Annotated in this window: 168 protein-coding genes, 5 tRNA genes and 1 pseudogene (2 of these 174 only partly in view); 74 read left to right on the top strand and 100 right to left on the bottom strand. The window is 39.5% G+C overall.

Going from position 1 to position 230,686, the window contains the following annotated elements; genetic code table 11:
- Window positions 1-12, bottom strand: partial view of a hypothetical protein gene (locus ACE1EF_RS13545; RefSeq protein ID WP_375721214.1) — the beginning only. 579 nt of this gene lie to the left of the window's left edge; 12 of the gene's 591 nt are visible here — the first part of the coding sequence; it begins with the start codon at window positions 10-12; the stop codon falls past the left edge of the window.
- 521 nt (window positions 13-533) lie between these two features.
- Between ACE1EF_RS13545 and ACE1EF_RS13550 the strand changes: the two genes are divergently transcribed.
- The 4 genes from ACE1EF_RS13550 (at window position 534) to ACE1EF_RS13565 (ending at window position 7,837) form a co-directional block, all read left to right on the top strand.
- On the top strand, window positions 534-2,243 hold the full coding sequence (locus tag ACE1EF_RS13550; RefSeq protein WP_375721215.1) for a hypothetical protein: 1,710 nt from the start codon (window positions 534-536) through the stop codon (window positions 2,241-2,243).
- Between the two features lie 29 nt (window positions 2,244-2,272).
- Entirely contained in the window at window positions 2,273-2,941 is a 669-nt protein-coding gene (locus ACE1EF_RS13555) for a hypothetical protein (protein ID WP_375721216.1), read from the top strand.
- A gap of 208 nt (window positions 2,942-3,149) precedes the next feature.
- Window positions 3,150-6,359 (top strand): ligand-binding sensor domain-containing protein, encoded by a 3,210-nt coding sequence (locus ACE1EF_RS13560; protein ID WP_375721217.1) that lies wholly within the window; start codon window positions 3,150-3,152, stop codon window positions 6,357-6,359.
- A 137-nt stretch (window positions 6,360-6,496) separates the two neighbouring features.
- Window positions 6,497-7,837 (top strand): rhamnogalacturonidase, encoded by a 1,341-nt coding sequence (locus ACE1EF_RS13565; protein ID WP_375721218.1) that lies wholly within the window; start codon window positions 6,497-6,499, stop codon window positions 7,835-7,837.
- Between the two features lie 181 nt (window positions 7,838-8,018).
- On the opposite strand, the gene ACE1EF_RS13570 is transcribed toward ACE1EF_RS13565, so the two are convergent.
- The gene (locus ACE1EF_RS13570; RefSeq protein WP_375721219.1) at window positions 8,019-8,603 is read right to left on the bottom strand and encodes a DUF502 domain-containing protein; all 585 of its coding nucleotides are present in this window, start codon (window positions 8,601-8,603) and stop codon (window positions 8,019-8,021) included.
- Between the two features lie 420 nt (window positions 8,604-9,023).
- On the opposite strand from ACE1EF_RS13570, the gene ACE1EF_RS13575 reads away from it, so the two are divergent.
- From ACE1EF_RS13575 to ACE1EF_RS13635, 13 genes are all read left to right on the top strand, one after another.
- Entirely contained in the window at window positions 9,024-9,248 is a 225-nt protein-coding gene (locus ACE1EF_RS13575; protein ID WP_375721220.1) for a putative signal transducing protein, read from the top strand.
- Window positions 9,249-9,289: 41 nt separating this feature from the next.
- Window positions 9,290-10,438 (top strand): hypothetical protein, encoded by a 1,149-nt coding sequence (locus ACE1EF_RS13580; RefSeq protein WP_375721221.1) that lies wholly within the window; start codon window positions 9,290-9,292, stop codon window positions 10,436-10,438.
- 393 nt (window positions 10,439-10,831) lie between these two features.
- Window positions 10,832-11,272: an SRPBCC family protein gene (locus ACE1EF_RS13585; protein ID WP_375721222.1), complete on the top strand. Its 441-nt coding sequence runs from the start codon at window positions 10,832-10,834 to the stop codon at window positions 11,270-11,272.
- 193 nt (window positions 11,273-11,465) lie between these two features.
- Window positions 11,466-12,329 carry an MBL fold metallo-hydrolase gene (locus ACE1EF_RS13590; RefSeq protein WP_375721223.1) on the top strand — a complete coding sequence of 288 codons (864 nt, stop codon included), beginning with the start codon at window positions 11,466-11,468 and terminating at the stop codon, window positions 12,327-12,329.
- A gap of 194 nt (window positions 12,330-12,523) precedes the next feature.
- A complete protein-coding gene (locus ACE1EF_RS13595) occupies window positions 12,524-13,066 on the top strand; it encodes a DUF4943 family protein (protein WP_375721224.1) in 543 nt (180 codons plus the stop codon).
- A gap of 605 nt (window positions 13,067-13,671) precedes the next feature.
- Window positions 13,672-14,712, top strand: coding sequence for a serine hydrolase domain-containing protein (locus ACE1EF_RS13600; protein ID WP_375721225.1), 1,041 nt, complete (start codon window positions 13,672-13,674; stop codon window positions 14,710-14,712).
- Window positions 14,713-14,752: 40 nt separating this feature from the next.
- On the top strand, window positions 14,753-15,259 hold the full coding sequence (locus tag ACE1EF_RS13605) for a thioredoxin family protein (RefSeq protein ID WP_375721226.1): 507 nt from the start codon (window positions 14,753-14,755) through the stop codon (window positions 15,257-15,259).
- Between the two features lie 93 nt (window positions 15,260-15,352).
- Entirely contained in the window at window positions 15,353-15,961 is a 609-nt protein-coding gene (locus ACE1EF_RS13610) for a YdeI/OmpD-associated family protein (RefSeq protein ID WP_375721227.1), read from the top strand.
- A gap of 431 nt (window positions 15,962-16,392) precedes the next feature.
- Window positions 16,393-17,247 carry a DUF6615 family protein gene (locus ACE1EF_RS13615; protein WP_375721228.1) on the top strand — a complete coding sequence of 285 codons (855 nt, stop codon included), beginning with the start codon at window positions 16,393-16,395 and terminating at the stop codon, window positions 17,245-17,247.
- Between the two features lie 157 nt (window positions 17,248-17,404).
- Window positions 17,405-18,154: a hypothetical protein gene (locus ACE1EF_RS13620; RefSeq protein ID WP_375721229.1), complete on the top strand. Its 750-nt coding sequence runs from the start codon at window positions 17,405-17,407 to the stop codon at window positions 18,152-18,154.
- A gap of 21 nt (window positions 18,155-18,175) precedes the next feature.
- Window positions 18,176-18,805, top strand: coding sequence for an abortive infection system antitoxin AbiGi family protein (locus ACE1EF_RS13625; RefSeq protein WP_375721230.1), 630 nt, complete (start codon window positions 18,176-18,178; stop codon window positions 18,803-18,805).
- A gap of 194 nt (window positions 18,806-18,999) precedes the next feature.
- Window positions 19,000-21,741, top strand: coding sequence for a TrlF family AAA-like ATPase (locus ACE1EF_RS13630; RefSeq protein ID WP_375721231.1), 2,742 nt, complete (start codon window positions 19,000-19,002; stop codon window positions 21,739-21,741).
- 197 nt (window positions 21,742-21,938) lie between these two features.
- On the top strand, window positions 21,939-22,793 hold the full coding sequence (locus tag ACE1EF_RS13635) for a DUF4349 domain-containing protein (protein WP_375721232.1): 855 nt from the start codon (window positions 21,939-21,941) through the stop codon (window positions 22,791-22,793).
- Here the strand turns inward: ACE1EF_RS13635 and ACE1EF_RS13640 are convergent.
- Entirely contained in the window at window positions 22,783-22,965 is a 183-nt protein-coding gene (locus ACE1EF_RS13640; protein ID WP_375721233.1) for a hypothetical protein, read from the bottom strand. The genes ACE1EF_RS13635 and ACE1EF_RS13640 overlap by 11 nt on opposite strands.
- 869 nt (window positions 22,966-23,834) lie before the next feature.
- Here ACE1EF_RS13640 and ACE1EF_RS13645 point away from each other — a divergent pair.
- Window positions 23,835-24,728 carry an alpha/beta fold hydrolase gene (locus ACE1EF_RS13645; protein WP_375721234.1) on the top strand — a complete coding sequence of 298 codons (894 nt, stop codon included), beginning with the start codon at window positions 23,835-23,837 and terminating at the stop codon, window positions 24,726-24,728.
- A gap of 614 nt (window positions 24,729-25,342) precedes the next feature.
- Window positions 25,343-25,825 (top strand): helix-turn-helix domain-containing protein, encoded by a 483-nt coding sequence (locus ACE1EF_RS13650; RefSeq protein ID WP_375721235.1) that lies wholly within the window; start codon window positions 25,343-25,345, stop codon window positions 25,823-25,825.
- A gap of 180 nt (window positions 25,826-26,005) precedes the next feature.
- Here ACE1EF_RS13650 and ACE1EF_RS13655 read toward each other — a convergent pair whose 3' ends face one another.
- Window positions 26,006-26,224, bottom strand: a complete 219-nt coding sequence (locus ACE1EF_RS13655) for a hypothetical protein (RefSeq protein WP_375721236.1) — start codon at window positions 26,222-26,224, stop codon at window positions 26,006-26,008.
- A gap of 119 nt (window positions 26,225-26,343) precedes the next feature.
- Here ACE1EF_RS13655 and ACE1EF_RS13660 point away from each other — a divergent pair, with 119 nt between their 5' ends.
- The 16 genes from ACE1EF_RS13660 (at window position 26,344) to ACE1EF_RS13735 (ending at window position 42,478) form a co-directional block, all read left to right on the top strand.
- Complete coding sequence (locus ACE1EF_RS13660) at window positions 26,344-27,147, top strand: hypothetical protein (RefSeq protein ID WP_375721237.1); 804 nt, start codon at window positions 26,344-26,346, stop codon at window positions 27,145-27,147.
- Between the two features lie 134 nt (window positions 27,148-27,281).
- Complete coding sequence (locus ACE1EF_RS13665) at window positions 27,282-27,800, top strand: hypothetical protein (protein WP_375721238.1); 519 nt, start codon at window positions 27,282-27,284, stop codon at window positions 27,798-27,800.
- A 156-nt stretch (window positions 27,801-27,956) separates the two neighbouring features.
- Window positions 27,957-28,637 carry an RNA polymerase sigma factor gene (locus tag ACE1EF_RS13670; RefSeq protein WP_375721239.1) on the top strand — a complete coding sequence of 227 codons (681 nt, stop codon included), beginning with the start codon at window positions 27,957-27,959 and terminating at the stop codon, window positions 28,635-28,637.
- Window positions 28,638-28,697: 60 nt separating this feature from the next.
- Entirely contained in the window at window positions 28,698-29,213 is a 516-nt protein-coding gene (locus ACE1EF_RS13675) for a DinB family protein (protein WP_375721240.1), read from the top strand.
- 295 nt (window positions 29,214-29,508) lie between these two features.
- On the top strand, window positions 29,509-31,851 hold the full coding sequence (locus ACE1EF_RS13680; protein WP_375721241.1) for an ABC transporter permease: 2,343 nt from the start codon (window positions 29,509-29,511) through the stop codon (window positions 31,849-31,851).
- A 367-nt stretch (window positions 31,852-32,218) separates the two neighbouring features.
- The gene (rhuM, locus tag ACE1EF_RS13685; protein ID WP_375721242.1) at window positions 32,219-33,220 is read left to right on the top strand and encodes a virulence RhuM family protein/type II toxin-antitoxin system death-on-curing family toxin; all 1,002 of its coding nucleotides are present in this window, start codon (window positions 32,219-32,221) and stop codon (window positions 33,218-33,220) included.
- 393 nt (window positions 33,221-33,613) lie between these two features.
- A complete protein-coding gene (locus tag ACE1EF_RS13690) occupies window positions 33,614-33,913 on the top strand; it encodes a type II toxin-antitoxin system RelE/ParE family toxin (RefSeq protein ID WP_375721243.1) in 300 nt (99 codons plus the stop codon).
- A gap of 3 nt (window positions 33,914-33,916) precedes the next feature.
- The gene (locus ACE1EF_RS13695; protein WP_375721244.1) at window positions 33,917-34,201 is read left to right on the top strand and encodes an addiction module antidote protein; all 285 of its coding nucleotides are present in this window, start codon (window positions 33,917-33,919) and stop codon (window positions 34,199-34,201) included.
- Window positions 34,202-34,701: 500 nt separating this feature from the next.
- Entirely contained in the window at window positions 34,702-35,634 is a 933-nt protein-coding gene (locus ACE1EF_RS13700; protein ID WP_375721245.1) for a hypothetical protein, read from the top strand.
- A gap of 209 nt (window positions 35,635-35,843) precedes the next feature.
- Complete coding sequence (locus tag ACE1EF_RS13705) at window positions 35,844-37,631, top strand: hypothetical protein (RefSeq protein WP_375721246.1); 1,788 nt, start codon at window positions 35,844-35,846, stop codon at window positions 37,629-37,631.
- 361 nt (window positions 37,632-37,992) lie between these two features.
- Window positions 37,993-38,238 carry a DUF6364 family protein gene (locus tag ACE1EF_RS13710; RefSeq protein ID WP_375721247.1) on the top strand — a complete coding sequence of 82 codons (246 nt, stop codon included), beginning with the start codon at window positions 37,993-37,995 and terminating at the stop codon, window positions 38,236-38,238.
- Window positions 38,235-38,651: a type II toxin-antitoxin system VapC family toxin gene (locus ACE1EF_RS13715; protein WP_375721248.1), complete on the top strand. Its 417-nt coding sequence runs from the start codon at window positions 38,235-38,237 to the stop codon at window positions 38,649-38,651. The genes ACE1EF_RS13710 and ACE1EF_RS13715 overlap by 4 nt, the downstream gene beginning before the upstream one ends.
- Before the next feature lie 484 nt (window positions 38,652-39,135).
- Entirely contained in the window at window positions 39,136-39,957 is an 822-nt protein-coding gene (locus tag ACE1EF_RS13720) for a helix-turn-helix domain-containing protein (protein ID WP_375721249.1), read from the top strand.
- A 53-nt stretch (window positions 39,958-40,010) separates the two neighbouring features.
- Window positions 40,011-40,592, top strand: coding sequence for a hypothetical protein (locus tag ACE1EF_RS13725; protein ID WP_375721250.1), 582 nt, complete (start codon window positions 40,011-40,013; stop codon window positions 40,590-40,592).
- 5 nt (window positions 40,593-40,597) lie between these two features.
- Window positions 40,598-41,659, top strand: coding sequence for an alpha/beta hydrolase (locus ACE1EF_RS13730; RefSeq protein ID WP_375721251.1), 1,062 nt, complete (start codon window positions 40,598-40,600; stop codon window positions 41,657-41,659).
- Between the two features lie 372 nt (window positions 41,660-42,031).
- Window positions 42,032-42,478, top strand: coding sequence for an energy transducer TonB (locus tag ACE1EF_RS13735; protein ID WP_375721252.1), 447 nt, complete (start codon window positions 42,032-42,034; stop codon window positions 42,476-42,478).
- Window positions 42,479-42,655: 177 nt separating this feature from the next.
- On the opposite strand, the gene ACE1EF_RS13740 is transcribed toward ACE1EF_RS13735, so the two are convergent.
- The 5 genes from ACE1EF_RS13740 to ACE1EF_RS13760 all read right to left on the bottom strand — a co-directional run bounded on the left by ACE1EF_RS13740 (window position 42,656) and on the right by ACE1EF_RS13760 (window position 48,502).
- Complete coding sequence (locus tag ACE1EF_RS13740; protein WP_375721253.1) at window positions 42,656-43,876, bottom strand: outer membrane protein assembly factor BamB family protein; 1,221 nt, start codon at window positions 43,874-43,876, stop codon at window positions 42,656-42,658.
- A gap of 95 nt (window positions 43,877-43,971) precedes the next feature.
- Window positions 43,972-45,174 (bottom strand): 4Fe-4S binding protein, encoded by a 1,203-nt coding sequence (locus ACE1EF_RS13745; protein WP_375721254.1) that lies wholly within the window; start codon window positions 45,172-45,174, stop codon window positions 43,972-43,974.
- A gap of 10 nt (window positions 45,175-45,184) precedes the next feature.
- A complete protein-coding gene (locus tag ACE1EF_RS13750; protein WP_375721255.1) occupies window positions 45,185-46,522 on the bottom strand; it encodes a hypothetical protein in 1,338 nt (445 codons plus the stop codon).
- Window positions 46,523-46,553: 31 nt separating this feature from the next.
- The gene (locus ACE1EF_RS13755) at window positions 46,554-48,134 is read right to left on the bottom strand and encodes a 4Fe-4S binding protein (RefSeq protein ID WP_375721256.1); all 1,581 of its coding nucleotides are present in this window, start codon (window positions 48,132-48,134) and stop codon (window positions 46,554-46,556) included.
- A complete protein-coding gene (locus tag ACE1EF_RS13760) occupies window positions 48,134-48,502 on the bottom strand; it encodes a hypothetical protein (protein ID WP_375721257.1) in 369 nt (122 codons plus the stop codon). The genes ACE1EF_RS13755 and ACE1EF_RS13760 overlap by 1 nt, the downstream gene beginning before the upstream one ends.
- Before the next feature lie 491 nt (window positions 48,503-48,993).
- Here ACE1EF_RS13760 and ACE1EF_RS13765 point away from each other — a divergent pair, with 491 nt between their 5' ends.
- Window positions 48,994-49,596 carry a riboflavin synthase gene (locus ACE1EF_RS13765; RefSeq protein ID WP_375721258.1) on the top strand — a complete coding sequence of 201 codons (603 nt, stop codon included), beginning with the start codon at window positions 48,994-48,996 and terminating at the stop codon, window positions 49,594-49,596.
- Here ACE1EF_RS13765 and ACE1EF_RS13770 read toward each other — a convergent pair.
- From ACE1EF_RS13770 to ACE1EF_RS13780, 3 genes are all read right to left on the bottom strand, one after another.
- Window positions 49,556-51,181, bottom strand: a complete 1,626-nt coding sequence (locus ACE1EF_RS13770) for a HAMP domain-containing sensor histidine kinase (protein WP_375721259.1) — start codon at window positions 51,179-51,181, stop codon at window positions 49,556-49,558. The two genes, ACE1EF_RS13765 and ACE1EF_RS13770, sit on opposite strands and share 41 nt — an antisense overlap.
- Before the next feature lie 62 nt (window positions 51,182-51,243).
- Complete coding sequence (gene rlmB / locus ACE1EF_RS13775; protein ID WP_375721260.1) at window positions 51,244-51,996, bottom strand: 23S rRNA (guanosine(2251)-2'-O)-methyltransferase RlmB; 753 nt, start codon at window positions 51,994-51,996, stop codon at window positions 51,244-51,246.
- 109 nt (window positions 51,997-52,105) lie between these two features.
- On the bottom strand, window positions 52,106-54,046 hold the full coding sequence (locus ACE1EF_RS13780) for an ABC-F family ATP-binding cassette domain-containing protein (RefSeq protein WP_375721261.1): 1,941 nt from the start codon (window positions 54,044-54,046) through the stop codon (window positions 52,106-52,108).
- A 351-nt stretch (window positions 54,047-54,397) separates the two neighbouring features.
- Between ACE1EF_RS13780 and tnpA the strand changes: the two are divergent.
- The 9 genes and pseudogenes from tnpA (at window position 54,398) to ACE1EF_RS13825 (ending at window position 64,454) form a co-directional block, all read left to right on the top strand.
- Window positions 54,398-54,853: pseudogene (gene tnpA / locus ACE1EF_RS13785) on the top strand (IS200/IS605 family transposase).
- 251 nt (window positions 54,854-55,104) lie between these two features.
- Window positions 55,105-55,848 (top strand): hypothetical protein, encoded by a 744-nt coding sequence (locus ACE1EF_RS13790; RefSeq protein WP_375721262.1) that lies wholly within the window; start codon window positions 55,105-55,107, stop codon window positions 55,846-55,848.
- A gap of 95 nt (window positions 55,849-55,943) precedes the next feature.
- Window positions 55,944-56,795 carry a hypothetical protein gene (locus ACE1EF_RS13795; RefSeq protein WP_375721263.1) on the top strand — a complete coding sequence of 284 codons (852 nt, stop codon included), beginning with the start codon at window positions 55,944-55,946 and terminating at the stop codon, window positions 56,793-56,795.
- Window positions 56,796-56,827: 32 nt separating this feature from the next.
- Window positions 56,828-57,439: a hypothetical protein gene (locus ACE1EF_RS13800; protein WP_375721264.1), complete on the top strand. Its 612-nt coding sequence runs from the start codon at window positions 56,828-56,830 to the stop codon at window positions 57,437-57,439.
- Between the two features lie 201 nt (window positions 57,440-57,640).
- Window positions 57,641-58,792 (top strand): FAD-dependent oxidoreductase, encoded by a 1,152-nt coding sequence (locus tag ACE1EF_RS13805; protein ID WP_375721265.1) that lies wholly within the window; start codon window positions 57,641-57,643, stop codon window positions 58,790-58,792.
- A gap of 98 nt (window positions 58,793-58,890) precedes the next feature.
- Complete coding sequence (locus ACE1EF_RS13810) at window positions 58,891-60,108, top strand: permease (RefSeq protein WP_375721266.1); 1,218 nt, start codon at window positions 58,891-58,893, stop codon at window positions 60,106-60,108.
- Window positions 60,109-60,181: 73 nt separating this feature from the next.
- Complete coding sequence (locus tag ACE1EF_RS13815; RefSeq protein WP_375721267.1) at window positions 60,182-63,196, top strand: glycoside hydrolase; 3,015 nt, start codon at window positions 60,182-60,184, stop codon at window positions 63,194-63,196.
- A gap of 139 nt (window positions 63,197-63,335) precedes the next feature.
- On the top strand, window positions 63,336-63,737 hold the full coding sequence (locus tag ACE1EF_RS13820; protein WP_375721268.1) for a hypothetical protein: 402 nt from the start codon (window positions 63,336-63,338) through the stop codon (window positions 63,735-63,737).
- A 12-nt stretch (window positions 63,738-63,749) separates the two neighbouring features.
- Complete coding sequence (locus ACE1EF_RS13825) at window positions 63,750-64,454, top strand: RluA family pseudouridine synthase (RefSeq protein WP_375721269.1); 705 nt, start codon at window positions 63,750-63,752, stop codon at window positions 64,452-64,454.
- Window positions 64,455-64,479: 25 nt separating this feature from the next.
- Here the strand turns inward: ACE1EF_RS13825 and trxA are convergent, their stop codons facing one another.
- Genes trxA through ACE1EF_RS13845 form a run of 4 tightly spaced genes read right to left on the bottom strand, consistent with a single transcriptional unit; the run spans window position 64,480 to window position 65,932 of the window.
- Window positions 64,480-64,890, bottom strand: a complete 411-nt coding sequence (trxA, locus tag ACE1EF_RS13830) for a thioredoxin (RefSeq protein ID WP_375721270.1) — start codon at window positions 64,888-64,890, stop codon at window positions 64,480-64,482.
- Window positions 64,891-64,892: 2 nt separating this feature from the next.
- The gene (locus tag ACE1EF_RS13835) at window positions 64,893-65,030 is read right to left on the bottom strand and encodes a hypothetical protein (RefSeq protein ID WP_375721271.1); all 138 of its coding nucleotides are present in this window, start codon (window positions 65,028-65,030) and stop codon (window positions 64,893-64,895) included.
- Window positions 65,020-65,307, bottom strand: coding sequence for a co-chaperone GroES (locus ACE1EF_RS13840; RefSeq protein WP_375721272.1), 288 nt, complete (start codon window positions 65,305-65,307; stop codon window positions 65,020-65,022). The genes ACE1EF_RS13835 and ACE1EF_RS13840 overlap by 11 nt, the downstream gene beginning before the upstream one ends.
- A gap of 19 nt (window positions 65,308-65,326) precedes the next feature.
- Window positions 65,327-65,932 (bottom strand): glutaredoxin family protein, encoded by a 606-nt coding sequence (locus tag ACE1EF_RS13845; protein ID WP_375721273.1) that lies wholly within the window; start codon window positions 65,930-65,932, stop codon window positions 65,327-65,329.
- Between the two features lie 227 nt (window positions 65,933-66,159).
- On the opposite strand from ACE1EF_RS13845, the gene nhaA reads away from it, so the two are divergent.
- Together nhaA and ACE1EF_RS13855 are read left to right on the top strand one after the other, a co-directional pair.
- On the top strand, window positions 66,160-67,497 hold the full coding sequence (gene nhaA / locus ACE1EF_RS13850; RefSeq protein ID WP_375721274.1) for a Na+/H+ antiporter NhaA: 1,338 nt from the start codon (window positions 66,160-66,162) through the stop codon (window positions 67,495-67,497).
- 12 nt (window positions 67,498-67,509) lie between these two features.
- Window positions 67,510-68,508, top strand: coding sequence for an alpha/beta fold hydrolase (locus ACE1EF_RS13855; protein WP_375721275.1), 999 nt, complete (start codon window positions 67,510-67,512; stop codon window positions 68,506-68,508).
- Between the two features lie 12 nt (window positions 68,509-68,520).
- Here the strand turns inward: ACE1EF_RS13855 and kdsA are convergent, their stop codons facing one another.
- Both kdsA and ACE1EF_RS13865 read right to left on the bottom strand, forming a co-directional pair.
- Window positions 68,521-69,336, bottom strand: coding sequence for a 3-deoxy-8-phosphooctulonate synthase (kdsA, locus tag ACE1EF_RS13860; RefSeq protein WP_375721276.1), 816 nt, complete (start codon window positions 69,334-69,336; stop codon window positions 68,521-68,523).
- On the bottom strand, window positions 69,329-70,606 hold the full coding sequence (locus tag ACE1EF_RS13865) for a replication-associated recombination protein A (protein WP_375721277.1): 1,278 nt from the start codon (window positions 70,604-70,606) through the stop codon (window positions 69,329-69,331). Before ACE1EF_RS13865 ends, kdsA begins: the two co-directional genes overlap by 8 nt.
- Before the next feature lie 299 nt (window positions 70,607-70,905).
- On the opposite strand from ACE1EF_RS13865, the gene ACE1EF_RS13870 reads away from it, so the two are divergent.
- Window positions 70,906-73,245, top strand: a complete 2,340-nt coding sequence (locus tag ACE1EF_RS13870; protein WP_375721278.1) for a vWA domain-containing protein — start codon at window positions 70,906-70,908, stop codon at window positions 73,243-73,245.
- Between the two features lie 2 nt (window positions 73,246-73,247).
- Entirely contained in the window at window positions 73,248-75,284 is a 2,037-nt protein-coding gene (locus tag ACE1EF_RS13875) for a VIT domain-containing protein (RefSeq protein WP_375721279.1), read from the top strand.
- Between the two features lie 232 nt (window positions 75,285-75,516).
- On the opposite strand, the gene ACE1EF_RS13880 is transcribed toward ACE1EF_RS13875, so the two are convergent.
- The 3 genes from ACE1EF_RS13880 to ACE1EF_RS13890 all read right to left on the bottom strand — a co-directional run bounded on the left by ACE1EF_RS13880 (window position 75,517) and on the right by ACE1EF_RS13890 (window position 78,883).
- A complete protein-coding gene (locus ACE1EF_RS13880) occupies window positions 75,517-76,281 on the bottom strand; it encodes an exodeoxyribonuclease III (RefSeq protein WP_375721280.1) in 765 nt (254 codons plus the stop codon).
- A gap of 113 nt (window positions 76,282-76,394) precedes the next feature.
- Window positions 76,395-78,203 carry a BCCT family transporter gene (locus ACE1EF_RS13885; RefSeq protein ID WP_375721281.1) on the bottom strand — a complete coding sequence of 603 codons (1,809 nt, stop codon included), beginning with the start codon at window positions 78,201-78,203 and terminating at the stop codon, window positions 76,395-76,397.
- A gap of 461 nt (window positions 78,204-78,664) precedes the next feature.
- Window positions 78,665-78,883, bottom strand: a complete 219-nt coding sequence (locus ACE1EF_RS13890; RefSeq protein ID WP_375721282.1) for a hypothetical protein — start codon at window positions 78,881-78,883, stop codon at window positions 78,665-78,667.
- A 104-nt stretch (window positions 78,884-78,987) separates the two neighbouring features.
- Here ACE1EF_RS13890 and ACE1EF_RS13895 point away from each other — a divergent pair, with 104 nt between their 5' ends.
- Together ACE1EF_RS13895 and ACE1EF_RS13900 are read left to right on the top strand one after the other, a co-directional pair.
- The gene (locus ACE1EF_RS13895) at window positions 78,988-79,533 is read left to right on the top strand and encodes a glutathione peroxidase (protein ID WP_473774496.1); all 546 of its coding nucleotides are present in this window, start codon (window positions 78,988-78,990) and stop codon (window positions 79,531-79,533) included.
- 59 nt (window positions 79,534-79,592) lie between these two features.
- Complete coding sequence (locus tag ACE1EF_RS13900; RefSeq protein WP_375721283.1) at window positions 79,593-80,471, top strand: carbon-nitrogen hydrolase; 879 nt, start codon at window positions 79,593-79,595, stop codon at window positions 80,469-80,471.
- Here ACE1EF_RS13900 and ACE1EF_RS13905 read toward each other — a convergent pair whose 3' ends face one another.
- Entirely contained in the window at window positions 80,472-80,861 is a 390-nt protein-coding gene (locus ACE1EF_RS13905) for a hypothetical protein (protein ID WP_375721284.1), read from the bottom strand.
- A 247-nt stretch (window positions 80,862-81,108) separates the two neighbouring features.
- Here ACE1EF_RS13905 and ACE1EF_RS13910 point away from each other — a divergent pair, with 247 nt between their 5' ends.
- The gene (locus tag ACE1EF_RS13910; RefSeq protein ID WP_375721285.1) at window positions 81,109-81,576 is read left to right on the top strand and encodes an SRPBCC family protein; all 468 of its coding nucleotides are present in this window, start codon (window positions 81,109-81,111) and stop codon (window positions 81,574-81,576) included.
- Between the two features lie 129 nt (window positions 81,577-81,705).
- Here the strand turns inward: ACE1EF_RS13910 and ACE1EF_RS13915 are convergent, their stop codons facing one another.
- Entirely contained in the window at window positions 81,706-83,814 is a 2,109-nt protein-coding gene (locus ACE1EF_RS13915) for a M3 family metallopeptidase (RefSeq protein ID WP_375721286.1), read from the bottom strand.
- A gap of 349 nt (window positions 83,815-84,163) precedes the next feature.
- Between ACE1EF_RS13915 and ACE1EF_RS13920 the strand changes: the two genes are divergently transcribed.
- Together ACE1EF_RS13920 and ACE1EF_RS13925 are read left to right on the top strand one after the other, a co-directional pair.
- A complete protein-coding gene (locus ACE1EF_RS13920) occupies window positions 84,164-87,832 on the top strand; it encodes a PAS domain S-box protein (protein WP_375721287.1) in 3,669 nt (1,222 codons plus the stop codon).
- A 115-nt stretch (window positions 87,833-87,947) separates the two neighbouring features.
- The gene (locus ACE1EF_RS13925; protein ID WP_375721288.1) at window positions 87,948-88,229 is read left to right on the top strand and encodes an encapsulin-associated ferritin-like protein; all 282 of its coding nucleotides are present in this window, start codon (window positions 87,948-87,950) and stop codon (window positions 88,227-88,229) included.
- A gap of 74 nt (window positions 88,230-88,303) precedes the next feature.
- Here ACE1EF_RS13925 and ACE1EF_RS13930 read toward each other — a convergent pair whose 3' ends face one another.
- The 6 genes from ACE1EF_RS13930 to ACE1EF_RS13955 form a co-directional block, all read right to left on the bottom strand.
- Window positions 88,304-89,314 carry a beta-ketoacyl-ACP synthase III gene (locus ACE1EF_RS13930; protein ID WP_375721289.1) on the bottom strand — a complete coding sequence of 337 codons (1,011 nt, stop codon included), beginning with the start codon at window positions 89,312-89,314 and terminating at the stop codon, window positions 88,304-88,306.
- Window positions 89,315-89,390: 76 nt separating this feature from the next.
- On the bottom strand, window positions 89,391-89,576 hold the full coding sequence (gene rpmF / locus ACE1EF_RS13935) for a 50S ribosomal protein L32 (protein WP_375721290.1): 186 nt from the start codon (window positions 89,574-89,576) through the stop codon (window positions 89,391-89,393).
- A 14-nt stretch (window positions 89,577-89,590) separates the two neighbouring features.
- Window positions 89,591-90,103: a YceD family protein gene (locus ACE1EF_RS13940; RefSeq protein WP_375721291.1), complete on the bottom strand. Its 513-nt coding sequence runs from the start codon at window positions 90,101-90,103 to the stop codon at window positions 89,591-89,593.
- 99 nt (window positions 90,104-90,202) lie between these two features.
- Window positions 90,203-91,378: a sensor histidine kinase gene (locus ACE1EF_RS13945; protein WP_375721292.1), complete on the bottom strand. Its 1,176-nt coding sequence runs from the start codon at window positions 91,376-91,378 to the stop codon at window positions 90,203-90,205.
- 29 nt (window positions 91,379-91,407) lie between these two features.
- The gene (rsgA, locus tag ACE1EF_RS13950) at window positions 91,408-92,328 is read right to left on the bottom strand and encodes a ribosome small subunit-dependent GTPase A (protein WP_375721293.1); all 921 of its coding nucleotides are present in this window, start codon (window positions 92,326-92,328) and stop codon (window positions 91,408-91,410) included.
- Window positions 92,329-92,353: 25 nt separating this feature from the next.
- A complete protein-coding gene (locus ACE1EF_RS13955) occupies window positions 92,354-92,956 on the bottom strand; it encodes a tetratricopeptide repeat protein (RefSeq protein ID WP_375721294.1) in 603 nt (200 codons plus the stop codon).
- 149 nt (window positions 92,957-93,105) lie between these two features.
- Here ACE1EF_RS13955 and ACE1EF_RS13960 point away from each other — a divergent pair, with 149 nt between their 5' ends.
- The 6 genes from ACE1EF_RS13960 to ACE1EF_RS13985 all read left to right on the top strand — a co-directional run bounded on the left by ACE1EF_RS13960 (window position 93,106) and on the right by ACE1EF_RS13985 (window position 101,701).
- A complete protein-coding gene (locus tag ACE1EF_RS13960) occupies window positions 93,106-94,266 on the top strand; it encodes a hypothetical protein (protein WP_375721295.1) in 1,161 nt (386 codons plus the stop codon).
- A gap of 271 nt (window positions 94,267-94,537) precedes the next feature.
- A complete protein-coding gene (locus ACE1EF_RS13965) occupies window positions 94,538-95,185 on the top strand; it encodes an NAD(P)H-binding protein (RefSeq protein ID WP_375721296.1) in 648 nt (215 codons plus the stop codon).
- Between the two features lie 104 nt (window positions 95,186-95,289).
- The gene (locus ACE1EF_RS13970; protein ID WP_375721297.1) at window positions 95,290-96,558 is read left to right on the top strand and encodes a serine hydrolase domain-containing protein; all 1,269 of its coding nucleotides are present in this window, start codon (window positions 95,290-95,292) and stop codon (window positions 96,556-96,558) included.
- 100 nt (window positions 96,559-96,658) lie between these two features.
- Window positions 96,659-97,399 carry a 3'-5' exonuclease gene (locus tag ACE1EF_RS13975; RefSeq protein ID WP_375721298.1) on the top strand — a complete coding sequence of 247 codons (741 nt, stop codon included), beginning with the start codon at window positions 96,659-96,661 and terminating at the stop codon, window positions 97,397-97,399.
- Window positions 97,400-97,404: 5 nt separating this feature from the next.
- Complete coding sequence (locus tag ACE1EF_RS13980) at window positions 97,405-98,835, top strand: MltF family protein (protein ID WP_375721299.1); 1,431 nt, start codon at window positions 97,405-97,407, stop codon at window positions 98,833-98,835.
- Window position 98,836: 1 nt separating this feature from the next.
- Window positions 98,837-101,701: a PD-(D/E)XK nuclease family protein gene (locus ACE1EF_RS13985; protein WP_375721300.1), complete on the top strand. Its 2,865-nt coding sequence runs from the start codon at window positions 98,837-98,839 to the stop codon at window positions 101,699-101,701.
- A 3-nt stretch (window positions 101,702-101,704) separates the two neighbouring features.
- Here the strand turns inward: ACE1EF_RS13985 and ACE1EF_RS13990 are convergent, their stop codons facing one another.
- Window positions 101,705-102,850 carry an acyloxyacyl hydrolase gene (locus ACE1EF_RS13990; protein ID WP_375721301.1) on the bottom strand — a complete coding sequence of 382 codons (1,146 nt, stop codon included), beginning with the start codon at window positions 102,848-102,850 and terminating at the stop codon, window positions 101,705-101,707.
- A 70-nt stretch (window positions 102,851-102,920) separates the two neighbouring features.
- Window positions 102,921-104,147, bottom strand: a complete 1,227-nt coding sequence (locus ACE1EF_RS13995) for an isocitrate dehydrogenase (NADP(+)) (protein WP_375721302.1) — start codon at window positions 104,145-104,147, stop codon at window positions 102,921-102,923.
- Window positions 104,148-104,417: 270 nt separating this feature from the next.
- Here ACE1EF_RS13995 and ACE1EF_RS14000 point away from each other — a divergent pair, with 270 nt between their 5' ends.
- Both ACE1EF_RS14000 and ACE1EF_RS14005 read left to right on the top strand, forming a co-directional pair.
- Entirely contained in the window at window positions 104,418-105,818 is a 1,401-nt protein-coding gene (locus ACE1EF_RS14000) for an exonuclease domain-containing protein (RefSeq protein WP_375721303.1), read from the top strand.
- A 1-nt stretch (window position 105,819) separates the two neighbouring features.
- On the top strand, window positions 105,820-107,652 hold the full coding sequence (locus ACE1EF_RS14005) for a YgiQ family radical SAM protein (RefSeq protein WP_375721304.1): 1,833 nt from the start codon (window positions 105,820-105,822) through the stop codon (window positions 107,650-107,652).
- 724 nt (window positions 107,653-108,376) lie between these two features.
- Here the strand turns inward: ACE1EF_RS14005 and ACE1EF_RS14010 are convergent.
- The 23 genes from ACE1EF_RS14010 to ACE1EF_RS14120 all read right to left on the bottom strand — a co-directional run bounded on the left by ACE1EF_RS14010 (window position 108,377) and on the right by ACE1EF_RS14120 (window position 163,418).
- Window positions 108,377-108,730 (bottom strand): DUF1801 domain-containing protein, encoded by a 354-nt coding sequence (locus ACE1EF_RS14010; RefSeq protein WP_375721305.1) that lies wholly within the window; start codon window positions 108,728-108,730, stop codon window positions 108,377-108,379.
- Between the two features lie 228 nt (window positions 108,731-108,958).
- Window positions 108,959-111,976 carry a glycoside hydrolase family 2 protein gene (locus ACE1EF_RS14015; RefSeq protein ID WP_375721306.1) on the bottom strand — a complete coding sequence of 1,006 codons (3,018 nt, stop codon included), beginning with the start codon at window positions 111,974-111,976 and terminating at the stop codon, window positions 108,959-108,961.
- A 47-nt stretch (window positions 111,977-112,023) separates the two neighbouring features.
- The gene (locus tag ACE1EF_RS14020) at window positions 112,024-116,499 is read right to left on the bottom strand and encodes a rhamnogalacturonan lyase family protein (RefSeq protein WP_375721307.1); all 4,476 of its coding nucleotides are present in this window, start codon (window positions 116,497-116,499) and stop codon (window positions 112,024-112,026) included.
- Window positions 116,500-116,696: 197 nt separating this feature from the next.
- Window positions 116,697-120,332 carry a hybrid sensor histidine kinase/response regulator gene (locus ACE1EF_RS14025; protein ID WP_375721308.1) on the bottom strand — a complete coding sequence of 1,212 codons (3,636 nt, stop codon included), beginning with the start codon at window positions 120,330-120,332 and terminating at the stop codon, window positions 116,697-116,699.
- A 399-nt stretch (window positions 120,333-120,731) separates the two neighbouring features.
- Complete coding sequence (locus ACE1EF_RS14030) at window positions 120,732-122,642, bottom strand: rhamnogalacturonan lyase (protein ID WP_375721309.1); 1,911 nt, start codon at window positions 122,640-122,642, stop codon at window positions 120,732-120,734.
- A gap of 18 nt (window positions 122,643-122,660) precedes the next feature.
- Complete coding sequence (locus ACE1EF_RS14035) at window positions 122,661-124,472, bottom strand: rhamnogalacturonan lyase (protein ID WP_375721310.1); 1,812 nt, start codon at window positions 124,470-124,472, stop codon at window positions 122,661-122,663.
- 97 nt (window positions 124,473-124,569) lie between these two features.
- The gene (locus ACE1EF_RS14040; RefSeq protein ID WP_375721311.1) at window positions 124,570-126,945 is read right to left on the bottom strand and encodes a glycoside hydrolase family 2 TIM barrel-domain containing protein; all 2,376 of its coding nucleotides are present in this window, start codon (window positions 126,943-126,945) and stop codon (window positions 124,570-124,572) included.
- A 237-nt stretch (window positions 126,946-127,182) separates the two neighbouring features.
- Entirely contained in the window at window positions 127,183-127,956 is a 774-nt protein-coding gene (locus ACE1EF_RS14045; RefSeq protein ID WP_375721312.1) for a GDSL-type esterase/lipase family protein, read from the bottom strand.
- Between the two features lie 177 nt (window positions 127,957-128,133).
- Entirely contained in the window at window positions 128,134-129,936 is a 1,803-nt protein-coding gene (locus ACE1EF_RS14050; protein WP_375721313.1) for an alpha-L-rhamnosidase-related protein, read from the bottom strand.
- 142 nt (window positions 129,937-130,078) lie between these two features.
- Window positions 130,079-131,446, bottom strand: coding sequence for a glycoside hydrolase family 28 protein (locus ACE1EF_RS14055; RefSeq protein ID WP_375721314.1), 1,368 nt, complete (start codon window positions 131,444-131,446; stop codon window positions 130,079-130,081).
- Between the two features lie 48 nt (window positions 131,447-131,494).
- Window positions 131,495-132,838 carry a rhamnogalacturonan acetylesterase gene (locus ACE1EF_RS14060; RefSeq protein WP_375721315.1) on the bottom strand — a complete coding sequence of 448 codons (1,344 nt, stop codon included), beginning with the start codon at window positions 132,836-132,838 and terminating at the stop codon, window positions 131,495-131,497.
- Between the two features lie 363 nt (window positions 132,839-133,201).
- Entirely contained in the window at window positions 133,202-134,512 is a 1,311-nt protein-coding gene (locus ACE1EF_RS14065) for a citrate (Si)-synthase (RefSeq protein WP_375721316.1), read from the bottom strand.
- A gap of 27 nt (window positions 134,513-134,539) precedes the next feature.
- Entirely contained in the window at window positions 134,540-135,100 is a 561-nt protein-coding gene (locus ACE1EF_RS14070; RefSeq protein WP_375721317.1) for a peroxiredoxin, read from the bottom strand.
- A 395-nt stretch (window positions 135,101-135,495) separates the two neighbouring features.
- Window positions 135,496-140,112 carry a rhamnogalacturonan lyase family protein gene (locus tag ACE1EF_RS14075; RefSeq protein ID WP_375721318.1) on the bottom strand — a complete coding sequence of 1,539 codons (4,617 nt, stop codon included), beginning with the start codon at window positions 140,110-140,112 and terminating at the stop codon, window positions 135,496-135,498.
- Between the two features lie 52 nt (window positions 140,113-140,164).
- Window positions 140,165-144,781, bottom strand: a complete 4,617-nt coding sequence (locus ACE1EF_RS14080; RefSeq protein WP_375721319.1) for a rhamnogalacturonan lyase family protein — start codon at window positions 144,779-144,781, stop codon at window positions 140,165-140,167.
- A 154-nt stretch (window positions 144,782-144,935) separates the two neighbouring features.
- Window positions 144,936-147,788: a T9SS type A sorting domain-containing protein gene (locus ACE1EF_RS14085; protein WP_375721320.1), complete on the bottom strand. Its 2,853-nt coding sequence runs from the start codon at window positions 147,786-147,788 to the stop codon at window positions 144,936-144,938.
- A 69-nt stretch (window positions 147,789-147,857) separates the two neighbouring features.
- Window positions 147,858-149,696, bottom strand: coding sequence for a RagB/SusD family nutrient uptake outer membrane protein (locus ACE1EF_RS14090; RefSeq protein ID WP_375721321.1), 1,839 nt, complete (start codon window positions 149,694-149,696; stop codon window positions 147,858-147,860).
- 116 nt (window positions 149,697-149,812) lie between these two features.
- Window positions 149,813-152,965 carry a SusC/RagA family TonB-linked outer membrane protein gene (locus ACE1EF_RS14095; protein WP_375721322.1) on the bottom strand — a complete coding sequence of 1,051 codons (3,153 nt, stop codon included), beginning with the start codon at window positions 152,963-152,965 and terminating at the stop codon, window positions 149,813-149,815.
- Between the two features lie 16 nt (window positions 152,966-152,981).
- Entirely contained in the window at window positions 152,982-154,523 is a 1,542-nt protein-coding gene (locus ACE1EF_RS14100) for a fasciclin domain-containing protein (RefSeq protein WP_375721323.1), read from the bottom strand.
- Window positions 154,524-154,563: 40 nt separating this feature from the next.
- A complete protein-coding gene (locus ACE1EF_RS14105) occupies window positions 154,564-156,354 on the bottom strand; it encodes a fasciclin domain-containing protein (protein ID WP_375721324.1) in 1,791 nt (596 codons plus the stop codon).
- Window positions 156,355-156,379: 25 nt separating this feature from the next.
- A complete protein-coding gene (locus ACE1EF_RS14110) occupies window positions 156,380-157,882 on the bottom strand; it encodes a RagB/SusD family nutrient uptake outer membrane protein (protein WP_375721325.1) in 1,503 nt (500 codons plus the stop codon).
- 30 nt (window positions 157,883-157,912) lie between these two features.
- Complete coding sequence (locus ACE1EF_RS14115; protein ID WP_375721326.1) at window positions 157,913-161,155, bottom strand: SusC/RagA family TonB-linked outer membrane protein; 3,243 nt, start codon at window positions 161,153-161,155, stop codon at window positions 157,913-157,915.
- Between the two features lie 7 nt (window positions 161,156-161,162).
- Window positions 161,163-163,418: a fasciclin domain-containing protein gene (locus ACE1EF_RS14120; RefSeq protein ID WP_375721327.1), complete on the bottom strand. Its 2,256-nt coding sequence runs from the start codon at window positions 163,416-163,418 to the stop codon at window positions 161,163-161,165.
- A gap of 778 nt (window positions 163,419-164,196) precedes the next feature.
- Here ACE1EF_RS14120 and ffh point away from each other — a divergent pair.
- Together ffh and ACE1EF_RS14130 are read left to right on the top strand one after the other, a co-directional pair.
- On the top strand, window positions 164,197-165,525 hold the full coding sequence (ffh, locus tag ACE1EF_RS14125) for a signal recognition particle protein (protein WP_375721328.1): 1,329 nt from the start codon (window positions 164,197-164,199) through the stop codon (window positions 165,523-165,525).
- 11 nt (window positions 165,526-165,536) lie between these two features.
- A complete protein-coding gene (locus ACE1EF_RS14130) occupies window positions 165,537-166,403 on the top strand; it encodes a bifunctional 5,10-methylenetetrahydrofolate dehydrogenase/5,10-methenyltetrahydrofolate cyclohydrolase (protein ID WP_375721329.1) in 867 nt (288 codons plus the stop codon).
- Window positions 166,404-166,478: 75 nt separating this feature from the next.
- On the opposite strand, the gene ACE1EF_RS14135 is transcribed toward ACE1EF_RS14130, so the two are convergent.
- Window positions 166,479-167,918, bottom strand: a complete 1,440-nt coding sequence (locus ACE1EF_RS14135; protein ID WP_375721330.1) for a Do family serine endopeptidase — start codon at window positions 167,916-167,918, stop codon at window positions 166,479-166,481.
- A gap of 238 nt (window positions 167,919-168,156) precedes the next feature.
- Here ACE1EF_RS14135 and ACE1EF_RS14140 point away from each other — a divergent pair, with 238 nt between their 5' ends.
- Both ACE1EF_RS14140 and ACE1EF_RS14145 read left to right on the top strand, forming a co-directional pair.
- Window positions 168,157-170,034, top strand: coding sequence for a tetratricopeptide repeat-containing sensor histidine kinase (locus ACE1EF_RS14140; RefSeq protein ID WP_375721331.1), 1,878 nt, complete (start codon window positions 168,157-168,159; stop codon window positions 170,032-170,034).
- 2 nt (window positions 170,035-170,036) lie between these two features.
- The gene (locus ACE1EF_RS14145; protein WP_375721332.1) at window positions 170,037-170,681 is read left to right on the top strand and encodes a response regulator; all 645 of its coding nucleotides are present in this window, start codon (window positions 170,037-170,039) and stop codon (window positions 170,679-170,681) included.
- A gap of 30 nt (window positions 170,682-170,711) precedes the next feature.
- Here the strand turns inward: ACE1EF_RS14145 and ACE1EF_RS14150 are convergent, their stop codons facing one another.
- The gene (locus tag ACE1EF_RS14150; RefSeq protein WP_375721333.1) at window positions 170,712-171,896 is read right to left on the bottom strand and encodes a C1 family peptidase; all 1,185 of its coding nucleotides are present in this window, start codon (window positions 171,894-171,896) and stop codon (window positions 170,712-170,714) included.
- An 89-nt stretch (window positions 171,897-171,985) separates the two neighbouring features.
- Window positions 171,986-173,851, bottom strand: a complete 1,866-nt coding sequence (locus ACE1EF_RS14155; protein WP_375721334.1) for a vWA domain-containing protein — start codon at window positions 173,849-173,851, stop codon at window positions 171,986-171,988.
- Between the two features lie 104 nt (window positions 173,852-173,955).
- On the opposite strand from ACE1EF_RS14155, the gene ACE1EF_RS14160 reads away from it, so the two are divergent.
- From ACE1EF_RS14160 to ACE1EF_RS14170, 3 genes are read left to right on the top strand one after another with little or no spacing between them, the layout of a single operon-like run.
- On the top strand, window positions 173,956-174,546 hold the full coding sequence (locus ACE1EF_RS14160) for an RNA polymerase sigma factor (RefSeq protein WP_375721335.1): 591 nt from the start codon (window positions 173,956-173,958) through the stop codon (window positions 174,544-174,546).
- On the top strand, window positions 174,530-175,627 hold the full coding sequence (locus ACE1EF_RS14165) for a hypothetical protein (RefSeq protein WP_375721336.1): 1,098 nt from the start codon (window positions 174,530-174,532) through the stop codon (window positions 175,625-175,627). Before ACE1EF_RS14160 ends, ACE1EF_RS14165 begins: the two co-directional genes overlap by 17 nt.
- Window positions 175,628-175,637: 10 nt before the next feature.
- The gene (locus ACE1EF_RS14170; RefSeq protein ID WP_375721337.1) at window positions 175,638-175,913 is read left to right on the top strand and encodes a hypothetical protein; all 276 of its coding nucleotides are present in this window, start codon (window positions 175,638-175,640) and stop codon (window positions 175,911-175,913) included.
- Between the two features lie 50 nt (window positions 175,914-175,963).
- Here the strand turns inward: ACE1EF_RS14170 and ACE1EF_RS14175 are convergent, their stop codons facing one another.
- Window positions 175,964-177,562 (bottom strand): LamG-like jellyroll fold domain-containing protein, encoded by a 1,599-nt coding sequence (locus tag ACE1EF_RS14175; RefSeq protein ID WP_375721338.1) that lies wholly within the window; start codon window positions 177,560-177,562, stop codon window positions 175,964-175,966.
- 175 nt (window positions 177,563-177,737) lie between these two features.
- Here ACE1EF_RS14175 and ACE1EF_RS14180 point away from each other — a divergent pair, with 175 nt between their 5' ends.
- From ACE1EF_RS14180 to ACE1EF_RS14190, 3 genes are read left to right on the top strand one after another with little or no spacing between them, the layout of a single operon-like run.
- The gene (locus ACE1EF_RS14180) at window positions 177,738-179,561 is read left to right on the top strand and encodes a hypothetical protein (RefSeq protein ID WP_375721339.1); all 1,824 of its coding nucleotides are present in this window, start codon (window positions 177,738-177,740) and stop codon (window positions 179,559-179,561) included.
- 15 nt (window positions 179,562-179,576) lie between these two features.
- A complete protein-coding gene (locus ACE1EF_RS14185; RefSeq protein WP_375721340.1) occupies window positions 179,577-180,284 on the top strand; it encodes a hypothetical protein in 708 nt (235 codons plus the stop codon).
- A 10-nt stretch (window positions 180,285-180,294) separates the two neighbouring features.
- Window positions 180,295-181,596, top strand: a complete 1,302-nt coding sequence (locus ACE1EF_RS14190) for an acetylxylan esterase (protein ID WP_375721341.1) — start codon at window positions 180,295-180,297, stop codon at window positions 181,594-181,596.
- 5 nt (window positions 181,597-181,601) lie between these two features.
- Here ACE1EF_RS14190 and ACE1EF_RS14195 read toward each other — a convergent pair whose 3' ends face one another.
- Together ACE1EF_RS14195 and ACE1EF_RS14200 are read right to left on the bottom strand one after the other, a co-directional pair.
- On the bottom strand, window positions 181,602-182,225 hold the full coding sequence (locus ACE1EF_RS14195; RefSeq protein ID WP_375721342.1) for a hypothetical protein: 624 nt from the start codon (window positions 182,223-182,225) through the stop codon (window positions 181,602-181,604).
- 19 nt (window positions 182,226-182,244) lie between these two features.
- Window positions 182,245-183,354, bottom strand: coding sequence for a DNA polymerase III subunit gamma/tau (locus ACE1EF_RS14200; RefSeq protein ID WP_375721343.1), 1,110 nt, complete (start codon window positions 183,352-183,354; stop codon window positions 182,245-182,247).
- 128 nt (window positions 183,355-183,482) lie between these two features.
- Between ACE1EF_RS14200 and ACE1EF_RS14205 the strand changes: the two genes are divergently transcribed.
- Window positions 183,483-184,133, top strand: a complete 651-nt coding sequence (locus ACE1EF_RS14205; protein WP_375721344.1) for an energy transducer TonB — start codon at window positions 183,483-183,485, stop codon at window positions 184,131-184,133.
- Between the two features lie 46 nt (window positions 184,134-184,179).
- Here the strand turns inward: ACE1EF_RS14205 and ACE1EF_RS14210 are convergent, their stop codons facing one another.
- Window positions 184,180-186,222: a DUF349 domain-containing protein gene (locus tag ACE1EF_RS14210; protein ID WP_375721345.1), complete on the bottom strand. Its 2,043-nt coding sequence runs from the start codon at window positions 186,220-186,222 to the stop codon at window positions 184,180-184,182.
- A gap of 167 nt (window positions 186,223-186,389) precedes the next feature.
- Here ACE1EF_RS14210 and ACE1EF_RS14215 point away from each other — a divergent pair, with 167 nt between their 5' ends.
- Window positions 186,390-189,368: a DUF5752 family protein gene (locus ACE1EF_RS14215; protein WP_375721346.1), complete on the top strand. Its 2,979-nt coding sequence runs from the start codon at window positions 186,390-186,392 to the stop codon at window positions 189,366-189,368.
- Between the two features lie 21 nt (window positions 189,369-189,389).
- Here the strand turns inward: ACE1EF_RS14215 and ACE1EF_RS14220 are convergent, their stop codons facing one another.
- From ACE1EF_RS14220 to ACE1EF_RS14410, 39 genes are all read right to left on the bottom strand, one after another.
- The gene (locus tag ACE1EF_RS14220) at window positions 189,390-189,749 is read right to left on the bottom strand and encodes an SPOR domain-containing protein (protein ID WP_375721347.1); all 360 of its coding nucleotides are present in this window, start codon (window positions 189,747-189,749) and stop codon (window positions 189,390-189,392) included.
- 100 nt (window positions 189,750-189,849) lie between these two features.
- On the bottom strand, window positions 189,850-192,702 hold the full coding sequence (gene infB, locus ACE1EF_RS14225; RefSeq protein ID WP_375721348.1) for a translation initiation factor IF-2: 2,853 nt from the start codon (window positions 192,700-192,702) through the stop codon (window positions 189,850-189,852).
- Window positions 192,703-192,805: 103 nt separating this feature from the next.
- Window positions 192,806-194,044 carry a transcription termination factor NusA gene (gene nusA / locus ACE1EF_RS14230; protein WP_375721349.1) on the bottom strand — a complete coding sequence of 413 codons (1,239 nt, stop codon included), beginning with the start codon at window positions 194,042-194,044 and terminating at the stop codon, window positions 192,806-192,808.
- Window positions 194,045-194,052: 8 nt separating this feature from the next.
- Window positions 194,053-194,520 carry a ribosome assembly cofactor RimP gene (gene rimP, locus ACE1EF_RS14235; protein ID WP_375721350.1) on the bottom strand — a complete coding sequence of 156 codons (468 nt, stop codon included), beginning with the start codon at window positions 194,518-194,520 and terminating at the stop codon, window positions 194,053-194,055.
- 419 nt (window positions 194,521-194,939) lie between these two features.
- On the bottom strand, window positions 194,940-196,277 hold the full coding sequence (locus ACE1EF_RS14240; protein ID WP_375721351.1) for a citrate/2-methylcitrate synthase: 1,338 nt from the start codon (window positions 196,275-196,277) through the stop codon (window positions 194,940-194,942).
- A 15-nt stretch (window positions 196,278-196,292) separates the two neighbouring features.
- Entirely contained in the window at window positions 196,293-197,630 is a 1,338-nt protein-coding gene (argH, locus tag ACE1EF_RS14245) for an argininosuccinate lyase (RefSeq protein ID WP_375721352.1), read from the bottom strand.
- Between the two features lie 136 nt (window positions 197,631-197,766).
- Window positions 197,767-198,087, bottom strand: a complete 321-nt coding sequence (locus tag ACE1EF_RS14250; RefSeq protein ID WP_375721353.1) for a DUF3467 domain-containing protein — start codon at window positions 198,085-198,087, stop codon at window positions 197,767-197,769.
- A 76-nt stretch (window positions 198,088-198,163) separates the two neighbouring features.
- Entirely contained in the window at window positions 198,164-202,453 is a 4,290-nt protein-coding gene (rpoC, locus tag ACE1EF_RS14255) for a DNA-directed RNA polymerase subunit beta' (RefSeq protein ID WP_375721354.1), read from the bottom strand.
- Between the two features lie 53 nt (window positions 202,454-202,506).
- Entirely contained in the window at window positions 202,507-206,319 is a 3,813-nt protein-coding gene (rpoB, locus tag ACE1EF_RS14260; protein WP_375721355.1) for a DNA-directed RNA polymerase subunit beta, read from the bottom strand.
- Between the two features lie 173 nt (window positions 206,320-206,492).
- Window positions 206,493-206,873 carry a 50S ribosomal protein L7/L12 gene (rplL, locus tag ACE1EF_RS14265; protein WP_375721356.1) on the bottom strand — a complete coding sequence of 127 codons (381 nt, stop codon included), beginning with the start codon at window positions 206,871-206,873 and terminating at the stop codon, window positions 206,493-206,495.
- A gap of 44 nt (window positions 206,874-206,917) precedes the next feature.
- A complete protein-coding gene (gene rplJ / locus ACE1EF_RS14270; RefSeq protein WP_375721357.1) occupies window positions 206,918-207,439 on the bottom strand; it encodes a 50S ribosomal protein L10 in 522 nt (173 codons plus the stop codon).
- A 19-nt stretch (window positions 207,440-207,458) separates the two neighbouring features.
- A complete protein-coding gene (gene rplA, locus ACE1EF_RS14275) occupies window positions 207,459-208,148 on the bottom strand; it encodes a 50S ribosomal protein L1 (protein ID WP_375721358.1) in 690 nt (229 codons plus the stop codon).
- A gap of 15 nt (window positions 208,149-208,163) precedes the next feature.
- Entirely contained in the window at window positions 208,164-208,607 is a 444-nt protein-coding gene (gene rplK, locus ACE1EF_RS14280; protein ID WP_375721359.1) for a 50S ribosomal protein L11, read from the bottom strand.
- Window positions 208,608-208,672: 65 nt separating this feature from the next.
- Window positions 208,673-209,221 (bottom strand): transcription termination/antitermination protein NusG, encoded by a 549-nt coding sequence (nusG, locus tag ACE1EF_RS14285; RefSeq protein WP_375721360.1) that lies wholly within the window; start codon window positions 209,219-209,221, stop codon window positions 208,673-208,675.
- 10 nt (window positions 209,222-209,231) lie between these two features.
- The gene (gene secE, locus ACE1EF_RS14290; protein ID WP_375721361.1) at window positions 209,232-209,423 is read right to left on the bottom strand and encodes a preprotein translocase subunit SecE; all 192 of its coding nucleotides are present in this window, start codon (window positions 209,421-209,423) and stop codon (window positions 209,232-209,234) included.
- A gap of 15 nt (window positions 209,424-209,438) precedes the next feature.
- A tRNA-Trp gene (locus ACE1EF_RS14295) sits at window positions 209,439-209,511 on the bottom strand.
- Between the two features lie 59 nt (window positions 209,512-209,570).
- A complete protein-coding gene (gene tuf / locus ACE1EF_RS14300; RefSeq protein ID WP_375721362.1) occupies window positions 209,571-210,758 on the bottom strand; it encodes an elongation factor Tu in 1,188 nt (395 codons plus the stop codon).
- 55 nt (window positions 210,759-210,813) lie between these two features.
- Window positions 210,814-210,885, bottom strand: a tRNA-Thr gene (locus ACE1EF_RS14305).
- 82 nt (window positions 210,886-210,967) lie between these two features.
- Window positions 210,968-211,041 (bottom strand) — tRNA-Thr (locus ACE1EF_RS14310).
- A gap of 9 nt (window positions 211,042-211,050) precedes the next feature.
- Window positions 211,051-211,123 (bottom strand) — tRNA-Gly (locus ACE1EF_RS14315).
- 156 nt (window positions 211,124-211,279) lie between these two features.
- Window positions 211,280-211,361: transfer RNA gene (locus ACE1EF_RS14320), tRNA-Tyr, on the bottom strand.
- 222 nt (window positions 211,362-211,583) lie between these two features.
- Entirely contained in the window at window positions 211,584-211,880 is a 297-nt protein-coding gene (gene hpf, locus ACE1EF_RS14325; protein ID WP_375721363.1) for a ribosome hibernation-promoting factor, HPF/YfiA family, read from the bottom strand.
- Between the two features lie 17 nt (window positions 211,881-211,897).
- On the bottom strand, window positions 211,898-212,773 hold the full coding sequence (locus ACE1EF_RS14330) for a tyrosine-type recombinase/integrase (protein ID WP_375721364.1): 876 nt from the start codon (window positions 212,771-212,773) through the stop codon (window positions 211,898-211,900).
- A 56-nt stretch (window positions 212,774-212,829) separates the two neighbouring features.
- Complete coding sequence (gene rpsU / locus ACE1EF_RS14335; RefSeq protein ID WP_375721365.1) at window positions 212,830-213,021, bottom strand: 30S ribosomal protein S21; 192 nt, start codon at window positions 213,019-213,021, stop codon at window positions 212,830-212,832.
- 97 nt (window positions 213,022-213,118) lie between these two features.
- Window positions 213,119-214,504, bottom strand: a complete 1,386-nt coding sequence (gene glmM / locus ACE1EF_RS14340; RefSeq protein ID WP_375721366.1) for a phosphoglucosamine mutase — start codon at window positions 214,502-214,504, stop codon at window positions 213,119-213,121.
- 59 nt (window positions 214,505-214,563) lie between these two features.
- Complete coding sequence (locus ACE1EF_RS14345; RefSeq protein ID WP_375721367.1) at window positions 214,564-215,355, bottom strand: DUF2797 domain-containing protein; 792 nt, start codon at window positions 215,353-215,355, stop codon at window positions 214,564-214,566.
- A 69-nt stretch (window positions 215,356-215,424) separates the two neighbouring features.
- Window positions 215,425-215,775: a 50S ribosomal protein L19 gene (gene rplS / locus ACE1EF_RS14350; RefSeq protein ID WP_375721368.1), complete on the bottom strand. Its 351-nt coding sequence runs from the start codon at window positions 215,773-215,775 to the stop codon at window positions 215,425-215,427.
- Between the two features lie 128 nt (window positions 215,776-215,903).
- Entirely contained in the window at window positions 215,904-216,803 is a 900-nt protein-coding gene (locus ACE1EF_RS14355; protein ID WP_375721369.1) for a hypothetical protein, read from the bottom strand.
- Window positions 216,804-217,199: 396 nt separating this feature from the next.
- Window positions 217,200-217,652, bottom strand: a complete 453-nt coding sequence (locus tag ACE1EF_RS14360) for a GatB/YqeY domain-containing protein (protein ID WP_375721370.1) — start codon at window positions 217,650-217,652, stop codon at window positions 217,200-217,202.
- A 12-nt stretch (window positions 217,653-217,664) separates the two neighbouring features.
- The gene (gene ftsZ, locus ACE1EF_RS14365; RefSeq protein ID WP_375721371.1) at window positions 217,665-219,107 is read right to left on the bottom strand and encodes a cell division protein FtsZ; all 1,443 of its coding nucleotides are present in this window, start codon (window positions 219,105-219,107) and stop codon (window positions 217,665-217,667) included.
- A 21-nt stretch (window positions 219,108-219,128) separates the two neighbouring features.
- Window positions 219,129-220,397 (bottom strand): cell division protein FtsA, encoded by a 1,269-nt coding sequence (gene ftsA / locus ACE1EF_RS14370; RefSeq protein ID WP_375721372.1) that lies wholly within the window; start codon window positions 220,395-220,397, stop codon window positions 219,129-219,131.
- A gap of 5 nt (window positions 220,398-220,402) precedes the next feature.
- The gene (locus tag ACE1EF_RS14375) at window positions 220,403-221,131 is read right to left on the bottom strand and encodes a cell division protein FtsQ/DivIB (RefSeq protein WP_375721373.1); all 729 of its coding nucleotides are present in this window, start codon (window positions 221,129-221,131) and stop codon (window positions 220,403-220,405) included.
- Window positions 221,124-222,506 carry a UDP-N-acetylmuramate--L-alanine ligase gene (gene murC, locus ACE1EF_RS14380; RefSeq protein WP_375721374.1) on the bottom strand — a complete coding sequence of 461 codons (1,383 nt, stop codon included), beginning with the start codon at window positions 222,504-222,506 and terminating at the stop codon, window positions 221,124-221,126. Before murC ends, ACE1EF_RS14375 begins: the two co-directional genes overlap by 8 nt.
- Entirely contained in the window at window positions 222,506-223,597 is a 1,092-nt protein-coding gene (gene murG, locus ACE1EF_RS14385) for an undecaprenyldiphospho-muramoylpentapeptide beta-N-acetylglucosaminyltransferase (RefSeq protein WP_375721375.1), read from the bottom strand. Before murG ends, murC begins: the two co-directional genes overlap by 1 nt.
- A complete protein-coding gene (locus tag ACE1EF_RS14390) occupies window positions 223,590-224,792 on the bottom strand; it encodes an FtsW/RodA/SpoVE family cell cycle protein (protein ID WP_375721376.1) in 1,203 nt (400 codons plus the stop codon). The genes murG and ACE1EF_RS14390 overlap by 8 nt, the downstream gene beginning before the upstream one ends.
- A 1-nt stretch (window position 224,793) precedes the next feature.
- Window positions 224,794-226,137: a UDP-N-acetylmuramoyl-L-alanine--D-glutamate ligase gene (gene murD, locus ACE1EF_RS14395; protein ID WP_375721377.1), complete on the bottom strand. Its 1,344-nt coding sequence runs from the start codon at window positions 226,135-226,137 to the stop codon at window positions 224,794-224,796.
- Entirely contained in the window at window positions 226,137-227,351 is a 1,215-nt protein-coding gene (gene mraY, locus ACE1EF_RS14400; protein WP_375721378.1) for a phospho-N-acetylmuramoyl-pentapeptide-transferase, read from the bottom strand. Before mraY ends, murD begins: the two co-directional genes overlap by 1 nt.
- Window positions 227,351-228,811: a UDP-N-acetylmuramoyl-L-alanyl-D-glutamate--2,6-diaminopimelate ligase gene (locus ACE1EF_RS14405; RefSeq protein ID WP_375721379.1), complete on the bottom strand. Its 1,461-nt coding sequence runs from the start codon at window positions 228,809-228,811 to the stop codon at window positions 227,351-227,353. The genes mraY and ACE1EF_RS14405 overlap by 1 nt, the downstream gene beginning before the upstream one ends.
- Window positions 228,811-230,686 carry the 3' portion of a penicillin-binding protein gene (locus ACE1EF_RS14410; protein ID WP_375721380.1) on the bottom strand. The gene runs 233 nt beyond the window's last position, so 1,876 of the gene's 2,109 nt are visible here — the last part of the coding sequence; its start codon lies off the right edge, out of view; its stop codon occupies window positions 228,811-228,813. Before ACE1EF_RS14410 ends, ACE1EF_RS14405 begins: the two co-directional genes overlap by 1 nt.

Genomic DNA, 230,686 nt, shown 5'->3' on the forward strand with positions numbered 1-230,686 from the left:
AAATCTGGTCATAACTTTAATTTTCAAACATTCATCAAACGATCAAATAATTTAAATATTGCATTAATTCCTGGGTGCAACTTCTAATAGTTAAAGACAACTAAACATAGCGCTAACCCGTAAACCCAAAACAATTAAAATTAAAATTACTGCATATAAATCACTTATGTTCTTACACAGTTATTTTTTATCCCTTCCAGTTGCTCCCTGATATTGAATTTCAAACAATTTACATAATTTTAAGTTCATAATTATGAAAATCTGAACAGATTATTTAATTCATACGAAATATATTCCTAACCCGGGGTAAATTCATTAAATTATTTACCACTGCTTCAAATCATTCAACAGAGACAAACGAATGAGGCTTTGCTAAACGTGTCCAAATTTCAACATCATTTTCTGTTCATATTCTATTTCCCTTAAGACCGTAGAATAAGATATTCTACTTCATCATTTTCAATTTTGTTTTTTTCAACTTGTGTAATAATTGTATATATTTAGCCTCTAATAATTTAACCTCCGTTACTAAAGTGAAACCATACGAAAAGATCCTCAAAGACAGTTCGGTGTTACTGTTGTGTTTTATCACATTAAACCACCTCCTGGTAATGCTTGCATTTGCCACAGTAAAAGAAATCTTACCCTACACTTTTCCAGTATCCCTTGTTTTAGCAGCAGTTCTTTTGTTTTTATTAAACAAAAACGACAGGTTAAGACAGCACATATCTGTTTTGGTCTTAAGCCTTGGTATAATCATCTTCAGTTTAATTATTGCATCATTTTATTTCGATCTGTCCTGGGACGGGCAATGGTATCATCAGTCCGCCATTTATCATATGGTCAGCGACTGGAATCCGCTTAAGGAACCTATCCGCAATTTTGAGATTAATAACAGTTCTTCCATTAGTCATTTCCCGAAAGGATCGTGGTACTTCGCTGCTTCAGTATATAGTTTTACAGGCAATTTTGAAGCCGGAAAAGCCCTGAATATTCTGATTCCTTTTATTGCGCTCTTTTATATTTTTGCATCGTTCCGCGAAATCAGGCTTTCATATGGAAAGGCTGTGCTGATATCCGCCATTGTTGTGCTTAATCCCGTTGTATGGTGCGAAATCACATCATACCTGGTAGATGGTTTGCTGATTCTGTATATCTGTATCTATGTTACCGCCATCATACTTTGGATCAGGCAACAGGATAAAATCAGTCTCCTGATGTTTGCAATGAGCATATCTGCACTGGTCAATGTTAAATTTACAGGTCTCGTCTTCTTTTGCACACTGGCCTTCTTCTTTTTTATCTATCTTCTGTTTGTGAACCGGAAATTGTGGTTCCGGTTTGCATCTGTTCATGCCATCATACTTATTGCATCACTACTGATTACGGGGTATAATCCATACTTTACAAATTATGCAGAACGCAATCATCCTCTCTATCCAATCATGGGAACGGATGAATATCCCAGTGTTTTTGAGTCAACAGGAAGAGATGATAACGAATATTATGAAACGCCGCATAATATGATGGGAAAAAACCTTTTATACCGTATGTTCTATGCAACTTTCGGCAGACCCGACAATGCACCGTATTATAAGGAAAAGGATGCACGGCTGATGTGGCCCTTCACATCACGAATTTCTGACTGGGACGCCTATTATTTCCATGAAGTCAGGATCAGCGGATTTGGACCATACTTCAGTGTGACTATCATTCTGGCACTTATTCTAAGCACCATACTGCTTATACGGGATAAGGAAAACAGAACAAGGCTACTGCTTGCTGCGGCTGCTATTCTTGCATCACTCATGTACAGCCGGCACCTGTGGTGGCCCAGATTTGGCCCGCAAATGTGGCTATTACCTCTCCTGCCACTCAGTTTCGCATTATTCAGCTCTCATTTCCGGAAGATCCGAATCCTGACATACACAGTAGCTGGTCTGATGTTGGTAAACGGTATTATTGTACTTGGGGTGCATATGGGTTGGGAAACACGTTCAACTCTTACATTAAAGCAACAACTCACAGAAATCAAGACCAACAATTCTGCCATAGAAATTGATTACGGTTGGTTTGGTAAGGCCATAGAAGAGCGGCTTGAATTGTGGCAGATTAATTACACACCTGTCAATGGAAATATGATCAGAAAAGAAGACTTTAAAAAAATGATCAGTGTGGTTGAGGGCTATCCCAATATGATTATTTACCGGGAAACTGACAATAATACTACAGCAGATAACTAAAAAAATTACACGGGTAGAATAACAACGATATGGAATCACTTATACCGGTTATTTTCATCGCAGCAGTACTGATTTTCATCACATTAAGATTTCTTTTCAGCAAAAAAGCCATCGTAAAACGGAAACTGAAAAAGACAAAATCAAGACCGATCCTAAGTTTTAACAGTGGTGAAACAGCTAAAATCTCAGGAAAGATAGAAATTGTTGGAGAAGCCCTTCAGGCTCCATTATCAGGAAGAAAATGTGCTGCATACATGGTGCTTGTGGAACAAAAGGTTTCCAATGGAAAGAGTACTCATTGGCGTACAATTATTAAAGAAGAAAAAGCGTGCAGATACGTCATCAGAGATGGCTATAAGTGTGCATGGGTGAACCATAATAATTGTAAAAGCTACATCGTTCAGGACAAAAATTACAGATCTGGCTTATGGAATGATGCCACGCCGGAATTAGAAAACTTTTTAAATCTGCATGGGTATAAAAGCGAAAATATTCTGGGATTGAATAAAACAGTGCGATACAAAGAGGGTGTATTGGAGAATGGAGAAAGAGTTGCCGTTGCCGGCAAAGGTGAGTGGAAATTTTCAAATCTTGTTGGGATACCCGATGAATATGACAGATTACTTGTATTTGATTCGGCCAACGGGCACCCCGTATATTTGAGTGATGATCCGGATACTTTTGCGAAGAATAATTAAAATAAATCCTATAATTGTTAAATTAATACTAATTTGCATACAACCCTTTGAATAAAACACTTAGGATATACATACACCATATTTCAACTAAATTTTTTTCCGTTTTGAGTTTGATATTAAATTTTTATTATTACTTTTAAGCTTTATTTTGATAATATATTAACATTAAGATAATATAATATCGGACAAAACTATTATTTGCGCACGAATGACACATCTCTCAAACATTAAACGACTGCTCTTTTCAGTCCTGTACACCTGTATGTTTGCAGGTTTAGGTGCGCAAACATATGATGAATTACCTCAATTCAAGTTCAAATCGGTAACCATAAATAACGGCCTTCCGAATAACCGTACAACTGATGCAACAAAAGACAGTAAAGGTTTTATCTGGTTTGCAACAGATGACGGAATATGCAGATTCGACGGCTTATCAACTAAAAACTACAATACCTATTTCGACCAGACGGAAGAGGAGTATGACCAACAGTTTACAACTGTCATGGCTGATCATAAAGGAAATCTGTATGCCGGAGCTTACAGGTTATATAAGTTCAATTACGATATGGACCGTCTGGAAATGGTATTTAACGAGGATGATAAGGATCAGCCAAAAAGAGTCAGGGCCATTTACCATGGGGATAATGATGAGGTTTGGTTTGGCGCCCGGAATGGCATATACCTGAAAAAAACATCCGGCGACCGGTTTATTCATTTTCCACCGGATAAGAACGGAGAGTATTATGAGGTCTGGGATTTTCTGGTTACAGAAAAAGAAATATGGATCGGGTCAAGAAACAGCGGTGTAATTATTTTCAACCGTTCCGATAGCACCTATCACAAGCTAAACCTTCATAATGATAAGCAACAGATAGTTAAGGAAATACTGTGCTTTTACAGAGAAGACGGTGTGATATGGATCGGCACAAAAAACGATGGATTATTCAAGGTAAGAGAAGATAACCGCGAAGTTATTACAAATGATTTTCCGGATAACAGCGTTCGACGAATCAGGGATATTACCAGGGATAAAAATGGCAATATCTGGCTGGGCACACTGGATGGTCTTTACCTGGTGAAGAAGGACAGAAAGAACTATTTACGTTATGCATACCTGTTCCATCCGGTTTCAGAACTTACCAATAACTCCGTTTTTAAGGTATATATCGACAATAATAAGATGATGTGGCTATGTACCTATGCCGGAGGTATTAACTATACCAATCTTGATCAGAAACCATTCAACCTGATTGAAGGAAAAGAAAATAATTCTGCTTTCTTAAATAACCCATTCGTAACCGCATTTACAGAAGACCGGTATAACAACATCTACATTGGTACACTCGGCGGATTAAATTACTGGGACAGAAAAACAAATACGTTTACATACTATCTTCATGGTGCAGGTTTAATCAGTGGAACGAGCATAAAAAGCGTTACGAGAGACAGTTCCGGGAACATACTGATCAGCACCTACGGAGGAGGCATCACCTGCTTTGACCCGGTGCATAAAAAATTCACGTACTATAATGCCAAACCCGGAAAAGCGAATTCCCTGCAGAGTAACAATGTATATTCCATGGCGATTGACGGCAACGGTAATATCTGGGCCGGTTCAGACAAAGGCGTTGATGTAATTGATCCTGAAACCGGAAAGATAAGCCCCCGCTTTTCTGTAAATAAAAAGAACAATGTATTCATTGACAAGGCACATAATATATGGCTTGGAATTGAAGGCGAAGATCTGTTAAGGTACAACAGGGATACTGAAAGTTTTGAAAAAGCATTTGATAACCTCGACATAAAAAGCTCCCTTGCTATTTATTACGATTCAGAACATAATTTATGGATCGGTGAAAAAAACGGGATTACGGTGGTAAATTTAACTTCCCTTAAATCCTGGCATTACGGGAAAAACGACAAGCTTTCCAGTAATATTATTTGCGGTATACTGGAAGATAATGACAAAAATATATGGGTATCAACGTCCAATGGATTAATGAAATTCATCGATGCTGCACTTCATCCTGAAAAATTTACCATCCGTACATTTACCCTGAAGGATGGCTTACAAAGCAATCAGTTTTGGGTGAATTCTGCGTACAAAAGTTCGGCCGGAGAATTATTTTTTGGCGGTATTAACGGCTTTAACTACTTCAATTCAAACCAGATTAATGAGAATGCTTATCTGCCACAAATGGTTTTTTCTGATCTGAAGATTTTCAATAAACCGGTAAAGATTCATCAGACAATCAACGGACAACAGGTCCTGCATAAAGCCATTAATGAAACCGATAAACTCATACTGAACTACAAGCAGAAAGTTTTTTCTCTTGAATTCGTTGCGCTCCACTATTCCAATCCTGAAAACAACAGTTACCGTTACAAACTTTATCCGCTCGAAAAAGAGTGGAATACCACCATGTATCCAAGGAATTTTGCGAGCTACACCTCCTTACCGGCAGGGAAATACGTTTTTAAGCTTCAGGGAGCCAATAGTGACGGAAAATGGAATCCGGATATCAGGGAACTACAGATTATTATTCAACCTCCTTTCTGGTTCCAGTGGTGGTTTATTACACTGCTCATTTTAATACTGCTGTTTACCATTCTGTATCTTTTTAACAGAAGGGTAAACAGAATAAGAATGCAAAAAATAAAACTTGAAAAACTGGTCATTGAGCGAACCAACGACCTGAAAAAGCAGACGAATGAGCTGAGCAAACTGAATAATCTGAAAGACAAACTGTTTTCCATTATTGCGCACGATCTGAAAACGCCGTTTCAGTCCATCCTTGGCTTTACAGAACTTCTTCAAACAGAGTACAACGATCATGACGAAACCAGCAGAAAAGCATATATTGGTTTAATTAACGAATCGGCTCATAACTATTATGAACTGCTTGACAATCTGCTGTCATGGTCCAGAACCCAGAAAGGTGAAATAAAATATGATCCGAAAGACTTTGACATTTCTCAGCTGATGATGAAAATATCGGAGTTGCATCAACATAAGATTCAGAAAAAAAATATTCGGTTCAACAATAACATCAGTCCCGGTCTCAAAGTCTATGCTGACGAACAACTGGTGAGTTCTGTTTTCAATAATCTGATTGGAAATGCCATTAAATTCACACATGAAAACGGAGAGATTACGGTTAGTTATGAGATACAAACAGAATTTGTCGCTTTCTCTGTTTCTGATAATGGAGTTGGTATGACCCGGAATATGCTGGACAATTTATTCACCATAGGAAAAACAAGTTCAGAACCCGGAACACATGGCGAACCCGGAACAGGTCTCGGACTACTGATTTGTAAAGAATTTATCGAAAAAAACAAGGGAATTATCACTGTTGAAAGTGAAAAAGGAAAAGGAACCACCTTCCGCTTCACCTTACCGGCTAAACATGCATAAAACAGATCAACCGTTTTTTAAAACGGCATCGCCTCATATTCATTAATTCCGTTTCCCGGCATTTAATTACGGCCTCCTCTTTTGAGGCTTGGCAATTATTCATATTTTTGCGTTTACTAACCGTAATACGATCACAAATGAGATACTCCTTTTTATTATCAATCTGTATCCTGGCGCTGTCAGCCGTGTCCTGTTCAAATCAAAAAGAAAGTAGCATTTTTCCGGATGGAACAGAAATACCGGCCTGGTTTTCAGATGTCATAAAAATTAACCCAAATGAACTTGGAACATTTTATGACATTACTGAATATGGTGCCGTTAATGACAGCAATAAACTACAGACTGAGGTCATACAAAACACCATTGATATAGCCGCTAACAAAGGAGGTGGCGTGATTGTAATACCCAAAGGCGTATTTTTAAGCGGTGCGCTGTTCTTTAAACCGAATACCCATCTTCATGTATCGGAGGGTGCCGTATTAAAAGGATCAGACAACATAGAAAACTACCCCTTTATACCGTCACGCATGGAAGGCCAGACGCTGAACTATTTTGCCGCGCTGGTTAATGCGTATGGAGTGGACGGATTCACCATTACCGGAAAAGGGACCATAAACGGTAACGGCCTGAAATACTGGGAAGCATTCTGGCAACGCAGAAAAGAAAATCCTAAATGTACGAACCTGGAGGTGTCAAGGCCACGACTGGTATTTATACGGAATTCGGATAATGTTCAGGTTCAGGATGTAAGCCTCGTAAATTCAGGCTTTTGGAGCAGCCATTACTACCAGTGTAACAAGGTTAAAATTCTGGATCTCAGGATTACCTCGCCGCACGAACCGGTTAAAGCACCAAGTACAGATGCGATTGATCTGGATGTTTGCTCCAATGTTCTGATAAAAGGGTGTTACATGGCGGTTAATGACGATGCCATTGCATTGAAAGGAGGTAAAGGACCATGGGCGGATCAGGACACGACAAATGGTGAAAACACGAATATTATTATTGAAGACTGCGAATTCGGTTTCTGTCATTCTGCACTCACCTGTGGAAGTGAATCCATTCACAATAAAAACATCCTGATGCGTAACTGTCACGTGAGTGAAGCCAAACGTCTGCTTTGGCTTAAAATGCGACCTGACACACCTCAGAAATACGAATACATTACGGTGGAAGATATAACAGGACAGGCCCACAGCATGATTTATGTAAAACCCTGGACTCAGTTTTTTGATCTGAAAGGAAGAGAAGATGTACCCCTGTCCTATTCCGATCATATTACCATGCGCAATATCAGTCTGACCTGTGACATATTTTTTGATGTTAAAATTACGGAGCACGACAGACTCTCAAATTTCACATTTGAAGACCTTTCAATACAGGCTAAAAATGCAACGTTCAACCATGAGTTTGTGGATCATTTTACCATAAAAGATGTCGTGGTCAATGGTGAAAAGCTTGCCGAAAGTGAAAATTAAAACGATGGCTTTAACCGGCCTGGGTCTGTCTTCATTCAGATGACATCTTACTCCTTTTAGCTGGTGCTGATGCAGTGAAACACTAATCTGCCGCATCAGATTTTTCCGCGTCCGTGCTGAAGCCAACGAAAGGATATGCCCTGAAACCTTACCGGAGCGTAACACCGGTTAAATGGCTGTCTTATGGCAACTGCTCTTCCTTTTCAAACCCGGAAACACCTGCAGATACAACGAATTTCATGACCTGCGCAGGATTGGCTTTCAATGGCTTTATATTTTTTACCGGTACAATAAACAGCTCACCTGAAAAGTTATACGAATGAGGGAAATATACCGCAACCTTATCCTTCACTTCAAGCAGGGAGAGATCCTTTTCGGTTAAAAAACCGACCTTCTCCAACCGGGCTTCCTCATTTACCAAAACCAAAACAGGATTGCTGAACTTCTTCTGTTTACCGACAAAAGCCGACAACAGGTCATTGAATGCTGAATAAATAATTTTTAGCAAGGGCACTTTATCGAAAAGCTTGCCCATAAGCATTTTTACAGGTCTGGCAATAATGGTCTGCCCCAGGAAACCTATAAGGACAAGAAGAATAAGGATAATGACAATACCAAGACCCGGAATGTAAAATCCGATATCCGTGAGGAGGGTCTCCAGCAGACCATCAAAAAATCTGAAGATAACCCAGAGAATATAAACCGTTATTGCAAGTGGTGCGATAAACAAGGCACCCTGAACCAAATAACCAGCAAGTTTTTTCATGTTCCTTTGTTTTTGTGATCCAAAGATAAGGAATTGATGATGTTCTTCAGCAATTCTTAAAACGGCTTATGCTTTAGAGCTACTTCCATATTTAAATTAAAAAATATCATTGTTGTCCGGTTAAAAAAAACAATATTAATTAAAGATTCTTCGCTTCATTTTATTGCGCTCAGAATGACAGTCTCTTAGGTTCATATGGGGCTGGAGGATGGGTTGGTTTGCGAATCCGTAGCAAACCAACCCATCCTCCAGCCCAACAGCCAGCAACTGCCTGTCATTCCGAGTGAAGCGAGGAATCTCTGAAGCTTTTACCGGACAACAATGAAATAATATAACAAAGTTTAGATTTCCTAACATTTTTTTAACATTATATAAAATCATTTTGTATCTTGTGCTCGTAATTAAAAATCACTCAGTAAAATGGATAAAAGAGATATCAGATTATTACACTCAGCTTCAGTGGTTGAAATTGAAGAACTGAGAAAAATACTTGAAGACAATGGTATAAGCACCTTAGTACGAAATCAGTTTCAGGAAGGTGTACACGCCGGCTTTGCAGAAGCCAGTCCCGGGTTGATTGATATTTACGTGCTGGACGAAGATTTTGAAACCGCCGTAAAGCTGCTTTCAGAGTTTAATAAATAATTGGCATCATCTTTGTTTTGGGTCAATAAAACACTATAATTATGAAAAAGTTTACATTTAATTTATCCCTTCTGTGTATCGTCACACTGATGGTTGTCTCCTGCTCCACCGGTAAAAAAGCCCTGGAGCATGGCGATTATTACGGAGCCAGTCTACAGGCTATTAACCGTTTGCGATCAAATCCTGATTCCAAGAATGCCGGCATGACGCTCGAAAAAAGCTATCCATACGCACTGGATTTCTATAAAAATCAGATTGATGCGGCTATGCGAACCGAGGATCCTCTGAAATACAGCAAAATTGTTGATTATTACGGCAGGATGAATCATCTGGCGGACGAAATTGACCGCTGTCCGGCAGCTAAAAATATTATTCCAACACCTCGCCGGTATTATTCAGAGATTGCAGAAGCCAAAAAGCTGGGTGCGGAAGAACGGTATCAGCTGGGGATGACTGCCCTTAATATTGGTACACGACAAGCAGCAAAAGAAGCGTATTTCCATTTTATGGAATGTGACAAGCTGGTTCCCGGATTTAAAGATGTGAACGATAAGCTGGTAGAATCAAAATATTTAGCCACCCTGAAAGTTCTGTTGGAACAAATACCTGTTCCGGGTTCACTCAACGAAGTAAGTTCTGAATTTTTCTACAACCAGGTGATGGAACATCTTAAAAAATCGTATACCACAGAGTTTGTACGGTTCATGTCTCCACAGGAACTGGATGCAGAAAATGCGGAACCGGATCAATACCTCCGCATGAAATTTGAGGAATTTGTGATGGGACAGGTTTATGATAAGGAAAAAGTTGAAGACGTATCCAAAGACAGCGTGGTAGTAGGTCAGGTTACCCTTGAAGATGGGACCAAACTTAATGCCTATAATACAGTGAAGGCAAAACTGACAACCTTCCACAGGGAACTGATTTCTCATGGTGTTCTGGATGTGATCCTGGTGGATACCTATAACAACCAGGTTATCGCACAGCGCAAGTTTCCCGGGGACTATGTCTGGGCAACGGAATGGGGTAATTTTAGTGGTGACGAGCGCGCACTGTCAGCTGAACAAACAGCCTTAACGAAACGGAAACCGGTTCCGCCACCACCACCGCAACAACTTTTTATCGAGTTTACCAAGCCGATCTACGGACAGGTAACTACCTTCCTGGCAAACTATTTTAAGCAACAATAAAAGATAAAACAAGATCATACAAAGGCGTGGATTGATATCTGCGCCTTTTTTATTCTAATAGATGTGCTGCGTATATTCCGCCATTTTCGGGTATGAATCCTGCACAACAACCGGAAATGCCACCTTGCTTTGTTTCTATCCCAACAGGAAATGATTTTTCCTTCCTGCACCACTGCCATCCTTGTTATCCCGAATATTATTTAAGCAACGATCTTAAAAAAACACTCCTCCATACAAATAGCATGAATTCCCGGAAAAGTTTACATACTGTCTTTTTTTGCTTAAATTTAGGACTACAAACGAATGACTACATCTCCTGTAAGGGAAAAACCCGTTATATCCCCAACTCCATTCAGATTATCGCTTAAGGATTAACATTAAATTTTTAATACTATGGCTGATACTAAACATGCAACAGGCTTTCCCCTGATAAAAGAGTTTATATATAATGCAGCAACCAAGAAAGTATGGCAGGCTTTAACAGATAAGTCTATGTTGCAGAAATGGTATTTCCCGCAGATTCAATCGTTTGAACCAAAGGTGGGATTTACATTTACTTTTGATGATGATCATGACCGGTACAGGAAAATATGGATTGTAACACAAATAACAACAGGAAAAACTTTCGCACATAGCTGGTCCTACAACGGTTATCCCGGAAAATCGGAGGTTATTTTTGATTTGTTTCCGGAAAACAATAAAACAAGGTTAAGGGTAACACACACTGGCCTGGAAAGCTTTCCTGATGATCCACATTTCAACAGGGAACGTTTTGAGTGGGGATGGAACAGCCTTTTGGGACAGAACTTAAAGCATCTCCTGGAAAAAGAATAATGGAGGTATCACCTTACAGTTTTCCCGGAACCGAAAATTCCGCAACACAGGTTTCAAGCTTAACAGCTTTATAATCATGTGAAATAATCATGAGCAAGCTGTTTTTTCATCCGCCCTTAAACTATATCCCTCTCAAGATGATTTTTTATCCCGTTTTATCTATTTTAGTAAAACAAAAAGGGAACATGAAGCTATGAAGCTATTGAACATACTGTTATTTGCCGCTATTACTCTTTCTTTTTACAGTTGCGGAAATAATAAGCACAACTGGTATCATACGGAAAAGATTGATGATCAAACGTTCATCATTTCAGAGCCGTACAGTTCCCAGAAGAATTCCTGTTTTTTGATTATCAGTGATAAAAAAGCAATACTTATTGATGCCGGTTCAGGAGAAAATAAAAAAGAATCGATATACCATACCGTTTCAGGACTCACAAATAAACCCATCACATTAATTCTGTCTCATTTTCATTTCGATCATATTGGATTTATAACTGATTTTGACAGGATTGTCATCTTTGATACGCAGCTTCCAGGTAAAAATCGGTTCGCAGATTCGACTTTATTACTTACAAAAAAAGAAACATTGAACCGGGATTCACTTCTATTGCATTTGGCATATCAAATTGAAACGCGTAAAGATCTGGATTTAGGAAACCGGACCATTCAAATTCTAAACACACCGGGCCATTCCCCTAATTCCATAACGGTGATTGATAAAACGAATAAATACATCTTTGCCGGGGACCTGGTTTATAACGGGTTACTTCTGATTGATGACATGGATAGCTACCTGAAAAGCATTGATCTCTTACGATCTGTCAGCAACAATAAATACAGGATTTACGGTGCGCATGGAAAACCCGGATTAAAACGTGGTATTCTGGATGAACTCAAAGAGGCCCTGAGCAGTTTCAGGTCGGACAGGAGTTCATTTATGCCGGTTGAACAAACTGACTTCTACGGTACAAAAAAAGATGTATACCGGATGGGTACTGTTTCTTTTATTCACGGATATACTGATGTCTTCCTTAAAGATAAAAATTCAGAATAAAAACATCCTTCCACCGGCAGACGGTATCACGGTGCGCTGCGCAGATTTACACCAGGGATGCCCGCATATCGTTCTCTTATATTGCGGAATAACCATGACCATTTGCCTGTTAGTCGGCTTAGCGATTTTATTACGGTTTTAAGGTGATATTAAAGCAACCATTATTTCAGAAACCGGCTCTTTCAGAAAAACGAATGATGAAAAACCTCACTATCCTTGCTCTGTTCATCCTTTTTTGCTTAAGCTGCGAAAAAGATGATTTTAATGTTGATCATCCAAACATTCAGCAATTTGTGCAGCAGCTTAAAAGCGGGACATACGACCAGTATAAAACAGGAGAAAACGGAGAAAAGCTATGGACGATTATGCCAAACTTTTCAAAAGAGCACATTCCATTACTTATTGACTTTTCAAAAGACACATCTTTGGTTTGTCCCTGCAACCATTTTCCAGCCAATCCGGTATCCTCAATACCTCCATTCAGAATTTCTGACAACAAAGAATGCATCATGCTTGGTGAATACCTGCTGTGGTGTGCAGAAGCCATAATTGAAAACAGGGATTTTGCTTCGTTGACTCCGATTCTTGTCAATAGAAGTTACAGTGCAGAAAAAAGACCTGGTGGCGAAGAGATTCTGGAGGTGAGAGAAATATACCAAAACTGGTGGGAGGAATACGGATTATCTGCCGACACACACCCGCTTCCTTTAGCTGAAACGGATTATTACTGGAGATAAAAGCCTGAACCTGAATTTCGAAGAACATCTCCGGCCATATTTTTCTGCCAGTATGTAAAATACAAACATTGTCAGCATAGTGGTTCATGTTAAAAATGCATTGAGAATCGTTTGGAATTCTTAGTCCGGCTGCTGAATGAATAGCCCATGATGACTCATAATTGAAATTCCGGGAAATAAAATGTATTAAAACGTGATATTGCATCAATCCATCAGCTGTTCCAACTACATGTCTGTTCTGTTTAATCCCCTCCCCTTAAGTTTTGTATCCCATTTTTATGTACCTTAGTGTAATATTTAAAACGGACAGATATCTCATTGATAAGCAGCAAAATAAAGCGGAAGGTGTCGTTGTTGTGACATCGTAAGAAAAATAAAAGAGATATTACATTGGTATTACCCCATAAAAAATCGCAGTAAATCGTTTAATTACTGGCATGCTTACCGGTTGTGGCTGATTTAATCATCCTTAATGAACATATAAGGATAAAAGATATGTTGTATGTTTGAGTGAAAGCTGAAACAGCTCTGTTATCCGGCAGTAGAGAAACATAGATACTATTGGAATTTGTCGTTTGGAAAAAGAATAGATTAAAACAGAACCAATGAATAAACCAACGAAACGAATCGTGAGAATAGCCTTGCTGGCTGGAACCATCATATCCCTGTTTTTTGTGCCATGGATTTTGGTTAAGGCATGGATTTTACCACTGCCGGACACCGTTCAGGAACAATTAAATGAAGCTGTTGACCTTGGTTTTACAGGTATTATTGTCTATGTTGACGAAGCCGGTAAGCAACCTGCGTATTATGCTGCCGGATTAAACAACCGCGAAAACAAAACACCAGCCGACCCACACGCACTATTCAAAATTGGCAGTATCAGTAAACTTTACACTGCGGTTGCTGTCGCAAAACTGGTACACAACGGACGTTTGTCCCTGGATAAAACACTGGCTGATTATTTACCGGAACTTAAAGGACGCATTGCAAATGCGGATAAGATTACCCTGAGAATGATGGTCCGGCATCGTAGTGGTATTCCTAATTATACCGATACGCCGGATTATTGGGGAACAGCCCCAAAAAGCAACACGGAAAATCTGGAATTAATTTTTGGTTTACCCGCTGATTTTGAACCCGGTAAAAAATATAAATACTGCAATACAAATTATTTACTGCTTTCCGAAATCATGGATACCGTTCTGGGATATCCGCATTACGTGTTCATTCAGAAAGAGATTTTAAACCGGTTGCATCTTAAAAACACGTACCCCTCGGTTAACGATGTCAATATCGATAGGGTGATGAGCGGCTACCATGTTGGATATCCCCTGGATTTAAAACAGGATGACCGCGGTATGGTAGCATCCGCAGAAGATGTCGGGATATTTATCCGTGCATTAAACGATGGAACGGTGTTTGATGCAGGTGAACAGAAAATTTATGCCTCCATATACGAATATGAACATAAGGGCTGGGTTCCCGGATATCAAAGTATAGCCAGGTACAACAAGGATATGGATGCTGTGGTCGTTCAGTTTACCAATACAACTGACCCTAAATTGTACAACTGGAATTTAGCGGATATTGAATACAACCGATTATTGAAAATAATACGTAAAAACCGGCGTAGCATGCGGTAACCAGCAAGAACAAAGCATACAACCAGTTAAAATTAAATACATGATGAAAAAAACAGATAACCTATCCGCAAAGTCAGTGACCAATTCCCCCGGGGCAGTGAAAAAAAAGTCTCATCCATTCTGGCGATGGTTCTGGCTCTCGTTCCTTGTGGTTTCTCTTGCCTATGCATGGTATTCGTTTTATGTCCCTTCAAATGATGTGGCCTGGGCCGAAAATATGGTCTCCGCCCGGAAACTTGCCGGGGAATCCGGCAAAAACATGCTGCTGTTTTTCACCGGAGATTGGTGCGTGCCCTGCCGGATCATGAAACGCGAGGTTTTTGCAGACAAGCAGGTCATGAAGGCTGTCAATTCACAGCTTGTTCCGGTAATGATTAATGTGGATGACGCCACGGTTAAAGAACTGGTAAAACATTATCAGGTGGGTGTTACACCTGTAACCATATTTACTGATCCACAGGGAAAAGTAATAGATTACGCTGTCGGAAAGATTGGGAAAGAGCAATTCCTTGAAATGCTTAAAAACCTGGATGCACCGGGTTCCTGAGTAAGTATGTACGTTAAGGAAACCACTTATGGATGCTTTGCACACCCAACACTCTCCCCATAAAAACGGGAATAAACTGAAAACAGCAACGACATGAAAAAAGACAATCAGGACGAAAACAAGGCGGAAAAGCCGGAATTGCCCATTCTGACATTCACCACCGATGAAGCGTTTACTGCATGGCTGGCAGAACATCATAAAACATCTTCAGGCATTTGGTTACGGATTTTTAAAGTTAAATCCGGTTTACCAACCGTTAGCTATGCGGAAGCTCTCGATGCCGCCTTATGCTATGGCTGGATTGACGGACAAAAAAATACCTTTGATGCAAGCTCATGGCTTCAGAAATTTACACCAAGAAGACGGAAAAGCATCTGGTCTGAAAGAAACCGGGAGCATGTTGAACGCCTGTCCGGGGCAGGTTTGATGCAAGCAGCAGGCTTGAAGGAAGTAGAAGAAGCAAAAGCCGACGGCAGATGGGAGAAGGCCTATGAACCGCAAAGCAGGATGACTGTACCTGCCGACTTTCTGATTGAACTGGCTAAGGATAAAAAGGCAGAAGCATTTTTTAAAACACTCAGCAAATCCAATGTCTTTTCAATTGTATGGCGACTGCAAACCGCCAAAAAACCTGAAACACGAACAAAAAGAATGAAAGCAATTCTTGAGATGTTACAGAAAGGAGAAAAATTCCATCCCTGAATTTATTCTGGACAACATGTAGATCCGGAAAGTCAACCCATAAACAGCACCACCGCGCAGATGATTTCGGACAGCACCCGGGACCGCTGCGAAAGCACAAATAAAATGCCCCGGAACCACCATTATTTAAACATAATGCTCCACGGATCCTGAAGAATTACGAAAGAGCTTTTTGTGGGGTTTATCCTCTCCCCATATACCATGATATTACTTTTTTATGTACTTTAGTCTCACCAAATTGAAAAGAACCTGTATCCTTTTGATACAAACTGATATAACCTGGCATGCAAAATTGTTTGAAAACACCACAAAAAATAAAGCAGATAACTGTCGGTTTTACACGCCGGATGCAAACGATATGCCGAATAAATGTCGGGATATATACTAGCTAGCGGCAAGCTTAAGATGAAAAACATAATCAATATATAGGAATGAGTAATTTGATTGCAAATGATTTGTGTATTGCTTTTAAAGCAATATCTGCAAGGACATGGAACTCAATGCACAAAAATTTTATAACTCCAATTCAAAAACGTGAAGACGCTTTTACATCAGATAACTTACAAGATTTATATCTAATGAATTCTGATTTTTTTAGAGTCTTTGACTTTTCTCCTCATGTAGAGTCTTCGACAACTGGTGCTGATTGGGAAATGTGGTTTGTCGATTCTGATGGTAAATGTTTTGGATTTGCAGTTCAAGCGAAAAAGTTGTCTAAGGATTTGGATTATGAAATCGGTTATGTTCCCAATAATGGTTATCCTCAGATAGACAGATTATTTGATTATTGTAGACAAACTAACGATTTGACTCCTCTATATTGTTTCTACAATTATTTTGACAAAGTAAATTCTACATGCGTTTGGCCATGTAAATCATATCCAGAAGATGAAACATTATGGGGATGTGCTATCTCGCATGGAGTGAAAATAAAGAATCTAAATAATCTTAGGAGAAATACAATTAATGACATTTTACCTGTCAGCTTTCCATGGCATTGTTTGGTTTGCTGTCCTGGGATAAATAGAAATGGGTTAGGTACCTATAGTGATAGAGCAGCTGGTTTTGCAGATTTATTAAAAACTATGGGGGATGAGAATGAAAAAAGAATTGAAAATAATTCTGATTTTGAAAATCCTAAAATTCAAGATTCTCTTCCCAAAAGAATACAGGTGCTTTTAGATTATGATAATGGTATAATTCCTAAACAAATGGTGGATGAAATATGGGGAAAACTAAAACCCAAGCAAATTATGATTATATATGAAAACAAAGCCAGCCGCTAACACGCGGTCATAGTGCATGGCAGTACTTTTAAATTAAATAATTCAACGTTCGCTGCAAGCGCCTTTCGTCCTGACAGTTACTTTCACGGGTGAAAGAAACTGCCACGACACCATACCGCGGGACCGTTACCTGCAAGCGTAAAAAACAGCTTACTACATGAAAGCGAAGGAAGAAGTAATAGGATTTTGTAAACTATGTGGTGAGAGAAAAAAGCTCACCTTTGAGCATATACCGCCAAGAGTTGCTTTTAATAAAACGACTAAATATTATTCTATACCTTCTGACGAATACTATAGTTCTAAGAATCTTTTAAAATTGAAACCAAAAGGGAATGTTATTCAAGGAGGGGTCGGATTACACTGTTTATGCAAAGACTGCAATAGTTTTTTAGGCCAAAATTACGTTCGACCATACTCCGATTTTGTCAATATAGGAATGAGCTTATTGTTCAAATACGAATTTGATACAATTTTTTTTAAAGCAAAAAATCAGAACCCTTTGCGAGTTTTAAAGCAGGTTGCTTCAATGTTTATTTCAATTAGCGAACCAATCTTCAAAGAGAAATGTCCTGAAATTATTGATTTTGTGAGAAAACCTGACAAAATTGACTTATCCGAAAAATATAGATTCTTTATATATTTAAATAACGAAGGAAATTATAGAAAATTCGGATTCCCAACAATAACAAATCAACATGGTGTAATTTGCGAATTAGCATATCCTCCTTTTGGTTTTGTATTAAGCATCGACAGTAATAATGAATTTCGACAACTAACAGAAATCACAAACTTCAAAAATTATAATGATAATCGAAACAATGAGTTTGATATATTAATAAACAAACTCCCAACTCATATTCAAATTCCATTGGATTTTAGAAAAAAAGACCAAATACCGATTGAATAAAAAACTTAAAATTATTTCATTATGAAAACTCGACCTGACTTTTCTCAATTCTTAGGACATTTTACCTCTAACAGACAGCCTGTTGGTAAAAACGACCCAAATAATCCAGCTTTAAAAAAAGCTAAAGGATTTGGTTTAAATCGTCTGATTAGTATTCTTAAAGACAAAGAAATAATTGCTTCAACAATGCCATGGACAAATTCACATGCAGTGTGTTTTACCGAGTGTCCATGGACAAGTTTAATTGACCATACAAAAGCGTACTCCCCTTATGGAATAGGTTTTTCAAAACAATTTATTTTTTCAAGAAATGGAGCTCCAGTATATTATGTAAGAGCAGACCAATTTGAGAAACAGAATTGGCATGAGCATCTTAAAGCATTTGTAACGCCATTTTGGCCATCATATAGACCTAGGTCTATAAACAAAAAGAAACAATTTACAACTTGTGATTACACGCATGAAAGAGAATGGAGAATTCCTCATAATTTTCAATTCGAGTATAATCAAATTGAGTTCGTTATACTTGACAAATACGATGATATGGCAAAGTTTCCAAAAGAACTGAAAGACAAAATTGGTCGAGATAAATTCTTATTAATGGACAATTACAAGATGGTTGAAAAATTATGGCCCGTTCATAATATTTGAAATGATATAAACGCCAGCAGGATGTGTATAATTCATAAGGGTTTCAGAGGTTCTCGAGCAGTGTCACCTGCAATAATATCAGATGGTAACTTGACAGGTTTGAAGTCCGCAATCCCTTACGAAATCATACTCGAACCGTTATGCCTAATATTAAATTGAGTTTGCTCAATACAAAATTCATACATTAACTAAACATGAACACAAACCAAAAAACATCTGAAAAAGGCTCTATTTGGAGAATGTGGGATTTACATATTCATACTCCTTTTACAAAACTGAGCGATAACTTTAAGCAAGTTGGAGATGAGAATATTTGGGATACATTTTCCACAAAAATCGAAGAATCCTCAGTTGCTGCATTAGGAATTACTGACTATTTCTCTTGCGACAATTTTTTTCACTTCATAAATTTTCATAGAAATAAGTTCCCCGAATCTAAAAAGGTGTTTTTTCTAAATATCGAATTTCGTCTTGACATATCTGTAAATCCCAAAGGTGAAGAGGTCAATATTCATGTGATTTTTTCAAATCAAATTGCAAAAAATCAAATAGAGGATTTTTTGAACGATTTAAAAACAAATCATACAAATGCAGGTGGAGCAAAAATTTCATGTAAAAACCTACAAAAAGAGCAATTCGTTAGTGCTACAATTAATCATAACGAATTGGTAGCAAGTTTAAAGCGAATATTTGGAACAGAGAAACCATATATCATACTTGCCGCAGCTAACAACCAAGGACTTCGCCCACCAAGCAAATCTCCTAGAAAATTAGCTATAACTGATGAAATTGATAAATTATGTGATGCATTTTTCGGTGGACGTCAGAATGTTGAATATTATCTTCGGACGGATAGATATGAAACAGAAGAATTAGCAAAACCAAAACCAGTAGTTAATGGCTGTGATGCCCATTCTTTTGATGACATGGACACTTTTCTTGGTAAATATGTTACCAAGGAGGTAGGTCAAAAGGTAGAGATTCTTAAGGATATTACTTGGATAAAAAGTGACCTTACGTTTGAAGGATTAAAGCAAATTCTGTATGAACCAATTTTTAGGATTAAAATAAACGAGATAGAGCCTAGAACACCTATCAGAAGATTAAACTATATTAAATTCAATTTCCCAATCCAAACATTAATTACGAGAAAAGATTCCAGAGAACAGCAAGATTTTTGTTTGAAGCAACTAAAACAACCTGTTTATTTCAGTGATTATTTCACATGTATTATTGGAGGTCGTGGAACTGGTAAAAGTACAATTATCAATTTGTTAGCTGAAAAACTTAATGAGAAAACGGATTTCTTCAAAAAGTCCGACCTACTCATTAATGGTTCAACCTATGATATTGAGAATGACCCTTCGAACCATATTGAAATATCTGGAACCAATGAAATTGAATTTGTTAGTCAAGGAAAAATTGAAAAATTAGCAGAAGCAAATGAGCTAACTAAGCTGATTTTTAATGAAAGAATAAAGGAAATTGAAAGCGATTTCATAGAGATTGAAAGTGATTTTGAAGAAACTGTAAACAAGGTTGATTCTAATATTGATATTGTTTTTAAGTTAATTAAGAATTTCATTACATCAAGAGAAAAGAAAAAAGAACAGCTTACAATTCAAAAAATAATTGACTCTATAAATGATGATAAATACAAAGAGATTACTTCAAAAATTAAAGCACTCAAAGAAGAATTGACTTCAATTCAAAACAGTGCAAAAAACTATGCTTCAATTATTGAAGAAATACATAAAACAACTACGGATTATAAATTGAATAAAATTTCTAATGATTTTGATTCGAGAATTGATGAAATTGTAAGTCATTTAATGACATTGGAGGAGTTGCAGAAAAAAGATGGAGACATTGAAATTGTTTTAAAAGAATACGAAGCTGTAAATAATAGAATCCATAAAATAAATTCAGATTTAGAAGACGAAGCACAAAAATTAAGAGAATTTTTTATCGAAAAAGGTACAAATGAGGAAACTATAAAGGATTCTCAAAAGGCTTCTGATAACTTGGCTAGAGTTAGTTCAGATATCGATAAACTTAAAGTAGAAGAAGAAAAGCTAAGAGCACAATATCAAGAGAATTTAACAGACATAAATAAGCTATCCAATATTTACGACAAGAATGAAGCATTAATTATTAATAGCCTTACGGCTATTAATAACAAGCTTAAGATTAACGATGAGAATGTTCTAGATATTAATTTCACTTTTGAATTTGATTTTGAATTCTATAAACAACAATTATTCGAAGAGTTTTATCACAAATTTAGAGAATATCATATTTCAGGCACCTCTGATTCTAGAGTAAAAGAAGTGTTATTTCTAATTGTACCAGATAAAGAACTACTAAAGCTAGATTATAAAGCTTTTAAACAGAGATTAGATAACCTTATCGACGAAAATAATTACAGGCGCGAAAATAATTACGTAAAGATTGTTTCGAATATTTTTCAGAATACTGGTAACTATTCGATTTATCTGCACCTGGTTAGAAAGCATTTATTTAATCTTCCCAAGTATCTGAAAATTAAAGGATTTTACGGAAATAAAGAACTTGAATCTTGTTCATTTGGTCAAAGATGTACAGCGGTAATTGTAACTCTACTAATGACAGGAGTAAAACCATTAGTTATTGATGAACCAGAAGCTCACCTAGATAACAAATTAGTAGCTGATTACTTAGTAGGACTTGTTAAAGAAAAGCAATTTGACCGCCAAATCATCTTTGCCAGCCATAATTCAAACTTTGTCATCAATGGAGATGCGGGGTTAATTCACATTTTAGACATTTCAAATGAGAGTGTTTATACCTCTAATACTTCGACAACCATAGAATGTGTTGAGAATAGAACGAAGTTACTTAAGCTGGAGGGAGGAGAAGAAGCATTCAAAAAACGAGAAAACAAATATGGAATATAAAATACTTGCATAACAAATTGTAAAATGCATTGCGGGATTTGGTGGTGTTGTACGCAGGATTCTCGCAACATCGTTCCGTCCTGCCGGACAGGAAGGAGCTCCGAAATCCGCAACTACAACTTACAAGTGACCGTTAAGGTGCTGCAGTGATTTATGGAATAACCGAACAAAAAGCATCCAATAAGAAAATATTGATTATGAAACACACGATTTTTATTTTAATTATTGCATTTCTGTTAAGTTCCTGCCATCAGGGTCAATCGGATAAAGCCGCTTATATTGCGGACGATTTGATGATGGAAGAAGAAATAATTCCAATAACAAGACAAGAACTAAGTAGTCCACCACCTCCTCCTTTAACACCAGTAGAGACAAAAGAAGTGATGAAGAAGAAAATCATCAAAGATGGGCGGATTGGTATTGAAGTTCATGATTTAGAACGGACTAAAAAACAGATCGATTCTTTAGTGGTAAAGCATGGTGGATATTATGCGAATGAGCGATTAAACAATTCGGATTGGCAGATTTCCTATAATTTGAAAATAAGAATTCCGGGTGGTAACTTTGAAAAACTGATTGATGAAATTGAGACTGGTGGCGGCGAAATCAAGTATAAGGAAATTGATGCAAGAGATGTTACAGACCAATTCATTGATTTAGAAACCAGACTTACAAATAAAAAGAATTACTTAAAAAAGTACAATGACCTCTTGAAACAGGCAAAATCTGTTAAAGATATGCTTGAAATAGAAGAACGGATTCGGGGAATCGAAGAGGAGATTGAAAGTACAACGGGCAGACTGAAATATTTAGGTGATTTAGTGGATTTTAGTACTCTCGATTTAGAAATATCAAAACCAAAGGATGATAAATACCAACCAGAAAAACGTGATAAAATTACAAAACGACTAAAGCATGCACTTTCAAAAGGCTGGTTTGGATTTGTGGACTTTTTCGTGTTTGTTGTTAAGATTTGGCCATTCTGGATAATTGTAGTGATTATAGTTTATGGTTGGAAAAAATATAGAAATCGAAGAAAGATTAAGAAATAACAGGGTACAACACGGCAGCTTCGTCCAGCAGGGCTTTGCCCTGGTTTAATACAGCCACGGTGTAGCCGTAATCTGCTACACGCTGCTTAATATCCGCATCACTCAGGCTGTTGTTAATGCGTAATCCCGACTGGTATAAAATATCGGTTTTACTCTTTTTTGATCCATTCATTTATTTCCGTTTTTTATTAGAGTTACTGGTTCATTTATATGCTGCCAGGGGCAGAGAAAAGGCGGACAACAGGAAATCCCGGCGAACTATTATTTACCCCATCCTACCGGGATTTCCCTTGTACGAAGATCTGTAATAATGCTGCGCACTGCGTCAAACCGCGTTCGTTTTGCAAAAAACGGGTGCGGAGCCTGTTATTCCGGTGCGGAATGCTATTCGACCAGGTTGGATCGCATTCCGCAGTGGTAAAATGCGTTCCGCTACGGAATAATGCATTCCGCGGTGGTTGAATGCCATTTCGCTGTGGTTAAACCGCAATCCGCACCGGTAAAATGCACATTGCCTCCGGAATAATCCGTTTCGCACCGGTTGAATACGCTTCGCACTGGTTTGTTTCATGTCCGCATTGGTTTAGGGCTTTCCGCCTTTAAAATGGACCATGTCTCCCCGGGTTTTTTCTGCATACAACACAAATGCAACAGAATGCTTACATCTGCTTTAAATACATGTATGTTACCATGAAAATTCTGACTGCATCTGTTCGGTTTTTAGGGTGACCGGTAATTGTTCCTGCAAGGTAGAGAAACTTTAAGCAAAAAAAACTGTACCGGTTATGTTTATTTTTTGCTCCTCTCCTTTTGTCTGCCGTATCCCTTTTTTATGTATTTTAGTCTCACCAAATGAAAAGAACCTGTATCGCTTTGATACGCTCTGATATAAGCTGACATTCAAAAGAATAATCATAAAAACACAACAAAAAAAATAAAGCAAATAAGCATTCAGCTTTATCCTATTAACAGGAACATAAAACCGAATAATTGTAGGTAAATATTAGATAGCGGCAATAAAAGCAGCCTAAATTGAAAAACATGAAAACATCGGATTATCACCCATTTAAATCTTTAAAAGCCAAGACTCGGTATCTTGCATTTGAAGATGAAATGATTAAAAAATGGCCAATTGCTTTTGAGGAAAAAACAGTAAAAACATCATATGGGCAAACCTTCATGCGTATTAGCGGCCCTAATAATGGAAAACCTCTTGTGCTTTTACCCGGTGGAGGTTCTAATTCAATGATATGGTATCCTAATATAAAGGCGCTATCATCATATTACAAAACCTACGCATTAGACAATATTTATGATTTTGGCCGAAGTATCTATACAAAGAAAATGGAAACATATCATGACTTTACCCATTGGCTTGATGAACTATTTAATAATCTTTCACTTGGACAAAACATTAGAATTGCAGGTTATTCATATGGTGGCTGGGTAGCAAGTAACTATGCAGCAGCCAACCCAGAACGACTGAGCAAAGTTATATTGATAGCACCTGCTTTTTCTATTCAGCCAATTACCAAATCTTTTATTTGGAATATGGTTCTTAGCTTATTACCATTAAAATATACAAGACGACTAGCCTTGTATTCGGTCTGGAAAGACTTGCTTAAAAGTGGAGAAGAAGGTAAAGAAATTGTCGATGAAAGAGTAGATTACTTTAATGTTGCTATAAAGTGTTTCAAATTCAAAATGGGTGTTCAACCAAATATGCTTACAGATGATGATTTAAATAAACTAAAAATGCCTGTACTCTACATGATTGGAGAACATGATAATGTTTGTAAGCCTGAACGGGCTATTGAACGCCTAAATAGTATTGCACCTAAAATAGAGACCGAATTGATTCAGAATACCGGTCATGATTTGATGTATACTCATACAGAAAAGATAAATAAACTAATGCTTGATTTTCTTGAATAAGAATTTCAACCGCTAACAAAGTATATGCAAAATAGGCGAAATAGTAGTAAATTCAATGGTTATAGCCCGCTTCAACTTCTCAACGGTTTGATAGTTTTGAAGCCCGCAATCGCCTACTTTGCATATACTAACCGTTGAATCAATGCCATGCCATTTTTTACATGCATGCTTGTGCAGCAGATGCTTCATCGTAAAACCAAACATAAAATGCGCTTAAAAAGTAAATCCTGATATGCTGTTCCGCCAGGTTTGTTTTTTGCCCCTCTCACTTTGTCTGCCGTATCCCTTTTTTACGTATTTTAGTCTCACCAAATGAAAAGAACCTGTATCGCTTTGATACGCTCTGATATAACCGGCATGCAGAAGAATCATCATACAACACAAAAAATAAAGCAGATAAGCATTCAGTTTAATCCTATTAACCGGAATATAAAACCGAATAATTGTAGGTTTATATTAGTTATGACCAAGTGAAAAAACTGCACAGACAAATAGTATAAGACTGTATAACAATAAGATAAATTAAAAGCCGGGTCAATGTCGGGAAAAATACTTACTGAAAACTTTCTAAATTTTTAAACAAATTTTATTCTTGTCAAAGATTTTAATAAAGAATGAAACAGCCAGAATTAGGACAGAAAATATTAGAGCTTAGAAATAAAAAAGGCTTGACTCAGGAGGAACTCGTTGAGAAATGTAATATTAATGTAAGGACATTGCAACGAATTGAATCTGGAGAAGTCAACCCTAGGAGTTTTACAGTGAAAATCATTTTTAACGCTCTTGATTATGACATAAATAACGAACCATTAAATCAAAGACATCAGAAATTGAGTTATTTCAAAAACTCATTAGACAAATTATATAAACAAATTCAAAATGAAATTCCAATGAAAAAAACAAAAAACTTTTTTTATAATTATTTTCTGGCAATGGGGATTGTCTGGTTTTTTTGTGCGCTATCAATTGTGCTATTCAAACTAAATTTTCAGATTAAAGAGATTTTATTGACTATAATTATCCCACTTGCGTTCTCTATATTTAGACAATTTACTAAAAATGAATCATCTCAATTAGCTGATAAAAAGGAAGATTGAATCTAAAACTTCAGGATTGGATCTATAAATGCCAAGCCACAACACGCGGTATAAAACATTGGGTTTAAGTGGTTATTTGAGCATTCTGCTACGCTTCAAGTTCAGGTATACTGGACAAGTAAGTAACCCGCAATCGCCTACTTTGCATATACTAACCGTTGAATCAATGCCATGCCATTTTTACATGCCTGCTTGAGCAGCAGATGATTCATCGTATAACCAAACATAAAATGCGCTTAAAAAGTAAATCCTGATATGCTGTTCCACCAGGTTTATTTTTTGCCCCTCTCCTTTTGTCTGCCGTATCCCTTTTTTACGTATTTTAGTCTCACCAAATGAAAAGAACCTGTATCGCTTTGATACATTCTGATATAAGCTGACATGCAGAAGAATCATCATAAAAACACAACAAAAAATAAAGCAGATAAACATTCAGCTTTATCCTATTAACCGGAACATAAAACCGAATAATTGTAGGTATATATTAGTTATGCGGCATATTAATAAAAATTATACTTATGAAACGATTGCTACTGATATTAATAGTTTTTGGATTAATTTCTATTCATACATTTTCACAGGATTCTATAAAATATTCTGATTATCTCAATCTTGATACAGCAGATAACATAGATACAGCACAGATTAAAAAATTATTATTTAATGCCTTTGGTAATAGCTTTAACGATACTGTTTTTAAGTACATTATGAACAAACAAATTGATTTGCTCTATGAAATGGCAGATGATGATTTAAAAAAAATTCAAACAAATGAAGATTTAAATGATTATTTCAATTTATTATATAATTATTATGGAATAATTACTGATTATGAACAGACTGGTTTTTACTTTAAATCAACACCAAAAGGAATGATGCATACTTCTATTTATGCAGTGAATTTTAACGATAAAAAAGGAAGTGCGACTATATATTTACACGAGGTTGATTCATTAAACAGTAAGTTATTAGGATTTAATTTAAAACTTGATGATTATACATATCTTAATAAAATGGATAGTATCGCCATCCCAATCATTAATGCAATACTTCAAAAAGATAAAAAATCGATTTACAGTTTTACTTCGCAAAGATTTAAAGAATATAACTCAGTCGCTGAATTTGAATCACTCATCAGCAAAATATTAAGCCTGAAAGTCGATAACCATAAAATGTTCCAAAATCAAATTAGTATATCAAATGGGAATGAAAGTATAGCAATAACGTATGCAATAAATAATGAAGAAGGATACCTTAGATTGACTTTTACGAACATTGATAATAAAATGTATTTAGAAGGAATTAATTATAAAGAAAAATAAAAACGGCACACAACAAAAAAATAACGCAGATAAGCATTCAGCTTTTTTTTATTAACCGGAACATAAAACCGAATAATTGTAGGTATATATATTATTGGGGGGTAATTATAAAAACGAATTCGACACAGTTTGAGATGAAAAATATAGGATTGATTTTTATTGGACTTATTATTTCAATGATTTCATATTCGCAAGACAAGCTCTGGCAGATTGATAAAGAAGTGAGTGAATATTATACAGACACTCTTTATAGTCAAATTGATTTACGTTATTCAAATTCAACTGATAGTGCTTTAGTTCTTTGGATTGAAAAATATAATGTTGATTCAATTTCGGATTCAAAAAAAATCAAAAATCACTTTTTCACTCGAAAAGGAGATTGGTCTTTGATTCAAATAATATTGGATGGTAATGTTTCGAGCTTTGTTCCAGGATTATTTGATTCATTTATGAAAGTAGTTAAACCAGGAGACCAATTCACAGTTTCGATTTTAAGTAAGGGTAAGACTAGTTCTGATTTGATAAGCTCTTTAGAAAAACATATCGTGATAGTTAAAGCTGGAGATATTAAAGGACTTCAAATTGATGATTCCATTGATATGTTTAATTTTAAAGCAAATAATGTAATTATATTGGCTGATTGGATAAAATAAAAAATAACAGGCCATAACACAGTATTTACATCATGCGGGTTTCAGAGCAATTTGCATGTTCATCACTCGCTGGCAAGGGCAGTAACGGTAGACAATGAAGTGGCCACGAACTCCCGCACGCTGCATACAAAACAGCTCCGAGATAAATCATTACTAATGGAAATTGATTTGAAAGAACTTGTGGAAAAATTTGGAACAATGGTTTCCAGTATTTCTCACAGAATGATACAGAATAAAGAACTTGCAAAGGAGGCTTCTCAGGAGGTTTGGTTTGAAGTGATTAAAAGCATAAACTCATTCAATGGCAATTCTGAAATGTCAACATGGATTTATACAATAGCCAAGCGTACTATCCTTAGATATTCTAAGAACGAAAAAATATCAACCATAATAGAATTGGAGGAATTTAGAGCTTTGCCTGAAGTTGAATATTCTGGAGCAGAAGGGAAAAGACAAGATTGGGTAAAAGAAATATGTGATTGGTGTTTGACAGCCCTTAACCATTGCCTGAACAATGATGCACGATTAATATTTATTTTTCGTGAGAATGTTGGATTGTCCTACAAACAAATTAGCGAGATTATGGAAATGAAAGAGGATAATATCAGACAAATCTCCTCGCGTTCATTGTCAAAAATTAAAAATTTCATGAATGATACCTGTCCTTTGTACAATCCAAAAGGAACATGTAAATGTAGGATTTGCAAACAAGTGGGAACTATTGATTTTGAACAGGAATATTCTACTGTAAATAAGATGGTTCGCCTTGCTGATTTATATCAAAAATTTGAAAAGGAATTACCACGAAAAAACTATTGGGTGAAATTTTTAAACTGAGTTGTCACAAATCGGAATTCTTTCCTCACTAATTACTATATAAACTTTAAAAAAGTAATCATGAGAAAAATTGAATTTTTAAAAGACCAATTTATCGAATCAAGAAATTTTGTAAATAGATTAGTTTCAGAATTACCCGAAGACTTGTGGTTTACAATACCAGAGAATACAGATTCAAATTTTGCATGGCAAATTGGACATTTAATGATGGCTCAAAATTTTCATGCATTAACTGTGATAACAGGAAGAAATGAACAAGTTTATAAAGTAATCCCTATTCAATTTAATAAGATTTTCAATGGAATGGGTTCTTTGCACAGGTCTGTAAAGAAAGACATTATAACTGCAAAAAAACTAAAAGAACAGTTTGATATGGTTCATGAGATTTGTTTAAATAGTCTATGTAATCTGAGTGATGATATTTTGTTTGATAAATTAGAGCCTATTCCATTTAAACATCCAGTTGCAGAAAATAAATATGAAGCATTATCTTGGTGTTTTAAACATGAAATGTGGCATAGTGCTGAAATGGAAGCAATAAAAAGAGATTTAGATTATCCGATAAAATGGATTTAGAAATGAAATAAAAAGTACGACGGCACAACACGCAATATACGTAAGCCGTGGGATGTGGGTTATGTGCAAGGCTAAACATCCTGCAAGCTTTAAAACATGCATGAGACTGTGTGAAAAAATTTACTTCAACCGTAAATAAATTAGACAATGAGATTATATGATGATTTTTAATGTACTGATATTAAATATAATATACTTTGGGCATGATTTCTGAACAGCTTTATGATAAGAAAAACAATCTATTATGTCGAAAATAAATCTTAAATGTATATCTCAGAACTTAAAAAGACATTCATTGTATTCTATAACAAGTATAATTTCAATAACTCTTGGACTTACAGTGATATTAACACTTTCTAATTGGATTTTCATCGAAAAAAGCTTTGACAAATTTCATAAAAATCAACAGGACATATACAGGGTTGTAATTAATGGAAAAGCAGGTGATTTGACAATAAAAAGCGCACGTACTGGCGCGCCTTTAGCTAAATCCTTAGAAAATAATTTCCCTGAAGTAAAAGCTGCAACAAGGATTCTCAAGATTGGTAGTGTGGAAGTAACCAATGAGGATAAAAATGCGCTTTATCTTAAAGCATTCGGTGTTGACACTAGCTTTTTTTCGATATTTGATGTAAGCTTTATCAAGGGGTACAACAAAGAAAACTTAAGTAATCCAAATGAAGTTATACTTACTGATAAAGCCGCTAATAGACTTTTTGGAAGCAATAATGTAGCAGGAAATAAATTAGATTTCTTCATTGATGGTAACAAGCATACTTTCACAATAAAAAGTGTCGTAAATAATTTCCCAAAAGAATCACATTTTCACTTCGATATACTGTTTTCCATGAATACACTGAGGTGGACTGATAATGAGCAATGGTTATCTACGGATTTTTATACCTATTTACTATTGCAAAAAAATATTGATATTGAAAATCTTCAGAAAAAAATTAATGAATATACATTAAACTATATCGCCCCAATAGTTAAGGATTTTAATAATGCTTCTTTAACCAATTCGGAAAATTATTTCAGGCATGACTTACAAAAACTGACAGACATACATTTACATTCGAACTTTAATGATGAACTCGAACAAAATGGTGATGTAATCTATATCAAATTATTCGTTTCAGTTTTAGTCCTGATATTAATAATTACAAGTTCTATTTTCATAACGCTTACAAAAATTAGAATAAACAAGTCACATAAAGAAATATATGTAAGAAAGGTCAGTGGCGCCAGAAACGACAGTCTCTTTTACAAGTTCTTGTCTGAAATAATAATAATTACAGTGATTTCTGTTTTTATAAGTTTTATTTTGCTTGAGACATTGGTTCCATTAATACTAAAAATTGAAAATTTTAGATTTACTGACAATTTCAACAATTATATTATTTTATTGGTGGTTTCCCTGATGATCGCCTTTACAGTGGCAATGGTGTCTATACCATCAACAATTAAACAGAGTTTATCATCTTTAATAAATCGCAACCATAATATATCAAAGAAAAATAGCTTTAATGCTTTAATGGTAATTCAATTGGTGATATCTGTAATTGTTATATTCAGCACTTTAATAATAAACCGACAACTACGTTACATGGAGAATGATGAATTAGGAATAACAAAAGAAAATATAATAAATGTTAAAGGTATTGACAAATTGGGTAATTCGTTAGAATCGTTTAAAAATTCGTTGCTTAATAATCCGGAAATTGAACAGGTATCTTATTCTTATACAATTCCAGGCGAACAGTTTCCGGAAATAGCTTGTAAGAAAATCACTAAAGGATCAAAAGAAAGCTTTGTTATGGCATTTTGCCCTTGCGACATTAGTTTTAAAGATGTATTTCAACTGGAAATTTTACAAGGAAGATTTTTCTCTAACGATTATTCAAATGATAATAAGATTGTAATAAATGAATCGGCAGCTAAAATTCTGCGATATAATAATGTTTTAAATAACAGCATTGAATTTGGAGGAAAAACTTTTAAAATAATAGGCGTAGTGAAAAACTTCCATTTCGATTCAAAACAAAAGGAAATAAAACCTATGGCTTTTGTAACGATGCCTACAGTATACACTCATTGGATTCCTAATTATTTATCAATTAAGACTGGAAATAATAATTCTGTTTCAACGGTTGGATTCCTTGAAAAACAATGGAAAAAGTTTACCTCAGACAATTATTTAAAATATACCTTTTTTGAAAATTCTTATAATAGCCTTTATAGCAAAGAAACCTATGCAAGACGAATACTAATCATACTTTCTGTTATTGCAATGGTTATTATTACTCTTGGTTTAGTTAGCATATCGATTGAAAATATTCAACAACGAACTAAAGAAATAGGAATTCGCAAGGTCAATGGAGCAACAGTTTCTAATGTTGTAAAAATGTTGAATCAAAAATATTTCTTAATGTTACTATTATCATTGTTCATTGCTTTCCCTGTTGCATATTATGTTATAGACAATTGGCTACAAAGTTTTGCATATAGAATTAATATTGGTGTTGGGATATTTTTTATCACAAGTGTTTTATTAATATTGGTAACCATACTTAGCATTAATATTCAGGTTTATAGAGCAGCGATTCAAAATCCTGTAATGACACTTAAAGATGAATAAATGAGACATACGAATAACGCCCAGTACATCAGACAAACATAAAATGCGCTTAAAAAGTAAATCCTGATATGCTATTCCGCCAGGTTTATTTTTTGCCCCTCTCGTATTATCTGCGGTATCCCTTTTTTATGTATTTTAGTCTCACCAAATGAAAAGAACCTGTATCGCTTTGATACACTCTGATATAACCTGGCATGCAAAAGAATAATCATACAACATAAAAACATAAAGCAGATAATTGTCGGGCTTTACACGCCGGATACATACGATAAGGAGAATGAATGTCGGGATACATACTGGTTACTATGCATCATGAAAAAGACAAAAAACTCTCTTAAAGATTGACTATATTTGAGATAAAACGAAAATGAGTAATTCCGAATTTCAAATATTTACAACAAAAGACGGAAAGACTGAAATTGAAGTTCAGCTTGATAATGAAACTGTCTGGTTAAATCAATATCAACTTGAATCTTTATTTGAAACCGATAGAACTTCCATTAACCGGCATATTTCTAATATTTATAAAACGGAAGAACTTGAAGAAAAGTCAACTTGTGCAAAAATTGCACAAGTTCAAAAAGAAGGTGACCGGGAAATAAAACGAAAAATCAAGTATTACAATCTTGATGTAATTATTGCGGTCGGATACCGTGTTAATTCGAAAAGAGGAACCGAGTTCAGAATCTGGGCAAACAGGATTTTAAAGGATTTTTTAATAAAAGGATTTTCAATAAATGAAAAACGGTTATCCAGGCAAAATGAGCAATTACGGGAATTAAAGGAATCAGTACAAATTTTAGGAAATATTGTACATCAAAAAGAATTATCAAGCGGGGAAAGTATCGGATTACTAAAGATAATTTCAGACTATGCTTTTGCGCTCGACATTCTGGACCAATACGACTACCAGACTTTAAAAATTGAGGAAACTTCAGGAAAAGAAAAATATCAACTCACTTACGACGAAGCAATTAAACAAATTCGACTGGTAAAGCAAAAATATGGAAACAGTGAATTGTTTGGTCGCGAAAAAGACAATTCATTTAAAAGTTCGGTTTCAACAATTTACCAAACTTTCGACGGGAAAGATTTATATCCAAGTATTGAAGAAAAAGCAGCAACTCTTCTTTATCTGGTGACAAAAAATCATTCATTTTCAGATGGAAATAAAAGAATTGCCGCTTTCTTATTTCTGTACTTTCTGGAAAGAAATGGAATTCTTTATCGCGAAAATGGAGAAAAGAGAATTGCAGATAATGCTTTGGTCGCGTTGACTTTAATGATTGCTGTTAGCAAAACAGAAGAAAAAGATACAATTACAAAAATTGTTGTAAACCTGATAAATAAGAAAAATAATGCATGGTAACACAGTACATATTGCGGGACTATAAATCGGGAGGTGGTACACCAACTGCCCACGAGTGCTCGGGGTCGTTTCGCAGTTCCGCCAGTTTTATATTTTGCACCTCTCCTTCTATCTGCTGTATCCCTTTTTTTATGTATTTTAGTCTCACCAAATGAAAAGAACCTGTATCGCTTTGATACGCTCTGACATAAGCTTTAATGCAATATTATTTTAAAATAATAGTAAAAATAAAGCAGATAATACCGGGCTTTATGCCCCATACGCAGAGTCGAATGAATGTCGGTAAATATACTGGTTGTGGCGCATTTTAACAGAACGCTTAAAAATCAACGAACAATTTTTAAAATTCAAGAAATCTATCTAAATTTGTATCCAGATGGATACAGTAGCTGAATGTACTTTATTGAAAAAACGATAGAATTTGACAAGTGGTTGAGAAAGTTAAAGGATTTAAGGGCAAAAGCGAAAATTTTATTCAGAATCCAAAAACTTGAAAACGATGAGCATTTTGGTGACTGCAAACCCGTTGGAGACGGTATCAGCGAATTGAGAATAAATTTTGCCAAAGGTTACAGAATTTACTTCAAAGAAACAGACGGAAAAATAATAATTCTGTTGATTGGTGGGGACAAATCAACCCAGCAAAAGGATATCGAAAAGGCAAAAGAAATTTGGAACAAATTAACAAAGTAAAAAATGGAAACTTCAAAATTTGACATAGCAGACTATTTGGACAGCAAGGAAATGATTGCCGAATATTTAAATTCTGTTTTGGAAGAAGGCGACAACTCCGATATTATCACCGCACTCGGACATATTGCAAAAGCTATCGGAATGACCAAAATTGCAGAAGAAACTGGAATGAGCAGACCAAGTTTATATAAAGCTTTGTCAGAGGGAGCAAAACCGCAATTCTCGACAATAATGAAAGTTTTGAAAGCAGTTGGAGGACAAATAAGAGTGAGTCCATTATCCACATAAAAAATAAAAAGACGCCACAAGCACAGTCATAGTAATTGCGTTTTTGTTTTAAACAGCAAATCCACATTCCGTATGTTGTCGTTGTCGGCTTGACAGTCTCCACTTTGTGGGACAGAAACCGCACAACACCATACCGCGGGAGTGCTGAATCAATGCCGTGCCATTTTTACATGCAGGCTTGAGCAGAAGATGATTCATCTTAAAACCAAACAAAAAATGTGCTTAAAAAGTAAATCCTGATATGCTGTTCCGCCAGGTTTATTTTTTGCCCCTCTCCTTTTGTCTGCTGTATCACTTTTTTATGTATTTTAGTCTCACCAAATGAAAAGAACCTGTATCGCTTTGATACGCTCTGATATAACCTGTCATGCAAAAGAATCATCATAAAACAGAAAAAATAAAGCAGATAAGCATTCGGTTTTATAAGCCAGATACATACGATATGCCGAATGAATGTCGGGATATATGGTGGTTGAAGCACATTTAAATAGACACGATATATGAAGAAAATTACCCTCATTTTAATGATCATTTTTATCAGTCAAATTATATATTGTCAAAATGATACCTCTCAAGTTTCCTTTGTTTCTTATTGGTCAAATGGAGATTCCTTTGATTTTGAGATTGTCAAGATAAAGACACAGTGGAAAGCTGATGCACTTGCGAAAAGTGATACCTCCCGTTATATCGCAAATTTCAAAGTTGTAGACTCGACAGATACATCTTATACCATAAAATGGAGTTTTAGAACCAACCTTAAGTCTACATATCAACTGCCCGATGAGACAGTCTCACATTTATCTAAATATGAAATTACGGAAGTGCTTTATCAAACCTCTGAGCTTGGAGATTTTATTGGTATAGTAAACTGGAATGAGATAGGTGAGAAGACAAGATCTATGTTGACAGATATCTTCTTAGCATTAGGATATAGTGATGAGGAAACTTTGCAAAGTATTGGGCCTATTATTTCATTATATAGCACAAAAGAGGGCGTCGAAACATATATTTTTCCTGAACTTAGATATTTACATTTTCCATTTGGTGCTGCATATTCGGCAAGAGATACGATAGAGTACGAAGAGAATTATCCCAATCTTTTAGGAGGAGATCCAATAAGAGGAGAAGGTAAGTTGTTTTTCGAAAGTGTCGATTTTGAAAATGATCATTGCGTTTTATGGCAACAGGTCAGATTAAATCCTGATGATACAAAAATGATGATATCTCAACTTTTGAAACAGATGGGGATGTCAGATAAAGAATTTAATAAAGAAATGAAAAAAGCGGAATATGATATTATATCAAATAACAGGTTCGAGTATTTTAATTATCCTGGTATACCATTGGATATTAATGCAAAAAGAGAATCAATTATTGATATAGGAAATGAATCAGGAAAGCGTATAGATGAAGTGAAAATTAAGTTACTATAATAAACGTGCTACAACACACGGTAAGAAACATTGGAGTGTAAGTAGGTTACGAATGTTAGAGCCCGCATCAAATTCACTCACGGAAGATAAGAACGTAGTCTGCAACTCCAACTATTCCTTACAGCAAAACCGTTGGCAACCATATTGATGAACCTTACAATTTAAAAAATAGTGTTATATTCAATTTTGATCATAATTTTCTGATTAACATGAAATTCTTCAGATTATTTTACTTATTCGTCTTTCTGGGATTTTTAAGCTGTACTTCCAAAAAGATTAATGAACCTACTAATGATTATGGAAACTTAAAGATTAGAGGTTGGAACATTTTATCAAGTGAAATTGAAAAAGGAAAGGTAGCGCTCAATTCTGCAGAATACTATAATATTAATCATTTACAACTTTCTCACGAATTGATAATGAATTTAAAAGATGTGAGAAATAAGAAAAAATTATGGACAACGCGTAAACTGATTAAGAAAGCACATCGTACAGGAATTAAAAATGTATTAGTTTGGGATCACGCCTTATATGGCCTTGATTACTATCCCGATAAATTTAAAAACAAAGAAGGCTTAATCAATTTAGATGATCCTGAGTTTTGGAAATGGTTTAAAAATGATTACAGGTCAATGCTGGATTGTATACCTGATTTGAACGGTATAGTTCTTACGTTTATTGAGACAGGTGCCCGCATTGAAAATCAATATTCTACAAAATGGACAACAGATTCAGAAAAGCTGGCAAATTTAGTAGACTCAATTGCAAGTGTTGTAATTGACGAACGGAACATGCAACTCTATATTAGAACATTTATGTATTACAAAGAAGAATTGAATGCTTTGATAGATTGTGTCAATTTGATTAAAAATCCAAAGGTTAAAATCATGACCAAAGAAGTCCCTCATGATTTTTTCCTTACCCATCCTGTTTCTGCATTTATAAAAAAATTTGATAAGGAAGTGATAATTGAATTTGATTTGGGTCATGAATATAACGGACAAGGAGTAATTGCCAGTATCTTACATGAGGTAACAATTAACAGATGGAAATACTATGCAAAACAAAAAAATGTAATCGGATATGTTGCTCGTACTGACAGATACGATAAATCCCAAAACATTGGCAGGCCAACGGAAATAAACATTTATGCGCTTAAACGAATTTCTGAAGATACTTCACTCTCAGCAGAGGTAATAACAGAAGAATTTATAACTCAAAAATATGGAGAAAAACCAGTCCCGTATTTAAAAGATGTCTTCCTTGAGACAGATGATATAATAACCTCTATATATTATACTTTAGGCCTGCATACAAATTCTCATAGCAGACTCGATTTTGATTACCAAAGCAATTATTCCAGGCATTGTAGTGGAAAATGGTTAGACAATCCAACTGTTAAAGTTGAGCATAATGTGAATAAAACATTTCACTACTGGAAAGATATAATTGAGCATTTATCTCCCGCAAGATATAAATCAAAAGAGATAAGCCCTGGAATACAATCTATTCTATTTAGAGAAGCACCCTGGGTAATTGACAGCAATTGGGTTAGTCCTATCGAAAAGATGAATACAGAATATCTTAATTATATTATTCGTGAAAAGGAATTTGGAGTTGAAAAAGCCAAATGGGCTCTAAACAAAATATTAAATGCAAAACCCTATTTTACCTCTGATAATGATTATAAAGAACTGATTTCTTTATATGAAAGGACATTATTAACAGCAAAATTATATTATTATTCGTCAAAAGCTTATTTTGGTTTTAGATGTTATATTAATGAAGGAGATAGTAAAGAATTGAATTTAATAATTAAAGAAGGTTTGGCAGGCATTAAATCGACATGTGAAGAAATGAATAAGTATCCAAATAAAGGGCATCATGGACAATTTCACTGGATTAAAGACATTGATAGAGCGAATAAATTGTATAAAAATATTACAGAGGGTTGGGGTATTTATGATAATAAGAAATTTGATTTGGTAGCATCATGAAAAGTGTGTATATGAGTAAAAGTTAGCCTGATATGCTGTACCGCTTTGTTTAACTTTTGCTCCACTCCTATTGTCTGCGGTATCACTTTTTTAAATATTTTAGTCTCACCAAATGAAAGGAACCTGTATCGCTTTGATACGCTCTGATATAAGCTGTAATGCAAAAGAATCATCATAAAACAGAATAAATAAAACAGATAATACCGGGGCTTTACACCCCAAATACATACAGTAAGCCGAATCAATGTCGGCAAATTTACTGGTTAGCCACAAGCCTTAGAAAACAATTAAATAATCTAAAATCCAATTCCTGCCACTTGACTTTTACGTAAAAAAAATATATTTTTACACGTAAAAAGAAATGAACACAAAATTAACTTTAAACCTGGATAAGGCAGTTATTGAAAGAGCTAAGGGGTATGCAAAATCTCATAAAATTAGCTTATCAAGACTTATTGAATCTTACTTATCATCTTTGACTACCAATAAAAAGCAAGAGATTGAAATTACACCCCTTGTTGAGAGTTTAAGTGGAGTCATTAATCTGGATTCAGATTTCGATTATAAAGAAAGCTATACTGACTATTTAATTGAAAAATATAAATGAGAAATCTTTTAATTGACACAAATGTAGTGCTTGATTTATTGTCCAAAAGAAAACCATTCTACGACTCAGCAGCAAAGATTTTTTCTCTTGCAGATAAAAGAAAACTTAATTTATCAATTAGTTCTTTAACCTTTGCGAATACCAATTACGTTTTGACCAGATTAAAATCTGCAGATGAAGCCAGAGAAATTTTACGCAAATTTCGCGTTTTAGTTAACGTGTTCTCTTTAGATGATAAAATTATTGACCTGGCTCTTAATGATTCAAATTTTAAAGATTTTGAAGATGGACTTCAGTATTATTCTGCAATTGAAAATGGACAAGAAATTATTATCACAAGAGATTTAAAAGATTTTAAAAAATCCCGAATTCCCGTACTGACTCCGGAAGAATATTTAATATCAGTTGAATAATAGGCCAGTGGCTAGCAGTGCGTCATACTGCATATGGCTATGTTTAAACATATAATTCCAATATCTAAGTAAAACTATTTTGGCTTGACAATCCATATCCGTTAGGATTGTCGCCATACGACAGCATACACGCGGACCGTTGAATCAATGCCGTGCCATTTTTTACATGCATGCTTGTGCAGCAGATGATTCATTGTAAAACCAAACATAAAATGCGCATAATAAGTAAATCCTGATATGCTGTTCCGCCAGGTTTATATTTTGCCCCTCTCCTTTAGTCTGCTGTATTACTTTTTTACGTAATTTAGTCTCACCAAAATTGAAAAGAACCTCTTTCCTTTAGATCCGCTCTGATAAAATCTGTCATGCACAAGAATCATCATACACAACAAAAAATAAAGCAGATAATTGTCGGTTTTACACGCCGGATACATACGATGAGGAGGTTGAATGTCTGGATATACTGGTAGTAACACATTAGAAGATGGATTGGGATTACAATGAAATAAAACTACAAGGTAATTTGTCTGAAATTATAGATTGCATCTGGTGGGAAAATTATTCAGATGTACACCCCAAAAACAATCAACATAAGCTAATACCAGACCATACCATTGAATTAATATTCACGAATTACGATATTAAAAGGTTTTTACCACTCACTGAGGAATACAAAATTAGAAAAAGCCAGTTAGCTGGCTTAAGGACTGTTCCTCAAATTTGCACTATAGTTAAAAGTCCGATTATAAGCATTAGATTTATCCCTAAAACATTCTATAGGCTTTGTAAAACCGAAATTGGACGAACTATCAATAATAATTTAGACCCCAGAGAATGTTTTGGGGAGTCAATTCTGGATCTAGAAAAAGACATTTTTAAGACCACTTCGCAAAAGGATAGAATCCATTTAATTGAATCTTACTTTAATAAATACCTAAACTCTCAATGTAACAATAGTGATGAAGATTTTGAAAAATTTGTAATACATATTGAAACCAATAAGGGAAATTGTAAAATCAGTGATTTTCCTAAGTTGTTTAATACTTCTGCAAGTACAATTGAAAGGAAGTTTAAAAAACACTTAGGATTAACTCCCAAAAAATACAGCATGTTAGTAAGATTTTCCAATCAATTCCTATCCAGGGTAAAAGCATTTAGCGCCTTAAGTTTCAATGATGGATTTAATTATTATGACCAGGCTCATTTCATTAAGGAGATGAGTAAATTTTCAGGTTTGACACCAAAACAATTAACTTCAATAGATATTGGAATTCAACAAGCATATTTTAGAAACAATTCAAATTGATGATTTTTTACAATTTTTAATTGTTTTGGGAATGTAGATTTGCAAATAAAAATATGAGAATTTTATCATTATTGGCTTTTACATTAATGGTCTCAAATTGTTTGGCACAATTTAAAAACATAGAGTCTGTCTCAATCTCTTATTATGGTGAAATGATTACCCATCCCGGAATAAAAGTTAGTCCTGATTTTAATTTTAAGGAATGGGTTAAAACCAGGCATACTAAAAATGATTCTTCGAAAACTATAAACAAGAGTTTGCAAGTCAGTCCAACTTTTGGATTTTTTTACCATAAAAGGTATCAAACTGGATTATTTTTTATTCCAGAAGCTAAATTTAAAAGACAAAATCATAAAGGTGGATTTTATGAATTGGGTTTGGGATTAGGCTATTTGCGGACTTTTATACCAAACACTTATGAAGTAAATGGCAGTGGTGATGTAAGTAAAACTATCGTTGGGCATAATTATTTTACTTCAAATTATTTCGTGTCGTTTGGTAAGGATTTAAGTTTAAGAAAAAATATACCGTTTGAATACTTTATCAAGCCCCAGTTTTTATATACAGTTCCAAATTTTCCAAACGGCACTGGATATTTTGCAATTGAATTAGGTATAAGATACAGCTTAAAATAAATAAGATGGAAAAATTTAAATACATACTTTATATAGTTCTTATTGTTTTTATTAATTCTTGCGAAAAATCTGAACTTAAATCTAATGCAGACACTTTCCTTCATGTGAAAGTTGATGATACAGAATTACCAGTTTGGGTTAAAGGAAATACAGCTTCTTCAAAATTCGTTATTTATATCAATGGTGGTCCTGGTTTAACAAGTATTGATGTAGCAAAGGCTGATATGTTTAACTGGTCACAAGGCCTTGAAGAAAACTTTGCCATGGTTTATTATGACCAACGAGGCTGCGGAAATGCACAAGGAAACTTTGACGATAAATTACTTACAGTTTCGCAGTTTGTTAAAGACCTGGATGCAATAATTTCAGTTATCAAAGCAAAATATGAAAACCCTGATATTTATTTAATGGGTCACAGTTTTGGTGGATTTATAGGGATAAACTATTTGCTTACTTCTGATTATCAAACTAAAATAAGTGGTTGGATTTCAATTGACGGAGCTTACAATTTTGATTATGATTTAAGTTGGCAATACCGTAGGACCTTTTTAATAAATATTGCTAACGAGGAAATAGCTAAAGGCAATATGATTGAACATTGGGATGAAGCAATTGACTGGACAAATGATAATCAGACTTTAGTGTCACGAGAACAAAAAAATAAATGGAGAGTTTTTATTGGTTGGCCGGGTGAAATAATTATACCAGAGGAATTAGCAACACTTTCTGCTCGTCAGTATATAGAAATAGGTTTTTTTTCAAGTTATAATCCTTTTCCTGCATACATATCTTCAAATCTGGAAATTGTAAATGATAAATTGAATGAAGATGCTGAAGGAAAAAATCTTATAGCAAAAGTTTCAGATGTGACAATACCTTCATTACTTATTTGGGGCAAATATGATGACTTAATTGTGCCTGAGGAAGGATTAGATGTTTTTAAAAATTTTGGTACTTCAGTCAATGATAAATTTTATAAGATTTTACCTAATTCGAGCCATGAACCGTATATAAGCGACCCTGAAAATTTTAAAAAAGAGATTATTGAATTTGTGATGAAATACTGATAAAAGGTGTAGTAACACAGTATATAAAATAGAAAGAGGACAATGAGTTACGAAACTTTAGGTCATTTAATCAACACCGCCAAATCTGCGATTTGACAAGTTGATACGATATTGTTTCAATGTTCCTTACATTTGCATATACCCATCCATTGAATCAATGCCGTGCCATTTTTTACATGCAGGCTTGTGCAGCAGATGCTTCATCGTAAAACCAAACATAAAATGCGCGTAAAAAGTAAATCCTGATGTGCTGTACCGCCAGGTTTATTTTTTGCCCCTCTCCTTTTGTCTGCTGTATCACTTTTTTATGTATTTTAGTCTCACCAAATGAAAAGAACCTGTATCGCTTTGATACACTATAACCTTATATAAATGATGAGACAGAAAAAAGCTACGGCAATCTTATTACTTATCTTATTCTATTCGGCGACCAATGCTCAGGAAAAAAAAGAGGAATACAGTGCATTTATGAAAAATGGCATTGAGTACAGAACCAATGGGAAAGACACAATAATCATCGTTGACCCCAAGCCTGAGTTTAAAGGAGGGGACGCTGAATTAATGAAGTATTTAAGTGATAACATCAAATACCCTGCAGAGGCACGCAAAAAGAAAATTACAGGAAAAGTTTTCGTTAAGTTTACCGTTGCCAAAAACGGGAAAATTATGGATTGCAAAATTGAGAAAAGTGTTGACCCTATCTTAGACAAAGAAGCATTGAGGCTTATTAAAAGTATGCCAAGATGGAAACCAGGGGAACAAAATGGGAAACCTATTCCGGTTTCATATACGATACCTATTAACTTTATGCTGGAATAAAAAATATTTGCCAACACAGTATAGTGCATACGGTTTATTATAATTCACCAGCCTACATACCGAATACGCCTTTACGGTTTTGACGATCTCCACTTCGTAAGCTTCCGCCGGCTATGGGAAGAATGGCACGACATCAAACTGCTGGAACGGTAAAAGCAACTTTTTTTTCTTAAAAGCCTACTTTTTCAGATTAAAGACCTTCATCTGATCCTGGTACCTCACATATAGTTTGCCATCAGCAATAACAGGGTGTGTAAACTGCTGCTGGCCATCAAATACCTTAAACTTACTGATGATGTTAAACGCCGCTGAAGAAGGTTCAACCAGGGCCAGTTCACCATCATCGCCATAGCAGTACAGCATACCATCGGCGGCAATAATACTGCCCGTTTTAAGTCCACGTTCCTGCCAGTTGGTGGTTCCGCTCTCAAGGTTTACTGACATCCACGTATGTTTTTTATTGGAGATGCCATATACATTGCCATTCAGTTCCACGGTACCGCCGATTTGATTATCAAAAGCCTGATTGTACCATTTAAGTTTAATTTCCGAAGCATCATCATTCAGATTAAACACCCGGGCACCTTCACCGTATGGCGATGAAATAAACAAGGCTCCGTTTTTATAATACGGCGAAATACAATTGTCAGTCCAGTTCTTGTAAGAATATGCCGTCCACAGGGAATCGCCGGTTTCATAGTCCACCCCAATCAGGTAATGGAGGGTCATGGTTGCGACCACTTTGCGTTTGTTATGTTCAAAATACACGGCATTGCAATATGCACTGACATCGGCCCTACCCGGTGCTTCCCAGATTACCGAGCCATCCTTCTGTTTCAGGGCCACCAATGCTGTGGTTTTTCCGCCGGGTGTAAAAATAACGACATCATCCACGAGCAAGGGCGACTCACAAAAACCGAAATTGGGTGGTTCGGCCTTAAACCGTTCACCAATATTCAGGCTCCATAGGATCTCACCATTTTTGGTATCCATACAGAATGCCTTGCCCTGACCGGACAGCATGAATAATTTATCGCCTTTTACAACCGGTGTACTTCTGGCGCCCGGGAAGCTGTTTTTATTCCATTCTTTTCCGTATGTCACATCCCACATCAATTGCCCGTCAAGCGTGTAGCAGTACATATGACCTGTGGAATCCTGCATGCCGGCTATAAATATATTTTTGTCTGTTACAATGGGAGAAGAATATCCCGTTCCCAGACCGCTGTCTATGGACCACAGCAGTTCAGGTCCGTTTTCAGGCCAGGTCCTTAATAAACCGGTTTCATTATAAACCCCGGAGCGGTCCATGCCACGCCAGTCGTAACTATGATCGTTTTTTGCAAAACCAACAGTGCACAGCACCAGTAAAAGTGTTCCGGAAATCAGCTTCTTCATTCTTTTCAGTTTTATTCAGCCGCTTAAAATACGAAAAGATTTTATGCCGGAGATGATGCCGTCTGAATTTAGGATCACTCTAAACAAGGCAGAATTTATAATGGTTTTATGGCATCGTAGGAACAGTATTGTTCGCATTTGGTACAGTTGACACATTTTTCGTCTACGATGGTAGCGGCATGCAGTTGCCGGTCGATGGCATTCCATTTATCACAGGCATCGAAGCATTTTCCACACCGGTTACATTTTGACTCGTCAATAAATGGTTCGGCGTAATTGGCCGGTTTAATCTTCAAAATGGCTTCGTGTGTACACACCGGAACACATTCACCACATTTTTCGCAGGTATCCTGATGGATAACAGCAGGTGCATAATTTTCCGGTTCAACCTTACAGATTACGTCATGCGGACAGGAAGTCACGCATTCATCACAATTATCACATAACGCTTTGTTGATATGTGGTTCACCCTCCTCCAACTGTGTCCTGATGACAGCCTCAAAATCACATACCAGGAAACAGGCGCCACAATTCACACAGCTTGTCTTATCCAATACAACCTTTGCCGGATGAATGGCTTCATGCGGACAGGCAGACACACATTTTCCGCACCGTGTACATTTCGACATATCGATGATTGCTGCATTACCCGCATATTTTGTGATCGCACCGTATTCGCAGGCAGACACACATTCGCTGTTGCATTCGTGGTTCTTGCATTTGTTCTGAACCGAATATTCCTCACGTTCATAAACGATGGCATCATGCCCCTGAGCATTACAGGCTGTAATACATTCCCCGCATCCCACACATATTTCTTCGTCCAGCGTGATATCAACAGCAGGAATAGAAATAGCCTTTTGCGGACAGGAAGCCACACAATCACCACAATAAGCACAACCATCGGTCAGTATTTCATGATAGACAGCAGAGACCGTAATCGCTTCATATTCGCAAATATCACGACAGGCTCCGCAATCCGTACATTTTTTAGTATCAATAATGTAATCTGATTGTACCACGTGAATGGCCTCTTCCTCGCAGGCTTCCATACATTTACCGCACTCCAGACAGGTGCTTTTATTGATGTTATATTCGCTCTTGCCAGCCAGATTGATGGCATTATAGTAGCATACCTCCAGGCAGTCACCACAACCGGTACACATATCCGGATCGATTCGTAAACCTGCATAACTTAATTTGGCACACGACGATAACCAGGTGCCCGTTACAGTTGCTGCACCGGCAAAAATCAGGGACTTCCGGATAAAGTTTCTGCGCTCGTTTTTTGGTTCCATGATGTTGAGATTAAAAGGTGAATCTTAGTTCGGCCCGGCCCAACCAGGTCCGGTTTTGCGGCAATCGTTGTGTAATATATCCTGCCGTGCAGGACAAATGAAAGTGTTTACCCAGGGTTTTAGTGATCTGTATATCTTCTTCGTACAACCTTTCAGCAACCGTATTGGTGGCATACTGCACCTTTATGCTCAAGCCCTTCCCTTTAAACCGGTGTTTGGCATAGACCGATAACAAAGGCATTTCCACGGATTCCAGCCGCAATACCTCACCCAGAAACAAATTGGTATACGACAGCGCCGGAGTGGCATTCTGCGTGCCTTTAAAAAAATGGTAATACACTGCATAAAAGTCCGTAAAACCCAGTTTACTGCTGTAATTTCCTTCCAGCGAATTGATCAGAAAAGTACCCTGGTTTGACCCTAAATACTGAAACAAAGCCTCAGTTTTAAAGGTAAGATTCAACGGTAGGGTAAGGGATCCGAATGCGCCACTCCAGAATCCTGTACCGGCATTATACTGCCCGAATTCACTGTATATAATTACACCTGCCGATTCCAGCTTCAGCGGAAATTTCTTTGTGGGTCTGGCATTAAATGACCCGAATTCGTCTCCTCCTCCACTAAGTTCATCCGTTGAAAATTCGTCCGTATTGCTGAATTCATCTTTCCCGACCTCTTCAAAACTGCCGAATTCATCATTTGATTCCCGGTTTTCTGATTTCCGTTCCGCCTTTTTTTTGTATTGTGCCGGTTTAAATGAAACCGTCACCGCACTAAATTTTTCTTCAAAAGGCTGGCTGGCGAGATACGGTCTTGTCCGGTTCATGATGATATCATACTGGAAACATTTGGTACAGAACGAACCGTTTCTGGCAAACTGTTCAGAGACTGTACCTGCGGCGGCCTCCAGCAAAAAGCCGTTATTCTTATAGCGATAACTGGCTGCCATGGTCCGCTCATTAAAAACGAACATATCCTGTAATTGTAAGGATTGCAACCCCACTTTGACACTATGATTTCCCAGTGAGGGATTCAGGTACAACTCCCGCATACCCAGGCGGGTATTTTCAAAATACACACCATTCTCGTTTGTATTCCAGTATTTTACACCACCTTCAGCATATATGCTGATGTGGTTCAGGTACAGTTCAAGTGCTCCCAAACCCATGCCGTTTAAAAGCTGCCTGTCACCCAGCAGGCCACCTCCGGCTTCTCCTTCCATTGCCCAGCTTACCGGACCGTCTTCCCAAAAAGGTTTAAGATGTGCGTTGATCTTTGACGGGCAGCTCCATTGTGCCATGATCTGAAAGGGTACAACAAGGGCAGTAAGAAAAATCCATTTTCTCATAACAAGCGGTTATTATTGAGGTTACAAACGTTTAAAGCGGTTTAACGCAATCGAAAACTATTTTGCTGTTGCCGAATTTCTGGTTAATTGCGCTTTTAGTACAGTTATCCTGACAATTCCCACATCGGATACATTCGGCATTATCTATAGTGCTGACTTTATCCTCGCGGGTTATGGCACCTACTTCACAGGCATTGTTACATACCCTACAACCGATACAGTCGTCCGATGGCTTTAAAATGGATGCTCCCGGCAACCTGGACACCCATCCCATCACCAGGCCCACGGGACAAAATCCACGGCAGAAAGGACGGTTGATCATCAGAGAACTGACCAGTAAAATAAATAACAGGATGTATCCGCTTAAATGAGCCGAAAAGAGGTTGAATGCCACCTTGAACGGATCATAATGAATAAACACATTTGTATGCGTTACGGCAATCTGCACCACCAGAACAACGATGGTAACATTGCGCATTATTTTTAATACTTTCTGGGCTTTGACACTCCTGAGTGGTTTTACAATGGCAGCTTTATACAGAAATTCCTGGAGTGCTCCCAAATGGCAGAACCAGCCACACCAGACACGTCCAAAAAAGTAGGTAATCACCAGTAATCCTACAAACCATAACATTAGTCCCCAGAATATGGGTGCACCAAACAACCACATCACAAATTCCTGGAAACTGGAGATCATGCAGGGACATCCGCCATTATAAAAACCCATGTAGATTAAACCTCCTAACAGAAACAGTGGCCTCAGTTGCCGGGTCCGTTTAAATAAAGATAGTATACCTGCCAGCAGCGTGATAAGTAAAATGATGGCAACATATCTGATTTTTGATGCCCTGGCATCCTGTTCTTTTTGACTGACCGCAACATCAGTTCCGGCTGTTGAATTGCCATGTTCCAGGCTCTCGCCATGCCCGCCTTCACCTCTTCCAAGACCTTTACCATGACCTCCCTTACCCCTGCCTGTTCCATCTCCCTTTCCTTTATGTTCTTCTTCTTTATGTTCAGCATTTACAGCAGCAGTATTTCCTTCAAAAGCGGCAAATTCATTATCGCCATCACTAAACGATTTGAATTCATCGTTATCCTGACCATTGGTCTGAGTTTCGAAGGGTGCAGACTCATCAGCGTTGCTGCTGCTTACCTCTGCTTCTTCAAAAGGTGCAAATTCCTCTGATCCGGCTTCATCAAAAGGTGCAAATTCCTCTGATGGCGGTTTCTCTCCGGACTTGCTACTATGTGAACCATGACTTCCATGATTCCCATTGGCAAAACCGTTATCTGCATAGATCAGTTGAACCGTAAATATTCCGGCTATAACTCCTGCAAAAAGCAGAAAACTCCAGGTTCTAATTTTTTTAAAAAACCACAGTCCACCAGCAATCAGGATTAAGGGGACAGGCCAAATCAGGCTTTTTAACGGTAACGATTCGTTTTCTGATTCACATAAAGCAGCATTGGGACATCCGGCACATGCACTGTCTTCGGATGATTCAACTTGCGTGGGAGTGCTGATCTTTTCTGATGCATAAGAAATTTCTGAAATAAAGAATAACAGAAAGATTACTATCAGAAATTGGGGTAAATAGCTGTTCTTCATCACTTCACATCCACTGAAAAGGTTCCACTTCCACCTTCCTTCTGACAGGTTCTGATTGCACTGAACGAGGATTTTCCATCCACCGGTTTAATGACTTGCAATTTGAATTTGCGTTCAAACATACCTGGCTTGACTTCTTTCCATTCTGTTGCACCCAGTACTTTAAATCCGGGATAATCATATCTGGTTGCCTCCAAACCTTCGGGACAATTACGATGTGTTAAAAAGATTGTCAGCTTTACAAAAATAATATCACCTGGGGAATAAACTTCCTTTGCCTCTCCCAGGGTTTTAAATTCAATCTCACACGCTGATACCGTGATAATTGAAAATATAGTAAACAGGAGTAAAAAAGTGATCTTTTTCATCTTAATTAATATTACATCAATAAAAGGGATTGTATTTTAAATGGAGAGTCCTCAGAATTTAAATATTCTGAGAAAAGAATTCAACAGGTTTAAGACCGGTGCATTTTTAGCCCTCTGTTCATATCCGGGTAAGTTTGCCTGATTGCTTTTTAGGTGTAAGTTGCTCATGTTCTTTCGTTTTATAAGATTAATGATTGTTGTCTGGTTAAAAAAACAAATATTAATTAAAGATTCTTCGCTTCATTTTATTGCGCTCAGAATGACAGTCTCTTAGGTTCATATGGGGCTGTAGGATGGGTTGGTTTGCTAATCCATAGCAAACCAACCCATCCTCCTGCCCAACAGCCAGCAACTGCCTGTCATTCCGAAGTGAAGCGAGGAATCTTTGAAGCTTTAACCGCACAACAATGAAGTTTAATGATTGGTTTTGATTAAATCGTTTACTTAATCAACCGCATTTTAGTACTTTTACCCTAAAATTTTTTATCATCATGTTTTCAGGAATAGTAGAAGAAGCAGCGGAAGTTGTATCGCTGAAGAAAGACGGTGGCAACCTTCATATTACCATGAAGTGTTCCTATGTTAATGAGTTAAAAATTGATCAGTCCGTTTCGCATAACGGTGTGTGTCTTACCGTGGTTGATCTGACAAATGAGACCTATACGGTTACAGCCATTCAGGAAACACTGAATAAATCGAATCTTGGCCTGCTGAAAGTGGGCGATAAGGTGAACCTTGAACGCAGCATGTTGATGAACGGGCGCCTGGATGGACATATTGTTCAGGGTCATGTGGATCAGACCGCAACCTGCGTGAGCGTGGAAGAGATGGACGGCAGCTGGTTCTTCACCTTTGAATATGAATTTGACAGGGAAAAAGGCAAACAGGGTTACATCACCGTCGAAAAAGGTTCGGTGAGTGTGAATGGCGTAAGCCTAACTGTTGTAAATTCAAAGGATAATCAGTTTTCTGTAGCCATCATACCTTATACATATGAGTATACCAATTTTCATCAGATTAAACCAGGAAGTGTGGTCAATCTTGAATTTGATATTATCGGGAAGTATCTGAGTAAGATGATGCGTTACCAGTAGTATTCAGGGGTAACAATATACTGAACTCGGTCCCCTCACCTTCTCCGGAGGTGAGGCCGACTTCTCCGTCCATCAGATTCACCAGTGCCTTAACAATTGACAAACCCAATCCTGTACCACTGTGTTTTCCGCTGAAAAAACTATCGGTGTGCGCCTGGGTAAACCGTTCAAAAATATCCTTCTGTTTCTCCGGCGGTATGCCTATTCCTGTATCGGTAACCTTAATACTGAGTTTATCTTTTATTTTATCAGCTGTAACCTTCACAAATCCTTTTTCGGTGAACTTCAGGGCATTATCAACAAGATTGATGATAATCTGACTTAAGCGTTTGGCGTCCAGCCAGATGTCTTCCTTGCATTCCCACTTTATCTCAAATAAAAGATCCACATCGTCAGGAATCTTATCCGTTCCGTTATAAATGGTTTGAACCTGCCTGAATAACCTGCAGAGGTCCACATGTTCAGGAATCAGCTTAAGTTGTCCGGCTTCCAGTTTTGAGATATCCAGAATATCGTCAATGATGCGCAACAACTGATTACTGCATACTTTAATCACTGATCTGTATTCCCGGCGTTCCTCCTCAGTCAAGCCCTCTTCGTTCAGCAGTTCTGTAAAACCGACGATGCCATTCATGGGCGTGCGTATTTCATGGCTCATATTAGCCAGAAACGCAGACTTAAGCCGGTCCGCTGATTCTGCATTATGTTTTTCTTCGTTTAGTTTTCTGTTGGCTCTGATCAGTTCTTCATTTTTATCGTTAACCTCAGCCCTTGCCAGCGATAAGCGCGAAGCCATGTTGTTGAATTCTTCAAATATTTTACTGAACTCCGAATTGGGATTCTCGTTGATCCGGTACCACAGGTTGCCTTTTTTAATTTCGACAACACCTTCTTTCAGTTTTTCCAGAGGGTTACTGATAGTTCTGAAGGTGTGCACCGCCAGAAAAATACCAACAGCGAATATCACAAACATCAATCCCAGCCAAAGGGCAAAATTCCTGTTGGTATGTGCAATAACATGCCGTACAAAATCATCAAACTGCCGGTGGTATCTTGAGTTGATATGCCGTAAGAATTCGCTGAAATCAATGGCTTTTGCCCTGAAATCCACACCGGATTTGATTAATTTTTCCGGCGACGATTCAGGATCGTTCAGCCGGTCCCTGAAGTCTTCGTATTCCGTAATAAAGCTGCTCTTGCGCATCTCAATTTCAAGCGCCAGTTTATCATAGAAAACCTGATCGGTATAGTCGAATTCATAGCCCGGCATGTAATTTGAAAACTTGTTAGACAGATTGTCCAATGCCGAAAGGATGGTATCCTTTTTAGTTCGAAGATTTATAAGATCCCTCTCCCAATCGTTATGGTAGCTAATACTTTGAGTCAGCTTATCCACAAGGGGTACGATATCATTTACATCTGACAACAGCACAGAAGTCATTTTCACAATACTGACATCGCGTTCCATCAGTATGTTCAATTCCTTTTTTACATCCCTGCTTCCTTTAAGTACAACCAGTGTCAGGACGGTTACCAGAATGATAACCGGAACCAGCATGAGTATAAGTTTATATTTCAACTTCATAATCTGATCTTAAATTAAAGGGAGCAATGTCGGTGAAAATACGGAGAGCCAAAATGCATCATTCATCGATTCATTTGAGCCGGCATTCTTTGCTTTACAACTTCAAAAATCAGAATTCCTGCGGCCACCGATACATTCAGGGAACTCACGGTACCCTGCATTGGAATGGATACCAGATAATCGCATATCCGTAATGTTTCAGCAGATAATCCTGTATCTTCTGATCCCATAACGATGGCCAGCGGAACATCCATTTGAGTGGCATTGAATACCGTATCTCCCTTTTCGGAAGCCCCGAGCAGCTTTAATCCCGATCCTTTTAAAAACTGTAAGGATTTGAGCAGGTTTGTTGTCCTGCACACCGGAATTTTATGCAACGCGCCTGCTGAGGTTTTTATGGCATCGGCGTTGATTACAGCTGATCCTTTTGAAGGAACAAGAATCGCATCTACACCGGCACACTCAGCTGTCCGTGCTATGGCACCAAAGTTTCTCACATCGGTTACTCCGTCAAGAACCAGGATAAAGGGTGTCTTTCCCGCTTCATATAAGCCCGGAATAATGGTTTCAATATCGTGATAAACCACTTCGGAAATCCAGGCCACCACGCCCTGATGATTTTTCCTGGTGATCCGGTTCAACCGTTCAACCGGAACCTTTTGCAAGGGAACAGATCTGCCTTTGAGGGCATTAAAAAGCTCCGTTGCCAGATCACCTTTCAGGTCACGTTTCACCATAATCCGGTGTATCTCTTTTCCGGCGTCGATCGCTTCAATTACTGCACGAATACCAAATATGTAATCCGGGTTTGCCATTGTCTTTTTATTAACGTATGTAGCGGGTTTTATTGCCTCAAAATTAGACTAAGGTGTCTAATAAATCAATTATTGAGGCCTAACGTTTGTTAACGAAGTATATTTTGTGTTATAGTTTGCTGTTGAGATCATCCAGTTGCAGGGATGCTTCCTCCCACTCCACCATCACTTTTTCAAGCTCTTTTTCCTTTTTCTGAAAAAACGAGTAAAGCGATGTATCATTGATATTATCGGGATTGGCAAGCAACGTTTTCATGTGTTCAATTTCTCCTTCAAGCTGAGAGATCAGATTCTCGTATTCCTTCACTTTTCTTTCTGCATAGCTGATCTGCTTATTCAGGGCTTTGCGCTCCTCATAGTCATTTACCTTTTCTGTTTTCTGCTCAGGATCTGCCGCTTTTGCTGTTGTTTTATTCTTACGTTCCAGTTCCTGCAGGGTTTCCATCTTCTTGCGTTGCAAAAATTCATAAACCGTACCCAGATGTTCTTTGACCTTTCCGCCTCCAAATTCATACAGTTTACTGCTTAAACCATCCAGAAAATCCCTGTCGTGCGATACCACAATTGCCGTGCCGTCAAATTCATTAATGGCCTGTTTCAACACCTCTTTAGAACGGATATCGAGGTGATTGGTCGGTTCATCCAACACCAGCAGGTTAACCGGTTCAAGTAAGAGTTTAATCATGGCGAGCCTGGATCGTTCACCGCCTGAAAGCACCTTCACCTTTTTATCGATATCCTCACCCCTGAACATAAAAGCTGCCAGAATATCCCGGATCTTCGTCCGAACATCGCCGACTGCCACATGATCTATCGTTTCGAATACCGAAAGGTCTCCATCCAGCAAATCAGCCTGATTCTGCGCAAAATAGCCGACTTTAACATTGTGACCGGTTTTCAGTTCACCACCCATGCCTTTCAGATGCCCGATAATGGCTTTGACCAGGGTGGATTTACCTTCGCCATTCTTTCCCACGAAGGCCACCTTGTCACCGCGTTCAATAATCAGATTCACCTTGTTAAGTACGACATGCGAGCCATATCCTACCTTATAATCTTCGGCCTCTACCACAATGGTACCGGAACGCGGAGCCGGCGGAAACCGGAGATTAAGGGCACTGTTATCCTCTTCGTCAATCTCCAGAACATCCATTTTCTCCAGTTGTTTAATCCTGGACTGAACCTGAACCGCCTTTGTGGCTTTATACCTGAACCGTTCTATAAATGCCTCCGTATCCTTTATCTGCTTCTGCTGGTTTTCGTATGCCCGTTTCTGTGTCTCCCGTCGTTCTTCTCTCAGCTCCAGAAATTTACTGTAGGGCACACGGTAATCGTAAATACGACCCAGTGTTATTTCTATGGTCCGGTTGGTGACATTATCGAGGAATGCCTTATCGTGAGATACCAAAACAACTGATCCGGGATACGTTTTCAGAAAATCCTCCAGCCATTGGATGGATTCAATATCCAGGTGGTTGGTCGGCTCATCCAGCAACAGCATATCCGGTTTTTGCAGCAACAGTTTAGCCAGTTCAATACGCATGCGCCAGCCTCCGGAAAACTCTGATGTCGGGCGATCCAGATCTTTACCTGTAAACCCCAAACCGGTCAGAGTCTTCTCAATCAGTCCTTCCGAATTATCACCGCCCAGAATGTTGTAGTGTTCGGACATGTCTGTAACCTTATGGATAATATCAAGATATTCATCCGATTCATAGTCTGTACGCACCGCGAGCTGATGGTTGTAATGCTCAATCTTATCCCTTAATTCCTGCAAATGTCCAAAAGCGGTAGCAGCTTCCTCACGCACGCTTTTACCGTCCTGATGCACCATGTGCTGAGGCAGATAACCAAAGGTAAAATCATTGGGAACAGATAAAATTCCGGTGGTCGGATTCTGCTTGCCACACAAAATTTTGAGTAAGGTGGTCTTCCCTGCACCATTCTTCCCTACCAGTCCTATTCTGTCTTTTGTATTGACCAGAAAAGAGATGTCCTCAAACAGCGCGAATCCTCCGAATAATACACTTATTTTATCAACCGATACCATATCCTCAAAATTTCGACAAAGATAAAATTTTTTGGGTCACCGGCGGAATGAATAAATAGTGTGACCAAAAGCAAATTATATTCGCAATTAAAAAGACTTAAGCTATCCTGACTTAAGCCATTTATTTTAGAAATAGTTAAAACCAAAACCATGGAAGGTTGAAGAGTATCTCGTTTATTTTAGTTTTTGCAACCATTTTAGGCTATAAGCCTAAAATATCAAAGCCTGGGGCCACGCCCCAGGCAAAAATGCTATGTGCCAATTCAGGCTGAAAGTCTGAGATATGATGAAATACAAATTTGTAACTCTCGGTAAAGATCTCTAATTTTAGATGCCTTAAAATCTAAAAATATGGGACAATCTTTATCACAACTTTATGTGCATTTAATATTTGACACAAAAAAAGGCTATCCTTTTATCAATTCCCGAATTGAAAAGCAATTACATGCTTATATCGCAGGAACCTGTAAAGCGCATGAATCTCCTGCTATAATCATCAATTCTGTACCTGATCACGTGCACATATTATTTCGCCTATCAAAAAATTATGCCCTGGCTAAAATTATCGAAGAAATAAAAAAACAATCGTCAAAATGAATAAAGGGTATTGATGGTGGCAATAAAAATTTTAAATGGCAAATTGGCTACGGTGCTTTTTCAGTGAGTTCTTCTAAAGTTGATCTTGTTAAGCGTTACATTCAAAATCAGAAGGAACATCATAAAAAATTATCCTTTGAAGCTGAAATTGAAGATTTTATGAAAGTCTATAAAGTAATTGATTTTAACCAATCTTATTTCTGGGAATAGGTGAAGATTAAATATTTAATATATTGAGATTTATCTCAACCTTTCAGGCTGAAAACGACATTCTTCTGACCTAACCCGGGGCGTCACTCTGTTTGCCCCAGGCTTTGCCATCAAAGGCCTACAGCCTTTTGGTCTCAATATTTATTTTTGTCTATCCTAACCCTTAGCTTTTATTGTGAATTTGAACAAGTCCAGGTTTTTTATACTTAAACATTAAACTTTTTCGTTCCTGTTATTACAAACCTGTTTAAATGATGATTGTTAAGAAAAGATTTTTACGATTCACTGTAATATTGATGATATCATTTACCTTTATTTATGCTGCACTGCCACAGATGATACATAAAAATCATGGCACCAGCCAATCAACAGGAACCGTGAGTAACGGCAGGCTTAATAACGGATATAAACTTCCGTACAAAGGAGATAATTTCAGGTATTACAGTTTTTTTGACTATTACATTTTAGGACGCTGCTATGTTCACTCTGATATCTACCGGATTACCCTTGATTCCTATGCTGATCTGAAGAGTTTTTACCCGGATTATACCTTCAGAATCATGGAGTGTTCCGGCAGAAAAGGTGGAAGATCCTTTCCTCACCGGACCCACCAAAACGGAACAAGCATAGACTTTATGACCCCATTGAAGAAAGATGGTAAAACCAATCTGTTCTGGGATCATACCGGAATGGCTCGTTACGCATTAAAATTTGATAAAGATGGAAAACTGACTTTAAATAAAAAAGTTGAGATTGATTTTGAAAAACTGGCGTTGCACGTTCTGACGCTTCAGAAAAATGCAAAGAAGCGGGGTTATCACATTAAGAAAGTTATTTTGGAGACCAACCTTAAAGATGAGCTGTTCAACACAAAATACGGCAATCAGCTCAAAACATCCGGAATATATTTTGTGAAGTCTCTTACTAAACGCATTAACGAACTGCATGATGACCATTATCACATCGATTTTGAAAAAACAGATAATTATTTATAAATTAACACTTTGCAATTCATATTATTCTTATTTTTAAAGTCCTGAATAAAATTACTTATCTGAATACTGAATTTAATCATCTAAATTAATACATCATGAAAGCCCTGATTACCCTTTTCATCACACTATTAGTACTCACTTCCTGTTCAAGCTGGTTTGAAGATACAAAAATCACAAAAAATGTTATGACAGAATTTATAGCAAATTCTAACGATTCTACTAAAATATTTTATGATGGAGAACAAATTAAACTCATTATTCATAAACTGGATAATTCAGCAGCAGCAGCAGATACCACTGACACAAACAACTGGCTGGCTAAGATCGCAATTGATTCCGTATTTTTCAAATATACAGGCGATGAGGTTTCGGCATATACAATAAAAGAATACGTTACATATAATGACAACAGAACAGTTTACGACACATTAACTTTTTATGTTACCAAAAATGATACTATGATTTGTATATCTTCTTCCAGATATAGCAGGTATTTTATCTATTCAAATGGTTTACTCACTAAAACATATTATTCCCAAATTACGAATCCGCAAAAGCCTGAAAACATTTATACTTATAAATTCAATTCCTCAGGTAATTTAACTGAAATAATGATGCTCACAGATTACAAATACCTGCTTAATGACTATGACGATAAAACAAATCCTTTAAACCAAATCAATAAAATACTGGGATTCCCATATTATGATGGCGTCAACTGGAAATCCGCCAATAATGTACTAAAAATAATAGCTTTTTATTCAAAGAATCAATTGCGAAATATACCTCCTGATACTATTTATAACTCCTATGTTTATTATAACAACAACGTTATTGAGATGAATACATCCATTGTCAGAAACACCTTACATGGAGATTCTCTGGTTAGTATCAGGGATACACAGCTTGGAATTAATTTCATTTATAAGGATATCGTTTTAGAATAAAAAATTATCTTTAACAGTTAATTCTGTTAACTATGAAATTTATAAAACCTGTACAGGTATTGTTTTGCCTCTGCTTATGTATTGCCCTTAATGCGAATGCGCAAAAGTATATGGGCAAATTCTTTATTGGTGGATCATCTGACCTTAATGCCAACATAATCCGGGATGTTAATTCAGACGAAACACTTAAATCAGTAAATATGACTCCCGAGGCCGGCTGGTTTGCCTTTGAGAATCTCGTCGTTGGGCTCGGTGTTCCTTTTGAATATCAAAAGGAAAAAAACCGTTACGACTTAAATAAGTATATTTCATTCCTTGTGGTTCCCTATTTAAAGTATATCGCAACCGGAAACAATACCGTCAGACCATTTTTTAAAGCTCAATTCGGATTCGGGGCTTCGTCATACTCTGAAGACAACTACCGAAAACAAAAATATCAACAGGTGTTTTATGGCTTTAGCGGAGGTCTGGATCTTTTTATAAGCAAGAATTTTGTGCTTGATACAGGTATTGGCTATTCATTTATCAGCAGAACCGTGTATCAACAGGACTATTTTTCGTCTTATTTCAATCTCGGGCCGGATTTGAATGTAAGAAAACTATCCAGTCTGGATCTTACGGTAGGAATAATCTATATTCTGTAACTATACCGTATTCAGTTCACAGTTTTAAGCTATGCGTAATAAAGGGATATACGTATAGAAATTTAGAATAGAAATCAAAACAACAGTTTTGATGTAAGTCTTTTCTTACGGGCCGTCTCTTTTGCCATATTTTGTTAAATATCTTAAGATATTTCAAAATGTTTATTTCCGGGTAGGTGTTTCCTTACCTTTAATAGAAAAATGCAAAATCTCAATATTCTAATCATCGGGTCCGGTGTTGCCGGACTTACGACAGCATTGCTGTTAAAAAAACAGGGGTTGACTCCAACAGTAATAGAAAAAGAGGAAAAGCACGCCTTTAACCGTTCCGGCTATATGCTTGGCTTGTTACCGCTCGGGGGCAGAGTGATGAATCAGCTTGATTTATCATATGCCTACTATGAAAACAGTGTTGAGATGAAAACCTATGAGATTCATAAGGAAAACGGCGATCTGATAAAATCCTTTGAACTTGATTTTATTAACGATGCATATGGCTCATATCGTGGAATTGAACGCCAAAAGCTGATCAGTCTGATGTTAGACCAATTCGGCTCCGGCAACATTCGGTTTGGGACTACCGCAACCGGTTTTGATCAAAATGCAGATGGTGTATCCGTAGAGTTTTCAGATGATACCGTAAAGGTTTTCGATCTTGTTATTTCTACGGATGGCATGCATTCACAGACACGCCAAAAACTCTGGGATCCCGGTGAATATGATTATTATGATACCAACTGGGGTGGCTGGATCTGCTGGCTGGACGGCACTCATCTGGATTCTTACAAGGAATACTGGGGCGCGGCATCGTTTCTTGGTATATATCCTGTGAAGGACAGAATGGGCGTATTTCTGGGCGGACCAGTTCAAAACATACAGGAAAAAGGAATTAAAGCCTTTATTAATGCCATACAGAAGGATGTAAAGCCTGAACATAAACTTCTGCATATTGCACTGGAACAACTTTCAAAAACAGATTCTCCCTTTTTCTGGAAACTCCACGATTATCGCACAAAAAGCTGGGTCAAAGGAAATATAATGCTGCTGGGTGACGCAGCTTGTGGATTCCTGCCAACAGCAGGTGTCGGAGCCTCAATGGCCATGGATTCAGCGGCGTCACTTGTGGACGAACTTTCAAGATGTGATAAAAAACACCTGGGATACGGTCTTAAGCTTTACATGAAAAGACAGAAGCAAAAAGTTGAAACCGCACAGGATGATTCCAGGAAGCTCGGTAAATTTATGTTTGTAAAATCAAAGCTTATCAGCGAAATACGCGATTATGCGATGCGCTATTATTCACTGGAGCAAATGCTTCACAATCTGAGTAAAACCATAGAGGGTGAAAACTGATCTTCCGGGGTATGGTTTGATCCGGTAAATATTTCTACGTAACTTTATGACTTACATGGTTATGTAAAGTCTCTCTAATTATTCAAACAACAAATCTTATGGATTCTTTTTTACAGCAATGGGGCGAAGCCTCGTATACATCATTTTCTTTTTTCTGGATGGCGCTTTGGGCTTTTATGCTTGGGTATGTCATCAGCAGCATGATCCAGATTTTCGTGACCGAGAAACGCATGAAACAAAGCATGGGGAAGCCCGGCATAGGCAGTATATTAAAAGGGACATTTTTCGGTTTTATCAGCAGCTCGTGCAGCTTCTCAGCTTTAGCCAGTACAAAATCACTTTTTCAGAAAGGGGCCAGTTTTATATCCTCTGTAGCTTTTCTGCTTTCATCAACAAACCTTGTTATCGAACTGGGGATTATTATTTCCATATTTTTGGGATGGCAGTTTCTGGCTGGTGAATATATTGGCGGAATAATGCTGATCCTGTTTAGCTGGTTACTGGTCAAACTAATCCGTCCTGACAAACTCATTAAAAAGGCAAGGCAAAACCTTGGAAGCCCTGACGAGGACGAAGATATGGAAAAACCGTTCAGCGAAAAAGTCAAATCCATGGAGGCCTGGTCAAAAACGGGCAAACAATACGCCATGGAATGGAAAATGGTATGGAAGGATGTCACCATTGGATTTACCATTGCCGGCATCGTCTCGGCATTTGTCCCGGATTCCTTCTTTCAGACGCTCTTTATCCATACCGGTGACGGACAACAGAGCTACAGTTTTTTAACACTTCTGCAACATGTTATTGTCGGCCCCCTCGTGGCTTTTATGACCTTTATCGGTTCAATGGGAAATATACCACTGGCCGCATTACTGTATGGGAAAGGGGTTAGTTTTGCCGGTATCATGGCTTTTATTTTCAGTGATCTGGTCGTCTTCCCTGTGCTACGGATCAACGCCAAATATTACGGCTGGAAGATGGCATTTTTCATTCTGCTCCTGCTGTTCCTGTCACTGATTATCACCTCTTTGACCCTGCATTACGGCCTGGATATCATGAACCTGCTTCCGGACGGTTCACAGCAAAAGATCACCGATAATATGGGTTTCAAAATTGACTATACCTTTTTTCTGAATATCGCCTTTCTTATCATTTCAGGCATACTGGCCTGGTTTGGATTTGTAAAAGGTAAACATGTCATGCATCATAAAGAGATGGCTCCCAAAAGTCCTGCACTCGAAAAAACGCTGAAATACATAGCCTTAGCCTGTTATGTATGGTTGATTGCCGGTTTTGTATTACATTTTGTCGTATAAGTGCCATTTTTCCAACTATGTTTATGACGAACCGGAGCCATAAAACCGTATTTTAGCGGAAAGCTAAAAAAGAATGAAACAATACTACGCTATTTTAATTGTTGTTCTGTTATCTGTTTTTGCAAATTTAAGTGCTCAGAACATTAATATAAAACCTGATCCCTCAAAGGAATATCAAACCATTGAAGGCTGGGGTTCTTCGTTGTGCTGGTGGGCTCATATGGTGGGACAATGGGACGATGAAGCCAAAATTGATGAAATCGTGGATCTGATCACCTCACCGGATAAGCTCAACATGAACATCTTCCGCTATAATATAGGAGGAGGCGATGATCCCTCCCACTATTCTACGCCGGGAAATCCGGGACATATGGCAGACGGTAAAGGTGTGCGCGCCGAGATGGAGGGATTTAAACCGGGTGAAAATGAACCTTATGACTGGACTGCCGATGCCGGACAGCGCAAAATAATGCTCAAAATAAAAGCGAAACGGCCGGATGCCATTTTTGAGGCATTTTCTAATTCACCACCTTACTGGATGACTTACAGCGGTTGTTCTGCCGGAAATAATCCTGCCGGTTCAGACAACCTGAAACCGGAATATTACGGACAGTTTTGTGATTATCTTGTTGAGGTCTGTAAACACTATAAAGACAAGTACGGCATTGAATTTAAAACACTGGAACCGTTTAATGAATCGCTCAGCAGTTACTGGGGATACCTCGGCGGACAGGAAGGATGCCATTTTGATGCCTCCACTCAGATTGCCGTGATAAGGGAATTATATCCACGGTTACAGGCATCAGGATTAAACACAGTGATTTCAGCTTCGGATGAAACAAACATCAGTAGTTTTATCTATGCCATGAATGCCTACATCACTGCCGGTGACATTATTCCAAAACTGGGACAGATCAATACACATACCTACAGCGGCAGTGATCCGGAAAGGGTTGAAGCTCATAACCTTTCACGTACAATGGGAAAAACACTCTGGCAGTCTGAAACAGGGCCAAGCGGTTTCAGTGGCAGTGGTATCAGAAATAATCTGCAACTGGCTCAACGCATGTTTAGTGATCTTACCATAATGAAACCTTCTGCTTGGATCGACTGGCAGTTGATGGAAGAATGGAATGATAACTGGTGCCAGATGCGCTGCAGCTTTGCGGATGAAACTTACTACACCGTAAAGAACTTCTATGTCAGAATGCAGGTCACCCGTTTTGTGAAACAAGGCTACCGTATCCTGGAATCCGGAGCACCAAATATTTTGACTGCCATCAGTCCTGATAATAAGGAATTGGTTATGGTGGTTCTGAACCAAACCGATTCGGATCAGAACGTATCAGCTGATCTGTCAGAATTTGGAATGGTAGCTGCTTCTGCGACGGTTTACAGGACAAGCTCATCAGAAGACTGTTCAAAAAAACCGGATCAGGCTATAACAGAAAGTAAACTAAGTTATGTCTCGCCCGCTCAGAGCATCACAACCTTTATCATTCCGGTAACTTTTACGAATTATGCTCAGTTCAGATTAACAGAAGGCATAACCTTCGAGGATCAAAATACGGAGGGCTTTTCGGGTACATCAGTACAATTATCTGAAAATGGGGCGAAAAGCGAACTGAACAGTAGTCGTTTTACACTCTCAGCAGGCGATAATGTGATCAGCTATGAAACCGGGCAGAGTTTTGTGACGACAGCGGAATACCGCTATCTGCATATCATGACCCGGTCGGGCATTCACAATTCTTCGCAAACGGCAACCGGTGATACAATTTTACTGGAATCAACTGATACCTGGCAGGATCAGGTCATCGATTTTGGCATCAATACTTCATTTTCAAAACTGATATTTAAAGCTGTAGATCCGGGAAACCGGCTTACAATGGATAACCTGATCATGAACAATGATCCTGATCCAAGAGGAGTAACTGAGGTGGCTCCTTTTTTTGATTTTGAATCTGCTTCAGGTGTACCTGTAATGAACAGAATCCCATTCGAAAATGGTTCTGCTGTTCAAGTTAGTGCAAATTCAGATATTGTTGGGATGAATGTTTCGGGACATATACTGGAATACCTGTACCCCATGGTGGCAAACTCCACTGTCAGTGAAGACACCTTATTATTTACCCTTTACGCTCCACTGAAAATATCAGAGGCAACCGCTTATTTTCACATGCTGGTTAAGTCTCCTGAAAGGAAAATTAATGTCACCATAGGTCAAATCAGCAGGGAGGTTTCTGTAACGCAAGGTGAATGGACAGATGTCGTCATCGATCTTACGGGATTGTTAAACCAGGTTATCGGATCTGTTCAGATTTCGCCATTGGGATCGGTTAAACTGAACACGATTATGTATCTTGATGATATTACCTTTAATGCTAATTCCGAACCCCGTACCTATGTTTTTGAAGCTCCGGAAAACGGCACCTATATCATTTACAGCCGGAACAGCAACAATGTCATTACGGTTAACGGAGATGGGGATGGTCTCATACAGGATCTTCCAGATGATGCTTATCAGAATCAGGATCAGCTTTGGGATTTCACTGCGACGGAAGGAGGTTACACCATCAGCAACACCGGTTCAGGCAAAGTGATGACTGATGAAGATGCCTATCTGCTGGCTTTAATCGAACCGGCGCCGGATAAAGACGGGCAGATTTTTACCGTTTCTGAAACTGATGGTGGTTATGTAAAAATAGTATCCGTAAAAACAGGGAAAGCCCTTGATGTGGAAAGCGAAAGCACCGCAGCAGGTGCCAACATCGGATTGTGGGATTTTGGTTCAACCAATAATTACCACCGGCAATGGGCACTGGTTAAAATAGCCGGAGCAGATGCGCTTCAACAACCAAAAGATAACAATGCAGTGCCTGTACAACTGATTGCCGGGAAAGGCCAACTTACATTTTTCAATGCAGAGATTAGCCCGGAAATAACCATATACACGGTGAACGGAAGGATGATCAAAAAACTACACCATGCGGGACAGATGGTAACCATACAGCTAAAACCAGGTGTATATATCAGTCAAATCAAGACCATCTCTGGTATTTTCAGTCTGAAGGCTCTGGTTTATTAAAGTCAAAGATATACCCTTTGTAATACGATCCTGTTTGTCATCCGCTTTTCCTGAGAGGATTTCAGGTATTGTTGTTGCATTGAAATTTCATGTACCTTTACACCCTAAGAACTTGATTTTAAAAGTAAACCTCCGAGATATGAAAAGCAGAATACGAATATTTGGAATACCCGTGAATCAGCGAAATGTGGTGCGCTGGAAAATTTATATTGACCGTGCCAGGATGTATATCGGCTATATCAGTTTTATCATGCTGGGATTTGTTTTTCTGAATTCTTTTCAAAATGATTCCATTCGTACATATCTGGACCAGAACAAACTCTGGGTCTATCCGGTCATCATGGTATTGTTTGTTGTGGTTTCACTTTTCCTTGGCCGTCTCGACACCAAGTTGGGAATGCGTCGTGAAGAGATGCGCAACCAGGCAGCAGAAAATCCGGTCACCATGGAAATTCTGAATTCCTTAAGAGAGATAAGGGAGATGCAGAAAAAAATGCTGGACGGGCAGGAAAATTCAGCGCAAACAACAAAACATAAATAAAATAGCATACACGTGGAGCACAAAAACGCAAAGCAAACACCACCCCGCAAATATCAGCCAAGAGGCCTGACCATTTTACATGAGGATCAGGACATTATAGTCGTCAATAAAATTAACGGTTTGCTCACCATGAGTACAGGAAGGGAACACGAAAAAACAGCCTATTCCCTTTTGACCGATTATGTTAAGAAAGGGAACAGCCGCTCCCGTAATCGTATTTTTATTGTGCACCGGCTGGATAAGGACACATCGGGTGTTCTTGTATTTGCAAAACACGAAAAAGCTAAACGCTTTTTACAGGATAACTGGCAGGAATTCAGCAAAACATATATGGCGGTTGTGCATGGTGTACTGCATAAAAAGGAAGATGTCATCACCTCATATCTGACCGAGAATAAACTGCACAGAATGTATTCCACAAATCAGAAGGGCGAAGGGAAATTTTCTAAAACCGGCTATAAAGTCATCCGTGAATCAAAATATTTCAGTTTACTCGAGATCGACCTTTATACCGGCACCAAAAACCAGATCCGTGTACACCTTTATGAAGCCGGTCACCCGGTTGCAGGAGATAAAATGTACGGAGAAAGGGATAAGAGCATTAAAAGGCTGGCTTTACATGCAGCTTCATTAAAAATTAAGCACCCATACTCCAGAGAAGAGATGACCTTCAGTACGGAACTACCGGTTTACTTAAAGTCGCTACTGAAACAATAAAACCGGAGGTACTTCCGGCTTTAATTCATGCAAGTCCTACTTCCTTTAAGATGGAGCGTTTGGGTTTGACGCCCATTATCCGTTTCACCTCTTTTCCGTTATCGAACAGAATCATGGTTGGAATGTTCCGGATGTTATATTTCTGTGCCAGCGCCTGCTGCTTATCCACATTTACTTTGGCAATGGTAATATTACCTTTTTGCTCTTCTGCAATCTCATTTAGTGTGGGAGCAACCATTTTACATGGCGCACACCACGGCGCCCAGAAGTCCACTAAAACTTTTCCACTTTTGATAACAGGTTTAAAATTCTTGTTGTCAAGAATTCTGATATCCTTACTCGGTGCCACATCCTCCACATTTTTCATTTTTCTGTAACTGTAAGCAATGTACGCTATAACCAGGGCCAGAACACCCAATCCGATATACCATCCCATATTTACTTGTTTTCTTCCATGTTAAACGACTCCGGCTCTTCGGAAACGAAATCAGCATTCCCTTTAAAAACCCTTTTTAAAAACGCCCTGAATGAAATCCAGACGTGGATCATCGGGCAACTCTGACTATCAAATCTCATCTGTTTCCACAATTTTAGCGAGTATCTCAGAATACTGGATCAGCAGATATTTTTTCCCTTCAAATTCAGTTTCTGTTCCACCGTAGGTTTTATATAAAACTGAATCTCCAACAGAGATTTCAGCATTCTCAATATTACTCATTGCCACTACTTTAGCAATGGTTTGTTTCTCTTTGGCCGAATCAGGAATAATAATTCCCGATGCTGTGCGCTGCTCTTTTTTATCGTCGGTTACATCGAGCAACACGTTCTGATTTACCGGTTGTAATTCTCTCATGTTATAATAGTTTTTGTTTTTATCCCTGTAAGCCTAATAACTCATTTATCCGGGCTTTGTTGAACCCAACAATTATTTCTCCGTTAATATCGGTCTGTGGAACCCCCTGCTGTCCGGTTCTGCGGACAAGTTCTTCCGCTGCTTTAGGATCACGGGAAACATCCACATCGGTATATCTTACCCTTTGATTTTTAAGATATGTTTTTAACGTGTTGCACCAGGAACATGTTGGAGTGGAATACACTGTTACCCTTTTTTGCAGTTTCCCTTCCTTTTTTACTTCTGCAAAATAAACGGCATCTTCAAATAATGCTTTATAGTGTCCGGCATTGTTACAGCCTTTCACAACATTCTTAAATGAACCATTCTCAAACTCAAGCAAGGAAGGAACCGAGGTGATACCAAACTCTGTATGAATATCCCTTACCACTGTCACATCGGCATAATAAAGGTTCAAACCTTCCACATTCTCGCTACCTTCTGCAATATGCCCAAACGCACATTCACTTTGTTCCGTACCCTTTTTGTACAATAACAGGTAGGCTTTGTCTTTCCCTGATACTGCATCTTTTAATTCCGAAAAAGAATTGATCTGAATCATAATTCTACCTCTTATTTTTTCCAATCACAAATTTATTTGAATCATTGCATTTCATCAATACTATACCGAGCAATTATAACCGGTTCCCATATGAAATTTTACAGGAAAAAAGCTATAAAATTTCAATTTTATAAAATAGGTTAAAAGTAATACGCCTAAGTATTAAATCAGAACCTTTTCAAACGATCTCCTGTTATAGCAGTATAACCAGCTGTGATTAAACACAATCAACACAAAACACGTTTCAGATCATGGAAAAAAAACAACAGGAGAGTTTCATTAAAGACTCTATCATTACGCCCATCCAGAAATTCACCCGGATTGAAAGCTTCAGTGGAATTCTGCTGTTCTCAGCCACTGTAATTGCACTGATCCTGGCTAATTCACCAATAGGAGAATCATTCAATGCCATCTGGGAATATAAAATAGGAATTAGTTCCAAGAATTTTCATCTGGTTAAACCGCTTATCCTGTGGATCAATGATGGGTTGATGGCCATATTCTTTTTTGTGATTGGGCTGGAAATCAAACGTGAGCTGATGATTGGAGAGTTGAACACGTTCAAAAAAGCTTCTTTACCGCTGATTGCAGCCGTTGGAGGTATGATCGTTCCGGTTTCCATATATCTTCTGTTCAATCAAACACCGGAGACACACAGTGGCTGGGGAATTCCCATGGCTACGGATATTGCGTTTTCACTTGCCATTCTAACTCTGCTGGGGAAAAGGGTTCCGGTTGCCCTTAAAGTATTCTTAACGGCATTTGCCATTGTGGACGACCTTGGAGCAGTTTTGGTCATTGCACTGTTTTATAGCGAGGAGATTAAATGGATGCTGTTGCTTTACGCCATGATCCTGTTCGTTGTGTTACTTATTCTGTCACGAAAAAATCTGTATTCCAATTACATTCTGGTTATTGTGGGCGCCGTAATCTGGTATCTGTTTCTTAAAGCCGGAATTCATCCGACTATAGCCGGTGTATTACTGGCATTTACGGTTCCTATAAGTCAGAAAATTGATATTAAAACTTACAATGAAAAGTTAAAGGGCATCGTAGCCAGAATTGCCCGGACAGAAGACAATGATAAACCAATTTTAAAAGACGAACATTTTGATGCGGTAGACCAACTTGAAGAATGGACGTCAAAAGTGCACTCACCTCTGCAGCACCTGGAACATAAGCTGCATAACTGGGTGGCTTACTTTATCATGCCGGTGTTTGCATTTTCCAATTCCGGCGTTATTATCAGCAGTGATTTTCACCTCGACTTTCATCTGATCGGCCAGATATCCGGCGGACTCATATTAGGTAAGAGTATTGGCATAACGTTGTTTTCCTGGATAGCCATAAAATTTGGTCTGGCCGCCAGACCTGCAGGATCAGACTTTAAACAGATTATCGGCATTGCTTTTCTTGCGGGTGTAGGATTTACCATGTCAATATTCATTGCAAACCTGGCTTTTGCAAAACATTTCTTCCTTCTCGATTCGGCCAAACTCGGTATCCTTGTGGGTTCGCTCATATCCGGCATTGTCGGTTATTTAATCCTGAGGAAGTATACTTCGAAAGATGAAACGTCTAAAGTGTAAAAACAGAACAATATGAAGCAACTTATCATATCCATCATTTTGTTATTCCCTGGTTTAACCTTTTATGCGCAACAGGACTCACTTCGATGGCTCGATATTGAGCTTGCCAACTACGACTACCCTTATCCGGTCGGTCACATCCGGTTGAGCATACAGAATCAACAACTACAAATGGCATATATGGATGTTAAGCCAGATCGTTATAACGGTAAGAACATTATGCTTCTTCATGGAAAGAATTTCAATGGTGCCTACTGGGGTACCACAATTAAAGCGCTTACTGATGCAGGTTTTCGCGTTATTGTACCGGATCAGATTGGCTTTGGAAAATCTTCCAAGCCGGAACATTTTCAATATTCATTTCAACAACTGGCTAAAAATACAAAAGCGGTACTTGATTCCATAGGTGTAGAACGGATAGCTGTTCTGGGGCATTCGATGGGTGGTATGCTGGCCACACGCTTTACCCTCATGTATCCCGGCATCGTTGATAAGCTGATTCTGGAGAACCCTATCGGGCTGGAAGACTGGAAACTTGTTGTACCTTACAAACCAGTTGAATGGTGGTACAACAACGAACTTCGCAAAGATTATGATAAAATTAAGGCCTATCAGCTCAACAGCTATTATGATGGCAAATGGAAAAAAGAATACGATGAATGGGTGAATTTGCTGGCTGGTTGGACGCTCAATTCAGACTATAAGCGTATCGCATGGAATGCAGCATTAACCTACGATATGATTTTTACGCAGCCGGTACTGTATGAATTTCAGAACATTGAAGTTCCTACCCTGCTTATTATTGGTACACGCGACAGAACTGCCCTGGGAAAACCACTGGTCTCCGACTCTGTGAGGCAAACTATGGGTTTGTATAATGAACTCGGCAAAAAAACACAGCAGACCATTCCCGATTGTAAACTTGTAGAAATTCCCCATATTGGCCATTTACCCCATATAGAGAGCTTTGAGGAATTTATTGCTCCACTGAAAAAATTTCTGAAAGAATAGTCCGGAGTTGTGCTAAAGTGCTTTTCTGATCCGAACCAGTTTTTCCAGCAGTGGTTCAAGCAAAGCCAGATTCAGCATGTTGGCGCCATCTGATTTGGCATTGGAAGGATCGTGATGCGTTTCTAAAAACAATCCATCCACACCTACGGCGATCCCAGCTTTGGCAATGGTCTCAATCATTTGCGGATTACCACCTGTTACACCGGAACTCTGATTGGGTTGTTGCAGGGAATGGGTTATATCCAGCACCACAGGGCACCCGGTCTTCTGCATCTCCGGTATGGTCCGGTAATCCACAATCAGATCACTGTATCCAAACATGGTACCACGGTCGGTCAGCATTACTTTATCATTGCCGGAATCAATCACCTTCTGCACTGCAAATTTCATGCTTGATCCGGACAGAAACTGACCCTTTTTTATATTGATGGTTTTACCGGTTTCGGCAGCTGCCACCAGTATATCGGTCTGGCGACACAGAAATGCCGGAATCTGAATGATATCGACATACTCAGCTGCCATTGCGGCTTCACCGGCTGCATGAATATCCGTAACAGTTGGAATGTTAAATGTGTCCGAAACTTTGCGTAAAACCTTTAAAGCCTTTTCATCACCAATGCCGGTAAATGAATCTAGTCTGGATCGATTGGCTTTGCGGTATGACCCCTTAAATACAAACGGAATCTCAAGTTTATCACTGATTTTTTTTATGGACTCTGCAATGCGTAGTGCCATATCTTCGCCTTCAATGGCACAGGGACCGGCAAGAATAAAAAAATTACCGGATTGGGTATGGCTGAGTCTTGGTATCTTTAATGCGTTATTCATGTTTGTACTTATTTTTCCAAAGGGCTTTCAAACGTTCACTAATCTTCGCTTCAGCGGCATTCTTCTGTGGCAGATAAAACTGTTTTCCGGATACCTCATCCGGCAAAAATTCCTGTTCTACAAAATTTCCGGGGTATGAATGTGCGTATTTATAACCGGCACCATATCCCATATCTTTCATCAGTTTGGTTGGTGAATTTCGTAAATGCAGGGGAACCGGTAAATTGCCTGTTTTACTGACAAAGCTCTGTGCTTCACCGATCGCCATATATGCAGAATTACTTTTGGGTGAAGTAGCCAGGTATATTGTTGCTTCAGACAGCACAATCCGTCCTTCGGGCCAGCCGATCCGTTCAATGGCCTCAAATGCAGCATTCGCAATTAACAGGGCATTCGGATTAGCAAGTCCGATGTCCTCTGCTGCAAGTATCACCAGTCTCCGTGCAATAAACTTCGGATCTTCACCACCTTCCACCATCCTTGCCAGCCAGTACACGGCACCATTGGGATCACTGCCCCTGACCGACTTTATAAACGCAGAAACGATATCGTAATGAAGCTCGCCATTTTTATCGTACATGGCAATATTGCGCTGCAATTTATCAATGACCAGCTCATCGGTCACCACAATCTTATCACTGGAATTTGCTGATATCAGTTCAAGGATATTCAACAATTTACGGGCATCTCCTCCACTCTGACGAATTATTGCTTCGTGTTCCTTAATCTCCCAATCCTGCTTTTTCAATTCTGAATCCTCTTTCAGGGCGCGATCCAAGAGCTTCAGTATCCCGTCATTATCCAAAGGCTTAAGCACATAAACCTGACAGCGGGACAATAATGGAGAAATGACTTCAAACGATGGATTTTCTGTTGTGGCACCTATCAGAGTAAACACACCTTCTTCAACAGCACCAAGCAATGAATCCTGCTGCGATTTACTGAAACGGTGAATTTCGTCTATGAACAAGATGGGATTGGGCCTGTCAAAAAACTGTGATTTTCGCGCTTTTTCAATGACTTCCCGCACATCTTTCACCCCACTTGAAACAGCACTTAAGGTGTAAAACGGACGCTCCTGCTGATTGGCAATGATCTTTGCCAGCGTTGTTTTACCAACGCCGGGGGGGCCCCACAGGATAAAAGAACTGATTCTCCCTGATTCTATCATTTCGCGTAAAACCGCACCTTTTCCAACCAGGTGTTCCTGCCCGATATAATCGTCCAGAGACTTTGGACGCAAACGTTCCGCGAGTGGTTTTACAGCCATAATTTGAAATGAAAAACAAAAATACAAATTCCTTTTTGAAACGATTTATATTATGTAGCGATTCGTTGTTAAAGACTGAATTTAAATGAATTTTTAATAATTGATATTTTTTATTGCTTAGAATATTAAGAAGTGTTAACTTTAGGCTTATCGTTTTTAGCGATACAGTTTATAGAAAAGAATGCAATGGATGTTGAATAATTTTGCATATTAAAACCTGTGTGACCGCTACATCAGAACCTTTTTTACAATCATCAGTTGCATCTGTTTATTTAACTCACTATTATAAATGAAAAACTATGCTTAGAGTAAAATTACTTGTTTTCATGGCATTGACCGTTCAGATTTTCTCTGCGCAGACTGTCTATGATGCCAACATTAAAAACCGGTATGATCTGAATCAGGAAATCAGTCCGGTACAGTTTAAGTCTGCTTCGTTGAATGATTCCAAACTGGCCATAAAGACAGAGGTATGGCAATACACCTTAATGGATGGTGGTTATTTTACCATCGGTTTGAACAACGGGAAGTACCCTGCTTCCATCGATAATCAGTGTGAACTGACATTTGGACATCCATTTGCCTTTACATCTTTTGCGTATCCTGTTGTGGATGGCATAACCATTGATCCAAGAGCTCTTTTGGCAAATGATAATATCGCCCTGACCAAAAGAAAAGACTCTGTCATATATCAGGTTTGGGTTACGCCTGATATCGTATCAAAATTTGTGATCCATACTGCGCCTCAACAGAACCTGCAACTGGATTATACTTTAGAAAACACGGGTAGTGAATCACATCAGGTCGGAGGTAGAATACTCTTTGATGCAGCATTGGGAAAATGGGGAGACGGATATATTATTCAGGCTGATACTGTTTTAAATAAAACAGGAAAGCTTGCCGCCATTCCTGATACCTTACTGCTTTTTGAAAGAGGAAAATCGCCAAGAGGTATTGGACTAAAAATTTCATTTGGAGAAAACAAACCTTCTCAGCTCATTGCCGGAAACTGGATCAATCTTTTTCAGGATAAACCTGATAACGACAAATTCTATGATCTGGCCATAAAAAACCAGTGGGAACATACAACACTGGAACAGGGAGAAAAAGTCACGTATTCACTTTTACTGACCGAAGCAGAACCGGACTATGATGGTTCTCCATTCGTCCGATGGAACCTTCCCAATGCGTTATCCATTGAAAACAATATGCTCTTTCCCCTTTCCTTGGCTACAATAGCAGAAATCCAAAGTGCATCACCTTCGGGTGACATTAGTTTTAATCTCGTCGGAGAACCGTATATATCAGAGCTGTCTGATGCAAGTAATTCAACGTTGACAGATACAATTACTTATGCAAATATTGAGGTGAATTTCCAGGAAAATTATGATTCAGTCATCACCCCGTTAACACTTAGAATTGTACAAAACGGTCAGTATATCGATGAACTCATCAGGAATGTTTTAATACCCGGAGCCCCATTTTCAAATGAAGGGTTGACAGTAACAATCGATACTGTTTATCAGGATAATGGAAACATTGCATTAATCTTTAAAGTAGTAAAAGATGAAAACGGACAGTTACTGTATAGTCTGTCAAAAAACAATATATTCTTCTATCTGAATGATTTACCTATTAATGATTTTACGGTGGCTAAAGATACGAGTAACGGAATTAATCAGGCTGATATCGTTTTTATTCTTGATGTTACAGGTAGTATGGGTAATGAAATTGCTTCCGTAAGAAGTAATATTATTGAATTTACAGACAGTCTCACCATGAAAGGTGTGGACTATCGTCTTGGCATGGTGACCTTTCTGGATGAAATCGAAAATATTTATGAATTCACAAGTGATGCCGACGTGTTTAAAGGTTATGTAGAACAGCAATATGCCCATGGAGGCGGTGATTATCCTGAAAATTCTCTGGAGGCACTATATCAGGGAGCGACACATTATCAGTTCAGAGGTAGTGCAAAACGTATATTCATCTGGATTACTGATGCCTCTTATCACATTAACAACGATAATACATCGTTAACCAAGGCAGTCGTTACAGATGCTTTACTGGAAAAGGGGATCGTAACACATTGCATCGGAAATGCGTCTGAACAGCTGTATTATTACGATCAGATCGTTTTAAATACCGGCGGCAGCTTCTATGATATTAATGGGAATTTCAGAGATATTTTGCTGGATGTTTCCAGACTTGGTCAATTGCCTGAATTTATTCTGAGTTTTAATCCCGAAACTATGACATCCGGAGCTGACCTTTTTAAAGTTGAGGTTCACTATGCAGGGCTTGGCGGTAGTGATACCGTTTCTCTTGGAAATACGGACAAGAGCAGAACGTTTAATGACAATAAGGCTTTTGCAGTATATCCTATCCCCGTTAATCAAACACCAACCCTTAATGTACTGGAAGATGGAAACTATAATGTGACTTATGAGCTTATAAGTATTACAGGTAAAGTTATATATCAAAATTCTTTACAAAATGTGTCTTCACATGACCGGATTACCTTAACAGGTTTAGCATCATTCTTAGAAAACAGCAATCAGCCAATGTTGTTAAAACTGGACATTTACGACACCGATAAAAACCTTATAGATTCCCAACGTATTAAAATTATCAGATAACCATGAAAAAGTATATCGCAATATTAGCAATAATCATCTGTAGCTCATCTGTTTTTGCCGACGGACTTATTATTCCGGAAGGCAATACTTACCCTGATGAAGTATTAAAAAATAAAAGCACAAGCATTGAAGTAAATATTCGTGGGCTTATTGCAGAAACGGTAGTATACCAGGAGTTTGAAAATGAATCAGATGCAGAAATTAACGGGGTATACAGTTTTCCGCTTCCGATGAATGCCAGAACGACAAGGCTCATGTATTCAAAAGGAGATACACTGATTGATGCCGTTCTAAAAGTGAAGGCTCAAACTCAGAATCCCGGGACCGGTGAAGGAGGAACTGTGGCCTTGATAAATCAGTATATGGGCAAAAATGCCTTGAGGCTAAGACTGAGTAATATTGCACCGCACAGCATTAAAGGCATACGACTGCATTACATATCCACCCTCACGAATTCTGATGGTACAGCAGAATACATTTATCCCCTTGATGTATCGGATTTTGTAAAAACACAGCTGGATTATCTGAAGATAAAAATCAATGTCAGCTCATCGACTAAAATTGAAAACTTCGCACTGCCGGATTTTAATGATTTCTTTGTCAGTTCCGAAACAGACACTACACTAAAAATCACCTGTTTGAATTCAAAAGTTTATCCGGCAAAAGATATCCGGTTCAGCTATTCAACAGATAACAGCAATCTGTCTCTTGATGTATTTTCATGGAAGCCTGACACAACTGATGGTTATTTTACCATCGTGGCACGCTCTGAGGCAAAAGAAATAACAGAACGTATTCCGCAAAAACTTATGTTTTTGATTTGCAATTCTACCACAATGTCAGGCATTAAATTGGATCAGTCCAAATTTGCTGTTAATAAATGTCTGGATCAGCTTGGAGAACAGGATTCATTTAACATTGCTGTTTACAACTCAGTGTTAAGCCAGTGGCAAGGCTCTTATGTGCCGGCAACATCAGATAACATTACCCAGGCCAAAACATATGTTGATGCAATTACATTTAAATATGGTAACAGAACCGGTAGTGCAATTAAACAGATCCTAAGTACAAATCCAGTCACCGGGACATTGATGTCTATCCTTGCATTCACAGATGGAAAAGGCACACTTGATCCATACGAAATTGAGGAGGCCAATATACATAAAACAGGCATTTTCCTGGTCGCCATTGGTAACGATTATGACCGGGCGCGTTTGGAGACTCTGGCTAACCTGAACTTTGGTTTTGTTTGTTACTTAACAAATGAAGATAACCTGAGTGATGAAATCGTCAATGTTTTTAAGCGGATAAGTTATCCTCTTTATAAAGATATCAACATCGATTATCTCGATCCGATGGTCCATGATCTGTATCCCGCCAAAATACCGGCCTTGTATGCAAACAGCGATGTTATCATCTCCGGCAGATATTCGCTCCCGGGTTGGGCACAAATCAAGATCAGTGGCTTCGGTTATCTCGGAATGCAAATGTTTCCGTTTGACACCAAATTTGCAAACAGCTATGATGACAGTGAATTCTGCAGAAATATGTGGGTTAGAAATGCGATGGACAATATAGAGGCAAGCTTACTCATATATGGTGAAGCAGATTCATTAAAAAATAAACTGATAGCACTCAGCCTGGCCAATAATATGCGTTGTCGTTATACCAGTTATCTTGAAGACAGTATCTATAAAGAATTAGGTGATGATATTTATGATGATGAATTCGGTTCAACACCGATTAATACTTCTACAACAAAAGCATATAATAAAATCACAAAACTGGGCCCTGTACCGCTGAATATCACATCCTGTATTTGTATTAATCTGCAGGATGGCGGCAACTCTAATTCCAGGTTTATAAGAATCTATAACATTAAAGGTGAAATTGTAAAAACCATAAAAATATCTGATGTGATGTCAGGTGAGATTGAAATATCATTATCGGAACTGATGGGTTCAAACCTGAAAGGCATTTATATTATTACACTTGAAATTGATCACAATATTGAAGATTTCAGAAAAGTTATTTTGTAAAAGTCTATTTATCCTTTAATAAAAAAGAGGCACCGTGCCTCTTTTTTTATGCCTCATGGTTTTATTATAACACTTTAGAATAACGTTTAGAGCCGGGAATAAATATAGTTCGTTCCTGGATGATCTGAGTTATAATTCATCCAGCCTGGTCAAGAAGCTATAAACAGACAATTAAAATGTGCTCAGAACAGTGGAATCATGCAAGCAACTACATAAGCCGCTTATGTTCGCTTTACTTCAGTTCCACTGCCACCGGACAGTGGTCGCTTCCCATAACATCGGCCAGTATAGATGCATTTTTTACTTCGGGGATAAAAGACTCACTGACCAGGAAATAATCGATTCTCCAGCCGATATTTTTCCCCCTGGCGCCGGCACGGTAGCTCCACCAGGAATAGGCATCTTTTTTATCCGGATAAAAATATCTGAAACTGTCCACGAAACCGCCTTGTGTAAACCGGTCCATTCCATCGATTTCTTCCTGCATGTATCCGGCATATTTGTTGTAATTAGCTTTTGGACGTGCCAAATCTGTTTCGGTATGAGCCACATTAAAATCACCGCAAACGATAACCGGTTTTGTCTTTTCCAGAAACTTAAGATAGTTAAAAAATGCCAAATCCCATTCCTGCCTGTAATCCAGACGCCGCAAATCGCTACCTGAGTTTGGCACATAGACTGATATTACGAAAAACTTATCGTATTCTGCACACAATACACGTCCTTCGGTATCGTGCTCATCCATCCCAATACCCTTTGAAATGCTCATTGGTTCCTGTTTGGTCAGTATTGCTGTACCTGAATAACCTTTTTTCACGGCCGAATTGGAATATATGTGATAACCTTCCATGTTTTCCAGCGTTTCAGAAACCTGATCGTCCTGCGCTTTTGTTTCCTGCAGGCAGATTATATCCGGATCAATTGCTTTTATATCCTTAAAAAAATTCTTTTTGGCAACTGCTCTCAGTCCATTAACATTCCATGAGATGATCTTCATATTTTTTGTCTTTATAAAAACTTACCATTTACAAATATACAATGTCACAACCATTATTCAAGTTTGCAGGTATTCTAAAATCATTCAAAGTCAATTCAACATCAACAAATGCCTCACTCCTTTGCTTCCTTTTCCTGTTGTTCAGACTTGTTTTCCTCTACAGCTTCCTGCAACGGCACTTCAAAATTCTGAACATCCGGATTAATTTTTTTAATGATCGTGGCATGATAATACTCCTGCTCCAGTCCCCTGTAAAGGCTGTACACCATAAAAATAAGGATAAAGGTAAACGGCAAACCTGCTGCTATTGAGGCACTTTGCAAAGCCGTGAGTCCGCCACCCAAAAGAAGCACTGCAGCACACACGCCCTCCATTACAGCCCAGAATATGCGCTGAGGCACGGGAGAATCAAGTTTTCCACCTGATGTCAGATGGTCTACCACCAGTGATCCTGAATCAGAAGATGTAACAAAAAAGATAATCACAAGCAATACACCTGTAAATGAGGTTATCTGCGTTAATGGAAAATTCTTCAGCATCACGAATAAAGCAGTTGATACATTATCCTGAACCGCAGATACGATGTCTGCTGCACCTGTTGTCTGAAGGTTAATGGCAGAACCACCCATCGTACTCATCCATAAAAATGAGAGCAAAGTAGGCAGGATCATCACACCCATAATAAATTCCCGCACTGTTCGGCCTTTTGAAACTCTGGCTATAAACATGCCCACAAAAGGCGACCATGAGATCCACCATCCCCAGTAGAATATCGTCCACAGATTCTGCCAGTTGCTGCCCTCGGCACCATGATAGGTTTCCACCCAGAAACTTAGTTCCGGCAACTTCTGAAGGTAGAACCCCAGGTTTTGAGTAAAAGCCTTAAGGATATAAATTGTAGGACCTACAATAATGATAAACAGCATGAATATTCCGGCTAAGTAGAGGTTAGCACTACTTAACAGACGTACACCTTTATCCAAACCAGCAACCACCGACAATGTTGCAAACAGGGTTATGATACCGATCAGCAATACCGCATATTCTGTTGAAGTGGGAAACCCGAATAAGTAATTCAACCCTGCTGCCACCTGCTGGACCCCAAGCCCCAGCGAAGTTGCCAGTCCGAAAAGGGTAGCCAGTACCGACAAGATATCAATCAGGTTACCCCAGAAACCATAGATTTTATCTTTAAGCACCGGATAAAATACAGAACGAATAGTCAGTGGCAATCCCCTGTTATATGCAAAAAATGCCAGTGATAAACCCACAAGCGTGTAAATACCCCACGGATGCAGGCCCCAGTGAAAATATGTCACGCCAAGAGCACTTTGCGCACTTTGCGGGGAATACCCGGGTACATCGAACATGGGCGACGGTGATGCATAGTGAAATATGGGTTCAGCCACACTCCAGAACATTAGCCCTATTCCCATCCCGGCACTTATCAGCATGGCATACCAGCTGAATGTACTGAATTCCGGCAGTGCATCCGGCCCGCCTAGTTTAATGCTGCCATATTTGCTGGCTGCAAAAATGATCATCACGATCACAAAAAAATTGGCTGCGAGCATATAAAACCATCCAAAAGTATCACCTATGCTGTTCAGCATATTGGTAAAAAATGCGCCGGCCTGTTCCTTAAAGACTAAGGTCATCACGATAAACAGAATTACCAAACCGCCTGCAATTAGTGAAACCTGGGGATGAATATCAAAACCCCATTTTTTCCAGTTGCTTTCTCCCGGGGTGTGACCTTTCGACTCATCGTAGTATGTAGCCTTGGGGATAATCTGAAGTCCTAAAAAAGGGTTGCGCTCCTTAAAAATTTTTCGCTGTTGCTTTTTTAAATACTCCCGGGCCATTTCGGTGGCTTTACTCTGATAAGATTGATCCTGTGGATGATTTGATTGTTCTGACATACGTAATTGTTTAATTTCAAATATGTTGTTAATCAGTACTTTCAAAAAAAGAACTATCGAATTTTATTCGGCACGATGTATCAAAAACTAACGTAGTGCGGATTTCATCAGCCACAAAATCCCAACGCCAGTACTGCCATGTTGCAGCGAACACGGAAGCAGCTTAATGAATACATCTGATTTTCTTACTTAAACGGGGCGTTACAATTGGGTTTGTTGTGTAACATAGTGCTAACAACATGAGCCGTTGTTTTGTTTGATTTTTTTTACACAGCACCTTGCCGGGAGCCGGTTACAGCCTTAAATCAAAGGTTATCTGCGCATTATCGAATCAAGCCTTATCAGGCTATATGAAAAGAATACGTTTAAAAACAATGCTGTTTTATGAGTTACAGAAAATTGAATACGTGTAAGTAGTGGTCGCAGGCTTTATGTAATGAATTATTCATCTGTATTATTTTTCATTCTCCGTTTTTCTTCTCCCAAATACGGGAACTGCTTTCACGGGCCGTATCACCTACATTGGTTCTCAGATAAAGCTGACTTACGTAGTCATAAGCTAAATTGGTTCCCTGAAGCCCTTGTTCTGAGTCTGTACTGATGACCTCTTTCTTCTGAAGATGCGGACAAAACAGAACATCTGAGTGTGAGATATTGAAATAGCCGGTTCTCCAATACATACTGCTTTCATGCTGTTATTTCAAGTCAGCTTAAGAACGTTTAAATTCATCGCAGCAAACGAACATACTATTAAAACACCTTGTTATACACAAAAACAACTATTATGAATAAACTTTTAATGGCAATCATGATAAGTACGTTCAGCATCATTCAACATGTTGCAGCCCAGAAAAGTTTCTATGATTTTAAGGTAGAAACCATAACAGGCGACAGTATCAGCTTATCCGAATTTAAGGGCAAAAAAATACTCGTGGTGAATACCGCTTCCAAATGTGGTTTTACGCCGCAGTACGAAGATCTTGAGAAACTATATGAAACGTATAAGGATGATGATTTTGTAATTATCGGATTTCCTGCCAATAACTTCTTGCATCAGGAGCCGGGCAGTAATGAAGAAATTGCAAAATTCTGCAAGATGAACTACGGTGTAACGTTTCCAATGATGGCTAAAATAAGTGTTAAAGGGAAAGACATGCATCCCTTGTATGAATGGCTGACCACCAAAAAGGAGAATGGCGTACTGAATACAAAGATCAGCTGGAACTTTCAAAAATTTCTGATAGACAAAAATGGGAAACTGATCAAAACCCTGCCTCCAAAGACTAAACCAATGGATGAAGAGATTGTGGAATGGATTAAGCGTTCCTGAATTCGCTTCACAGTTTAGTTTTTCATAAAAAAACACGAAATTCGCACAAAACATCTATTATGAAGGTTGGCATAATCCAGCAGACAAATACGGTATCTGTAGAACATAACAAGTTAAAACTGGCTGAAAATATCACAGCTGCTGCTAAAAACGGTGCACAGCTGGTTGTGCTTCAGGAGTTACATAACAGCCTTTACTTTTGTCAGACTGAAGATACGGAACTGTTTAACCTGGCAGAACCAGTTCCGGGACCATCTACAGCCTTTTACAGTGATCTGGCGAAAGAAAACAATATTGTTCTTGTCACCTCACTTTTTGAAAGACGTACTGCCGGAATCTATCACAATACAGCCGTAGTTTTCGATACCGATGGCTCAATGGCAGGCAAATACCGTAAGATGCATATACCGGATGATCCGGCCTACTATGAGAAGTTTTATTTTACCCCTGGTGATCTGGGTTTTGAACCCATAAATACCTCATTGGGTCGACTTGGAGTTCTGGTTTGCTGGGATCAGTGGTATCCTGAGGCTGCCCGTGCAATGGCACTGAAAGGTGCTGAAATTTTGATTTATCCTACTGCTATTGGTTGGGAAAGCTCTGATCCGGGAGAACAAAAAGAAAGACAGCAAACAGCCTGGATGACAGTTCAACGTGGACATGCTGTGGCAAACGGCCTGCCCGTTGTTGCAGTAAACCGAACCGGCCATGAACCGGATCCGTCAGGTCAGACAAATGGCATACAGTTCTGGGGCACCTCTTTTATTGCCGGACCACAGGGTGAGCTTTTATACAAAGCTCCGGCTGATGAAGAAGTCGTTAAGATTGTGGATGTAGATATGCAGCGAAGTGAAAATGTACGGCGCATCTGGCCTTTTTTCAGGGATCGCCGGATTGATGCATTTCAGGATCTTATGAAACGCTTCGCGGACGAATAATTACTCCATCTTCAGTTTCTCAATTGTATAGCGTTCATAATGATCCCCCGTTCCTCTCCAGAAGGTGAGTTTATCCTTTGAATAGGCATAGGTGTATGAACCCGATAGAATCAGCGACCAGTCAAAATCGGCTGTCCATACGCATTCATCATCAAACTGAATAGTATAATCATCCCACCCTACTGTTCCATGACAGATAGCCGGAAAATGTGCTGCCTCACTCCCTCCTTCAAAGGAAAAATCCTTAATCGTTAATGTAATGGCTGTTGTTGAATCTCCCCGTGTATAAGATCCTGCATATGATCCGTCAAGATCAGGCAAACTGTTTTTGGGATCACAAGAAAAAAATAGTGACGCCAAAATTATTATAAAAGTTACTGTGTATTTCATATTGTATTTTTCTTAAAGTGTAAAGTAAGCCAAAAAGCGTTGCATTTAAAACTGATTCTTACGAAGAATTTTACCGGGCCGTTTCCGGGAAACAAAACGCTTAACTGCTAATCCTGCATAATCCGGTGAAGCGCTCATTCCTTAGGGTTTAACTTTATATTCCACAGCATTATAAAGTACTAAAATTAATAAAATCCAGAACTTTTCATATCGCATACAGGTTTATCTAACAACAAATCTGTTAACTATGCGCTTTCATACCATCAATAAATCGGTAATTGTTAAAACTTCATTGCAAAAGGCATGGGAGTTTATTCATAATCCGGAGAACCTGAACCTGATTACACCGGAAGATATGGATTTCAGAATCGTTTCAGATCTGCCTGAATCTATGTTTAACGGCCTCACCATTGCGTATAGGGTAAAGATTCCGGTCCTGGGAATAACAGACTGGCTGACAGAAATAAAACATATTCGTGCCCCTTATGCATTTGTGGATGAACAGCGGATAGGTCCCTACAAATTATGGTACCATTATCATGAACTTGTGGAGGTTGAGGGTGGCGTAAAAATTATTGACCGCGTGCATTACCAGTTACCATTCGGATTTATTGGTCATATCGCACATTTAATATTTGTGCGCCGTACACTAATGAAAATTTTCGATTTCAGAAATGTCAAATTCAGGGAGTTACTGGAGGATCAAAATGAATGACAGCACGTTTTCTGATGATTTAAATAAGAGGTCATATTCAATTAAACCCGGTTCATAAATAAAAGAGGCCAACCCAAAAAGGGAAGGCCTCATGATATAACAGTTAAATGTATTCGGTATCTTATGCCATTAAATTTTTGTTTTAAGGCCCCTTCTTAGAAGCAATGCATCCGGATCGGGTTCCTGTCCGCGGAATTGAACGTATAGTTTCATCGGATCATCTGTCCCGCCTTTTGACAAAACGAAACGTTTAAATTTAGAGGCGGTTTCCTGATCGAATATCCCGTTTTGCCTGAATGTATTAAATGCATCTGCATCCAATAACTCAGCCCACATATACGCATAGTAACCGGCAGAATAACCGCCACTGAAAATGTGTGCAAAATAAGGGCTTCTGTACCGCACAACAATCTCCGGGATCATACCGTATTTATTGAGTGTTTTGGTTTCAAATTCGTTAACACCGTCTTCCGGAACTTCGGTAAGCGTATGCCAGTCCATATCAAGCAATGCCGCAGATACGTATTCTACAGTTGCAAAACCCTGGTTAAAATGAGATGCTTTATTGATTTTCTCAATCAATTCTTCAGGGATCAGCTCTCCGGTTTTGTAATGATAAGCATATAGCTTCAGCACTTCAGGCTCGCCGGCCCAGTTTTCCATGATCTGAGAAGGCAGTTCCACAAAATCGCGGGGAACAGCAGTTCCTGATAAGGTATAATAGGAACATTGGGATAATAATCCATGCAGGGCATGCCCGAATTCATGAAACATGGTTTGAACATTATCCCATGTCAGCAAAGCCGGCATATTTTCGGACGGAGCAGGAAAGTTACAAACGTTACAAACGACCGGAGTGATCATTTCACCATTGATACGCTCCTGTTTCCGATAGCTGTTCATCCAGGCACCGGCTCTTTTACCTGACCTCACAAAGTAATCGGTATAAATGATCCCAACATGGTTACCATCTGCATCAAGCACTTCAAACGGCACAACGTCAGGATGGTATACCTCAATATCATTCCGCTCTTTAAACTGTAATCCGTACAACTTTTCAGCCACTTTGAATATGCCGTTTCGCACATTATTCACTTCAAAATACGGCATCAGTTCATTCTCATTCAAAGCATATTTCTCAGCTTTAACTTTCTCAGCATAATACCACCAGTCCCATGGTTCCAGCTTGAAGTTTCCACCTTCCTTATCAATAATGGCCTGCATATCTTTAACCTCTTCTCTGGCAACCGGAAGTGCTGCATTCCACACCTTCAATATCAGATCATAAACTTTCTCCGGTGTTTTTGCCATGTTTTTATCGAGAATATATTCGGCATGGTTTCTGAATCCAAACATATTAGCCCGTTCAATACGCAAAGCCACTATTTTTTTAATGATTTCCTTATTATCTTTATCATTATCATGGTTACCCCTACTGATGTAGGCATTGAATAACTGCTTTCTCAGATCACGTTTTTCAGAATAGGTTATAAATGGTATCATGCTTGGCTTATGCGGTGTAAAAACCCATTTATTAGTGTAACCTTTTTCCTTCGCCTTTGCTGCTGCACCGGCAATAACACTTTCCGGAAGTCCGGCCAGATCGGCTTCATTTTCAATCAACAGTTCAAAATTATTTGTTTCAGCCAGAATATTATTTCCAAACTCCAGGGTTAACATACTCATCTGCTCATTGATTTCCCGCAACCTTTGTTTTTTATCATCAGATAAATTCGCACCGCCCCTTACAAAACCATCGTATGTTTTTTCCAAAAGCATCTCCTGTTCCGTATTCAGTTGCAATTCATCCTTTTTATCATATACAGCTTTTATCCTGGCAAAAAGTTCCGGATTCAGACTGATATTTGTATTGTGGCGTGACAGTACCGGAGATAATTCCTTTGCAATTTCCTGAAGCTCATCGGATGTGTTGGCACTGCTCAGATTATAAAATACACCTGTCACTTTTTTAAGTAAATGGCCGGTTTTATCAAGAGCCACTATCGTATTTTCAAACGATGGAGCCTCCGTATTATTTACAATTGCATTAATCTCCTCCTCTTCCTGTTTTATACCGGCCTCAACTGCAGGCATGTAATCTGAATTTTCTATTCTACTGAAAGGTGGTGTTCCATACGGTGTATTCCATGTTTCAAAAAAAGGATTTCCCTTTTCTCCGGAGTTACATGCTGTCATTATTATTACAATTAATGTGGATATCAAAACGAGATTCTTCATATCTGAGATTTATTGTTTGGAACCAAAAATAATAAAAGACCACAATATATAATCTGCAAAATATCATGAAGTGTCTGTTCATGCATTAAAACGTAAGCCATTCACGTAAATACTATCGTATAAGAAATCAAAACTTTTAAAGAATATGTATGAAAATAAACGGATTACACTAATCTGGATTAAAGCTGAATAAGAAACTGTCATTTGAAATATGACGAATATTACCTATGTTTAACGTTAATTTTATTTCAATTTTATCTTTTGTCATAGCTTAAAATCACAAAGGATGTTTCTTTTTCATTGCTGTTTAAATAAGCAGTTTACCTAAGAGGCATCAAAAAATATTCTGATGAACGAAACAAAATACAGCCCGAACATAACCAACGCTCCATTTGGATACGCGCTACATAAAATAATAGTTGATGATAAAAATAAGCCTGTGGATTACAGTTTCATTGAAGTCAACAGAAAATTTGAGGAGCTTACCGGTTTAAAAGCAGGGAAAATCATTGGAAAAAGCATAAAAGATATTCTGCCGGGCATTGTGAACGATAGCTTTGACTGGATATCTTTCTATGGCGATATTGCCATTAACCTTACGTCCAAAGAATTTGAACAGTACTCAGATATATTGAACAGATGGTATAAGGTAAATGCCTTTTCTCCTGAAATAAATTATTTTGTAACCTATTTCACAGACATCACTGATGATAAACGCCGGCTCGATAATAAAAACATCATTCTCGGTTTAAGTAACAGCCTTTTATCTTCAGGCAATAATAATGTTGACTATGAGGAAATAACAAAAAACCTTCTCAAACTATCCGGAGCAAAGTATGGCATATTCAGCCTTTATTCCGAAGATCAGGTTACAATAACGCATAAGGCAGTTTGTGGTTTGTCAGATCAGATAAATAAAGTATATAAACTGTTCGGTTTCTCGCTGCATAACAAGGAATGGACACTGTCGGATGATAAACTCAAGTCCATCAGAGAGGGTGAAAGTCTAAAATTGGTGACACTTGACCAACTGACTGAAGGACAAATACCACCAATAGTATCGCGTACAGCGTATAAAATGCTCGGATTAGGGAAAATTTATACTGTACAGATCAGACATAAAAACCGCGTTATGGGAGACTTCCTTCTGTTTTATAGTCAGCCCAGTGATCTGGAAAATACCGAAGAGGTTAAGACATACGTCAACATTGTAGGCATAGCTCTGAATAAATATAAGGCTGAAATAAAAATTCAGTCCGAACTCACAAAGAATAAGGAACTTCGCTATCTTAATCTGAATGTTATAAATGCCATTCAGGATGGAATCTCTGTACTTACACCGGATTTTACTATTATAAGTGCAAACAATAAAATAAAGGAATGGAACGGATCGAATGCCGTTGAAGGCAAAAAATGTTATGAAGTTTACAGAAGTTTTGAAAAACCATGCAAAGCTTGTGCCTGTAAATCAGCGCTCGAGACAGGAAAAGTCTCAATAACAGAAATACACGGGCTGTATGGTAAAACAGATAATATTTATGAAATATCAGCGCTTCCTATTATCGAACCGGAAACCGGAAAAATTACTTCAATCGTTGAACTGGTCAGGGATATTACAGAAACCAGAAAAGCCGAAACTGAATTACAAAATCAAAAAGACCGGTTATATCACTTAATAACAAGCAGTAACAGTGGCACCTGGGAATGGAACGTGCAAACCGGTGAAACCATATTCAATGAACGCTGGGCCAATATCATCGGATATACACTGGATGAACTGGAACCTGTTTCAATTCGCACATGGGAGCAGTTTATGCATCCGGATGATGCAAGGATATGCGAAACGAATCTGAATCGACATTTTGAAGGGGAAGTGGACTTTTATAATGCAGAACTACGAATAAAACATAAAAGTGGAAGCTGGATTTGGATACTGGACCAGGGACAGGTCATCTCAAGAACTGAAGATGGAAAGCCGGAATGGATGTTCGGCACTCATCAGGACATAACAGAGCGTAAGCTTGCAGAGCTAAAGATAAAAGAAAGTGAAGAAAAGTACAAAGCACTTAATCGCCTCTTCAGAACCATCAGCGATAATATGACTGATATGTTATGGGCTAAAGATCTGGATAACAAATTTATATTCACAAACAAGGCCATGTGCGACGGGCTGCTTAATGCCAAAGATGTACATGAACCCATTGATAAAACGGATATTTACTTTGCCAACCGTGAACGTAAAAGCCGACCGGATAACCCGGAATGGCATACTTTCGGAGAGATTTGCATGGATTCTGATGCAGTAGTCAGAAAGACCATGAAGCCGGGACGTTTTGATGAGTTTGGCAATGTTAAAGGGAAATTTCTACGACTCGACGTCACAAAATCACCCCTGCTTGATGATGACGGAAAGATCATTGGCGTTGTCGGCAGCGGAAGGGATGTTACTGTTGAAAGTGAGATAAGGGGCCAGCTTAAGAAAAGTGAAGAACGGTACAGGAATGTGGTGAACGGGATAAAAGAGGTCGTTTTTGAAACCGATGCAGAGGGATTGTGGACTTTCCTTAATCCTGCATGGACAGAGATGACCAATTTTACCGTTGAAGAATCGGTTGGAACAGATTTTCTGGACTATGTATTTCCTGATGACCGCGAGAGAAATGCAAAACTTTTTAAACCCCTCATCAATAAAGAAAAACCGTATTGCCGGCACGAGATTCGTTATATAACCAAAGATGGTGGATATAAATGGGTGGAAGTTTATGCAGGTCTCATAACGGATGAAAATGGCAATACCACAGGAACTACCGGAACACTGATGGATATCACAGAGCGTAAAATCTGGGAAAAGGAACTATTAAAAGCCAAAGAAAAAGCAGAGGAAAGCGACAGACTCAAGTCGGCTTTTCTGGCCAACATGAGTCATGAAATCCGGACACCCATGAATGCAATTGTTGGTTTTGCCTCCTTTCTTCTTGATAAGGATCTCAGCAGAGATGAAATCAGCAGGTACTCTGAATATATTATTTCCAGTGGCGACCATCTTTTAGAGCTCATAAATGATATTATTGATATATCTAAAATTGATGCCGGACAGATCAGGACCACTGTGGCGGCTGTAAATATTACGGAACTACTAAAAGAGGTTGAAGGTATATTCAGTTCTCACATGAAGTTCAAGCAAAAAGAAGGGCCGGTTGAGCTCATAGCTAAAATTCCATCCAAAGCTTATACTGCGGAAACTGACATTGTGAGATTAAGGCAGATTCTCATTAACCTGATTAATAATGCCTTGAAATTTACGCATAAAGGCCATGTGGAATTTGGTATGGTAATTAAAGGTCCCGATATTGAATTTTATGTCAAAGACACTGGTATCGGAATTGCTGAAAAAGATCAGCAAATCATCTTTGAACGGTTCAGACAGGCTTCTGATTCCACAGAAAAAATATATGGTGGAACAGGTTTGGGTCTGTCCATTGCAAAAGCATACGTTGAACTGTTAGGTGGAAAAATTACCCTGTTTTCTGAACCTGGCAATGGATCCACATTCCGGTTCACTATTCCCAACAACAGTGTGGAGACTGTCATTGCCGGGCAGGCTGCTCAGAGTGATGGTTTTTCGGCATTCAACGGCGAACACATCCTGGTAGCAGAAGATGATTATATCTCATATAAGTACCTGTATGAAGTCCTGTCATCCTATGACCTAAAGGTCAGCCGTGCGGAAAATGGAGAACAGGCCTTAAAATCGGTTTTAAACGATCCTACCATTAACCTGGTACTAATGGATATTCTGATGCCGGTAATGGACGGGCTTGAAGCCACCCGGAAAATACGGGAAAAAAAGATAACCGTTCCTGTCATTGCTCAAACCGCATTCGCATTTGAAAGTGACAGAGAGCGATGTATTAATGCAGGTTGTGATGACTATTTATCAAAACCTGTAAAAGAAAAAGAATTAGTTAACGTCTTACATAAATACCTGAATCTTAAGAACAAGCCTGTGCTAAACTGACATATATACTTTTTTATGGTTTAATTATTTGCTAAATTTAATGGCAATATCATTTGCACCCCATAATAACAAATTAGTTATAAGCAAATATTAATCATTAAAAAGGAGGCCTTAAATGAGTGACTATCACGAACCCGCTAAATCTCTGAGTGAAAAAACCAGATCCTTTACCAGGGCACTGAACAGTTTAAAAGAAGAAATTGAAGCCATAGACTGGTACAACCAAAGGTATGATGTTGAAACGGATAAATCGTTGAAGCATATCCTGAAGCATAACATGGAAGAAGAGATGGAGCATGCCTGTATGACCCTGGAATGGCTTCGCCGTAACATGGACGGCTGGGATGAGGAATTGAGAGAAAATCTATTTAAAGAAGGAGAGATCGGACACCACTAATGTTAACGAATGGCAGAAAAAAAGGCCTCCGTCAGTTAACAGAGGCCTTTAACGTATTTTAATTTCAGCGTTTTCTACTGAACTTTATCACCATCGTATGCCCATACAAGATAACCGGCACCCCAGGTAAACCCGGCACCAAATGTTGCCAGAATGATTTTATCCCCTTTTTTCAGCTGCTTTTCCCACTCCCATAAACAAAGTGGTAAAGTAGCAGATGTGGTGTTCCCGTATTTTTCGATATTTATCATTACCTGCTCCTTGTTGATTCCCATATGATAAGCGGTTGCTTCAATGATCCTCATATTGGCCTGATGCGGTACCAGCCAGGTCAGCTCCTCTGAAGAAATATTATGCTTCTTCATCATATTCACCGAAACTTCAGCCATATTCGACACGGCATGCTTAAATACATGTCGTCCTTCCTGGTACACATAGTGTTCGTCATTGTCAACCGTTTCATGCGAAGCAGGACGAACTGAACCACCAGCCTTCATCTGAAGATGCTTAAGACCGCTACCATCAAGATGAAGATCAGTATCCAGTAATCCTATTCCCTCTTCTGTTGAAGGTTCAAGCAATACAGCACCGGCAGCATCACCAAATAAAGGACATGTTGTACGGTCCTTGTAATTTGTTATTGCCGACATCTTATCAGCGCCTACCAGAATAACTTTTTTGTGCTTACCTGAAACAATATACTGAGCCGCAGTATCCAGTCCGAAAAGAAAACCGGAACAGGCAGCCATCACATCAAATCCATAAGCATTGGTTAATCCGGCAAGATCCTGAATCGTTGAGGCAGTTGATGGAAAGGGATGATCCGGCGTTGTTGTTGCACATACAACCAATTCTATTTCTTCAGGCTTCGTATTTGTCTTCTTTAAAAGCTTTTTAATGGCTTCGGCTCCCATGAATGCAGAACCTTTGTCTTTGTCTTTTAGAATTCTTCTTTCCTTTATTCCTACCCTGGTCATGATCCATTCATCGGTAGTGTCAACCATCTGACTTATTTCTTCATTTGTCAGGCGATAATCGGGCAGATAGGTTTCGATGCCTGTGATAATTGCTTTTAAATTACTCATCTTGAAATAAAAGTGTTTGCCATGAAATAAAAAAAGCCCTAAACGGAGTTAGGGCATATGCTTTATTGCCTTAATACTACATATCAACTGCTTTCTCTACTGCAAGTCTGCCTCTGTAGTAACCACATTCGCCACAAACAGTGTGGTAAACATGAGAAGCGCCGCAATTAGGGCATACTGCTAAAGTTGGCATCTCTGCTTTGTAATGCGTTCTTCTTTTATCCCTTCTTGTCTTCGATGTTTTGCGTTTTGGATGTGCCATTTTTCCAAATTTATTTAATTGTTATTACCTAGTTTCTTTAATGCTTCCCAACGGGGATCAATATCTTGTTTATGTTCTGTTTTTTGTTCCGAGATGCGCTCTAACATTTCAGGATTACAATCCCCTTTTTTATGAAATTTTGCAATTGGAATACTCAGTTTTACAAATTCATACACGTAAGAGGACAGATCAAAAAATCCCTCTTCCTCCGGTATAATTATAACTTCGTCATCTATTTCACTGAATTCCTCTCCGTACTTCAGATAAAGGTTAAATTCTCCCTTAATTTTCAGATCCATCTCATCCAGACAGCGGTCACATGGAACCTGTACCGTTCCTTTTAATTTAAACTGCAACTCAAATGTCCGGGTTGATTTCGTGATAAAAAGTGATAAATCAACATCAGTATCCGAAATTTCGTCATCATCAAAACACTCAATGAACGTCCGGTCAACATGGAACTTCAACTCCTGCTTCCCGCTTTCCAAGCCCTTTAGAGGGATTATATATTCTTCCAGCCTCTTCAAGTCCCCTGTTTAAAAACCCTGCAAAATTATAAAAATAACAGCAACAATTAAAAAAAACGTTTCTTTTTTCCTTAAATAGTTGAAAATTACAATGTGCTACTATGATTTCAGTACAGGTAGTATCACCCGAATGGTAGTTCCTTTCTCCAGTTCTGACCATTTAACAAAGATTCTGCCATGATGATAATTCTCAACGATTCGCTTGGTCAGTGATAATCCCAAACCCCAACCCCGTTTTTTTGTCGTAAATCCGGGATTAAATATGGTTTTGAATCTTTTTTTAGGTATTCCTCTTCCATTATCAGTAAAATCCGTGATAACCATATCTTCTTTGTGCATCATCACCACAGAGATTTCTCCAACACCTGTTGTTGCATCAATGGCATTTTTAATTATATTTTCAATCACCCATTCAAACAAGGGACGATTTACCTCAACCGGAATAAAGGCATTCTGCTCAATATCACTTTTTATAGTAATTTTCTTAGAAGTTCTGCTCCGCATATAGGCCAGAGCATCAACCAGAAGATCAGTGTAGTTGTACTGTTCAAGTGACGGTTTGGAACCGATTTTTGAAAACCGTTCAGTCACCATATTTAACCGGTTCAGATCCTTCTCCATCTCCGGGATCATTTCAGGATTAAAACTTCCGCTTTTCATTAATTCCGTCCAGGCCATGAGTGACGACAGGGGCGTACCTAACTGATGGGCTGTTTCCTTGGATAAACCAACCCAAACCTGGTTTTCTTCTGCCTTTTTAGAAAACGAAAATGCCAGATAAGCGATAACAAAAAAGAAAGCAATCAGGCCTAACTGCACATATGGATAATACTGTAACTGCTTAAGAAGCACCGAGTCGTTATAATACAGCGTTAGCTGAAAAGGGCCTTCATCTGTCTGCGTTTCCATGCGGATCGGTTCTATCTGCTCGGCAAACTTCTTAGCCTTATCCTTCAGAAATTCTTCCTGTGCCACATTTTCAGGGATTCGTATGTTGGCAAAGGTCGAGATGCTGTCCGTTTTATCATAAATGATTACCAACGGTATTGTAGTATTGTTCTGGGATATTTTTAAAATTAAATTAAGCGTGACCGGGTCATCGGTCTGACCCAACATTTTAAAGGCTTCTGCAGTCAGCTCCATTTTTTTGCGCTCTTCCAGCGATAAGCGATTGGCCAGCCGGTTGGTAAAAAACATGGATGCAACCACTATCAGGCCGGCAAATAACATCAAAAATAACTTCAGGCGGGTTTTAGTATCGTAAATGGTCTTCATTACAGAAGTTTTTTAGTTTATTGTAACGTTTAAACTCTGTATTTATTGTCATCAGGATCTTCCAGTATATTCAGATAACTGATATACCTCGAATAGCTGATCTCACCGTTTTCAACAGCTTCTTTCACAGCACAACCCGGCTCTTCAACATGGATACAGTTATGATATTTACAGTTCGTTGCCGTTTTAAAGATTTCAGGAAAGAAATGGTATATCTCGTTACGCTCAAAATCGATGGTTCCGAATCCCCGGATTCCCGGAGTATCAATAATATATCCCCCTATTTTTAATGGATGCATCTCAGAAAAGGTGGTGGTATGTTTCCCGCTATGATGCGCTTCAGAAATCTCCTGTGTTTTCAGCTTCATTCCCGGATCAACAGCATTTATAAGGGACGATTTACCGACACCACTATGTCCTGACAACAGGGATACTTTTCCTTTCAGAAGACGAGATACTTTATCAATGTTTTTGGCTTTTGTAACGGATGTAAACAGACATTCGTAACCAATATCGGTGTATACAGCCATCCACTCCGCCAATTTATCGGTTTCATCTTCATTATACAGATCTGTTTTATTAAAAATAAGCTTAGCCGGAATATCGTAAGCTTCGGCAGTAGACAAAAACCGGTCGATAAAAACAGTGGTTGTGACAGGATAACTGACTGTTGCAACCAGAACAGCCTGATCTATATTGGCTGCAATAACATGCGTCTGTTTTGAAAGATTTGTTGATTTCCTGACCAGGAAATTCTTACGCTCATGAATCGCAACAATGGTATTATGTTCCGCATCCACATCAACAATATCACCCACAGCAACCGGGTTGGTACTCCTTATCCCCTTCAACCTGAATTTACCTTTTATCCTGCACTCCAGACTTTCTGTCTCAGTCTGAACCTGGTACCAGCTTCCTGTATTTTTTGTTACGACCCCGGTTTTAACCATTTATTTTTTTCTCAAAAATAGCGGATTAATGCATATCTTCAAAAAATGGCTGCAGCCGTTTCATTTCAGCTAACCAGGATTTTATATCTTTCTCAGGGAAATTATTCAGAATGGTAACAACTAACTGTAAATACGATTTCACCGGTGGTAAACCGGCATCGAGTAGTTTCTGCTCATCAGCTGTATTTGCCGCCACAAACATCTGCTTAATTTCTGTGATGCGATGAAGCGCTTCATCCCAGGCACCCTGTTTTGCCAGAATTGACGCATAAAGCTGAAGCATCATAGGAACAGAAATCTGATGAAGATAACCCGGAATAGGAGGTGCAGAATAGATTTTCCTAAACGCCAGTTCACTATTTTCTATATCACCTTTCTGAACATAGGCCATTGCAAGATTAAACCAGTCAGATCGAAAGTTAACCATCTCCGCCAATGCACTAAAATCGCGGATAGCCAGATCGTAACGTCTTCTTTTGTAATTACCCAGTCCGCCATACCGCAATGCATCTGCCCGGGTTTCATTATTATACGATCGTTTTAATTTTTCAGCTAACCTGAACAATTTGTCCCATTGCTTAGATGTATAATAGATACGTAGTTTATCAGTCTTTTTTTTTCCAAACATCCCAACCTTTTTCTGTTAAACACAAAAGTATAACCGATGTTTGTTGCTTTCACTTTTTATATTCATTTTTTATACTTTTGAACCGGGAACTCAAACCGGCTTTGAGATTATTGCAGATTAACGAAATTTCAAATCATTAAACATCACATATGAGCTCCGGCATCTATCTCTTTAACCCAACAGCTGAAATGGCAGTTGCCAATGGCGTTTTCAGTTATCAACCGCCGGAATTACTTCGGATCTTTGAAAAAGATATGGCCGCTGTTATGTTGTATTTCGCAGGTAAGGATGACGTTGTACTTGTAAATAAGGTTCCGGATACAAACTTTTTAAAACATGTTGCCTCCATAAAATCTGATCTGCCGTCATTTATGACCATGGATGAATTGCTTCATTGTGACAGGACATTTGAAAGGCTGGTTCCATGGGGCTGGAGTCCGGTGATTGACAAATTAGTGGAAAATTTGTCCCCTGTGCTTTCAGATGACTTTTATAAAGCTCCATCCAACGGATGGGACGATCAGTACAAAACGTATTATAACAGAATGACAGCCGGTGATGTTTTGAGTCAACTCTATTCCCAGAAGGCGGATATACTCGCAGATTATAACAGAATAAGGCCCGAACCATGTTATAATGCTTCGCAGGTTCAGGATTTGCTTTCTCAAAATGGAAGTATTGTGGTTAAAGCTCCTTTCAGTAGTTCAGGCAGAGGACTGCAAATGCTGAGAAGGAAAGAGCTGAATAAATCAAATACAGAATGGATAAACAGCATATTAAATAAACAGCACTTTGTTATGGCAGAGAAGCTTCACCATAAAATTGCTGATTTTTCCTTGCATTTTAAACTCACTCCAACTGAATTTCCCGAGTATCTGGGTATCGTATGTTTTGAAACCAACAGCAACGGCCAGTTTAAAGGCTGTTATTTACAAAAGCATCCCAATCCGCAAATTCAGCACCTGATTGATACATTCCTTAGTGGTGCACGCATTTCGGCTTATTGCGGTGCACTAAAACAATGGTATCCAAATTATACAGGTTTTCTGGGCATCGATGCGATGGTTATCAAAGAAAACGAACAGTTGTCCGTGCATCCATTGGTTGAGATTAATCCCAGGTTTACCATGGGACTGCTTACTATCCGGTTAAGGAATTATGTGAATTACGATGGCTCATGGAGTATGCTGTTCGACAAAAAAGCAAACCTTCAGGATAAACTTCATCATGATATGATTGCACTGACCCCGTTATTCGCAGACACAAAATTTGCCGCAATTCTGTCACCACACGATCAAAACCCTGATTGAACTTTTCTTTTTCTTATCCATTACAATATTAGGACAGAATATTTTAAACAAAAACAGAGGTTAATGAACCGATAAATAATTAAATTTGAATTTGGTAAGTCGATTCACGAAACCGAAGATTATTCTGGTTTTGTGTATTTATCTCAGAATTGATTTGTAATTTATTTGTTTATTTAATAATAACTTAATATTAATTAATACGGGATATCGCCATAATCAGCTGTCTCTTTATCGGATATTTAATATGATATAATTTTTAAGGGTACCTTTAATGAATAAATCAGTAGTTATTGCCGGATCAACTGGTTTAGTAGGTAAGGCATTATTACAAAAAGCAGTAACCGATACTTTTTTTACTCAGATCAGTACACTGGTGCGTTATCAGAGCATTGTCCCTGTACCTGAAGTTAAAGAAATCGTATGTGATTTTAATTCAGTAAATCATATTCCCACTGCTGATATACTGATTATCTGCCTTGGTACCACCCGGAAAAAAGCGGGTTCAAAAGATGCATTCAGAAAGGTAGATTATGGTTATGTTACACGCCTGGCCCGTCTTGCCGAAGCAGAAAACTACAAGCAGGTTATTGTGATCAGTTCCTTTGGTGCAAAAGCGTCCTCCGGCAACTTTTATCTCAAGGTAAAAGGTCAGATGGAGGATGTGATACAAACAGTTAATATACCTTCAAGAGTCATAATAAGACCATCGTTATTACTGGGAAAACGCAATGAATTCAGGCTGGGAGAATCTTTGGCAGCTTTTTTCATGAAAGGTTTGATGCCTTTACTGAAAGGAAAAATGCTAAAATACCGGCCTGTTAAAGATACGCAGGTGGCAGATGCCATAATAAAACTGACAAAGGAACCGTTTGACGGTATAAAAATAATTGAGCCGGAATGGATTCATAAAAACACATAGTTTATTAACTTTCCATTAACATTACTTTTGAGGGCTGCTATATTTTTATAATTTTGAGAGCTTATTACATCATGAGGAGGTTTTTTAAAATATTCGCTTTTATAATGATACTGCAAATGTTATTTGTTGCACCTAATCATAATTCCATAGGTAGCGAAGTATCGAAAAAATTTGAGAATCCTCATTCCGATCATTTTTACAACTATCAGTCAGACTTTGAATCCTTTAATCATTTTGAATCCCGGTTTAACCGCTTTCTTTCCTTCTGGAACATTAAAGGTGCATCTGTTGCCGTAGCAAGGGACGGCAAATTGATTTATGCCAAAGGTTTCGGGTTATCCGATGTTAAAGACAGTAAGGAAGTTGAACCTTACAACCTGTTCCGTATTGCAAGTGTTTCAAAACTGATCACAGCCACTGCGATTATGAAGCTTGTGGAAGATCATAAACTGACTCTTGACGATAAGGTTTTTGGTCCGGACGGGATTTTAAACATGGCACCTTACGATACTTATCGTGATAAAAAAGTGGAGGAAATTACGGTCAGACATCTTCTTGAACATAGTGGAGGCTGGACAACAAGGTACGGCGACCCCTTGTTTGAGCAACATGCATTAGCCAGAAGATACGGCTACGAGGAACCGCTGTCATCTGAGGATATAATTGCCATTATGTTAAAGAAAAGATTGCAGTTCAGACCCGGTGAAGCATCGTATTACTCCAATCTTGGCTTTGTAATACTCGGGAAAGTGATTGAAGCTGTTTCAGGTGTGGATTATGAACTTTTTGTAAAAGCCAAAATTTTATATCCACTGGGAATATTTGATATGAAACTGGCTGAAAACCACAGAAGCAATAAGGACAAACTTGAAGTAAACTATTACGAACAACCCGGTGCCATAAAGATCGAGGATTGTAATGGTTCAGGAGAATTGGTTTCAAAAAGCAATGGCGGAAACAATGTTACTTCACTTGGAGCAGCGGGCGGATGGATCGCTTCATCAACGGATCTGATGAAATTATTACTGGCTGTTGATGGCTTCAATTTTCCTGCTGATATTCTCTCGGAACATAGTCTGACCACTATGGCAACCCCTAAAGCTATTGGCTATTCTCCCCTGGGCTGGAGAACAACCAACCGACACGGATACTGGTTAAGGACCGGCAGCTTTGCTGGTACATCCTGCGTCTTAAAAAGAAGACCTGATGGAATTTCGTATGTTATCCTGTGCAATACCAGCGCCTGGGTTGGGCCTGATTTCCCTTTCAAAATGGCCTCCTTCACTGACAGGGAACTAAACCGGATTAATACATTCCCTGATGAAAACAAATACCAAAAAATGCCCTCAGTATATATCTCATTGAAAAACTGAAATTTATCCCATTCTGTCATTAGGGGTTTATACGCTTTATCGCCCCAAAACATTTTCAGTTTAGTCTTTTTTTAGTATTTTTAATCCAACATTAACCAGTATGGCTTTGAAAATAAAACCTGAAAATATCCTATTTATTGACATTGAAACGGTTCCTCTTGTAAAACAGATGGAGGACTTAACTAAAGGTCATGCAAAATTATGGACCCAGAAATTTGAACAGTTTAAGTCCAGGAATCCTGACAGATACGATGATTCTGTTGATGCAGCCAAGGCATTTAGTCTTGAGGGAGGTATTTTTGCTGAATTTGGAAAAATTATCTGTATTTCAGTGGGTATACTTACTGAAAGCGGTGGATCCAAACGATTCCGGTTAAAATCGTTTGCAGGTGATGATGAGGCAGTACTACTGAAAGATTTTGCACTGATGATCAACAAATGGAGTTCTCCGGAAAAACAGCTTTGTGGTCACAATATCAAGGAATTTGATGTCCCCTACATATGCAGACGTATGATTATAAATGGTATTGAACTGCCGGATGTACTGAATATTGCCGGGAAAAAACCCTGGGAAGTTCAGTTTATTGACACATTGGAATTATGGAAATTCGGGGACTTTAAACATTATACATCGCTAAACCTTCTGACCACAATATTGGGTATACCAACGCCAAAAGATGACATTGACGGCAGCATGGTTAGTGAGGTATATTATGAGCAGAAAGATCTGAAACGAATTGTTGCGTATTGCGAGAAAGATGTATTTGCAACGGCACAGGTCTGGTTCAGATTTAATGGATTACCTTTACCTGATCCCGCGATAATTGAAAACGCTAATTAAATTGTTTGAAAAAGGTTTCATACATATTGCTTTTTGTGATCATTCTGAGTTCTGCAGGATGTCACGATAATTCTCAAAAACATAAACCCAAAACGCACACTAAAGACACCATTGATCTTCCACAAATCCTGGAACGGGATACCCTTGTTGCACTCACTGCGTTCAGCAGTACATCCTATTTTATTTATAAGGGGCAGGCCATGGGATATGAATACGAACTTCTTAAAAAGTTCACGGAACATCTGGGTGTAAACCTTAGAATGGTCGTTATTCGTGACATGGACAGCATCTTCAACTATTTAAATGACTATGAAGTTGATCTGGTTGCTTATGCACTGACCGTGACAAACTATCGTAAAAAAGAAGCTGCATTTACTGTACCATTGCAATACACGGAACAGGTACTGGTACAACGTCTGCCCGAAAACTGGCGTAATATGACGCAGGATAATATTGACAGGCAACTGGTTACCAATGTAGTGGACCTTATAGGAAAAGACGTTTATGTGAAACGGGGTTCCCCCTACTATTCAAGGCTGGTCAACCTGATGAGTGAACTGGGAGACACCATAAACATTCATGTTGTGAACCAGGATTTTACAACAGAAGAGCTGATTGCCAGGGTTGCAGATGGAGAGATTCCCTATACTGTGGCAGATAAAACCATCGCAGATCTGGCCAATTCCGGGTACGACAACCTGGATACCCGCGTTAAAATAAGCTTTCCGCAACGGCTTGCCTGGGCCACCAGAAAATCATCTCCACAACTTCTTGCGGAGTTGGATAAATGGCTGGAATCCATCAAAAACACAACGTACTACAATATTTTGTATAACAAATACTATAAAAACAGGTCACGTTACAAGCAGATGGCCTCAAGTGATTTCTTCTCACATTCCGGCACCTCCATTTCACCATATGATGATCTGTTTAAAAAAGCATCCAAAGAACTGAACTGGGACTGGCGTTTGCTGGCTGCACAGGTTTACCAGGAATCAAGATTTGACCCCTGGGCAGAATCCTGGATGGGTGCAGTCGGATTAATGCAGATTATGCCCGAGACCGCCTCCATGTATGGTGACTTCGATCTATGGGAACCGGATCAGAACATAGAAGCAGGTGTGCAACATCTGAAATGGCTCTATACCATTTTTGACAATGACTTAGACAGTATGGATCACATTAAGTTTACACTGGCATCGTACAATGTTGGACCGGGACATGTTGGTGATGCCCGTAAGCTGGCAGCAAAATACGGGAAGGATCCAAACAAATGGGACGATAATGTCAGTGAGATGATTATTCTGAAAAGCGATAAAAAATATTACACCGATCCGGTTGTGGAACATGGTTACTGCAGAGGCATTGAGACCTTTAACTATGTGAAAAGTATAATGGAGCGCTACGAACATTACAAACAGTTTTTCGACAAATAACATGGAGTTATTTCTTAAGCAGGTTGCCCGGCATTTAATCGAACACCATAAAAAAGAGCTGCACAGTTTCTGGCTTGTTTTCCCGAATAAGCGAACCAGTCTGTTTTTTAAGACCTGGCTCTCGCAGCTTACGGATGATCCTGTTTTTATTCCGCCATCATTTTCCATTGATGAGTTTATAAATGAATTTACACCGCTCGAAGAAATTGACCAGCTTGGTGCATTGTTCAACCTTTACAAGGTTCATCAGCAGGTGACCGGAAGCGATGATACGTTTGATGATTTCTACTATTGGGGAGAAATGCTGCTCAATGATTTTGATGATATTGACAAATACTTGGTTGATGCCAGGCAACTGTATACAAATCTTCTCAATCTGAAAGAAATTGATCAGTATTTTATGGATCAGGCAACAGAAGAGGAAGAGCGGATAAGGCATTTCTGGGAAGAACTTTTCAGATCGAAAAAACCGGGGACAAAAGAATTTCTTCAGACCTGGGAAAAGCTATTTCCGGTCTATCAGAACTTCAGGACAGAACTAAAAAAACAGGGACTCGGAACCAAAGGCATGCAATATCGTGATGCCGTAAAACAATTGGCCTCGGTTAATGCAACAGATCTGCCGTTTAAACATGTGGGATTTGTAGGTTTCAATGCCTTAACACGGGCAGAAGATCAGATTTTTACAGAAATACAGAAATCCGGCAAAGCCTTATTTTTCTGGGACTACACCAGGGAAATGCTAACATCAGATGCCACAAGTGCCGGCTATTTTCTCAAAAGACAACTGTCGCGTTTCCCCGGTGTGTTTGAAGAACCGCCAAAACAAAATCCGGCATTAAACATTGAAGTCATTGCTGTTTCCTCATCATCAGCCCAGGCTACGGTAGCCGGAAAAATCCTGGCCCAGCAAAATACAGTTCCCAATCTGGATACCGCCGTTGTTATGGCAGACGAAAGCCTGCTGCAAACCATGCTGAACAAAATACCACTGGCCGTGAAGGATCTGAATATTACCATGGGTTACCCGGTAAAAAACAGCCAGGTTTCTGCATTACTGAACCAGATTACGGCACTACAGCAACGCATACGATACCAGAAAGGCATTCCTAATTTTCATTACAAACTGGTGCTTCAGCTGCTTTCGAACAACATTCTCTTACGCGTTAATCCGGACATAAAAAAAATCAGGGATACGATGAAGGAACAAAATATGTTTTATGTTCCTGCACATTTTTTTGAAACAGATCCGATCCTACAGATCATTATGAAACCGGTGGAAAACGGTAATGAAGTATTGGCTTATCTCATTCGTATTTTTGAAACACTTTTAGTAAAACTTAACCCGGGACCGGAAGAAGAAGAAACACCCTCTTCAATTGACACAGAAAAAGAAATGATTTATGCCGTGTATACCCGGTTGGTAAGAGCAGGTGATCTTTTTGGATCAACCGAAACAGTACTGCCCGGCAGAGATCTTATCTTCAAGCTGGTCAAAAGAATAGCCGACAATTTAACACTTCCTTTTGAAGGTGAACCCCTGAAAGGTCTGCAGCTGATGGGTATTCTAGAAACACGAAACCTTGAATTTGAAAACCTGATTATACTTTCAGCCAATGAAGGCTTCTTGCCGTCTGTATCACATGGCACATCTTTTATTCCTTTTAATTTAAGAAAAGGATTCGGCCTGCCGACCATTGAAGAACAGGATGCGATGTATGCCTACTATTTTTACAGGCTCATTTTCAGAGCACGAAATGTTCATCTTATTTATGATTCATCATCACAGGGGGTTAATACCGGTGAACCAAGCCGTTATATTTACCAGTTAAAATATCTGCTTGATATCCCGCTAACAGAAAGGACAGTTAACTATGAAGTGTCGCTGAACAAAATGAGAACGATATCTATTGAAAAGAATACAGATGTCGTTCAGGCACTTGAACGGTTCAAATCAGGGAAATCATCTTTATCAGCGAGCAGCCTGAATGCATTTCTGGATTGTGGTCTTAAATTTTACCTTTCGTATGTGGAGCGCATAAGAGAACAGGATGACATTCAGGATGATATCGATGCCCGGATTTTTGGTAATGTTTTTCATGATATAATGGAAACATTATATCTGCCTTTTGCCGGTAAAATAATCAACAGGACTGATATTACTGACATTCTAAAAAACAAACCGGCAATTGAGGACACTGTAAAGCTCTGTTTTGCCAGAAATTTCTTTAAAAACAAAAGCATAAGAGACACATCCGGTGTGAGAGGCAAGTTACTGATATATGTTAAAGTGTTGGTAAAATATACCATAAAACTATTGGAATACGATCAGGACAGCACACCTTTCACCTATATTGCAGGAGAAAAACAGGTAGAGCATCGGTTCCCTGCATCAGATTCAACAACGGTCAACCTGTTTGGCAAGATAGACAGGGTGGATGAGAAAGCGGGAGTTACACGCATTATTGATTATAAATCAGGAACCATCAATACAAACTCCAGGAACCAAATCAGCTTAAAGGATATGGACCATCTGTTTTCAAGAGAAAAGGCGTTGGAGTCGGATCAGAAAGCGGTGTTCCAAACGCTGTTTTATGCCATGCTCTATGAAACACAAAACAGGGTTCATGCAGAAATTCAACCGGGAATTATCCCCATCCGTAAGCTATTTGGCAAAGCCGCACTGACACCTCAAATATATAACGGTTCAGGAGAGGTCCTTAGTTACAGAACCGTAAAAGAGCAATTTGAAACCGGCTTAAAAGAAACTATTGGTCAGATTTTTGATCCTTCCAGGCCATTCAAACAGACAGATGATCTTAAAAACTGCTTGTACTGCGATTTTAAAAATATTTGTGGCAGATAATTTTTAATCCAGCCCACGGTTGATGGCATACCCTATACCCCAGGTTATCTCCTTGGCTTTATTTCCCTGTGCCCGTAAGGACATATCCAGGAAAATTCCTTTTGCAACAATATAACGTACACCAAAGCGTTCATATATCGGTAACGAATCATACGTATAAAAAGCCATATAACCAAACTGTGTCACCAGTGATAAATGCCTTAAAATGAACTCGCTGCTGACCAGTATTCCGCCCTGATACAAAGAAATTTCCTTTCCTTCGAGTTTTTTAGCCAATGGCCCCAGCAGATCGCTGTGCTCACCATCAAGAAGATACTGTTTCCATTTTAATGAATTATCCTTTACCAGGTCGAAAGCTACACCTAAGCGATGTCTCTTCGTAAATCGCTTAGCAATAAGAAATTGCAGATTCTGAGCCAGATATGTTTCCACATGATCATTGATGCTCAGTTTTCCGGCACCATAGCGAATATCAAGTCCCCATTTTTTATTGATTTCGGGATAATCTACCCGTTCGCAGGGCTCTATGAGTTCATCTTCCAGTCTGTAAATGATACCGGTACGCACACCAAGCATGTTCAAGCCCATGTTCGGTTTTTTCCCTGCACCATTGGAAAAATGCGAAATACCGGCTCCTACAAATCCATTAAACCTGTTGGTTATTTTAAACGTTGTATTCAGGTTTAAATCCAGATAAGCATTCAGATGTGTACTGACACCAATGTTATTGGGATTGGTAAGTGGATCATAAATATTTTCCACCCAACCGAGTCCGGTGCACACGTCCCACTCCACCTTAAAGTTTTTAAACTTATACACAGGGAAGGTACCAAAGACATAACCGGCAAAGGTTTTGCCAATTTCAGGCGAAGTAAACTGTCCGGCGTTTAATCCAACACCTATTTTAGGATAATCGTAAGCCCAGTGCCAGTACTTATCACCGTTTGTTTTGTAGAAATACCTGACATCAAGCACATGATGAAAGCCAGCAATCTTTTCCAGTTCGGGATAGTGTGCCCAGAGGTGAGAATTGAAGAGATTAACAGAGATATAGCTGTTTCTTTTCGCTCCGACCAAATCCGTATTTTGTGCACCGACCATGAAAGTAGATGCAAGAAAAAGAATAATATGGAAAGCTCTGCTTCTCATTCCGGGTCAGACAAAAATAAAAAAAAGGCTGAACAAAATGTCCAGCCCTTATCGTTCAATTTACATTTAACTATTTATTTAATTTTTTCTGAAGATTTTCATTCAGTGCTTCCAGGAACGCTTCAGTATTCAGATAATGGCTTTCATTTAAATCCGAACCATAAATGCAAAGAGCCAGATCCTTTGTCATGTGACCACTTTCCACTGTTTCAACACAAACATCCTCCAGTGTATTGGCAAAATCAACAAGATCCTTATTATCATCCAGTTTTCCCCTGAATGCCAGTCCGCGTGTCCAGGCAAATATGGACGCAATAGGATTTGTAGATGTAGGCTTGCCCTGCTGATGCATACGGAAATGACGGGTCACGGTACCATGTGCTGCTTCCGCTTCCATTGTTTTTCCATCAGGCGTTATCAACGTTGATGTCATTAAGCCAAGGGAACCAAATCCCTGTGCGAGCGTATCACTTTGTACATCACCATCATAATTTTTACAGGCCCATACAAAACCACCATCCCACTTCAGAGCAGCAGCCACCATATCGTCAATAAGACGATGCTCGTATGTGATGCCAATCGAATCCATTTCTGCTTTGTAATCGTTCTGATAGATTTCTTCAAATATATCCTTAAAGCGGCCATCGTATTTTTTCAGGATCGTATTTTTTGTGCTCAGATACAAAGGCCATTTTTTATTGATGGCCTGCTGAAAACAACTGTGTGCAAATCCACGGATGGATTCATCGGTGTTGTACATAGCCATTGCAATGCCATCCCCTTCAAAATCGTATACCTTATGCTCCTGTTTTTCACCATTTTCACTTTCAAAGGTTATAGTAAGTGTACCTTTCCCTTTTGTTACAAAATCGGTTGCACGATACTGATCTCCAAATGCATGACGCCCGATACAAATCGGCTTCTTCCATCCCGGAACCAGACGCGGAACATTTTTAATCATAATGGGTTCCCTGAAAACTGTTCCTCCCAGGATATTACGGATCGTTCCGTTTGGAGAACGCCACATGTGCTTTAAACCAAACTCTTCCACACGTTTTTCATCAGGAGTAATGGTTGCACATTTTATACCAACATTGTATTTTTTTATGGCTTCGGCTGCATCTACCGTTATCTGATCATCTGTTTCATCACGTTTTTGAACGCTAAGATCATAATATTTAATATCAAGATCCAGATAAGGTAAAATAAGCTTTTCTTTAATAAATTTCCAGATGACACGGGTCATTTCATCTCCGTCAAGTTCGACAACGGGATTGGCAACTTTGATTTTCTCCATTTCGATTATTTTTTCCTGAATTAATGTATGAGGCACAAATATATAAAATTCTGACTATATTAAATGACCCCGTATTGCAAGTCTCGATAATAGAACAAAGAATGCCGGAAAGTGTTGAAGACAGCTTCAATAATTAAAAAGAAATTTGAAAATCACAGCTTCAGTAGTTTCATCAATACATTAGCATATCAGATATTCCATCATATCTCAGGATGTAGTAACATTTTACAAAATTATCTGATTCCGCAAATGATTGAAAAGGATATTTGAATGAATCAATCTTTTACTAATTTTGAACCAATGTATGCCATTGTAGATATAGAGACCACAGGAGGGAGCGCACAACGGGACAAAATCACAGAAATAGCCATATACAAACATGACGGATCTGCTGTTGTTGACGAGTACTCAACCCTGGTAAACCCGGAACGAAACATTCCGTACCATATTACAAAGTTAACGGGCATTTCGAATGAGATGGTAGCTGATGCACCCTGTTTTTATGAGGTGGCACGCGACATTGTGGAGTTTACCGAAGGCTGTATTTTTGTGGCCCACAATGTGGCCTTTGATTATCGTTTTGTCAAAAATGAATTTGCACAACTTGGATTTCACTACCAGAAAGATACATTGTGCACGGTAAAGCTTTCCCGCAAACTGCTTCCCGGACACAGCTCATACAGTCTCGGTAATTTATGCTCGGATCTTAACATAGCCATCAACGGACGACACCGGGCCGGTGGTGATGCCTATGCGACAGCTCTCCTGTTCAGCATTTTGGTTCAGCAGAATAATGGCATTTTGCCCAAATCAGAAAGCGACCTTATAAATCCCAAAATTCTCAATCCATCATTAAATTTTGAACTGGTCAAAAATCTTCCTGAGGCCTGCGGTGTATATTATCTATATAATCAAAACAACGATCTTATTTATATTGGCAAGAGTAAAAATATTCGCAGCAGAGTGATGACTCATCTCAATAATGGGAATACCGCAAGATCAGGAAAAATGGCTTCTGAAATAACCCATATTGATTATGAATTAACAGGCAGTGAACTGGTTGCCCTGCTGAAGGAATCGCACGAAATAAAACAAAACAGGCCGATATATAACCGCAAACAACGCAGAGCCCTGATGAGCTACGGCCTTTTTCTATCGGAAGATCAGGGCGGTTACCTCAATCTCAGGCTGGAAAAAACAGATCAGAAAACTAAAAAAGAACCGCTCACCACATTCTCCTCCCAGGAAGAAGGCAAGAGCAGACTGAACCGCTGGATAAAAAAATACCAGTTATGCCAAAAATTATGTGGTGTATATGAAACTCAGGGTGCATGTTTTAATTACCAGGTTCATGAATGTCATGGTGCTTGTGTTGGTCAGGAATTTGCATATAGTTATAACATGCGCGTAAATGAATTACTGAAAATTCTTAAATACGATGCTCCAAACATGGCTATCATGGGAGAAGGACGACAACCGGAAGAAAAGTCTGTGGTTTGGGTCGAAAACGGCACCTATATTGGTTTTGGATATTTTGATGAAACGACCCAGTTTTCTCAACTTTCTGATCTGAAAGATGTTATTACTACATACCCCGACAACAGAGATATTCAGCAAATTATTAACGGCTACCTGCGCAAACATAAACAGGTACGGGTAGAAAAATTCTGACATGCCAAATACAAAACGCTATAATTTAACCGACTGGCTCCCGACGACAAAAAAAGAGATGGATCTGAGAGGATGGGATCAGGCAGACGTTATTTTGTTTTCGGGCGATGCCTATATCGATCATCCATCCTTTGGCCATGCTGTCATAGGCCGGTTACTGGAATCACTGAACCTGAAAGTTGCTATCGTTCCACAACCCAACTGGAGGGATGACCTTCGGGATTTTAAAAAACTTGGAAAACCGCGCCTGTTCTTCGGTGTAACTGCAGGTTGCATGGATTCCATGGTAAATCACTACACCGCAAATAAGCGTTTGCGTTCTAATGACGCCTATACTGCAGATGGCCGTTCCGGTGCCCGTCCTGATTATGCCACAACGGTATACAGTAATATACTCAAGGAACTGTATCCTGATGTCCCTGTACTGATAGGAGGTGTGGAAGCATCATTGCGCAGGGTGACTCATTTTGACTACTGGCAGGATAAACTGATGCCTTCAATTCTGGAAAGCAGCAAAGCTGATCTGTTGATTTACGGCATGGGTGAAACGGCTTTAAAAGAACTTGTCAGACTCCTGGAAAGGGGTGTTCCCTTTGAATCGATCAAGACCATTGAGCAGACAGCCTTTATCACAGCCCCTGATCACCTGCCAAAAAACAAGAACTGGGAAGACATCTCACTTGCAGCGCATGAAACCTGTCTGAAGGACAAAACAGCTTATGCCCGCAATTTTGCCATCATTGAACGGGAGTCCAATAAATGGCATGCACGTCGTTTACTTCAGCCAACCGGTGAGGGAATGGTTGTAATTAATCCACCGTTTCCACCTATGGAATCAGAAGAACTTGACCAGGTTCATGCACTCCCCTTCACTCGTTTGCCACATCCAAAATATAAAGACAAACATATTCCGGCATACGAGATGATCAAGTTTTCGGTGAATATGCATCGTGGTTGTTTTGGGGGATGCAGTTTTTGTACTATATCTGCGCATCAGGGTAAGTTTGTGGTCAGTCGCAGCAAAAAATCAATTATCGACGAAGTACGCAAACTGACAGAAATGGCAGATTTCAAAGGCTATGTTTCCGATCTGGGCGGACCATCCGCCAATATGTACCAGATGCAGGGCAAAGATCTTGATATGTGCCGCCGGTGTGCCCGCCCGTCATGTATTTATCCAATGATCTGTGACAACCTTGACACGGACCATACCCCTATGCTTGAAGTATACAATGAAGTTGACAACCTTGAAGGGGTGAAAAAAAGTTTTGTAGGAAGTGGAATCCGGTATGATCTTCTGTTGAATCCACACAACCACCTTCCACTTTCACCCGATAAGGAAGTTTACCTGAAAGACCTGATTACCAAACATGTTTCCGGAAGGCTGAAAGTTGCTCCGGAACATACCGAAGATGAAGTTCTTAAGATGATGCGAAAACCAAGCTTTAAATTGTTTTACAGTCTGAAAAAATACTTCGATAAAGTGAATGAAGAGACCGGTATGAACCAGCAACTTATTCCCTATTTTATTTCAAGTCACCCCGGATGTGAAGCTGAGCACATGGCTGATCTGGCGGTTAAAACAAAATCACAGGGATTCAAGCTGGAACAGGTCCAGGATTTCACACCAACACCTATGACACTCGCTACCGTGATGTATTATTCAGGTATTGATCCGTATACAGGTAAGCCCGTAAGTATTGCCAAAGACAAAAAGGACAAACTGAAACAACGAAGTTTTTTCTTCTGGTATAAGAAGGAATACCGTACAGCCCTGCGGAATGAACTCACCCGGATGAATCGCAAAGATTTAATTGGCAAACTTCTGGATTAAACTATCGAATTCATAATTCCGGATTTTCATATTTGGTATGTATATAAAAATTCATTATTGCCCGTCCAAAAATCAATATCACTTAAAGATTCTTCGCTTCATTTTACTACGCTCAGAATGACAGTCTTTTAGGTTCATACAGGACTGGAGCGAGAAATCTCTGAAGCTTTAACCGGACAACAGTGATAAAAATTTAAAGGGACCGATCTGGCAACCGAATCCCTTTAACCCCAAAATTGATGTATTATGAAAAACCCCTGTGAAGTTCAAATTAAGAAGGAAATTTAGTGCTCTTTTCTTGTAAATACTTGTCTAAAAACTTAATATTAACAGTTCCGGCTTTTTGTTCTATCATCGCTCTAACAACCCGCCTGCCTGCTCTGAATTGAGTTAAGATAAATATTGCAAAGAACACTGTCAGCATCTAAATTTCCTTTATGTAAAACTGTAAATCTAATTTTTATTAACTTTTACATTTCAAATTTACATTGTATTGATATTGAAAACAAATTATTTAACACTTAATTTAATAATATTTTAATACTAACACCTAAACACCTTTAAATAAAGGAATACTAGAGCCGGAACAAAATGTTAAAATATGTTTATTTATTTAAGCTATCATTAATATTTAATTAAAAATGCAAGTTAACAGGGATAAAAATGAATTACACATCCATAAAAAATGGCTGTTTTTTAAATACTTATAAATTATTTAACATACTTAATCCGCTTTACGAAACAGATCAAGCCCGGCAAGTAAAATTGCCGATATGCGGTTTACCGGAATATCTTCATAAGGGTTAACCCTCAGAATTTTCATCCGGTTTCGATTACCGGATTCCAGCTCAGGAAAGCTTAATAATTTGCCTTGCGTAAGCAAAATATAAGGTTCATCATTTTTTTTATCAACCCATAGATAACAGAATGGTTTAAGCTTGTAACAAAAACATGGCATACCATATTTAACTGTTTCAGTAATGTGCACATCCTGATTCAGTATAATACTCCGTAAAGCCAGCAAACAACTTTTATTGGGTTCGTTGCTATTAAAATAAAATGTATCATGTGTGCTCACATTAACAAATTTACATTATAAAAACTGATCCAGATGAAAATCACAACATAAAGCTTTTTATAGGGTGCTGAAACTGATCAACTCTGTTAACAAATGCCGGATTTCAACTCATAAAAATAAAAACCGGATATAAAAAAAGGATGCCTTTACAGAAAGACATCCTTTACTAAACTAAAAAAGCAATTTTACATGCTAATTACATATATGAAAAAAACTCCTTTTCTTCAACTAATCCGGGTCTGAAGCCAATGGCTTTACATTTTCAAAAAACTCGACCTCCACAATCCGGAGCTGCCCTTTGGTATTGAGATCTTCCGGGTCCCTGAAACCATCAAGCTCCACTTTGCCACTCACTTCTATCATATTCTGAAACATATCAGCTTCAATTCCGGCACCGGTCAGTTTTATGGTCACCGTTTTTCCTGCCGTTGGTTCAACCGGAATAAGAATATAACCGAGGCTACGTTCTGTTTCTCCTGACCACACTTTTTTATCATCCACAAAAATATCGATGGGATATGTCCTTCTTCTCCATCCTGTCATTTTAAGAGAAACCTCATCTATTTCAGCGATAGTATCCAGTTTATACATGATCCATCCGGTAGACATCCTGCCATCATTTGTCCATTCCGACATTTCATTGTCATCATAACTCATATATGCCTTATCTGAATTGGCACCGGCAATGGCTGAAGCTACAGGAATAGATTTACGGGTGACCGTATATGAAGGTGTCAGAGGCGTGGGTCCTTTTTCAAGATTACTTGGCAATCCTTCCGCAACAAAATGTTCAGATAATCCGTTTTGCACCTCCACCGGAACCGTAACAAGACTGACCTTTGCAGAATTTAAGCCTTCTGAAGAAGCCTTAAGTTTTATTTTACCTGCCCTGGTCGTAGACCTGATCAGTATTCTGTTAACCCCACACTCAACGGGTAATGCTGTTTCTCCAACATAGTTTCCCTCAGGTCCGGTTGCTATACCTCCTATCCATTCCGCATTTCCACTCAAATCGAATTGTATCATGTTCAATGATGTAGGACAACGGTGTCCTTCTTTATCAACCACCTCAACCTGCACCATAGCCAGGTCTGCTCCATCCGCCTTAAAGCCTACCGGAGACTGCATAGTTGTCAGTTTTACAGCAACAGGTTCTCCCGCAGTTTCAATGGCATCACCGGAAACAATTTCACCTTCCGCATTATACGCTACAGCTTTTATTTCACCTGCTTCGAACTGAATGTTCGGAAATGTATAAAGGTACCGGTATGAATTCGATCCAAATCCTTTTGATTTACCATTGACGAACAGCTCCACTTTATCCCCGGATGATACCACATAAATATCCTTTACCGTTTTGTCACTGTAATTCCAGTGTCCGATGATATGCGTCAGATACTTATCAATATCCACCCAACCTGCCCACATTACCTGGTGCGCATAAAAGTTGTCCTTGGGAATACGCATAGGATCAACCTCACCACTTCTTCTGTAATTCTGCTCTCCACGATAGTGGGTATTGGTATCAGAAAAAATGATATTGGCCCCTCCACTACTTACACGGGTACCTGTTCCCGGACGTTGAATATAATAATCAAACCAGCGCCGTACATCTTCAATGGCGTGTTCATCCTGGTTGTGGTTGTACGGTGATGCATTAGTCACTTTACTTCCACTTACATTATGTGCATGTGTGCCTCCAGCGCCCTCTTTGTGATAAGGTGGCGTAAATTCATCCCAGTATTTCCGTAATCCTTCATCGCGTGAATACTCAGTTGCGAAAAGAGGTTTCCCGGCGCTTTTATTAATATAAAGCATCTCTCCACCATATTCGGCCTCTTTGCTATCCAGCATCTCACGGCTTCCGATGGCCCGACCACCATAAGGGTCGTATGTATCTCTAATGACCTTTAATTCTGCCATATGTTCTTCACTGATATTCTCATTCCCACCTTCATAAAACAAAATACTCGGATTATTGCGGTTATAAATGATCGCATCACGCATCACCTCGCATCGTTGCTCCCAGCGGCGGCCCGTTACGTCTCTTTCTGAATCTCCGGCGGGCATGACCTGAATTAAACCAACACGGTCGCAAGATTCCACATCCTGCTTCCAGGGCGTGATATGCATCCAGCGCACAAAATTTCCATTTGATTCAATCATCAGTTTATTGCTATAGTCACTAAGCCATGGCGGAACAGACATTCCGACCCCCGGCCATTCATTGCTGGTTCGCTGTGCGTAACCTTTCATCATAATGACCCGGTCGTTCAGATATACCATACCATCTTTAAATGCAGTTTTTCTAAAACCTGTACGTATAGGCACCTCATCCATAACTCTGTCATCCACAATCAATTCAGAAACAACCGTATACAGGTAACCGTAACCCCAACTCCAGAATTCAAGATCAGACAATTCTTCCGAAGCTTTCAGCTCTGCTATTCCGTTTGGTGAAACAAGTCCGGGGATACCATCAAACCGGGCGACCTCAACACCATTCAGATCTTTAACTGTAACAGCAAGCCGGGCCACCACTGCAGTGTTGCTTTCATTTTTAACCTCAGAGTCGATATGGATCTGTGCCTTTTTGCCTTTTACATCCATATCCGTAGCGTAAACATAAACACCTGTCGTCCCAAGGGTCTTATATAAAGGCAGCGTCTGATACACATTCCCTGTGGTGTGCAGATAAACATTTTTCGGGATGCCTCCATAATTGGCATTAAAATTCCGGTCATTCCACTGATATCTCTGATTGTAAAACCGTTCCCTGTAGTCCCAGCTGTTATCTGTTCTTACCGCTACGATGTTTTTCTCCGGGTAAGGTTTAACCAGGTCCGAGATATCCAGTCCAACTGCCGTGATACCATTTTCATGGAGACCGACCAGCGTTCCGTTCACAAAGAACTCCCCACCCTGTCGCACACCTTCAAACTCCAGAAATACTTTTGGATTTTTTTCCTTTTCCGGTAAAACAAAGGTCTTACGGTACCATGCAATCCCTGTAGAAAGCTTGGCAATATCCTTCATAAAAGCCTCATTTTCATTCCATGCAAATGGCAGGGTTATGTCCTTCCATTCCGAATCATCAAAATTCGGGCAAGAGGCTTCCGGTACATCACCTACAAATAACTTCCATCCAGGATTAAAATTATATTTATGTCTTGTTCCTTCAGCGTGCAATGTAAAAACGGTAGCCATCAACAGAGCCATTACACTTATTGTTTTCTGTATGCGCATTATATTTCTTTTTTAAATTAAATCTATTGGTATATTATTAAATAGGACTATTCTTTACAAACCTTATACGTAACTACACGATCAGCAGTTTTTATTTCCACAATATAGATACCCGGTGCTAATGCAGACATATCCAGCTCTTTTTTACCCGAAGGCACTGAGTTGTGTAAAACCTTTCCGGACAGCGATTTAACCGTAATAAGATCAGGATTTACTTCGCCTGCAATATCAATGGTAAGCATATACTTTACCGGATTAGGAAAAAGCCTGATCTGATCTTTGCTCACTCCCTGAATGGAAGTAGATTTCATCACTTTAATAATACCCTGTTCATTCAGCAGTGAAGTATCCCATGCCAGACCAGGACCCGGATTAGCCGGTTCAATAGCATCAAAGGCCCCTGTTACATTTGAATTGGCAAAAAGTTCAAAGCTGTCGCCTTCCTGGTAGTCATCAGAAGTAAGCTTATTCATTTGAAGCGTACCACCAAGGCTCACCGTTTTACCATTCGTCCGGATCTTATCGCAAGTATTTCCACTGGTGTTTACATCAACTAAAAGTGTAGCACCGGCATTCAGGGTTACGTTATTATTGACCGTAAATGTACCGTACTTCCATCCCGGCGAGAGAACACCTCCGTTATTAACCACAACACTACCGTTTATAATACCAACACCGTCAAGTGTTCCACCCGTATTCACTCTTACGGTTCCGGTTCCCGTAGCACTGCCTGTTGCATTATTTGCAAACAGGGTACCTGAGCTAACCGTTGTACCTCCACCGTATGTATTATTGTTCGTAAGGATCAACATACCAGAGCCCACTTTAGTTAGCGAATTTCCCTGAATCTGACCATCAAAGGTACAGTCTTCATTGTTGGCTCCGATAAACCAGTTTTCGCTTCTCAGATAGGAATCCGCCGGTCCTGTTACACCACCAACATATACTGTCTGGGCAGTATTATCTCCACTGCTGGTTCCTGTACTGAAATACATTGTCATACCCGATGCCAGATCGAAAGTCATATTACCATACCCTGCACTTCCGCTTAACCGTAATGGTGATACACCCTCAACATGGACTGTCCCCTGAAAGTCAGACCAGTCTCCCCTGAATATCGTCCGATCGATATCTCCGGGCAGAATAAGATTCAATATCCCTGCACCAGTCAGTTTTCCACCGTAATTACACCTCATATCTGCCTCAATCGTACCTTCAGAACCTTCAGGGACAAAAATATTTGAATTAAAATCGGTATAATCGCGGGTATTGCCCATTTTTAACGTACCGCCTTTAAAGGTAATTAATCCGGTACCAAGTGCTCTGACATTCTGTCCACTTCCCGGATCATTAAGCTGAATAGCGCCTTCTTCAATAACGGTACCGCCGGTATAGCTGTTACTGTTATCCATAAGATACAATGTACCGGCACCCTTCTTAACAAGTCCACCACTTCCTTTTAAATATCCGCTAACAGACAAGGTGGAATTACCCTGGCTTATGATTATTGTATCCGATTGTCCGCTGATCATCATCCCTTTATCGGTATAATTGTTTTTAGCGGATCTGTAATTAAGCACTGCATTGTTCAATACAAATGCTTCAGGTGCTACCGATGAGTTCGCTCCAACAGCACTGGGTTTGCCTGCCACATCAAAACTTTCAGTATAAAGTGTGCCCCCATTGATGATGGTTTTTCCCGAATATGTATTGGATGATCCATAAAGCTGCAGCGTACTTTGCTCATTTACCACAACATCTCCTTCACCACCTAAAACGCCACTACCAAGAATCCTGTAATTCACCGGACCATTTACTGTGAGCTGTCCTACAGGCAAACTTCCGTTCAGGATGACTGCAGTTTGTGCTTTACCGGTCTCATCGAATACAACACTGTCTCCGGCAACAAACTGTGTTTTATTGCCTTTAAGCAACCAGTTTTCATTATTCTGAAGATCCCAGCTGTAATCCGAACCATCCCAAACAATGGTCGAAGGATCACGGGTTCCGAATATTTTTAATGCCACGGCGTTTAAGGTATCCAGCAGCACAAATTTACGGCCAAACAGACCTTCTATCGTAACATCAGATAATGATCCGTTAACTGCACCATCATAAGCAATTAAAGGATACACACCAGACTTTATTTCATCATCCAGACTATTGATCCTGAATGTGATTTTATTTATCACAACATCACTGTCGCATATTAACTTGTCACCCGGTTTTACGAGACCTGTGGAATCATCGGTCAGATCGAATGCACAGATCATTCCCTGAGTGAGAACCAGATCATCTTTAAAACTTAATGTGCCAGCCTCACCTGGCATTCCCGGAGCTATGACCGACCGTTTTTCAAATGAAGCCGGTTTAAATATTGTGCCTGTTCCGGCAAGAGTGGCTCCTCCCAGCACACTTACTTTGCTTTCAGTAAGATCATCATTAACAACAAGTGTTCCCTGTTCCACACTTGTTCTTCCGGTATAAGTTCCTTTAACTCCTAAAGTCAGCGTGCTGTAACCTGATTTAATCAGATCTCCGTTACCTGATAACTCACCCGTTCCTGAAAACAGATAGTCCACAGGTGAAATGACGTAGGTTATGGCCGGTTCAATGACATCATTTAAAGTCACATTCGTATGCCCGGTTCCTTCAATGCCGAACAGAACAGAATCATTTGCTTCATAAGTTGACTGAACATTATTAACATCCCAGTTATTATCGGTCTGATTCCATTCCTGTGAGGCTAAACCTGCCCAAACAGCCTTTACCCGTTGCATTGCCGGTATGGGTGGTGTTGTCATATCATACCCGAGGTAGTAATCCAGCTGTGCAGACTGATAATACCCTTTGGTGGCCATACAAAGCCTGTACTCCGGGTTATGTGCCAGAGTATATATCCGCTCACTTGTCGGATCCGTCGTATTAAAAATCTGAAGCGCCCTATGATCAGATTTTTCATATACAACTTCTTCACGCCAGTCTCCCATGATATCACCATATAATACCGGGACATTACGCCAGGTATAAGTTGCACCCCAGTCACTTGCAGTCAGAATTCTCTCTTCATAATTACCGCTGTAATTCCAGTTCAGAAATTTCACCCCATCCAGCATTTCACTTTGCAAATCGCCATCCCACCAGAGACGCAGGTTAGGATACGATCCGGTAATCACACTGGTTATTCTCCCGTCCTGGACATTATAAATACCATCGGTGAACGTCCACATTTCAAAACCGGTATGATTCGGATCAAGGTCTGCCACATTACCGCGGGCATAATCACCTATGGATGCCCGGTACTGTGTTTGTAACAAGGTACCATCACTGGCATCATAGTAGTACCATGCCAGACCACTGGCATTATCCTGTTGTATTCCATAGCCCTCCAGACCCGGTCTGTCCGGATCAAAATCTCCAATATGAAAACGGTCGCCATGTACTATCCCCTGATAACCCAGAGAGTACAATGGTGTACCATTATCATCGAGAACATATCCACCATCACATATTTCATCTTTACCATCCAGATCTACATCAACAATACGTTGCTGGTGAAATTCCGGTGCATTATAACTCCCCCTCAGCCATTTCCAGCGTTGGGTAATTTCACCGTTATAATCGTAAGCACTGACCAGAAGGTTAAATGCTCCGTTATCTTTTCTGTTCTTAGCTTTTACCACAACTGATGGGTGAACACCATCGAGATATGCAATATTTAACTGTGTCTGCAACGGACCATCAGACATGTAATCTGCAGGAAGAGCAACTCTTGATATCTCCGCACCGGTTAATCCATCAACTACAGAAAGGAAGTTTTGAATATCATTTGAGTAATTCAGTGTTGTGCCATCTCCAAAGATGGTTCCATTGGCTGACTTAATAACGACTTCGGCTTTACCATCCATATCGAGATCGTATACGGTAACCCCATCCCACATGCCATTACTGATGACTGCGGCACCACCTTCTATTCCATCACGATTCAGACTCAAAGGTCCCATGTTCACCTGCCACAGTCGGGTTCCGTCTTTTTCATAAGCTTCAACCTTACATGTTGCATCTGCAATATTAGGGATCCGGTCGACAACAAACTCGTATTCACCATCACCATCAAGATCTCCAACCCAGGCCAGGTGCACAAAGTAGTCGCCCAGATATTCAATCGGAACTTCAAAAACCTGGTTACCATGAATTCCTACTTCAGGTGATTTTTCCTGCTCTACTCCGTTTATAACCGGTGCAACTGCATATTTTCCCCCTCCGGAATTACTATCCGTATAATTGGATACTGCCAGATCAGATGCAATCAGGGTATTATCATGATAGAGGTTATATGTTGTTCCATTGCTGAATTCGGTTCCAAGTATCCGCCAACTCACAAATACAGAAGAAGCACTCTTTCTTATTGCAACCGTACCTCTACCAAGCTTCTCCATTTTACGCTGTGCCTGCAACTGAACCGGTAACAGAAACACAATCAGGCTCACAGCAACAAAAATCAGTTTTTTAATAGTATTCATAGTATTTTTTATATTATTCTAATGCTAAAGTACTGTAGTGTGGTCCCTTTTTATTTATCACCTTATGCCATCACGTATCAGAAATTGACAAAGTTATGTCATAACGAGCATCTTTCTTCAGATTTGTTACTGATCCGGCTGACATACACAGCGCAGATCAAAAGCATTTTCTATAAATTCAAAAACGGGACTGTTGCCTACCGGTTTCCGGACCGGTACTTTGTCGGACTACTACCGAAATGTCTGGAAAAAGTTCTGGAGAAATTGGAAGGCTCAGAAAAACCAACCTTGTAAGCTATCTCGGATATAGTAAGGCCTGAAGTCAGTAATAATTCTGATGCCTTTTCCATTCTTACACGAATGATAAATTCCTGTACCGTACTTCCTGTTACGGCTTTTAGTTTGCGATATAGTTGCCTCTGACTTATTTCAAGTAAACCGGAGAGCTCTTCCGCATTAAAACTGACGTTCTCAATATTCTGCTTTACCAGATCTATCGTTTTATTTAAGAACTGGTTATCCTGATCGACATTCTGATTTATGACCTCCCCCATAAATTTAGCTCCTGCCAGCTTTCGCTCAATCTTCTGTCTGTTTTCCAGGATACTTTTAATCTGAGCCTTCAGTACCTCAACACTAAAAGGCTTGGAAATATAGATGTCAGCTCCGCTCTTCAGACCCATAATCTGATCATCATCAGTTCCTCTTGCTGTTAAGAGTATAACGGGAATATGACTGGTTTTTACATTTTGCTTAATAAGTTTACACATGGTAATCCCATCCATTTCAGGCATCATAACATCAGAGATAATCAAATCCGGAATGTTTTGCAGTGCACTATTCAGACCAGCTTCTCCGTTGTTTTCATACCACAGTGTATATGTTTCTCCCAATTCAGACTGAAGATAAGATTGTACATCAGGGTTATCTTCTACAATAAGCACAGAAGGACCGTTTGAGTTTATATCCTCTGGTTCTGATGTATTGCTTTGTACCTGTTCCTTTCTGTTGTCCATCGTATTATCCGGATGATGATACGGAAAACTCAGACGTACAACAGTGCCTTTGTTTTTATCGCTGTCAATTTTAATACTGCCACCAAGAATATCCACATAATTCCTGGTAATCGTTAAGCCCATCCCTGAGGAATAACCGTAAAAAGGTTTTGTCCCCTCATTATTAAACGGTTCAAATATTTTTTTCAGCGCCTCACGTTTTATTCCCACACCACTGTCTCTGATGGTAATTACATATGTATCGCTGTCCTTAACTTTTTCAAAATACACCTCTATTTCACCTCCATCAGGCGTATACTTAAAGGCATTGGATAAGAGATTCAGCAGAATTTTTTCAAGCTTCTCTTTATCATAATAGCCCTTCAGCTCATCTATTCCGGATTTAAAAACCAGATTGATTTTCCGGTTCTTTCCCATCATATCAAATGATCTGACACTTTCCTTCACAATTTTATACCCATCTTCAAGGGTATAATCCGGTTTTATTTTTCGTGTTTCTGATTTTCTGAAATCCAAAAGCTGGTTGATCAGATGAGATAAATGGTTGACATTACGTTCTATAAGATCGAGATACAGCATTTTATTATCCGAAGACAAATGTTTGTTTTTCAATTGTTTGATCGGATCTACGATTAATGTTAGTGGTGTCTTCAGTTCATGCGAAACGTTCGTAAAAAAATCAATTTTTTCTTTGTTTACTTCTTCCTGCTTCTCAAGGTTTAGCTTTTCAATAAGAAGCTGACTTTTCAATCGCTCACGGGATACAATGATTCGGTAGGCCAGATAAATGAATAATAACAATACCAGTACATAGAGAACAAACGCCAGCCTTGTAGCATACCATGGGGGTCTCACCTTTATCAGCAACTGAATTACTTTGGATTTGACACCGTCGGGTGAGGACAGGTATGCTTCCAGCGTGTAAGTTCCCGGAGGCATTTTAGAATATGTGATTATATTATGCTTTGTCTGCATGTATTCCTCATCAAAATTCAGGAGTTTATAAAATATTTCATCCCCTTCCTTATTCTGGTAGTTTAAACCAACCAAAGCTATAGAGAAACTCCTGTTATTGTTACTCAAAACAATTTTATCAGTATTGGTCAGCACTTTATTTAAAATAACCTGTCCGTTGATTTGCATTCCTGGTTTTACCTCTATTCCGGATACATAAAGTTTTGAAAACAATAACACCGGCTGATAATCATCCTGCCTGATCTGATCAGGATTAAAGGACACATACCCTTCCCTGGCTCCGAAATAAACTGTAGAATTCAACGTGTCATTATAAAAGGATCCATCCAGAAAAACCCAGTTCATATTATTTTCCTGCAGGGCATAGTTGTAAATACCGGAATTTTCAGGATCAAATTTTGAAATCCCTTTTTTATGTGAGAGCCATATGTTGCCTTTTTTATCACCAGTAATAGCAGAGATATACTGATCCTGCAGACCATCCTTAATTTCAAACGAAGTAACCTTAAAACTTTGCGCATTAATCCTGTTTAAAGCTTCTGATGTTCCGGCCCAGATATCACCCTGCTGATCCTCATACATGGCATAAACCAGATTACCGGTTAATCGCTTCCCCTTTTCCAGGGTATTGGTTAAGTGCTGAATTTCATAACAGCTTCCGCTGCTGTCTAAACTTACTTTCAGAATTCCGGATCCTTCTGTTCCCAGCCATAAATCATGAGAACGGTCTTCAAGCACACTCATGACACTGCGATTATCAATTTCCTCTGGAAATTCATAAAACCGAAGGTTGTTATTGCCGGGGTCTATCCTGACCACCCCGTTGTATAATCCGGCCCAGATACTCCCGTCATGCGAATGAATCAGACTGTAAACCGAACTGACAAGAATATTGGGATAAAGGGACTTATTCAGAATTTCTGTGCTTTTTTGCGTTTTGGGATCATAACAGCTTATTCCCTTTAGACTGCCAATCCAAATCCTTCCATATTTATCTTTAAGTAACGACCGGATCTGAAGCGGTTCATAACCCGATCTGAAAAACGGATGGTTTTTATAGGGTTTTCCGTTTCTGTAAATAAATATGCCATCATTATTTGATCCCAACCATAATTCGTGTTCAGTTTTAAGAATTGCCCTTACAGACGTTAATACCGGTTGATTAGAATTGGGATTCACCAAATGAAATAAATTAAACGGTTTTCGGTTCGTATTTACCTTATAAACTGTACCACTTCGTGATCCAAGCCAGATAAAATTCTGATCATCAATGAAAAAGCTGGTAATATAATCATCGGCCAAAGCGCCCGGTTGCCATAAATCCGAACGGTACTGAGTTCTGGTGCTCGATTCAGTATCATAACCTGTTAAAACATTATCGGAAATATAGTACCTGAAACCGTTGATGGTTTTATTCCTGTTAAGTTGATTTGGCGTATAGCTTAACAACAGCGAAACATTATTGGGAACCAGGCTGTCCGGAACGGTGATAAAATAATCGAGGCTGTAATTGTATTTAACATATTTATTATCAAAGGTCAGTATCCATAACTGCTTGTTATCATCCGTTATTAAATTACGGATTCTGTTATTCGGCACCGAAAGTGAATCCTCCTGAATATGGTTGAAAACGTCATAGTTATTTCCATCAAAACGATATAAACCACTCCAGCTGCCAAACCATATGTAACCAAGAGAGTCTTTAGCTATACCGTGAATCGATGTGTTTGGTGAGATGTCCTTACCTTTCTCTATTTCAAAAAACAGGTCCTGTGAATATCCTTTACAATAACCGTAAACAATTATAAATATGAACATCAGAACCCGTAAAACCTGCTTCATTTAAATAGTTTTGTTATCCTGTTATACCGCAATTGTTACCTATACTAATTCCTCAAGAAATGGACATGGAATTCAATATACTAATTAACCTATACTTTAGCTAATTTACAAACTGATGTCAAAATGTGATACGGATTTATACACATATGATAATTCATTTGAATTAACGTTTTCATTTACCCGTTTTATCATAACTATATTGGGCCTTCAACTAATTAATAAGATACACCGGTTTTATTTGGTAAAAGATAACTTAAAGAAAATTCTTCTACACCCTAATGTGTATCAGATGCCACTTCCTTTCAAAAAAAGAGTATGGCGGGTTCTTCAACTTTGCCATGGACAGTCAACCTTTGCTGTTAAAGGAGGTAGTTTTGTCAACAACGAAACCGGAGGATTTTATTGTTTATCAACAGGTTTCATTCCACTCCCCAGATAGAATCCCGGATGTGGGGGCTGATTATAAGCCACGTTCTGCCAGGCGATGCTCAGGCGGTATTGTGGATCCTGCATAAGCGATACAAACCTGTATCTGGTCGGCATAGTTGTTGTGTAAATATGCAACTCCCTGCTATCAGCGGTTCTCCATATCACCTCCTCTCGCCAGTCACCCAGTATATCTCCACTCAAACACGGGGTTGCTTTTGTACCGTTGTTAGAGTGGCATTCATCAGCTGTAAGAAGGTTGATTGTAGATGAATTCTTCCAATCCCATTTATCGATGTGATTATCGTCCAGCAGTTCTCTGCTCAGATCACCGTCCCACCAGACAACAAAGTTTGTTGAACGTGGTGCTTTCTCAGAAATAGTTTTACCATGCACATCGCGCAATCCACCCGGTCCACCCCAGTTTTCACATCCGGAATAGCGGGGATCGATGTCTGCAGCAACGCCTCTGCCTACATCAACTCCGGGGCCTATGCTCCATATTATTTCTCCTGAAGCAGCATCAAACATGGCTACACCAGGGGTTTTCAAAGCTACTGTCTTTCCTTCATTTTCATGGATACCAAAGACTTCCTGTCCGGGTCTTTCCGGATCAAGGTCTGATATATGCAGTGCATCGCCGTGTCTGAGCCCTGTCGTATAGAGTCCCTTCCCGTCATCATCTACTGTCATGGCACCGACACAAAATTCATCTTTTCCATCACCATCAAAGTCCCCTACACTCACGGAATGGTTTCCCTGTCCGGAATACGGATTATCTTCATCATTTGAATCGAACAACCATCGCAGGCTTAATTTACCATTTCTGAAATCCCATGCCGCAACTGCGGTCCGGCCATACCACCCACGCACAAAAACTGCGCACGGCAGATGTCCGTCCAGGTAGGCTACACCAGCAGAAAACCGATCGGCCCTGCTCCCGACCCGATCATTATTCCCGTTTCCACCTATACCACCCCAGCCATCGAGAGGATACCGATCAGGGATATAATTTTCTGTTGCGACTGCACGTCCGCTTTTTCCATCGAAAACAGTCAGGTATTCCGGACCATCCACAATTTTTCCATACATGGGGGAATTCTGGTCCAGCGTTCGCCAGTCCTTATCAGGATTACCGATGATGTTACCGGTGCCGTCCACTGTACCATCTGCAGTTTTACAGATCATCTCGGCTTTGCCATCTCCATCAAAGTCATATACAAGGAACTGCGTATAGGCAGCACCGGACCGGATATTTTTGCCTAAATTGATACGCCATAACAAGGTACCATCCAACTTGTAAGCATCGATTATCTGCTCACCGGTTAATCCCTTTTGAGGTGGATTTCTTACAAACGAGGGCTGCCATTTAAGGATAATTTCATTGGCACCATCACCATCGAGATCAGCAACTGAAGCATCATTAGCCGAATAGGTATTCTCTCTGCCACTGATGAAAGTTGAAGGAGGTATCTGAAGTGGAACGGTCAGATATGGCTTAACAAGTGTATCTGCTTTCAATATACATGTACTTCCCTGTTCTTCAAACGGTTTTGTTCCCGATCTGACAATGGAATAGGTAAAAGATTCAGACAGGTTGCACTGACTGTCAATAAAAAAAGTAACATGGCTGACAGGTAAAGTATTAAGTTTTTTTGCGTTATTGTGACGGTCTGACCTGTAGACATCAAAAGAAATGTTATCCGGATCGGATTTCAGTAAACGCCAGCTGACAAAAGACGAATCTGCTGAAGTGCGCACTGCTACAACGCCGCGGTCTATATTTTCCATAAGACGTTCTGCATTCAAAGCTGTAAAACCGAATGCTAAAATGCCGGTAAGAAATAATAGCCGTTTTGACCTATGTTCGCGTATCCTTCTCACAAACTTATTTGTGCTTACTTATTTGGTTTCGCCAATATAATAACCGGTATTGGGCGGTTGATTATACCCTACATTCTGCCATGCTATACTCACGCGGTATTGCGGATCCTGCATTAAAGTGACATACCGGTACGCTGTTGGATATGGTGTGGAATATATCCTTATCTTCTGGTTATCTCTTGTTCGCCAGATCACCTCTTCACGCCAGTCACCAAACAAGTCAGCACTGAGAACCGGTGTGGCCTTTGACCCGTTATTGGAATAACATTCCGGATCAGTCAGCAACATCTCTTCACGGCCGTTATTCCAGTTCCATTTGGTAATCCGGTTACGATCGAGCAACTCCCGGAGTAAATCGCCATCCCACCAGATGACAAAATTTGTACTGCGGGGTTTAGGTCCGATCACATTCCCTTTCACATCAAACAATCCATCAACATTCGACCAGAACTCATAACCTTCATATCTGGGATCGATATCGGCTGCACAAGCTCTGCCAACGTCCCAACCCGGATCTTTACCAAATATAATCTCACCTGTCAGAGCATCGTATAATGCCTCCCCATAACCGTTTTCATAACCTTCTACCGGTTCTTCATTTTCGTGTGGTCCCCAAACTTCCATTCCCGGTCTGTTTGGATCCAGGTCACCCACATACAGGGCATCACCGTGGCGCAATCCCGTACTAAACAGTCCTGAACCATCATCGTCCACAACCATAGCACCATATATTATTTCATCCTTCCCGTCGTTATCAACATCGGCAACATTTATATTATGATTGCCCTGGCCACTGAATAACTCCAGCCCCGGTTTAGCACTGTCAAAGACCCAGCGTTGCGATAGTTTTTCATCCCGCCAGTCCCAGGCGGCCAGTACAGACCTTCCGTAATACCCGCGACACATGATCACGCTGGGAAGTTTTCCGTCGAGATAAGCTACTGTTGCCAGGAAACGATCTGCTCTGTTAGCAGTGTAATCATTCCCCCCGTTTCCGCCTATACCACCCCATCCGCCAAGATTACCTCTTCCGGGAACATAGTCCGTGGTTTCCAGTTCTTTACCACTTGTACCTTCAAAGATGGTGAAATACTCCGGTCCTTCAATAATTTTACCAAAAGTTCTGCTTTGCGGATTACGGTCCACCCAGTCTGCTTCCGGATCACCGATAACCCTGCCGGTTCCGTCCGTTGTTCCATCCGCCGTTTTCATGGCAACTTCAGCTTTACCGTCTCCATCCAGATCGTAAACCATAAACTGTGTATAATGTGCTCCCTCCCTGATGTTCTTACCAAGATTGATGGTCCATAGCAAGGTTCCATCCATTTCGTAAGCCTGAAAAACAGGTGGCGATGTTAAGCCCAGATGTGAATTATCATGACCTCTTCCAGTCATATGGATGACCAGTTCATACTGCCCGTCACCATCCAGATCCCCTACTGACGCATCATTTGGAGAATATCGTTCCGGTGTTTGTAACGGAATTTCCAGATAAGGATGTGACCAAAGATTACAACTTGTCTTTTCCACTACTGCGTTATTCTGATCCAGAATCTCAAGCTCATATCTTGCATCCGCCATGCTTTTATCGTCAAGATAACCGGTTGATTCGAGCGGTTGGCTATTCAACATCGTTCCATTCCTGTAAAGATTAAACCTGACACCCTCAGGATCTGAATTTAACAGACGCCAGCTTACAAATGCGGAGTCTGTACCTGCCGGTACCGCTACCATTCCACGATCAAGGGTTTCCATGTGCCGCTGTGCAACTGCCGGCATATTCCCTAATACTAAAAAAGATATGATTACATATAGCAATTTCTTCATCATTCTGTTTTTTATTCATTCTATCGAAACACCCGTTCAAACCGGCACTTAGCGTGCAGGGCTGTAAAACCAGGCGCATAACACGGATTAGCTGTTCAGATCACTCCGTGATGTTAAGCTTTATCTTTTCCTCCTGCAGACCATCTGCTTTAACGGAAAGCTCAATCTGACCCGATGCCGCATTTGCTTTCACTATAGCCACGCAGCGCCCGTCAAGGACTCTTCTCTGCTTCTCATAAAAGGGAACATGCGTTTCTCTGTCCGCATTATCCACGGCAGCAATAACACCCGGGCCTGTGACTGAAAAACCCAGCATCTGATCACTGTTCGGACAAGTGACGCCGTTCTCATCCACAATTTCAGCGGTTACATAAACTACATCATCAAACTTATCCGTCAAATCAGAACTACTTGCTGTTAGCTTAATTTTTGCGGGTTCACCTGCAGTTTGCATTTCATGTTCAGCTGCATCCTCTCCATCATTTCTTCCCACAACTTTTATGATTCCGGGTTCAAACGTAAATTTTGCTTTAACGGGTGCAGCATCCTCCGGAACAGCATATACGCCTTTGGAAATACCGTTCAGGAAAATTTCAACTTCCCTGGTATTGGCATAGATCTCCACTTCTGCCACGTCATATGTATCTTCATCTGCCGGACTCCAGTTTGAAACCAGGGGACCATTTCCTGCATTGTAAGCATACCTTACAAGATGCACAAACGGCTTTTCACTCCACCAGCTCTGACGCTGATATGCCAGTGTTGTTTCATTCCCCAGACGATCCAGTAAACCGAAATGATGGGAAATGGCCGGCCAGTTTGCTTCGCCAAGATAATCAATACCGGTCCATAAAAACTGGCCCGACATAAACGGGTTATCCCTCAGAATCAGCCAGGCTTCCCGGGTGTGTCCGTTTTCAGTACCCAGAACTTTACGTGTCGGTTTATCCAGATGTGCCTGAACAAGCTCTTTTTCACGATAGTTCTGACCAACAATATCCATCATATCAGCAAACCCGTTCTGATATACACCCGACGAATTAGGACGGAAAAGCGCCATGGTCACCAGACTTCCGGGAGCTGTTTCATGTACCAGATCCTGCATTTTTTTGTAGGTTGAGAAACCCTGCTCATTGTTCAGGTTGTCACGGATTTCATTCCCTACACTGTATATAAATATTGACGGATGATTCCTGTCGCGCAACACAACGTCTCGGGTATCGGCTTCCCACCAGTCATTAAAATACAGATTATATCCTTTTTCCGCATGATTTTTAGCTGCTCTCCAGGTATCAAACGTTTCATCCATAACCAGGAATCCCATTTCATCACACAGATCATAAAATTCAGGAGCAAATGGATTATGTGCTGTACGAACGGCATTCACTCCCAGCTTTTTCAGCGTTTCAAACCTGAGCCTCCAGGTTGTTAAAGGAACTGCGGCACCCAAAGCACCACCATCAGCATGAAGTGCCACACCTTTAATTTTAAGGTTTTTTCCATTGAGCCAGAATCCGCTTGCAGCATCAAAATGAAACTCACGAATTCCAAATGCATCCGATACCTCATCCACCAGTTTGTCACCATTGTAAACTTTTGTTTTGGCGGTGTATAAAACAGGATTGTTTACATCCCAGCGATCAGGCTGATCGATGTTTACCATTGCGATAACCTCCGCTTTACCTCCTGCTTTTACTGCTTGTTCTTTTTCGGTTGAACCAACAGCATTCCCCTCATCATCCAATATGGTAGTTATTACCTTTAAATCTGCATCAGAAGCGGAACTATTCAGGACTTCGGTCTGAAATTTCACAGTGGCTTTTCTAGCACTTACTTCAGGCGTTGAGATGTAAATACCCCATTGTGGTATATGCACCGGATCTTTAATGACCAGGTTAACGTGTCGGTAAATACCTGCGCCGGTATACCAGCGGGATGCCGGTTGAACAGAGTTGTCAGCCTTTACCGCTATTACGTTATCCTTTTTGCCATAGTTGAGATAATTTGTGAGTTCATAACTAAAGCTAACATAGCCATTGGGGCGTTTGCCCAGTAAATGACCGTTAATCCACACCTCACTATTGGCCATTACGCCATCAAACGCAATAAAAACTTTTTTACCCTGAATATCTTTCGGCAAAGAAAAATATTTACGGTACCATCCTATGCCTGCCGGGAAGAAACCTCCTCCACGACCGGTCGGATTATCCCGGCTAACCTCTCCTTCTATGCTCCAGTCGTGCGGAACATTAAGCAGGCGCCAGTCTTTATCTTTATACTTTGGATCTTCTGCACCATCGGCATCGCCTAAATGAAAAAGCCAGTCTGCATCCATCGACCTCACCTGGCGCGGACTCACATTGTTATCCTTTTGTGCGAATGCTTTATTACCGGTATGAACTGAGAAAAACAGAATTGTCAGGAATATAAAGGTTTTCAACCTGAGGTTTCCCGCATTTAAATAACTTGTTTGCATTGTGGTTAGTTTTCTACATTAATAAAAAAGACATCAATTATCCGGAGTCAAAAATGTAACCTTTAAACTATTAGACAGCAGTTATAAGAATTGTATTCCATTACAGTTACTTTTCTGATTTCAGGTTTCCCAAACTACAAATTTAATGGATAAGAAAATGGGATTCAATAAATAATATGGGATAAGACTTGCACAATTTGACACAGATGGAAAGCTAACAGAACCTGTATTCAGGATTCATTTGTGCTCTTTTGCAATTTCCTGAATCGATGGTTTTTCTAAATTGACCCATTTTTCATATCCCGATGCACTCAGATGCACACCATCAATGGTCAGCTCTTTTTTTAAATCCCCGTTTTCATCCACAAAATGGCTGTACAGATCAATAACCTTGTAAAAACCTTTCGACTCATTTTTTTTGATCCATTTATTCACAAAAAGAATATCCTCTTTCAGGTAATCCCTTCGTGTTGGCAGTAGTGTCTGAACAAAAACTTTCGTGCCAGGTGATTTATGGCGAATTTCCTTCGCAATTCTCAGAATGTTGCGTGCCACATATTTATCTGAAGGAACTATTTTATCGTAAACCAACTGATGCCTGTTATCTGCATCATGATGGATGCTGAACAGGTCGTTAATGCCAATAAGGATAAAAACGGCTTCGGGTTTATAATATATGACTTCGTCAAGGCGTTTGAGCACCCCATCGGTAACATCGCCTGAAATACCACGATTCCGGATATGAGGTATCCCAAATTTATCACTCCAGTCTTTTCCTTTTTCTGTGATGCTGTTCCCAATAAATACAATATCTCCCTCTTCCAGCGGATCTTTCATGAATGCGCTGATGCGCTGAGGATAGTGCTTTTGGGTCCAATTGTTATGATACCTGGATACAGTTTCCCTGGTTGGATATAGCTTTTCTTCTTGTTTTGACGATGACCGGTTTGTCTGTCCGAATAACGAAGAGCTGATGATGACCGACAGAAAAAGGATGATGATTTGCTTCATGTTTTTAAATATGATACCAACGGTTAACGCTAGCGAATTACAATTATAAGTCTTTGTTCATGAACAATACGAACCTACATCAATCAATAACGGGAAATTTCTTAAAACAACCGTTTCAAGGTTCTTTTCGTTCTTATCAAGGGGATAAGCATTATCTGTTAACAAAAGAACAGGGTTTTACTGCCCTACAATCTCAACGCCTTCCGGAGCTTTAATTTCGGAGACGATTTTCCCGTTTTTCTTTTTGGTATGTTTAACGTAAACCACTCCTTTAGGTGTAGGAAATGTTCCTTCAGCCCACTGAAGATCACCCAGATGCGGCTCAACCTTTATTTTTTTGCACCCCGGCTCCAGAATCTTAATCCCCAAAACATTTTCACTCAGCCATGGAGTGGGTCCTGCAGACCAGCCATGACAAAGGCTTCGCCGCAAACCAATATAACAGTTTGCACCGGTGGAATAATGATAATCCAGCATATCCTGTGGAACGATGTCATCAATCGGAGCTGCATTTTCTGCTTCTTCCAGATTGAATTCCTCCCAAAAAGTTGTCGCACCCAACTTTAGCATTCCACCCCAGAATTGCCGTATATTGTTCAGTGCATCCTGATAATTACCTGCCAGGGCCTGAGCCTGTAACATGTAGTAGCCAAAAAATGAGGTATAGCCATCAGCACCTTTGGGCATTATAATCTCTTTTTCCACCATTTCAGGATTCAGAATACCTGCCATTGCCAACAAAGCACCTGCCTGGTTGGAATTATTCGGATCCGGAGTAACCCGTTTCATTTTTTCAGCCAGCCTATGAAAAATTTCTGCTTTGTCCGGTTCATTCAGTTCGCTGCATAAAAAGCTGCCTTTTTCAAAAGTTAAAACCATTAATGCCTGAATTCCTGCATGAATAGCTGCTGTATCTCTTACCGAAGGCCAGTCAAGAAAACGAAACATCCTGCCTCTCAGATTTTCCTCTCCGTTTTCAGCAACATAAGTAGTTAACTGATCCAGCAATGCGGTGAGATAATCTTTTTGTCCGGATAAATATTCCAGGTCACCCTGGTACATATACCAGTCGTGTTGCATGATGATCCACCACATGGAATAGGAGGGTATGCCATTCATAAAAGCCGGCAGCGGAGTATGCTCCCTGAGAAAATCGAGCGTTTCAGGCACAACCTCGTTATACCCAAATACGCTGTTTATGGTCATAACTTCCGGATGCATATCACCTCCCCAGACCATTCTGTCCCGCTTGATGCCATCCCACAAATAATCCTGCATACACAAATGTACCGTATAAGCACCGGTTTCCCAGATTTTATTCAGTGTATCATCACTACTCTTAAAAGATCCCACATACGGGATATCGCGGTATACAGCTATGGCCTTAACTTCTTTAATTGCAACCATGGCATCCGGTTCAGCCAGATCGATCCGTAAAAAACGAAAACCGGTGTTCCCGACTTCAATATTTCCATACCCGGGAAGCGTTATTTCAAAATCCCGCATGGCATGATGATTGGTGGCACCACCTTCGGTTCCAGTGGTACCGTCTCCGATCACATCGCTGCAGGTTTCACTGACGGATTCACCAAAGCGTAACCTGACTTTTCGTGTAACACGGTTGCTCTGTGATGTCATAATTCGTACACCACCCTGAATCTCCTTCCCAAAATCCAGGATCAAACCGGACACTGAACCATTTTTGTTGGTTATCCTGCACACCGTCTGACGCCCAAAATAAGCCTGTCCTTCACCTTTTTTGAGCAATTCGTCTGCATTCTGAACCAGTGAATCGCCTGAAGTCCAGACAATACGCTGTGGAGTAAGGTATACCCTTTTCATCTGATCAACAGACGCTGCAGCTATCATCTGGTCTGTATATACAGGAGGAAATTGTGCTTTCGCTGTTCCAATGGAAAACATTAATACCAGTAAAACACCCTTCATCACCGATAAACTAAACGTGTAGATATATTTCATATGGCGCATCATATTCAAGTTAATTCCGGCTTATTTTAACCGTGAATTTAAACATAAAAAGCGGAAATGGATAATCCATCTCCGCTTTAGTGTACCAATAATTGTATTATGAAAAAAAAATCAATGAATCTGAGTTCTGAATTTATTCCCGGTATGTAAAATTTGTAACATTTTTGTTTATAAATTTTTCATCTTCCACGGTTTGTGCATTCACATTTTTAAGTTCTACATTTTGCACCGGCATCTCCTTTTGACCCTGTATCCTGGAAATAAATTTCACATCGCCTGCTTGTATATTTTCGAGAAAAATATCACTTTTGGGAGTTAATCTGCGTTCATAGGTTGGTACCAGATCGCGCCACTGATATAACACATCGGTTTCTATACCCAGAATACCTTCACGCATTTTGTCGGCTTTAATATTTGTAACATGAATATTCTTAACAAAACCGCCTCTCCGCTCATTTGTTTTTATAAAGACCAGGTGGAACATGCTGGCCCCATCAGCCACACTACAACTGTCCATGAAAACATTTTCAATTCCTCCGGATAATTCACTTCCCACAGCCAGCAGCTGATGTCCATTTTTAACCTTGCAATTTCTGATCACAAGATTCTTTGTGGGAGAATTTAAACGCCAGGCATCCTGATTCCGGCCTGACTTTACCGCAATGGCATCATCCCCCTGATCAAATGTGCAGTTTTCAATCAACATATTCCGGCTCATTTCAGGATCAACGCCGTCGTTGTTATGCCCGTGCGCAAACACATCAAGATCGCGGATTACTACATTTTTACACAAATAGGGATGGATTGTCCAGAACGGACTGTTTCTTACAGAAAAACCTTCCAGAAGGACATTCTCGCACCGGTTAAACTGAATAAAATGTGGTCTGAGATGCGATGTATCGTTAACCATCTGACGATCTGCCACAGGAACATCTTTTGCCGCAAGGTTATATAGTCGCTTCAGACTGTTCATATGAGCCGGAGGACGTGAAAACCAGGTTTGCCAAAGATCCATTTTTGCCTTCACCATACCTTTGCCGCTAATTGCTACATTCTTACATTCATAGGCATAAATCAGGGGGGAATAATTGTAACACTCCAGCCCCTCCCACGTGGTATGAACTGCCGGTAAATAATCTTCAGGATCATCAGAAAATAACAAAACGGCGCCTTCAGCCAGATACAGATTAACATTGCTTTTAAAATGAATCTGACCGGTCAGCCATTCGCCTTCAGGGATAACCACTGTTCCACCACCTGCAAGATTTGCCTTACTGATTGCTGCTGCGATGGCCGTCGAAATTTTGTGTTTATCACCTTCTACGGCTCCAAAATCCACAATGCTGAATTTCGCACATTCAGCGAAATCAGGTATCATGATATCAGGCATCTCAAATGGAGCATCTACGCGAACAGAAATCAATGCCGGTGGAGTAGTCTGCTGACAGGAAATCATCAGGATACTTAATAAAAAGGCTATAATCAATACGTGGGATTTCATTATTCTAAGGTTTATTTCTGAATACTGTTTTAAGAGTTAATATTAAGATTAGTTTCCATCCGGTTTAACCAGCTCTATGGCAGGACTAACCGGCCAGAAGAAGTTTGTATAAGGATCAGGGTGTTTAGGATCAAAGCCCTTAAAATCATCCACAATATATTTCGCCAGCTCCGGATAATTTTCCTTTATGGATTCCACTACACACTTAGCCAGCTCATATGCACCGTATGGGTTAAAATGTGTATTATCCGCCAGAGGTTTATCCTGTCCCGGATAGGTATGAGCCGGATAATGCACAAATGCCTTTTTAGAGTTCTCGGGTCCTAAAGCCTCAAAAAGTTCTTTGCTCATGGCATTCAGGTCGATTAATGGTACATTTTCTTCTTTGGCCAGTTGACGCATGGCATCGGGATACTCTTCCAGGGTATTGACAATTTTTCCATTATCATCAAAAACCCTTCTGTTTGTTGATGTTACCAAAACAGGATGCCCTCCCTTTTTCCGTGTCTCATTCATAAAGTACCGCAGTTCATCCTGATACGTTGTAAAAGGTTCCACATGACTACTGCCCGGTTTCTGATCATTATGTGCAAATTCCATAAAGAGGTAATCGCCAGGTTTCATCACACTCAGTATTTTTTTAAGTCTCCTTTCCCCACGGAATGCCTTCAGGGTTTCACCGGACTCAGCATAATTGGCCACAACAACATCAGGCTTCAGGAACCGTGGAAACATCTGTCCCCATGATGCCCAGGGTTCATACATCTGGTCCACAACTGTAGAGTTACCTGCCAAAAATATTACCGGAAGACCGGTGATCTCTTCTATCACAAGAGATGAAACACATGGTTTGGGTCCACCAAATTCGAGTGTAAGTTTATCATCCCAGTTAAGGTATCCCAGTTCCCGCTTTTTTAATCGTATTTTTTCATTTTCTCCAATCTGTGGAGTCCTTACATCCACAATGAACGTTTTTGTAACGACCTCACCCTGCTTTGTCTTAATATCTTCCAGCATTAAACGTCTGTTCTCTGCCTTTACCGTTGTTTCAGAAATTCCTTTTGGATCGCCCAGAGTCACTGTAATCTTATACCGTCCTTCCGGCACGACCACATTAAAATAAAACGGATGATCGCTTGTAAGAAAATCGCCGGTCAGTTTATCTCTTCTGCTCCTTACAACAGCTTTTACCGGATATTCTATGGCAATTCCCAAACCATTCTCTTTACTGAAGACATTTTGCGGTGTTATGGGGACAAAGTCTTTTGCTGCTTTGCCTGATCCCAGATCAAATTTCTTTAATAATGCTTTGGATTCGGGCTGTCCGTAAACATAAGTGGTTCCCAGAATGAATACACACAGAAGTAGTGTTCGTGCAAGAAGTTTTTTCATGTATTGTATTATTTGTGCTACCTTAATGTTGTTACAAATAGCCAGTGTGATATTTGTCTGGCCAATGCTAAAATATTCTGACCTTGGGTTTTAACAGAATCTAACAAAACTAAGAAATTTACATCTCCGGTTCAATGCATAATATGATTATATCTTTACACAATATGACACCGCAAAGCATCACAACCCACTACACAATCAACAGATATCAAACTGAAATACTGAACCTTATCAAATTAACACTGTTTTTATTTGTTGTATTTGATACACTTATAATATTGAATTATAAGCATTATAAACAACAAAAAACCCGTTGCATTTAGCAACGGGTTTTTATCTTGTATACTATTTTACAATTTTGTCTTATTTCAAGCCAGCTTTTTCCATAAAGAATGATAACGGCTGGGATTTAGGACGTTCAATTCCAAAACCGTACAATCTGTCCCAAACCAGGGATGCCAAAACACCCAGCGATCTGGAAACTCCAAATAATACGGTATATATCTGGTGCTCTGTAATACCATAACTGCTCAGCAGAGAACCGGATATGGCATCTACATTTGGCCATGGGTTTTTCACTTTACCGGTTGCCAGCAATACATCCGGCACGACCTCGTAAATATCACGTACTACTTTTATATACTTTGCATCCGGAACATATTTGTTCGCAAATTCCAACTGAACGGAGAAGCGCGGGTCAGTCTGGCGTAAAACAGCGTGGCCATATCCCGGAATCACGCTACCTGAATCCAGTGTGATCTGTGCAAATTCCTTAATCTGGTCTCTGGTTGGACAACAGGTATCAGCCCATTGCAATAACTTATTGATCCAGTGCATTACATCCTGATTTGCCATACCGTGCAGCGGCCCTGCGAGACCATTCATACCGGCAGCAAACGAATAATAAGGATTTGAGAGTGCAGAACCCACAAGATGAGTGGTATGTGCCGAAACATTACCACCTTCGTGATCCGCATGAATAACCATGTACAAACGCATTAAACGTTTAACTTCTTCACTGTCGTAACCCATCATATGTGCCAGGTTTCCTGCCCAGTCAAGACTCGGATCAATTTCAATATACTTTTCATTATGGAAGACACGTCTGTAGATATATGCAGCGATCACCGGAAGACGTGCAATCAGGTCCATTACACCTTCAAACATCGGATCCCAGAAGTCTTTCTTATCCATTCCGCTTTCATATGCCTTACGGAACTGGGATTGGTTTGACATGGCCAGAATTGCGGTATTGAGCTGGATCATCGGATGCGCATCTTTTGGCAATGCATTGATTACATCGAATACATACGCAGGAATATCCTGAGCTCTTCTCGACCATTCCAGACTAAGTTTCTTTACATCCTCTTTTGTTGGCAATTCATCCATTAACATGAGATAAAACAGCCCTTCGGGTAATGGTTCGCCCTGCGGATTTAAACGAGGCAGAACTTCCTTAAGCTCAGGAATGCTATAGCCTCTGAAGCGGATCCCTTTTTCAGGGTCGAGTTTGGACGTATCTGTAAGCAAACTTACGATGCCCTTCATTCCTGTTAAAGCATGTGCAATGGTCACCTTCTGGATTTCCACATCGCCATGATCTTTGAGGATCTTCTTTAAAATTTCAGCTTTTTCGAGTCCCTTTTGATGCAGTTTTGCTTTGATTTCTTTCATTTGCTTCTATTTTGTGGAGTATTAGTATTAATGATATTGTGTTAATATACGTAACATATTATTACTGTCTTCTCCGGGATTAACATTCGTTGCCTTGTGTATAATTTTGTCATTTTTATCCAGAATAAACGTCCACCTGCTGGCAGTGACATCCCGTTTAAGCTCTACATCCCTGCCATCCACATTCCGTGTTATTGTACCACCATTTCCGGTTGGCACACCGAATAAAGCGGCAACTTTTCCATCAGGGTCCGACAGCAACGGAAAATTAAGATCGTAAGCTTTTTTAAAAATTTTAAGATTTCCCGGTTCGTCGCCACTGATTCCGATAACCTGTGCTCCTTCGTTTTTAAGATCATCTGATGCATCGCGATAAGCACATGCCTGTGTGGTACAACCACCAGTCATGGCAGCCGGATAAAAATAAACAATCAGCTTTTTTCCTGTAAAATCCTTTGATAAATTCCAGTTTTCTCCATTGTCAGCTTTCAATGTAAAATCCGGTATCGTATCTCCAACCTCAACCTGGGCTGCCGATACAAAACTGATCAGCATAAAAGCAATTACAAATAGTGCCTTAGAATTCATTTTTAACGATTTTACTACATCAATCAAACAATGAGTATATAAAAAAGGTTCAACACATATTTAACATATTTCCGTATGCATTCACCGAGTGCTTAATCTCCCTTAAACATTGGCCTCCAAAGTAATCCTGCTGTTAAAAAGTTTAACAAATATTCGTAATATCAGCAGGGATTTAATTCATGATTATTCGTCTGTATTTTATAAATTTTATGCCCTTGAACTTTTAGTCCGTCAGGTGACATACGACTTAGAATTTCCGGCGCCTTTTTCGCAACAGACCAAATATAATAAAATATATATATTTAAAACTATATCGGGCCAATTACTTAAAATAAAAACACCTGTGAATTTGCCTCACAGGTGTTTTTTTCTTTATGTTAAACTTATAACCGTTCTCATTCTTTTACAATCCTGGTCATTTCTGACTTCCCATCAGCAACTATCTTAACCAGATAGATTCCCTGTGGGAAGGTATCAAATTTAACTGCGAGTGTTTTAGCATTTACATCCGTGGCGTAGTAAACGACCCTTCCTGATAAATCGATGACAGATACAACCGCTTTTTTACCCGACCGGTTAAAATCAATATACAATGTTTTGCTTACCGGATTGGGGTAAACCCTCGATAATGCTGGTTGTGAAACATCGTTTATTGACGTTGGAATATCAGTAACACGGAGTATTCCACTGTTTTTAATACCGCTCAGATCCCAGTACAATCCTGCACCGGGAGATGCCGGATAAACTGCCGCAAATTCTCCCGTTTTACCGGCTGACTGAATGATAATAAAACTGTCTCCTTTTTTAAATGCTGAACCCAGATTGTTAATATATAAAGTACCTGCCAGATTCACTGTTCCGGTGGTTCTTAATTTATCGCACGTGCCATTATCACTGTTTACCGTGGTAAGAAAAAACGATCCCGGTAAAAAGGTGACATTGTTATTCACCAGAATACTGCTTCCTGTTGTTGCTATTCCGGCCATAAGGTAACCACCTGCGTTCACGGTAACAGTTCCGCTTACAGAACCTGTTCCACTCAGAACCGCTCCGCTTTTTACCTGAACATCTCCGGTCCCTGTTCCACTGCCACTGCTGTTACTGACGATCAGCCCACCTTTTTCAACTACTGTACCACCCGAATAAGTGTTACTGTTGGTCAGGGTCATTCTACCTGATCCTGCTTTTATCAATGCCGCTTTAGCTCCACTGTTTTTATACTGATCATCACAGATCACCCCATCAAATGAGAACGTGGAATTTTTTGTTCCTATTCTCCAGGTTATGGTATTTGTACCATCACCTCCAGCTCCCAGTTTTGATCCCGGGGCTCCTGTCAGTTCGCCAACATCCAGTGTTATGTCTTCAGAATTAGCACGTATTACAGAAACCTTATCACCAAGATTTATGGATGCTTTACCGTAACCATTTCCATTGTTCAGAATCAGCATTCCCCCATCGCTATCTGAAGTTACATTAATCTGACCTTCAAATTCGGACCAGTCACCGTCAACCTGTGATCTTACATAGGGCACAAATACTCCCAATGTTCCTGCCCCGGTAAGCCTGCTGTATATATTGCATCGTCCATCCAGCAGCCAGTTTGCACTAAACGTTGCCGGAACCTCTATGTCATTTGTAAAATCCGTATAGGAGCCATTATTATCATACATGCTCAAAGTGGCAGATTTGAGTGTTATTTTTTCAGATCCCAACCCATTGGTGTTTGCATTATCTGTAATAAGACTTAATGTTCCTGCCTCAATCACGGTTCCCCCCTGATATGAATTTGCCGCAGAGATTTTCAATACGGAACCACCTCTTTTGGTCAGTGATCCCGCACCAGTTATCGTTCCGTCAAGCGTCAGCGGTGAAACGGCAGTTTCTATAATGGCACCGTTTGAACCTATGGTAAGTCCACGGTTTGTTGATGCATCCGCACCGGAATATCTGAATATTCCTCCATCAATAATCCAGTTCGCCGGATCGGATGTTGCAGCTCCCAGACCTCCCGGATCACCGGCATTGGATACTGATGTTACATCCAGATAACCTGAATTAATAACCAGTGGACCCGTAAATTTATTTTTAGTCGCAATTTTTAAATAACCACTGCCGCTTTTGGTAATTCCACCCGGCCCGCTGATTGTACCATTTCCTGAAAACACATAGGTTTGCGATGCATTAACCTCCATGTTTCCAATGGGTACGTCATCGGAAACATTCACATTTGCATTACCGGTATCATCAAATAATACGTGATCATTTACGACAAAAATATCACTGTTGCCTGCATTCAGCCAGTTTGATGTTATCAGTAAATCCCATGCATTGCTGCTTTCGCCATCCCAAACCAGGTTTGCCGGATCTCTTGGTTTTGTTATGACCAGAACCAGTTTGTTGTTATCAATCTGAAGCTCATAGAGCAACTCGCGAATACCTGTTACCTCTACCTTGTTTAAATCGCCGGTAAAACTGCCCGTATAGGAAATCAAAACATACGTTCCTTCCGATAATTCACCATCGGTTTTATTTACAGCAACGGTGGCCTTACCATTCAGTACAAAATCGCCGTCAATTTTAAGGGAGTCATTACTTCCTGATGTACCGTCGGGATCGCCGGACAAATCAAAGTTTAAGGTTACATCATCCGACACCTGCATTCCCCCTGCTACCGAGGTTGTTCCTGCTTCGCCTATATGTCCGGCATAAAACTGAGAACCTCCCGATAACTCTAACCCGTTTCCAAATATTCCGGTTCCGCTGACCACACCATTACCATCTACCAAAACTTTACTGGCTGAGAGTTCTCCATCCAGCCGGAGGTTTCCCTGTGAAATTTCAGTTGTGCCGGTATAAACATTGCTGTTAGTTATAATCAGAGTTCCGGTACCGCTTTTAATCAAATCCATATCTCCGGCTAACTGCCCTGCACCTGAAAATATATAATCACCCGGACTAATGACTGACACCCTTTTAGGTTCCAAACTTTCTGAAATATTTACGGCACTACTGTTATTACCTGTCAACGAAAACAGAACATCATCGTCATTATTGAATACCGAGGATGAACCGTCTTTTTTTTTCCAGTTTGCAGATGAAGCGATATTCCAGTCAAAACCATCCGTTCCGTCCCAGGTCAGATCAGCCTGCACAATTGGGGCCAAAGGCGGTGTTTTCATCCCTGTACCCAGATAAAAACCAGGATGAGGAGGCTGATTATAAGCCACATTCTGCCATGCAATGGCCAAACGGTATTGCGGATCATGCATCAGTGTCCTGATTTTAACATCTGTAGGGTAAGGCGTAGTGTAAATTCTTAATTTCTTGTTGTCGGTTGTTCTCCAAATGACCTCTTCCCGCCAGTCGCCAAACAAATCAGCCTGTAAACAAGGGGTCCCTTTGGTATAGTTGTTGGAATATGTTCCGTTCGCTGTCAGTAACCTGGTATCAGAGGAATGTTCGTTATACTTTGTAATATTACCGATCCCAAGTCCCTGATTTGAATTCCAGTCTTTATCCAGCAGTTCACGGGATAAATCGCCATCCCACCAGATCAAAAAGTTCATGGATGGCTTGTCACCAACCATCTGTTTACTGACATTATACGTTCCTGACCCGGCACCACTCCACATTTCCGCACCATAATAGTTGGGATCAATATCACCGGCTACACCTCTGCCATTATCAAAACCTGCTTTTATCTGGAATAAAATACGGCCATCTTCTGCGGCACGGAATGTCATTCCGTCAACCGAATTTTCATGCACGGCAAAAACCTCCAGACCGGGTCTGTCAGGATCAAAATCAGACACATGTAAGGCATCACCATGGCCCAGGTTTGTATTATAAAGTCCGGATCCATCATCATCGATAGTTGCTGAACCGTAAATAATTTCATCTTTACCATCAAAGTCCACATCGGCTACACTCACCTGATGGTTGCCCTGATGCTGCCATGAAGAATAACCACTGTTATTGGTATCGAACACCCATCGTTGTTTCAGGTTGGTCCCGTCCCAGTCCCATGCTGCCAGCACCATTCGGGTATAATAACCACGGCACATTACCAGGCTGGGATGTACACCGTCAAGATAAGCCACGCACGCCAGGAACCTGTCCACACGGTTGCCGTAACTATCTCCCCAGCTGCTCACATTTCCTCTTGGCGGATTATAATTTACGGTAGCCATTTCAGCACCTGTTTCGCCGTTAAAAATGGTCAGGTATTCTTCTCCTGAAAGAATATAACCACCTGAATTGCGATAGTCTGCCTGATCATTGTCAGTTGCTGCGGGTCCCTTGCTCAGATATGCTCCGGTACCATCTTTTGTTCCCGGCGCTGTTTTACAAGCAAATTCCGCTTTCCCGTCGCCGTCAAAATCGTAGACCATGAACTGGGTATAATGTGCACCGGCCCTGATATTTTTTCCAAGATCGACACGCCATAAAAATGTTCCGTCCATTTCATAACCATCGATGTAGACATTTCCTGTGTATCCCGAGTTAGAGTTATCCTTGGCATTTGAGGGATCCCATTTTAGTATTATCTCGTATTGTTGATCGCCATCCAGATCGCCAACACTGGCATCATTGGGTGAATAGCTATAACTGACGTTATCCGGTGTAGTTCCTCCTGCCGGAACCTGCAATGGAATATCTTTGTACGTATTACTCCAGACAGCTACCGGATCTGATTTAGGCTGTTCCACACCATCAATTACAGCAGCAACACTGTAAGACTCACTCGTTGTTGTATTATCAAGATAGTTTGTTGAATTGGTTATCGGACTATCATTCAGCTTTGTATTTCCCCTGTAAATATTATAAGCTACATCCTCCGATTCTGTCCCCAGCCAACGCCAGCTTACATATACCTGACTGCTTGATTTTCTGATGGCAACAACGCCCCTGTCCAGTTTTTCTATCTGTCGTTGTGCTACAACCTGGGTTGCTGAAAAAAGAACAGCACAAACCCAGATACAAATTTTAAAAAGTAACTTTACATTCATCCTTATACCTTCTACGTTAAAACTCTCAGTTAATCTAATATAAATACTTTGATCAGTTAATGATGAGGTTATTAACCAATTTTTCATCACCGAACTGTATTTTTAACAAATAAATACCTTTATCGGCATGTCTTAAATCCAACGTATGCGATGTACCACCGTTTACAGAAGTTGCATATATCACTTTTCCTGTCAAGGTCTCAACAGTGAGATAGCCATTTTTAGTATAACCGCTCAAATCGACAGCTACCATACCTTTTGATGGGTTAGGATAAACCACAACCGGATCGGTTTTAGTCTCATTAATTGCCACTGTATTGGTAACCTTGACGATACCGGTATTTATCAGTGATAAATCCCAGTAGAGTCCTTCACCGGGTGAGCTTGGGATCACACCATCAACAGAACCGATGATTTCTGAGGCCTGTAATACTTTAAAGTGATTGCCGGCAGCATATGTTCCGTTAATCCTGTTCAGATAAATTTTTGCTCCATTCAGATTGACTGAACCGGAAACAGCGGCAATATCAGCTGTATTATTAGCGGCATCAACCTTTGCAAATATGTACCCTCCGCTTTCAACTGTAAGATCACCTCCAAGATTCATACTACCGATACCCGACGCATTTCCGGGCGATATATAACCATTTGCCTTAACCGTAACATCGCCCGAAACGGTTCCCGAACCGCCCAGTAAACCACCACCGTTCACATCAACAGGGCCAGCCCCCGTTGCACTTCCGCTATTGTTTTCTACCAGAATGGCACCTTTTTCAATTACCGTTCCTCCGGTGTATGTATTATTACCGGTAAGTGTCCATCTGCCAGATCCGGCTTTTATGACAGCAGCCTGAGAGCCGGAATTCTTATACTGATCATTATTAATTCTTCCGTCAAAGGTAAAGCTGGTATTCTTGCCGCCAATTTTCCATGTAATCGTATTGCTGCCCTGACCACCAGATCCTAATACAGAGCCTGAAATACCGGTCAATTCGCCGATCTCAATTACGGCATCCTCCGTATTGGCATACAATGCTGTTACCTTATCTTCCAGATGAATGGTACTTTGTCCGTAACCTGCCGTATTGCCAAGGATGAGCCAGCCTCCGTCATTATCTGTTGATACATTGATGTCGCCTGTAAAGCCCGACCAGTCCCCCATCAAATCAGACCTGATGTACGGTGTATAAATCTCCAGGGCTCCGCTTCCTGTCAGATTACCATACCATGCACACCGGCCGTCCAGGTTCAGCGTCGCGTTAAACCCTGCGGGCACATCAAGGTTCCAGTACATTTTTGTATCTGACCCTGTATTATTGAACATCTGTAAGGTTGCATTTTTCAATGTGACCAGACCTGAACCGAGACCTTCGATGGCAGCCGTTTCTGAAGCCAGTTTAAGTAAACCATTATTAATAACAGTGCCGCCTGAATATGTATTGCCATTATAAAGTGACAAAGTTCCGTCACCATCTTTTATCAGTGCTCCCTCGCCGGTCATTGCACCGGTCATTTCAAGCTGGGTAAGCGCATCAATGTATAATGTACCATTGTTTGGGCCGAAAGTCATACCTCTGTCCGTTGTTGAATTCAATCCATTTATTCTTAAAATGGCACCGTTAATAACGAGATTTGCTGCATCTGTGGAAGCAGCTCCCAGCGGACTTTCTTTGCCGGCATCTGCAAGTTGTGCAACTTCAGTCATTCCTCCATTGAGCACCGTTGGGCCTTCGTAGGTGTTTAACAGTTTTAAAAATAATTTCCCCGCTCCGTTTTTAACTAAACCACCCATCCCTGAAATTTTTCCTGAACCTGAAAAGCTATAATTGGAAGCCCCATCAACAAGGATGCCACTCACAGGAACATCTTCAGTGATATTAACATTATTCTGATTTTCACCTGTCTCATTAAATATAACGGTATCATTTCCCAGGAACCAATCCTGTTGGTCTCCATTCAACCAGTTTTTATCACCGGCAAAATCCCAAACATTACTGGAATTTCCATTCCAAACCAGCTTTGTGGACGTTCTAACCTCAAGCACGTTAAGTACCAGGCTTTGGTTTACGATTTTCAGTTCACATGCCACATCGGGAATTCCTTCAATAGAAAAGTTTTCTGCTGAACCATTAAAGCTTCCACTAAACGTAATCAGCTCATATGAACCGGGATTCAACACACCATCAAGACGATTAAAAATGAGTCTGCAGGTGCCAACTGCACTGACATTCCCTGAAACAACAATCTGATCGTTTGATCCTGTTCCTGCATTGGGATCACCACTTAGATCAAAATAAACCTTCGCACCATCCTGTAGCGTCAGATTATTATTTATTGCGATCCTTACAGCCTCTCCGGCTTCTGAACCGGGAGAGAAGCTGGCATCCGTTTTAACCCATAATCCATTTCCCAGCGTATCTCCGGCATAAAGTGTTCCAAACCTGCATACGGTAACATGGCTGGAATCAAGATTTGATTTCAGCTGCAGTGTGCCATAGTAAACCATGGTTTCACCGGAATAATTATTTGATGTGTTCGAAAGTGTTAAAGTACCGGTACCTGCTTTTAAAAGTTCCATATGACCACTGAGTTGACCAGCGCCTTCAAATGTGTAGTCATTCTGTGACTGTACTCTTAAGCTGTGTGGTTTTAATGTTTGAGCAACATTTACAGGTGAAGCGTTATCTCCGTTATAATCAAATAACACATCAGCACCGTCCGTATAATTCATGGGGTTTTCATCTTCATCAAGCCAGTTCGATGATGTGGTATTCCAATCCGGCCCGTTTTTCCAAACCAGCTCACCGTTACTGAACGGATACGGTGGAATGTCCTGTGTTTCTGTGCCTAAATATATACCCGGATGAGGTGGCTGATTGTAGGCATTATTCTGCCATGAGATTGCGATTCTGTATTGAGGCTCATGCATCAAAGTCGGAATTCTCTGGTCCGTGGGCATTGTGGTTGTATAGATCCTCATGGCATTATTATCCGGTGTACGTACAACGATTTCCTCACGCCAGTCACCTATCACATCTGCCTGAAGGCAGGGGGTACCTTTTGTCCAGTTGTTGGTAGCTGTACCATTTGCCCTGAATATGGAGTAATTATCCTTTGTTTCAGTATTGTACTTGGAAATATCAGGTATTCCGTATCCTAAATCGGATGAAAAATTAGCATCTGTAAGGAATTCTCTTGACAGGTCTCCATCCCACCAAATCATAAAATTTTGTGGAACATTGTTTGATCCAACTACATGACCTGCCGGATCATACATAGGGCATTCAGTGGCTGCCCACAATTCATAGCCTTTATAATCGGGATTTATATCGCCAGCGGCACATCGTCCGCAATCCCTGTTGGAGTGATAGCGGATAAGAATTTCTCCGGTCCTTGCATCCCTGAAGGTAGCTCCCCAGTCGGAGCTGTTTTCGAGGCAATCCCATATTTCAAGACCGGGCCGGTCAGGATCCATATCCCCCACATGCAAGGCATCACCATGACCAGTGCGTGCCGAATACAGTCCGGTTCCATCATTATCAACCGTCATAGATCCATAGATAATCTCATCACACCCGTCATCATCAACGTCTGCACAACTGAGCTGATGATTTCCCTGTCCTGTATAAACAGTTGCTGTGCCCCCGGGGTTACTATCCCAGGCCCAGCGTTTTGTCAGGTTAATTCCATTCCAGTCCCAGGCCTCCAGTTTTATTCTGTGATATATACCGCGGCTGTTCACCATACTCGGATGTTTCCCATCAAGATAGGCCACTGTCCACATGCATTTTGTTGCACGGTGTGCCAGCTGACCATCATTCATGCCGGGGTTTCCCCACTGAACCAGAGGATCCCGCTCAATGTAAATATCCCAGCCCAGTTCTTTTCCGGTTTCACCTTCAAAAATTGAAATATAATCCGGTCCCGCAATTCTGTAATAGGTTGAGTTCAGTTTTAACGAATACCTGTAGTTTACAATACCATCATTATCCCTGTCTCCGATATTAACACCGGTTCCGTCTATCATTCCGTCGGATGTACGGGTGGCTATTTCAGCTTTTCCATCTCCATCAAAATCGTAAACCAAAAAATTGGTTTCTACTGCATTCGCAATGTTAGGGCCTAAATTAATCCGCCACAACAGGGTACCATCAAGTTTATAGGCTTCCAGTAAGTTATAATCTGTTGCAGAAGGATCTGTGTTTACAGGTAAGCGTTTTACAACAACCTCGTATTGTCCGTCTCCATCAAGATCTCCGACTGAGGCATCGTTTATTGTGTAGGTATCCCACCGACCATTAATCGCGACTACGGGAATTTCGAGATACTGACCTCCCCAGACACTCACCTCGTCCGATTTTTCCTGCTCTGTTTGATCCACCACTGCAGCTACGGCATAATGTGTGTCTGATGTACCATTAACATCGGTATAGTTTGAAGATTCATATATCGGTTCATCCGTTACTTTAACCCCATCCTTATATATGTTAAACCCAACATTTCTAAGTTCGTTAGCGGCGATTCGCCAGCTTAAGTAAACTCCATTCCCCTTTTTAACAGCCACTACTCCACGGTCCAGCGCCTCCATTTTACGTTGCGCCTGTAAGGTAATTGCTGTTAAAAAAAGAAATATAAAAGCCGAATACTTAAAAATTAATTTAGTTTTCATAATCAGATACTGAGAAAATGTAAAAGCGAATAAAACGGGAAAGCAAAACAGTGTGATCAGAAAAATGTCAAAAAGCAATCGAAGATAAGCCCACCCTAAACCAAGAATTGATTAAAAAATAAAGGAAAGCCCGGAGGCTTTCCTTTAATAAGTATTATTCGATAACCAGACTTCCGACTTTAACGCCTTCGTCAGCTACGAGTTTTATGAGATAGTAACCAGATTTATTGAAATCCACTTTCTGTGGACCGTCTACCTGATTGTAAGATCTGTTAAATACGACAGCACCCTGCAGATTAACAACCTGTAACTGATAAGATTTCAGGTCACCACCATCCACATAGAATGCACTTCTTGCCGGATTCGGGAATACAGAAACATTGCCCAGATTAACTTTATCGATCGCAACATTACCTACATTAATGGTAACTTCGTTACTGTACACTACGACATCCTGACCATTATCATCAGTTGTTACAGCTTCAAATACAACAAAATATGTTCCAACATCAAAGAAGTTTGGTGTATAGAATGTATCGGTCTGAGCAATCGGGAAGAATCCTTCATAACCTGAACCGGAAGTTGTTGAGTATTTCCATTCTGTACCGGTAACACCGTCAGGAAGATCAACAGAAAGTGTTGTACCATCGGTATTCGGATCGATATTCTGATATGAAGCAGGAGATACCGGTATTTTCACTGTTCTTACAGCAATAGCATTACTGGATGCCACTGAACCATCAGCCAGACATCTTACAAATACAACACCGGCAGTATCAAATGCAAACGTTGCTGTTTCTCCTGTTTTAGGAGTTTCGAACGATGACCATGGTCCGGCAGCACTTTTGCTATACTGCCACTCAAATGATGTATATGCTGATGAATTGATCAGTGATAAAGGATTTGTTTCCTGCCCAACACCGACAATCTGTGTGATAGTCTGTTCAATTGCCAGTGCACTTAAATCACGTGCAGTAACGGTAGTTACATCCTCAACCGGATCGTAAACCAGGTAGGGTTCAAATCCTTCAGGTGTGATAAATTTCTGGTGGAACGTTGTATCTTCTCCACTGATCTGTGGCCTTAATAGCGGTGTAAGTGAACTTCTTAAATCACCCATAAAAATATATTTTGCATTACCACTTAAACGCATTTCACTATAACCTTTATTAGCAGAAATACGTCCTGGAGCATTATCAGTGTCAACAATAAACTGTGCATCATCCTGAATAATGATATTTGCACCATTTGCAGGATTATCGCTACCACCTAATAACAATGCTGTTCCATAAATATATGCCTTAGCATCATTCTTTACAGTAAATGTAGTGTATTGTGAATATAAACGGAAATAAGACCTTGTTTTCACAAATACTCCACCCTCAATAACATAAGAACCATCAGAACTGTTATGGTCTGCAGTATAAACCAGTGTATCATTTAAACTTGGTTTGTTTACTGTAAAAGTTGCACCCATTCTAACATCAAAATTAGCTACAGTATCATTACCTGAAGAAGATAATACAGGATGCATATCATCAGGAACTTTCAGATTATTGTTATTAATATAAGCTGCCGGATCCCAGTTAAACATATTGCCTGCATCATCGGATTCTGCACCAGTAAATGTCAGGTTCATTGCACCGGCATTAGATGCGAGAATATTAAACTGAACTTCTTTTGAAGTTTCTGCACTACCATCAATCTGAGAAATACAAACTACAAAATATGTCCCTACCTCAGTAAAGTTAGGCGAAAATTCCGTACCAGTTACTTGAGTACTAAATGATTCGTAAGGTCCTCCAGGTGTTGTGCTGTATTTCCATTCTCTGCTCGTTCCTGCAGGTGTTTCTGTTACGGTTAACATTTGGCCCTGTTGACCTAAACGGATATTCTGAGCAGCATCCGGAGTTACAATTGCTTTACTGGATGATACAAGTATGTTAACTTCATTTGTATAAAATGCGTTTCCTCCTTTCATGCCTTCAAGTACCAAATAGAAATTACCTGATTCTGTAAAATTCGGATAGATGGTATCATTATTTTCAGCAGGAGTAAATGAGTGATCATAAGGGCCCCCTTCACTGGTACCGTATTTCCATTCAATAGATTCCATGCTTGCTAATCCGTCATTCTGAATAGCTGCAATCATAGAACCTTCTTCACCAGCAATCAATACCTGTCTGTCAGTTGGTTCAATTTCAAAGGCATCTTTTAAACGGGTTGAAAGCGTGGTGCTGTTTTCCAGCGCATCATACTTAACAACTACATCTCTGTCATTGTTTGTCACAATCTGGCCTGAATCAACACAATCAGATAAATACTGTACAATATTCCTACCTGTTACTTTAATCGTTGCTTCATCCAGTAAGTATACTGAAGGTGGAGCAGCAGGATTATTTTTGGGAATTCTTCCAAAATCTCCCCTAATTTCCATGTAAGTATGTCCTGCAACCGTTAATACACCTCCAATCTCCATATCGCCACTGTGATTTGCAAACAGAAAGTATGACAACCTGAAAATTGCTGTATCACAATTAAAATTCATATGAGTTGCAGTATCATCCTGAAGATATATTGTTTTATTATCCTTGTAATAATAATTTCCACCTGTAACATTCATAATTCCATGCGGTGTCCAACTATCATCAGCTCCCTGATTAAACCATGTACCCTGATCCATGTTAATGTTAAGAACACTTGGTGCATGCCAAATAGTATCACCAGTATCAGTGGTATCCATGACCCAGGACGATAGAGTCACATTTTCAACTGTTACATCATCACTTCCATTTATCAGACACTCATAAGTATAAGTATCTGCATGACCCATAACAATATTATTACCTTCGATATTACCCTGTGGATCCCAGTTCGTAGGATCTGTGAATTCTGAACTGTTTGCACCAGTCCAGGTTAAATTACTTTGAGCAAATAAGCCCATAGAAATGAACAACGTCATTACCGTTGTAATCATTTTCAACTTCGTAAAATAGAAATTCTTCATACTTTTTTAATTTTGATTAATAATTAGCTATCAAACTCTTACCCTTCCTTTCCCGGGCCAGGAATTCACTTATTGTTCTGTGTTATTATTCTTTGTCAGTGGTAGCCACCAGTTTTCCTCACTGCTTAGTTTCACCCGCACAGCTTCTGCATCAGCATTACCCTCGGCAGCAAGTTTATCCGCTACTTTGTCTGCCAGATACGAAGGATCATCCCTGCGCAGGGCAATCCTTACCAAATCTCCCCAGCGTTGTCCCTCAAAGGCAAGTTCCAGTGCATCCTCTTCAATAATTCTGTCCTCCAGATAATCAATCAACCCGACCGAATCCATATTTTCAGGATAATACGGAACATTATCAAGATAAGCTCTGTTACGTATTCCTTCGTTCCTGTACCACAAAGCACGTACCGCCGGTGGATTATCATTTATACTTGTACTACGGGCATCGAAATCGAAAGGAAACGGTAAATGCGTCTGGTGTCTCTGCGTAAAATCGTTGGACGGATCGTCCGTTTCAAAATTCGGTCTGAAACTGTTGTTAAGCAATGCATACGATACTTTATACAAGGCCAGTGCTTCATTTGTTTGCCAGTTATCTGCTTCCAGGCTGTCTACTGTAAGGTTATCTGCCCCCATTTCCTGCGCAAACCTGTTCGTTGCCTCGCAAAATCTCAGGTGTAAACCCGCCGAACGCCAAAGGAACCATTTCCCGTTTTTGTCATATGGATTGTCCGGATCGAAATCCGAAATATATTTTGTTATCACCGGTTGTCCGTTAATGGTTTTATATGATCCTGAATTTCCATCTTCATCCTCAATATCTCCCCTGAAATCGCCCGGAAATCCGTTCTGCTGTATTTGCTTTTTCCAATCACTAACCACCAGATTGGATGGTTTGAAATAATAATTTCCATAGGTGTTCGAGAACAGATCAATAAAAGGACTCGGTGTATAGGTACTGCTGTAATACATTACCCATATCCACTCATCGTAATAATCTCCGCTACCATAAGTTGAAAACAGTGTTCCCCAGTGATTCACCACACTATTCAGGTCATGTTCATAATACCGTATATAACCACAGTGGTAATGACTGAAGGTAAAAAAGTCGGTTCCTACCTTATAACGGTCATAATTACCAACAGACCGTTCCATAATTCTTTTATAATAGGATGCAGCCTGAAGATAATCGTTATTCCACAGGTGTAGTTCACCTAAAAGAAATTCCTTGTCAATATAACTTATCTGCGGACTAAAACCATTATTGGATAACAAGAGGTTCTGATCGGTGTACAACCCTTTATACGGAATTGATTCCATAAAATTAACCAGTGTATCAACCATGGCATCAATCGATAAAAAGGGATATTCACCCTGGTCTATCTTAGCAATATCACTTAGCTGATCTATAGGCTCAGTGATATACGGTACATGACCATAATGTATGGCAAGCTGAAGGTATGTCCAGCTTCTTACCGCAGCGATATCAGAGTATCTTGGATTAAACTCTTCTCTGGAAATCTTATGCTCATCCACCATAATTTTAAGGTTCTTCATCACATCATTACAATTTAAAATCAGTGAGAAAAACGGTTGAGGGTCCACCCATGGATTATCGGCCGTTACATTATGGCTGGAGACTTCGCGCATGTAATGATCCGCGTTTACGGTGACCGCCATTAAGTCTGCACGTAACTCATTAAGAACGACATATTGTGGTGCCAGTTCCTGCAATTTACCATATACACCGAGTACCGCCGAATTTGCATCAAAAATGTCCCTGTAATTCTGATCCGGAGTCAGTACATCACTCGGATTAACCTCCAGTACGTCTGAACAGGACCATGTACCCAATACCATGAGTATGATTCCTGCAGTGCCCAGGATATTTATAATTCGTTTTTTCATTGAGCCTGATATTACTTTATATTCCGAAACCAGAGTTAAATATGCTGAACTGTGTTTTAATTCCGGGTTTTTCATAACGATCTTTTGTTTCATAACCTGTTTACTAAATCAATTTATTACAGTTTAACTCTCACCCCTACAAAAAATGATTGAACCTGCGGAGTCATTCCCACATCAATCCCCCGGGTCAGAGGTGAGTTGGACAAACTAAATTCCGGATCAAGTCCTTTATATTCAGTCAACGTCAGAAGGTTTATACCTGTAACATAAACCTCTGAACCTTTAAGGAAATTAGCCTTAAACGGCAGTTTGTAAGTCAGTGTCACATCTCTCAGTCGTGCATATGAACCATCCTCGATCCAACGATCAGAGAAACGGCTGTTGCCTATGGGATCAGCAAATTCAGCTTTCGGAATACTCGTCACCTGACCATCATAGGTCCATCTGTTTATCACCGCCTGAGTCTGGTTATTGAAGTTCTGCATTGATTCCAGCTGATAACGCAGATAATTAAATACATCGTTACCATAGCTGAACGCCAGGGAAGCATCCAGAGTAAAGGCCTTCCATTGCAAACGTGTATTCACGCTGCCAAAGAAATCCGGCGTTGGATCACCGATAACCTGCATATCCTGATTATCTATTATTCCATCTGCCTTGTAATCTTCAAAAATAACATCTCCTGCCCTGAAAGCCATCGTACTTGTATTGGGCAACAGTGCTTCCAGACCGGCAGATTCTGCAGCTGACTGCGAAGCATAAACGCCACTCGTCTTAAAGCCGTAGAAGACCCCTAACTGCTGGCCTACTTCAGTTAAAATACTGGCACCATAAACACCTGTTACATTGCGTCCGTCATTAACGGCTGTAACCTCTGTCTGATATTTTGAATATGTAATGCCTAAATCCCATTTCAGTTTTGAATTGATGATACGGGCATTTAAACTCAGATCCATACCTTTGGTATTGAAACTTCCATTGTTGGCCAGTACATAATCAAAACCGGTAAAGTATTCAACCGGAATATACTCCAGCATATCATCTGTTGTATTCATGTAATAATCGGCACTTAACGAAATACGGTTTCTTAAAAGTGCCAGATCAACTCCCAGGTTTGTCTTTTTATTTGTTTCCCATTTCAGTTCGGGATTCCAGATATTTCCGCGAACCAGACCCTTGGCCGCTAACAAGCGTTGTGTGGTATAATACTTTTTAGTGGCATAAAAGCCTATATCGTCATTTCCTGTGATACCATAGCTTGCACGTATTTTAAACAGATCAAGCAGTGTCACATTTTTCATAAAAGGTTCTGATGTGATCAGCCATGCACCTGCAACAGATGGAAAGAAACCAAACTGATGATTATGCAGTTTAATACCATCAGCCTGTGAACCAAACTTTGAAGATCCGTCCAGAGCCATGTTCACAGTGACAAAATATTTTTTCTTAAACGCATATTCCCCCAAAGCATAGTACGTAATGTTATTCCAGTCTCCGATATAACCACCGTTGTTTCTGAATCTGGCCGTACCCTGTCCGATGGTTCTGAACTGATCGCTTGCTGAATTAAAATCACTTCCCCAGTCTTCTTCGGTCTGATTCATATTAAGGCGTGCACCTGCTACAGCTACCAGTGAATGGTAACCATTAAAATTGTTGTTATATCTTATTCTGAAGTCGTTGTTCACTGCAGAATGCTTTAGAACACGTTCCATCATTTTATTATAAACAATACCAATCTCTGTAACTTCAGGTGAAATACCGTAACCGGGAATAAAAACTTTTTCCCTGCTTTTATTGAATGAAAGACCGATGAGATCACTAATGGTAAGGTGGTCGCTCAGTTTAACATTAAAATTAAATGAACCGAAAATTCTGTAATCCAGACTTTGCTGCTCCATCTCATTCACTATGGCGACAGGGTTACTGACACCCAGCGCATCATAATCTGCCAGTACCGGCGTAATAATACCTCCGTCTATCTGGTTTGGATAGAAAAAGGGTGATTTTATTCTGGCTGCAAATAACGGATTATCGGTGGTTGTAATGCCTGAACCGCTTTTTAATTTCCGGTCGTTATAGTTAAAACTGATGTTGGTATTCAGTGTAAATATTTTGGAAATATTAATATCAGAATTAAAACGCATATTGAAACGTGAAAAGTCTGTATTTTTTATCGTCCCGTTATAATCCATATAATTAACCGACAGGGCATAAAGTGCAACATCATCACCACCCTTAATCAACACGCCATAGTTGCTGCTGTAGCTGTTTGCAAAAACTTCCTTCTGCCAATCCGTATTATTATGGTATTTTGCATAATCATAATTTGAGGGATCATTATTCATGAAAGGTAAACGGGATACTGAGTCAGTGCTCAGGCCTGCTGATAATAACATCTCATTCAGGTAAATTCTGTAGTCATCGGCTTCCATTAACGGAATATTCTTCGGCGCCATATTTAGTCCGCCATTCATGCTGAAGGTAATCTGGTTGACCTGCTCAGTAGCATGATTTGTTGTGATCAGAATTACACCATTACTTGCTTTGGCACCGTAAATGGCTGCCGCATCTTTTATGACTGTAATATTTTCAATATCGTCTGCATCAATACCTGCAAATGCATTTGATCTGTCACCACTGATGAGTGGTGTGCCATATTCACCAATATCGTAAATCATTCCATCCACGATTACCAGCGGTTTATTTGTAGCATTCAGTGACGAATACCCCCTTAAAAAAAGATCTGAGCCGGAACCCGGATTCCCATCCCTGGTGATCACATTCAAACCGGCAATTTTACCATCGAAGGTAGATTCGGCAGATGTTGCACCTTTCTTTGAGGCATCAAAATAAGATGTTTTATTCTCGACGATGCCAAGCGCATGCGTGGAATATGCCAGCGGTTTACTGTAATCTGCCAGTCTTACTTCCTGGTCAAATGAATTGAAACCTGTTTCATACAAATAGATGTCAACAGTTTCTCTTCCCCCCAGAATAATTTCTCTGGTTTGAAATCCTTCAGATGTAACGGTTAAAATATCATCATAGGATTTAACTTTTATTGAAAAGGTACCATCCTCCTTTGTTATGGCAGATGAATAGTTTGCGTCGTTTATGGATGCCACCTGTATGGGTTGCATTGTTTCTCCGTTAAACACTGTTCCGGTAACAGTAAAGGATTCCTGCGTATCGTTATTCTGGGCGGAAATATAGAATACGCCGAACATTAAAAATAAAATAGATAGAATATTTCTTAAGTGTGTCATAATTACGGGTTATTTTTTAATTGAACACAGGAACCATTTTAATATAATCAACCACGACGGCCTGGGAACGACGAAATCTACCATCAGCATCCCTGTCGTCAGGTATTATTTGAAGAAACAAATCTCTTATCGTTGAGAATTTTGTTGATCCAAGGAATACTTCCGGAGCATTAAAATAAGTTGAATCTGTAACGGCAACTGCTTCTGCCCCAGCGATTATTGCAGGTGGTCCAAAAACAGGATTACCTAAATTGTATCCTTGCATTACCACTGTAGCTAAACTTTGTTTTAGAGTATCTGTGTCTGACTTTGGATATCGAAAAGAAACATTAAAATCATTTATAGCCTTCCAGTAACAGTTATATCTTACAGAAGAAACTTCACCTGCATGAAGAATTAACCCACCTAAGTGAGCATTACTGACGTGATTATCTAATACAAAATCGTAGCCCCCGGAAGCTTGCCCTTTTATTCTTAAATTGCCGGCAGGAGCTCCACCTTCAGCAAACCATTTAAATTCAGTTTCACCTTCAACAATAATAGGCTGTATCTTATCAGCTAATTCAACTGCACAATCACTCAGTATAAACACATTCCCATTACTGACTTTGTAAGTTGATACTATGGCTGAAGGATTAACCGGAATTCTGACGTTATCAGGTGAATATACTTCAGCAGGAATATTGTCCTTATTGTATGTTGTCGTCACCACGTAATCTTTCAGGACTTTCATCTTGGCTACTGCAACATTATTCAGACTGTCGGTAACAGTTGAACCGGAAAATGCTTTAAAATAAGGTTTAAACTTATTGTATTCTGAATCAAATACCTGGTCTTCAACAATAAACACCGTAAATGTTGAATCTTCACTTCTTAAGTCTGTGACTGTTTCCAGAAAAGGGTTCTGCCACACCATTCCTGAAATGGTATCATAAACCGGTCGTCCGTCATCTGTCCATCCGGTCTGTGTAGCCACATCGGGATTGAAATACACACCGGATAATGAGTTGAGGTAAGCGGTTTGTTTGTATGTGGCACCTAACATTTCAATATACTGCCACGCATTTAACCTTAGTTTTATCGGTTCATTAATCACATGCAGTACACCGTTCCTGGCCGGAATATTCTTATCGTCCGATACCATGACGTCATCAATCATATCGTTTTCCTGATCAATAAATAAAACCTTACCTCCAAACATTTTCACTCTTTTGGAAGCATTCCCTCTATCGTATACATATTTACCGAGGGTAAAATGGTTACTCAGGAAAGAGCGAAGGCTGTCTGCGTCTCCCGTAACAGCCGGATCGGCCATAGCCATGGCGTCGTTATCCGGTGCCCACACTGTCATGATCTGCATTTTGGCTAATTCCTGATCCAGCCCCGTACTTTTTAAAGCTGCCACAAAGGATGAAAAGCGTGACTGACCTTCTAAAATTTCAACTATCGTTTGTTTTGCTGTACTGTCATTAACTTTAACGTGACTTTCCCATGCATCGGTACATGCCCAGATACCAAGAATGAAAAGTAGCAGCAATGATTTTAACCTAAAGTTCATATTTTGTGTTTATTTAATGTATAAATAATTGAAATTTAAACTATTCGAATGTTCCCTGAGGTGGTAAATCTTCCTGATACACCATAGAGTTATCATCTGTGTTTGGTTTTGGCCAAACCTGATCTTCCTCAACCGGAATAATATGTATTTGATCCAGCCACAATTCGTTGCCCGCATAGGCACTGATGGCGACAAATTTAATCCAGTGCCTACCAGTTGTAGAGAATTCAATGGTACCTGCAAGCTGGCCTGTATATCTGCTGGCCCGGATACCTGCTGAATAATTCTGTGCCAGCGAATCTGCCGGATTGTAAGGATAACGTTTAAATCCTCTCAATTCCAGTTCGCCATCGGATTCACTGTTATTCAGTGTTTCACTGTTATCTATAATAATCGGGAGCTTTTCATCATCAACGTATACAAAAAAGATTGGCTTTCTTCGTCCAGAAGACGGATATACATTTCTTGTACAGATCCAGATCTTATAGCTTCCCTTCACAACAATTGGCGTTCTGAATTGTATCCATTTGATAACTTCAGGACGGATATAGGCCTGAAGACGGTCATTTAATACATTTCCGCCGTAATCACCTGCCGGTGCATTGTAATAGATGGTATAGTTTTCAGGATACCACTGAATATCAGCCAGCTGTCCCATTTCGAGATTTACACCCTGCTTTCTGTAGACACCCGGTATTTTCTTGATCTCGAACTGATCAGTCACTTCCCAGTGAATTCTGGATGGATATCTCACTTTGATAAAGAAATCTGCTGTCATAGAATGAAACACGCCATTATTCGCTGTGTTATCCGAAGCATCCCTGTCTATGGCATACCCTTTTTCCACAACACCCCTGAATTCATCTTCGTTAACCAGTACTTCAGATCCGTCAACTTTTATCGTTATCACCTCTAAAGGTGCTTTTGTAAAATAACCTGCAGTGGAATTTATAGATGCGAAATCCGATACATACATTAATGTACTGTCAAGAATGTGATAAGCCATATGAAGGTAGAGACTGTCCATTGGATTGGTTGGGTCTCCGGTATCACTGTATTTGGCTTTCAGGTCATCATAACTGTTTATACCCGAGGCAGCAAACGCATTATTAGACACGGCCATAACCGTGAACCAGCGGGTCACTTTTACCTCGTCTCCCTGTTCATAATTGAAGTTGAAATCATCTTCAGTTAACCGGAGATTTAACGTATCAAACCAGTTGGTTGCCTTCAGAGCATCGGTAAAAATGCTGAAATCGGGATTGGCTTCGAGTTGTTCCGCTATGGTAGGTGTAATCGGGTCAAGAACCGACTCTACAGAATGAACGATACCATTCAGCATCCGGTTATCCGCACTTTTAATCGTGGCATACTTATTAACCTTATATACAGCCGATCCACCCTCGAGGTATGTTTTTGTCGTTAAATACTGACCATACATATTTGCCGTCTGTAAACGACCATCCACAAAATCAGTTGTCGGTATGGTATCTATGATGATGTGATAGCGCACCAGATCTCTCATTTCCTGTGCGGAGAAATCATCGATGGATGACACGCCTTTTTCCTGGAAATATTTCTCAAATGCAGCATTTGTAGGTGCAAAACATGTATATGTACCATACGCCTTTAAAAAGGCTATGGAATTGGATTTTTCCAGCAAATCGTAAAACGTGGAAAATTCATTAGGATTCTGCTCCAGATACTCACCAATAAGAATCTGGTAATTCGTTCTGATATTGTATTCGGGAGTACCACAACTATTCAATATAGATGCAGCTACCAAAGCTACCAGTACGACTCCTAAACTGAACCAATTTTTAGTTTTCATTTCTTTAATATTTTGATTCATTAAATTATTGATCTTGATAAAATTTATTCTGTTCCAATATTGGATAACCGGCATCAATTTCCTTTTGAGCTATTGGAAAGTAATGACTCAGCGTATCACCGTATTTGGTCAGAATATTCAACATTCGCTCTGCCGGTGCACTTACGGATACCATCGTTTTAATCAGATCCATTCGTGCATAATTATCCCGCCTTGCATTTCGTAAAATATCAAACCACCGTTTTCCTTCGAATGCAAATTCTCTTGCTCTCTCATTTAAAATGTAATTTACCAGCGCATTTTTATCTGTAGGATCACCTTCATCGGATTCCTTGGTTGCGTGGGCTCTTTTTCTTATTTCTTTAATTAACGCCAGCGATTCACTCCCTCTGTCCACCTGTGCCAATGCTTCTGCCTTAAGCAGCAGAATATCGGCATATCGGTAAACCATATAATTATTCGTGGCTTCGGCCTGCTCCTTTGCTTCATATTTGTTGCGGCCAATATATTTCCACAACGAAAAGTTTCTGGAAGATTTGTATGAACATCCGTCGCCCCTTATGTCGGCACTATCCGGGCTGGCGTAAATATCCACCGGAAAGTAAACTTCCATCATATCACTGTTTGCCTTCAGCTGCCCTTCTGTTTCAAATAAGTTAAAGAATGGATTAAGTTTGTCATCCGCAAACTCCAGTTCAAAAATTCCTTCACTGCTGTTGCCATTGACATATAAATCTTCAAACCAGAAATCATTCCGGGGCACCAACCCGTATTTACCTGAATTTATAACTTTATCACAGGCTTCAATGCTTTGTGTGTATTGTTCGGTCCACAGATAAGCATCTGCCTGAATGGCATTAACAGCATACTTTGTCATGCGTCCCTTATTCAACGCATTAATACCATAGTCTTCCTTTATCCACTGTTCCGCCTGATTCAGGTCAGCAAAAATCTGGTTAAATATTTCTGTTCTTGTACTCTTGGCTTTTCTGAATGTTTGCGCATCACTTAAGGTTGCTTCAAGCACCAGTGGAACTTCATCGAAAGCCCGTACCAGATAGAAATACATCAGAGCCCTTACGGCAAGAGCCTCACCTTTATATGCATTTAAAGCGCTTTCGGTAAAGGAATCATCAATGTTCAGCACTTCGGGTGCTTTAGCCAGCAATACATTACAATAGTTTATGGTTGTATAAAATGCATCCCAGTACACCACTTTATTGGTTGGCAGAATATCTCCGTTTCGTATATAGGTGAAATTATCGAAACTTGTACGGTAAGGACTGATCATTTCTGCACGCAGTTCACCCCAGTAGAACATACACTCCGGAATACTGTACGAACCACCCTGTGTGTTCCCAAGCATTGACGCATAAATCCCCATCATAGCCGAATGTACATCTTCCTTTGACTGCCAGAACTCTTCAACAATGATTCCGTTTTCAGGTTCTACATACAACCAGTCTTTACAGGAACTCACTGTCAGCAAAACTGTTAATATGAGTATTATGGATTTTATTTTATTCATGATTTTTGCCTTTTTATTTTATCCCGTAATTTAAAATACGACATTCAGGTTAAACGTAAACTGTCTTGAGACCGGTGTATTGGAATCATCATACCCCACGGTATAAATTGTCCCATCCTTGGAATTGATATTGATCTCCGGATCCTGTCCGCTGTAATTTGTAAAAGTCAGTAAATTGTTCAGAGTTGCAGATACTCTCATGCTCTGTGCTCCCATTTTTTTAGCGAAACCCTTTGGCAGGTTATAGGACAGAGAAACATACTTAAGCCTCATAAATGAGCCATCTTCCACATATCGGTCTGAACCCAGCCAGTTATAACCATAACCAATTAAAGAACGTGGAATATCGGTTTCATCACCTGGTTTTCTCCACCTTCTGAGTACTGCCTTGGTCTGGTTATCATAAGAATACATGTTTTCTCCTAACATTTTTGTACGGTTAATAATCTGATTTCCTACCCTGAAGTAAAAGTTGTACCTGAAGGAGAAATTTTTATACCCATATTCCTGACCAAATCCACCGAAAAAGTCGGGATTGGCATCACCGAGAAGTACCACATCGCTGGCATTGATGTTACCATCATGATTTATATCCTCGTACATGGCGTCACCCAACTGGAATTCATAATTAACCTTATTGAAGTTATAAACCATGGTAATGGGTTTACCGTTGGGATCATAAATCCTGTTATCATTTTTATCCCTGGCAATCAGGTCATCCTGTGTGGTATAAACTCCTTTATATTTATAGCCATAAAACGCTCCCGCCGGGTTGTCAATCTGAATGATATTCATATATTCTCCATTTCCGGGAGAAATGTTTCTGACAGTAGGAAATTTATCATTTACTTCCCTTAAAATATTGTAGTTTTTAGCCACATTCATATCGAATGATATCCGCCACTTCTTATTTCTAACAGGCCAGGATCTGAAATTAAAATCCCATCCGTAGTTATCCATGGTTCCGGCATTTAAAACACTGGTAGTTGTAAAACCAGAGGATGACTGAATGGCTACGTTATATGCAAACATATCCTCTGTTCTGTTCTTGTAGTAGTCAAAATCCACATGCAATCTGTTTTTATACATTTCCACAGTTGCACCGACATTCGTCGTTTTTAACTGCTCCCATTTCAGGTTAACCAACTTCATATCTGTGGTATAAACCGCCGGATCTCCCAGGTATCCCCACGCTACTGTATTGTAATTATTAAAGAACATACCGGTATTTCTGGGCGCATGTCCGTTCTCACCATAACTGTACCTTATCCGCAAATCATCCAGAAAGGTAAAGCGTTGCATGAACTCTTCACCCGACAAACGCCACATGAGCGAAATACTGGGAAAGGTTCCCCAACGGTTGTTGGCATCAAAGCGGGAATTACCTTCCCTCCTTAATCCAGCCATAACGATATATCTGTCCAGTAAAGAGTAATGCATCATAGCGGTAACGCCCAATGATCTGTCGATTCCCTTTGTAGAAGAGTTTCCTAATCCACTCCCCAGGATATTGGACTCAATTGACGGATCCTGAAATAAGGACGATGCAGAGTTGGCCGTGGTTGCGTCGTAACCATAACCAATGCTTTCATTTGTCATTGCACTCAGTGAAGCAGTAATCACATGGATATCACTGAACGATCTGTGATAACGTGCTATAGTATTGGTAAAGATATTATATGAATCGTTATCAGAGTCACCTGCACGGTTAACATAAGTATTTGTCCAGTTTAAACCGGTTGCTATCTGTGGTAAAAATATCTTTACTTTGTTTGAGTTTACATCCAAGGAAAGATCAGATGATATCCTCAAGTATTTGTTTATATCGTAATATATACCAAACTGAGAACGAATCCTGTCATTTATTGTAGTTTTCTGACCGACCAGCGCCATTGCAACAGGATTATATGTTCCCATTGCAGATCCCTGGATATTACGTTCCGGTGAAAAATAATTACCCGTTAAATTGCCGTATACATCATACTCATAAATGGACATATTTGGCATTTTCCGGTATGCAACACTTCGTATATCAGAATAATTACCATCTGTAACCCCATGCGCATATGAAAAGTCAGCGCGTAGTCTCAATTTATCAGAAATAAAATAATCCAGGTTTAAACGTGTGGTCAAACGATTGAGGCCTGTTCCAATTGTTACTCCCTGTTGTGTCTGATAATTGGTTGAAAAGCGGTAAGTTGCCTTGGAACCACCACCATCTACAGCAAAATCTACATTATGAATATAACCATCATGCTGAATGGCATCCATCCAGTCTGTATTCTGTCCATAATTATAATAGAAGTACGGGTCAGTCGGCTGATACAGGAATTCCTTATGCAGTTGAACATCCAGTGGCACATTATTGGTATTCATTACGGCCTCTTTAATCAGGGTGGAATATTCATCTCCGGATAAAAGCGGCAGAGCTTTAATTTCCGGAATGAACGTACCTCTGTAAGTTAAACTTACTCTTGGTGAACGGCTTCTTACACCACGTTTTGTGGTGATAACCAGCACACCATTGGCTGCCTTGGTTCCCCACATGGCCGTTGCGGCCGCATCTTTCAGCACGGTAATTTCCTTGATGTCATCCATGGAGATATTCAGCATTTGTGAATACCCCTCTTCATTGGCTGTGGCAAAATTAAAATTCGGATCTATGTTGATCTCCAATGGAACTCCATCAACCACAATCATTGGTTTGTTATCGGCTGATAAGGTACTCACACCCCTTATTCGAATTGACATTCCTGCCCCGGGATCACCTGAGTTTGCTGCGATATCAACCCCCGCCAGTCGTCCCTGAATGGCTTCATCTATTGTTGAGGCCTGTACATTCTCAAATTCCTCTGTCGATATTTTTGAAATCGGTATTCCCAGATCCCTGTCCGGAATACTCATCAATCCCATATCTGTTCTTTTTTCTGCGATAACGTCAACACCGGTAAGCTCCTTTGCGCTGATTTCAAGAACAATATTGATGGTATTACGGTCATTAATATCTATAGTCTGCTGCTTATACCCGATGAATGAGAACTGTAACCTGTCGGATTTATCCAGTACCTCAATAGCATACTCTCCATCAAAATTTGATATGGTTCCTTTCCTGATACGGTTGTTAGCATCAATCTCCACAACGGTTACACCAGGTACGCCATTCGGTTCATCAGTAGACGTAATTTTACCCCTGATAAGAAATCCATCCTGTGCATTTACAATCTGGGATAGAAAAGCAACCTGAAATACTATTAACAATCTGATAAATTTCATCGTATAATTAATTTTGTGGATATCTTAAATAATTATCAATTTGATGGATAACCGCCCTGTTAGCCAGAATATTACTGTAACGGCTTACCGTGTTTGCTTCCCTGGTTTGTGAATCGATGATGGTAAGACCAGTGCCATCACTGGATATTGTAATATAGGTATCACCATCTGTAGTTTTATATAAAGTCACTGCCCCGTCTTTAAAACCTTCCTGCGGCACGATAATACGTTTTGGCAGAATATGATAATTTACAAATGCAGCTACTTTTTCCTGTTCAGCCTGTGTAAAATCAGCAATGGTAATTGGCGGTAATACGCCATCAGCCACTGCCTGATCAATGGCCGCGTTGCTTGGAATTAAAAAGGTATTGTTATTGGTGTTTGCCACATCGGTGATGGCTTTTGTTTCGGTGTTGTATAGATAGCCTTCCATAGATGCCCCGATTTCACTTAAAGATGTAGCCGATTTTTCAAGATACCGGTAGAAATTCCGGAAAGCGGAATTGCTTTCCAGCTGTACTCCGATGTTATCAACTGAAAACCGGAGTGGTGTGGAAAGTGTATAAGACTGTCCGTTTGAGGGTTCACTATCGACCTCACCTGAAAGAATAGATAATGCGGTACCGTTTCCACTGGCCCAGACATAGGTTCTTCCCTGGGTGAAGTATCGGATGTATTCTCCCCTGTCGTCAATACCCGTACGCACAATGCCCTGTCCGCTAAAGTCCACATTTTCTCCTTCAATCATATGCAGATACAATAACCTTTCCAGCGCATTGGTTGCATTGTCACCCAATGAACCATTATAATTTTCAGTGAATTCCCAGCGGTTTAAATCCCCGTTCCAGAAAAAGCCCATATTGGTCATCTGGTCATTATTTATGAGAAAGAGTTGCAGATCGACCTCTGTATTTTTCAACAGACTCAATATAGTCGGGAATGAACGGATAGCCTGAAGCATAATCACATAATCCGGATTCAGGTTAATATCCCCAAGTACGGTATAATAAAGATCTGTTGCCTGTACTTTATTCACCCCGTAAAACATACCGTTGCTGCATACTTTTTTATCCACCACATCTGCGGTCGGATCAAATCTGGCTTCTTCACCATAAATATTCTGAGCCATATCGAATTTTGAAGGCCAAACGGTTGTAAGCCATAAATGAGCATTTACAAAGTCCGCAATCTGACTGGTAGTCATCTGATCAAGTGAAGAATAGTACTTTAAGAATTTATTATCAAAAAACTGCTGAACGGCCTCATTCGTAGGGGCAAACATGGTCCAGCCATTTTTCTGGTTATCATAATCTTCACCACCTTCACCATATCTTAAAAAGTTTTCGCAGTTTGGTGCAAATGCCATATTGGAATATCCTTTCACATAAATATTCTGCGTTGAACCTGTTGCCTGCTCATAAAGAGAGGAAACCCAGGAAGGTGCAATGGTATAATTTCTTAAATAGCGGTTGATGATATCCCTGAACATGCTGTATTCTTCTTTGCCCGCAAGAAATTCCTCAAGATTCTGCAGCGGACTCAGTACTTTATCAATGACATGAATTACACCATTTTCCGCATAAATATCACCTTCGGTAAGATGTGCATCAACCACATTAAAACTGTCCAATGCAACGCCGGGGAAAAAGTATTCATAGTCGTAATCCGAAAGATTTTGCTCATTAAGGTAATTACGGGAGAAATACGGGATGTTTTTATAGTTGTAATCATCCAGGGAAGAATAATTACTGTTTGATTCCCCGCCCATTACGGCATTTACATCCAGCACATTCTCCATCACGCCGTCTACCGTATCTTTATATATCCACTTGTAATAGTTGGTCTGGCGCTTGAATGCTTCATTTTCGATCCATAATTCCTGGTCAGATGACTGGTAGTCATCAAGCTGGTCTTCAGAATAGGCATTCTGTAACAATAAATACTGCACGATACTCCGTGCTTTCACAGAATCCAAATCGCTTACTGAAGCGTAGCCGTTGGCCGCAAAATACTGGTTAAAAGCTTCATCAGTTGGTGCGAATAAAGTGAAATATCCTGCAGCTCCCAACGATTTTGTATAGCCGGCTTTTTCAATACATGCCAGCAGGGAGGTAAAGTTACCCCGTTGTTCCAACTGTGTTAAAATCGGTGGTTCAAGCCATTCCGGACGTTCATAGTATTTGGCTTTCTTATCTTCACATCCGCTGAATATTACCAGCAGATTCAACATAATAAAAGCAAATACAAAAAACTGTTTTTTCATAAGATGATGAATTTGATATAATTACAGATTAACTGCATTCGTTTTTTTCACAATTTGTTCCGTTATCCTTATAAACAATAACCTGACAGCCACATGTATTAATCAGGTAAACGTCAAAATTATGGAATGTGGAAATGACATACGTATCAAATCCTGCCATAATTTATCATTAACTGACAAAACAAACCAAATCCAGTTGAAAGCATAACGCAGAGAATAATGCGCATTTTAAGAAATATCCATTTCTTATTCAGAATTGCTGGGTTGGTTTTTTTCATACTACCTAAAAGATCAATTTTAAAGTTAGCAAACGGTATTGATCATTTCTGTTAACCATTTAAGAGTTAAAATTACTACATTTTAAAGAAATGTACACCACGAAGCGTACAATTTAAAACTTACAATTTTCTTACTGATAGCACATTAAGTTAACTTTTTAACAAGGCATACCTATCAGTATAATTCTTAAAAAAGCTAAAATCAAAATTATGAATGTTCACAGGCTTTTACAATGCACAAATTGTCCAATTATTTACACATTATGACACCAGTAATAAGTGTCACAAATACACAAATCAAAAACAGGCAGTATTCTCATCACACTGTTTTACAAACAATTAAAGAAACTACCCTGAAATGTAAACGATTACAATCCATAAAATAAATTCATTTTATGACAATTTACACCAATTACAAATAAAATTTAATTAGTTTTTAATTATGGTATTTCTTTCTATCCTTTTTATATTTTTGCACAAATTACAAAACAGGTTATATAATGTTTGAAAATTTAACAGACAGACTTGAGAAATCCTTTCAACTTTTAAAAGGTCAGGGAAAAATAACAGAAATAAACATTGCTGAAACCTTAAAAGATGTCCGAAGAGCTTTACTGGATGCGGACGTCAATTTTAAAACAGCAAAAACCTTTACCAATACTGTTAAAGAAAAGGCACTGGGTCAAAACGTATTAACGGCAGTCAAACCGGGGCAGATGCTGGTTAAAATAGTTCATGATGAACTGGCTGAGTTAATGGGAGGCGAAAGTGTTGATATCAATATAAAAGGAAGTCCGGCCGTTATTTTGATTGCAGGTTTACAGGGTTCCGGTAAAACCACATTTTCAGGAAAACTGGCAAATCAGCTCAAACGAAAAAGAGGTAAACATCCCATGCTGGTTGCCGGTGATGTATATCGTCCTGCAGCCATTGAGCAGTTAAAGGTGCTGGGAACACAGATTGATGTTCCGGTTTTTTCTGATCTGGAAAGCAAAGAACCTGTTAAAATAGCCAGGGAAGCGATCAGGCAGGCTAAACTGAAGGGGCACGATGTGGTGATTATTGATACTGCCGGACGCTTAGCTATTGATGAACAAATGATGGATGAAATTGCGGCCATAAAATCTGCCGTAAATCCGCATGAGATATTATTTGTGGTAGACTCCATGACAGGTCAGGATGCCGTAAATACAGCAAAGGAATTCAATGACAGGCTGGACTTTGATGGTGTTGTCTTAACCAAACTTGATGGTGATACTCGTGGTGGTGCTGCACTTTCCATTCGTTCTGTAGTGGATAAACCCATCAAATTTGTTGGGATGGGAGAAAAAATGGATGCTCTGGATGTATTCCACCCCAACCGAATGGCAGACCGTATTCTGGGCATGGGTGATATTGTCTCACTGGTAGAGAAAGCCCAGGAAAACTACGACGCCGATGAAGCAAGAAAACTTCAGAAGAAGATTGCCAAAAATCAGTTTAACTTCAATGATTTTCTTTCTCAGATTAACCAGATTAAAAAGATGGGTAACCTGAAGGATCTCGCATCCATGATACCCGGTGTCGGGAAGGCAATGAAAAATATTGACATTGATGACGATGCATTCAAACATATTGAGGCTATCATTCACTCTATGACTCCTCAGGAAAGGGACAATCCGCAGATTTTAAATGGCAGCCGCCGAAACCGTATTGCTCAGGGATCGGGTACCAATATCCAGGAAGTTAACAAACTGATTAAACAATTTGATGAAACCCGGAAGATGATGCGCATGATGACCCAGGGTAAAAATGTATCGAAAATGATGAATTCAATGAAATTCAGATAAACTTATAGGTTATGACATTAATTGACGGTAAGGCAACCTCACAACAGATAAAAGCAGAAATAGCTGAAGAAGTAAAAAAAATGGTGGCTTCAGGTTTAAAGGCACCTCATCTGGCTGCTGTATTAGTTGGCCATGATGGTGGCAGTGAATCTTATGTGGCACACAAAATTAAAGATTGTGAATCGGTAGGTTTCAAATCGTCCTTAATCCGTTATGAAGATGATGTAACAGAAAGTGAACTGCTAAAAAAAGTGGAAGAACTGAATACCGATCCTGAACTCGATGGTTTCATTGTTCAGCTGCCACTACCCGATCATATTAATGAACAAAAAATAATAGAAGCCATTAATCCGGCAAAAGATGTTGATGGATTTCATCCGGAAAATGTTGGACGTATGGTGGTAGGTCTGCCTGGTTTTGTATCTGCCACTCCTTTTGGGATTGTTGAGTTACTTAAAAGGTACAAGGTGGAAACATCAGGAAAACACTGTGTAGTGATAGGCAGAAGTAATATTGTTGGCAGACCGCTAAGTATTTTAATGTCACAAAAAGAAATGAATGCCACTGTTACTGTGGTGCACAGCAGAACAGAAAACCTGAAAGCCCTTTGCGCAAGCGCTGACATCCTGGTGGCTGCACTGGGAAGGCCCGGATTTGTAACGGCCGACATGGTGAAAGAAGGGGCAACAGTTATTGATGTGGGTACAACCCGTATTAAGTCAGATCAAACGAAATCGGGCTGGAAACTGAAGGGTGATGTGGATTTTGACAGCGTGGCTGAAAAGTGTGCTTTTATAACCCCTGTACCTGGAGGAGTTGGTCCGATGACCCGTGTTGCCTTATTAAAAAATACACTGCTGGCAGCCAAAAGAAATTAAAGAATCATAGATCACAGAACATAAAAAAACGGGATGAAATTTCATCCCGTTTTTTTATGTTCTCACCAGCGCTGTTTAATCTTCCAGATTTATTGCGTAATAAGCTTTTTTGCCATTCGGATATACACCTGAAATGAACAATCCACCTCTTACTCTTTCCATGACTGAACTGATATCTTCAACTTCATTTATCTGGCGATCGTTTATCTTTGTGATCACAAACCCATCAGAAATGCCTATTTCACTGAATTTTCCATCTCCGACATCCGTAACCTGAACACCATGGTTTAAACCTAACTGTTGCAACAATTTCTGATCGGCTTTAGCAAACTCAGCACCAAGTATTAAATCCGAACCTTTCTGTATGATACTTGTATCTCCGTGTCTGTTTTTAAGCGTCACTTTAAATGTTTTTTCCGATCCCTTGCGGTTAACCTCAACAGTAATTTTATCACCAGGCCTGTACCGGCTTAACTGTTCAAGAAGTTGTGATCCGGAGTTAACTTCTGCACCGTTGATACCAACAATGACATCACCCTCTTTGATACCGGCTTCTTCTGCTCCGCCTCCTTCTACCAACTCATTGACATAAACACCTTTCATATCCAGCAAATGATTCTGTTCAGCGAAATCAGCATCAATATCACGCATCATAACACCAAGGAATGCCCGTTGTACCTCACCATACTCCATGAGATCGGCTACTACCTTTTTAACAATACTGACCGGTATGGCAAATGAGTAACCGGCATAAGCTCCTGTAGGTGATGCAATAGCAGAATTGATTCCCACCAGCTCACCATTTGTATTCACCAGGGCACCACCACTGTTACCCCTATTGACAGCTGCATCCGTTTGAATATAGGATTCGATACCCATGTGCGTGGCATCGCCAAGAATACCGATACCTCTGGCTTTTGCACTAACAATACCAGCTGTAACTGTAGTCGATAAATTAAACGGGTTACCTACAGCAAGTACCCATTCACCAAGTTTAAGATTGTCAGAATTTCCGAATGGGATAGCTGGCAAATTGTCAGCATCCACTTTTAAAAGTGCTATATCGGTTGTAGGGTCAGTACCAATCAGCCGGGCATCGTAACGCCGCTTGTCATTCAGAATAACCTCAATGTTATTCGATTTTTCAATCACGTGGTTATTGGTAACAATGTAACCGTCTTTACTGATAATAACCCCTGATCCTGAACCTTCAAATATTCTTTCCTGTGGCTCATTTCCCCTTAACAGGTCCCATAAATCCACATAGTTGGACTTATAACTCACCTTAACTTTAACATGTACCACAGCCTGAACACTGGACTCTGCCGCTTGTGTAAAATCAGTATTTATGGCAGGTGTGGAAGGTAATGTTGCATACGTTGGCTTTACAACCTCTTCGGTTTGCACAACCTGTGCCTCCCGTGTATGAATACCGGAGTAAATTAAGATCGTCAGAACCGCCGAAACTACAGCTATTGTAACTGTACCAATTGTGTTTTTCAATGTTCGTTTCATATCGCTTCAATTTTAAATCAAATTATTTTACAACGATATTACCAAATATCATTCCATGTTTGGACAAACGTAATGCATATTTAACAATTATTTTTAGTGATTAACAATGCATTGTAAATGATGCCAGATTTTTTACCTTTGTAATTACTGTTTGTTGGTTATAGGATTGAAAATCAGAACTGACAACACGTATTATTAATTCAGTAATTTAATGCAGCCTAAGCAATTAAAATTAACTATGCAGATCATTAAAAACTTCAAACCGATCGGTATACTGTTTCTTTTTTTCATTCTGCAATTCTATGCAAAGGCCCAGCCATTTGTAATTACGAGCGATTCATTAGCTGAAAATGTTGAGAAAAACATCGACAGGTATCCTGACCAGATCCGGATAAACCTGCTTCTTAAACTGGCGATATATCATATCAACGCCGATCCGAGAAAAACAGCTGAATTGAGCACAAAAGCAATTGCACAGATAAGAGAACTTGATAATCCTAAATATGACATAACCTTACTGCATTCTTATATTATGGCAGGAAATTCCTACCATAAACTCGGATCTGAATATTTTGCAAGCAATGCATACCTTAATGCCTATGATATTGCAGAAAAAATCAATAATGAGAGCCTGCAGTTACTGGCATTAAAAAACCTGTCGAATGCACTGATGAATCAGTCCAACTACCTGATGGCAGTCGAATACCTGAACAGGGCTGAAAAAATTGCCTTTAAACAAAACAAAAAAGATGTATTGAATGCATTACAAATACAACTTGCAGAAGCTTATATCTTTTTAAACCGAACCGATTCAGCTAAATTCATCCTGAATAATCTCTTTGTGGATTTAACTGACACAACAGACCTTATTGTAAATCACATCAATTACAGCAAGGTAAAGGTTATAGAAAAAGACTTTATCGGAGCACAAAGGCATTTAAATGAAGCCCTACTGCTTTCAAAAAGCATTAATAATGATAGTCTGGCCTATGAGTGCTATTCGCAGTTGGCCAGAACATCGGCCCTTGTAAATAACTTTTTTGAAGCTGAATTTTACCTGGAGAAAGCATATGCACTAAAGAAAAAAAATGACAATATGTCATCGCTTATTTCCTCGGCAGAAATTTATGAGAAAAACAAAAATTACAAAGAGGCAAATGCATATTATAAACGTTTCTACCTGGCTGCTGATTCTGCCATAAAGGAAAAAGACAAACTTTCAACACAAAACTTTACTAATCAGGTCGATCTGATCAGTAAGGCAAGGGAAATAAACTCACTGAAACTGAAAAATGCTAAAAATGAAAAAGACATAAAGAAAACCAGGTTACTTATCATTATCAGTTCAACGCTTTTCCTCTTACTGGTTGTCTCCAGCTATTTTATTGTAAATTATCAGCGCGAGAAGCATCACAACCTTCAACTTATTGTCAAACAAAATGAAGAATTATCGCTGAAAAAGCATAAAGAAGAATTGCGGAAAGCAGAACTCCGAGCCGCCATTGCACAGTTACAGGGTCAGGAAATTGAACGAGAGCGACTGGCCAAAGAGTTGCATGATGGCGTTGGAGGAACGCTTGCCGGTATAAAAATGGAACTTGAATCAATTTTTGGTGGTATAAAATCGGATAAAAAGGCTGCTTATCTGATTAAGTCGTTACAGGATACTTACATGGAAGTCCGTTCGATTTCAAAAAACCTGTCCCTTCCGAATTTTAGTTCCGAATCGTTAAATGAAAATATCCTGAACCTGATCCAGTTTTTTCCCGGAAAGCATGATCTGGAAATCAATTTCAATGCATTTCCACTTGAAAACTGGGACGACATTGACATAAACACCCAAAAAGAAATTTACAGAATGATTCAGGAAGCCATTACCAACGCCATTAAGCACGCCAAAGCCAGTGAAATGGACATACAGATTGTGAACGACGGCACTTCGCTCACCATGATTATTGAAGATAACGGTATTGGATTCGATACCAATAAAATATGGTCGGGCATAGGACTTAAGAATATGAAGTCGAGGGCTACCGTGTTAAAAGGTGAACTTTCAATTGAATCAGAGCCTGGTGAAGGCACTACCATTAATTTAATTATACCCTTAAAAAACTGAATATGAAAAAAAACGTAATCATCGTTGATGACCATCCATTTATTCTGAGCGGCTTAGGCAGCCTGATCAGTCAGTTTGAAGATTTGAATATTATCGGCAATGCATCCAACGGGAAGGAAGCTTTGAAGCTGGTAAAAGAGAACAATGTGGATATTGTTTTCACAGATATTGAAATGCCTGAAATGGATGGAAACGAACTTATTGATGCACTGAACAGTAAATATCCATCGGTTAAAATCATAGTTATTACGATGCATTCACACCAATGGATGGTAAAAAAGCTCCTACGTAAAAATATAACTGCAATACTTTCTAAATCAGCCGGTGAAGAGGACCTGAAAAAAGCACTTGAAAATATGACCAAGGAGGATGTTTATATCGACTCCAGTATTAAAGAAGTCATCATTGAAGCGCTTACCAACGAGAAAAAAACAGTGGAAACGGAAACGGTTCAGCTTACCAAAAGAGAAAAGCTGGTACTGCAACTCATTTATGAGGGTTATTCTACAAAAGAAATTTCAGATAAACTTAAAAAGAGTCCTAATACAGTAGAAACACACCGTAAAAACATGTTCATTAAATGTAATGTTAAGAACATCGCCGGACTAATAAAATTCGGTCTTGAGAAAGGCCTGATCGAAATGTAAAAAAAGCGTGCCATGAGACACGCTTTTTTCTTATTTAATACCTAGTTTTTTTCTAATTTCTTTTGGAATAGCATCTTTATGAACTACAAAATTCATTGTTTTTAACTTCAGATAGGGTTCAGACATGTAAAGATAACCATCGTATTTGTTGTTGGTATTCCATGAATTCTTAACCTTGTAATACAGTGTACCATTCTGGTCTTTAACCAGCCCTGTAATGTGCATACCATGGTCATCAGTGGTTTGATAATTATCGAATTCTTCCTGACGCATTCCCTGTGTAATCTGTTTTTCCTTCACCGGCTTTTTGAATGAATAAAGCGTTTTATCTTTTTCACCTGTGGACATTTTCTCCCATTTAGCACGCTCCAGATCGCTCATGTCCTCCACATTATCATCAGGAACGATGGCTAATCCATTCTTATGACTGAATCCTTTTTCACTTACATCGCCACCCCATGCAATGGTATATCCGTTTTCAACAGCATATTTACATATTTCAGCCATTTCATCCAGTGGAACATTATACGATTCACCCCAAAGCCAGTTATCCGGAATTTCGAGGATAAATTTCTGATAAAAAGGGTGATGTGTAAATGAGGTTACTGATACATAATCAGAAGGATCGATATCAATATAATTTTGGGTAAAATCATTTTCAATAACCTTTTTACCGTCATATTCAAATACTTCAGGAACTGAACCAAAATAGGAATCCAGTATGCCATCCACAGCACCGGTCCATGCAGTAGAAAGTTTTCTGTTTTTATTTGTCTCTATGGATTTAACAAAAGCCTGCAGAGCAGCATTTACTTCTCCATGCACATGATTGTCTTCACCATAATTCAGACCTTTATAAGCTGACTCCGGTAATAATCCGTAATGATCCAATACCCAGAATACATCAAAAAAAGCACCACCGGCATCTAAATTGATCGTACCGTGCATCCTGACATATTTTTCGGCCTTGTATTCATAGCATTTGCGAACGACATACATTTCAGATAAATCCAGGTTTTTCCCACCTTTCCTCAGAACTTCCGATTCAATAAATGATAAGCCTGAAAAACTCCAGCATGTTCCACTTCGGTACTGATCTTTTACTGATGTTGCCGGTAAATCTTTAATATTGGTAAATACATACCCGGTATCTGTCTGCGCCGACATAGCTGTGACACAAACCATTAGAATAAATGTAGTAAGTATAGTTTTCATTTTATGTGTTTTTTTGACGTATCAAAAATATACAATAGAACATAAAAAAAGCACCCGAAGGTGCTAAAAATGGCCATTCCTGACATTTATCATAATTTCGAAGCCAACTCTACCAATCTTAAAAGCTCTGCTTTATATCCTTCCGTATCATTGTAATTTGTTTTCGCCAACAAATTCGCTACTGTTGAGAAATCGCCCTGACTGATATAATCTGATTTACGCAGCAACTGACCGAACATGGCAACCGATGCTGCCATATTAAAACCGGCGTCACCTTTGTCCCTGTTTAAGAGATCTGAATCAATCCTGGTTACCATAATTCTGCGTTCGTCAGAATCAGGTTCTTTATATCTGATTTTAACTGTACCCAATTCATTCATGAAAGATTGTGTCTGATGATGGTTTTCAGTGTACCTTAAAGGATCCACAACAGGCCTGCTTTCAGAATTCGTCAGTGCAATTTCATACAGGGCTGTGACCTGTTGATCAGCTCCCATTTCACCGGCATCCTTTTTATCATTATTAAAGTCCTCTGCAGCCAGCGCCCTGTTATCATATCCTACCAGTCTGTATGATGCGATCTTTGACGGGTTAAACTCTATCTGTATTTTAACATCTTTTGCCACAACAAACAGGTTCGACGTAAATTCCTTCATTAATATTTTATGTGCTTCCTGCAGGTTATCCACATAGCCATAATTTCCATTTCCATTATCAGCGATGGCTTCCATCCGGTTATCTTTAAGGTTTCCCTGTCCGAAACCTAATATTGAGATAAATATTCCTTTATCCCTTTTATCTTTTATCAGTGTTTTCAGATCTTCCACAGAAGATGGTCCCACATTAAAATCACCGTCTGTAACCAGTATTATCCGGTTATTTCCATTCTTTATCAAACCTCTTTCTGCTTCACTGTAAGCCAGTTTTAAACCTTCTGCTCCGGCTGTCGAACCACCTGAATTTAATTGTTCAAGCGCCCTTAAAATTGTCTGTTTATCTTTAACCGGTGTCGATTCCAGAACCACTCTTGTACTGCCTGCATAAGTTACGATAGCAACCCGATCATCATCCCGCAGTGTTTCAAGAAATGTTTTAAGGCTGGCCTTTGCCAGTGGAAGCTTATCGGCAGAACTCATGGAACCGGAAATATCAATCAGAAATACAAAATTTGATTTGGGTAATTTATCCGTTTCAATAACTTTTGTCTGTATGCCAATCCGAAGTAAATAGTGTTCCTGGTTCCATGGGCACTGGCCTGAAGACAGGGAAACAGCTATGGGTTTGTTTTTTTCAGGTGTCGGGTAACCATACCTGAAGTAGTTGATCATCTCTTCTACCCTTATTGCGTTCTCAGGTGGTAACATTCCATTATTAATGTGACGACGGGTTATTGCATATGATGCATTATCAACATCCACAGAAAAAGTTGATAAGGGATGTAAATTAACGGACTTAAAACCTGACTCTTCAAACTGGCTGTATTCGTCGTTAACAGGATTGTGATATACCGGAGGAACAACGAAGGAAACGGCTTGTTTTGACATTGCTTTATCTTTAAAAACCAACGTCCGGTTAACCTGTGCCTCATACGCAGCCTGACCTGCAACAACCGTTGAAATGTCACTCTCTTCCAGTAATTCTGTACTATCGTCCACTTTGGGTTCGTTCATGACTAATGGCGTGAGATGAATAGTAGATTTCTCTCCCGGAAGTACTTTAGTTATTACTGTTTTAAAACCATCCTTTTGTAACGTTACAAGGGAATCTGCAGATATAGCCAAAAGTTGAAATTCCCCCATTTTATCGGTAAATGCCAGTTCTGTCCCAGTGGAAACCTTCACCATATAAACCGGAAGATTAGTCTTACCATTCATAACTTTACCCCTTATAACCTTTTGTGAAGCTATTGGAAGTACACAAAAAATAATCATAAATAATGCTGCGATCGTTTTCATAACTCAATGTTTTTAATTTTACCATTGAGACTTAAAAAATGAGAAATTCCATAAATATTTTTTAAATTTACCCGGTTAGTAATTGTAAACTTTTTTAAACCAGCATGTTGAACATACTGAATAATACAGAAAACAATGACTCCTTTTTAGTAGACAGCTATAAAGAGACCGGTGATTCTGTATACATTGGACAGCTGTTTGACAGATACCTGCATCTGGTTTACGGACTTTGCCTCAAATACCTTAAAAACAGAGAAGATAGTCAGGATGCCACAATGGAGATTTATGAGAAGGTAGCTGCAGAACTGAAAAGAAATGACGTCAAGCATTTCAAAAGCTGGCTATATGTCGTTTCAAAAAACCATTGCCTATCCATTCTAAGAAAGAAGCAACAGCTGACAGAAGTGGAGTTAATTTCTGAAAAAAACTACACTGAATTTGTGGAATTTGAAGATTTTTTTACTCTGATTAATAAGGATGATTTTGAAAAAAACAAAGAGAGTCAACTGTACAAATGTCTTGAAAAGCTTAATGAGCTACAACATGAAAGTATCTCATTGTTTTATTTTAAAGAAAAGTGCTATGCAGAAATTGCTGAACTTTTAAATACAACCATTAAAAAGGTTAAAAGCCATCTGCAAAATGGGAAACGCAATTTGAAACGTTGTCTGGAATTCAATGAAAAAGCAGCATAACATACATAAAAACCGGCTGACATGGCAAATCCTGAGAGACTATCTGAGCAATAGTCTTTCATCAGGAGAGATGCATGATATTGAAAAGAAGGTTATGCATGATCCGTTTAGCACTGATGCTTTTGAAGGCATGGAGAATTTTGCACCGGCATCAATCGACAATGACCTGTCAAATCTTAAAACCAGGCTGAACCGGAAGAGCGGTTATGATTCAGACAAGAAGCAGGTTTCATACGGGTTGCTTATCCGTGCTGCTGCAGTCCTCTTACTGGTAATTGCTGCATCAGGCGTGGTAATTTATATCACAAGATCTTCAGATCAGCTAATACCGGCCAAAGTGGCACAGGACGCACAAAGAAAAACTCAGCAGGAACCTACACCATTATTCAACACAGAAAGTGACTCAGCTCAATCAGATAAAATAAGCGAAACTGAAGAGAAAGAGGCCACTGAAACCTTATCGGATCAGCCTGTACAAAATGCGACCAGAACAGTTCGCAAACCGGTTGAAAAGGAGATGGAACAACTTCAGCCCAAATCTGCCACTTCCACTCTCAATATGAATGAAACGGGTAAAAGTACCGTTGAAAACATTTTAAATCAATCGAACAGCGGCAATATTACTACGGTTCAAACAGAAACTGGCGCTATAAAGCCGGAAAAAGCAGAGGCGGCAGTTTCGGTTCAGACCTTAGAACCGGAAGATGAAGTTTCTGAAGCATTAACAATGAATGCCACTGAAGCTAAAATGGATAGTGATAAGTCAAAAAAAGCAACGGAACTGAATGAAAGGACACTACAAAGCGCTGTTGCTGCAAAACCTCCTGTGGAAATGAATCAGTATAAAGGTGCAATCTTCAGAAAAATAATGGAAGAAGAACCCGATGCCATTGGAGAATTTGAGGTCTGGTTTAACGTGAATGAAGATGGCAAATTATCGGATTTTGAAGTAACAAAGAGTATCAACAAGAAAACGGACCGAAAAATAATTCGGGAGCTGAAAAACAGCGGAAACTGGACCCCCGCCTATATTTCGAGCAAACCAACGACAACAAGAGCAAGCATACAATTAATATTTTAATCATACCTATATGGCAAAAGTAAGAGACATTAAAAAAGATGTGAATTTTCTAACATCGGAAGTTATATCACAGGCGTTTTTTGTGCAATACCTTTTCCCTGAAACCAGTGAGAAAAAACTGACAGAAATTATAGAAAAAGCTGTAGTACTCAGAAATAATACCATTAAGTCGGTAAACAGTTACAACAAAGAGACAAAAGCTAAAGCATATTACCGGGAACTTCAGGAAAAATTCATTAAAGAAGTTTTTGCACTTTTCGATGCATTAAATAATCTTAAGAAATAAGTGAATCAATACCTGTCAAACCCAGGTCAAAAATATGTTCATCCAGCTGGTTAAAGCACAGATATTTTTTGAATGCTTTGATAACTGTTGTTTATCAGTTTCAGAAGGTATAATCCGCTTTCATATTTCTGAAAATCTATTGAGGCGCATGATAATCCGGCACGCATATAACCGTTGAATAACTCATCAACTTTATCACCTGCCAGGTTATATAACTCAAGCTTTACCACTCCCTCCAGAGTTTGATAGACCTCCATTTCTGAATCTTTACGAACAGGATTCGGATAGATTTTAAATTCCAGGTTCTGTGATGGCATAGAGACCTGATCAACCGGGGTGGCTTCCTCCTTCTTATTGATCTTCATAAACTCACCCGTATCCAGTATGGCATGCGTTATTCTGATTCGCTGAATAATTCCGTTAAAATAGTTTACTTTGTTCATCCGCATTCCCACAGACATTTTTGTCGCATCTGAAAAGGGGAGTAAAACATGTTCCCAATCGTCCTCCAGTTCCTTTTTATAATTGACATACGTCTCAAAATGACCGTTACTGTATATGATCGCCATATGCTGCCAACCATCAAGAGGATGGGTTAGTGCAGGTTCCATAAGGCCTATTGAATTATTGTCTGCTCTGAGAAAACCATCAAAATACCATTCGTGATTCTCATTCAACCTTAATTCCATCGTAATTCTCCGGTTGCTGTTATTGGCATCTTCAATATGAAAATAACGGGGATCAGCATTTTCAGGATAAACATCATAAGGTTTCACAATGGTCTCTATGGTAAACTGCTGACTATTGCCAATGGGATTATGAAGAACATATATCCCGTCATCCTCACCGTCAAATTCGGCACCTTTACCAATTTCTGTATCCACAATTTCAGGATCACCAAACACCTGCAAACCATACCCATTCAGGCTTATAAGATTATCAAAAACATATGTTTCACTCTCTTCCAGCATTTGTCCGTAGCGGAGAAAATGACTGCTATCCAGAGCTTCGTCCGCAAATCTGATTTCCCTCACAGCTCCGGTCATGTAATTTACCTGATTCATTCTTGCCCCTACAGAAACAGCACCATCCTCAGGTGTGACCCAATGCAGCATGCCGGAATTTTCCAGTTGATAGTTTATAAACTGCTTAAACGTTTTATTGCTGTAAACCAATGCCGCATGATACCATCTGCCTGCAGGATGCAATTTCTCGGGATTTATTAAATGCACATTCTCACTCTCGCCGCTTCCGGACTGAATATAATTTTCAAGATACCACATGCTGTCATTGACAAATTCAATTTCGAATAAAATTCTGATATCAGGATTTGCCTGCAGATGTAAAAATTTCTGTTCACTGATACCTCCTTTATCAATCCGAAAAATAACTTCCAGCGTAAATTCATCCATCCCGATTAAGGGATTAGATTCCACAACAATACGGTCCTCTGTACCATCAAACAGCATAGCAAAGTCATCATTAACGGGAATAATCTCCGGATCACCTTCTGTTGTAAAAGTAAAATCACCTGATGATGTAAGATTATCAAGGTTCCATGTTACATAATTTGCTGCAAAACAAAAATCTGAACCCGGAAAAACATAGAACAGAAGTAAAACGGATATGCTGAAAAAGATTGATTTCATAATTTGCGGTGTGGCTGCTTGTTTAATACTGGTTCAAATCTAACTAAAATTGATAACATTACCAGTAAATTTGCTTTAGAAGGATTTGGGGATACAAAACAGCGTAAAAATTTGCTCTTTTCGTATAAATAGAGTTATTTAACTGTGGTTTTATTTTTTCTGAATTACACATACTATGAACAAAAATGTCAACCTGTTACTTAAAATAATACTATGCCTATTTACCACAGCATGGTGTTTAATATCGTGCGAATATTCAACGTTAAAAGAGTATTATGTATCAATTGATAAACCTGAAGAAATACCGGGAATACAAATTATTTTAAATACCAATGAAAACGACAGTATTATTTTTTACAAAGGCCAGGAAACTGTATTACCTATAAACGTACAAACCCAGCCAGGTATTAAATTGCAATATGCTGAGTTTTATTTAGATGACAGTATAATATCCAGGAACCATTATTTAGATAATTATTATACAAACTTCAGATTTAAATTATCGGATGATACAGTCCACAATTTTAGTATCGCATTTTATACAGGATCAGGTACTAACAGCATAGCAGATATAAACGGATATGAAGGATTCGTTTATAAAACCAAGGAATATAAACTGATTTGTAATAAAAAACACACCCCTGGGACCGGCAATCTAAATATCACTGAAAACGGTCTGTTATTAAACTGGAAACCATATAATGGAACTGGTTTTAAAAACTTTATTCTCACCAAAGGATCAATTGATTCACTTTTAACGTTGAAGGAAAATCAATTTATTGATCATGAATATCGTGGTGGAAAATGGACGTATGACGTATCTGTTATTGATAATAATAATTATGTTTTGAAATGGGCCAGATTAAATATTGACTTTCAAATTCCTCAGCCAGAAATAAAAGAGATTAATAAGCAACTTGCATTAAAGTGGTCTTCAACCGAAATAGAGACTTTGCTGGATGGCTATGAACTTGCTATGGGAAATTTTTCCGGCTATCATTATAACCCGGATTTAGTGTATTATATACCTAAAGGGGTGAATCATTTTATATTCAAAGATTATATGTTTGGATCATATAAAGAATTTCATTTCCATGGTATAAAAGACAATAAGACATCAGAAGGTCAGATTTATAATACAGGTAGAGTTCTGAGGTTAACTATGGGATTACCTGGTCCTTATTTCAAGAATCATTATGATGCAACAACCAAGGGTACCCTGATTTATGATAATGAAAATCTACAGTTTTATTCCAGTAAAGATGATTCTGTTTATACAGTTATGCCAATGGATGCGGACATTACTCAATCTACTGATGGTGAATACATTGTATATCCCAAACAATCCACTATGGATGTTTATCAATATAATTCCCAGTCATATGGTTTTGTAAAAACGATCCAGATAAAGGAAGACATCAGTGCATATAACCAGGACTTGTACTTTAAGCTTTCAGATAATGGAATTTTAGCCTTTATGAACACAGCAAAACTATATGTATTTGATATTGTAAATGAAAAATTACTTTGCAGTAAATATATGGGGCAACTTTATAATGTTGTTCTCATGCCGGATGGAAAACATCTGATTTTATATTTGGATAATACAGCAAAAGTTTATGAACTACGAAACGATACTATTATTATGGTAAATGAATTTAGTAGTAGCGGAAATTATTCCCCGAATAGTTTCAGACTCATTTACAATGAGCCTGAAAACATTTACTATTTTAATAGTTATAAAATGATAATAAAAAATATTCTAAATTCTAATATTGAAAAAGAGATCCAACTTGGTTCCGCTTTTATAAACTTAGATATTCAAAAAAACAAAATTCTTACTTTCGATACGTACAGTAAAGAATTTAGAGTATTTAGTTACCCAACAGGTGAGCTAACAGAAATTGTTCCAACGATGTTTGAAAAATCTACAGAGTATATGTTTCTGTGCAATGACAGAATCTTCAGATCCAATTACAAATATTACCTTAAAAACTAAATACCTAAGCGACTTATGATTTATAAAACAATTATTGCTATTCTGATAACTATTAATATAATTCCGGTTTTTTCTCAAAACCTGCAGGTTGATTACGGTATTGACTACCAGAATTATGAAATGACTAATTTAAAGGAGTTAACAAACAGCATCTACAGAACCATACCTTTCGACGCAAAGATAACTAGTAATTTTCCCCCATATTTAAGGCACCATATTTCAGGTCTTTACAGTTTGAGTAATAATCTGGGACTAGGATTTTCTTTTACATACCAAACCAGTGGTTCCCGAATATCAAGAGCAGATTATTCAGGAAGTTATAACTACGATATGATAATCAATGGTTACTCTCCTGGTATTAAAGGTCAATTAAAAGTATCTGACTTCAGGTATGTGTCATTGTACTTCTACAGCTCTATAGGTTTAATTTTCAGCAATTTAAAACTAGTAGAAAATTTTAACATCCTGGAATATGAACCTCAAATATCAGAGGAAGATTTTGTATCTACAAACCTTTTTTTTGAACCTGGATTACGGTTTGAGCATCTTATTTCAAATTTTTGTATCAGCTTAAACTCAGGATATAATTTCGGTATTTATAATGGCGACCTTAAATACAGAAAAGATAAACGTTATATACTAATCAACCAACAGGAAGAAAGCTTAAACGCGAACTGGTCCGGTTTATATATTGGACTTGCCATAGGGATTATTTTACATTAATACACAAATAATGAAAAAAATATTTTTAATAATTACGACAGGAATATTGACCTTTTTTGTTTCGGCAGAAAACTATCCATACAGAAGTAATGTTTTATGGGTTACCACTCCGGATCATGACAACTGGTTGTATAAAATAAATGAAAAGGCTTCTGTAACAGTCTCAGTGTATGAATTTGGAATTCTGCAAAACAACATTGAAGTCAGTTACAGTATTGGACCTGAATTGATGCCCGGTGAAAAAAGTGGCAACGTAATCCTCAAAGATGGTAAAGCAGAAATTCCACTTGGTACAATGAAGGCGCCCGGATTTCTGGACTGCAGACTGGAAACGACAATAGGTGGAAGAATTTATAAGCATCACATCAAAGTTGGATTTGAACCGGATAAACTAAAGCCTTACACAAAATTACCGGAGGATTTTGTTACGTTTTGGGATCAGGCCAAACAGGAGGCCGCAGAATGTCCTTTAATGGCTGAACGACGATTTGTTCCTGAATTTTCAAGCGATAAAGTTAACTGTTACCTGGTAAAGCTACAGGTGTATAAAAAGGATCATTACGTGTATGGCTATCTGACTGTTCCCAAAAAAGAGGGAACCTTTCCGCTTGTATTTTCACCTCCGGGTGCTGGGATTAAACCAATGGACCCGCTGAAACATATGTTTTACGCTGAAGAAGGTTTTATCCGTTTTGATATGGAAATACATGGCATCAGACCTGATCTTGATGCCGATACCTACAAAGAGATCAGCAGAGCTTTTGGGAAAGACAACAACAGTTACCTTGTCAACGGACTTGACAACCGGGATTCTTATTATATGAAAAAAGTATACATGGCATGTATTGGAGCGCTTGATTACCTGACAAGCCTACCGGAATGGGATGGTAAAAATCTTATCGCACAGGGTGGTAGCCAGGGAGGTGCCTTAGCACTGATCACGGCAGGCCTGGACAAGCGAATAACAGCATGTGCAGCAAATCATCCTGCCTTAAGTGATATGATTGCATACAAATACGGACGTGCCGGAGGATATCCTCACTTATTCACCAAATTTACAGGGATGGATACACCCGATAAAATACGCACACTGACATATTACGATGTTGTAAACTTTGTGCGCTATATTAATGTTCCTGTATTCATGACCTGGGGATACAATGATAATACCTGTCCTCCGACAACAAGTTATTGTGTGTATAATTCCATAAATTCTGCCAAGGAAGCACTAATAACGCCTGTTAACGAACACTGGGTATCTACCGAAACCCGACATGTAATATTAAAGTGGATCAGAGATAATCTAAAATAGGAATTCTATTCCAGATCCAGATCAAACATTTTACGTAACAGGTTTATATCAGGGTTTTTACTGATCATACGTTGCAGTTTTTCAGAATTAGTGAAAAACTTTTTCTCCTCCACCGTCTCATCAACGGTAATGGAAAACCGAATCAGATCATTTTTTAATTTCGACCGTAAATGATCGAGAATAAGACTTTGTTCCTCAATAATTCTTTTTTCCTGAATATTGTTGTGAACCGTGAGTTTAATGGTCACTGCATCTGCAGCCAGTTCGGGTTGATGTGACTTCAGTGTTTCAGCCAGGTGTACCTTATCTTCAGCTATCTCGGCAATCATATTTCTCCACTCCTGCAGCAATGCCTGCTCCGTGAATTTCTGCTTGTTTTTTTCCCGGGAACCATCGGTACTAACTGCTTCTTCGTTTTGATCCTGGGCGTTATTTCCCTTTATAGATATTCCGATTGAACCAAGGCCGGTAACACTCTTAACTTTCTTTGTGGGCTGTTTGATTACTTCTGCAGCTGCAGATTTGCTTTTTTCCTGATTAACAAGTGGTTTAGATTCAGCTTGTGTAACATTATCCGTGGAAGTCTTAACCGGTGTGCTTACAGCTCCATCTGAACGTATAGGATCCAATACTTTTTCCTTGTCCTGTTCAGTTATTTTTTTTTTGGTTGACTAACTGAGCCAACTTAATCAGGGTTAATTCCACTAATAACCGCTTGTTCTTACTTAGCCTGTAGTTGAGATCACAATCGTTTGAAATTTCCAAAGCTTTGTAGAGAAACAACTGCTCACAGTTTTTAGCCTGAGTAACATACTTATTCCTGATTGCATCACCAACCTCAAGCAGTGAAACAGTCTGTGGATCTCGGCAAACCAGAAGATCTCTGAAGTGAGAGCTTAATCCGTTAATGAAGTGGCTTGCATCAAATCCCTTATTCAGGATTTCGTTAAAGATGAGTAACGCCTGTGATACATTTCCCGCTAAAAAGTGGTCAACCAGTTTAAAATAATAATCATAATCAAGAACATTCAGGTTTTCAATAACCTTTTCATACGTTACATTTGTTCCGCAGAAATTTACAACCTGATCAAAAATAGAAAGAGCATCACGCATTCCACCATCTGCCTTCTGCGCAATTACCGATAACGCTTCCGGCTCAACACTTACATTTTCCTTTGTTGCAACGTATCCCAGATGTTCAATTGCATCCTTAACATTAATCCGGTTAAAGTCAAAGATCTGGCAACGCGATAAAATGGTAGGTATAATTTTATGCTTCTCCGTTGTAGCAAGGATAAAAATGGCATGTTTGGGTGGTTCTTCCAGGGTCTTCAGAAAGGCATTAAAAGCCTGCTGCGATAACATATGGACCTCATCAATAATATAAATGCTGTATTTTCCTATTTGTGGCGGGACCCGGACCTTTTCGGTCAGTAATCGTATATCATCAGTAGAATTGTTGGAAGCTGCATCAAGCTCGTGAATATTATAGGAGCGGTTTTCACTAAATGCCTTACACGATTCACACTCACCGCAGGCTTCAATGTCTGATGTTGGATGAAAACAGTTTAATGTTTTTGCAAGTATACGGGCACATGTAGTTTTTCCTACACCACGCGGACCGCAAAACAGGTATGCATGAGCAATATGGCCTGTTTTTATAGCATTCTTCAAAGTTCCCGTGATGGACTTCTGACCAACCACTGTATCAAAACTAAGCGGCCTGTATTTTCTTGCCGATACTACAAAATTATCCATTTACTGTTCTGCTTTGTGCAAATATAATTATTTTTAAAAGTGTGTCCCGAAGTGTTCATCAATAGTTATTCACATTTGCATTAACATTTTGGTATAAATTTTGCATATTTAGCAAAAAATCTATAGCCATGTTACATAAAAGCATTTCATTCATTTTTGCATTGTTAATTTCGGTTCCGGGATTTGCCCAGAATAACGAAAAAATATATGATGCATCTGAAGTCACAGTTCTTCCTATTTTTGCACAGGGTAAAATGAGCCTCGCAGATTTTCTGAAGTTCTATCAGCAGTATCCGGAAGACGCGAAAGAAAAGAATGTCAGCGGTACGGTTGAGTTATCTCTGATTATTTCATCTGACGGTGAAATACTGAATTCTTCCATTTCAAAAGGTGTTGATGAATCTCTGGACAAAGAAGCACTCCGCCTGGCAAATATGATGCCCGAATTTTCACCTGCGGAATTGAATGGGAAACCGGTTAACAGTAAAATTAAAATTGGCATACCTTTCAATAGTACAACGCAAGCAACAATGAAACCTGTCGCAACGGAATATGCATCCGGAAACAGTACAGAAAAAGTTGAGAAACAGGCAGCACCTGCAAAAAAATATCCGTTGTATGTTATTGATGGTAAAATTGTAAACGATGATATTAAGGTCAATGCGGACAATATAGAATCTGTCCGGGTCATTAAAGGCCAAAAAGCAATTGACAAATATGGTCAAAGGGCTGTGGATGGTGTCATAATTTTCACAACAAAAAATTTCACAAACGACTAAATGGTTTGTGATAAAAAAAGTGCCGGTCTTAAAACCGGCACTTTTTTTAATCCTGCATATCGTTTAACAAATCTATCTTCCGCTTCAGAATTTCGAGCCTCTCCTTTGCCTTTTCAATCTTTCGCTCATAATCCTTTACAACAGAACCCGACTTTTTACCTGTGGAAAGAAATCCAATATTATTTTCCCAAACGGCAATATCGTTTTCCAGGGTTCGGTATTTATTCAGTAGCTTATTCCGTTCTGAATTCAGCTTATCATCCGAGCGCTGACCAACCTGAATATCTTCAATCTTGGATTTATACTTTTCCACCTCCCTTTTGGTCTCATCCATATTCAACTTATCAAAGTGCCTGTTAATGGCATTCCGGTATTCATTGTATATGGCATCCTTATCACGGAACGGAACATGACCAATGGAATTCCAGCGTTCCTTAAAATCGTGCAGAATACCAATTGTTTTCTCATTATCCTCCTCAGGTTCAAATGCATTTATCTCGTCAATCAGTTTTTTCTTTAATTTCAGATTATCATCCTGAACCTTATCAATATCATGAAAAAACTCTTTTTTACGGTTGAAGAAATGATCACACGCATTTCGAAAATCATTCCAGATGCTGTCAGAATGTTTCCTGGGAACCGGACCAATCTTCTTCCATTCCTTCTGTATGCGAACAAGTTCGCTGGTTGCTTTTTTCCAGTCCTCGCTGTCCTTTAACGCCAGTGCTTTATTTACCAGTGCCTGCTTTTTCTCCAGATTATCATCCTGAAGTTTTTTATACTCCTGGTAATACTTGCGTTTATTATCAAAAAACTCATCACAAGCCTTTCTGAAACGTTCGTAAATCTTATTGTTATATTTACGGGGAGCAAAACCAATTGTTCTCCACTCCTTCTGAATGCCGATTATTTCCTGCGATTTTTTATTCCATACCTTTGGCCTCTCGTAAACCTGACCGGCAATTTCCTCCACTTTCTCACACAGGGCAGTTTTCTTTTCCAGATTCTCTTTCTGGTTCTCCTTTATATCATCGTAGTACTGCTGATGCTTTTTATTAATTTTTGCTGTTGCTTCCTTAAAGCGTTCCCAAAGGGGTTCTTTAAACTCCTTGGGTACTGGTCCGATTTCCCTCCATTCTTTATGTAATTCCTGCAGATTATTGAATGCACTTACCGCATTTTCTTCATTTATAAGTTCCTCTGCAACCTCACACAGATGTTCTTTAGCTTCCTGATTCTTCTTAAGATCCAGATCCCGCAGATCTTTATTAATCTTAATGTAATCGTAAAACATCTCGATACTGTGATGATAGCTTTCGTAAAGATTTCTGACATTTGATTGAGGGACCGGTCCAATTTCCTTCCAGCGCTTCTGTAATTCCCTGAAGTTGTTAAACGTATTATTTATGGATTCTTCGCTCTGTATTAACTCTTTAATCCCTTCTATTACATCTTTTTTGGCCAGAAGGTTCAGCTCTTTCTCTTCCTCAAACTTCTTAAGGATTTCATACCTCTTTCTCCTGTAATCTGCAATCAGCTCACTTAATAGCTGTTCCTGAGGATCGGGTGGCATTTTGAAATCCTTCTCTTCTCCACCGTCAGCAATAAACTTTTCATGCGTTACCGATACTTCATGCTGAAATTTCTCATAGAAGGTATTTTTTATTTTCTCTATTTCATCCTTCAGGTTACGTGATGTTAACGGGATGCTATCGATTAGATGCTTAAGCCGTATAACTAATTGCTCCTTGCTTAGAGACTCATGATCAATCTCATCAATTTCCTCTTCAGTATCGTTTTCATTATCGTCCTCATCAAGATCATCCGAAGTATCATCATCACTAACCTTTTCCACCTCAGTAGAAGATTTTTCTTCCTCCTTTTTACTGTCTTCGGTGGCATCTTCCACTTTTTCTTCCGATCCGTTTGTTTCAGATGCCGCTTCTTCTTTCGGCTCCTTTTCTGTATCCGAAACTATTTCATCCTTTTTAACCGACGATTTTTCACTTTCTGTTTCTTTTGATATACCGGTGTTTTCTTCACTTTTAAAGCCATCATTTTCAGGCAATTTATTTAGATCATTGTTCATAACAAAACAATTTTGGAGCATTACACAATTTTTATAAAATTAAAATAAAAATAGATAAAAACGAATTAAATAAAGAAGTTTAGAGAATTGCCGGAATTATATTTGTCATGACTTAGGGTATTGGTTAGCTCGTCTTTTTATTATATATTGGTCTAAACTCTGCATTTATGGAAATACCTCCTCTAAATACTTTATACAAGAAACAAAAAACAGATCGCGATATCTTTCAGGAGCTGATGCCGTTTAAAGTTAAGGAAATACTTCTGGTAGCCACCCTGTACGATGCATTTTCAATTACGAGTGAAGGACAGTTTTTTGACCGTATTGTTGGAGAATATCTGCAGCTAAACCTTTATGCAGCGCCCCGTATCACGAGTGTTTCTTCAGATGAAGAAGCACTTCTGAAACTTCAGTACAGTAATTATGATATGATTATTCTGACAGCCGGATTAAACCGCCTGTCTCCTATATCACTGGCCGCCAAAATAAAAAAAGTAACACCGGAAGTTCCAATCCTGCTGCTTGTAAATAATAACTCCGACCTGAAGTACTTTAAAATACAGGGCGGGAAAAGCAGGAATTTTGAACGCATTTTTGTCTGGAACGGCGACAGCAAGATATTCCTTGCCATGTCCAAGTATGTAGAAGATAAAATCAATGCTTCTGCGGATACGGTTATAGGTAATGTTCGGATCATTCTTCTTGTAGAAGATTCAGTGCGGTATTACTCGCGCTATCTTCCTCTGCTGTATTCCATTGTAATGAAGCAGACCCAGGAGATTATCCACGAGCATACTGTTGATGAGTTGCATAAAATTCTTAAAATGCGCGCCAGACCCAAAATTTTACTGGCTACATCGTATGAAGAAGCAATACAGGTTGTAAATAAGTATACAGAGAATCTGCTCTGTGTTATTTCTGACGTTTCCTTCAATAAAAACGGAATTCCTTCACAGTATTCCGGGGTTGATCTGTTAAATTATGTCCGTGACAAAGTAGAAATCCCATTGTTAATGCAGTCCTCAAATCTTAAAAACAGAGCAAAAGCAGATAAACTGGGGGTAGAGTTTATTCACAAGGAATCAGAAAGTCTGGCTCATGATATACAACACTTTTTAATGTCGCGATGCGGATTTGGTGATTTTGTATTTAAAGATATTGATGGTAATCCGATTGATAAAGCCACAAACTTAAAAGAATTTCAGAAGAAGCTTTCTCAGATTCCAAATGAATCCTTGCTTTATCATGGAAGCAGAAACGGATTTTCAACCTGGTTGATGGCACGTGGTGAAATTAATCTGGCAAGAAAACTACGTCCTGTTGATATCACTGATTTCACTTCTGTTGATGAACTGAGGGAAGCAGTCATTAATGCATTCGAAAATGTTAGATTAACACGATTACGCGGACGCATTGTGAGATTTGACCCAAGTCATATCAATACGCGTCGCTATGTCTTAAGGCTCGGAAATGGCTCCTTTGGGGGAAAAGGACGTGGTATTGCTTTCCTTTCAGACTTTATTGAAAATATAAGTTTTGAGAAGCTTATACCCGGAATCCATATTTCAGTGCCATCAACTGCAATTATCGGGGTTGAGGAATTTGAATTTTTTATCGAAAAGAACAATTTATCCGATACAGTTTACGGTGAAACTGATATTGATTATGAATCTGTTAAAACCAGTTTCCTGCAAAGTGAATTGTCTCCTGATTTAAAAGAGATCTTATTTGAGTATGTTCTTAATTCTACCAAACCATTGGCAATAAGATCCTCAGGATTATTTGAAGATTCATTCATGCAGCCTTTCTCAGGCGTATACAATACCTTTCTTCTTCCAAATGATCACAAAGATGTGACCGTCCGTTTTAACCAGCTTCAGAGCGCTGTAAAACTCGTATACGCTTCCATTTTCAGCGATTCTTCCAGAAACTATTTTAATGCCGTCAACTATAAAATCGAAGAAGAAAAGATGGCTGTAATTATTCAGGAGGTTATAGGCAATAAACATGAGGAATACTTTTATTCCGATATGAGCGGCGTAGCACAGTCATATAATTATTATCCTTTTGCATATATGGAACCGGACGATGGCTTTTCTGTTGCTGCAGTTGGACTTGGTATGTATGTGGTCGGTGGTGAAAAATCGCACCGTTTCTGTCCAAAATATCCTAAACTGGAACTTAAAGCCTTAAGCGATCAGATTAAGGACTCTCAGACATATTTTTATGCTGTCAGGTTAAACAACGGAAAGCCTGAAACACTGAAGGTAGAAAGTGAAAATCAGTTTATTGAGAAACTAACTATTTCTACTGCAGAAAAAGACGGCATCCTGGCAAATTGTGCTGAAGTTTATGATTATCAGAATGAGAGACTGGAACATGATTTTGACAAGAAGGGACCACGCGTGGTGAATTTTGCCAATATCCTGCTTTACGATAAATTTCCGCTGGCCAGTGCCATAGAAATTCTTTTACAACTCTGCTCCGAGGCCATGGGATCACCGGTAGAACTGGAATATGTGGTTGATTTTGGCACTGAACCGGATAGGAAGCCAACACTGTTCCTGGTTCAGATAAAACCACTTATTCAGAAAGAACTGGATGTCGATATAAATGAAGAGGTTTTTGACGAGTCCAATGCTCTGCTCATTGCATCAAAAGGTATGGGTAATGGCATATTCAGTGATGTGTGCGATGTGATTCTGATGAAGACCGAGAAATTTGACAGAACCAAAACTGAGGAAATGGCAGCCGATGTTAAAGTGCTGAACCGCCAGCTGGCTAATGAGGAAAGGGAGTACGTTTTGATAGGCCCGGGAAGATGGGGAACAAGGGACAAATACACCGGAATTCCTGTATTATGGTCACACATTTCCAAAGCCCGTGTAATTATAGAAGTGGGATTAAAGGACTTTCCTCTTGATGCTTCTCTTGGCTCTCACTTTTTCCACAATGTAACATCAATGAATGTTGGGTATTTTTCTGTACCATATAACTCACATGAGAATTATATGAATACTGAAATGCTGGATAAAGGTGAAGTTATATCAGAAACAAACTATTTCAGACATATAAGGTTTAATAAACCCCTGCAGATTATTCTGGATGGTAAAAAAAGAAAAGCCGTTATTGTGGTCAAAGAATAACGGCTTTCGGGTACTGATTTTCTATTTCTTTATGAGCAACCAGACATCCTTATGTTCAGGATACATCTCCATTATTGATGCGATCCTGTTGCGGGCATCTTTCTCAAAATCAGATGAGTATACCGCAACACGGTAATAACCGAGTTCACTCTTCAGGATGACAGGTGTTGTGAATCCCTTACTGCTAATCTGCTCTACATAATTGTTGGCATTCTTCAGGTTTTCAAAACTACCCAGAATGACATAGTATTTGTATGAAATATCATTTGGTGATGCATTGACAACAGAAACAGCTTCCTCCTTCACAACAAATTTCTGGGTTTTACAGGATGTAACAGATAATACTGCAACAATTAATAAAAGAAAAATATTCCTCATCATATCAATTTTGGATTAAACGATTTGGCTTACAATGATACTCAAAAAAAAATAACGCATTAAATGTTAATACGTTATTTTTTAATAAATATTGTGTTAGTAATTATAGCGTCTTTTTAACCTCTACCTCTTTATATCCTTCAATAATATCTCCGACTTTTATGTCATTGAAATTTTGAATATTAAGACCACATTCGTAACCGGAAGCCACCTCTTTGACGTCATCTTTAAATCGCTTAAGTGATCCCAGTTCACCGGTATATATTACAATACCGTCCCTGATCAGCCTGACTTTGGAGTTTCTGTTAAGTTTTCCTTCTTTCACCATACAACCGGCTACCGTTCCAACCTTAGTAATTTTAAAGGTCTCACGAACTTCGAGAGTTGCCACAATCTCTTCTTTAATATCCGGTGACAACATACCTTCCATCGCGTCTTTCACTTCATTGATGGCATCATATATAATAGAGTATAAACGGATATCAATCTCTTCTTTCTCTGCCAGTTTACGGGCACTCATCGATGGTCTTACCTGGAAACCGATAACAATGGCATTTGATGCTGCAGCCAGCAGAATGTCGGCTTCTGAAATCTGTCCTACAGCTTTATGTTTAATGTTAACCTGTATTTCCTCTGTCGACAGTTTCAACAATGCATCAGATAATGCCTCGATTGAACCATCCACGTCACCTTTAACAATAACATTTAATTCCTGGAAATTACCTATGGCGATACGGCGACCAATTTCATCAAGCGTGATATGTTTTTGCGTACGAAGTCCCTGCTCACGTTGTAACTGCTCACGTTTAGTTGCAATATCACGGGCTTCTTTTTCCGAAGCAAGCACATTGAAATCGTCACCAGCCTGAGGCGCACCATTTAATCCCAGTATCAATACCGGTTCAGCCGGTCCGGCTTCTTTTACACGCTGATTCCTTTCATTAAACATCGCCTTTACGTGTCCATGATAGGCACCGGATACGATCACATCACCAATACGTAATGTTCCGTTTGCCACCAATACGGTCGCAATATAACCACGTCCTTTGTCTAATGATGATTCCACCACAGAACCAGAGGCATGTTTTTGCGGATTTGCCTTTAGATCAAGTAATTCGGCTTCCAGCAAAACCTTTTCAAGAAGTTCTGTGACATTTAATCCCTGCTTTGCCGAAATATCCTGTGACTGATATTTACCACCCCATTCTTCAACGAGGTAGTTCATATTTGCCAGTGCTTCTTTAATTTTTTCAGGATTTGCACCCGGTTTATCAATTTTATTGATCGCAAAAACGATGGGTACACCAGCAGCTGCAGCATGGTTAATAGCTTCTACTGTCTGTGGCATAACGTCATCATCAGCCGCAACAATAATAATTGCAATATCTGTAACCCTTGCACCCCTTGCACGCATGGCAGTAAATGCCTCATGACCCGGTGTATCAAGGAACGTAATCTTTCTTCCGTCTTCGAGTGAAACACTGTAAGCACCGATATGCTGTGTTATACCACCTGCTTCTCCCTCAATAACATTCGATTTTCTTATGTAGTCAAGCAAGGATGTTTTACCGTGGTCAACATGACCCATAACAGTTACAATCGGAGGTCTTGGTGTATCATCTTCCAGATCTTCATCTGCTGTTTCTATGGCTTCCAGTACATCAGCACTGACAAACTCTACCTTATAACCGAACTCATCAGCCACAATGGTAATCGTTTCTGCATCAAGCCTCTGATTGATGGATACAAATAACCCCAGACTCATACAGGTGCTGATAACATTAGTTGGCGGCACATTCATCATATTTGCCAGGTCGCTGACCGTCACAAATTCTGTCAGCTTAAGAATATTCTTCTGCTCTTCCTGACGGGCGAGGTCCTGCTGATGCTTTTCTGATACCGCATCCCTTTTGTCCCTCCTGTATTTTGCACCTTTCGATTTACCCTTATTGGTTAATCGTGCCAGTGTATCTTTAATCTGCTTCTGTACGTCTTCCTCACTAATTTCAGGCTTGTATGATTTTTTGCCGCCCTTAACAGGTTTCTTTTTACTTCCCGGTTTGGCGTCCCTGTACGCATGGCTACCAAGGTTGACTTTTTCTTTATCCTTAATGATTCTTTTACGCTTTTTCTTTTCGCCGCTATCATCATCATTATAGGTACTGCCACCTTGTTTTTTATCCTGCTTTACATTACCCTTGGATTCTGTACGTTCCTGATTTACACGCTCTTTCTTCTGGTTTTTCTGTTTTTCCCTTTCAAGGCGTTCTTTCTTTTTTTCTTCCTTGCTCTTCTTAGCAGGCCTTGTCTTCTGATTGATCGTAGACAGGTCTATCTTATCAACCACCTTAATTTTCTGTTCTATCTTAACATCAGATGGTTTAAAAACTTCTTCTTCAGTCTCCGCTTCTTCTGCTTCCTCTTTTTCAGGTGCTTCCGCCTCAGGAACGGTTTCAACTACCTCTTCTTCTGCCTTCTGCTCTTCCGGCTCATCCGAAACCTCTTCCACAGCCTCTTCAGGAACTTCTTCCTCTTTTTCCTCAGCCTGTACCACCGGTTCTGTTTCCTCTGTTTCTTCGGCTTCTTCTTCCACGACCTCTGGTTCCGGTTCTGGCTCCGGCTCTTCCTGCGGTTTTGCTTTTTTCTTTTTACCTATGGAATCCAGATCAATTTTATCAACAATCTTAAATGAAGGTCTTTCATCTTCCGGTACTACTGTTGGAATTTCCTCCTCTTCCTCTGTTGAAACATTTTCATGAGGACCATCCTGTAAAGTTATAGTTGCTTTATTTTTTTCCTTATTATGACGTTGTTCACTGACTTTATCAGACTCTTTTTTGGCTGACAAATCAGAGCTGAATTCTCGTCGGAGGACTTCATAAATATCGTCATTAACCTTTGTATTAGGGTTATTTTCAACATCATCATACCCTTTTTTATGCAGAAATTCAACCATCGTTGAAATTCCAACATTAAATTCTCTAGCAATTTTATTTAACCTTACAGCCATAAGCAAATACGCCTAAATTTTATTGTTTGTAAACCCGAATCTGGTTTTGTTATTCAAATTCTGATTTTAATATTTTGAGAACATCTGCAATTGTTTCTTCTTCAAGGTCAGTCCGTTTTACAAGCTCTTCAAATGATAATTCCAATACATTCTTCGCTGTATCACATCCGATTGCCTTCAGTTCATCAATTACCCATTCTTCTATTTCATCTGAAAATTCGTCCAGAGTAACATCTTCTTCATCAACTGAATCAACTTCTCTGTACACATCTATATCATAACCTGTCAGCTGACTTGCCAGTTTAATATTCAAACCACCTTTCCCTATAGCAAGAGACACTTCATCCGGTCTGAGATACACTTCAGCTCTCATGGTTTCATCATCAAACTTTATTGATGAAATTTTAGCAGGACTCAAAGCCCTGGAAATAAACAACGATGTATTATTGGTAAAATTAATGACATCGATATTTTCATTCCGTAATTCACGTACAATACCATGAATCCTGGCTCCCTTCATACCCACACAGGCACCAACCGGGTCAATCCTTTCATCATAAGACTCCACTGCCACTTTTGCCCTTTCTCCGGGAATACGGACGATCTTTTTGATCGTGATCAGACCATCAAAAATTTCCGGCACCTCAAGTTCAAACAACCTTTCCAGGAATACCGGCGATGTTCTTGAAAGGATGATGATGGGTGTATTGTTGCGCATTTCCACTTTTGCAACAACAGCCCGTACTGCATCTCCTTTTCTGAAATAGTCTGAAGGAATCTGTTCGGATTTTGGCAAGATCAGTTCATTCCCTTCATCGTCAAGCAAAAGTATCTCTTTTTTCCATACCTGATACACTTCTGCAGTAACAATATCACCTACTCTTTCCTTATACTTTCCGTACAAATTGTCTTTTTCCAATTCAAGAATCAGCGATGCCAGACTCTGCCTCAGATTTAAAATTGCACGGCGACCAAAATCAATCAGTTTAACCTCATCGGTTGCTTCTTCACCCACTTCATAATCCTCGTCAATTTTTTTTGCATCCGACAACGATATCTGAAGGTTAGGATTTTCTACTTTACCATCCTCAACCACTTCCCTGTTTCTCCAGATTTCAAAGTCACCTTTATCAGGATTAATAATGATATCGAAATTTTCATCCGTGTCAAAAAGCTTTCTGAGTGCACTTCTGAAAGCATCCTCGAGCACACTTGTCATCGTTGCCCGGTCAATATTCTTTAATTCTTTAAACTCAGAAAATGTATCAATAAGATTAATATTGTCCATCTTATATTCTATTTAAACTTTATAACTACTTCAGTTTTTGCAATTTCATTAAATGACAGTTTATGAACCACCGTAACAAGCTCTTTCTTTTTTCTGCCTTCTACTGCAGTTTTTTCGGTTGTCTGAAGTTCAATGCCATCATCATCCACACTTTTAAGTACGCCCGTTAAAGGCTTTCCACCTACAGGAGTTACAGTAACATCCTTGCCAATGTTCTTTTTGTATTGTCTGAACACTTTAAATGGCTGACTCAGGCCTGCCGATGAAACTTCCAGATCAAAATCATCATTCTCCCTGTCAAGCTGTCCTTCAATCAGCCTGCTCACTTCAACACAATAATCAATATCCACCCCGGTATCAGAATCGATGTGCAACGTAATTTTATTGGATGCTGTCACATTTAAATCTACAATAAACACATCATCCTGATCAAGTTTCTCAGATATTATATCTTCTACCTGTTCCTTTGTTATCATCTCAATTCAGTAATAAAATAGGGGACAACTTGTCCCCTACTCAGATCACATTGCGGCGCAAAATTAAACATAAAAGTTTACTTTTCAAAATATTAAAACGTAATATTACAGGGGTCTGAGCTGGTAAAAATCCTTAAAAAAATAACTTACACAACAGCACATTATTCCATTCAATTTATGATGGAGTTCAAACGACAAAATCCCTGAATTTTGCCAATAAAAAACGACTGAAAACCGGAATAAAAAAACATATAAGTATTTATAATTCAATTAAACAGCTTAACAAAGATTAACGTAGATGGTTTGGTGTATGTTTTAAAATTGTCATAATTTTGAAACCTACAAAACAGGTAGATTTTTTCATAGTTAAGGTTTAGGTTAAATGGGTAAAAGGGTGGCGCTCGCCACCCTTTTTCATTTTATGTTCTGTCAGAGAGCGTAATATACTCCTGTCTTGGTGATACATTTTTATATGCCGGGCGAATAATCCTTCTGCTTTGGAAAGTTACTTCCTCAATTCTGTGGGCACACCATCCAGTTATTCTTGCCACCGCAAAAATCGGAGTGAACAATTCTTTGGGAATTTTAATGCTGTTATACACATAACCCGAATAAAAGTCAACATTGGCAGATACGGTTTTGGAGCTGCCTCCTTTGAATTTTGAAAATACTTCAGGTGCAAGACGTTCAACGGTGTTATACAGATAATACTCATCCAGATTACCTTTTTCTTCAGCCAGCATACGCGCCTGTTCTTTTAATAGAACCGCACGGGGATCTGATTTGGTATATATGGCATGGCCTATTCCATATATTTTACCTGAACCATCAAATGCCTCCCCTTTTAGTATTTTCATCAGGTAAGCGGCAACTTCCGATTCATCGTCCCAGTGTTTTACATTCTTCTTAATATTTTTCATCATCTCGAGTACCTTGAGGTTTGCTCCACCATGCAGGCGCCCTTTAAGTGAACCAATTGCAGCACCAATGGCCGAATAGGTATCTGTTTGCGATGAACTGACCACGCGGGTTGTAAACGATGAGTTATTCCCGCCACCGTGTTCTGCGTGCAGTACAAGACAAAGATCAAGGACTGAAGCTTCAAGTGCGGTATAATCCCTTCCTTTTAACATGTAAAGAAAGTTTTCAGCAGTACTCAGATCAGGTTGCGGATGTCTTATGATCAGTGATTTTCTTTGATAGGAATGACGCATTCCATAATATGCATACGCAGTAATTACTGGAAATTTAGCAATAAGATTCAGGGACTGATCGATCAGATTCGGAAGGCTGTAATCTTCTGCTTTGGGATCTTCGGAATATAAACTTAAGACTGATCTGGCCAGCATATTCATGACGTCCTGTCCGCGAAGTGAAAGGATCATGTTTTTTGAAAAGAACTGTGGCAGATCCCTCAGCGTTGTTAAGTAATCCGAAAATTCCTGAAGCTCCGTCTTATTCGGTAGCTTCCCGGCTAAAAGCAAAAAGGCAGTTTCGTCAAATCCATGACGTCCGCATTGCTGAAAACCATGCACCAGGTCACTTATTTCAACTCCCCTGTAGAACAGGTTCCCCTCTACCGGTACTATCTTATCATTCTCCTTCACATAACCTACAACATCCCCGATGTTCGTTAACCCAACAAGTACACCGGATCCATCGGCGTTACGCAAGCCCCGTTTTACATTGTAGGTATTATATAACTCCTTGTCAATCTGACAGGCATCATAAACCAAATCTGCTAAATTCTCAACCATAACCAATTATTTTATTTACTGTTCTTTTACCAAAAGATCTAATGCATTGTTTACCTTTTCAAAATTAAACTGACCAAAAATTCCGTCAAAATAAGAAGCTATTTCTCTGGTGCATAAGTTACCTATACTGCCTTCATGTGTATGTGTAACTTCCTTTTGCGGATGATAATTCCCTGCCTCAATATCCAGTCCGATCTTTTTATAAGCCTCCCTGAACGGGACACCATCCAGTACCATCCTGTTCACCTCCTCAACACTGAACAGATAGGCATATTTATCATCTTCCAGTATGGAATCATTAATTTTTATTTCCTTCAACGTATGAACCGAAATCTCAATGCACTTATTCAGATCCTCAAACGCAGGAATAAACACCTCCTTAATTATCTGCATATCCCTGAAATAACCGGAAGGCAGGTTTGTCATGACTGAACTTATGGTAACCGGAACAGATTGAATTACATTACATCTGGCCCTAACCAACTCGAATACATCCGGATTCTTTTTGTGTGGCATTATACTTGAACCGGTTGTAAATGCATCCGGCAAAGTAATAAAACCAAAATTCTGGCTTGAATACAGACAGGCATCCATGGCCAGCCGTCCAAGTGTCGAAGCAATTCCGGCCAACGCAAAACCTACTGTTTTTTCCATCTTTCCCCGCCCCATCTGTGCATACACAACGTTATAATTCATGGTGTCAAAACCAAGCAGGTCTGTAGTCAGCTGTCGTTTTAAAGGGAATGAAGAACCATAACCAGCAGCAGAACCCAGGGGGTTTCGGTTGGTTATTTTCCATGCTGCAAGTAAGGTTTGTAAATCGTCTGCAAGACTTTCGGCATAAGCGCCGAACCATAAACCAAATGACGATGGCATGGCCACCTGCAAATGTGTATATCCGGGCAACAGCACGTCCCTGTACTTTTCGCTCAGTTCCTGTAAGCTGGTAAACAATGCTTTAACATTCCCGGCCAGTTCTTCAATTTGCTTTCTTGCATAAATCTTAAGATCCACTAAAACCTGATCATTTCTGGATCGTCCACTGTGAATTTTCTTACCCACATCACCTAACCTATTAGTAAGCAAAAACTCAACCTGGGAATGGACATCTTCAATTCCATCCTCTATTGCAAAATTACCACTCTTTATATCATGGTAAATACTCCGCAGTTCCTTCTGAAGGACGGGTAATTCATCATCAGCTATCAGCTTAATTTGATTAAGCATGGCTATATGAGCCAAGGAACCCAATACATCTGATTCCGCAAGGTAATAATCCAGTTCACGATCTTTACCAACGGTGAATGATTCCACCATGTCGTTCACGGATACATTTTTTTCCCATAATTTCATAATCATCAAATAAGAGGTAAATAAATTCAGATAGGCATTCAATCTGATCCGGGGAATGCAAATCTATCATAAACGGACTGTTTGTTCAAGTCAAAATTATAACATGACACGCCCGGTGCATAAAAAAACAGAATGACTAAGCTTCACCCTGCGGACCGAATCCCATGGGGATATTATGGTTGTTTCCTCCTTCAGGCAAATTAATAGTTCCGTGAAAAGATTCAAATTTCTTAATATTTTCCTGTAATGCCAGCATTAAACGTTTGGCATGTTCCGGTGTCAGCACTATTCTTGATTTTACCTTTGCTTTGGGTATTCCCGGCATTATGCGCACAAAGTCCACTACAAATTCACTGCTCGAGTGCGTGATGATTGCCAGATTGGAATATGTTCCCTGCGCTACTTCTTCGGTGAGTTCAATATTAATCTGCCCCTTTTTATCCTGTTTATTTTCCATGTTTTTAACTTTTTCGCTAAGATACAAAAAAAGGGTGTCTTTAAAAGACACCCTTTATCTATAGTTTTTGTAACTGCTATTCACCTAAAGCCTCAACAGAATCCGTAATGTTTTTTCTGGCATTTACCAGTTTTTCATACTCTTCTTTTGAACCTACAACCAGTTTATCGTACTCTCTTAAACCGGTACCTGCAGGTATAAGGTGACCACAAATCACATTTTCCTTCAATCCTTCCAGATCGTCAACTTTTCCATTGATTGCAGCTTCATTCAGCACTTTAGTCGTTTCCTGGAATGACGCAGCAGACATGAACGATTTAGTTTGCAGTGCAGCACGTGTAATCCCCTGAAGCACCTGACTTGATGTTGCAGGAATAGCATCCCTTGCTTCAACCGGTTTCAGGTCTCTACGCTTAAGCTGGCTGTTTTCATCACGCAAACGACGGGATGTAACAATCTGACCTTCTCTGAGTGTTGTTGAGTCTCCTTTTTCAACTACAACTTTCTTGCCCCAGATGTGATCATTTTCTTCCATGAACTCGTTCTTGTCCACAATTTGTTTCTCAAGGAAAATAGTATCTCCCGGATCTTCGATATACACTTTACGCATCATCTGACGAACGATAACCTCAAAGTGCTTGTCGTTAATCTTAACACCCTGCAGACGGTACACATCCTGTACTTCATTAACAATATACTCCTGTACCTTGGTAGGACCTTTGATATTCAGAATATCATTCGGTGTAATGGCTCCGTCAGACAGCGGAATACCGGCACGGATATAATCGTTTTCCTGAACCAGGATCTGTTTTGAAAGCGGCACAAGGTATTTTTTCACCTCTCCGGCTTTTGAAGTGATGATGATCTCGCGGTTACCACGTTTAATTTTTCCGAATGAAACTTCTCCGTCAATTTCAGCTACTACTGCCGGGTTAGACGGGTTCCTTGCTTCAAATAACTCGGTAACACGTGGAAGACCACCTGTGATATCACCTGCTTTACCAACAGCACGCGGAATCTTCACAAGTATCTGACCGCTTTTAACTGCAGTACCTTCCTGGATAGAAATGTGCGCTCCTACAGGCAGGTTGTATGATTTCAGGACATCGCCCTTATCATTTACAATCTGCATACTCGGAATCTTGTTCTTGTCTTTGGTTTCTGTGATAATTTTCTCACTTAAACCTGTCTGTTCATCCGATTCACGCTTATAGGTTACACCTTCAATCACATTTTCAAATTCAACCTTACCGGCCATTTCCGATATGATAACGGCGTTATAAGGATCCCATTCACAGATTTTGGTGTTTTTCTCAATATCCGCTCCTGGTTTGATGTACAGTTTTGAACCGTAAGGAATGGTATGTGTCGATAATACAATATTTGTTTTCTTATCGATAATACGCATCTCTGCAAGACGGCCGATGACGACATCAATATTTTTACCAAACTCATCCACGTGAGGGACAGTACGTAACTCTTCAAATTCGGCAACACCGTCATATTTAGAGATTACACTGTTATCAGTTGCAATGTTTCCTGCAGTACCACCTACGTGGAACGTACGCAGTGTTAACTGTGTACCAGGTTCACCGATTGACTGTGCTGCAATAACACCAACAGCTTCTCCTTTCTGAACCATCTTGCTTGTTGAAAGGTTGCGTCCATAACATTTGGCACAAACACCTCTCTTGGATTCACAGGTCAGAACCGATCTTACTTCAACTGTTTCCAGTGGTGAATTTGCAATCAGGTTAGTCACCTGTTCTGTGATGATTTCGCCGGAACGAACAATCAGATCACCCGTTTGCGGATGATAAATATCATGAACAGTTACACGTCCAAGAATTCTTTCCTCCAGAGATGCAACAATTTCTTCTTTGTTCTTAATAGCAGAAATACTTAACCCACGCAGCGTTCCACAGTCTTCTTCCGTAATAATTACATCCTGCGAAACGTCTACCAAACGACGGGTAAGATATCCAGCATCAGCTGTTTTAAGAGCCGTATCCGCAAGACCCTTACGGGCACCGTGAGTAGAAATAAAATACTCAAGAACCGAAAGTCCTTCCTTAAAGTTAGACAAAATCGGGTTCTCAATAATCTGACCTCCCTCAGCACCGGACTTCTGTGGTTTTGCCATCAATCCCCTCATACCGGATAACTGACGGATCTGTTCTTTAGAACCCCTTGCACCGGAATCAAGCATCATATAAACTGAGTTGAAACCCTGGTTATCTGTGCTTAACTGTCTCATTACCGTTGAGGTCAGCCTTGAGTTAATATGCGTCCAGGTATCAATAATCTGATTATAACGTTCATTATTTGTAATGAAACCCATGTTATAATTAGCCATTATATCTTCAACTTCAGCATAACCTTCAGTAACCAGTGTTTCTTTCTCTTCAGGAATAATAACATCTTCCAGGTTAAAGGAAAGACCTCCTCTGAAGGCATTATAGTAACCCATATCCTTAATAGCATCAAGGAAATCAGCAGTAACAGCGGTACCACACTTCTTATAGATGGTTCCGATGATATCACGTAATGATTTCTTGGTCAGAATTTTGTTAATATAACCAACCTCTTTTGGAACGGCTTCATTAAAGAGCACCCTTCCAACGGTTGTATCAATGATTCTGATTATAATATTTCCTTCCTCATCCACATCGGTGGTTCGCACCTTAATTTTGGCATGCAGCGCTACCCTTTTCTCATTGTAAGCAATGAGTACCTCTTCGGGTGAATAGAATGTAATCCCTTCACCTTTAGCTCCGTCGCGCTCCTTGGTAATATAGTACAGACCCAAAACCATGTCCTGAGAAGGAACGGTAATCGGAGCTCCGTTAGCCGGGTTAAGAATATTATGAGATGCAAGCATTAACATCTGTGCCTCAAGAATTGCCGCATTTCCCAGTGGTAAATGAACAGCCATCTGGTCACCGTCGAAGTCGGCGTTGAACGCTGTACATGCCAGCGGATGCAACTGAATGGCCTTACCTTCTATAAGCTTGGGCTGGAAGGCCTGTATACCTAAACGGTGCAGTGTCGGAGCACGGTTCAACATAACAGGATGTCCTTTCAAAACGTTTTCCAGGATATCCCAGATTACAGGCTCCCTTCTGTCCACAATCTTTTTGGCAGATTTTACTGTTTTTACAATTCCTCTTTCAATCAGCTTTCTGATCACAAAAGGTTTGTAAAGCTCTGCAGCCATCTCCTTAGGAATACCGCACTCGTGCATTTTAAGTTCCGGTCCGACAACAATTACAGAACGGGCTGAATAGTCAACCCTTTTACCGAGCAGGTTCTGACGGAAACGTCCCTGTTTTCCTTTCAGACTGTCTGAAAGAGATTTCAACGGACGATTTGCTTCCGTTTTAACTGCACTGGCTTTTCTTGAGTTATCGAACAAACTGTCAACGGCTTCCTGGAGCATACGTTTTTCGTTACGTAAAATCACTTCAGGAGCCTTAATATCTATCAGTCGTTTTAACCTGTTGTTACGGATGATTACCCTTCTGTAAAGGTCATTAAGATCCGATGTCGCAAAACGTCCACCATCCAGCGGAACCAATGGTCTTAACTCAGGAGGAATAACAGGAACAATTTTCACAATCATCCATTCCGGCTTATTTCTTCCTCTTGATGCACGAAATGCTTCCACTACCTGAAGTCTTTTCAATGCTTCATTTTTACGTTGCTGCGACGTTTCATTGTTTGCTTTGTGACGAAGATCGTACGATAAACCATCGAGGTCAAGACGAGACAACAGATCATAAATTGCCTCTGCTCCCATTCTTGCAATGAACTTATTCGGATCATCATCATCAAGCATTTGGTTTTCTCTAGGAATAGTATCCATGATATCAAGATACTCCTGTTCTGTGAGAAAATCCATCACATTAATCCCGTCTTCTTCTTTTATTCCCGGCTGTATAACAACATATCGTTCATAATAAATTATGCTGTCCAGTTTCTTTGTCGGTAATCCAAGAAGATATCCAATTTTATTTGGTAAAGATTTAAAGTACCAGATGTGAGCCACAGGAACTACAAGCTGTATATGTCCCATACGTTCCCTTCTCACCTTCTTTTCAGTGACTTCAACACCACAACGGTCACAAACGATCCCCTTGTAACGAATACGCTTATATTTACCGCAATGACACTCATAATCCTTTACAGGGCCAAAAATCCTTTCACAGAAAAGACCGTCCCTTTCAGGTTTATAAGTTCGGTAGTTGATTGTCTCTGGCTTCGTAACCTCACCGCTTGAACGCTCCAGTACTTCTTCAGGAGAAGTCAAACCGATTGAAATGCGGGTAAAATTACTTTTAACTTTATTATCTTTTCTGAATGCCATAAAGCAATATATTAAAAATCAAAAATTCAATTAAAGAACACCACTTACTCTTACTACTCCAGGTTAATGCTTAAGCCTAAACCACGAAGTTCATGTAACAATACATTCAGGGATTCCGGAATACCTGGTGTAGGCATTGAATCTCCTTTCACGATTGCTTCGTAAGCCTTTGCTCTTCCTATAACATCATCAGACTTAACAGTAAGAATTTCCTGTAAAATATGAGATGCACCAAATGCTTCAAGAGCCCAGACCTCCATCTCACCAAAACGCTGACCACCAAACTGTGCTTTACCACCGAGAGGCTGCTGTGTAATAAGTGAGTAAGGACCAATGGAACGGGCATGCATTTTATCCTCAACCATATGACCCAGTTTCAGCATGTAAATTTCACCTACTGTTGCCGGCTGATCGAAAGGCTCACCTGTTCCTCCGTCGTAGAGCTGAGATTTACCGAATGCAGGCAGATTAGCCTTGGCCATCCAGTTGTCAATATCCTCCAGTTTTGCTCCGTCAAAAATCGGTGTTCCAAATGTACAACCCAGTACTCTTCCGGCCCATCCCAGAACAGTTTCGTAAATCTGTCCGAGGTTCATCCTTGAAGGCACACCCAGTGGGTTCAGTACGATATCAACAGGAGAACCATCTTCAAGGAACGGCATATCTTCGAAACGTACAATGCGTGAAACAATACCTTTGTTACCATGACGTCCGGCCATTTTATCACCAACAGTAAGTTTACGCTTTTTAGCAATGTAAACCTTAGCTAACTGCACAATGCCTGCAGGCAAATCATCACCAACCTGTATGCTGTTTTTGCGTCTTTTGGTTCTGGCATCAAGCTCTTTAAATTTCAACTGATAATTCATAATTAACTGACGAATCATGTCATTCTTATGTTTATCAGTAGTCCATTTATCGATATTAATGTCTTCGTAATTCAGTTCAGAAAGCTGCTTTTGAGTAAACTTCACACCCTTAGGAATAACTTCCGTACCAAGGTTGTCTTTAACACCCTGTGATGTTTTACCATTTACAAGAACAAACAGTTTTTCTATCAGTCGTTCTTTATAGGCTACAGCCTTTTCTTCAAACTCTGTATCAATTTTAGTAATGATCTGTTTGTCACCGGCTCTGCCCTTGCGTGATTTAACAGCACGTGAGAACAGTTTTTTGTCGATAACCACACCGGACAAAGAAGGAGAAGCTTTCAATGAAGCATCCTTAACATCACCTGCCTTATCACCGAAGATGGCGCGAAGCAGTTTTTCTTCCGGTGATGGATCTGATTCCCCTTTCGGAGTGATCTTACCAATTAAAATATCACCTGGTTTAATATGAGCGCCAATTCGGATCAATCCGTTTTCATCAAGATCCTTTGTTGCTTCTTCACTTACGTTCGGAATATCTGAAGTCAATTCTTCAAGACCACGTTTGGTATCTCTGACCTCAAGTGCATACTCATCTATATGGATGGATGTGAAAAGGTCTTCGCGTACAACACGTTCAGAAATTACAATTGCATCCTCAAAGTTGTATCCTTTCCAGGGCATAAAAGCGACACGAAGGTTACGTCCCAGTGCCAGCTCACCATTATCTGTAGAGTACCCTTCGGTAAGAATCTGACCTTTTACAACAGATTCACCTTTTTCCACAATCGGACGAAGGTTGATACATGTATTCTGGTTTGTTTTGTTGAATTTCGGTACGCGGTATACCTTCAGGTTATCATCAAAAGAGACAAATGCTTCATCGTCCGTACGTTCGTAACGGATAACAATTTCTTCAGCATCCACACGTTCCACTACGCCGTTGTGTTCTGCAACAAGCTGTGTTCTTGTATCTTTAACAATCTTACCTTCAAGTCCTGTACCAACCAGCGGTGCTTCAGGCGAAATTAAAGGAACGGCCTGGCGCATCATGTTTGATCCCATCAACGCACGGTTCGCATCGTCATGTTCAAGGAACGGAATGAGTGATGCTGCAATCGATGCAATCTGGTTTGGTGCAACGTCCATCATATCCACTTCTGAACCTTCAGCAAGTGGAAAGTCACCATCTAATCTGGCTTTAACTTTCTGATTAACAAAACTACCGTCTTCATTTAACGGTGCATTTGCCTGTGCGATGGTTCTTCCTTCTTCCTCTTCCGCACTCAAATATATTGATCCCTCAATTGAAAGGTCTACAACGCCCTCTTTTACCTTACGATACGGCGTCTCAATAAACCCAAGATTATTGATTTTTGCATAAACACAAAGAGAAGAGATCAAACCAATGTTTGGACCTTCCGGTGTTTCAATAGGACAAAGGCGTCCGTAATGTGTATAGTGAACGTCACGCACCTCAAAACCGGCACGTTCACGCGACAGACCACCGGGTCCCAATGCAGACATACGCCGTTTATGGGTCATTTCAGCCAATGGGTTGGTCTGATCCATAAACTGTGAAAGGGCGTTTGTTCCAAAGAATGAATTGATAACGGATGAAATTGTTTTTGAGTTGATCAGGTCGATCGGAGCAAAAACTTCATTATCACGTACATTCATTCTTTCACGAATCGTTCTTGCCATACGTGAAAGCCCGACACCAAACTGGTTATAAAGCTGTTCACCAACGGTACGTACACGACGGTTACTCAAGTGGTCAATATCGTCCACATCCGTTTTGGAATTAATCAATTCAATCAGATGTTTGATAATCGCAATAATATCCTGTTTGGTCAGTACGCGTTCTTCCATATCAATGTCCATGCCGAGCTTTTTATTGATACGGTAACGGCCTACATCACCAAGGTCATATCTTTTATCTGAAAAGAACAGTTTATCCAATACATCACGTGCAGCCATATCATCTGCCGGTTCAGCATTACGCAGCTGACGGTAAATGTGATATACAGCTTCCTTTTCAGAGTTACACGGGTCTTTTTGTAACGTATTGTAAATGATAGCGAAATCTGAATGGCTTAAATCCTCCTTATGCAGAAGAATAGTTTGTGTGCCGGAATTCAGAATTTCCTCAATATGTTCATTTTCAATGATGGTTTCCCTGTCAATTATGACTTCGTTACGTTCGATGGATACCACCTCTCCGGTATCTTCATCCACGAAGTCTTCAATCCAGGTTTTCAAAACACGTGCTGCGAGTTTTCTTCCCACAATACGTTTTAAACCTGCTTTTGAAACCTTCACCTCTTCAGCGAGGTCAAATATTTCAAGAATATCTTTATCGGTTTCATAACCAATTGCCCTCAATAACGATGTAACCGGAAGCTTTTTCTTACGGTCAATATAAGCGTACATCACGTTATTGATGTCTGTGGCAAATTCAATCCAGGAGCCTTTAAAAGGAATGATTCTGGCTGAATAAAGTTTTGTTCCGTTTGCATGTATACTCTGTCCGAAGAACACTCCCGGTGAACGGTGCAACTGAGATACAATAACACGCTCAGCACCATTAATTACGAATGTTCCTTTTTCAGTCATGTAAGGGATAGGTCCCAGGTATACATCCTGAATTACTGTATCGAAATCCTCATGTTCAGGATCAGTACAGTACAGTTTAAGCTTTGCTTTCAGAGGTACACTAAACGTCAATCCTCTTTCAATACATTCCTGGATGGAATATCTCGGGGGATCGATATAATAGTCTATAAACTCTAATACAAAATTATTTCGGGTGTCGGTTATCGGAAAATTTTCAGCAAAAACACTGTATAAACCTTCGTTTTTTCTGTTTTCCGGTGTTGATTCTAACTGAAAAAACTCCTTAAACGACTTAATCTGGACCTCCAGAAAATCAGGATAATCCAATTGATTTTTGATTGAGGCAAAAGAAATCCTCTCTTTTTTTTGTACTGAAGACATTTACCAATCAATTAGTTTTATGAATGACTGAATTATGCTCTCATAATCCACTATGCAAATCTGCAAAATATCGATCTTCAAAACAGCCCGAAGATCAAGGACTTTTATATACAGAAAAAGGTTTAGAACCTCAGAGAGGCTCTAAACCGTAATCCGGACAGACCGGTGATGTTTTATTTAACTTCAACTTCAGCACCAGCTTCTTCAAGCTGTTTTTTAAGTGCTTCAGCTTCGTCTTTGCTAACACCTTCTTTAATGGCACCTGGTGCTTCATCTACTACAGCTTTAGCCTCTTTCAATCCAAGACCTGTTAATTCTTTAACAAGTTTAACGATTGCAAGTTTAGATGCACCTGCAGATTTTAAGATTACATCGAATTCTGTTTTCTCTTCAACAGCAGCACCAGCTTCTCCTCCAGCAGCAGGACCGGCAACGGCAACAGCGGCAGCAGCAGGTTCAATACCATATTCTTCTTTAAGGATGCTTGCTAATTCATTTACTTCTTTAACTGTAAGGTTTACTAACTCTTCAGCAAATTTTTTCAAATCAGCCATTTTTCTATTTATTTAATTATATTTCAAAAATTTGATATAAAAAACTACTCTCTTTCTTCCATTGCTTTTAACAAGCCGTGGATTTTGCCACCTGCAGCGCCCTGAAGACCTGAGATAACATTTTTAGCTGGTGATTGCAACAATGCAATAAGATCACCAATGAGCTCATCTTTGCTCTTAATTGTTGCGAGAAAATCCAACTGATTTTCACCGACATAGCAAGATTCTTCTACAAAAGCAGCCTTAAGTACAGGCTTGTCTGCTTTTTTTCTGAATTCCTTTATCAGTTTTGCAGGACCATTACCGGTATTGCTAAACATTACCGATGTATTTCCTTTTAAAACAGGATATAGTTCGCTATAATCTTTTTCGCTTTCTTCAAGAGCTTTTTTAAGAAGTGTATTCTTTACTACAATCAGCTTTATGTCTTTATTGAAGCACTCTCTTCTAAGGTTGCTTGATTTTACAGAATCGAGATCCGCAATATCAGCTAAATAGAAGTGACTATACTCTTCAAGTTTTGATGACAAATCGCTTATCAATGCACTTTTATCTTCCTTTTTCATTTTCTTGTCCTATTAAAGATTAAAACTCTTTAGGGTCCACTTTGATACCTGGACTCATGGTACTTGAAAGATAAATGCTTTTAATGTAAGTTCCTTTGGCAGCAGATGGTTTCAGCTTATTCAAGGTGTCAATAAATTCCTTGGCATTGTCCACCAGCTTATCGGGAGTAAAGTTTACTTTACCGATAGATGTGTGTACGATTCCGTATTTATCAACTTTAAAATCGATTTTACCTTGTTTAACTTCACTCACAGCTTTACCAACTTCCATTGTAACAGTACCGCTCTTAGGGTTTGGCATTAAACCACGAGGCCCTAAGATTCGTCCTAACTGACCAACTTTCCCCATTACAGGAGGCATGGTAATAATTACGTCGATATCTGTCCAACCACCTTTGATTTTGTCAATGTAATCGTCCAGACCCACATAATCTGCTCCAGCTGCTTTTGCTTCTTCTTCTTTTTCGGGTGTACATAAAACCAGTACCCTGGTTTCTTTACCTGTTCCGTGCGGAAGAGAAACGATACCTCTAACCATCTGGTTAGCTTTTCTAGGATCTACACCTAAACGAACATCTATATCAACCGATGCATCGAATTTGGTAAAGGTAACTTCCTTAACCAGCTCTGATGCCTCAGCTAGAGTATAGGCTTTTCCGGCTTCAATCTTTTCTAAAGCAGCTTTTTGATTTTTTGTTAATTTACTCATCTTCAAAATTCTGTTTTATTGATTAACCGGAAACTCTCCGGAAACAGTGATTCCCATACTTCTTGCAGTACCTGCAATCATCTTCATGGCAGACTCAACTGTGAAACAGTTAAGATCGTTCATTTTATCTTCGGCGATGGCTTTAACCTGATCCCAGGTTACCTGAGCCACTTTTTTCCTGTTTGGTTCAGCTGAACCGCTTTTTAATTTAGCGGCTTCAAGCAACTGAACGGCTGCAGGAGGCGTCTTGATGACAAAATCGAACGATTTGTCGCTGTAAACAGTGATAACAACCGGTAAAACCTTACCAGCCTTATCCTGAGTTCTGGCATTGAATTGCTTGCAAAACTCCATGATATTAACACCCTTAGCACCTAATGCAGGTCCTACTGGTGGTGAGGGATTCGCTGCTCCTCCTCTGATCTGTAACTTTATAAGTCCAGCAATTTCTTTAGCCATGATAAATCGTTACTTTGAAATTGTTAATTTTACAGGAATTCTGACAAAGGCGTAACATCAATTGCCTATTCCTTTTCAACATCCATGAAGCCAAGTTCCAGCGGAGTTTTACGTCCGAAGATCTTAACCATCACTTTCAACTTTTTCTTCTCCTCATTAACTTCCTCAATGATACCGTTGAACCCGTTAAAAGGTCCGGAAGTAACTTTGATTGTTTCGCCAACGAAGAAAGGAACGGCCATTTCTTCCTCAGAATCAGCCAGCTGATCCACTTTTCCTAAAATCCTGTTAACCTCAGATAACCGCAGAGGCGTTGGCAGTTCCCCGCCATCCCCCAGGAAGCCGATTACATTAGTTAGATTTCTTAATGTATGAGGCACCTCACCAACGAGAGCCGCTTCGATTAAGATGTAACCAGGAAAAAAGTTTCTCTCCTTACTGATTTTCTTACCGTTCCTGATTTGATAGACCTTTTCTGTTGGGATTAATACCTGAGAAACGTATTTCCCTAAATCGGTATTAGCCATCTCGTGCTCAAGAAGCTCTTTAACCTTCTTCTCTTTACCACCAATAGCCCTTAATACATACCACTTTTTTTCTAATTTCTCAGTCATGCCCACTTGATTAATAAACTATTTTGTAGATTACGTCCATCAAATTCTTGAAGCCTAAGTCCATAATAAATATTAACAGTGCAATTAAAACGGAAGCAGTTAAAACAACAATTGAACTGTTAACGAGTTCTGACCAGGTTGGCCAGGTCACTTTGTTTATAAGCTCGTCATACGAAGCTTTTATATTATCTACTAATTTCATAACATATGTTGATTGCACGGGTTGAGAGACTCGAACTCCCGACACCTGGTTTTGGAGACCAGTGCTCTACCAACTGAGCTAAACCCGTGTAAAAGTCCCAGTCATGAAATGGCCGGGACTTTATCGTATATTTTGAGAATTAAATAATTACTCAAGAATTTCAGTGATCTGACCCGCACCAACTGTTCTACCACCTTCACGGATTGCAAAACGTAAACCTACGTTACAGGCAACCGGATAGATAAGATCAACAGTAATTGTGAGGTTATCACCAGGCATTACCATTTCAGTTCCTTCAGGAAGTGTTATCTCACCTGTCACATCGAGTGTACGCAGGTAGAACTGAGGACGGTATTTATTATGGAATGGAGTGTGACGTCCACCTTCTTCTTTTTTCAGGATATAAACCTCAGCTTTAACTTTAGTATGCGGTTTAATAGTACCTGGTTTTACAATAACCATACCTCTTTTAACTTCGTTTTTGTCGATACCACGAAGCAGAAGACCTACGTTATCACCAGCCTGTCCTTCATCAAGAATCTTACGGAACATCTCAACACCAGTACATACAGTTTTCTTACCTTCAGCACCAAGACCGATGATCTGCATTTCTTCACCAGTTTTGATGATACCAGATTCGATACGACCTGTAGCAACAGTACCACGACCTGTAATTGAGAAGATATCCTCAACAGGCATCAGGAACGGCTTATCAATGTCACGCGGAGGAAGTGGAATCCACTCATCAACAGCGTTCATCAAATCCATTACTTTTTCTTCCCATTCAGGCTCACCATTCAATGCACCAAGTGCGGAACCGTGAATAATAGGAGTATTGTCACCGTCGAATTCATAGAAGTCAAGTAATTCACGTACTTCCATTTCAACAAGTTCCAAAAGCTCTGCATCGTCAACCATATCCACCTTGTTAAGGAATACTACGATACGTGGAACGTTTACCTGACGAGCAAGCAGGATGTGCTCACGGGTCTGAGGCATCGGACCATCAGTACCGGCCACAACAAGGATAGCACCGTCCATCTGCGCAGCACCGGTAACCATGTTCTTAACATAGTCAGCGTGACCAGGACAGTCAACGTGTGCATAGTGACGATTTTCAGTTTGATACTCTACGTGTGCAGTGTTAATTGTAATACCCCTTTCTTTTTCTTCAGGTGCATTATCAATAGAATCAAAAGCTTTTACTTCAGAAAGACCTTTTTTGGCAAGTACAGTTGTAATAGCTGCAGTTAAAGTAGTCTTACCATGGTCAACGTGACCGATAGTACCAATGTTAACATGAGGTTTCGACCGATCAAAATGTTCTTTAGCCATAACTCAAACGATTATATGTTTTATAAATAATTAAATGTTAAATTCTCATGTTTAGAGCCAACGACGGGAATTGAACCCGTGACCTCTTCCTTACCAAGGAAGCGCTCTACCCCTGAGCTACGTCGGCAGACTCGGTAGATTAGGGTTACCCCTACACCTCAAGGTAATGTTTGAGGCCATCTTTACCTCATCAATAAATTAAGATAAAGAGCCGGATCTCAGATTCGAACTGAGGACCCCGAGATTACAAATCACGTGCTCTGGCCAACTGAGCTAATCCGGCAAAAAGCAGAGCGGGAGACGGGGCTCAAACCCGCGACCCTCAGCTTGGAAGGCTGATGCTCTATCAACTGAGCTACTCCCGCAAAATTTCTTAGCAATTAAAACTGCTCGATCAGATCGTTGTCTCAAAGAACCTTGTTTTTGCATGCAAAAGCCGGTCGTTAATTTTAAAAATTAATCTGACTCAGAATGTTTTTTTCTTTTGCTCTGAACTTACTTCGTCAAGTAAATTCTTACTGTGGGAAGAGCAGGATTCGAACCTACGAAGGCTGAGCCAACAGATTTACAGTCTGCCCCGTTTGACCGCTTCGGTATCTTCCCGTTTTTAAAAAATTGTTCAAATTAACACCTCTGATTAATCTGCTTCAATCTTGTTCCACCAAAAAAAAGAACTTTAAAAAACCGTCCCGTCAGTACCCTGACGAAACGGTGTGCAAATGTAGATAATAATTTTTTTCTACAAAAATTTTTCCTCTTTTTTTTCTGTCTGCTTTTCACTTTCTAAGGCCTAATACGCAGCCTCCTGTATTAACGCTTTAAAAACTAACGTTTTAATTTTTCCTTGTGTTTTGTTAATTGTTTTTTTACCGCATCAATTGTCAAATCCAGTGCCTCCTCAAATGAATCCGCTGTTTTATCTGCAAACAACTCATTATTAGGCACATTAACCTTTAACTCAACCTTTTTATTGATCGAACTCTCCGGTTTAACAACACGCAGGATCACATCCACGGTTATTATCCCTTCAAAATACTTATCTAATTTTCCTACTTTCTTCTGAATAAACTGTTCAAGCTGTTCAGAATGATCGAAACGAACTGAATTAATACGGATATCCATAATTTTACCTCCATGATTTAAGCTCTGGGATGAGCTTTGTTGTAAATTTTCTTTAATTCTTCGAAAGTATTATGCGTATATACTTCCGTTGCAGACAGATTGGCGTGACCCAAAAGTGCTTTTACTGCGTTAATATCAGCACCTTTATTTAATAATATCGTTGCAAATGTATGCCGTAATACATGTGGACTTTTCTTTGACTGAGTAGTAATCATAGCCAGGTGTTTTTTCACTATTCTGTAAATCAACTTTTCGTATACCCCTTCTCCTTTATCTGTAACAAAGAATGAACCGGCAAGGTTGAACCCGTTCTTACTTTTTTCATCAATATATGTTAAAAGCGTCAGTCGAAGCTGATGGTTGACCGGAATAATCCGTTGCTTGTTCCTCTTACCAGTAACTTTTATTATACCGGAAGGAAGATCCACCATTCGGTGCGTTAAAGATACCAGCTCGCTTAAACGAATTCCTGTTCCGTAAAACATCTCTATAACTGCCTTATCCCGACATCCGGAGAAATCACTTCCAAAATCAGTATAATCCAGCAACACCTCCATCTCCTTTTCTTTGATAAAAGATGGCAAACGTTTTGGAATTTTGGGCCCTTCCACAAGCCTTACCGGATCAGATTTAATTATATCCTGCCGGAGCAAATACTTAAAAAAAGATTTTAAGGAGGAAAGTTTTCGGTTAACAGACTTCGGAGATATACCGTCGTCATAAAGCTGGGCAATCCACAAACGAATATCGGAACTGTCCACATTTTCAGGTTTGGGTTCATCACCACCAATAAACCCGAAAAACTGTTCGATATCCTTTTTATAAGCAAAAACAGTATGAGTAGAATAATTCTTCTCATACTGTATATATTTTAGAAATTGATCTATCAACATATATGGGCAAATCTCCTTAACGAATATACGAAAATATTAGGGATGCCCAAAATAGTTTAATCTTCTTCCTGCTGTAATTGTTGTTTATAAATAGCTTTGAGTTTTTGTTGTCTCATCTCTACAGATGGCTTTGTATAAGCCTGACGAGAACGTAACTCACGAACAACACCTGTTTTTTCGAATTTGCGTTTAAATTTTTTTAACGCTCTTTCAATATTTTCACCCTCTTTTACAGGAACAATAATCATATTATAATCTTTTTAATTTCGTTTATTAAAATTGGCATGCAAAATTATACAATGAAAATTAAAATGCAAAGTTTTTATTCAATTTTCACAAAACTATTTACAGCAATGCCTTTATTTCCCCGATAAATTTCATTGCCAGCTCATTAGCTGCCGATTCTGTTTCAGCTTCACTGTAAATTCTTATGATGGGTTCTGTATTTGATTTTCTTAAATGGACCCAACAATCTTCAAAGTCAATTTTCACGCCATCAATATCTGTAATATTTTCCGTGCTGAACTTCTCCTTTAACTGCAGCAGGATTGCATCCACATCAACATGCTGTGGCAGTTCAATCTTGTTTTTTGAAATATGGTAAACAGGATAAGTAGATTTTAATTCAGTAACGCTTGTCTTCTGCTTTGCCAGGTATGTGAGGAATAAAGCTATCCCCACCAGAGCATCGCGACCATAATGCAACTCAGGATAAATAACACCACCATTTCCTTCGCCACCAATCACTGCGTAGGTTTCCTTCATTTTTGCCACCACATTCACCTCGCCCACAGCTGCAGCGTTATAATCGCCACCAAACAACTCGGTAATGTCACGCAAAGCACGTGTTGAGCTGAGATTTGAAACAGTATTACCCGGTTTGGACTGCAAAATATAATCTGCTACTGCCACCAGTGTATATTCCTCTCCAAACATCGAACCATCCTCACAAACCACAGCCAGCCGGTCCACATCGGGATCAACCACAAAACCGATATCAGCTTTCTGATCTTTGATTAAAGCGGAGAGATCGGTGAGATTTTCCGGTAGGGGTTCCGGGTTATGAGGGAAATGACCATCCGGTTCAACGTTCAGCTCCAATACTTCCTCAACTCCCAGGGCAATTAATAACTTGGGCAGCACTACTCCCCCAACAGAATTTACACAATCTATTGCGACTCTGAACTGCGCTTTGGAAATAGCCTTCACATCAACAAGATCAAGTTTGAGTATCTTATTAATGTGGTGATCATCATAATTATTCTTAACCTTTACAGTTCCAAGATCATGAACATCTGCGAATTCATACTTGTTCTCAGCGGCAAACTTCAGGATCTGCTCCCCATCTGCAGCCGAGAGAAATTCACCATACTCATTTAAAAGCTTCAGTGCATTCCAGTGAAACGGATTATGACTGGCTGTAACAATAATTCCTCCCTGTGCAGCTTCATTAACCACTGCCATTTCTGTGGTCGGTGTTGAAGCCATACCAATGTTTACCACATTAATCCCCATCCCAATGAGAGTTCCTTCAATGAGCTGAACCACCATTGGCCCGGAAACCCGGGCATCTCTTCCAATTACTACTTTCTTGTTTTTCACCGAAGTGTTCTCACCCAGCCATTGGGAATATGCTGCTGCAAATTTTACTACATCCATTGGGGTCAGCCCTTCACCGGGTGCTCCTCCAATGGTTCCACGTATGCCTGATATCGATTTAATAAGGGTCATATTCAAAATTTAAGGCACAAATTTACGATATAATATACCACCTGCAAAACAACTTTTATTCAGAAGCTGAAATCAATGACATAGCCCGTATATTTTCTGACATTGAGGGCTCTGCCATCAGTAAAAACAAGGTATTGCCCTTTGATCCCGGCCAGTGTACCTGTGATCTTAACTTCCTTTTCCAGGTTTGCATTCTTCAGATTTCCCGAAACTCCGGAATATGGATACAGTATGCTTGTAACCTCGGGATTTGCAATCAGGTCATCATGAAACTCATCCGGCAAAACACTTTTGAAAAGCGCATAACTTTCTGTAAAGTCAGGATTTGCTGAGACAAGGCCAAGCATTTCAGACCATTTTGTCCTGTCGGAAAAATACTGTTTCATAAAATCTTCCACGACCCCTGCAATATGCCTGTTAGGAACTTCCAGCACAGCCATTGCAGCTACTGCACCCTGATCAATCCAACGGGTTGGCATTTGTGTTTTTCTGGTCACTCCAACCTTAAAATTGCTGGTATAGGAAATGTAAACAACATGAGGCTGCAGGTGATGCTCTTCAGCCCATTTCAGATCTCTGGCTTCACCCCACTGCACCTGACAAAGCTCGGGCCTCAGTATACATTCTTCCGTTTCGGGGCAGGATACAAAACAGTTGTAACAATAGCCCTGTGCAAATGACTTATTTGTTTGCTTCCCACACCAACTACAAATGATTTTGTTTTTATACACCAACGAAATCTCTGATCCAATAAGATCGTTGAGATTGGTACAGTCACCATCCGGTCCTATGGAATACCTTACAGGATTCCCGTATTCTGTATTCAGTTTTTTAAGGATGTATTCAGGCATGAAAAAATATTTTTATAAAAATAAAAAAAGCCGTCCAACGGACGGCTTTTCCCCTCTAAAAAAAATGTATTAAAATCGTTTCTCCTTGATTCTGGCTTTTTTACCGGTAAGACCACGAAGATAGAATAATTTTGATCTGCGAACCTTACCCACTTTATTCAGCGTAATGTTTTCAATAAATGGTGAATCGAATGGGAAAATTCTTTCAACACCGATATTATCAGACATTTTTCTAACGGTAAATGATTTCTTTGCTCCTTCACCTTTAATCTTAATAACTACACCACGAAACTGCTGAACACGTTCTTTGTTACCTTCAATAATTTTGTAATCTACAGATACCGTATCCCCGGCTTTAAATTTCGGAAACTCCTTTGGTTCTGCACTGAATTCCTGTTCTACTACTTTAATCAAATCCATGATTATCTATTTATCTGTTAATCAACGCGTAACATAACAGACCACTCTTATTCTGCCAGCGATTACACGAAATTTGGGTTGCAAAGATAGTAATAAATTTAATGTGACAAAACCGAAGATTGAAATAATTAACGACGCAGCAGACGTTTACGTCCGGGATTATACTTGAATCGCTTGTACTTGTACTTGTATGATTTCCGGTTATATTTCGGTAAGGACCTGAAGTTATTTGATTTGAATGTATATTGCACTCCAACCTGAATGGTGTAATAAAAATCAGAATATTCGGTTGGCCTACCATCGGAATAGGTTTTATAACCATCCATCAGGTCGGCACCTTCCATACTTCCTGACAAAGGTAGATTTCCTGTTAATTCAAGATTTACACCCCAGTTATTATCGACTCTGAATCTTGCACCACCTCCCAGCTTAGTCAAAAAAGTAGTTTGCGTTTCGGGAACGCCATTCAGATACGGATAATGTGTCCGGTCCGTATTATCCTCTCCTGCCACATAATCGGGATGAGCGGTGCCTAACATTGCATGATGATCATAGGATAAAATCGTCAGACTGGTAATGGTATAAAAATTAACCACCCTGTAATTATAGTATCCACCAATTATATTGTTAATATTAACATGAGCACCGAGACTCATTTCGTATTTTAAATTTGTATTGAATTCCAACAATGGATTTCCACTTTCATCAAGCCGGGTTCCCTGCAAGGTTCCCCTGTTAAACTGCAAACGAACACTGGCAGCCTCAACAATATCCTTTACAAACAATACGCCATATGAAATTCCCATATAGTTATTCTGTTTGTTCAGTTTACTGGCTTCACTCTGAAAGAGTTCCATTCCGAGATCGCCTGCGAAAATTGTCGGACCAAACATTACAGATACAGAGAGCCCCTTAGAAATATCATATCCCCTGTTGTATCCATAATATTGAGAATAAGCTGTAGTAGAAATAAAACAACTGATCAGTAAAAGTAACAGATATATATGGTAGCTTTTTCTAAGGCCCATCTACATTAACATTCAATTAACGACAAAGATATATAAATAAATCTTGCATTGCTCATTATTCAGAAACAAAAAAAAACAAATTATATTGTATATCAAAATAAAACTGTTCTTTAAGTCTGATTTATCACAATATTATTTTTTTCAAAATTCTTTTTTTTTGAATTTTAACGACCTGCCTTTATTCAAAAGGTTTACAGCCAAAAACTAACGGTTTTCCGTGATATTCAGATTTATGGTTTTATGTGATTTTTTTTTCCAAAACTCACCCTACATTTGTACTGCAAGTAACGTTCATCCTTAAAACTTGTTAGGTTTCCAAAATCCTTAACTTGAAACCCATTAGCCTAAAATAAAAAAACTCGCTTGGCAGCGAGTTTTTTTTTGTTATTAAAAGCTTTATTTTGACAACTTATCCTTTACTATTCCCGATATGGTTTTTCCATCAGCCTTACCGGCAAAGCGTTTGGTAGCCTCGCCCATCACCCGGCCCATACCGGCCATTGAATCGACACCAAGTTCACCCATCAACTTTACAATTTCTGTCTCCAGCTCCTCATGGGAAAGTTGTTTTGGTAAAAATCCGGAAATAATCTCTGCCTGATTTCGCTCATCTTCGGCCAAATCATTTCTGTTCTGGCCTTCATAGATTTCAGCAGAATCCTGACGTTGTTTCAACATCTTCTGAAGAATTTTCATTTCGGTATCTTCAGATAATTCACTTGTTGCACCTTTGGCAGTCTTAGCCTCTATTATCTCTTTCTTAATTCCCCTAAGGGTATCAAGCTTTACTTTATCTCTGGCTTTCATAGCCACTCTAAGTTCATCATTTACTTTTTGTTCCAAACTCATATGTATGCAGATTTAGTCGACCTGATTATTTAAAAATGAATTGTCTTCGTTGAGAGAAATACCATCGCCGTTTTCATTAATGGTGAACCTTGAAACTTCCTCGGGTTCATTTCCTGATAATTTCATATTACTTCGCTGATATGCGGGAATATTTTCCATCATGTCAATCAGTTTATCATTTTCAAGATCATCCGCCGACAGCGAATTCTTAAGCCCTATAGGATGTCGTTTAACAGATGGTGAGACAACCTCATATCCGGCATTATTCTGCTTGTTGCCATAAAACAGTTCATATCTTGCCTTATCATCGGTCTCTTTTTTGGTAAAATCAACTTCTTTTAACGGCTTTTCATCTGTTTCTACCTTTCCAAACTCAAGACGTGGCACATCATCATCATCCTTTCCGGGCTCAGGCTCAGCATCCTCTTCCTCAAGGTTAAACTTTCTTACCCTGCTTTTTTGCTTTTCAACCAGTTCAGGTATACTTTTTTCTGTGAACCCTGTCGCTATAATGGACACACTTACAGCATCACCCAGGGATTCATCATTTCCGGTTCCCCAAATAATGGATGCTTCCAACCCGACTTTCTCCTGAATGTAATCCGTAATCTGGCCAACCTCATCCATCGTTATTTCCACATTACCAGAAGTTATATTCAGTAGAATATCTTTTGAACCTGTAATATCATTATTGTTCAGCAGTGGCGATATAAGAGCATGTTCAATAGCCTTGTATGCCCTGTCATCTCCTGAAGCTGATCCCATTCCCATTATGGCAATACCACTGTTTTTCATTACCGTCTGCACATCAGCGAAGTCCACGTTAACATACCCAGGTAATGTTATAATCTCAGCAATACCCTTTGTTGCAGTTAATAAAACATCATCAGCCTTCGAAAATGCATTGGATAACTTTAGGTCACCATATATTTCTCTCAGTTTCTGATTGCTAATCACCAGCAGAGCATCGACATGTTTTTGTATTTCCTCCACTCCATCAAGAGCCTGTGTTACACGTTTGGCTCCTTCGAATAAGAAAGGTATGGTTACGATGGCCACTGTTAACAAACCCAGATCTTTGGCTATCTCCGCTATGACGGGTGCAGCACCTGTTCCTGTTCCGCCACCCATTCCGGCAGTTATGAAAACCATTTTGGTTGCACCACCGAGTGCTTCCTCTATTTCACGCACACTTTCACGTGCAGCCTCACGTCCAATGTCAGGCTTACTTCCTGCTCCCAGTCCTGAAGTGAGTGTTTCACCCAACTGTATTTTCTGGGGAACCGGAGAGTTATCAAGAGCCTGCGCATCCGTATTGCAAACCATAAATTCAACATCACGAATCCCCTGATGAAACATGTAATTTACAGCATTGCTTCCTCCACCTCCAACACCAACAACTTTAATAATTGATGGTCTTTGTTTCGGTAAACCTATTTCCAGTATTTCGTCCATTTTATTATTGTTTTGGTGTTTTTACATTGATTTATCTTCGTCATCAAAAAAGTTATCAACCGTCTTTAATATATTGCCAAACAAATTACCCGTCCGTTCTACTTTTTGTTTTTTCTGTTTGACTTTTTTATGCTCCAGAGTTTTAAATTCCTCTTTCTTAACACAATCTTCATTTGCTTCTTCCAATATTCCGTTGATACCTGCACAGGTGTTTTCATCCAGGTCTGGATGTAAATCTACAGCAGTGCCAGTACGAACATCCAACCCCGTTTTAAGTTTAACAAGCTGCCTCAGATCTTTTAACTGTGCGCCACCACCAGACAAGACAATTCCTGCGCCAAGCTTTTCGTATGCCCCACTCCTCTCGATCTGATACAGCACATTAGCCATTATCTCCTCCACCCGCGATTGAATGATATAGGCCATGGTTTTAAATGATAATTCCTTTGCATCCCAGCCCGGAGTTGCCGGTATCGTAATCCTGTCATCTTCCGACTGCGATTCTGCAACGGCAGAACCATGCTTGATTTTAGCCTTTTCTGCTTTATCGAGAACAATATTACACCCGGCTGCTAAATCCTTGCTGATGACGTTTCCTCCGAAGGGAAGAACTGCAATGCGTTTTAATTTACCACTCTGATATACAACAACACTGGTTTTTCCCGCTCCAAAATCCACAGATACCGCACCCAGTTCCTTTTCATCCTTACTCAACAGGCTGTCTGCAACTGCAAGGGGAGTTAAAATAATGCCAGCCAATTCGTAGCCTGCTTTCTCCATACATTTACGGATGGTTTCCCTGTCGTTGCGTTTAATGCCCAGCACCACATAATGACCTTCTATTTTTGAGCCATGCACACCAACAGGATCAACAATTTCAAATTCATCATCAACAACGAAGCCCTGGTTTTTAACATCAATGATTTCTGCCTCGTAATCCAAAACGATCGATTCATTTTCGCGTCGAAGCTCAGCTATCATCTCATCAGAGAACTCACCCTTCTGGTTCATTCTTTTGTAAGAACTATTCTCGCGTGCATAAATCATGCTCCCTCCGGAACCTACAAAGAATTTCTCAATTTTCTTACCAGTTGCTTTCTCCAGCGACAGACCAATCTCCCTTACAGCTCTGGCCACTGTATCGAGATTAATGATCAGACCACGAGTTATGCCTTCTGATCTTACTGTTTTAACAGCCAACACTGATACCGTTCCGTTGGCATCTTTTCTACCTAATACTCCTCTTATCTCGCTTGTTCCCAAATCCAATGCTGCAATAAATTTTTCCATGGGCTTTATTTTTTCGTACATACAACCTGATTCTCAAATTTAACGCTAATTTTTTTATACCGGTTCCAGCCTTCGGTATTAAATTTTGTTTTGTATAATGCCTCCAGCCGTGCAAATTTTTCTTCGATGTTATCGAGTGAACCAAACTCAATCTCGTGATTTCCCACACGGGGTATAATAGTCACATCCCTGTCGTCCACCACATTAATCTGTGAGATCTGTGCTCTCCAAAACTCACTTTCATCCAGAAACTTACCTAAATCAAATAGTCCCTGCTTAATTTTATCGTCATTCACATTGCCCGTTGCAACAGGAACGAAAGCCGTATAATGTCTTGAAAACGGCATTATTTCACCATTACTATCGATATAATAATTGCTTCTGTTTGTCAGCACTCTGATAAGAGGCCTGCGTTGATGAACATCAATTCTGAAAATTCCTCCAATGGTTTTATAACATTCACTTTTCAGTATTGAAGGATGCTTATCAATATAATCTTCAACGTCCTGTGCATTGATGTCGTTCATTCGTTGTCCTTCCAGCTTAATGCCTTCATGCTGTAGCATCATCAACACATCTGCCGGATCTATAAATGTATTGGTCAGGCTGTCGAGTACGGTGACTTCAATTCCGGTACAAATCAATTTACGATTGCTCTCGGAAACAAATCCCATGGTTACCACTATATAAATTAATGGTAAAACAACCAGTAATATGTTTCTTACTTTACGCATCCAACTCTTCAATAACCTTTTTTATTCCGCCAACCATTTCACCAATATCGCCTGCTCCCATTGAAATCAGCAACTCAGGATTGTTCTTCCTTATTGCCGCAAAAAGTCCTGACCTGTTAGTCAACACTTTTTTTGTCATTTTCACATCATTAAAAATTAATTCGGAACTCACTCCGGGAATCGGCTCTTCTCTTGCCGGATAGATTTCAAGCAGAATCAATTCATCCAGCATACTGAGGCTTTCAGCAAATTCAACAGCAAAATCTTTTGTCCTTGAATACAGATGTGGCTGAAAGATTCCGGTAATCCGTTTATCAGGATAGAGTTCCTTTAATGAAGCCAGTGTAGCTTTAATTTCTTTCGGATGGTGTGCATAGTCATCAATATAGATTTTCCGTGATGTTTTATAATGGTATTCAAAGCGTCTCCTGTTTCCTTTAAAGGAACTTATTCCGGCTCGCAACTCTGCATCGGTACATCCCAACAACGTACCTATCGCCAATGCAGCCACAGCATTCTCAAGGTTTACTCGACCGGGAACACCAAGCTGCAGGTTTACAATTTTACGTTCCGGAGTTAATAAACTGAACAGATACTGCCCGTTTTCAATTTCAATTTTCTCAGCATAAAAATCTGCCGGTTTTTCAATATCATAAGTAAAACTTTTTACACCGCTGTTCAAATCAGGATTAATCTGCAAACCGTTCCTGTGTAAAAGAATGCCATCTTCTTTTATTAGTGAGGCGAATTTATTGAAACCTTCTTTCACATTTTCATAATTGCCATAAATCTCAAGATGATCCGGATCAACCGAAGTAATAACTGCCGCATATGGTGTTAACTGATGAAATGAGCGATCATATTCATCAGCTTCAATCACTACATAATCACTATTATCAGAAACCAGAAGATTCGTTTTGTAGTTAAGAGATATACCTCCCAGAAAAGCGTTACAATCCACCGATGAGTTTCTCAGCAGATGACTGATCATGGATGAAACTGTTGTTTTACCATGTGTTCCGGCAACACAAACCCCCTTTTGTTCCCTGGTGATTAAACCCAACACCTGTGCTCTTTTTAAAACCGTGAAGTTATGGTGGTAAAACCAGGCTAAAACGGGTAACGAAAGTGGCACTGCCGGAGTAAATACAACGAGGGTGTCCGCCTGACTTCTGTATTCAACCGGTATACTTTCCGGATCAGAATCATAAGTTACCGCAATGCCTTCCGCTTCAAGCTCATCTGTCAGTTCCGATTCAGACCTGTCATATCCTGCCACATTTTTGCCCAGAAATTTAAAATAACGTGCCAGGGCGCTCATGCCTATACCGCCGACGCCTACAAAAAACACATGATTTATTCTGTTCAAATCCATTATTTCATCAGTTTTATGACCTCGTCTGCAATAAGATTTGCAGAATCCGGGAGTGCAAGCTTCAAAATCTGCATCTGAAGCTTCTTTAACTTAACTTCATCCCTGCTTAACTCAAGAGCCCTGGCTATAAGCTGATCTTCTGCATTTATATCTTTTACCATCACAGCAGCATCTTTCCCTACCAAAGCCATCGCATTCTTAGTCTGGTGATCCTCAGCAACATTTGGCGAAGGAACAAGTATCACAGCTTTGCCCAGCAAACATAGCTCAGAAATTGTTCCGGCACCCGCCCGCGAAATCACAACATCAGCTGCTGCATAAGCCATGCCCATATCTTTAATAAAGTCCGTGACATAAATATTTTTGTGTGTTTCCTTCAAGGCTTTTTGGGCTTCATTGATATAGATCTTACCTGTTTGCCAGATAAACTGCACTTCGTTTTCTGATATAAGCTCAAGACTCTTCATTACGCTACGGTTTATCGTACGAGCCCCAAGACTTCCACCCAATATAAGTACGGTCTTCTTTTCCGGATCAAAACCGAAAGACTTAACCGCTTTCAGCCGGTTATAATTCTGAAGGAGGTTCTGTCTGACAGGGTTTCCCGTAAGTATAATCTTCTCTTTTGGGAAATAGGTTTCCATGCCTTCGTATGCCACACATATTTTTTTCACCTGTCTGGCCAGTAATTTATTTGTGACACCGGCATATGAATTCTGCTCCTGCAACAATGCCGGAATGCCATTTTTCACTGCCTGTTTAACCAGTGGTCCGCTTGCATAACCTCCAACACCAACAACCGCATCCGGTTTAAATTCTGAAATGATTTTCCGCGCTTTTCGCAAGCTTTTATACAAACGAAGCAGAACCGTTATATTCTTAAGCGTCAGCTTACGGATAAAACCACTGACCGGTAATCCTATGATCGGATAACCTTCTGCAGGAACCCGTTCCATCTCCATACGGCCCTCAGCTCCTACAAACAAGATATCAATACCTGAATCTTTTTGTTTTAATGCATTTGCAATGGATACTGCAGGAAAAATATGTCCTCCTGTACCACCGCCCGATATGATAACCTTTTTACTCATTATCTTCTATTTCACTTACATCTTTTTTGCCCTGTTCCACTTCCTCAGCATCTTCTACCACAGCATACCGACTTACACTAAGCACCATTCCCAATGCTATAGAAGTAAATAATATGGAGGTTCCACCCATGCTCACCATGGGCAGTGTCTGCCCCGTTACAGGCATCAGGTTCACACTGACAGCCATATGTGCCAATGCCTGAAGCGTAAATGCCAGCATCAGTCCTATCACCAGAAAAGCCGGGAAGGTTGTTCTGCATTTTCTAACGATCACGCCTGCACGATACAGCATAATCAGATAAAACAGCAATACAATGATTCCAAAAAACAGACCTCCTTCTTCAACAATCATTGCATAAATAAAATCGGAATATGGATGCGGCAGGAAATCGCGCTGGATACTGTTTCCCGGTCCCTTACCAAACAACCCTCCGGTTGAAATGGCAATTTTAGCCTGGTTCGCCTGAAAAGCCTTATCCATATCGGCATTATCGTTTTCACCAAAGGTCTCTACCCTGGAAATCCAGGTATCTACCCGGTGAAAAGCTTTTACATCCGGAAACTGCATAGCAAGCAATACAATTAATGCGACGACCACAACACCGGCTCCAACAGTATAAAGCAGATATGTTACCGGAACACGTCCAATTAACATCATGGCCATACCGATTCCGGCAATCAGTACTGCGGTTGAAAAATCCTCGGTAAAGATCAGGCCGCAGACTATACCGATGGCAATCATTATGGGCCTGAAGGCATCGCGTGTCGGTTCATCATCTTTTTGTTTAACAGACAAAATGCGGGCGATATACATGATTAAAGCAATCTTTGCCATTTCTGACGGCTGAAAACTAAGTCCGATAACCGGGACTGTAATCCAGCGGGATGCTTCATTGAGACTATTACCTGAAAAAATCGTTAACACGAGTAATACGACTGAAAGTGGCAGTAACAATAAGGATAACCTGGAAAAATACTTGTAATGTATATTATGAACCATGATTATTACACCAAATCCAATCAACAGAAAAACTACATGTCTGAGTATATAATACGTCGTATTCCCATCCTTATACCTGTATGCCAGAGTTCCGGATGAACTGTAAACTGAGATGGCAGAAATAATAGCCAAAAGCAGTATGAGAATCCAGATGATGGAATCACCTTTAAAATATTTACTCAGAAACTGTCGCATTCTATAGTTTTCTTACCTGTTGTTTAAACTGATTTCCCCTGTCTTCATAATTTTTAAACCTGTCGAAACTGGCACAGGCCGGCGATAACAATACCGTATCTCCCTTTTTGGCAAGAAAATAAGACGTTTTCACTGCTTCTTCCATGGTTTCAGCTTCAACAATGGTATTCACTATGTCGCCAAACTGATCTTTTAATTTACTGTTGTCAACACCAATGCATACCAGTGCTCTAACTTTTCCTTTAACAAGATTCAGGAGTTCTGCATAATTATTCCCCTTATCTGTACCTCCGGCAATCCACACCACCGGTGTATTCAGGCATTCCAGAGCATACCAAGTAGAATTCACATTGGTTGCCTTGGAGTCGTTGATAAACTCAATGCCTCTCACCGCAGAAACCCTTTCAAGCCGGTGCTCTACACCTTTAAAATCGGACAGTGCTTCACGAATGGCTTCGTTCCTGATGTTCATTACCATAGCAGACAAGCCCGCTGCCAGAGAGTTACTGACATTGTGCCTGCCTTTAATTCCTAAGCTGGTTCTTTTCATATTAAGTATTTTATCCTGGTATTTCAATGTTATGTCTTCTCCCGCTTCCCAACCGCCATCTTTTTTAAGTGCCTTATCCAGTGAAAATGGCACCGGCTTTCCCTTTAAGCCTATTCTGTCAAGCCATTCTGTGGTAACCGGATCATCCAAATTATAAATGAATACATCATTATCTGTCTGGTTCATTGTGATGCGGAATTTGCTTTTGATATAATTCTCAAACTTATAGTCATACCTGTCAAGGTGATCCGGGGTTATATTGGTTAAGATGGCCACATCGGGTTTAAATTTTTCGATATCGTCAAGCTGGAAACTGGAAAGTTCCAAAACATACACATCATACGATTTTAAAGCTACCTGAAGCGCAAAACTGTCACCGATATTTCCGGCCAGTCCAACATTCAGTCCTGCCTTTTTAAAGATGTCATAAATCAATGAGGTTGTTGTAGTTTTACCATTGCTGCCTGTTACACAAACCAGTTTTGCACTGCAATACCATGATGCAAATTCAATTTCCGAAACAACTTTAATATTGTTCTCCCGTATCTTTTTAATGATTGGCGCTTTTTCAGGAATACCGGGACTTTTCATCACTAAATCAGCATTCAGTATTAAGGCTTCACTGTGTTGTTTTTCTTCAAAGGCTATCTGGTGCTGATTCAGCAAATGTTTATATTTATCAGAAACTGCTCCCATATCAGAAACGAACACATCGTACCCCTTGAGCTTTCCAAGTACTGCAGTACCGGCACCGCTTTCTCCAGCTCCCAATATGACCAGTCGTTTGTTTGACATTATCGCATTTTCAACGTTACAATTGACAATACAGCCAGAAAGATTCCTATAATCCAGAACCTGATTACAATCTTAGGTTCCGGGAATCCTTTCTTCTGAAAATGGTGATGCAATGGAGACATCAGAAAAATCCGCCGTCCTTCACCATATTTTCGTTTGGTATGCTTAAAATAGGACACCTGCATAACCACCGACAAATTCTCTACAATAAACACACCGCACAGAATAGGAATCAGTAACTCTTTATGAATAATGACGGCAATTACAGCGATAATACCACCCAGAGTAAGACTTCCGGTATCCCCCATAAATACCTGTGCCGGGAATGAATTATACCATAAAAATCCAACGGTTGCACCGATAAATGCCGCCATAAATACCACCAGTTCCTGAATCTGAGGGATATACATTATATTCAAGTATCCAGCAAATCCCACGTGACCGGACACATAGGCCAGGATGCCCAGCGTAGCACCAATAATTGACGATGATCCGGTGGCAAGTCCATCCAAGCCATCTGTCAGATTTGCTCCGTTTGATATGGCAGTGACAATAAATATGGTTATCATCACAAACAGAATCCAGGCCCACTTCTGTGCATTTTCGCCAAGAAAGAACAACAGATCGGCATAATCCAGATTGTTGTTTTTTACAAAGGGGATGGTTGTTTTGGTCGATTTAATATCCTGCTGAACATATTCCACAATTTCACCACTGCTATCCCTGACCGGTATCTTTTCCCTTATCGTTACATCATCGCTAAGATAAAGGGTCAGGCCAACGATCAGGCCTAACCCCACCTGTCCAATCACCTTAAATTTTCCTGCAAGCCCCTCTTTATTCTTTCTTACCACTTTTATATAGTCATCAAGAAAACCGATGCTTCCCAACCATACGGTTGTAATAAGCATGAGAATGATGTATATATTATCCAGTTTTGCAAATAATACTGCCGGAACAAGAATACCCATGAGAATGATCAAACCGCCCATGGTAGGTGTTCCCTGTTTCTGCATCTGCCCTTCCAGTCCAAGATCACGTACGGTCTCACCAATCTGCTGGCGTTGCAGCATGTAAATGATTTTCTTACCGAAAATGGTGGTCAACAATAACGAAGTTATAATGGCTGCCGCCGAACGGAATGAAATGTACTGAAACACCCCTGCCCCGGGAACATCAAGACTGTTGAGATAATCGAATAAATAATAGAGCATTATGTTCTTTGTTTAAAATATTTTTCCACTATTTCCTTGTCATCAAAATGGCTTTTCACACCTTTTACATCCTGGTATGTTTCATGTCCTTTTCCTGCAACAAGAATCACATCTCCGGGTCCGGCAAGCATTATCGCGGTATGAATTGCCTGTTCTCTGTTAGTGATCTTCAAAACCTTTCCTTTAGCATCCTCCGGTATTCCTGCATACATATCATCAATAATGGCATCAGGCTCTTCAAAACGTGGATTATCCGAGGTGAGGATAACCTTTTCACTTCTTACCACTGATGCTTCAGCCATCAACGGACGTTTTCCCTTATCGCGGTTACCACCGGCACCAACCACCGTTATCAGGTTCCCCTCTCCCCTACGAATGACATTAATGGAGTCCAGTACATTTATCAGTGCATCCGGTGTGTGGGCATAATCCACAATAGCTGCCACATCGTCGTTGGATTTTAAGGTTTCAAAGCGTCCGGCTACAGGCTTAAGTTTACTCATTTCCACCAATACTTCAGAAGGTTCTTCATCCAGAAGAACAGCTGCCGAATATACCGACAGCAGATTCATCGCATTGAAATCACCGGTAAACGAAACCCATACGTCATGCCCATCCATACTGAGTTGCATCCCGTCAAAATGACGTTCTATAATCTTTACCTTAAAATCGGCCATGCCTTTGGAACTGTATGATCTGATGTCTGCCTTACAATTCTGAACCATCACGGTACCGTTTTTATCATCCGCGTTATAGAGCGCGAAAGCCCCGGGTTTGAGACCATCAAAAAATTTCTTCTTCGCATCACGGTAAGCCGCAAATGTCTCATGATAATCCAGATGATCCCGGGTTAGATTTGTGAATATGGCACCATCAAAGTCCAGTGCTTCAATTCGATCCTGATCTATAGCATGCGAACTTACTTCCATAAAACAGTATTCACACTTCGCCTCCACCATCTCATGCAAAAGCCGGTTTATGGTGATCGCATCAGGCGTTGTATGTGTTGCTTCAATTTTAGTATCATCCACGTAATTAGCCACAGTGGACAACAAGCCGGCCTTATAACCGAATGCCTGAAACAAATTGTATAACAAGGTTGCAATGCTGGTCTTACCATTTGTTCCTGTCACACCAACCAGAGTCATCTGCTGTGAAGGATGGTCAAAGTATGCTGCAACCAGCCTGCCCAGTGTTTTCGATGCCGAGCTAACACGGATAAATGTTACGTGTGCAGGCATCTCTTCCGGTAAAACTTCGCACACAATTATGCCTGCCTGTTTTTCAATCACCTGAGGTATATAAACATGACCGTCAGTCTGTGTACCGCGCATAGCCACAAAAAGATCACCCTCACCAACTTTCCGGGAGTCAAACTCAATTGAACCAAAAATAACATCCTTGTTACCCACGATTTCCAATGGTTCAATTTCCGGTAGTATATCCAATAGTTTTTTCATCACCTTAACCTTATATATATTGTACTGGCACCTGTAATTCTTGCCCCGGGGAGAATGGATTGCTCCACCACCCTTCCAACCCCGCTCATGCGTACCGATAATCCTGCATTTTCAAGAAGGAACAGTGCATCTTTTGCCCCCATTCCCAGTACATTTGGTACCAGACCATCGATAATGCTCAGGGATTTAACCTCAATATGATCACCTCTATTATAGGTATGCGCCCAGTCACCGTTACTGGACTCATCTTTTATATTCACCTCGAGTCCTGAAAAAAGCGTCATTAAATCTTTCTTATTCCCGTCAAGTGTAACAGGGACTTTAAATTCAGGATCAGGATCTTTTTCCTCTTCATGTTTTTGCATATCCACGTTCTGCACATAAACCTTATCCGCGATTTCACGAAATACATTTCCGGCAAGTACATTACCGTAAAAAACACTTTTTGTAGGGCTGTTAACTGTCACAATGCAGGTATACTTTGGATCGTCGGCAGGAAAATAACCACAGAATGAGGCATAATACTGCTTTCCGCTTTCACCAATATACCCTTTTGTTCCCTGGGCAATCTGAGCTGTTCCGGTTTTACCGGCAATTTTATAGTGCAGATTCTGAAGATTGCTGGCTGTACCGTTTTCCACCACACCCTCCAGCATCCGTTTCACTTTTTTAAGTGTTTGTCTTGAACAGATTGAAGCGCTCAACACTTCAGTATCATATCTCTTTATCATGTCACCATGATAACTGATCCCTTTCACAAAACGCGGTTTTACCATTTCACCGTCATTTGCAATTGCATTGTAGAAGGTTAATGTCTGAATAGGTGCAAGCTTCACCTCATAACCAATAGACATCCATGGCAGTGAAAGTCCCGACCAGGTGTTATTTCCAGGATATGCGATATAGGGCTTTGCCTCACCTGCTATTTCAATATCAAGTTTCTGATCCAGTCTCATTTCCAGCAAGCGGTCAACGAACCGTTTTGGATCATCCTTATAATTGTTAAATATAATTTTTGATACACCGATATTGGAAGACTTTTCAAAAACCTCCTGTACAGGAATTCTTCCATAACCTTCTTCATGACTATCCCGCATAGGAACACCAAAATAATAATGTACACCATGTTCTGTATCAATTGTATCGGTGAGATCAATTACGCCATCTTCCAGCGCCACAATTAATGAAGCCAGCTTAAAGGTTGATCCCGGTTCGGTTGCTTCACCGATTGCAAAATTGTAGGTTTCACTGTAACTACCATCCGATGTTCTTTCCAGATTTGCAATGGCCTTTATATCGCCGGTCTTCACTTCCATCAGTATGGCACTTCCATGGTGTGCCGCATTCTTCTGAAGCTGAGCATAGAGTGCCGTCTCGGCCACATCCTGCAGATCAATATCAATGGTTGTTACCACATCGTGACCATCAGTAGGCTCAACCACATTGACTTTCATGCGTTTTCCTGAAATGGTTTTTGTCAGACTTACACCTTCTTCTCCTTCCAGCACATCGTTATAGGCATTTTCAAGACCAACAACTCCCCGGGTCTTTTCATAATTCAGTTTCCCGATTGTCCGTGCAGCCAGTTCACCGAAAGGTAACTTCCGTGTATCATATTGCGTTGCTATAAATCCGCCTTTATTTGAGCCCAGTCGAAAGATCGGAAACTTCTCAATTTTCTGCAGCTCCGTAAAACTCACCCGCCTCCTGTTGATGGTGGAATACCGGTTCCCGCTTTCAAATCCACTGATCAGCTTTATTTTATAGTCCTGTTTTGATCCATCTTTAAAAAAACGCGATAACTGCAGAGCCAGACTATCCACATGCTGCATAAAGTATTTATAGGTCAGGCCATCAGCCCTGAAATCCATATGG

Source organism: Quyinboa sediminis (assembly GCF_042219855.1).
Lineage (GTDB): Bacteria > Bacteroidota > Bacteroidia > Bacteroidales > UBA5342 > JBHJHP01.

Coding starts and splice junctions, on each gene's coding strand:
- ACE1EF_RS14360 (WP_375721370.1), bottom strand. CDS start 217,652: ATGAGTTTGGAACAAAAAGTAAATGATGAACTTAGAGTGGCTATGAAA.
- ACE1EF_RS14105 (WP_375721324.1), bottom strand. CDS start 156,354: ATGAAAACTAAAAATTGGTTCAGTTTAGGAGTCGTACTGGTAGCTTTG.
- murC (WP_375721374.1), bottom strand. CDS start 222,506: ATGGATTTGAACAGAATAAATCATGTGTTTTTTGTAGGCGTCGGCGGT.
- ACE1EF_RS14250 (WP_375721353.1), bottom strand. CDS start 198,087: ATGGAAAATAAACAGGATAAAAAGGGGCAGATTAATATTGAACTCACC.
- ffh (WP_375721328.1), top strand. CDS start 164,197: ATGTTTGAAAATTTAACAGACAGACTTGAGAAATCCTTTCAACTTTTA.
- ACE1EF_RS14210 (WP_375721345.1), bottom strand. CDS start 186,222: ATGAACAATGATCTAAATAAATTGCCTGAAAATGATGGCTTTAAAAGT.
- ACE1EF_RS13650 (WP_375721235.1), top strand. CDS start 25,343: ATGAAACAGCCAGAATTAGGACAGAAAATATTAGAGCTTAGAAATAAA.
- rpoC (WP_375721354.1), bottom strand. CDS start 202,453: ATGGCATTCAGAAAAGATAATAAAGTTAAAAGTAATTTTACCCGCATT.
- ACE1EF_RS13645 (WP_375721234.1), top strand. CDS start 23,835: ATGAAAACATCGGATTATCACCCATTTAAATCTTTAAAAGCCAAGACT.
- ACE1EF_RS14100 (WP_375721323.1), bottom strand. CDS start 154,523: ATGAACTTTAGGTTAAAATCATTGCTGCTACTTTTCATTCTTGGTATC.
- ACE1EF_RS14115 (WP_375721326.1), bottom strand. CDS start 161,155: ATGAAATTTATCAGATTGTTAATAGTATTTCAGGTTGCTTTTCTATCC.
- ACE1EF_RS14355 (WP_375721369.1), bottom strand. CDS start 216,803: ATGGGCCTTAGAAAAAGCTACCATATATATCTGTTACTTTTACTGATC.
- ACE1EF_RS13855 (WP_375721275.1), top strand. CDS start 67,510: ATGAAGCAACTTATCATATCCATCATTTTGTTATTCCCTGGTTTAACC.
- nusA (WP_375721349.1), bottom strand. CDS start 194,044: ATGGACAATATTAATCTTATTGATACATTTTCTGAGTTTAAAGAATTA.
- rplL (WP_375721356.1), bottom strand. CDS start 206,873: ATGGCTGATTTGAAAAAATTTGCTGAAGAGTTAGTAAACCTTACAGTT.
- glmM (WP_375721366.1), bottom strand. CDS start 214,504: ATGACCCTTATTAAATCGATATCAGGCATACGTGGAACCATTGGAGGA.
- ACE1EF_RS14215 (WP_375721346.1), top strand. CDS start 186,390: ATGGAAATACCTCCTCTAAATACTTTATACAAGAAACAAAAAACAGAT.
- ACE1EF_RS13985 (WP_375721300.1), top strand. CDS start 98,837: ATGGAGTTATTTCTTAAGCAGGTTGCCCGGCATTTAATCGAACACCAT.
- rhuM (WP_375721242.1), top strand. CDS start 32,219: ATGAGTAATTCCGAATTTCAAATATTTACAACAAAAGACGGAAAGACT.
- ACE1EF_RS14045 (WP_375721312.1), bottom strand. CDS start 127,956: ATGAAGCAAATCATCATCCTTTTTCTGTCGGTCATCATCAGCTCTTCG.
- ACE1EF_RS13880 (WP_375721280.1), bottom strand. CDS start 76,281: ATGAAGATCATCTCATGGAATGTTAATGGACTGAGAGCAGTTGCCAAA.
- ACE1EF_RS13930 (WP_375721289.1), bottom strand. CDS start 89,314: ATGAGTAATTTAAAAGCAATTATCACAGGCATCGAAACCTATCTGCCC.
- argH (WP_375721352.1), bottom strand. CDS start 197,630: ATGAAATTATGGGAAAAAAATGTATCCGTGAACGACATGGTGGAATCA.
- mraY (WP_375721378.1), bottom strand. CDS start 227,351: ATGCTCTATTATTTATTCGATTATCTCAACAGTCTTGATGTTCCCGGG.
- ACE1EF_RS13640 (WP_375721233.1), bottom strand. CDS start 22,965: ATGAATGGATCAAAAAAGAGTAAAACCGATATTTTATACCAGTCGGGA.
- ACE1EF_RS13915 (WP_375721286.1), bottom strand. CDS start 83,814: ATGAAGAATCTCGTTTTGATATCCACATTAATTGTAATAATAATGACA.
- ACE1EF_RS14090 (WP_375721321.1), bottom strand. CDS start 149,696: ATGAAAAAACGAATTATAAATATCCTGGGCACTGCAGGAATCATACTC.
- ACE1EF_RS14120 (WP_375721327.1), bottom strand. CDS start 163,418: ATGAAAAAACAGTTTTTTGTATTTGCTTTTATTATGTTGAATCTGCTG.
- ACE1EF_RS14140 (WP_375721331.1), top strand. CDS start 168,157: ATGCAGATCATTAAAAACTTCAAACCGATCGGTATACTGTTTCTTTTT.
- nhaA (WP_375721274.1), top strand. CDS start 66,160: ATGGAAAAAAAACAACAGGAGAGTTTCATTAAAGACTCTATCATTACG.
- ACE1EF_RS14035 (WP_375721310.1), bottom strand. CDS start 124,472: ATGATGAAGAAATTGCTATATGTAATCATATCTTTTTTAGTATTAGGG.
- ACE1EF_RS13875 (WP_375721279.1), top strand. CDS start 73,248: ATGAAAAAGTATATCGCAATATTAGCAATAATCATCTGTAGCTCATCT.
- ACE1EF_RS14060 (WP_375721315.1), bottom strand. CDS start 132,838: ATGAAAAAACTTCTTGCACGAACACTACTTCTGTGTGTATTCATTCTG.
- ACE1EF_RS13555 (WP_375721216.1), top strand. CDS start 2,273: ATGGAATCACTTATACCGGTTATTTTCATCGCAGCAGTACTGATTTTC.
- ACE1EF_RS13945 (WP_375721292.1), bottom strand. CDS start 91,378: ATGAAGACCATTTACGATACTAAAACCCGCCTGAAGTTATTTTTGATG.
- ACE1EF_RS13585 (WP_375721222.1), top strand. CDS start 10,832: ATGGCTGATACTAAACATGCAACAGGCTTTCCCCTGATAAAAGAGTTT.
- ACE1EF_RS13965 (WP_375721296.1), top strand. CDS start 94,538: ATGAATAAATCAGTAGTTATTGCCGGATCAACTGGTTTAGTAGGTAAG.
- ACE1EF_RS14345 (WP_375721367.1), bottom strand. CDS start 215,355: ATGCCTGAATACATCCTTAAAAAACTGAATACAGAATACGGGAATCCT.
- rpmF (WP_375721290.1), bottom strand. CDS start 89,576: ATGGCACATCCAAAACGCAAAACATCGAAGACAAGAAGGGATAAAAGA.
- ACE1EF_RS14005 (WP_375721304.1), top strand. CDS start 105,820: ATGCCAAATACAAAACGCTATAATTTAACCGACTGGCTCCCGACGACA.
- murG (WP_375721375.1), bottom strand. CDS start 223,597: ATGAGTAAAAAGGTTATCATATCGGGCGGTGGTACAGGAGGACATATT.
- ACE1EF_RS13920 (WP_375721287.1), top strand. CDS start 84,164: ATGAACGAAACAAAATACAGCCCGAACATAACCAACGCTCCATTTGGA.
- ACE1EF_RS14375 (WP_375721373.1), bottom strand. CDS start 221,131: ATGCGTAAAGTAAGAAACATATTACTGGTTGTTTTACCATTAATTTAT.
- ACE1EF_RS13625 (WP_375721230.1), top strand. CDS start 18,176: ATGAAAACTCGACCTGACTTTTCTCAATTCTTAGGACATTTTACCTCT.
- ACE1EF_RS13990 (WP_375721301.1), bottom strand. CDS start 102,850: ATGAGAAGCAGAGCTTTCCATATTATTCTTTTTCTTGCATCTACTTTC.
- ACE1EF_RS13805 (WP_375721265.1), top strand. CDS start 57,641: ATGCAAAATCTCAATATTCTAATCATCGGGTCCGGTGTTGCCGGACTT.
- ACE1EF_RS14110 (WP_375721325.1), bottom strand. CDS start 157,882: ATGAATAAAATAAAATCCATAATACTCATATTAACAGTTTTGCTGACA.
- ACE1EF_RS13600 (WP_375721225.1), top strand. CDS start 13,672: ATGAATAAACCAACGAAACGAATCGTGAGAATAGCCTTGCTGGCTGGA.
- rpsU (WP_375721365.1), bottom strand. CDS start 213,021: ATGATTATTGTTCCTGTAAAAGAGGGTGAAAATATTGAAAGAGCGTTA.
- tuf (WP_375721362.1), bottom strand. CDS start 210,758: ATGGCTAAAGAACATTTTGATCGGTCGAAACCTCATGTTAACATTGGT.
- ACE1EF_RS13615 (WP_375721228.1), top strand. CDS start 16,393: ATGAGTAATTTGATTGCAAATGATTTGTGTATTGCTTTTAAAGCAATA.
- rlmB (WP_375721260.1), bottom strand. CDS start 51,996: ATGGCAAACCCGGATTACATATTTGGTATTCGTGCAGTAATTGAAGCG.
- ACE1EF_RS13665 (WP_375721238.1), top strand. CDS start 27,282: ATGAAAAATATAGGATTGATTTTTATTGGACTTATTATTTCAATGATT.
- ACE1EF_RS14185 (WP_375721340.1), top strand. CDS start 179,577: ATGATTTATAAAACAATTATTGCTATTCTGATAACTATTAATATAATT.
- ACE1EF_RS13735 (WP_375721252.1), top strand. CDS start 42,032: ATGATGAGACAGAAAAAAGCTACGGCAATCTTATTACTTATCTTATTC.
- ACE1EF_RS14020 (WP_375721307.1), bottom strand. CDS start 116,499: ATGAATACTATTAAAAAACTGATTTTTGTTGCTGTGAGCCTGATTGTG.
- ACE1EF_RS13905 (WP_375721284.1), bottom strand. CDS start 80,861: ATGAAATACACAGTAACTTTTATAATAATTTTGGCGTCACTATTTTTT.
- ACE1EF_RS13575 (WP_375721220.1), top strand. CDS start 9,024: ATGGATAAAAGAGATATCAGATTATTACACTCAGCTTCAGTGGTTGAA.
- ACE1EF_RS14205 (WP_375721344.1), top strand. CDS start 183,483: ATGTTACATAAAAGCATTTCATTCATTTTTGCATTGTTAATTTCGGTT.
- ACE1EF_RS14175 (WP_375721338.1), bottom strand. CDS start 177,562: ATGAAATCAATCTTTTTCAGCATATCCGTTTTACTTCTGTTCTATGTT.
- ftsA (WP_375721372.1), bottom strand. CDS start 220,397: ATGGAAAAATTTATTGCAGCATTGGATTTGGGAACAAGCGAGATAAGA.
- ACE1EF_RS13595 (WP_375721224.1), top strand. CDS start 12,524: ATGATGAAAAACCTCACTATCCTTGCTCTGTTCATCCTTTTTTGCTTA.
- rpoB (WP_375721355.1), bottom strand. CDS start 206,319: ATGTCTTCAGTACAAAAAAAAGAGAGGATTTCTTTTGCCTCAATCAAA.
- ACE1EF_RS13670 (WP_375721239.1), top strand. CDS start 27,957: ATGGAAATTGATTTGAAAGAACTTGTGGAAAAATTTGGAACAATGGTT.
- ACE1EF_RS14160 (WP_375721335.1), top strand. CDS start 173,956: ATGTTGAACATACTGAATAATACAGAAAACAATGACTCCTTTTTAGTA.
- ACE1EF_RS14075 (WP_375721318.1), bottom strand. CDS start 140,112: ATGAATGTAAAGTTACTTTTTAAAATTTGTATCTGGGTTTGTGCTGTT.
- rplA (WP_375721358.1), bottom strand. CDS start 208,148: ATGAGTAAATTAACAAAAAATCAAAAAGCTGCTTTAGAAAAGATTGAA.
- ACE1EF_RS13910 (WP_375721285.1), top strand. CDS start 81,109: ATGCGCTTTCATACCATCAATAAATCGGTAATTGTTAAAACTTCATTG.
- ACE1EF_RS14200 (WP_375721343.1), bottom strand. CDS start 183,354: ATGGATAATTTTGTAGTATCGGCAAGAAAATACAGGCCGCTTAGTTTT.
- ACE1EF_RS14080 (WP_375721319.1), bottom strand. CDS start 144,781: ATGAAAACTAAATTAATTTTTAAGTATTCGGCTTTTATATTTCTTTTT.
- ACE1EF_RS13580 (WP_375721221.1), top strand. CDS start 9,290: ATGAAAAAGTTTACATTTAATTTATCCCTTCTGTGTATCGTCACACTG.
- ACE1EF_RS13815 (WP_375721267.1), top strand. CDS start 60,182: ATGAAACAATACTACGCTATTTTAATTGTTGTTCTGTTATCTGTTTTT.
- ACE1EF_RS13890 (WP_375721282.1), bottom strand. CDS start 78,883: ATGTATTGGAGAACCGGCTATTTCAATATCTCACACTCAGATGTTCTG.
- ACE1EF_RS13885 (WP_375721281.1), bottom strand. CDS start 78,203: ATGTCAGAACAATCAAATCATCCACAGGATCAATCTTATCAGAGTAAA.
- ACE1EF_RS13565 (WP_375721218.1), top strand. CDS start 6,497: ATGAGATACTCCTTTTTATTATCAATCTGTATCCTGGCGCTGTCAGCC.
- ACE1EF_RS13750 (WP_375721255.1), bottom strand. CDS start 46,522: ATGAGAAAATGGATTTTTCTTACTGCCCTTGTTGTACCCTTTCAGATC.
- ACE1EF_RS13960 (WP_375721295.1), top strand. CDS start 93,106: ATGAGCTCCGGCATCTATCTCTTTAACCCAACAGCTGAAATGGCAGTT.
- ACE1EF_RS13795 (WP_375721263.1), top strand. CDS start 55,944: ATGAAAGCCCTGATTACCCTTTTCATCACACTATTAGTACTCACTTCC.
- ACE1EF_RS13840 (WP_375721272.1), bottom strand. CDS start 65,307: ATGAGAGAATTACAACCGGTAAATCAGAACGTGTTGCTCGATGTAACC.
- rplJ (WP_375721357.1), bottom strand. CDS start 207,439: ATGAAAAAGGAAGATAAAAGTGCATTGATAAGCGATTTGTCATCAAAA.
- ACE1EF_RS13995 (WP_375721302.1), bottom strand. CDS start 104,147: ATGGAGAAAATCAAAGTTGCCAATCCCGTTGTCGAACTTGACGGAGAT.
- ACE1EF_RS14190 (WP_375721341.1), top strand. CDS start 180,295: ATGAAAAAAATATTTTTAATAATTACGACAGGAATATTGACCTTTTTT.
- ftsZ (WP_375721371.1), bottom strand. CDS start 219,107: ATGGACGAAATACTGGAAATAGGTTTACCGAAACAAAGACCATCAATT.
- ACE1EF_RS13620 (WP_375721229.1), top strand. CDS start 17,405: ATGAAAGCGAAGGAAGAAGTAATAGGATTTTGTAAACTATGTGGTGAG.
- ACE1EF_RS13605 (WP_375721226.1), top strand. CDS start 14,753: ATGATGAAAAAAACAGATAACCTATCCGCAAAGTCAGTGACCAATTCC.
- trxA (WP_375721270.1), bottom strand. CDS start 64,890: ATGGGATGGTATATCGGATTGGGTGTTCTGGCCCTGGTTATAGCGTAC.
- ACE1EF_RS13725 (WP_375721250.1), top strand. CDS start 40,011: ATGAGAATTTTATCATTATTGGCTTTTACATTAATGGTCTCAAATTGT.
- ACE1EF_RS13760 (WP_375721257.1), bottom strand. CDS start 48,502: ATGAAAAAGATCACTTTTTTACTCCTGTTTACTATATTTTCAATTATC.
- ACE1EF_RS13745 (WP_375721254.1), bottom strand. CDS start 45,174: ATGGAACCAAAAAACGAGCGCAGAAACTTTATCCGGAAGTCCCTGATT.
- ACE1EF_RS13690 (WP_375721243.1), top strand. CDS start 33,614: ATGTACTTTATTGAAAAAACGATAGAATTTGACAAGTGGTTGAGAAAG.
- ACE1EF_RS13870 (WP_375721278.1), top strand. CDS start 70,906: ATGCTTAGAGTAAAATTACTTGTTTTCATGGCATTGACCGTTCAGATT.
- ACE1EF_RS14150 (WP_375721333.1), bottom strand. CDS start 171,896: ATGAAAACTATACTTACTACATTTATTCTAATGGTTTGTGTCACAGCT.
- ACE1EF_RS13770 (WP_375721259.1), bottom strand. CDS start 51,181: ATGAAGTTGAAATATAAACTTATACTCATGCTGGTTCCGGTTATCATT.
- ACE1EF_RS13800 (WP_375721264.1), top strand. CDS start 56,828: ATGAAATTTATAAAACCTGTACAGGTATTGTTTTGCCTCTGCTTATGT.
- ACE1EF_RS14165 (WP_375721336.1), top strand. CDS start 174,530: ATGAAAAAGCAGCATAACATACATAAAAACCGGCTGACATGGCAAATC.
- ACE1EF_RS14000 (WP_375721303.1), top strand. CDS start 104,418: ATGAATCAATCTTTTACTAATTTTGAACCAATGTATGCCATTGTAGAT.
- ACE1EF_RS13810 (WP_375721266.1), top strand. CDS start 58,891: ATGGATTCTTTTTTACAGCAATGGGGCGAAGCCTCGTATACATCATTT.
- ACE1EF_RS13895 (WP_473774496.1), top strand. CDS start 78,988: ATGAATAAACTTTTAATGGCAATCATGATAAGTACGTTCAGCATCATT.
- ACE1EF_RS14135 (WP_375721330.1), bottom strand. CDS start 167,918: ATGAAACGAACATTGAAAAACACAATTGGTACAGTTACAATAGCTGTA.
- ACE1EF_RS13560 (WP_375721217.1), top strand. CDS start 3,150: ATGACACATCTCTCAAACATTAAACGACTGCTCTTTTCAGTCCTGTAC.
- ACE1EF_RS14170 (WP_375721337.1), top strand. CDS start 175,638: ATGGCAAAAGTAAGAGACATTAAAAAAGATGTGAATTTTCTAACATCG.
- rsgA (WP_375721293.1), bottom strand. CDS start 92,328: ATGGTTAAAACCGGGGTCGTAACAAAAAATACAGGAAGCTGGTACCAG.
- ACE1EF_RS13740 (WP_375721253.1), bottom strand. CDS start 43,876: ATGAAGAAGCTGATTTCCGGAACACTTTTACTGGTGCTGTGCACTGTT.
- ACE1EF_RS14040 (WP_375721311.1), bottom strand. CDS start 126,945: ATGCAAACAAGTTATTTAAATGCGGGAAACCTCAGGTTGAAAACCTTT.
- rplK (WP_375721359.1), bottom strand. CDS start 208,607: ATGGCTAAAGAAATTGCTGGACTTATAAAGTTACAGATCAGAGGAGGA.
- ACE1EF_RS13820 (WP_375721268.1), top strand. CDS start 63,336: ATGAAAAGCAGAATACGAATATTTGGAATACCCGTGAATCAGCGAAAT.
- murD (WP_375721377.1), bottom strand. CDS start 226,137: ATGTCAAACAAACGACTGGTCATATTGGGAGCTGGAGAAAGCGGTGCC.
- ACE1EF_RS14155 (WP_375721334.1), bottom strand. CDS start 173,851: ATGAAAACGATCGCAGCATTATTTATGATTATTTTTTGTGTACTTCCA.
- ACE1EF_RS13730 (WP_375721251.1), top strand. CDS start 40,598: ATGGAAAAATTTAAATACATACTTTATATAGTTCTTATTGTTTTTATT.
- ACE1EF_RS13635 (WP_375721232.1), top strand. CDS start 21,939: ATGAAACACACGATTTTTATTTTAATTATTGCATTTCTGTTAAGTTCC.
- ACE1EF_RS13925 (WP_375721288.1), top strand. CDS start 87,948: ATGAGTGACTATCACGAACCCGCTAAATCTCTGAGTGAAAAAACCAGA.
- ACE1EF_RS13970 (WP_375721297.1), top strand. CDS start 95,290: ATGATACTGCAAATGTTATTTGTTGCACCTAATCATAATTCCATAGGT.
- ACE1EF_RS14390 (WP_375721376.1), bottom strand. CDS start 224,792: ATGCGACAGTTTCTGAGTAAATATTTTAAAGGTGATTCCATCATCTGG.
- ACE1EF_RS14050 (WP_375721313.1), bottom strand. CDS start 129,936: ATGAAATATATCTACACGTTTAGTTTATCGGTGATGAAGGGTGTTTTA.
- ACE1EF_RS13570 (WP_375721219.1), bottom strand. CDS start 8,603: ATGAAAAAACTTGCTGGTTATTTGGTTCAGGGTGCCTTGTTTATCGCA.
- infB (WP_375721348.1), bottom strand. CDS start 192,702: ATGGTTGAATTTCTGCATAAAAAAGGGTATGATGATGTTGAAAATAAC.
- ACE1EF_RS14145 (WP_375721332.1), top strand. CDS start 170,037: ATGAAAAAAAACGTAATCATCGTTGATGACCATCCATTTATTCTGAGC.
- ACE1EF_RS13955 (WP_375721294.1), bottom strand. CDS start 92,956: ATGTTTGGAAAAAAAAAGACTGATAAACTACGTATCTATTATACATCT.
- ACE1EF_RS14180 (WP_375721339.1), top strand. CDS start 177,738: ATGAACAAAAATGTCAACCTGTTACTTAAAATAATACTATGCCTATTT.
- ACE1EF_RS13720 (WP_375721249.1), top strand. CDS start 39,136: ATGGATTGGGATTACAATGAAATAAAACTACAAGGTAATTTGTCTGAA.
- ACE1EF_RS13765 (WP_375721258.1), top strand. CDS start 48,994: ATGTTTTCAGGAATAGTAGAAGAAGCAGCGGAAGTTGTATCGCTGAAG.
- hpf (WP_375721363.1), bottom strand. CDS start 211,880: ATGGATATCCGTATTAATTCAGTTCGTTTCGATCATTCTGAACAGCTT.
- rplS (WP_375721368.1), bottom strand. CDS start 215,775: ATGGATTTGATTAAAGTAGTAGAACAGGAATTCAGTGCAGAACCAAAG.
- ACE1EF_RS13715 (WP_375721248.1), top strand. CDS start 38,235: ATGAGAAATCTTTTAATTGACACAAATGTAGTGCTTGATTTATTGTCC.
- ACE1EF_RS13660 (WP_375721237.1), top strand. CDS start 26,344: ATGAAACGATTGCTACTGATATTAATAGTTTTTGGATTAATTTCTATT.
- ACE1EF_RS14240 (WP_375721351.1), bottom strand. CDS start 196,277: ATGGTTGAGAATTTAGCAGATTTGGTTTATGATGCCTGTCAGATTGAC.
- ACE1EF_RS14405 (WP_375721379.1), bottom strand. CDS start 228,811: ATGAAAAAACTATTGGATATACTACCGGAAATTGAACCATTGGAAATC.
- ACE1EF_RS13590 (WP_375721223.1), top strand. CDS start 11,466: ATGAAGCTATTGAACATACTGTTATTTGCCGCTATTACTCTTTCTTTT.
- ACE1EF_RS13755 (WP_375721256.1), bottom strand. CDS start 48,134: ATGAAGAACAGCTATTTACCCCAATTTCTGATAGTAATCTTTCTGTTA.
- ACE1EF_RS13835 (WP_375721271.1), bottom strand. CDS start 65,030: ATGAGATTTGATAGTCAGAGTTGCCCGATGATCCACGTCTGGATTTCA.
- ACE1EF_RS13630 (WP_375721231.1), top strand. CDS start 19,000: ATGAACACAAACCAAAAAACATCTGAAAAAGGCTCTATTTGGAGAATG.
- ACE1EF_RS13975 (WP_375721298.1), top strand. CDS start 96,659: ATGGCTTTGAAAATAAAACCTGAAAATATCCTATTTATTGACATTGAA.
- ACE1EF_RS13700 (WP_375721245.1), top strand. CDS start 34,702: ATGAAGAAAATTACCCTCATTTTAATGATCATTTTTATCAGTCAAATT.
- ACE1EF_RS13780 (WP_375721261.1), bottom strand. CDS start 54,046: ATGGTATCGGTTGATAAAATAAGTGTATTATTCGGAGGATTCGCGCTG.
- nusG (WP_375721360.1), bottom strand. CDS start 209,221: ATGACTGAGAAATTAGAAAAAAAGTGGTATGTATTAAGGGCTATTGGT.
- ACE1EF_RS14220 (WP_375721347.1), bottom strand. CDS start 189,749: ATGATGAGGAATATTTTTCTTTTATTAATTGTTGCAGTATTATCTGTT.
- kdsA (WP_375721276.1), bottom strand. CDS start 69,336: ATGAATAACGCATTAAAGATACCAAGACTCAGCCATACCCAATCCGGT.
- ACE1EF_RS14085 (WP_375721320.1), bottom strand. CDS start 147,788: ATGAAGAATTTCTATTTTACGAAGTTGAAAATGATTACAACGGTAATG.
- ACE1EF_RS13610 (WP_375721227.1), top strand. CDS start 15,353: ATGAAAAAAGACAATCAGGACGAAAACAAGGCGGAAAAGCCGGAATTG.
- ACE1EF_RS14055 (WP_375721314.1), bottom strand. CDS start 131,446: ATGAAATCCCACGTATTGATTATAGCCTTTTTATTAAGTATCCTGATG.
- ACE1EF_RS14065 (WP_375721316.1), bottom strand. CDS start 134,512: ATGAAAGAAATCAAAGCAAAACTGCATCAAAAGGGACTCGAAAAAGCT.
- ACE1EF_RS13790 (WP_375721262.1), top strand. CDS start 55,105: ATGATGATTGTTAAGAAAAGATTTTTACGATTCACTGTAATATTGATG.
- rimP (WP_375721350.1), bottom strand. CDS start 194,520: ATGATAACAAAGGAACAGGTAGAAGATATAATATCTGAGAAACTTGAT.
- ACE1EF_RS13675 (WP_375721240.1), top strand. CDS start 28,698: ATGAGAAAAATTGAATTTTTAAAAGACCAATTTATCGAATCAAGAAAT.
- ACE1EF_RS13655 (WP_375721236.1), bottom strand. CDS start 26,224: ATGATGATTCTTCTGCATGTCAGCTTATATCAGAATGTATCAAAGCGA.
- secE (WP_375721361.1), bottom strand. CDS start 209,423: ATGAAATTAGTAGATAATATAAAAGCTTCGTATGACGAGCTTATAAAC.
- ACE1EF_RS14330 (WP_375721364.1), bottom strand. CDS start 212,773: ATGTTGATAGATCAATTTCTAAAATATATACAGTATGAGAAGAATTAT.
- ACE1EF_RS14025 (WP_375721308.1), bottom strand. CDS start 120,332: ATGAAGCAGGTTTTACGGGTTCTGATGTTCATATTTATAATTGTTTAC.
- ACE1EF_RS13710 (WP_375721247.1), top strand. CDS start 37,993: ATGAACACAAAATTAACTTTAAACCTGGATAAGGCAGTTATTGAAAGA.
- ACE1EF_RS14070 (WP_375721317.1), bottom strand. CDS start 135,100: ATGAATTCTAAGGCACTATTTGTAATTGCTTTTATGCTGATCAGTTTT.
- ACE1EF_RS14095 (WP_375721322.1), bottom strand. CDS start 152,965: ATGACACACTTAAGAAATATTCTATCTATTTTATTTTTAATGTTCGGC.
- ACE1EF_RS14015 (WP_375721306.1), bottom strand. CDS start 111,976: ATGCGCATACAGAAAACAATAAGTGTAATGGCTCTGTTGATGGCTACC.
- ACE1EF_RS13705 (WP_375721246.1), top strand. CDS start 35,844: ATGAAATTCTTCAGATTATTTTACTTATTCGTCTTTCTGGGATTTTTA.
- ACE1EF_RS13900 (WP_375721283.1), top strand. CDS start 79,593: ATGAAGGTTGGCATAATCCAGCAGACAAATACGGTATCTGTAGAACAT.
- ACE1EF_RS13865 (WP_375721277.1), bottom strand. CDS start 70,606: ATGGCTGTAAAACCACTCGCGGAACGTTTGCGTCCAAAGTCTCTGGAC.
- ACE1EF_RS13695 (WP_375721244.1), top strand. CDS start 33,917: ATGGAAACTTCAAAATTTGACATAGCAGACTATTTGGACAGCAAGGAA.
- ACE1EF_RS14130 (WP_375721329.1), top strand. CDS start 165,537: ATGACATTAATTGACGGTAAGGCAACCTCACAACAGATAAAAGCAGAA.